The following is a 230,686-nucleotide window of genomic DNA, read 5'->3' as shown; positions in this document are numbered from 1 at the left end:
GCGCTCGAACTGGTGCCGCGGTCCACCTCCTTGCCGTCCAGATAGGCCACCGTCGTCTGGGTCATGCCGCTCTCCGCGCTCCACACGTCGCCGAAGCCGGTGTGGTCGGGCCCGGAGTCGCCCCAGCCGGGCGCGTTGAACTGGAGGGTGTTCCCGGCGCGCTGCTGGCCCCAGCCGAGCCCGGTGCCCAGCCACGGGTGCCAGACGGGCTTGAACCAGTCCAGCTCCTGGTGCGAGCCGCCGGTGTAGCGGACCAGGCCGCTGCGCTCCTCCAGGGTGCCCTCGCCGAGCGTCACCGACTCGTGCCAGAGCTGGCCGGGCCCGGTGGAGACGTAGTCGGTGCGGGTGGCCGGGTAGTCGGCGCTCTCGGGGAAGCCGAGGCCGATGGGGAAGGTGTCGGTGATCGAGTACCGGAACTCCCCGCCGCTCGCCGCCTGCCCGGAGTGGAACTTCACGTCCAGCGCGGCCAATTGACGCTTGCCGGGGGCGTAGGTCAGGTCGCGGTCGGGGACCGCGCCCGGGTGGCCGTCCGACAGGTCGTAGACGTACGGGGTGTGCGGGGTGCCGGTCATGTCGACGCGGCGGGCGGCGCGCAGCCGGGCGGCGTCGGCGGCGTTCACCGAGGCGATCAGGAGCGGCCGGTCGGCGTTGTCGTCGGTGCCCCACCACAGGCTGAGCCGGCCGGGCGCGTCGTCCGTGACGAACAGCGCGGCGGCGCCCGCGTCCTGCGCGGCCTGGGCGAGCGCGCCGGGGTCGGTGGTGTCGGTGACGCGGGCGAGGACCGCCTTGCCGCGTACGTTCCTGCCGGTCAGGCCGCCGGTGCCGATGTCGACCAGCGGCAGCCTGCTGCGGCCCGCGGTGAGGGTGCTGCCCGCCTGGACGAGCGCGTCACCGACGCCCTCGACCGCCAGCAGGGGTGCGCCGAGCCGCCACACGGTCCGGTACTCGAAGGAGCCCTGCCGGACCTTTTCGGTCGGCGCGGCGAACACGCTGTCGTACATCAGCGGCACCTGCACGGCCCCGAACAGGTCGGCACCGCCCGCCTTGCGGTCGTACTCCATGAGGAGCTGGCGCCGCTCGGTGCGGCGGCCCACGTCGGCGCTGACCTCGCGCAGCCGCCGCCCGTCCAGGGTGATCTCGCGGTCCCGGTCGAGGGTGATCTCGGGCGCGGCGAGGAAGCCGAGCCCGAGGGAGTCGGCGCCGTGGCTGCCGCGCACGTCGAGGAAGGAGGACACGCTGTACATGCCCGGGTCCAGCCGCAGCCGCAGGGTGCCCGAGTCGTCGACGTGGGCGCTGAACGGGTCGACGTCCGCGACGAGTCGCTGCACCGCGAGGTCGGCGGCGGTCGCGGCGCCGGAGCGGTCCTTGACGTGCACGGTGAGCGTGTACCGCTCGCCTTCCTTGACCAGCCCGAACGCGGTGTGCGCGACGGCTGTGCCGGCCGCCGAGGCCACGATCTGCCCGCTCGTGTTGCCCACCGGCGCCTTGGCGCCGTCGCCGGTGACCGTGGTGGAGGCGGTGCCGTGCGCGGGCACGGTGAGCCGCTGGTCGGCGAGGGCGGCCACGCCGTCGGGGGCGCCCTGGACGGCCAGGGTCAGCTCGACGGGCCGGTCAACGGAGTTGGTGTAGGTCAGGGTGCGGGTGACCGGCTTGTTCCCGTCGTAGGGCCAGCCGTAGAAGCCGAGGTCGGCGCTGCCGGTGGCGGTGATCTGGGCGGCCACCGCGTCCGGCACGCTCACCCGGCCCGCGCCCAGCACATAGGCGGAGGCGTCGAGCTGCTTCGACGTCGACATCAGCGCGTCCTTGAGCCGGGCCGCGCCCCAGTCCGGGTGCTCCTGGGCGAGCAGCGCGGCGACCCCGGCGACATGGGGCGTCGCCATGGACGTACCGCTCATGGTCGTGTAGTCGCCGCTGCCCTCGGTGAGCCGGGAGCGGGCGGCGAGGATGTCGACGCCGGGGGCCGCGAGGTCGGGCTTGAGGGCGTTGTCGCCCAGGCGCGGTCCCGCGCTGGTGAAGTAGGCGGCCTGGTCGGCGGAGTCGACCGCGGAGACGGTCAGGGCCGCGTCGGCGGCGCCGGGCGAGCCGATGGAGGAGGGCGCGCCGGTGTTCCCGGCGGCGATCACGAAGAGCGCGCCGGTCTCGGCCGAGAGGGTGTCGACGGCCTGCGCCATGGGGTCGGTGCCGTCACTGGCCTCGGTGGAGCCCAGCGACATGGACACGATCCGCGCGTGCACGTCCCGCGCGGCCCACTCCATCCCGGCGATGATCTGCGACTCGCTGCCCGTGCCCTGGTCGTCGAGCACCTTGCCGACGGCGAGCACGGCGTCGGGGGCGACGCCCTTCTCCTTGCCGTCGGAGGCGGCGCCGCTGCCGCCCACGGTGGAGGTGACGTGGGTGCCGTGGCCGTTGCGGTCGGCGACCTCCTCGCCCGGGATGAAACTCTTGGTCCGCGCGACGCGGCCGGTCAGGTCGGGGTGGGTGGTGTCGACGCCGGTGTCCAGGACGGCGACGGTGACGCCCTTGCCGGTCAGTCCGGCCTCCCACGCCTCGGGGGTGCCGATCTGGGCGTTGGACTCGGCCATGTCGGCGCGGACCCGGCCGTCGAGCCAGACCTTGTCGACGCCGTCCGGCGAGAGGGTGCGCGCGCCGCCGGGCCGGGTGAACTCCCGCCAGAACGCACGCCCCTTGCCCGCCTCGACGGCGGCGCCGTGCACGCTGGCGAGGTCCCGGGTCCGCGCGGCGCCGCGCGGGGTGCGCACCGCGCGGTCCTTGCCGTAGGTCACGATCAGCGGCAGTTCCCCGGTGCGGGTGTCGGCGAGTCCCTGCCGCAGCAGCTCGCTCACGTCGAACAGCCGCGGGTCGAGCCGCCCCGCGCGCAGATACGGCCGGGCCTCGTCCGGTACGACGGTGACGGTGCCGTCGGCCACGGTGGTGCGGACGGCGCCGGTGGCGTCCGCGGGCCGCCGCACCGTGACGGTGCTCTTCCCGCCGCCGAGCGGGGTGACGGTGACCCGGTCGCCGGTGACGAGGGTGACGGTGCGGGGGCCGTCAGCCGGTCTCCCGGCCGCCGCGGCGGACCGGGACGCGCTGGTCGTGGAGGTCGTGGGGGTCGTGGGGGTGGCGGATCCGGTGTCGTGGGCGGCCGCCTGTCCGGCGGCGGCCTGCCCGGCGGGCAGCAGGGCGATCACGAGCCCGGCCGACAGGAGGGTCGCTCTCCGTCTGCCTGGTCCTCTGCTCATCCGTGCCTCTCTTCCTCGCAAGCGGCGGACCGCTTGGTCGAGTGCTGCGTCGAGTGCTGCGTCGAGTGCTGCGTCGGTGCTGGGAAGAGTGTCAGGAGACTTGTGTTGCAGGGGAGTTGACGAGCGGTGGCGGATGGCTGCCGTGGCAGGTTCCCGCCAGGACAAGGCGGTCCACTGTGCGCATACCTGGTACTTGTCCGGCAGACGGCCATGAAAAGCACTCGTCCAGCGGCCCCCCGCCCGGCCCCCTTGAACAGGCGCCCGCTCCCCCGTCCCGCACACGATGCACAGGAGGCCGCCGCCCGGCGACCGCCACGGTCCGCGCTCTCGGGAGGATCCGTCATGTCCGCCAGCCTGGAGCAGTTGCGCCGCTGCCATCTCGCCGTCGACCTGGGAGCGGCCCGGACCCGTGTGTACGTCAAGGGCGCGGGACTCGTCGTCGACCAGCCCTCGGTCGCCGCCGTCAACACCCGTACCGGCGCGCTGATCGCAGTCGGCGAGTTCGCGGAGAAGATGACCGGCCGCACCCCCGACTACATCCGCGTGGTCCGCCCGGTCTCCGGCGGCACCGTCATCGACATCGAGATGGCCCAGCGCATGCTGCGGCATCTGCTCGGCGACAAGATGCGCCGCTCGCTGCGCCGCAAGGCCCGGCTGCGCGCGGCGGCCTGCACCCCGCACGACGCCGATCCGCTGGCCCAGCGCGCCACCGTCGAGACCCTGGTCGGACTCGGCGCCCGCCGGGTGGAGCTCGTCGACACGCTCATCGCCGCCGCCGTGGGCTGCGGACTGCCCGTGGAACGCGCCGAGGCCACCATGATCATGGTGTGCGGCGCCGCGGCGACCCAGGTGGCCGTCCTCTCCCTCGGCTCGATCGTCGCCGCCGTACGGATGCCGGTGGGCGGCGAGGCCGTCGACCACGCGATCGTCCAGCACCTGCGCCAGGAACACGCGTTGGTGCTCCCCAGCCAGTCGGTGCGCCCGCTGCAACTGGCCCTGCACGACAACGGCCTCACGGCGCACGGCCCGGCGGCCACCGAGATCCACGGCCGGGACGTGGCCACCGGGCTCGCCCGCTCCGTCCTGGTCGACACCGCCGCCGTGCGGGAGGCCATCCAGGCCCCGCTGACCGCCGTGCTCGACGGCATCTACTCGGTGCTGCGGGAGTGCCCGCCCGACCTGGTCGCCGACCTCGTGGACCGGGGCATCATGATGGTCGGCGGCTCCGCGCTGCTGCCGGGCCTGGACCAGATGCTGCGCCGGGCCACGGGCATGCCGGTGCACATCGCCGACCGCCCCGACGTGTGCGCGGTGCAGGGCCTGGGCGAGATGCTGGAGGGCCGGATCGAACCGCTGGTACTGGACCCGATCGGGGCGTAGCCGCCGACGACGGCGCCCCGGCGAAGGCAATACCGCCACCCCGCTGCCCGGCACCCCACCGTCCGGCCCGCGCACCGCCCGCCAGGTGTACGCGGCGGAGCACAGGGCAGGCGCATCAGGGGCCACCGGGCCCCGGGCTCCCGAGAAGCCACGAAGCCACGGAGAACCGCGGATCCGGGAGGGCGTCGGGCGGCAGGACGGGCCGGACGGCACAAGCGGGATGACAGGCGGGACAGGGCGGGACATGACCTCAGGGGCACCACCACGTCCGCCTCTCGCGCGGCGGCTGGACGCACCGGCCGCTCCGCTGGCCGTCGCCGCGCACGTCTTCCCGGACGGCCGGGCCCGGCTCGCCCCGAGCGGGGAACTGGTGCACGGCTGCGTGGACACGCTGGCCAAGGCGCTCGCCGAACTGCCGCCGGGGACCTGCCGGATCGACCTGGACATGGCCGGGGTGACGTTCATGGACTCGGCGGGTCTCGGGCTCCTGGAGGCGCTCGACGCGTACGGCCGCTGCCATCTCGTCCCCGTCACGGCCACCGGCTGGACGGGGCAGCCGCGCCGCGTCCTGGAACTGGCCGGCCTGGACACCGCCGACCCGCTGAACCCGCCCCCGGAGGACCCGGCGCCCGCCGCACCGGCCACCCCCGCTCCCGCCCCCGCCTCGGCGGTGGCCGCGGAGCGCGGGGAGCGGCTGCTCGAACTCCAGCAAGAGGTCGAGCAGCTGCGCCGGGCCATCGCCTCCCGCCCGGTCATCGACCAGGCCCGCGGCATCCTGATGGCCGCCCACGCCTGCACCCCGCAGCAGGCGTGGGACATCCTCCGCGAGGCGTCCCAGCACTCCAACACCAAGCTGCGCACCGTGGCCGCCGCCCTGACCGCGGGCGCCCTGCCGGACGGCCCCCCGCCCCCGGAGGAGATCCGCACGGCCCTGGGCGCCGCGCTGGCCCGGACGATCGCGTGCGGAGAGGGGGACGACGGGGAATGACGGGTACCCGGACCCGGAGTGACCACCCCAGGTCCGCAGGAGTCACCATGAACATGCGAGAGCACACCCCCTCCCAGGCCGAGGGCGAACGCGACGACACCCCCGCCCGCCGCACGGCCGACACCCCGGAACCGCCCTACCCGACCCCTTCCCAGGCCGAGGGCGAACGCGACGACCTCCCCGAGACGTCGGACCCGGCGGACGGCACCTGAGACCGGTTCCGCCGCCGCCCGGGTGCGGGAACTCAGCGGAAAGGGAGCACCCGTGACATCACATCTCGCACGTTCCCGGCCACTTCGGGATTCGCGGAAAGAAGAGAACTGATCCCCACCGCGATCAGCATCCACCTACCTGGGCCGGCATATTGGTCAGAAACTCCGGGAACCAACGGGAGGACACCTCCAGCAGCCACCAGAAGGCATCCCGGCCACATTCGAAGCACACGCCGCCACATCCGGTTCGCCGCAGATGCCACCTCTGGCGCACCGGAGAGAAAAGTCTGCCGGTCACTGCGCACGAGCGCGTCGATCTTCTCGAAAAGCTCGCTCACGACGACGTCGACATCGTCCGCTTGTTGCAGCCTGCCCTGGCCGTCTCGACGGCCGCGACCTCAAGGGAATTGCTCCACTGGCGTACCGTCCCCCGCTGCCACCAGAGCTCCCGGCCGTCATGCATGGCCTTGACGAGGCGAAGCATCACCAGCGCTTCCTTGTCGTAGGCGTGCACCCTCTCCGCGATCTCACGGCGCCACCGCACATACATGATCAGGACTGCCGGAAGACTCCCGAGGAACAGAAGCGAAAGAGCCGCGTCGGCGACGCGCGGCACAAAGCCTTCGAACATCGGAATCGGCAGCAGAGAAAGCCACACGATCCAGAGAGCCAGTACGGTGACCAGCGGGAAAATGGCGCGCAAGAAGAGAATGCGGTAGCCGAGGAAGGACCAGCTCACGAAAGGCAGGATGCAGATGCATGACCCCTGCGACGGCCTGGGCATGCACGGTCCCCCCGCACAAGATGATCACAGCCACCGGAAACCACAAAGTCGCGTACCCCAAAGGGGAACGGAAGAAGATCAGGAAGAACTGAGCCGGAAGCGCGGCCGCCCTCCGGTGCGAGGGCCCACGGCACGCGGTCCAGATCGTCCCCCATCCGCCCTTCATTCGGCAGCCACCAGGGCGACACAGCACTCCAGCATGCGCGCCAGGAACTGTGGACACGATCAGGACTCGTACCATATCTTGTACAAGTCGAGAGAGGAGGCAGCAAGCATGTCCATCACCGCCAGCGAAGCGCGCCAGAACCTGTTCCCGCTGATCGAGCAGGTCAACGAGGACCACGCTCCGGTTCACATCACCTCCCGCAAGGGGAACGCCGTCCTCATGTCAGAAGAGGACTTCAGCTCTTGGACCGAGACCGTGCACCTCCTGCGCTCCCCCAAGAACGCCCGTCGCCTGCTCGACTCCATCGCCGAGGCGGAGGCCGGCAAGGCCCAGCACCGCGAGCTGATCGACCCCGACGCGGAGCATGCGTGAAGATCTCGTTCACGTCTCACGCCTGGGAGGACTACACCTACTGGGCCGAGAACGACCGCAAGATGGTCAAGCGCATCAACAAGCTGATCGACGACACCATGCGCGATCCCTTCAAGGGCATCGGCAAGCCGGAGCCCCTGAAGGGCGATCTGTCGGGCTACTGGTCTCGGAGGATCGACGACACTCACCGGCTCGTGTACAAGCCATCCGGCGACGAGTTGATGATCGTCCAGGCTCGGTACCACTACTGACACCGAAAAGCCCTCACCGGCGACGGCTCGTCCCGTTCGTGGCGATGGGCCGAGCCGGCGGCGGAGTGCGGGCGCTCCCGTGCGAACACGCCGGCCGCTGTCGCCCGACCGTGTCCCGGGTGTCCCCTGGATCTTGATCTGAACGAATGAACGGGGGCCCCACCCTGGAGTGGCGACCCCCGTTCTCGCGCTTCCGCAGATAGAAACGGTTCTCTGGGAGAACCTTGCGGTGGGGCGGGTGGGACTCGAACCCACGGCCGACGGATTATGAGTCCTTTGAGGATCTTGGCGACCCTTGCTCGTCCACGCTCATTCATGACGTTTTTGCAGGTCAAAGGGGGCAGGGTCGTGTCGACACCCCTTCGCCTTTGTCAGTCTGTTCCTGTCCTTGTGTCCCGACTGCGTCCCGACACCGCCCTGATTGGGCGACGCCACCGGCCTGGCGGGCACGTAGCGCCAGCTCGGCGAGGTGACTCGAACCCTGCCGCAGCGGATTTCCTTTCCAACGCGCAGCGACTCAAGGGCAGGTGGATCGCCCCCCAAGTACGCGGGGCCGACATTTCCTCCGTCGCCTCAACGGTGACACCGTACGGACTATGCCTTCGTTCGGGCCGCAGATGACGCCCGGGGAGCTATCCCCGCGGGCGCGGGGCCGACTCTGTCACCGTTCCGGTCGTGAGCGGCACGCCCGAGCTATCCCCGCGCGCATGGGCCAACGTCCGGTAGCCCGACGCCTCCGTGATCACGTGGGAGCTATCCCTGCGGGCGCAGAGCCAACCTGAACTTCGTGGAGTCGTGGATCACGCCGAGGGAGCTATCCCCGTGTACGCGGGGCCGACACCTTCAGCGGGCTCATGAATTTGCTGACCTCGGAGCTATCCCCGATTGCGCGGGGCCAACTCGGCACGGAAGGTCATCAGGCCCTTCTCGTAGGAGCTATCCCCGCGTGCGTGGGGCCGACTCGAACCAGGCGATGGCCTCAGGGAAGATTTCGGAGCCATCCCCACATGCGCGGGGCCGATTACGAGACCGTACCGGTCTTGCGCTGGATGACGGGGCTATACCCGCGAGCGCGGGGCCGACATCGCCAAGCCGCTGACGCCTCTCTACATCCAGGAGTTATTCCCGCGTAAGCGGAGCCGACGCCGTGCGGATGGAAGGCCACTCTTACCCATTGGAGCTCCTCACGTGCGCGGAGCCGAGATCATATAACCGCTGCTCGGCATCGTCGTGCCGGAGCTATCCCCGCGTGCGCGAGGTCGATGACGGGAGCATCCGCGAGCACAACTTGATGACGGAGCCATCCACGCGTGCGCGGGGCTGACTTCAACGACGCCGCGAATATGTCGCACGGCGTGGAGCCATCCCCGCGAGCACGGGGCCGGTAGTGCCCGCGCCATCGGATCGGTGTGCACGTAGGAGCTATCCCTGCATGCGCGGGGCCGACGTAGTGATCCACATCGAGGCGCTGTTCTTCCCGGGGCTATCCCCGCGTGTATGGGGCCGACGGCGCGTACCCATCAAGGGTGATGGCGCAGTAGGAACTATCCCCGCGTATGCGGGGCCGACGACGTCCGCGTTGTAGACGAACCCACCGAACCGCGGGCCATCCCCACGTACGCGGGGCCGACCCATTGTTGCGGAACAAGTAGCCCTGAGTGATGGAGCTATCCCCGCACCCGCGGGGCCGACATCAGGCCCAAGCAGTCCCACGACGGGTTGCCGGAGCTATCCCCGTACACGAGGGGCCGACGACACCGACATCGTCGCCGACGCCCTGAAGGAGGAGCTATTCCCACATGCGCGGAGCCGACCACCCTGTGGCGAGCTCGGCGGCCTGGGCGCCAGGCATATCCCCGCGTGCGCGAGGCCGACGGCAGCCCGACCGGCGACACGTTTACGCTGACGGAGCTATCCCCGCGAGCGCGGGGCCGACCTCACGGCTTACAGCGAGATCCCGAACGAGCTGGAGCTATCCCGCGTGCGCGCGGGGGCCGACATCAAGCCGGTCAACGTGCCATTCGGTGCCCGCGAGCTACCCCCGCGTGCGCGGGGTCGGCTCCTGAAAGCTAGTCGAGGCCCTGTCGCCGCTCGAGCTATCCCCGCGTTCACGGGGCCGACAAGAGCGCGCGGCAGCCGTCGTTGTGCGGCGGCAGGCTATTCCCCTTGCGTGGGGCCGACAGCTTGCACTCCAAGCCGTACGTCAGCCGGCCGGACCTATCCCCGCGTGCGCCGAGCCGACATTGTCCTCCGTTCCCTCAACGATGACACCGTGCGGTCTATTTCCACGTGCGGGGGCGGCGACTGGGCACTCCCCGCACGGGATCGAGCCCGAGTGGGCGCTGTCCCCGCGGACGCGGGGCCAACTTCTACTGGCGGCAGAACAACCTGCCGTTCCAGGAGCTATCCCCGCGTACGCAAGGCCGATCCGGTCGGGCACACGACCGACGACGGCGTGACGGAATCTATCCCGCGTGCGCGGGGCCGACAACCCGGGCCTGGAGTACGTCCAGGAGACCATCGAGCTATCCCCACGTGCGCAGGGCCAACTCGTTGAAGGTGTCCAGAAGATCGTCCGCCTTGGAGCTATCCCCGCATGCGCGGGGCTGACTCTTTGCGCGCCCAGTGGCCTGGGTTGTCCGGGGAGCTATCCCCGCGTGCGCGGGGCCGACGGCACAGTGAGCGACGCACAGATGCGGGGCCTGGGGCTATCCCCGCGTGCGCGGGACCAACCTCTCCGGCGGCGAGGCCATCATGCGGCCCGAGGAGCCATCCCGCGTGCGCGGGGCCGACGTGTCCGCCATATCTGGGGTGTCGATTTCCTGGGAGCAATTCCCGCATGCGCGCGGACGACCTGCTGTGTCCATCGGAGACGAGGTGGACGTGCATGTTATCTCCGATTCCGCGGGGCCAACAGCAGGGCGGCGAACGGGTTCACCGTGCCGTAGGAGCTATCCCCGCATACGCGGGGCCAACTGGATCACCGTCGACTTCGGGTACACCAACCCCGAGCTATCCCCGGGTACGCGGGGCCAACTTCCTGCGTGCGGAGCACGGGGGCCGCGTGCTCGGAGCTATCCCCGGGCGCACGGGGCCAACTTGGCGCTGGGCATGGTGTGGATCAGGTAGACGGAGCTATCCCCGCGTGCGCGGGGCCGGCTGCGTCGGGCACGGCACGCGCAGGGTCGGCTCGGAGCCATCCCCGCGTGCGCAGGGCCGGCATGTAGTCCGTTGCACCGAACGTGAGATCGGCGGAGCTATCCCTGCGTGCGCGGGGCCGACCTCGCCAAGGTCGCGGCGCACACGTCGGCCTTGGCGCTGTCCCCGCGAGCGCGGGGCCGACCTCACGGCTTACAGCGAGATCCCGAACGAGCTGGAGCTATCCCGCGTGCGCGCGGGGGCCGACATCAAGCCGGTCAACGTGCTATTCGGTGCCCGCGAGCTACCCCCGCGTGCACGGGGCCGACATGATGCCGCCCTTGCCCTTCTGGCGAGGGACTGAGGTATCCCCGCGTGCGTGAGGCCGACGCCGGTGGAGGCCTCGCAGGTCTGAACGCGGCGGAGCAATCCCCACGTTCGCGGGGCCGTCGTTGAGGGTGTCCAGGAAATCGTCCGCCTTGGAGCTATCCCCGCCTGCACGGAGTCGGCATCTGGATCCGGGACCCTCACCCGACCGACCCAGAGCTATCCTCGCTTGCGCGGGGCCGGCTACGAGACCGTACCGGCCTTGCGCTGCATAGCGGGGCTATCCCCGCCTGCGTGGGGCCGATTGGGTCGGCGAACGCGGTCCGGACCCCGGTCCGGGAGCTATCCTCGCGTCGCGACACATACGCAGGGCCGACCCGGCCACACCGTCGCCTCGCCCGCAAGGAGCCATCCCCACGTGCGCGGCCGACCAAACAGCCGACGTCATGCCGGCGCAGCTGACGGAGTTATCCCCGCATGGACGGGGCCAACGGCCTGGCGTACATGCAGCCGGGGATCGGAACGGAGCTATCCCCGCGTGCACAGGGCCGACACATTCCAGCGCCTGCGCGCGGCGGCCCTGCCGGAGGTATCCCCGCGTGCACGGGGCCGACGCTCCCGGCTGGCTCATGACCCACACGCCCGGGGAGCCATCCCCGCGTACTCGGGGCCGACCGCCACGGATAGGTGGGGTGCGCAGAGACGATGGAGCTATCCCTGCATGCGCGGGGCCAACAGTCACAGGAAGAGGGTCTTCCGGAAAGGGGTGGAACTATCCCCGCGTGCGCGGGGCCGACATGAGCTTGCGGTCGTCGCCGATCAGGACCTGGGAGCTATCCCCGCGTGCATGGGGCCGATGTCCCCGCGGCCGCCGCGATCGACAGGATCAGGGAGCTATCCCCGCCTGCACGGGGCCGACACGACCCAGAAAAGGTTCCACGAGGTGCCGTCGGATCTATCCCCGCGTGCGCGGGGCCGACAAGACCTGCGTCGTCTCGATGAAGACGACGTCGGAGCTATCCCCGCGTGCGCGGGGCCGACTCTTCCTGAGCTGTCTCGTTCATGGCGATCATGTGCGATCTCATGCACTTGCGTCGAGCCGCGGTGTGCCTGCCTGAACTTCGGATTGTTCCTGGGTGGGCCTGGTCAGGATAAGGCCGCAGGAGTAGGCGCGGGCGCGGCCGAGGCCGGTGGTGATGGTCTTGATGAATGTGGCCGGGTCAGTGACGGTGAGGGTGCCGCGAATTTCGGCGCGGCTGATCTTCAGTCCCTTGTGGTGGTCGGTGCTGACCGGCGGCAGCATCCGGATGGCGAGGGTGGTTGGCTCTGCGTCGGCGCCTATGCGGGGGATGCCGCTTTGCGCAGTAGCAGGTGTGCCAACGGGTTGGAGGCGGTCCTCGAACCACGTGCGCACGTGTGCGGGTAGGACGTGCGGGAGCCGCTTGATGACAGGTTTGCCCTTCTGCCTGAGGTCCGCCCGCGTCTTGGTCGGGGAGACCACGGTGCGGAACGTGAATCGGTCCCCGATGTTGATGGTCTCGTCGACAGTACGGAGGTCGATCGGGGCGCAGAGGGCCGCGCGTGGGATGGCGGTCCAGTCGGGGCGTACGCGTGACTGAACGATGATCAGCAGGGTTTGTGTCGCCAAGTTGGCGGACCAGGTGGACAAAACGCCGACTTGGGCGCGAGGGGCGTCGGCGCCGTCCGGCACCCAGCCTTTGAAGCCGCCCATCACGATGCGGTGCATGTGGTGGGCGTCCATGAGGGCGGGAGCGGCATAGGTGTGGTTGAGGTCGAGTTGGATGATGCTTTGGCAAGTGATCAGTCGGGAGGTGCTCACGGGATGATGTCCCATCCGATCGTCGGCTCGGGGCTGATGCGGGTGCGGATCTCCCACCGTGCCGTGTGGGTGCGGTGTTCGGGGTGGTAGGTGACGGGCTGGTCTGTTCTCTGTGAGGCGCCGGGGGTGCCGGGGGTGGCATCGATCCAGGCCCATGGCTGTGGACTGGTGGCGTTGGGCAGGAGCGCGGTCGTGGCGAGGATCACCTCAGCGGTTCCTGGATGGACTCCGCCAGAAATGGTGCCGCTCGGGGGGCAGGACTTGCGGCCGAGCCAGAGGAGGCGTTTGGGGTGCTCCACGGCGTGGCTGATGTGGTGCAGGAGGTTCTGGTCCGGGTGTTCGACAGCGGCGACGAATGCGGCGTCCGCCAGGTACCAGCGGGTCGTCATCATTGCGTCGCGTGTGGTGTTGCCTGCCAGGAGAGCGCCGGTCTTCGGGTCCGGGGCGATTTCTTTCGGGGCGCCGTACCACTTGGTGACGGAGCGGGCGGCGAGGTGTCCGAACACGGGACCAGAGCTGGTTTCGAGAGCGGCAGCGGCCTTTTCGGCCCGGCGGTGGTCGGTGATCAAGTCGCGGGGGCGTAGCGGGTATGTACCGCTCCCGACAATGTGGAAGTCTCGGACGGCGGTACCGGGGCGGTCGGCCCGTACGGCGAAGCGCAGGTCGGTGAGCGCGCCGAGGTTGTCTGCTCGGTCCAGGCCGAGAGCGGCGGCGATGAGTCCGGTCACCCCGGACTTCGTCGGCCGGTTGAGGGTGTCGCGACGATCGAACCGGGCCAGGGCTCCCCACGATTGGAGGGGACCGGCCAGGCGGAGCAGAAGCACGGAGGTCACCGGCTGGTCAGCTCCTCGACGCTGTTCGCTTCTGCTCCGGGAAGGGTGCCGGCCGCCGTACGGGAGTCGATGAGTTCCTGTACGTCGAGGTCGTAGGTGAGTACCTGGGCGGGTGAGATGTCTGTGCGCTTTCGCAGAACGAGGGCGTGCTGGTTGAGGAGGCGGTCGGCGGCTGCGAGGGATGCCACGCCATCGGTCTCTTCGGCGATCGGCTTCTCGAAAATACCGGCGTAGTTGAAGGGCCGAGACCCGGTGAAGGCCATGACGAGCTTGGGCAGGATGCCGGTTGCAGCCGTGGTGTTCTTCTTGGCCTGGGGGATGGCGTTGGTGAACGCCTCGACGAATTCGAGTTCGGCGGCTTCGGCGGCGGCCTGTACCTGGTCGGGCTTCATGCCGGAGGCGAGCAGGTTGGTCCGCAGCTTGTAGCGGTCGAGGACCCCGTGGCGGTAGAAGGTGCCGGAGATGAGCGACTGGTAGCCGGTCATGCCTGCGCCGGAGTCGTCGGCAGCGTCGATGTAGTCCAAGGCGTGGGCCTTGCGGTGGAGCTTGGCGTCGTCGGCGGCGGCGTAGAAGTCGTCGATGTGTTCGGCGGCATGGACGGTAAAAGCGTGCGCGGTCTGGATGGCGCCGTCCACGTTGGGCGAGTCGGCGATCTCGGCGAGGAACCGGCCATAGAGAGCGATGTCGATGGCGTCGCGGGGAGCGAGCGCCGACAGGATCGCTTCGCGGACCTTTCGGGGTACGGGCGGGAGCTGCTCCTCGTTGTTGGGCTGGTTGTCGTCGGCAGCAGTGGCGGGGGCGTCTGTGCCGTTCTTCTTCGCCTTTCTGGCGGCCGCAGCCGCGGCTTTCTTCGCGGCCTCGGCGGCGGCCCCCGCTTCCTTGGCCGTGAGATAGTCGCTGGTCCAGGCGGTCACTTCGGCGCGGTGTTCCTGGACCCAGTCGGCGATGACTTGTCCGGCGTCCTCGGGCGCGAACAGCAGCACCTGGGTCAGGTCGCGAGTGGTGGGCTTGGCACCGAACTTCAGGCCTACGCCTCCGAGTAGGGCCTTGGCGGTGGCCAGCGCATCGGCCCGGTCCCATCCGTACCCGTCGGCGAGCGCCTTGGCGGTGAGTTTGGCCCATTCGCGTGTACGGATGCCCATGGTGTACCCGGCGAGTGGTCCCTGGCCAGCGTTTGCGCGCTCGCGGCTGTGGGTGCGTTCGGCACGTCGCCGTGCTTGTGCGGTGATCATCGTACGGGGGTCGCCGCCGAAGACGAACTGCTTGGGCATGCCGTTCTCGTCGCGTACGGGAAGCGCGGCGGTGAATGTCTCCAGCAGGTGCAGGGAGAGGTACTGGTCACCGGTCAGAAGCTCCGCGGCCGGTGTGGTGAGGGCGGTCACGTGGTTGTCCTCTTCGTGTAGGTGGGGGTGTAGAAGGAGGCGCCCCAGGTATCGGCGATGGACCTGTCTCGGCTCTTCAACCGGTCGCGGCTGTTCCAGCGGGCCAGGTCTTCGGGGAGCTGGGCCCAGGACGGCGGGATGGTGTCGCAGGCGCGGGCCCGTTCGATGGCGTGCTGCAGATGCCGCCAGGGGATCTCGCGGGATGCGGTGATCCGATCCAGCAGCCGCTTGGCCCCGGGGTCGGCGGGGCCGCGGCCGGCGCCGCTGCCGATCTTCCGCATGGCTGTGCCTATGTCGCCGTATCCGTTGTGCGGCCGGAGGGCTCCGGCGTGGTAGCGAGCGAAGAGGAACGCGGTGAATAGGTACATCTGCTGCTGTTCATCGGAGGGAGCGAACGCCGCGGCAATGTGGTGGGCCTCGGTGCGGCGGGGCGGGTTTGGTCTGCGCAGGGCTGCGAGAGCACCGAGATTGTGTTTGCGGACCAGACCGCACAGCCAATCCGAGAGCTGGGTGCCGGGTGGCTTTGTGTCGGCGGTCGGGGCAAGGTCAGGCATCTGCAGGTTCCTTCAACTGGACAGGCGCTTTGTTGTGGCTGAGAAGGGCGCGGAGCCGGGCGCGCGCGGTGACGCGGGCCTGCAGTCCGGTACCTCCTGGGGGCAGGCTGGTCAGGCGCCCGTCGAGGGACGTGACGGCCAGGGCGCGGATGTCACGGCCAAAGGTGGCCAGGGCCTCGGTAGCGGCACCGGTGTCGGCAACCTGGTCCAGCAGGTGGTGGAACAGGTCGGCGGCGCCGGCCCACATCTCAGGTTCGCCGTTGAAGCGGGCGAGTTGAGCAGCCTTGTCGTCCGGCTTGGGATTGGGATAGGCGATTTCGCGTGCGTCCGCGGCCACCAGATAGAGGGAGCGCGCGGTGTACTCGCAGATCGCCGAGCCCTGCTCGGCGGCGTGACGCAACTGGGTCTCCCGGCCGGGCACGTACGGGAACTCGTCAGACAACCATGTAGTCAGCTTGCCCTGGGTCGCGAGCAGGCCGATGGTCCACAGGTGGACCCGGCGGCCGTGCAGCATCGCGACCCGGCCATACAGATCGGTGCCTTTGTCGCGCTCGGCGACGGCCGCATACAGAGCGTGAGACTCCCGCCATAGCTCCCTCGTGGGCGACGGCTTGAGCAGGGTCTTCTTCCCGCCCGGGGTGTCGAAGGTGACGGCGTCCTGCAGGTACGTGGCGGGCAACTCGGCAAGGGTTTCACCGGCGCCGATGAGGACCCGGTCGACGCCGACGCTGCCGTCGGAAAGGACGGTTGGGCGCAGTGCGATCGAACGGCCGAGCACGGTGTGGAGATCGGCCGGGCCTTGCGGAGTGCGCGCCTGTTGTGGTCCCGGGCGGGTGAAGTCTCGTCGTGAGGACTCGTCCTGGTTCCACGTCAGGTTGAACGGCCCTGGTTCATCCGGCCACGGGGCGGTGTTGAGGCGCAAGAGGTCACCGAGCGTGGCTCCTGGCCAGGCCGGCCGGGCGATTACCTTCAGGCGGGTGGCCAGCCGGTTGGTGCCGAGGTTGGTGAAGGTACCTGGCAGCCCTATGTGCTTGGCCTTGATCCTGCCGCGCATCCCGATCCCGTACGCGTGTTGGGTGAGCATCGCACGCCACGCGGCATCCGCCGGTACGGGCTCCGGGTGGTGGAGATGGTGGAGGTTGAAGAACTGGTTGTAGTCCCCGACCCGCTCCAAGAAGAGCTGAGCGGGCCCGACACCGTAGGCGTCGAGATGAGGGCGGAGGGCGGGGTTCTGGCCGAGAGGCCGCTCGGGGTCGAAGAGGTCCCAGCATCCGGAGTGACTTGCGATCCAGTCGGCCACCTTGTTCAGCGGTGTGCGGTCGGTGACCCACGACAGCCACTCGTCGGAGGTCTCGGGATGCTGATCCGCCGCGTGGATCAGGCCGATCAGCCAGTCGATCAGCGCGGCTGTTTCACCCGGGGTGTCACAGCAGACAGCGGCCAATTCATCGGCCCGGACGAACACATCAACCAGGTTCACCTTGACTCGCCGCAGGTCAGGTCCGGTTGTCAGTACCGGGATGCATGCTTGGGCTCGCGGTTCCCACTGCATCGTGCTTCCACCTCCTTCCAGGCGGAGTTGGCTTCAAAAAGGACATGCTCTGTTGCCAGCACTGTTGCGGATGGGGACAGTAGCACCATCTGGAGAGGAATATGACGACTAGTCATAATTGGTCAGTGCGAAGGCACTTCTTTATCTGGGCCAAGACCGACCGGTACAGAAACAGTCGTCGCGGGGGCGGCCCGGCGTGGAATCCGCTGCTCGCTCACGCTCTCGACACAGCCGCCTGCGTCGCTCAGCTGTGGGACCGATACCTCCCCCTCACGGCCTGGGCCCGGCTCGCCGACGCGTTCGGCGGCGGCCGTGAGGACACGGCCCGCCGAGTGGTGATGTTCCTGGCCGCCCTGCACGACCTCGGGAAGGGCTCCGGGTGCTTCCTGCACATGTTCGGCGCCAGCCGCTGGGACGGCCCCTATCTGCGGCAGGCCCGTATTGAATGGGAGCGTCAGGCCCGCGCCGCCGGTCTTCCCCTCGGCAAGGATCTCGATGCCCAACCCGGCGCGCGACATGAGCACATCACCGCCGTACATCTGCCACGGCTCCTCGGCTGCATCTGCGAGGACTGCGGCGGTACCGGCTCGCCATCAGCCGGACTCCACACCACCGCTACCCTCCTCGGCGGCCACCACGGAGACGTCCCCAGCCCCGACACCATCGGCCGCGCGGCCATGGCTGCCGACATCACAGACTGGCTACCGATCTACTCAGAACTCATCCAGGACACGGCCGACCTGATCGGAGTCGATCTCACCACCCTCCCCCAGTTGGTGGTGCCCGAACGCCCCAGCGCACTGGTGCTCTTCGCCGGGCTGGTGATCCTCGCCGACTGGATCGCCTCCGACGAATCCCACTTCACCTACCGCACCCTCACCACCAGCCCGCCCCAGTGGTGGCACGCCTCCGGCATGCAGGCCCGCGCCGCGGTCACGCGACTACGGCTGGACGCCTGGCAGCCCGAGCCCACCGCCGACTGGACCGACCTGTTCCCCGACACCGCACCGCGCCCCTTCCAGTTCGCCGGCATGGCCGCCCTGCCCGCCACCGGTCCCGCGCTCGTCATCGTCGAATCCGACACCGGATCGGGAAAGACCCGCCTCGCCCTGTGGTGCGCCCACCACCTCGCCGTCACCTGCGGATACCAGGGCCTATACATGGCCATGCCAAACCGGGCCGCCGCCAACCAAACGGCCCGCGAGATCGCCGGCTTCATGGACCGGGCCCTCGGCGAGCAGAACACGGCCAACCTCGCCGTCGTCCACAGCACGGCGGAAGCCACCGACTTCGTCCACCAGCTCCTCAATGCCGGGCGCACCCGGACGCAGGCGGCACTCGACGGGCTCGAGGACTTCATCTCCACTCCCTCGCCCGACGACCCCCTACAGCGCCGGGCCGTCCTCAGCCCCTGGTACCTGCGCCGCTGCCTGGGCCTGATCGCCCCCTTCGCCATCGGCACCGTCGACCAAGTGGCCCTCGCTGCCCAGCCCAGCCATCACTGGATGCTGCGCATGTTCGGCCTCGCCGCCAAGACACTCATCATCGACGAGGCCCACGCATACGAGCTCTTCCAGCAAGGACTCCTCGAAGCCGCCATCGCATGGCTCGCCGACGCCGGCGCCTCCGTCGTCGTCCTCTCCGCAACCCTGCCTACCGCCGTACGCACCGCCCTCATCCAGGCGTGGTGCGACGGCCACCGGGCCCCCGTGGCGCACACGGACCAGACCGGCCCCATCACCGTCGTAGACCAACACGGCGCCATCACCCGCACCGGCCAAACCAACAACGCCAGCCGAAGCAGCCAAAGCGACCGGACCGCCCCTACGGAGCTGCATACATTCATCGATTTCCAGCCCGATCCCGGCAGCGCCGCCCTCGCCGCACAACTGATGGACGAGGTTGCAAAGGGCGGAGTCAGCCTCGTCATCCGCAACCGCGTGACCACAGCCGTCGACTTGTACAGAGCCGCCACTCACAGCGCCCAGAGGCACGGATGGTCACCGAGAGAGATCATGCTCCTGCACGGCCAGAACCTGCCCCGCTACCGACTCCCCGGTGAAGACCTTCTGATCAAGCGCCTCGGCCTGGGCAAAGACCGCACTCACCGCAACCCCGAGCGGCCACACCGTCTTCTGGTCATCGCCACGCAAGTTGCAGAGCAGTCCCTCGACATCGACTTCGACCGGATCTACACCGACCTCGCGCCGATCGACGTCCTGATCCAGCGTCGCGGCCGCATCCACCGGCACCAAGTCAACGACTCCTCACGGCCCGAAGTGTTCCGCAAGCCCCTCATGACCATTCTCACCCAGCCTGGCGCCGACGAACTGCCCATGGTCGAACCTCCGAACCTGGGCGAAGCACGGTCTCAGGGCAACCCTGACGGCCACGTGTATCCCCCCTACCTCTTGGCCGCCACCTGGTACACCCTCATCCGACGCGCCCGCGAAGACGGCACCGTGCATGTCATCACGCCTGCAGACACCACCTCATTGATCGAAGACGTCTACGGTCCAAAACCCACCGTCGTCGGGGCACTCGGCGAGCTTCTCGACCGCACGTCACGCCGCCTGCAAAGCGACCACGGCAACGAGGAGGGCCAGTCCCGCAGCCGTGCGTTCCGTCCCTTCACCCGCCGCGGCAGGTCAATTCCCGCGACCGACCTCGCATCCGGCAAGAGCCACGGCTCCGGCGACAGCAACGGCATCGCCGGCATCCGCGCCATCTCCCGCCTCAGTGAGCCTGCGATCGACGCCATCCTCCTGTACAAGCAGCCAGACGGCATCCTCAGTTACGACCCATCCGGGCAGCGACGCGCTGACCTCGCCCGCTATGGCGCCCACTCCCCGGCCCGCCACCGACAGCAGAAAGACCTCCTCCTCAACACCGCGTCCCTGCCCGCACGCTGGTTCACCGGATTGAATGCCCTCCCTCTGCCCGAAACCTGGCCGATCGTCCCCCGCGCGGCCCTGCGAAACCGCTACGTCGGCCTGTTGAACCCCAGCACCGGGACTTGCATCAGTGGCCCCACCGGTATCACTTGTGACCCCGTCACCGGCTTGACCAGGTGGACTGGGCAACAAATTCAGCCAGCCGACCACAACAGCTAAGGTGCTGCCTAGCCCCATTCGGGCATAGGTCAAGAGCGCGTCCATTCTGACCTTTGGCCCCCGCGCAGGCGGGGATAACTCCGGCAACCCCAGCTGGGACTGCACCGGGTTCATGCCAGCCCCGCGTGCGCGGGGATAGCCCCCAGCTCTGACCGCACATCCGGAAGACGGTTGCGTCGGCCCCGCGCTGCCGGGGACGGCTCCACCCAGCCCTTCAGGAAGCACTCGACGCGGTGGTCGGCCCTACGCATATGGGGATAGCTCCCGGTCCCGGGTCGACGGGATGCCGAAGGGCTCGTCGGCCCGCACGCGGGGATTGCTCCGCCGCCCCCTCATCAGCATCCTCCTCGAGTCGGCCCTGCGATAGCTCGGGCGTGCCGCTCACGACCGGGACGGTGACAGAGTCGGCCCCGCGCATGCGGGAACAGCTCCGCGGACGCCGCTCGGCACGGCCGCGCCCCGGTGGCGACGGGGAACGCGTCGTCGCGAGGACGCGCGCGGACTGCCGGGGACGGAACAGGGCGGGAACATGACCTCAGCGGCACCACCACCTCTCCCACCTCTCGCGCGACGGCTGACCACACTCGTGGACGCCCTGACCATCGACCTACGCACGTTCCCGGACGGCCGGGCCCTGCTGCGCCCGCGCGGCGAACTGGTGCACGGCTGCGCACAGGCGCTGGCGAAGGCCCTGGCCGGGCTGACGCCGGGGACGACCCGCATCGACCTGGACATGGCCCGGGTGACCTTCATGGACACGGCGGGACTGGAACTGCTGGACGCGCTCGACGAGTACGGCCGCCGCCACCTGCTCCCGGTGACGGCCACCGGCTGGACGGGACAGCCGCGGCGCATCCTGGAGCTGGCCGGCCTGGACACCGAGGACCCGCTGCGCCCGGCGGACGGCCGGCCCCCGGTCCCGGCGGCGCGGGCGGCCTCCGCGGTGGCCGCGGAACGGGCGGAGCGGCTCGGCCAGTTGCAGCAGGAGGTGGCGCAACTGCGGCAGGCCATCGCCTCCCGCCCGGTGATCGACCAGGCGCGCGGCATCCTGATGGCCGCGCACGCCTGCACCCCGCAGCAGGCGTGGGACATCCTCCGGGAGGCATCGCAGCGGACGAACACCAAGCTCCGCTCGGTCGCCGCCCGGGTCGTCGCGAGCGCCCGCCCCGACGGCCCGCCCCCGCCGGACGCCCTGTGCCACGCCCTGAGCGAGGCGGCCGCCCGTACGACGGCCGGGGAGGACCCCGAAGCCCCCCGGCGCCCGTGACGACGCAGAGGGCGGCGTGAGCGGCGTGAGCGCCCTCGCAGGGCGCGCGAAGGGCACGAACGGACACTCGGGCTTCCGTGGGGTTCCCCGCTCAGGGGGTACTCGGCCCGGCGAGTGACCAGCCTGACCAGCCTGACCAGCCGGATCAGCCCGACCGGGCCCGCATGTCCGCAGGAGCAGCACGATGAGAGAGCACACCCCGTCCCAGGCCGAGGGCGAACGGGACGACGACGACACCCGGCGCACCGCCGAACCGCCGGACACCCCCTACCCGACCCCCTCCCAGGCGGAGGGCGACCGCGACGACCTCCCGGAGACCTCCGACGCCGCCGACGACGGCCGACGCCGCTGAGCCGGGAGGCCGTAAGGGGACGAGCGGTCCAAGTGGGTGAGCGGTGGCCGCCGCTTCGGCGTGGCGACCACCGCGACCGCGTACGGACAGGTCAGATCGATTCTGCGCCTGCACTGCGAGGTGGGGCGGGTGGGACTCGAACCCACGGCCGACGGATTATGAGTCCGCTGCTCTAACCGGCTGAGCTACCGCCCCGTCCGGCGCGTCGCGTACACGTGTGCGCGCCGTCTGCCGCAGCATAGCCGCTCATACGATCTCCTGCTTCGCCATGGGCGGCTCACCGCGGTCTTCCTGACCTTGAGGACTCCTGCGAGGTCACGGCGGTTCCCCCGAACATGGGTCCGACAGGTACCCGGGGTGGGGCCGGACATGAAAAAGGACCCCGGAGGGTCCTCGTTCAGCATGCTCCCCCGACTGGACTCGAACCAGTAACCTGCCGGTTAACAGCCGGCTGCTCTGCCAATTGAGCTACGGAGGACCGAGCTCCCCCGACTGGACTCGAACCAGTAACCTGCCGGTTAACAGCCGGCTGCTCTGCCAATTGAGCTACGGAGGAATGCCTCGTCGCATCGAACGCGTCTTCCGGGGTAGTCCCCGGTGAGCGCGCGCTCGCTGCGACACATACATTAGCGCAAGCAGGGGGGTGCTCCGCCAATCGGTTCCCCCGGGCTCCGACGTCGAGGCAAGGAAGGGTGGCCACCATGCGCTACCGGCTCGTGTTCATCGCAGGGCTGGCACTGGGTTACGTACTGGGCACCAAGGCGGGACGTGAGCGCTACGAGCAGCTCCGCAAGTCCGCCCGTCAGGTCGCGCAGAACCCCGCCGTGCGCAACACCGCGGAGACAGCGGCCCAGCAGGGGCGGCAGTTCGCGGGCAAGGCGTACCACGCGGTGAGCGACCGGGTCGGCGACCATGTCCCGGACTCGGTCGCGCAGCGGGTCCGCTCCCTGCGCGAGCGGGCCGGCGGCAACGGCGCGGACGACTGGGGCACCAGCAACACCTGAACCGGGGGAACCACCCGGCCCCCGCCCCACCCCGGTGCCGGGATGCGGCAGAATTTTCCGCATGGGGATAGTCGCCGGGTTGGACAGCTCACCTGATTTCACTCGCATCGTGGTCTGTGACACGGACACGGGGGCCGTGCTCCGGCAGGGCTACGCACCGCATCCGGTGGAGAGCCCCGAGGGGGGTGGCCGTCCGGCGGACGTGGATCCGCAGGCCTGGCTGCTCTCGCTCGGGGAGGCCGCGGGCGGCGGACTGCTGGAGGGCGTGCAGGCCATCGGCGTCTCCGCCCAGCAGAACGCGCTGGTGCCACTGGACGGCCAGGGTGCCACCGTGCGCCCGGCGCTGGTCGGCGGCGACCGGCGGGCCCAGGCCGCCGCCGCGGACCTGGTCGACTCCTTCGGCGGCCGGGAGGCGTGGGCGCGGGCGGTCGGCTCCGTGCCGCAGGCCGCCCAGCCGGTCACCAAGCTGCGCTGGCTCGCGAAGAACGAGCCGGAGGCGGCCGTCCGCACGGCCGTGCTGATGCAGGCGCACGACTGGCTGGTGTGGCAGTTGCTGGGCCGCCCGGCGCGGCGGACCACCGACCGCGGCGGCGCCTCCGGCACCGGCTACTGGTCGGCGGCCACCGGCGCCTACCGGCCCGACCTGGTCGAGCTGGCGCTCGGCCACCAGGCGGTGCTGCCCGAGGTGATCGGCCCCGCCGAGGCGGCCGGTACGACTCCGGAGGGGCTGCTGATCTCGGCGGGTACCGGGGAGACCATGGCCGCCGCCTTCGGTCTGGGCATCGGACTGGGGGACGCGGTGGTGTCGCTGGGCGCCTCCGGGTCGGTGATGGCCGTGCATCCCGAGGCGCTGGTGGACCAGAGCGGGATGATCACCTCGCTCGCCGACGCCACCGGCATGCATCTGCCGGTGGTGACCACGCTGAACGCCGTACGGACGCTGCGCGGCACCGCGGAGCTGCTGGGCCTGCCGGATCTGGAGGCCCTGTCCGAGCTGGCGATGACATCGACGCCGGGCTCGCACGGACTGGTGCTGCTGCCCTATCTGGAGGGCGAGCGGACCCCCGCGCTGCCGCACACCGCCGGGACGCTGTCGGGTCTGCGGCGGGAGTCGATGAAGCCGGAGCATCTGGCGCGGGCCGCCTTCGAGGGCATGCTGTGCGGGCTCGTGGACGCGCTGGACGTGCTGCGCGGCCGGGGCGTGGAGGTGCGGCGCGTCTTCCTGCTCGGACCGGCCGCCGAACTGCCCGCGGTACAGGCCGCGGCGCCCGCGCTGTTCGGCGCGCAGGTCGTCGTGCCGCAGCCCGCCGACTACGCGGCGATCGGCGCCGCCCGGCAGGCCGCGTGGGCGCTCGGCGTCTCGCGGGGCACCCTCGACCCGCACAGCCCGCCGGCCTGGCAGGGCGCGGCGGCCCAGGTGCTGGAGCCGGGCGAGGACCTGGCGGTGGGCCAGGCGGTGCGCCAGCAGTACACGGCGGTACGCGAACAGACCCATCCGGGTGCGTTCAGCGCGTAGTGCGCCGTTCGCCGCGTACCGGACACCGGAGTCGAAGCGCGGGCCGGGCGGGGTGCCCGGCCGGTCCGCGCTTCGATCGGGTTAATCAGTTGAGGTAACACGGGCGGAGTGTCCGACGATAGGTGCCAGGGGACATCGACCGCCCCCACCGCCGACTCCGAGAGACCCAGCGTGCTCATACGACTTCTGCGGACCTATCTCAGGCCCTACAGGAAACCCATCGCTCTTCTGGTGCTGCTTCAGTTCCTCCAGACCTGCGCCACCCTCTACCTGCCCACGCTGAACGCCCACATCATCGACAAGGGCGTGGTGAAAGGTGACACGGATTACATCCTGACGTTCGGCGCCGTGATGATCGCCATCTCGCTGGTGCAGGTGGGATGCAACATCGGTGCCGTGTACTACGGCGCCAAGACCGCCTCCTCGCTCGGCCGGGACGTGCGGGCCGCCGTCTTCGACCGGGTGCAGTCCTTCTCGGCGCGCGAGGTCGGCCAGTTCGGCGCGCCCTCGCTCATCACGCGTACGACCAATGACGTCCAGCAGGTACAGATGCTGGCCCTGATGACGTTCACCCTGATGGTGTCGGCGCCCATCATGTGCGTGGGCGGTGTCGTGCTGGCCCTCGGCCTGGACGTGCCGCTGTCGGGCGTCCTGGTCGCCGTCGTACCGGTGCTGGGCATCTCCGTGACGCTGATCGTGCGCCGGCTGCGCCCGCTGTTCCGGTCCATGCAGACCCGCCTGGACACGGTGAACCGGGTGCTGCGCGAGCAGATCAGCGGCAACCGCGTCATCCGCGCCTTCGTCCGCGACGGCTACGAGAACGACCGCTTCCGCGCGGCCAACGGCGAGCTGACCGAGATGTCCCTGGCCACCGGCCGGATGCTCTCGCTGATGTTCCCGATCGTGATGACGGTGGTCAATCTGTCGTCCATCGCGGTGGTGTGGTTCGGCGCACACCGCATCGACAGCGGCAGCATGATGATCGGCGACCTCACCGCGTTCCTCGCCTATCTGATGCAGATCGTGATGTCCGTGATGATGGCCACCTTCATGTTCATGATGGTGCCGCGCGCGGAGGTCTGCGCCGAGCGCATCCAGGAGGTCATGGACACCGAGTCCAGCGTCGTCGCGCCCCTGGCACCCGTGCGCGAGCTGCGCAGCCACGGCCATCTGGAGCTGCGCGGGGCGGGCTTCCGCTACCCGGGCGCCGAGGAGCCGGTGCTGAAGGCCGTCGACCTGACCGCCCGGCCCGGCGAGGTGACCGCCGTGATCGGCTCGACCGGCAGCGGCAAGTCCACCCTGCTGGGTCTGGTGGCGCGGCTGTTCGACGCGACCGACGGCGAGGTCCTGGTCGACGGCGCCGATGTGCGCACCCTGGACGCCAAGCTGCTGGCGCGGACCGTCGGCATGGTGCCGCAGAAGCCGTACCTGTTCGCGGGCACGGTCGCCACCAACCTTCGCTACGGCAATCCGGACGCCACCGACGAGGAGCTGTGGCAGGCGCTGGAGGTGGCGCAGGCCAAGGAGTTCGTCAGCAGGCTGGAGGGCGGTCTGGACGCGCCGATCTCGCAGGGCGGCACCAATGTGTCCGGCGGCCAGCGCCAGCGCCTGGCCATCGCCCGCACCCTGGTGCAGCGCCCGGAGATCTACCTCTTCGACGACTCCTTCTCCGCCCTCGACTACGCCACCGACGCGGCCCTGCGCGCCGCGCTCACCCGGGAGACGGCCGAGGCGACCGTCGTCATCGTCGCCCAGCGGGTGGCGACCATCCGGGACGCCGACCGGATCATCGTCCTGGACGAGGGACGGGTCGTCGGCACCGGCCGCCACCACGAGCTGATGGCGGGCAACGAGACGTACCGGGAGATCGTGCTCTCCCAGCTGACGGAAGCGGAGGCTGCCTGATGGCGGGGCCGATGGGACGGATGATGGCCGGGGGCTCCCCGGACAGCCGCTCGATGGACTTCAAGAGGTCGGGCAAGCGGCTCATCGCCCAGTTCCGGCCCGAACGGGCCACGATCTGCCTCCTGCTGGCGTGCGTGGTGGTGAGCGTCACCCTCAGCGTGATCGGGCCGAAGATCCTCGGCAAGGCCACCGACCTGGTCTTCGCGGGCATCATCGGCCGGCAGTTCCCGGCCGGGATGTCCAAGGACGAGACCCTGGCCTCGCTGCGCGCGCACGGCCAGGGCTCGGTCGCCGACATGCTCCGGAGCACGGACTTCACGCCCGGACAGGGCATCGACTTCGGTGCCGTCGGCGAGGTGCTGCTGTTCGCGCTGGGCACGTTCCTGGTGGCCGGGCTGCTGATGGCGGTGGCGACCCGGCTGGTGAACCGGTCGGTCAACCGGACCATGTTCCGGATGCGCGAGGACGTGCAGACCAAGCTGTCGCGGCTGCCGCTGTCCTACTTCGACAAGCGCCAGCGCGGCGAGGTGCTCTCCCGCGCCACCAACGACATCGACAACATCGGGCAGACCCTGAACCAGTCGATGGGCCAGCTCATCAACTCGCTGCTGACCATCGTCGGCGTGCTCATCGTGATGTTCTGGGTCTCCTGGCTGCTGGCGCTGGTCGCGCTGGTGACCGTGCCGCTGTCGTTCGTCGTGGCCACCCGCGTGGGCAAGCGCTCCCAGCCGCACTTCGTGCAGCAGTGGCGCTCCACCGGCCAGCTGAACGCGCACATCGAGGAGATGTACACCGGGCACGCCCTGGTGAAGGTGTTCGGCCGCCAGGAGGAGTCGGCGCGGCAGTTCGCCGAGCAGAACGAGGCGCTGTACGAGGCCGGGTTCAAGGCGCAGTTCAACAGCGGCGTCATGCAGCCGCTGATGATGTTCGTGTCCAACCTGAACTATGTGCTGGTCGCGGTCGTCGGCGGACTGCGGGTCGCCTCGGGCACGCTGTCCATCGGTGATGTGCAGGCGTTCATCCAGTACTCGCGGCAGTTCTCGATGCCGCTGACCCAGGTCGCGTCGATGGCGAACCTGGTGCAGTCGGGCGTCGCCTCGGCCGAGCGGGTCTTCGAACTGCTGGACGCCGAGGAGCAGGAGGCCGACCCGGTGCCGGGCGTGCGGCCGGAGGAGCTGCGCGGGCGGGTCGCGCTGGAGCACGTGTCCTTCCGCTACGCGCCGGACAAGCCGCTGATCGAGGACCTGTCCCTGACGGTCGAGCCGGGCCACACGGTCGCGATCGTCGGCCCGACCGGCGCGGGCAAGACCACCCTGGTCAACCTGCTGATGCGGTTCTACGACGTCACCGGCGGCCGGATCACCCTGGACGGGGTGGACATCGCCCGGATGTCGCGCGACGAACTGCGCTCCGCCATCGGCATGGTGCTCCAGGACACCTGGCTGTTCGGCGGCACCATCGCGGAGAACATCGCCTACGGCGCCCCCCGCGACGTGACGCGCGGCGAGATCGAGGAGGCGGCGCGGGCCGCGCACGCGGACCGGTTCGTACGGACCCTGCCCGACGGCTACGACACCGTGATCGACGACGAGGGCAGCGGGGTCAGCGCCGGTGAGAAGCAGCTCATCACCATCGCGCGGGCGTTCCTGTCCGACCCGGTGATCCTCGTGCTGGACGAGGCGACCAGCTCGGTCGACACCCGTACCGAGGTGCTGATCCAGAAGGCGATGGCCAAACTCCAGCACGGCAGGACGTCGTTCGTCATCGCGCACCGGCTCTCCACCATCCGGGACGCGGACACCATCCTGGTGATGGAGAACGGCTCCATCGTCGAACAGGGCGCGCACGACGAGCTGCTGGCCGCCGACGGCGCCTACGCCCGCCTGTACAAGGCGCAGTTCGCGCAGGCGGTCGCGGAGGTCGACTGAGCGAGGGCCGCTCCGGCCGGTACGCGGGAGGGGTCGCCCTGCGGGGCGGCCCCCGTTCAGTCCAGGTAGCCGCGCAGCTGGTCGGCGAAGGTGTGGTCGCGCAGCTTGTTGAGGGTCTTGGACTCTATCTGGCGGATCCGCTCCCGGGTCACGCCGAACAGGCGCCCTATCTCCTCCAGGGTGCGCGGGCGCCCGTCCACCAGGCCGTAGCGGAGCTGGACGACCTTGCGTTCGCGCTCCCCCAGCGTGGAGAGCACCGCGTCCAGGTGCTGGCGCAGCAGCAGGAACGCGGCCGACTCCACGGGCGAGGCGGCGTCGCCGTCCTCGATGAGGTCGCCGAGGGCCACGTCGTCCTCCTCGCCGACGGGGGCGTGCAGCGAGACCGGCTCCTGCGCCAGCCGCAGCACCTCGCTGACCCGCTCGGGCGGCAGTTCGAGGTGGGCGGCGACCTCGGCCGCGGTGGGCTCGTAGCCGCGCTCCTGGAGCATCCGGCGCTGCACCCGCACCACCCGGTTGATCAGTTCGACGACGTGCACCGGTACGCGGATGGTGCGGGCCTGGTCGGCCAGTGCCCGGCTCATCGCCTGGCGGATCCACCAGGTCGCGTACGTGGAGAACTTGTAGCCGCGGGCGTAGTCGAACTTCTCCACCGCCCGGATCAGCCCGAGGTTGCCCTCCTGGACCAGGTCGAGCATGGTCAGCCCGCGGCCGACGTAGCGCTTGGCGACCGACACCACCAGCCGCAGGTTGGCCTCGATGAGGCGGCGCTTGGCGAGGCGACCCATGACGACCAGCCGGTCCAGGTCGCCCGCGAGCGCGCTGTCGAGGTCGTGGGCGCCGCTGAGCTTCTCCTCGGCGAAGAGACCGGCTTCGACGCGGCGGGCGAGGTCCACCTCCTCGGCCGCGCTGAGCAGCGGGATGCGGCCGATCTCCCGCAGGTACTGCCGGAACAGGTCCGCGGTGGGCCCGCCGCTGTCGGCGCGGGCCGGGACGGCGGCGGGCTCGGACTCCTCGGCGGGCTCACCGGCTTCGGCGGGCCCGGCGGCCTCGGACGCGCCGGGCTCCGGCTCGGCGGCGGGCGGCTCCTCCGGTTCGCCGGGCTCCGTCGCGTCCGGGTGGTGCGCGACCCGGTCCTGCGGGGGCACGGCCGCCGCCAGGACGAGATCGGTGGCGCTGTCGGCAGGGGTGATGAGGGTCTGGGTCTGCACGCGGGCGACCTCCAGGATGATCGCTGCTGACCTGTGCGGCAGCGGTACTCGGGGGACGGGGTCGACGGCCTCGCCGCTGTCCGTCCTGTACGCGATGAGCACGGCCGCGGGAGGAGAGACCCGTGGGGGGACGGACCGGCCGCGCTCCGGGGATCAGGCACCGGACCCCAGTGTGGAGTACGACACATCGCCGCCACGAGGGGCGTGCGGTGACTTTTTGCGTCCGGTCCGTCACGAGGCGGATATTCCGGCCCGCTCGGACCCCGGCGAAGCCTAGAGAGCGGCCGCGCCCTTGACGGCCAGGGCCTGGTCGTACTGCTGGAGGACCCACAGCTCGTTCTGCGCGGCGGCGAGACCGGCGGGGTCACCGCCGGTGCCGAGGCGGGCCACGGTGCTGTTGAGGTCGCGGATGCGGCGTTCGACGGCGCGGCGGCGGACGCGGACCAGGACCTCGCCCGCGTACATCTCGTCGACCACGCGGCGCATGATCGCCTCCACGGCCAGCTCGGTGACCATGGCGCGGACCGTGTCGTCGGGGGCGGCCTCGCGGACGCGGACCAGGTACTCCTGCGGGTCGGACGTGCCGTACTCGGCGCCGCCCGCGTCCAGGACCGCCTGGCGCACGGCCGCGTAGGGCGGGGCGGTGAACTCGTCCGTGCCGTACGCGTCGAAGGCCGGGGAGACCAGCTCGGGGCGTTGCAGCGCCAGTTTCAGCAGCTCGCGCTCGGTGGCGTGCACCGGGTTGCGCAGGTTCAGGGCGGGGCCGCTGGGCGCGGCGGGCTGCGCGGGGGCGGCGTACTGCTGCTGCGGGGGGCCCTGCCGACGCTCGGGGCCGCCGCCGCGGCCGCCGCGCTCGCGGGCCCAGCGGGCGAGCTGGGCGACCCGCTTGACCACGAACTGGGTGTCCAGGATGCCGAGCAGCCCGGCGAGCTGGACGGCGACCTCGTGCTGGGCGCCGCTGTTCTTGATCCGGGCGACGACCGGCGCGGCCTCGTCCAGGGCGGCGGCGCGGCCCGCCGGGGTGTCCAGGTCGTAGCGGGCGACGATCTGGCGCAGCGCGAACTCGAAGAGCGGGGTGCGCGGCTCCACCAGGTCGGTGACCGCGTCGTCGCCCTCGGCCAGGCGCAGCTCGCAGGGGTCCATGCCGTCGGGGGCGACGGCGATGTAGGTCTCGGCGGCGAACTTCTGGTCGTCCTCGAAGGCGCGCAGCGCGGCCTTCTGGCCGGCCGCGTCGCCGTCGAAGGTGAAGATCACCCGGGCCGAGCCGTTGTCCATGAGCAGTCGGCGCAGGATCTTGATGTGGTCGCCGCCGAAGGCCGTGCCGCAGGTGGCGATGGCGGTGGTGACCCCGGCCAGGTGGCAGGCCATGACGTCGGTGTAGCCCTCGACGACGACCGCGCGGGACGCCTTGGCGATCTCCTTCTTGGCCAGGTCGATGCCGTACAGGACCTGGGACTTCTTGTAGACCGGGGTGTCCGGGGTGTTGAGGTACTTGGGGCCGTTGTCCGATTCGTAGAGCTTGCGGGCGCCGAAGCCGACGACCTCGCCGCCGATGTCCCGGATCGGCCACATCAGCCGGCCGCGGAAGCGGTCGATGGGGCCGCGGCGGCCCTCCTGGGCGAGGCCGGACAGGAGCAGTTCCTTGTCGGTGAAGCCCTTGCCGCGCAGGAAGCGGACCAGGTGGTCCCAGCCCTGCGGGCTGTAGCCGACGCCGAAGTGGACGGCGGCGCTCTGGTCGAAGCCGCGCTCGGCGAGGAAGACCCGGCCGGTCTCGGCCTCGGCGCTGCCCGCGAGCTGTTGCGCGTACCAGTCGGCGGCCAGTTTGTGCGCCTCGATCAGGCGGATGCGCTCGCCGCGCTGGTGGGAGGGGTTGTACCCGCCCTCCTCGTAGCGCAGGGTGATGCCGGCCTGGGCGGCGAGGCGCTCGACCGCCTCGGAGAAGGTGAGGTGGTCGACCTTCATCACGAACGTGATGGTGTCGCCGCCCTCCTGGCAGCCGAAGCAGTGGAAGAGTCCCTTGCTCGGGCTGACCTGGAAGGACGGCGACTTCTCGTCGTGGAAGGGGCACAGGCCCTTGAGGTTGCCGCCGCCCGCGCTGCGCAGCTGGAGGTACTCGGACACCACGGCGTCGATCGGGACCGCGTCCCGTACCGCCTTCACGTCCTCGTCGTTGATCCGTCCGGCCACGGGTGAATTCTACGGGGACGCGGTGACACTCCTGTCCGGACAGGTCCTACGGGACGAGGGTGTCCAGCGGGACGTGCGGGTCGGCCAGCGCGTCGGTGTCCACCGGGGTCCTCGCGCGGATCAGGGCCTGGATCGGGTCCGTGACGTCCCACACGTTGACGTTCATCCCCGCGAGGACGCGGCCCTCCTTCACCCAGAACGCGATGAACTCGCGCTTCCCGGCGTCGCCGCGGATCACCACCTGGTCGTACGAGCCGGGCGGCGCCCAGCCGCTGTACTCCATGCCGAGGTCGTACTGGTCGGAGAAGAAGTACGGCACCCGGTCGTGGACGACGTCCCGGCCGAGCATCGCGCGGGCCGCGGCCGGGCCGCCGTTGAGCGCGTTGGCCCAGTGCTCCACCCGCAGCCGGGTCCCGAACAGGGCGTGCGGGAAGGCGGCCACGTCACCGGCGGCGAAGATGTCCGGGTCGGCGGTGCGCAGCCGCTCGTCGACGATCACACCGCCGCCGTGCGCCCGGTCGGCCAGCTCCAGGCCGGCCGCCTCGGCGAGCGAGACGCGCGGGGCGGCGCCGATCGCGGCGAGCACGTCGTGGCAGGGGTGCTCCTCGCCGTCGTCGGTGCGGGCGGCCAGCACCATGCCGTCCTGGCCGACGATCTCGGTCAGCCGGGCGCCGAAGTGGAAGCGGACGCCGTGCTCGCGGTGCAGCTCGGCGAAGAGCTGGCCCAGCTCGGGGCCGAGCACGCCGTGCAGCGGGGTGGCGGAGGGCTCGACGACGGTGACCTCCGCGCCGTAGGTGCGGGCCGCGGCGGCGACCTCCAGGCCGATCCAGCCGGCGCCCGCGATCACCAGGTGGCCGTTGTCCCGGCCGAGGTGGGTGAGGACGTTCTTCAGGCGCTCGGCGTGGGCCAGGCGGCGCAGGTGGTGGACACCGGCCAGGTCGGTGCCGGGGATGTCCAGGCGGCGCGGCTCGGCGCCGGTGGCCAGCAGCAGCTTGTCGTAGCGGACGTGGGTGCCGTCGTCGCCGTAGTGGACGGTCTTGGCGGCGCGGTCGACGGCGACGACGGTCTGGCCGAGGTGCAGCTCGATGTCATGGCGCGCGTACCAGGCCGGTTCCTGCACGAAGACGCTGTCGCGGTCCTCCTTGCCGAGCAGATAGCCCTTGGACAGCGGCGGGCGCTCGTAGGGGTGGTCGCGCTCGTCGCAGATGAGGATCACCCGGCCGCTGAAGCCCTCCGCGCGCAGCGTCTCGGCCGCCTTCGCACCGGCCAGACCTCCTCCGACGATGACGAATGTCTGATCCGCGTCGACCACTTGTTGCCTCCTGCCGGGGGGCCGGGGGGTGTCCCCCGGAGAAACTGCGGGTGCCGCCACGTGCGAGCGTCCCGCGCGGAGCGTGATGCGGGAAGAGGGAGTGGCCCGATCAGGCCACGCAGGGTCACCTCGGGGCGCCGGGCCCCGGCACTGGGGTCACCCTGGCCCCATGCGTAACAGCGGTATCACGGCGGTCCGTAAGCGCGCTGTCAGTTCCATGACGTCATCCCTGCCCCGTCCCCGCCCCCGTCAGCCGTGCGTGGAGCGAGCGGGCCGAGACATCGGTGAGGGAGGCGATCTGGTCGACGATCACGCGCTTGCGGGCGCGGTCGTCGGCGGCCCGCGTGAACAGGGCGCGGAACTGCGGGTCCAGGCCCTCGGGGGCGCGCTCGGTGAGCGCGGCGGCCAGCTCGGCGACGACGATCCGCTGGTCGGCGCGGAGCCGCTCCTGCTCGTCGCGCTGCATGACGAAGCGGTCGGCGACGGCCTTGAGGACGGCGCACTCCATTCGGGTGCTCCTGGGGACGACCAGCTCCGCGCCGTACCGGGTCAGCCGGCCGCCGCCGTACGCCTGCCGGGTGGCGCCCTCGGCGGCCAGGCAGAAGCGGCCGATGAGCTGGCTGGTGGCGTCCTTCAGGCGGGCCTGGGCCATGGCGGAGCCGTCGTAGCCGTGCGGCCACCACTCCTGGTCGAGGAGGCGGTCCAGGGCCTCGGCCAGCTCCTCGTGCTCGGTGCCCGCCGGGACGTAGCGGCCGACGGCGACCGCGAAGACGGCCTGCCGCTCGGGCGCGGAGCGCAGGCAGCCGGGGTCGAGGTGACCGGCGTGCAGGCCGTCCTCCACGTCGTGCACCGAGTACGCCACGTCGTCGGACCAGTCCATGACCTGGGCCTCGAAGCAGGTGCGGGTACCGGGGGCGCCGTGGCGCACCCAGTCGAAGACCGGCCGGTCGTCCTCGTAGACCCCGAACTTGGGCGAGGCGGGGTCGGTGGGGTGGGCGCCGCGCGGCCAGGGGTACTTGGTGGCGGCGTCCAGGGCGGCCCGGGTGAGGTTCAGCCCGACGCTGACCGGTTCGTCCGCTCCGGGGCCGGTGACGAACCGCTTGGGCTCGATCCGGGTGAGCAGGCGTAGCGACTGGGCGTTGCCCTCGAAGCCGCCGCAGTCGTGCGCGAACTCGTTCAGCGCCTGTTCGCCGTTGTGCCCGAAGGGCGGGTGGCCCAGGTCGTGCGAGAGGCAGGCGGCCTCCACCAGGTCCGGGTCGCAGCCCAGGGCGGCACCCAGCTCGCGGCCCACCTGCGCGCACTCCAGCGAGTGGGTGAGCCGGGTGCGGGGGCTGGCGTCCCACGCGCCGACGCCCTGCGGTGCCTTGTCCGGCGTGACCACCTGGGTCTTGCCGGCCAGCCGTCTGAGGGCCGCGGAGTGCAGCACCCGCGCGCGGTCGCGCTGGAACGCCGTACGCCCCGGCCGCTTGTCCGGCTCACCGGCCCAGCGGTCGATGGCCGCCGGGTCGTAGCCCTCGGGCGGAAGCTGGTTCTCGTACGGCGCCGCCGTCTCGGATGCGATCCCTTCCATGCCTCGACAGTACGGGCACGCACTGACAGGCGGACGGCCGCGGCCCGCTCCCGGCGGGGCGGCTCGGCGGGAACCCCGCGGGGGCCGACCGCGGACGCGGAGGGGTCACGGGGCTGGGCGGGCCGGACCGGGCCGGGTGTCGGGTGCGGGGCGGCGGGGCCGGGGGCGTGGGCGGCGTACTCGTCGGCAGGGTGGCGGGGCGCGGGCACGCCGAGGCGGTCGGCTGGCAGCCGGGCGGTGTGGCGGGGTCGGCCGCGCGCTCGGGGGCGCGGGAGCCCGCGGCGGTCGCCACGACCGCGCTCCCCCGACGCGGCACCGCGTCGGAGGGCGGGCGCGGGCGGGCGGCCACGCGCGCGTGCCGGTGTGCGTGGGCGGGACCGGCTCGGCGGGCGGCGGACTCGGAGGCGGCCCCGTGGACGGACTGCGGGCCGGGGCGGGGCCGTGTCGGGTGTGTCGGGGCGGCCCCGCCGGGCGGGGGCGGGCGGGGTGCGGGAGGGTTGTCGCGCGGGTGGTGGGCGCGTGGGTGGTGGGCGCGTGGGTGAACCGGGGCGGGGTCTGGCTCGTCCTTGCTGATCGGGGCCCGTACCGCACGCGCGCGTGTACGGCCGTACGAGAGGGGGCCGGGCGATGCGCCGGACACGGCGACCGGGATGGACGCGGCCGCGGCTGCCGCGCACGCGGGCCGGGCAGCGGCGGCTGGTGCGGGCCGTGGTGGCGGTGTGCGTGCTGGCGCTGTCCCCGGCGACCTGGCTGTACGTCACGACCGGGGACCGGCTGCGCACCACGGCAGACGCGCCGCGCACCGACGTCGCCGTGGTGTTCGGCGCGGGCCTGTGGCACGGCGAGCCGTCGCCGTACCTGGCGCACCGCCTGGACGCGGCGGCGCGGCTCTACCGGGACGGCAGGATCAAGGTCGTCCTGGTGACCGGCGACAACAGCCGGGAGGACTACGACGAACCGGACGCCATGCGCGCGTACCTGACCGGGCACGGCGTACCGGCCGACCGGATCGTCACGGATTACGCGGGTTTCGACACCTGGGACTCCTGTGTGCGGGCGAAGAAGATCTTCGGTGTGGACCGGGCGGTGCTGGTCAGCCAGGGCTTCCACATCCGGCGGGCGGTGGCGCTGTGCGAGGCGGCGGGCATCGACTCCTACGGCGTCGGGGTGGACGCCGTGCACGACGCCACCTGGTACTACGGCGGCGCGCGGGAGGTGTTCGCGGCCGGGAAGGCGGCGCTGGACGCGGTCTTCCGGCCGGACCCGGCCTTCCTGGGGCCGAAGGAGCCCGGGGTGGCGCGGGCGCTGGCCGACGCGCACTGAGCGCCCTTCCCCCGGCCGGGACGCCGGTGTCGGCCTAGGTCCACCGGAGTAGACCGGTCGGGACCGGGGGTCCGGGCGTCGGCGGGGCGCGTCGGCGTAGGTTCGGGGCATGTCCCACGCCGAGACCAGCGACACCTCCGAGACCAGCGACACCTCCGGACCCAGCGAGCCCGGCCGGACCGACAGGACGAGCGAGACCGGCGAGACCGGCGCCGCCGCGACGGCCGCCGCGGGCGAGCCGTTCGACCTCGGCGCGTATCTCGCGCGCATCGGCCTGCGGGGCGAGCGGCGCGCCGGGCTCGCGACGCTGCGCGAGGTGCACCTGGCGCACGCCCTGTCGGTCCCGTTCGAGAATCTGGACGCGCTGGCGGGCCGGGCGCCCTCGCTGGCGCCCGCCGATCTGGTGGCCAAGATGGTGCGCGGTCGGCGCGGGGGCTACTGCTACGAGCAGAACACGCTGCTCGCGCTGGCCCTCCGGGCGCTCGGTTTCGAGGTGTCCGGGCTGGCGGGGCGCGTGGTGCTGGGCGCGGACGACCCGGAGAGCCGGCCGCGTACGCACATGATGCTGCGGGTGGTCGTGCCGGGCGAGGCGCGGCCGTATCTGGCGGACGTGGGCTTCGGGGCGACCGGCGCGCTGCTGGAGCCGGTGCCGCTGGCCGTGGGGCCCGAGTCCGCGGGGGCCGGGCGGCGCCACCGGCTCGTACGGCTGCCGCACGGCGGCCCGCTGGAGCTGTGGGCGCTACAGGCGTACGACCCCGGGGCGGCGGACTGGACCGCTCAGTACGCCTTCACGCAGGAGCGGTTCACCGCGACCGACTTCGAGGTGGCCAACTGGTACGTCGCCACCCATCCGCACTCCCCCTTCACCCGCCGCGCCTACCTCCAGCGGACCACCCCCGGGCGCCATGTCTGCCTGGACGGCGCCCGGTTCACCGAGACCCTCGCCGACGGCACGGTGACCGGGCGGACGCTCACGGACGAGGCGGAGGCGCGGCGCGTGGCCGAGGGGGAGTTCGGCATCGCCGTGCCCGAGGGGCTGCGACTACTGGGCTGAGCCGAACCGCTCCCGGCGGGTGGGCGGGTGACGGGGGCACGCCTCCGCCACCCGCCCCTCTTTCCGTGCATCCGACCGTGCGGGCGCTATGGACATGACATGTCATGCCCACTTAAATCTCAGTCACCGTCAGCGCCACCCCCACGCGCCCCGAGGGCGCCCGCGCTCAAGGAGACCGATGAGCAGTCGGACACGGCACATCCGAGGTTCCCGCCTGGCCGCCACCGCAGGGGCCGCCACCGCCGCCACCCTGCTGGCCGCCGTACTCTCCCCCGCCGCGCACGCGGACCCCAGACCCGACCGGACCACCGCCGTCCACCACGCCGCCTCGGCGCTCGCGGGCCACGCCGGTGCCCTGGGACTCACCTCCGCCGAGCACACCGCCGTGCGGGACGTGATCGTCGACAAGGACGGCACGCAGCACGTCCGCTACGACCGCACCTACGACCGACTGCCCGTGCTGGGCGGCGACTTCGTGGTCCACCTGGCCCCGGACGGGGCGTACCGGGGCGCGGACCGCGCCACCCACGGCACGATCGCACTGGCGACCACCACCCCGGCGCTCGCCGCCCCGAAGGCCGCCGATCTGGCCGAGCGCGCCCTGCGCGGCGCGCACGCCGGGACCCGGTTCCAGCAGGTGAAGGCCCGGCCGAGCCTGGTCGTCGACGCCCTGCACGGCAGCCCCCGGCTGGCCTGGCGCACGGTCGCCGCCGGTCTGGACTCGCTCGGCAACCCGGCCGCCCGCACCGTCCTGACCGACGCGCGCACCGGGGCGCAGATCGACGCCTGGGACAGCATCGAGACGGCGACGGGCGACGGCAAGTCCCTCTACAGCGGGACGGTCGCGCTGGAGACGACCCAGTCCGGCTCGTCGTACCAGCTCAAGGACCCGACGCGGGGCAACACGTACACCGGTGACGCGGAGAACAAGACCGACCTGTGCATCTTCGGCATCTGCTTCCAGCGGGCCCCCGCGACCCTGTTCACGGACGCCGACAACCACTGGGGCACGGGCACGACGGCGGACCGGGCCTCGGCGGCGGTGGACGCCCAGTACGGCACGAACGAGACCTGGGACTACTACAAGAACGTCCACGGCCGCACCGGCATAGCGGGCGACGGCAAGGGCTCGTACAACCGCGTCCACTACGGCACCAACTACAACAACGCCTTCTGGGACGACAGTTGCTTCTGCATGACGTACGGCGACGGTGACGGGACGACCTTCGGTCCGCTGGTCGCCCTCGACGTCGCCGGGCACGAGATGTCGCACGGCGTGACGTCCAAGACGGCGGCGCTGACGTACTCGGGCGAGTCCGGCGGGCTCAACGAGGCCACCTCCGACATCCTCGGCACCCTGGTCGAGTGGTACGCGGCCAACCCCGCCGACCCCGGCGACTACCTGATCGGCGAGGAGATCGTCCGCTCCGGCTTCGGCGGCACCGCCCTGCGCTACATGGACAAGCCCTCCAGGGACGGCAACTCGGCCGACTGCTGGAGCAGTTCGGTGGGCAACCTCGACGTCCACTACTCCTCGGGCGTCGCCAACCACTTCGCCTACCTGCTCGCCGAGGGCAGCGGCGCCAAGACCGTCAACGGCGTCTCCTACAACTCCCCCACCTGCAACAGCTCCACGGTCACCGGCATCGGCCACGACAAGCTCGGCAAGATCTGGTACCGCGCCCTCACGGTCTACATGACCTCCTCCACCAACTACGCGGCCGCCCGCACCGCCACCCTCAACGCCGCCAAGGACCTCTACGGCTCCGGCAGCGCCGAGTACAACGCGGTGGCGGCGGCCTGGAGCGCGGTGAGCGTGAACTGACACCCGCCCCCACCGCCCACAACGGCCGCCCGGACCACACGTCCGGGCGGCCGTCGTCGTACGCCCGGGAGTTCCCCCCCGCGCCCTAGCTCCCGTACGGCCGCCGCTCCCTCGCCTCGCGCAGGGCGTGGCCCCACCAGGTCAGCTGGTCGAGCATGGTCTTGGCGGCGGCGTCGGGGGCGGTCGGGTCCTTGGGGTGGCCGGTGTCGTCGAAGGAGGCGCCGGCGTTGTGGAAGGAGACGGTGTCGCGGACGGTGACCGCGTGGAGCTCGGCGAAGATCTGCCGCAGGTGCTCGACGGCGCGCAGGCCGCCGGCGAGGCCGCCGTAGGAGGCGAGGGCGACCGGCTTGGCCTGCCATTCGGTGAAGTGCCAGTCGATGAGGTTCTTGAGGCCGGCCGGGACGGAGTGGTTGTACTCGGGGGTCAGCACGACGAACGCGTCCGCGCCCGCGAGTTTCGGGGTGATCTCCGCGAGCGCGGCCCGCGCCTCGGGGCCGGGGTCGAGGCTGGTCGGGAGCGCGGCGGTGTCGGCCACGTCCACGACCTCGACGGCGAGGCCGGTGCGGGCGCGCAGATGGGTGAGGAGCCAGTCGGCGACCACGGGTCCGAAGCGGCCGTGCCGGTTGCTGCCGAGGACGAGGGTGACCTTCAGGGGCGCGCCGGGCGCGGTGGTGGTGTCCATGCGGCACAGCCTGGTAGCTCAACCAAGGTTGAGGTCAAGCGGCGGCCCGGCGCCCGGTCCGCACCCCCGGTCACCCGTTCACCCCCGCACCGGGCGCCCTTCGGGAAATTTCCGACACACCGTCAGGGACATGGGCCGTGACCTGCGGAAACGTCGCATCTTCCGTCGCCCTCCCCGGGCGCGGCGGCACCCGTTCACCGTATTTCTGACGGTCCCTCAGGAAGCGCGTGGGCGGCTGTGCCACTTACCTCGGAAGGGCAGGGACGCGACGACGGCGGCACATGCGGGTGCCGCGGCCGTGTCCCGACCGCTGAGCAGCTCTAAGGAGCACCGATGCGACGTACCGCACGTCTGCCGGCCGGGGCCGTGACCGGGGCCGCGCTCGCCGTCGCCGCCGTGAGCGGCCTCGCCGCGCCCGCGTACGGCGCGGACACCGCTCCCGTGGCCACGCGTCCCCTCGGCTCGGCCGCGAGCGGCCTGGAGGTGTCCCCCACCTCGGTGGTGCCGGGCGGGCAGGTCACCGTGAACACCACGGCGTGCGGCGGGAAAACCTCCGCCGCGGGCGACGCCAGCGCGGTCGGCGCGGGTCCCTTCACCCTGGCGCCGAGCGAGCGGGACGACGCGATCGGGCGCTTCCGGGTGCCGGAGAGCGCGCAGCCGGGGACGTACGAGATCGTCGCGGAGTGCGCCGAGGGCGGCCGGGAGATCAAGGGCGACCTGGTCGTCACCCTGACGGCGGCACAGGGGCAGCAGGTGCAGCCCCGCGGAAGTGTGAAGACGGGGGTCGGCGGCGCTCTGGGCCACGACCCCGTGCAGACCGCGGCCGGTGTGGCGGCTCTCGCCGTCGCCGCCGCGGGCGGTACCTGGCTCCTGCATCGCCGGGCGAGAGGCGACGGGATCTGACGGACACCCTCCGCTGTCCGTCGGCCGGTACCGCACGTCCCCTCCCCCTCCGGGTGCGACGCCCCTCGCGGCCCGGAGGGGAAGGGGACACGACCGCAGGACCCGCCCCGACACGAGGAAATACGGAGAGGGGTACGCATGCGCAGGATCGGCGACTGTGCGATAGCCGCCGTCACCGTCGTCAGCCTCTGCTGCGGCGTGTGGCTGCTGCACGGTGAGGGCACCACGCACGCCCCGCCCCAGCCCGCCGCGGCCGAGGGCACCCCGGACCCGGGCGAGGAGCGGCTGAGCGCGCCCGCGCTGCCGCCCTCCCCGCCCACCCGGATCCGTATTCCCTCGATCCGGGTGGACGCCCCCCTGACGGGCCTGGGCCTCACCGCCTCCGGCAGCCTCGCCGTGCCGCCCGCCGCCGACAAGAACCTGGCCGGGTGGTACGAGGCCGGGACCACCCCCGGCGAGCGCGGCACCGCGATCGTGGCCGGCCATGTCGACAACACCCAGGGCCCCGCCGTCTTCTACGACCTCGGCGCGCTGAAGAAGGGCAGCGTGATCGAGGTGGACCGCCGCGACGGCGGTGTCGCGGTGTTCACCGTGGACGCGATCGAGGTGTACGCGGCGAAGGACTTCCCGGACCAGAAGGTGTACGGCGCCGCAAAGCGCCCCGAACTGCGGGTGATCACCTGCGGCGGCGGCTACTCCCGGGCCACCGGCTACCAGGGCAACGTGGTCGTCTTCGCCCATCTGACGAGCGGCCGCTGACTCCGCGGGCAGGCGGTCCGCCGCGCTACGCCACCCACTGCTCGTAGGCGAGGTTCACCACCAGCGCGCACACCACCGTCAGCAGCACGACGCGGACGAAGCCGCTGCCCTTCTTCAGCGCGGTGCGGGCGCCCAGCATGCCGCCCGCCAGGTTGAACACCGCCATCAGCGCCGCCAGTTCCCACAGCACCGAGCCCTGCCAGGCGAAGGTCGCCAGGGCACCGGCGTTGGTGCAGCAGTTGACGATCTTGGCGGTGGCGGAGGCGGTCACCAGGTCCAGGTGCAGGACGGCGGTCAGCGCCAGCACCAGGAACGTACCGGTCCCGGGGCCGATGAAGCCGTCGTAGAAGCCGATGCCGAGGCCCGCCAGACCGATCGCCGCCAGGATCTGCCGCCGGGTGGCCGGGCCGGGCGCCGGGGCGGTGCCGAAGGCGGGCCGCAGGATCACGAAGGCCCCGACCGCGAGCAGCACCACCATGATCAGCGGCTTGAGCACATCGGTGCTCATCCCGGCCGCGAAGAAGGCACCGGCGCAGGACCCGGCGAGCGCGGCGAGGCCGATGCGCACCGCCGTGCGCACGTCCACGGGTGCCCGGCGGGCGTAGGTGACCGCCGCGCCGGTCGTCCCGACGATCGCGACCGCCTTGTTGGTGCCCAGCGCGGACGCGGCCGGTGTGGATCCCGGCAGCCCCAGCAGCAGCACCGGCAACAGCAGCAGCCCGCCCCCGCCGACCACGGCGTCGATCCACCCCGCCGCGAGCGCGGCGAGACACAGCAGGGCGACCACGGTCAGCGATATGTCGGGCATGATCACGACCCTAGGCAGGGGCGGGTGCATGATCCATGCATCTGAGCGACTTCTGAGGTCCGTCCCCCTCGCCCCGACCGGCCGTTTACTTGACCGTACGTTTCAGAAAGGGCTAGCCTCCCTCCGTGGCCAGGACCAAGGAATTCGATCCGGACGCCGCGTTGCAGTCGGCCCTGGAGCTGTTCTGGCGGCGCGGCTACGAGGCGACGTCGATGGCGGACCTCGTGGCGCACCTCGGCATCGGGCGCGCCAGTCTGTACGCGACGTTCGGCAGCAAGCACGAGCTGTACCTGAAGGCGTTCGACCGGTACTGCGAGAACAGCGACGCGGTGCTGCTGCGGGAGCTGTCCCGGCCGGGGCCCGCGCTGCCCGCGGTGCGGGCGGTGATCCGGCGGTTCGCCGCCGAGGCCACCTCGGAGCAGCGGGAGTGCGGCTGCTTCGTGACGAACACGGCGGCCGAACTGGCGCCGCACGACCCCGAGGCGGCGCGCCGCGTCGAGCAGCGCTGGGACTACCTGGAGACGCTGCTGGGCTCGGCGCTGACCCGCGCGCGGGCCCAGGGCGAGCTGGACGCCGGGCGCGATCCGCGCGCCCTGGCCCGGATGCTGCTGGTGCTGATGCAGGGCATGCGGGTGGTGGGCAAGGCCACCCGCGACCCGGCCCGGGTCCGCGACGCGACCGAACAGGCCCTGGCCCTGCTCGGCTGACGACCCGCCGCCCCGCCGCCGTCCCGCCGGCCCGCCGGCCCCTCGCACGCGGGGCTTTTTCTTCGGCCTTCATACTGAACCGTTCGGTCAAATAAAGACGTACCAACCAGAGCCACCCAAGACGCACCCAAGACGCACCCACCAGAGCTGCCCAAAGGGGAGATCATGACCACCCAGAGCACCAGGCCCTCCGGACGCTTCGACGGCCGGACCGTGCTGGTCACCGGCGCGGGCTCGGGCATCGGCCGCGCGTCGGCCCGCGCGTTCGCCGCCGAGGGCGCCCGGGTCGTCGTCGCCGGACGCCGCCCAGAGCCGCTGGCCGAGACGGTCGCGCTGATCGAGGAGGCGGGCGGCACCGCGCTCGCGGTGACCGCGGACGTCTCCCGCGCCGCCGACGCCGAGGCGCTGGTCCGGGCCGCCGTGGACCGCTTCGGCTCGCTCGACGTCGCCGTCAACAACGCGGGCGTCTTCCGGGGCGGCACCCCCCTGGCCGACCTGCCCGAGGACGACTGGCACACCCAGCTCGCCGTCAACGTCACCGGCGTCCACCTGGCCCTCCAGGCGCAGATCCGCCGGATGCGGACCCAGCCGTCCGGCGGCGCGATCGTCAACGTGTCCTCCACCTTCGGCCCGCACACGGCCTCGCCTGGCGCCGCCGCCTACTCCGCGACCAAGGCCGCCGTGACCGCGCTCAGCCGGGGCGCCGCCCTGGACCACATCGGCGACGGCGTCCGCGTCAACGTGGTCAGCCCCGGCGCGACCGCCACCGGGATGTCGCTGCGCCCCGGCGAGACGGAGGCGGGCCGCGCCGAGCGGGCCCGCGCCACTCTCCCCCTCGGCCGGGTCTCCGCCACCGAGGAGGTCGCCGCCGCCGTCCTCTACCTGGCCTCCGACGACGCGGCCTCGCTCGTCGGCACCGATCTCGTCGTGGACAGCGGCGGCTCGCTGTGACGGTGACGCCGTGGCCGGTGCCGCCGGTCAGTCGATCCCGGAGCGCTCCACTCCCGCCACGATCCACCGCTGGAAGCACAGGAACACCACGAGCAGCGGCAGGATCGAGACGGCGGCGGCCACGAACAGCTCGTGCAGCCGCACCACTTGGGCGGTGGTGAAGGAGGACAGGGCGACCTGGACCGTCCAGGCGCTCTGGTCCTGGCCGATGACCAGCGGCCACAGGAAGGAGTTCCAGGCGCCGAGGAAGACGATCGTGCCGACGGCCGCGAACACCGGCCGGGCGTTCGGCACGACGATCAGCCAGTACGTGCGCCAGTAGCCGAGCCCGTCGACCTGCGCGGCGTCCTCCAGCTCGCGCGGGAAGCCCAGGAAGTACTGCCGGAAGACGAAGCAGGCGAAGGCGGAGAACAGGGTGGGGACGATCAGTCCGCGCAGGGTGGAGATCCAGCCCAGCGACGACACCAGCACGAAGCTGGGCACGAAGGTGACGGCCGCCGGGACCATGAGGGTGCCCAGGACGGCGTAGAAGACCTTGTTCGCGTGCCGGTAGGGGATGCGGGCCAGGCCGTAGCCCGCGAGGGAGGCGAGGACCAGGGTGCCGAGCGTGGTGGCGACCGCGATCAGCGCGGAGTTCAGCAGCGAGCGCGCGAACGGCACGGAGGTGTCGTCGAACAGCTCGCGGACGTTGCCCCAGCGCAGCTCGGAGGGGAAGAACGTCCAGTCGGGCGAGGTGATGTCCTGCTCGCTGGACAGGCCGTTGCGCACCAGCAGGTAGAAGGGGACCAGGAAGAGCAGGGCGAGCGCGATCAGCAGCACGAGGCGCAGCGCCCGCCCGGCCCGGACCAGGGCGTCATCCATCGGCATCCGTCCTTCCCAGTCCGAACCAGCGGGCCTGGCCCACCGTGACGACCGCGATGATCAGGGCGAGGATCACCGCGCCCGCGCTGCCCGTGCCGAGGTTCTGCCCCTGGCCGAGGGCGGTGTAGTAGAGGTAGACGAGCGGCGGACGGGCGTAGGGCGGGTAACCGCGGGCGTCGGAGAGCAGGTTGTAGAACTCGTCGAAGGACTGGAAGGCGTTGACGACGAGGAGCAGCACCACCGCGACGGAGGTGGCGCGCAGTTGGGGCAGCGTGATGTGGCGCAGCACCTGCCGTCCGGGGCGGGCGCCGTCCACGGCGGCGGCCTCGTAGAGCACCGGGTCGATCCGCTGGAGCCCGGCCAGGAAGAGGATCATGTAGAAGCCTGCCTGGAGCCACAGCCGTACGGTGACGATGACCAGCCAGTACCAGGGCGGGTGGGTGGTGGACAGCCAGGCCACCGGCTCGGCGCCGAAGGCGTCCAGGACGGTGTTGGCCAGACCGAACCGGACCCCGTTGAAGATCGACATCTTCCAGATCAGCGCGGCCACGACATAGCTGCACGCGGCCGGCAGGAAGAACACCGACCGGAAGAACGCCTGTGCCCGGCGCACCCGGTTGACCATGAGGGCGAGCGCCAGGGACAGGACGTAGGTGGCCGGGACGATGAACGCGGTGAACAGCAGGAAGGTGCGCAGGCTGCCGGTGAAGGCGCCGTCCGACAGCATCGCGGTGTAGTTGCCGAGGCCGACGAAGCGGGTGGGCGTGACGGTGTTGTGCGCGTCGAAGAAGCTGAGGCCGACGCTCCACAGCAGCGGGACGTAGGTGAACAGGACGAGCCCGGCGGCGAAGGGCCCGACGAACACCCAGAACCACAGGGTGCGCCGCCGGGTCAGGCTGCGGCGGGCCGCCGCCGTGCGGTCGCCCGGTGCGCGGCCGCCGTCCGTCCGGGGGCCCGTGGCGGGCCCGGCCACCGTACGGCTGCTCACGGCTTCCTGTTCCGTACGCGGTCGAGTTCGGCCGTCACCTTCCGCAGCACCGACCGCAGTTCGGCGTCCGGGTCGGCGCCGTCCTTGATGATCCGGCTCAGCGCGTCCTGGTAGGCGGTGCGGGCGGCCGGGGTCCACAGCAGGGGCTCGGCGTGGCCGTGGTCGGTGGTGAGGCGGACCGCCTCGGCGGCGGCGCCCGTGCGCAGCTTGGCGGCCTTCTTCGCCAGCGAGATCCGGGCCGGGATGTGGAAGCCGTAGGAGAGCGCGAAGTCCTCCTGGTCGTCGGTGCGTTCGACCCACAGCCACTTCACGTACGCCTCGGCGGCCTCCCGGTTGCGGCTGCGGGCGCTGACGGCGGCGGCGTACGCCCCGACCGGCACGGCGGGCCGTCCGGCCGGGCCGTCCTTCGGGAACGGCAGCACGCCGAAGTCGTCGCCGAGTTCCTTCTGCACCTGGGGCAGCGCCCACAGCCCGGACCACTGCATGGCGGTCAGGCCCTGGAGGAAGGCGGACGGGTCGGACCAGTCGGCGGGGGCGCCGAGCAGCAGCGACCGGTCGGCGTAGAGCCGGTGGATCTTGGCGAGGGCGCGGGCGGCGGCCGGGTCGTCGAAGCCGGGCCTGCCGTCGTCGGTGACGAGCTGAAGTCCGGCCGCGTACAGGGGGGTTCCGCCGAGGACGCCCGCGCCGCCGTCGTTGCCGAGGAAGAGGCCCTTGGTCTTCCTGGTGGTGAGCTTCTTCGCGGCGTCGACGAGCGCGTCGAGGGTGCCGGGCGGTTCGAGACCGGCGTCCTTCAGCAGGCTCTTGCGGTAGTAGAGCATCTGCATGTCGACGACCTGCGGGACGCCCCAGATCTTCCCGTCGTACTTCTTCGGGGCGAGCACCGCCGGGTTGAAGTCGTCCTCGACCCCGGCGAGCAGGGCGGTGAGGTCGGCGACCTGGCCGCCCTGGATCTGGTCCAGGGTGGGCCCGTCGACCTCGAAGACGTCGGGTCCGGAGTCGGTCAGCAGGGCGGCGGCGGTCTGCCGGTCGTAGTCGCCCGGCCGCCACTGCACGGTGACGCGCGCCTTCTCGTACGCGGCGGCGTACCGCTTGACCGCCTGCTCGGTGCCCGGTTCGCCGTACTGGTGGTACCACTGCGACAGCGCGGGTCCCGAGCCGCCGCCCCCGTCCCCGCGCCCGGTGTTGCCGCCGCAGGCGGTCAGCAGTCCGCCGCCCGCGACGGCCCCGGCGGCGAGCAGTGCTCTGCGGCTGATGGTCATCTGCGCCCCCTGGCGTTCGTGTCCCCGCACCTGTGCCCGGTGCCGTATGCCCTGTCACGCGGCCGCACACCCGCCGCGCACGGCCCAACGATCAACCATGCGCCGCGATTACGACAGGAGCGTTGCAGCGGTGTGTACGCGTCAAGAGGACCGTTTCGGCCAGCCCCGCCGCGCGGCGCGCACCCGCCCGGCGCACCCGCACGGCGTACACGGCCGGGCCGGTGACGGGCGGGGCCATTGGGGTGGATTCGGCGGCGGGTCGGTGTCATGTTCCGGTGCGGGGGTTACTGACAGTGCTATGACCACTGCGCTTCGTATCCCGCCCCTCCGCACGATCGTCGCGATCTGCGCTCTGGGCGGTTCCGCCCTGCTGATGACCGCCTGTTCGACCACGACCGGGTCGCAGGCCGAGGCGGCCGAGGCCGCTCCCACGACCGCCTCGCCGACCGACACCGCCTCGCCCTCGCCCACCGCCTCGCTGACCAAGGACCAGATGCAGCGCCGGGACCTGGTCTCCAAGACCAAGGTGAGCTGGGACAAGGCCGCCGGCACCGCCGTGAAGGAGGTGTCCGGGGGCAAGCTCATGGGGATCGAGCTGAAGGCCGCCTCGCAGGAGAACTCCGCGTCGCCGGGCACCGCCAGTCCCGGCACGGCGAGCCCGGGTACGGCGAGCCCCGGCACCGCGAGCCCGTCCTCGCCCGCCCCGGCCCCCTCCCCCGGCTCCCCCGAGTGGCAGGCGAAGGTCGCCGCCGCCGACGGCACGGTCCACATGGTCGACGTCGACGCGGCCGACGGGAAGGTCTTCCGCAACCAGGCCCAGCCCGGCCAGAGCGCCGACGACCGCCGCAAGGTGGCCGACCGGCTGCGCAAGGCCACGCAGAGCCCCGCCCAGGCCGTGAAGGCCGCCACCGACAAGAAGAAGGGCACCGTCACCGGCGCCATGCTCGACGAGAGCGACGGCAAGCTCGTCTGGGCCGTCGACGTCGTCGACACGAAGGACTGGAAGAAGACGACGTACGACGTCGACGCGGCCAGCGGCAAGATCGCGCGCGAGCACACCGACCAGGACTGAGCACCCGCCGGCCGTGCGGAGCCGGACACGGGAAGGGCGGCGTCCCCGCACAGGACGCCGCCCCTTCGCTGTTTCGCTTTCGCTGTTTCGCTGTTTCGCTGTGGGGACCGGAGTCCTCGTCGCAATCGGTAGTGAGGGTCGGGGACCACGACGAGGACTCCGGGATCTGCGGCGCCGGCGCGTGACCGGCGGTCACCGGCTCTACCGGTGGTCGCTGCCCTCCGAGCCGGAGGCCGCGCGGCCCGCCTCCAGCCGGGCGACCGGGATGCGGAACGGCGAGCAGGAGACGTAGTCCAGACCCACCTCGTGGAAGAAGTGGACGGACTCCGGGTCGCCGCCGTGCTCGCCGCAGACGCCGAGCTTGAGGTCGGGGCGGGTGGCGCGGCCGGCCTTGGCGGCGGACTTCACCAGGGAGCCGACGCCGTCCTTGTCGATCGTCTCGAACGGCGACACCCCGAAGATGCCCTTCTCCAGGTACGCGGTGAAGAAGCTCGCCTCCACGTCGTCGCGGCTGAAGCCCCACACGGTCTGGGTCAGGTCGTTGGTGCCGAAGGAGAAGAACTCGGCGGCCTCGGCGATCTGCCCGGCGGTGAGCGCGGCGCGCGGCAGCTCGATCATGGTGCCGATCGCCAGCTTGAGCCGGGTCCCGGTGGCCGCCTCCACCTCCGCGATGACCTGGTCGGCCTCCTCGCGGACGATCTCCAGCTCCTGGACGGTGCCGACCAGCGGAATCATGATCTCGGCGCGCGGGTCGCCCTTGGCGGCCTTGCGCTCGGCGGCGGCCTCCGCGATGGCCCGCACCTGCATGGTGAACAGACCGGGGATGACCAGGCCGAGGCGGACGCCGCGCAGGCCCAGCATCGGGTTCTGCTCGTGCAGCCGGTGCACGGCCTGGAGCAGGCGCAGCTCGTTCTCGTGCGGCTCCTGGCGGGACTCGGCCAGGGCCACGCGGACCGACAGCTCGGTGATGTCGGGCAGGAACTCGTGCAGCGGCGGGTCGAGCAGGCGCACGGTGACCGGCAGGCCGTCCATCGCCTCGAACAGCTCGACGAAGTCCTTCTTCTGGAGCGGCAGGAGCTGCTTGAGGGACTCCTCGCGCTCGGCCTCGGTGTCGGCGAGGATCAGCCGCTCGACCAGCTCGCGCCGGTCACCGAGGAACATGTGCTCGGTGCGGCACAGGCCGATGCCCTGGGCGCCGAAGCGGCGGGCGCGCAGCGCGTCCTCGGCGTTGTCGGCGTTGGCGCGCACCCGCAGGCGGCGCTTGCGGTCGGCGAAGGCCATGATGCGGTGGACCGCCTGGACGAGTTCGTCGGCGTCGTCGGCGCCCGCGTGCATCCGGCCCTCGAAGTACTCCACGACCGGGGAGGGCACCACCGGGACCTCGCCCAGGTAGACCTTGCCGGAGGAGCCGTCGATGGAGATGACGTCGCCCTCCTCGACGACGTGCCCGCCGGGGACGGTCATCCGGCGGCGCTTGGTGTCGACCTCCAGGTCCTCGGCGCCGCAGACACAGGTCTTGCCCATGCCGCGGGCGACGACGGCCGCGTGCGAGGTCTTGCCGCCGCGGGAGGTCAGGATGCCCTCGGCGGCGATCATGCCGTCCAGGTCGTCGGGGTTGGTCTCCCGGCGGACCAGGATGACCTTCTCGCCCGAGCGGGACCACTTGACGGCGGTGTACGAGTCGAAGACGGCCTTGCCGACGGCGGCGCCCGGCGAGGCGGCGATGCCCCGGCCGACCTGGCCGACCTTGGCGCCGTCGTCGAAGCGCGGGAACATCAGCTGGGCGAGCTGGGCGCCGGTGACGCGCTGGAGCGCCTCGGCCTCGTCGATCAGGCCCTGGTCGACGAGCTGGGTGGCGATGCGGAAGGCGGCGCCCGCGGTGCGCTTGCCGACGCGGGTCTGGAGCATCCAGAGCTGGCCGCGCTCGATGGTGAACTCGATGTCGCAGAGATCCTTGTAGTGGTTCTCCAGGGTCTCCATGATCTGCATGAGCTGGTCGTACGACTTCTTGTCGATCTGCTCCAGCTCGGCGAGCGCCACGGTGTTGCGGATGCCCGCGACGACGTCCTCGCCCTGGGCGTTCTGGAGGTAGTCGCCGTAGACGCCCTGGTGGCCGGAGGCGGGGTCGCGGGTGAAGGCGACGCCGGTGCCGGAGTCGGGGCCGAGGTTGCCGAAGACCATCGAGCAGACGTTGACGGCGGTGCCGAGGTCGTGCGGGATGCGCTCCTGGCGGCGGTAGAGCTTGGCGCGGTCGCCGTTCCAGGACTCGAAGACGGCCTTGATCGCGAGGTCCATCTGCGTGCGCGGGTCCTGCGGGAAGTCGCGGCCGGCCTCGGTCTTGACGATCTTCTTGAACTTGGTGACCAGCTTCTTCAGGTCGGCCGCGTCCAGTTCGGTGTCGACGGCGACCTTCTTGGTCTCCTTGGCCTTCTCCAGCGCGTCCTCGAAGAGGTCGCCGTCGACGCCGAGGACGGTCTTGCCGAACATCTGGATGAGGCGGCGGTAGGAGTCCCACGCGAACCGCTCGTCGCCGGCCTGCTTGGCCAGGCCCTGGACGGACTTGTCGGAGAGCCCGATGTTCAGGACGGTGTCCATCATGCCGGGCATGGAGAACTTCGCCCCGGAGCGCACGGAGACCAGCAGCGGGTCGTCGGCCTGGCCGAGCTTCTTGCCCATGCGCTGCTCCAGCGCGTCGAGGTGCGCACTCACCTCGTCGCGCAGGGCCGCCGGTTCCTCGCCGCTGTCCAGGTAGACCTTGCAGGCGTCGGTGGTGATGGTGAAGCCCGGCGGGACGGGGAGCCCCAGGTTGGTCATCTCGGCGAGGTTCGCGCCCTTGCCGCCGAGCAGGTCCTTGAGGTCCTTGTTGCCCTCGGTGAAGTCGTAGACGAACTTCACGCCCTCAACGCTCCCGCCCGGCGCGGGTACCTGGAGATCTTTGTTTTCCGACACGGGTCTCGACTCCTCGAGGACGCGGTGGCTGCCCTGACGGCGAGGAACATACCCAGATCAAAGGCTTGTGGGTACGTCCACTCGTGCGTCATGCGCCCGTAACCAGCGGTCCGCCAGCGGATCGAAAGTCAAGGCTTGGCAAGTCGTCAGGGCCGGATGTTTTCACTTCTTGAACGGATCTCGGCTCACAGACCCTCCCAGTCGCTCATGTGAGCGGCTATGGGCACGTGTGATTTCGATCGATGAACGATCACCGGGTGGCACCGAGTGCCACCCCTTGGAGAAGTGCAGACGGGCGAAGATCCGCTCATCTGAGCAAAACCCCTCTCAAGGGTGGCGAGAATCACGCTGCCGCACACGCTCGGATTTCACCATGCGGACGCCCGGACCGCATGTCCGGCCGCTCTGGGGACGCGCTTCGCGCGCGCTCGGGAGGGGACGGAGCGGCGGTTGGGCGCGGCTCGGGGCGGGGCGGAGGCCGGGGTGAGGGGTCTGGGCGGGCTGGAGGCCGGGCCGAGGCCGGGAACAGACCCGGGCCGGGAGCAGGCCGGGAACCGGAACGGGCCGGGAGCGGGTCCCAGGACAAGCCCCGGGGCGGGGGCCAGGCCCGACCCGGGGCCGGGGCAGGGCTTTCGGTGCGGCTGGGCTGCGACGGGCCCGCTCAAGGCGCCTCCATCGCGGTACGCGCTGCCTCCGCGAACCGGTCCAGGGCGCCGAGGTACGCCTCCCGTGCCGCGTCGAAGCGCAGCCGGGCGCCCGCCTCGCCCAGGGAGACGTCGTGCAGCGAACGGCTGGCCTCGGTGGCCGCAGCCAGCACGGCCCTGGAGGATGCGGCAGCCCCGGCCGGGCCCTCCAGCGAGATGGCGCGGACCGCGCGCAGCAGCGGGTCGTACGCCTGGCGCATCTCGTCGCGTAGTTCCTGGACCCGGGCCAGGAACGGGTCGCTGTCGCCGTACCGGAAGTGCGCGTCGACGACCCGGCGGTACAGCTCGCCCATGACGTGGGCCCGCCCCAGCAGCTCCAGGTAGGCGGCCCGCCGCCCCTCCCGTACGCGCTCGCGGTGCTGGGCGAGGGCCGCGGTGTGGGCCTGGGTCCGGGCCGCACGGACGTTGCCGAGGTTGGTCACCCAGCTCGCCAGCACCGCCGTACCGCCGGTGAGCACCGCTACCCACAACGCGCTGTCCGCCACGCGGACCAGTGTCGGCGCGGCCCGGCGCGGCTGTCGAGACCGCTTCCCGCCGCCTGCGCGACCGCCTCGCGCAGCGGGATCAGGCGGCCGGAGGACGGGCCGCGGCCCCGCCCCGACCTCAGCCGCAGCAGCCCAACCCCAACCGCTTCCCCGCAGGGCCGCTCAGCCGCCCGAGGTGTCCAGTTCCGCGTCCTCGCTGATGCCGCCGGCGCAGTCGTAGGGGTCCTTGAGCCAGCCGTCCGGGAGGACGACGCGGTTGTTGCCGGAGGTGCGGCCGCGGGGGCCGTCGGCGCCGGTGGGCCAGGGCTGGTCGAGGTCCAGCTCGTCCAGGCCGCCGCGCAGCTCGGCCAGGGAGGAGGTGATCGCAAGGCGCTTGCGCATTTCGGAGCCGACCGCGAAGCCCTTCAGGTACCAGGCGACGTGCTTGCGGAAGTCGATGACACCGCGTGCCTCGTCGCCGATCCACTCCCCGAGCAGGGTCGCGTGCCGCACCATCACGTCGGCGACCTCACGCAGCGTGGGCCGCACGAACGCGTCGGGACGGCCCTCGAAGGCCGCGACCAGGTCGGCGAAGAGCCAGGGCCGCCCCAGGCAGCCACGGCCGACGACCACGCCGTCGCAGCCGGTGGCGCGGACCATGCGCAGCGCGTCCTCGGCGGACCAGATGTCGCCGTTGCCGAGGACGGGGATCTCCGGGACGTGCTCCTTGAGGCGCGCGATGGCGTCCCAGTCGGCCGTGCCGCCGTAGTGCTGGGCGGCGGTGCGGCCGTGCAGCGCGATGGCGGTGACGCCCTCCTCCACGGCGATGCGGCCGGCGTCGAGGTAGGTGAGGTGATCGTCGTCGATGCCCTTGCGCATCTTCATGGTGACCGGCAGGTCCCCCGCACCGCTGACCGCCTCGCGCAGGATCGCGCGCAGCAGGTTGCGCTTGAAGGGCAGGGCCGAGCCGCCGCCCTTGCGGGTCACCTTGGGGACCGGGCAGCCGAAGTTCAGGTCGATGTGGTCGGCGAGGCCCTCCTCCGCGATCATGCGGACGGCCTTGCCGACGGTGGCCGGGTCGACGCCGTACAGCTGGATCGAACGCGGCCGCTCGCTCGCGTCGAACCGGATCAGCTGCATGGTCTTCTCGTTGCGTTCGACCAGGGCCCGGGTCGTGATCATCTCGCTGACGAACAGGCCCTTGCCGCCGCTGAACTCCCTGCACAGGGTGCGGAAGGGGGCGTTGGTGATCCCGGCCATCGGAGCGAGGACGACCGGCGGCGCCGCGGTGTGCGGACCGATCTGGAGGGGGGACTCGGGCATGGGCATTCATTCATTGTCCCGCATGCGCGAGGCACTTGTAACGGTCATTAGTTAACCGCACTATCGAAGTGGACTACGCTGGAACCCATGCCCGAGCTGAGCCACCGCCGACGGCTGCTGGTGCTCGCGATCTGCTGCATGAGCCTGCTGATCGTGAGCCTCGACAACACCGTCCTGAACGTCGCCCTGCCCTCCATGCAGCGCGAGCTGCACGCGAGCACGTCCGGCCTGCAATGGACCATCGACGCCTACACGCTGGTCCTGGCCTCGCTGCTGATGCTCGCCGGTTCCACCGCCGACCGCGGCGGCCGCAAGCGCGTCTTCATGACCGGTCTTGTCGTCTTCGCCCTCGGCTCGCTGCTGTGCTCGCTCGCGCCCGATCTGGAGCTGCTCGTCGTCTTCCGGATGGTGCAGGCGGTCGGCGGCTCGATGCTCAACCCGGTCGCCATGTCGATCATCACCAACACCTTCACCGACCCGCGCGAACGCGCCCGCGCCATCGGCGTGTGGGGCGCGGTGGTCGGCATATCCATGGCGGCCGGACCGCTGGTCGGCGGGCTGCTGGTGGAGTCGGTCGGCTGGCGCTCGATCTTCTGGCTCAATCTGCCCGTCGCCCTCGCCGCGATCCTGCTCACACTCCGCTACGTCCCCGAGTCCCGCGCTCCCCGGGCCCGCCGCCCCGACCCGGTCGGCCAGGTCCTCGTCATCGCCCTGTTCGGCGCGCTGACGTACGCGATCATCGAGGCGCCGGACGCGAGCGCCGCCGTCGTGGTGCCGTTCGGCGTCGTCGCGCTCGCCGCGCTGCTCGGGCTGCTGTGGTACGAGCCGCGCCGCGCCGAACCCCTGATCGACCTGCGCTTCTTCCGCTCCGCGCCGTTCAGCGGGGCCACGGTCATCGCGGTCAGCGGCTTCGCGGCACTCGGCGGCTTCCTGTTCCTGTCCACGCTCTATCTCCAGAACGTGCGCGGCCTCGACGCCCTGCACGCCGGTCTGTGGATGCTGCCGATGGCGGCGCCCACGTTCCTGTGCGCGCCGCTGTCCGGGCGGCTGGTCGGCACCCGCGGTCCGCGGCTGCCGCTGCTGATCGCCGGGGCCGCGATGACGGTGAGCGCGGTGCTGTTCGCCGCCTTCGAGGCGGAGACGTCCGACCTCACCCTGGTCCTCGGCTACGTCCTGTTCGGCATCGGCTTCGGCTTCGTGAACGCGCCCATCACCAACACCGCCGTCTCCGGCATGCCCCGCGCCCAGGCCGGGGTCGCCGCGGCGGTCGCCTCCACCAGCAGGCAGCTCGGCTCGACCCTCGGCGTCGCCGTGGTCGGCGCCCTCCTGGTCTCCGGCATCGGCTCGTCGTCCTACCGCGACACCTTCGTCGCCGCCGCCCGCCCCGGCTGGTGGGTCCTGGTCGCCTGCGGTGTCCTCGTCCTCGTCCTGGGCGCCCTCACCAGCGGCCCCTGGGCCCGCCGCACCGCCGAGCGCACGGCGGACCGCCTCCAGGAGGACGAGGTGCGGCAGACGGCGGGGGTCGGGTCGGCCTGAGGCAGGAACCGCCGCCCCGACCGCGCTCGCAGCCGCAGCCGCAGCCGCAGCCGCCGCAGCCGCAGCCGCCGGTCACCTCACCCCACCTCACCCCATCTCATCTCACCGCGACCGGGCAGCCGGAACGGCCCGCCGGGAGAGCCGGCGGGCCGCCACCAGGGCCGTGGCCGGGCGGCCTCACTCGATCGGGAACTCCGAGACCACGGCCGGGATGCCCGTGCCCGTCGAGTCGCCGGACGGCTTGAACACGTACACCTGTGTCCCCGGGACCGCGAGGTCGACCGGCAGGCGGGCCAGGGCGACGTTCGACCGGATCTTCGGGGCGTACGAGGCGGACGTCAGGTAGCCCACGGGTTCCGCGTCCGGCGCCGGCGCGACCAGCCAGAAGTCGGACAGGTAGTCCACGAGCGGCTCGCCCTCCACCTTCAGGCCCACCATGGTGAGCCGGTAAGGATGGTTTCCGGCGGCGATCTCGTCCCGCATCTTTTCGAGGGCGGCACGGCCGATGTAGTCCGACGCCTTGTTGCGGGGAATATGGGACGCCAGTCCGACCTGGAAAGGAACCATCTCGCTGTCGACGTCCTGCCCCCACGCAAGAATTCCTGACGTGACCCGGTGGGGCTGGATGGGACCGGTCACCGTCAGTCCGTACTTATCGCCCGCCCGGAGAATCGCATCCCACATCTGCTCCGCGTGAATGCTCGAATTCTTCAGGTAGACTTCGTATCCGGCCTCTCCGGAGAAACCGGTCCGTGAAACGAGTACCGGAAGTCCGGCAATCTCGGTCTCCGCCAGACCGAAAACGGGCATCTCGGCGGCCATATCGCCGATGAGGTCGGCCATCAGGCTGTTCGCCTGCGCCCCCTGGATCTGGACGGGCGACACGTCCATCTCCTGGATCCGGACATCGAACCCCTTGCCGACATTCACGCCCTTGAGCCACAGCGACAGATCCGAGTCGGAGATGCTGAACCAGTACTCCTCGGGGGAGATCTTCAGCAGCAGCGGGTCGTTGATCATCCGGCCGCCGGCGTCGCAGAGCACGGTGTACGCCGCCCGCATGGACGCCAGCCGCGTGACGTCCCGCGTCACGACGTAATCGACGAACTCGGTGGCCTCGGGCCCCTGCACGCGGATCTGCCGGGCGGCCGCGATGTCCCACAGCGTCACCCGCTGCGTCAGCGCCTCGTACTCGGCTCCGGACCCGCCGCCCTCGTCGGAGCCGTAGCCCCTGGGCAGATACATGCGGTTGTAGACCTCTCCGCGCCAGCATCCCGCTTCGACCGCGAGATGCCAGTACGGCGATTTACGGGCGCGCGTCGATATCAGAAGCTTGATGTCCGGTCGGCCTGTCTGCCGCAGATTGACAGGGACTGTTCTGTCCGACTGATCGACCGATGAGTAGTTGGGGTCCGCCCATTTGCCAGACTCGTTCGTCACACTATCCCCTACCGTGGCTACCTTACTCGGTGCCGGTTCATTGAGGTACGCGGCGATGGCAGCGATATTCGCTGCGAACCAGCGAATCGGACATGGTGCATTCCCGAATGTAACACGGCGCGAACCCATGACCAAGGACCGTCTCGCGGCCCTCCACCGCTTCAAAACGCGTACCGCGCGACCGCGCTCCATGCCGGGTGACCGGCGCAAACGCGCCGAATGCACACATGCCGTGGACCCCGAAAGACATCGAAAGGAAACCGGAAAGACACCGGATCAACAGCCTCGCCGCACCACCAGCGAGAACAGGGATTTCCCGATCCCTTGTCCCCGACGCACCCGAAGACACTTTCCGGACGAAAAAATCCCGCCGCCCGTCTGTCGCGCCTCAGAGCCAGCCGGCCCAGCCGAAGGTCAGAAGGTAGGCGCGCGCGACCGCGTCCCGCCCGCGGCGACCGCGGCGGACCACCGCGACCAGGGTGACGGCGAACCAGGCGGCCACCGCTCCACCGACCGGCAGGGCCCACCGGACCCCGCCGACGACGGCGCTCAGGAGAACAGCGAGGACCACGAGGCCGAGCCCGACATGGGCGCCGCCCATGGTCACCCGGAACATCTCGCGCACGACCCGGCGGTCCTCCGCGAGGATCCGCTCGTACGCGTTCAGCTCGCGCTCCGGGCCTTCCTGGTCCCGCATGCCCCACCCGCCCCCCCCAGAACTTGTCCGGGCGATCATCTGTCGTTTGCGATTGGCCGGCTGGGCGTTCGGCCGGGGCGTACGCGCTCCCTATGCGTAGAACGCCGACGGTCCCGGGTAAGGACAAGTGATCATGCCTCGGCCCAGTCTCCGAGCCGAGACCCTACCGAGAGAGGGCTCACCAGTGGCAACACATCGCGACGCGAAGAAGATCGAGCGCAACAACGGGCCGAGCCACCCCCTCCCCCCAGCGCATACCTCATGTTCTGCAAGCGGAGTCCCGCGGGAGCAAGCGAGAGCGCAAGCGCGCTTCCGGCCCCGACAACGTCTTCATGAAGGAGGAACACGCGAAGGTGAAGGAGGGGCGACTTCGGTGGAGCGGAGGGCAGCAGATGACTGACGGAGAGGAAGGTGTACGGGCCCTCGGATCTTGAGTCGGTTTGATCGCCCGTTCGACGGTGTTGCGCTTCTTGTACCGCGCCTCGTCGAAGGCGGGTGGGCGGTCTGCCCGCTGTCCCGGTGTGACGATCAGGGGCAGTGGGCTGCATCGGCCGTCCGTTGTGCACGAACCTGGCGTGATGAGTGAGGTTCTCGTCATTCGGGGCGGGGCGGGTGCTCGTTGTGCTCGTGCGTGTGGTCGTCGGGGCGGTGTGGCCTTGGCCGGAGCCATAGGCCGGCGGTGGCTGAGGTGATGAGGAAGAAGGCTCCTACGGCGTAGGCCCAGTGAGCGGACCTGAACAGGGCGATGAGGAAGAAGATCACGCCCACTGCGGCGAGGGCGGCCTTGAGCAGCGCGATGCGAGCGGCGGAATGCTGGTTGTCTGGCGCCATGGCGGGTTCCTCGTCTGCTGTGCCGGGAGGGCCGCGCCCGCAGCCGGGGGTGCGAGCGGCGGGCGTGTGGACCGGTGTGCTGTGCGGGTGGGGTCAGCGGCGGCCGATGATCTTCGAGAAGGTGGCGATGGAGACGGTGGCGCTCTTCTCGGCGGCGGTTCCCACGACGCCCCAGCTGCCGATGCTCTGGCCGAAGTTGGCGGTCAGAGCGACACCGGCAGCAGCGTTCTTGGGGTCCGACATGTCCTCGCGGGAGGCCATCTCCACGACGAGGGGGACCTGGGTGGAGAGGTTGACCGAGCCCTGAAGGGCCTTCCCGGCGAACTTCCCGCTGGACTCGGACAGCTTCAGCAGCTTGGCGCCCTTCGTGCCGATGTACTTGAAGACCTTCGTTGCCTCGGCGGCCTCTGTGATCGCCGCTGCGCCCTTGCCCGCGCCGCCGGTGAGGCCCAGGAACTCACGTCCGGCGACCCCGGTGAAGACCCTTGCCTTGGATGTGGCTTTGGCGCCGGTGCCGATCACCTTTACGGCGGCTCGGCCGGCCTTGAGGCTCTTGGCGACCGAGCCGACGGCGGGGAGGGCGGCGAGGGCGTCGGCGCCGAGGCCGACGAAGGTCCCCTCGTCCCACTTGTTCTGGATGACGGCGTCCACGGTGTGAGCGCCGAATGATTCGACCGCGGCGAGGACGGCGACGGGCCCCATGATGGGGGTCAGGACCGGAATCAGGGCGAGGACTCCCGCGACGGCGGAGACGATGCCCATGATGTCGCCGAAGGTCGCCCACCAGCTGGCGCTCTCCTCGGCGGCCTTACGGGCCGCTTCAGCCTTCAGATACGCGAACTCCTGACCGCGGGTGGCGACGAGCCTCGTGAACTCGCGGTCGGTGAGCAGGCACTGGAGCTGTAGCTCGGCTTGCAGGGCCAGCGCCATGTCGACCAGGTCGTACAGACGATCGTCCTTGATCCATCCCCGGGGGTAGCCGTTGTCCGTCAGACGGAAGTACTCGCCCGCGCCCGAGTACCCGCCCATGGCCAGGGAAGGAATCTTGCCGAGGAAGCGGGAGACGGCAGGATGCTGGAAAGCGATCACGCCCGCGACCGAGGGGAACCTCCTGATGCCCGCGACGTCGGGGAGCCTCTCGTTCCGCGCCTCCTGCGCTTCCCAGAACCCGCTGGGCGTGGTGTGCCACTGCTCCCTCTCCTCGTCGGAGAGGTCGTCGTAAGACTCGATCTTGCGCACCCTGGCCATCTCGTCGGCCAGGAACTGCTTGAAGTCGGCCAGCGGCTGGGGGCTGCCACCGAGCAAAGGTTCGGTAGCAGCATAGACTTGCGCCTCGACGCGTCTGAGGGCGGCCAGGATCTGGTCGCGCTGGAAGACGTACATGCGCAGGAGCTGGTCGATCCGGTAGTGGTCCTCGGGGCGCAGGGCTTCCGGATCCCACCCCCAGACCTTCATCGCGTCCTTGGCGTTGGTGGTGTACATGTTCAGTTCGCTCTGGGTGTTGTAGACGATCTTGTCGTCGTTGCCCGGCTGGTAGCCGAGGTTGCGCAGGTGGAGCTTGATCTCGTACTCGATGTGCATGTGAGTCCCCTGGTCAGGCCGCGGCGTCGGCGGTGTCGAAGGTGATGGTGCGACAGACCTCGGCGAGGATCTCCACACACGAGTCCCACTCGGCGAGGTTCTCCGTGGCGATGGCGAAGTCGGCCATCGCCAGACGTCCCGGGATCGGCACGAACACGTGCAGTTGGCGCACGACGGTCGCCCCGCCGCCCTCGCCCAGCAGATTGACGGGCTTCTCCACCTTGCGTTCCTCGGTCAGCAGCACCGCCGGCCCTGCCTCCAGGCGCACCACACCGACCTCGGCGTTGCGGTAGACGGCGCCCATGGTGCGCGCCAGCCGGTGGACCGTCTGGTCGTTGGACAGCTCGCTGGGACGGGCGGTGACGGTCAGGATCGCCGAGGCCAGCTTCGCCTCGGGCTTCTCCTTCGTCGGCCCGTACAGCAGCGTTCCCGCGTAGACCGCACCGGCCGCCGACAGCAGTTCATACATCGACTGCTGCGCCAGGACCGCGTGGGCCATCTCCTCCCGCGAGGGCTTGGGATCGACCATGTTCAGACGTTCGATGAGCTTGTTGGTGTTCGTCTCGGCGGAGACGGAGAAATCGATGTCGTTGAAGGCTTCGGGCACTTCGAAGCCCATCGGCAGGTCGATCGAACTCTTGGCCATGGCAGGCGGCACTCCTCCAGATCAGGGCACAGACCGACCTCCGGGCAGTGGACGGCCGGCCCAAGCCCCATGATCAGCCGCCGAACATGCACAAACCGCCCCCACAGGCGCACTCCGGCATGCCCGCTGGCCTGAAAACTGCCCCGCCCGTGCCGCCGACTCGGGCTACGGCGGCTCCACAACACCCGCGCGGCCATCAGCTCGACCGGAACCCGCTTCACCCACATGGGGGACCGTGACACGGCCACTGACTGAACTCAGTGGTCTGAGGGTGAATGCGAACCGGCCGGTGTGCACTGGCGTGATCTGCCCGAGCGGTTCGGTCCATGGAAGACGGTCTACGAGCGGCATCGGCTGTGGTCGGCCGACGAGACGCCTCGGCAGAGCCGTCGCCACCGATACGACAAACGCGGATACGTCCACCTCGGCACACACCCTGCCACAAGCCCGGACATGGACGGACGGGCCGGTCACCGTTCGCTGTAGTAGTGGAGCCAGAGGGCGGCGATCTTGCGGCGGTCCGCCGGGGGTACCTCGTGCAGGGCGCGGGTGGGGCGGCCGTCCGCGAGGGTGCGCAGGGCCGCGAGGGTCTCGGCCTGTGCCAGGCAGGGGTACGGGTCGGTGCCCGCGCCGCGCGGGACGCCGACGGCCGCGCCCGCGTCGTGCAGGTAGAAGTAGTGGTCGTCCGCTTCGTAGCGGGTGACGTGCCGGGTCGCGGTGTACCTGCTGTAGTCGTCGGGCAGTCCGGAGAGGTCCGGTGCCTCCGCCGGGCCGGTCACCGTGGTGACGAAGGCCCCGTCCGGCAGCACGGGGAAGTCCTCGCCGCGCAGTGCGAGCGCGCCCGACGCGCAGACGACGAGCGCCGCCGTCGCCAGCGCGGCCTGCCGGTCCGCCACGACGCCGTAGCCCCGCGCCAGCGCCTGTGCGCGCCGCTCCGGATCGGTGTCGTACACCGTGACCCGCGCTCCCCTGGCGCTCAGCGCGGAGGCCACCGAGCCGCCGAGCCGCCCGAAGCCGAGCACCAGCGCGGGCCGGGCGCCCGGCGTCTCCCGCCACCCGCGCAGCAGCGCCTCCGCCGCGGAGACCACGGACTGCCCGAGCAGGAACTCCTCCGGCTGCCGCAGCGGGGACCGCGCGACGGAGACCACGGGGCAGGGCAGCTTCTCCCGCCCGGCGTACCGCCGGTGCCCGCTGTCGCTGTCCTCCACCACGCCGAGCACGGTTCCGCTGAACCGCTCGCACAGCACATCGAGGGACGGCGCGAAGCAGCCGCCCGCGTCCAGCAGCACCACCGGTTCACCGGCCGCCCGGGTCTCCAGATACGTCAGCACCGTCCCCGGATCGGCGAACCGCTCCCGGGACAGCTCGTCCACCGCGAACAGCCGCTCCACCTCGCGCTTCGCCGCACCGTCCCCGCGCGCGGCCCCCGGCTCCGGCTCCGGGAGCACGCCGCGCAGGCGCGAGACCGTGCCCACCACCCGTACGAACGGGAGCCGTTCGGGCGCAAGCCGCGTCACCAGCAGCGAGGAAGGCACCAGCGAGGGGGCGAACTCCCATGCGGTGCGGGCGAAGTACGCCTCCAGCCGCGCACGTTCTCCAGTCTTCATCGGACACCTTCCCTTGATCTCGCGCTTCACAGGAACTCGCCCCGGCTCCGGGCGTTCGCGCGGGCGGTCCGCGCACGCAGGCGCTCCGCGTCGCTCGCCGGCCGTACGCGGCCGGGTTCCGCCTCCCACTCGGCCCCGCCGCACACCGGCCGCAGCGACCAACGGGAGCCGGTGACACCGCGGAACTCCCCCACGACGTCACCACCTTCGGTGTCCACCACCAGCGCGCCGACGGCCGGAAGGGTGCGGGACTCCTGTCGGCCGGCAGGACTGTGTTCGCCAGGCATGGCCGTTCCTCTCCGTAGCCATTTCGCTACCAAGCGGATTCAGCGTGGCGTAGAGTCGGTGCTCACTCAACGTGTCGGTGCTGGCAGGAGAGTTGGTGTCGCGTTGGTCAATCGCAAGGAGCTTCGACCCGAGAGCAGCCCCCAGGCAGGCTACGGAGCACAGCTGCGCAGTTGCCGCGAGAACAGAGGGTGGAAGCAGGAGGATCTGGGCGCGGAGATGGGCTACTCCAGCACCCATGTCTCAGCTGTTGAAACTGGTCGGAAAATGGCAACCTTGCGCTTCTCGCGCAGTGCCGACCGGGCGCTGGGCACGGGCGACCTGTTCGAACGCAAGTACCGCGAGATCAAGCACGGGGTGCTGCTGGAGGGCTTCCCGGAGTATGTCGGACACGAGGGCCGCGCGGTCGAGATCCGGCTGTACGAGATCGGGATCATTCCCGGCCTGCTCCAGACACCGGAGTACGCACGGGTGCTGGCGGACAGTGCGGTGGGGCGAGGAGCCATCACCGTCGACTACGCCGCCGAGCGCGTCGCGTTCCTCGCCGAGCGCCAGCGGGCGCTGGAGCGGCGCCACTCCCCCATGATCTTCGTGGTGATGGACGAGAGTTGCATCCGCCGACCCGTCGGTGGCGCTACGGTCATGCGGGCCCAACTCGACCGTCTGCTTGAGTTCGCAGAACGCCCCAACACGGTGTTGCAGGTGGCGCCGTTCGAGATGGGCGAACGCCGCCCCTTCGACCTGCCCGTCAACCTGCTGACGATGACGGACCGGTCCGTAATGGGGTACGCGGAATCGCAGACGCAAGGTCACCTTGATCGCGAAACCACCTCCGTACTCCCTCTGTTGACGGCCTACCATCAGCTACAGGCGGAAGCACTCCACCAGGCGGCCTCCGTGGATCTGATCAAAGAGCTCCGAAAGGGCATCCCGTGACGACGACCGACACCCCCCGCTGGTTCACGTCCTCCTACAGCAACAACGGCGGCAACTGCGTCGAGGTCGCCGTCAACCTCACCGCCACCCACGGCATGGTCCCCGTCCGCGACTCCAAGAACACCACCGGCCCGGTCCTCAACCTGCCCAACGGTGCGTTCTCGACGTTCGTCGCGGGCATCAAGTCCGGCCGGTTCGGGGCCTTCTGAGCGTCCGGCGCGGATCCCGGGAGGCGGCTGCCGTGAGGGGCTACTTCCCGGGACGGCCGAGTTGGTGGACCGTCCGGGTGCGGGTGGATGACCGCTCTCGCGGGTGAGGAGCGAACGGATCAGTCTCGGCCCTCCTGCAACTTGAGCATCTCGAAGAAGCCCCCGGCCTGGTCGATCAGCTCGTCGTACGTCCCCGTCTCGGAGATCCGGCCCTGGTCAAGGACGATGATCCGGTCGGCGAGACGGGTGCTGGCCAGCCGGTGTGTGATGAACACGGTCGTCCGGCCGTCGGCGAGGGCCTTCAGGCGGGTGTAGATGCGGTGCTCGGCACGGGCGTCGAGGGCGGCAGTCGGCTCGTCCATCACCAGCACAGGAGCATCGCGGTGGAAGGCCCGCGCGACCGCGACGCGCTGCCACTGACCGCCGGACAGGTCGTGCCCGCCCCACCAGGAACGGGCCAGCGAGGTGTCCAGCCCGTGGGGCAGTGCGGCGATGACGCTGTCGGCGCCGGCCGCTTCGGCGGCGGCGTGCACGGCCGTATCGCCTTCGGGGCGGGGCCGGCCGAGAGTGATGTTCTCCCGCGCGGCCAGCGGCCAGCGGGTGTGGTCCTGCGGGACGAGCGCCACCTTGGACAGCACCCCGGCCGGATCGGCATCCGCCAGGTCCACCCCGTCCCACCGCACCGCGCCCCTGGTCGGGAGGAACAGCCCGGTCAGCACCCGGGCGAGGGTGCTCTTGCCGGCGCCGTTCTCGCCGACCAGGGCGATGACCTCGCCTCGCTTGAGGTCCAGGTCGATGCCGTCGAGCGCGGGCCGGTCGGCGCCGGGGTAGGTGAAGGAGACGCCCGTAGCGGCGATCACCCGCGGCCCGTCCTCGGCGACAGCGGCGGTGCCGCGACGGGTCGCCCACGGCTCGGCGACGGCCAGGAAACGAGCCCAGTCGTCCAGGGACAGCGAGACGCGGAACAGCCGGGCTCCTGCCCGGACCGTCGTCGCGAGCGCGGCGCCGGAGGTCCGTACGGCGAGGGCGGCGGTGGTCGCGACGGCGAGCTCCGTGCGGCCGGTGGCCACGAGGAGCACGAGCACGCCCCAGGCAGCGGCCGTGCCCACCGCGGTGAGCGCGTCACCGATGCCCTGCACGAGCAGGGCCTGCCTCGTCGCCTTGAGCTGCTCGGCCTCCAGGCGGCCGGAGACGATGCGGTACTGCCGGATCAGGAAGCCGGCCATGGTGCCCGCGCGGACCTCGTCGGCGGTGTTCCGCTCGGTGGTGTAGGAGCGGAAGACGTTCCGCAGCCGGGAGTCGGCCAGGTTGCGGTGGTGGGCGGCGTGCTCGATCCGCGCCCCGCGTACGGCACCCCACGCGCACGGGAGCACGGAGAGGGCCAGCAGGGGGAGCATCACCGGGTGCAGGACGGTGACGACGGTCGCCGCTGCGGCCATCCGGGCCGCGGCGGACGTGAGGAGCTGGGCGTCGAGGATGAGGTCGCCGGTCTTTTCCGCGCCGTCGGAGGCGGCGGCGTGGGCGTCCTCGAAGTCCGGGTCCTCGTAAGCGACCAGTTCGGCAGCGGTGGCGGCGGTGATGACCTGAAGGTCTGCCTCGCGTACGGCCTTCGGCGCGAGCCGGGCCGCGGCGGCTCGGGCGCCGACGTCCAGCAGATAGCGGCCGGACGCGGCGAGAGCGAGTACCACCACGGCGGTCAGGTTCTCGCGCAGGCCGGCGGCGATGTCTCCGCCGCTGAACACGGCGGCCAGCACGCGGGTGGTGGCCGCGAGTGCGGTCGCGGTGAGGGCGGCGGCACCGATCTGGCAGCCGAGCAGGGTCAGGACGGCGCAGCGGTCGGTGCGCCAGCCGAGCCGGGCCGCCTCGGTGAGAGTGCGGGGCAGACGGCGCGTGATGGCCCACGTGGACAGGCCGACACTCGCCTCGAAGTGCCGGTCGGAGGCCAGGCGCATGACCGGCGGCCGGCCCGCGGCGGCGACGGGCGGCGAGGGTACGGAAGAACTCACGATCCCCATCAGGGAGCTGAACGAGGTGGCTGGGCAACGGGATTGTTCCGGCGGACCGGCGTCGCCGCTGGTCGACCGGTTCCTACCGTCAGCCACCCCGTGCGGTTTTCATACGATCGGGTGAAGCCGTGATCCGAGACGGGGAGACTCGGGCCGGCCCCGGACCACGGCAGCCCGAGGCCGCTCTACGGCACGGTGAGGACCGGCATCCAGGGTCGGTCGACGGCGTCGCCGATGTCCCGGCCGGCCGCGCCCTCGGGCACCTCCGCCCAAGCGTGCGCGGCGTGGGGCAGGAAGCGGGCACCGTGTACCCAGCGGGCCTGGCGGCCGGTCAACGCGGTCGCGATGACGGTGGCGAGACTGATCTCGGCGCAGGCGATCCGGCCCGGCCACCACGGGGGAATCACCGCCTGCACCGCGGCGTAGAGGGCTTCGAGCCGGGCCAGGCGCGCGTACGGCAGGCCGCGCAGCCGTCGCACGGCGGCAAGCTTCCAGCGCAGCGGCAACGGGCTCACGGCCAGGGAAAGGATCAGCGCGGCAGCGGCCACCGGCCGGTCGCGCCATGGAACGGTGGGCCGGGCGGTGGGGACCATGACCGTCATCGCCGCCACCGCCTTCGGCGTGCTCGCCGGGGCCGGTCGGTGTCGACGAGCACATCGGCGGCCACCAGTTCGTCGACGAACGCGGCAATCTGATCGCTGACCTGCTGTGGGTCCTGGCCGGTGGGGACGGCGATCTCGTCGGCGAGCCCGGCGGTGCCACCACGGACGGTGATCGCGTGCCAGATCCGGGAGGCGTCCTGATCGAGCATCAGCCACATCTCCCGCTTCACGTCGACCACCGCCGTGCCGTACGGCCCCGTGCTGTGATGGACATGGCGGGCGGGGATCAGCACGCCGCCGCCTCCCTCCCGATCGTCCGGCCACTGAGCCACCAGCACGTCACGATCAACTGGTGCAGGTCGGCAATCACCGTGGCGCTCTGCCCCCGGGCAGCCTGGCCCAGCGACGTACGGACGGCCGCGGGGTCGATCAGCCCACCAGATGCAAGCGGACTGGAAGCGATCAGCTCATCGAGCCGATCCCGGTGCCCGGCCAGTCCGGCGATGCGCTGGGCGGTGAACGACCCCTTCGACCGGCGGGAGGTCAGCCAGTCCGGGAGACCGGGCAGCGCGGCCCGCAGCAGCGGCTTGTAGGCCACCAGCCCGCGCCGGGCCAGGGCCGGCACGGCGAAGGCCGCGCGGACGACCTGGTTGTCCAGGTAGGGATACACCGGCCGGATGCCGAGGGTGTGACCGTACGGGGCCCAGCCGCGGGCCGAGGCGCCCGCCGACCGCAGGGCGGTCCACTGGTCGAACTCGTCTGCGGCTCCCGGCTGCTGGTCGCGGGCGGCCTGCCGCAGCAGGGCTGCGACCTGGTGGCGGCCGTAGCCGGTCAGCCAGGACGCCCCGGCCCCCAGGCGGCACCACGACCAGCCCGCCACAGCGGCCTCCGGTGTGACGGGTCCGTACTCCAACGCGTCGGCGGCGCGTTCAAGGGCGCCGCTCCGGCCCAGTGCAGCAGCCTGTCCGAGGGCTTTCCAGTACGGGCCCGGTGCGGTGTTGCGCAGCCGGGCGAACGCCACGACCTGCCGATGTGCCTCGCGGCGCCGACCGTCCTGGAGAAGTCGCACCCAGCAGGAGCTGGAGGCGTCCAGCACGATGTCGCCGCCGTGTCCGGTCAGGTGCAGCGGCAGCCCGCGCACCGGGTGCAGATACGAGGCGTCCATGGCGTACATCGCCGCCTCCAGCACCGGCTCGGCCCCCGTCGGCTGCCCGGCCGGGAAGGAGAACGGCAACTGTTCCTCGGCGCCCCTGTCGACCGTGTGCGTGATCCCGGTGTGCTCGGCCACGCGGGAGGCGAACGCCATGTCCTCGCCGCTGGTGTGGCCGTCCGTGTACGTCACCGCGTGCACGGTCCCGGCGTCGGCGGCCAGCACGACGGCCGCCGACGAGTCGAGCCCGCCTGACAGGTCCGCCCCGACCACCCCACCGGCGGTACGGACCCGGTACTGGACAGCCTCGGTGAGCGCCCGGCCGAACCGGTCGGCACCCTCGCGCAGCTCGTCCACCGGCTCGACGCCGGAGACGTCGACGAGCTGCGGCGGCGCTCCCGGCGCGAGCCGCAGCCCGAACCCTCCGGGCACCATATGGATGCCCTCGTACGGGCTGCGGTGCGGCCAGTGCTCACCCGCCGTCAGCCGCGCCGCCAGCCAGAGCAGATCCGGCACCAGCGGACGTCCCAGGAGGCGGGCCTCGCTCGCCCACGCCACCCCGTCGCCGCCGCGCAGCGTGTAGTACACGGCCCGGACACCGGCCAGGTCGCCGCACACGAACCGCTGCCGCCCGTCACTGGCGACCACCCAGTACGAGCCGGGCCACCGGGACAGTCCGTCCCACCGGCGCACCCGTACGGCCACGAGTGCGGCGCGAAGTTCCTGCTCGCCGACCGGGCAATCGCCCACGACCGCCAGGGCCAGTGGCCCTTCTGCGACCGCCTGTACCCGTGTGCCCGGAGCCCGGCGCACGTCGCCGAGCCCGTCGATCGCCGATCCGTCCACGGCGGCAATGCCGCCGGTCACCCACTCCCGTTCCACCCGTTCGCCTCTCTTTCGATCAGCCCTGAGACGCGCCCGGGGGCCGGCCGTCGCACGGTCGGCCCCCGGAGTGCTCGGTCAGGTCCTGCGGGCCTGTGTCAGCCCTCGAAGTAGTTCGACTTGTCCGAGTCGTTGAACATCTGGCGGCCCAGGGTGAGGGCCGCCACCGGGTGGGTGCTGATCTGCGGCGCGAAGCCGCCGGTGCTCGGTGCCGCGGCGGGCTGGTCCGCGACGGCGGCCTCGGTGGTGACGGTGGTCTGCTCGGCCATGACCGGTCTCCCTTGTCATCGGTGGATGCGAGGTGGTGCTGCCTCCATGTCACCGCGACCGAAGATCTGTTCCCAGAGACGGAGATGGGGACTTGCTGGGAGCGGATCTGGGAGAAGACTGGGACGGCCCTGGGACGTCAGGCCCCAAGGAGGTCGAGCACGGCCTGCCGGTAGACGCCGTACACCGTGGGGAGTTCGGCGAGATGGGCGCGTTCGTCGATGCCGTGCAGCCCCTCGTACGGCACCCCGAATCCGGCGGTGGCCCGGATCCCCTCCCCGGCGAGCAGATTGCCGATGTTCGACGGCCCCGCGGTCTTCGCCCGCACCGCAAGTCCCGCCCCGACGGCGGCGTTCAGCAGGGCGGCAGCAGGCTGCTCGTCCTCGGCGAGGCGGAAGGGGGGCCACGCGGCGACCGGGGCGACCTCGGTCGGCTTCGGGGCGGGCAGCTCCGCATCCAGCTCGGCGACAGCCTTGCGGACAAGCGTCTCGGCGGCGTGGGCGTCGAAGGCCGGGGTGGTGCGGATGTCCACGTTGAGGTCGCACCGGTCGGGGGTGACCGAGAAGCCCTGGCCGCCGTGGAAGGACGTGACCGACAGTTTCGGCGGCAGGGGGAAAGCAGAGGCGTCGTCGACGCCGGACAGGTCGGCGGCGTCCAGAAGGCGTACGAGGTGAGCGGCCCGCGAGATGGCGCCGACCACGGTCCGACTCGATCCGGAATGCCCGGAAGGGGCATACACGGCGAGGGAGGCCCGCCAAAGACCCCTGCCGCCGACCACGACCTCATCCAGCCCCGGGTAGCCGATCATCACCCCGGACGGGCGGGCCGCGGCCTCGTCTGCGAGGTAGGCGCGGGCGCCCCCGAAACCGCCGGTGTGCTCATCGACGTCCAGGAGCACGGCGAGCCCGCCATGCAGGTCAGCGGCGCGGGGCAGCAGATCGGCGGCGATGTGGCAGAACATCGCCGCGGCGAGCTTGGAGTCGGACGAGCCACGGCCGAGCAGCCATCCGTCCACGACGTCACCGGAAGCCGGTGGGAAGGACCAAGCGGTCTCGTCGCCGTACGGGGCGGTGTCCACACACGCGTCCAGCGTCCACCACGCGCCCGGCCGCCCCCCGGGGATCTCGACCAGCAGCCCGACCAGCTCACCCGCCGCGTCATGCAGACGGCGGTGCGGAAGGGTACGGGCGGTCAGCCAGTCCTCCAGCACGCCCAGGACCGGCCCGTAGTCGTCGATCCCGGCCCGGCTCGGGCGCCGGACCAGTTCCTGGGCCAGCCCGATCACGGACGCCGCGCGGGCCTCGGCCGCCTGCTGAAGGTTCTCGCTCACGGTTCTCCCCACCACGTCAGTCGTGCCGTACCGGCAGCGCACGAACGGCCTCGATCGTCTCCACCGGCCGTGCCGACGCGCACGCCTCCCGCCCATGGTGGACCAGACCCACCGCGGCCTCACGACCGAGCAGGACGCCGCAGTCGAAGCCCTCGGCACCGTGGAAGGACGGCAGCGGCACCACCGCCGCGGTCTCGGAGGCGACGAAGAAGCGTTCCAGCGCCTCCGTGGGCTCCACCATCCCGATGTGCAGCGTCTTGACGCCGTTGCGGCGCGCGGACGGATCGCGCAGTTCCAGCAGCCGCAGCAGGTGGTCGGCCAGCACGCGGTGCCGCGGCGGCCCGTACAGCACACGGTAGTGGACCAGGTCCGGGTGCTGGGCCACGGCGGTCTCGATCGCCGTCAGGTACGCCGTTTCCCGGCTTCGCGAGCCGGTGACGACCAGGCGCTCGCGCGCCCCGGCGGCAACGTCCACCATCGCCTCGACCAGGTCGGTCCAGCGGGTGAGCACCTTGACCACCACCGCGGTACCGGAGGACTCCAGCACGCTCGTGGCCGCCCCGTCCTGATGGGTGAACAGCACCTCCGGACGCTCGCGGTAGAGCCGGCACAGACCGGCCCGGTTGCGCTTGCCGGTCCGGCGCCGACCGGACTCCCACGCACTCATCAGGCTCGCGTCCGACGCCCCTCCGGTGATCGCGTTCAGGGCGTCGGCCGCCTCCTCCAGCGTCATGTTCCGCGCCACCCTCGCCCGCTTGAGTGCCGAGTCCGTACTGCCGACCGCGGCCACGGACACCGCCCCCTCCCCATCGACCGTGTGTACCGGGATTCTTCCCCGCCCACCGGCGGTCCGGCAGGCCCTCACCGGAGCTCTTCGCGGAAGGGGTGAACCGGCGGATCAGGCGTTCGGGCAGGGCGAGGAACGGCCCTGGACCTGGCGCAGCGGATCGGCGCCGACCGCTGCGTGGCCCTGGTGCGCGGTCTGGGGCCGGAGTTCCGCCCGTACACGGCGGTCGACGGAGTGCGGGACTTCCTGGAGCGTCTGCGCTCGTGCGGGGCACGCCGAGAGGGGTAGGGCGGCTGCCCGCCGCACGGACAGGCAGCCGCTTCTTCCGACGCGCGATGTCGTCAGAAGCTCTGGAAGTTCTTCTGGTAGATCGCGTTGTCCAGTCCACGCAGGAACATCCAGACGGCTACGGCGCCGATGGCCATCAGGGTCGGTACCGAACGGCTGCGCCAGCTCTGGGGATCCTGGCTCCACTGGCCCGCACCGGCGGTCGCCGCGTTCCACACCCAGCGATTGATGGTGTATCCGCCGCCCGGACTCTCGTCCCTGCTGAGAGCCGCCACATCGATGGTGTTACCGACTGCCGCAGCCGTCGGCCTGCCATTTGTCGCGGGGCTGTTGGGGACCTGGGAGAACTGTCCCCAGGAATCGAGCTGGCCGTCATGCCATGCCCAGGCGACACGCTGGTTGCTGTTGCGGACGAACATGACCAGCGTACCCGCGAAGTTGATGATCGCCGGGGCGTTCTGCGTCATGATCGGCGCCTGCTGCGAGGAAAACCAGTCGATCGGCGAGAACGAGCCCCTCAGCGCCCCCATCCTGCTCCTCGGCACCCCGTCCAGACCCGTCCAGGCCAGTGCCACCTGGCCGTTGATCTCCGCCGCCACCGGCGTTGTCTGGGTCTGGCTTCCCGGGACGGTGTACCACTCGGTCCAGAAGTCACCGATGTTCTGGGAGTAGGCGATGGTGTTCTGCGCGGTGCGGTGGAAGACCACGAACTGGCCGCCGATCGCGACCACGGTCGGTGCGCTGTCGGTGTAGGTGTCGCTCATCACCCCCCCGGGACCGGGCTCGGTCCCGGCCGTGTAGATCACGTAATAGATGTGGTGGTCGTTGCCGCTTCCCCGCCACACCATGCACGTGGAGCCCGTCCTGGTGCTGACCGCTTCGGAGGGCGAGTCCGCCGTGGTCTCGCCCGGGTCCCAGTTGGACCAGCCGGTCTCGACGGCCGCCGCGGTTCCCCCGGTGACCAGGCCCAGACCGAGCGCCGCGACGAGAGCGACCAGCCCCAGTTGCCATCTCTTCCAGAAGTGCACGAAATTCCTGCTTCCCTGACCTCACTGGCCCCAGCCGTTAACACGTGGGCGGCTGCGGCACGTTGACTGCCCCACAGTCAGGTAACGAGGTCAGGTCTGGACCGGTTCACGAGAGCGTGCGGCTACGCCTGCCGCTCCAGCGCGATCGCGTGCAGCTTCTCCAGGCGCTGCCGGGACTCCTCGTCGGCGGGGACGTAGGTGACCATGCGGGGGCCGGTGTCGGGGCTGAGCCAGAGGTCGGTGTGGTCGACGGTGAGGCGGCCGACGTAGGCGTTGCGGAACTCCTTGCGCTTGCCGACCGGGGCGACCACCTCGTGGCGGTCCCAGATCTCGCGGAAGTCGGGCGAGGACTCGCGCAGCCGCTTGAGCAGCGCCTTCCAGGCCGGGTCGGCGAGGTGGCCGGCCATCGCCGCGCGGAAGCGGGCGGCCATGAGCCGGGTCGCGGACTCCAGGTGGACGATCGAGGAGCGCCACTGCTCGTGGGTGTACGACAGGATCATGCAGTTGCGGTCCTCGGGCGGCACCGACTCCAGGTCGCACAGGAGCAGGCCGTAGGTGCGGTTGTGGGCGAGGATGTCGTACCTGCTGTTCTGGAGGCAGGCCGGGAAGGGCTCGATCTGCTCCAGCAGGGCGCGCAGGGCCGGGGTGACCGAGGGGCATGTGGTCGTCGGGGCCGGGTCGGCGGTACCGGCGAGCTGGAAGAGGTGGGCCCGCTCGGTGGGGTCGAGCAGCAGGGTGCGGGCGAGCGCGTCCAGGACCTGCACGGAGACCTGGATGTCACGGGCCTGTTCGAGCCAGGTGTACCAGGTGACCCCGACCGCCGAGAGGTGCGCGACCTCCTCGCGGCGCAGGCCCGGTGTACGGCGGCGGGCGCCGCGCACCAGGCCGACCTGCTCGGGGGTGATGTGCTCGCGGCGGTGGCGCAGGAAGGCGGCGAGTTCGTGGCGCCGCACCGCCGAGGCGGTGACCTCCCGGGACCGGGCGGCGACCGCCGTGTGCGAGGCCATCGTGCTCATGCTCATGCCTCCAGCCTGCCGCTCCGCCGAACCTGTTGCCAGGTACTCCTGCTACCAGGATAAGGACACTCTGGTACCTGGGTCGGCGGCGGCGCAGGCTCGATGACGTGACCACCCGAACCGTCTCCTCGTCGTCCTCCGCGTCCTCGCCGTCCTCGGCGGCCTCGCCGTCCTCGCCCGACGTCCGCACCCCCGCCGCCACCGCCACCGCGCTCCCGGCGCTCAGCGGCCTCGGACTGTTCACGGTGCTGCTGGGCGCGGCGCTCCCCCTCATCGACTTCTTCATCGTCAACGTGGCCCTGCCCACCATGGGCCGGGACCTGCACGCGGGCGAGGCCGTCCTCGAACTCGTCGTCGCGGGCTACGGCGTGGCCTACGCCGTGCTGCTGGTCCTCGGCGGGCGGCTGGGCGACCTGTTCGGCCGGCGGCGGCTCTTCCTCGGCGGCATGGCGGCCTTCGGCCTGACCTCGCTGGCCTGCGGTCTGGCACCGGACGCCTGGTCCCTGGTCGGGGCGCGGGTGGCGCAGGGCGCGGCGGCCGCCGCGATGCTGCCGCAGGTGCTCGCGACCATCCAGGCGGCCACCGCGGGGCCGCGCCGGGCCCGCGCGATGGGCCTGTACGGCGCGACGGCGGGCCTGTCCATGGTGGCCGGGCAGATCCTCGGCGGCGTCCTGGTCGCCGCGGACCTGTGGGGCACGGGCTGGCGCTCGGTGTTCCTGGTGAACGTGCCGGTCGCCGCCGTCGGGCTGGTGCTGGCGGCCAGGGCCGTACCGGAGACGCGCTCGCAGCGCCCGGAGCCGGTCGACGGCCCCGGCACGGTCCTGCTCGCCGCCTCCCTGCTGACGCTGCTCGTCCCGCTCACCGAGGGCCGGGCCGCCCACTGGCCGCTGTGGACCTGGCTGTCGCTGGCCGCCTTCCCGGCGGTGGCGGCCTGGTTCTACGCGGTGGAGCGGCGCGCGGACCGCGCGGGCCGTACGCCGCTGGTGCCGCCGAGCCTGTTCCGGCTCGTCTCGCTGCGCCGCGGGCTCGCGCTGATCGTGCCGTTCTCCATCGGGTTCAGCGGCTTCATGTTCGTCATCGCGGTGGCCTTGCAGCAGGGCGCGCGGCTCGGTCCGGTCCCGGCCGGACTGGCGCTCGCGCCGATGGCCGTCGTCTTCTTCCTGGTCTCGCTGGCCGGGCCCCGGCTGGTCGCCCGGTTCGGGACCCGGGTGGTGACGGCGGGCGCGGTGGTGCAGTTCGTGGGCGTGGGCCTGCTGGCGCTGGCCGTCCACGGGTCCTGGCCGCACGTGGGCTTCGTGGAGCTGCTGCCGGGCGCGGCGGTCGCCGGTGCGGGGCAGGCGCTGCAACTGCCCGTGATCTTCCGGATCATCCTGTCCGAGGTGCCGACGGCGCGCGCCGGGGTGGGCAGCGGTGTGATGGTCACCGCCCAGCAGTCGGCGCTGGCGCTGGGCGTGGCCACCCTGGGCACGCTGTTCCTGTCCCTGGTGCCCGGTCTGGGCATGGGCGGCGCCCTGGTGACCACCCTGCTGGTGCAGCTCTGCGGGATCGTGCTGACGGGACTGCTCAGCCTGCGGCTGCCGCGCACCGTCGGCTGACGGGCGCGCATGATCGCCCCGGCGGGCCGAAGGTAAGAAAAAGGTGAACCGGGACGCCCGCGCCGACCTGCGGGTTTGTCCCAAACCTAGGAATTTCGGCACGTGTTCCGAGCGTTCTCGACTCGCCGCGCGGGCGAACCCCGGCAACTCTGGAGGAGCGCGGACGGCCCCCGGGGTCCCGCGCCGCAGGGGGGAATCCGTCGACCAACGGGAGACCACCATGCCTGTCACCACCAGCCGCCGCTGGGCCCGCGCGCTCGCCGCCGGTGCCCTGTCCGCAGCCCTGGTGTCGGCCGGATCGGCCGCCGCCCTCGCCTCGGACAACGCGCCGGTGGCGAAGCCGAGCCCGTCGCACAGCACCATGACGAAGACCAAGGGCTCGATCACGGCAAAGGCCAACCACACCACGGTCAAGACCGGCGAGACCGTCAAGCTCGCCGGTCACGCCAAGGACGTCAAGCCCGGCACCAAGCTGGTCCTCCAGCACCTGCACAACGGCAAGTGGACCACGCTGCACGCGAGCACCACCGTCAAGAAGGGCGGCGTCTTCTCGCTGACCTCGAACAAGCTCGGCACCAAGGGCACCGAGCACCTTCGGGTGGCGACCACGGACGGCAAGACACACTCCTCGGCGGTGGCCGTCAAGGTGCACTGACGCCCGCCTGACGCCTGCCTGACGGCCGTCAGGGCCGCAGGCCGCGTACCAGCAGGTCCAGGACCGCGTCGAACTCGTCCTGGATCCCCGGCCGCTTCCACTCCCCCGCGTAACACGGGTCGTGGAAGCGGCCGGTGGCGTGGAAGAGGGCGCGGGCCGTCACCGCCGGACCGGGGGCGGCGAAGTCCCCGGCGGCCGCGCCCGCCGCGACGATCGCGGTCAACTGCTCGGTCAGCTCGGCGATGTGCTGTTCGACCGCAGCGCCGTTCTCCGCGGCGAGGACCGAGTACGTCGCGAACATCTCCGGGTCGTCGCCCGCCTTGCGCAGCTTGGCCTCGAACAGCGCCCGCAGCCAGGCCCGCAGCCGCTCCTCCGGGGTGCGCCCGGGGTCGGCGGCGAGGCCGGACAGGGCGTCGTGGGTCCGGTCGAGCCACCGCTTGGTGACCGCCTCGCGCAGCGCGGCCTTGGTGCGGAAGTGCCGGTAGACGCTGCCGTGGCTGACGCCGAGCGCGCGGGCCACGTCCACCACGGTCGCCTTGGCCGGGCCGTGGCGGCGCAGCACTTCCTCGGTCGCCTCGATGATGCGCTCGGCGGTCAGGGTCTCAGCAGCGGGTGACATGCCTAGACCGTACCCAAGCGGCTGTCCGGCACGGCGGTCAGTGCTCGCTGTCCAGGTCGGCCATCAGCGCCTGCGGGTAGCGGGTGCCGGCCGCCGCGTCCGCCGGTACGGCCTCCTCGATCGCCGCCAGGTCGGCCGCGTCCAGGGTGACGTCCAGCGCGCCCAGGGCCTCGGCCAGCCGCTCGCGGGTGCGGGCGCCGACGAGCGGCACGATGTCCTCGCCCCGGGAGAGCACCCAGGCGATGGCGGTCTGCGCGACCGTGGCGCCCTTGCCCTCGGCCACCGCGCGCAGCGCCTCGACGAGGTCCAGGTTGCGCCGCAGGTTCTCGCCCTGGAAGCGGGGCGAGAAGGAGCGGAAGTCGCCGGGGGCGAAGCGGTGGCCGGGGGTGAGGCGCCCGGAGATCAGCCCGCGCGACAGGACGCCGTACGCGGTGATCGCGATGCCCAGTTCCCGGGTGACGGGCAGGATGCGGTCCTCTACGCCGCGCGAGATCAGCGAGTACTCGATCTGGAGGTCGGAGATCGGGGCGGTGGCGGCGGCCCGGCGGATGGTGTCGGCGCCGACCTCGCTGAGGCCGATGTGGCGTACGTACCCCTTCTCGACCAGCTCGGCGATGGCGCCGACGGTCTCCTCGACGGGGACGTCCGGGTCGAGGCGGGCCAGGCGGTAGACGTCGAGGTGGTCGACGCCGAGGCGCTGGAGGGAGTAGGCGGCGAAGTTCTTCACCGCGGCGGGGCGGCCGTCGTAGCCGCTCCAGTTGCCGTCGGGGTCGCGCAGGGCGCCGAACTTGACGCTGGTGAGGGCCTTCTCGCGGAGCGCGGCGGGGGCGGTGCGCAGGGCCTCGCCGATCAGCATCTCGTTGTGGCCCATGGCGTAGAAGTCGCCGGTGTCGAGCAGGGTCACGCCGGCCTCCAGGGCGGCGTGCACGGTGGCGATCGACTCGGCCCGGTCCGCCTCGCCGTACAGCGCGGACATGCCCATGCAGCCGAGACCGAGGGGGAAGACCTGGGGGCCGGTGGTTCCGAGGGAGCGGGTGTGCGTCGTCATGGCTCCACACTCCCACATGGAATGACAGATTTCAATATCTGTCATTCCATACTTGTCAGCTTCTATGAAGCACCGGGCGGCACGGACGCCGACCGGCACAGAAAAGCCGTACGGCCGCCGGAGGTGATCCGGCGGCCGTACGGCGTTCGTTCAAGCGGGGTGGTGCGGGCTCAGCAGCCGATCAGGCGGGCGGCCAGGTAGCCCTCGATCTGGTCGAGGGAGACGCGCTCCTGCTTCATCGAGTCGCGCTCGCGGACGGTGACCGCGTTGTCGTCCAGGGTGTCGAAGTCGACGGTCACGCAGAACGGCGTGCCGATCTCGTCCTGGCGGCGATAGCGGCGGCCGATGGCGCCCGCGTCGTCGAACTCGATGTTCCAGTGCTGACGCAGCGCCTGGGCCAGGCCCTTGGCCTTCGGGGACAGCTCCGGGTTGCGCGACAGCGGCAGCACCGCGGCCTTCACCGGGGCCAGGCGGTGGTCGAGGCGCAGCACGGTGCGCTTCTCCATCTTGCCCTTGGCGTTGGGCGCCTCGTCCTCGACATAGGCGTCGAGCAGGAACGCCAGCATCGCGCGGCCGACACCGGCGGCGGGCTCGATGACGTACGGCGTCCAGCGCTCCTGGGCCTCCTGGTCGTAGTACGCGAGGTCCTGGCCGGAGGCCTTGGCGTGGGCGCCGAGGTCGTAGTCGGTGCGGTTGGCGACGCCCTCCAGCTCACCCCACTCGCTGCCGCCGAACTGGAAGCGGTACTCGATGTCGGCGGTGCGCTTGGAGTAGTGGGAGAGCTTCTCCTTCGGGTGCTCGTACCACCGCATGTTCTCCTCGCGCAGGCCCAGGCCGGTGTACCAGTTCCAGCGCTGCTCCATCCAGTACTCCTGCCACTTCTCGTCCTCGCCCGGCTTGACGAAGAACTCCATCTCCATCTGCTCGAACTCGCGGGTGCGGAAGATGAAGTTGCCGGGCGTGATCTCGTTGCGGAAGGACTTGCCCATCTGGGCGATGCCGAACGGCGGCTTGCGGCGCGAAGTGGTCTGCACCTGGGCGAAGTTGGTGAAGATGCCCTGGGCGGTCTCCGGGCGCAGGTAGGCGACGGAGCCGGTGTCCTGGGTGGGGCCGAGGTGCGTGGAGAGCAGACCCGAGAACTGCTTGGGCTCGGTGAACTGGCCCTTGTTGCCGCAGTTGGGGCAGTTGACGTCCGCGAGGCCGTTCTCCGGGAGGCGGTGGTGCTTGGCCTCGTAGGCCTCCTCCAGGTGGTCCGCGCGGAACCGCTTGTGACAGGCGGTGCACTCGGTCAGCGGGTCCGTGAAGGTGGCGACGTGGCCGGAGGCCACCCAGACCTCGGTGGCCAGGATGACGGACGAGTCGATGCCGACCACGTCCTCGCGCGACGTCACCATGTAGCGCCACCACTGGCGCTTGAGGTTCTCCTTCAGCTCGACACCGAGCGGACCGTAGTCCCAGGCGGCGCGCTGGCCGCCGTAGATCTCACTGCACGGGAATACGAAGCCACGGCGCTTGCTCAGGCTGACGATGGTGTCGATCTTGTCGGCGGCCACGGTGCTCTCTTCATTACGACGACGGGCGACGAAGCGAGACGCTTCAGAGCGAATGCCTCAGGGTACCGGCGGGGGCTCCCCCTCAATCAAATCGGTGCCCGGAAACGGCACGGTCCGGGCACCTCCGGACCTGTTCAGGGGGGCTTGTTGACAACGGTTTCCATTTTTGATGAAAATGAGTGTCATGAACGCTCGACGACACCTCCTCGCCCCGTCCCGCATACGCACGGCCGCCGCCCTCACCGCGGTCACCGCCGTCGGACTCGGCGCCCTCTCCGCCTGCTCGTCCGCGGACGCCTCCGGCACGACGGACAAGTACGACGTCGTCGCGTCGTTCTACCCGATGGCCTACCTCGCCGAGCGGATCGGCGGCGACCACGTCCACGTCACCAACCTCACCCAGCCCGGCCAGGAACCGCACGACCTGGAGATCAGCGCCCAGCAGACCGCGCGGCTCCAGGACTCCGACGCGGCCCTCTACCTCAAGGGCCTCCAGCCCTCCGTGGACAAGGCCATCGACCAGTCCGGGATCAGGACCAAGGTCGACGCGGCTTCCCTGACCACCCTGGAGGAGCACGGCAGCGAGGTCGGCGGGCACGCCGCCGCGCACGACACCCACGAGGGCGAGGACGAGGACGAGGGCGGCGGCAAGGACCCGCACGTCTGGCTCGACCCGGTGCGCTACGCCCAGATCGCCGAGGGCGTCGGCAGGGCCTTCGAGAAGGGCGACCCGGACCACGCGGCCGACTACCGCAAGAACACCGCCGCCCTGGTCAAGCAGCTCGACGAGCTGAACACCCGGTTCAAGGACGGCCTCGCGCACACCAAGTCCAAGGTCTTCATCACCACGCACGCCGCCTTCGGCTACCTCGCCGAGCGCTACGGCCTGACCGAGGAGGCCATCAGCGGCCTCGACCCGGAGTCCGAGCCCAGCGCCGCCCGGATCAAGGACCTGGAGAAGATGGCGAAGGCCGACGGCGTCACCACCGTCTTCTACGAGACCCTCGTCAGCGACAAGACCGCGAAGACCGTCGCGCAGGACGCCGGGCTCAAGACCGACGTCCTGGACCCGATCGAGGGCATCACCGACAAGTCCCGGGGCCGCGACTACCTCGCGGTGCAGGAGGCCAACCTCAAGGCCCTCCAGCAGGCCCTGGGCGCCAAATGACCCACTCCCAGCGGCCCGAGGAGCCTCCCATGGGTGAGCCCGTCATAGCCCTGCGCAAGGTCACCGCCGATCTCGGCGCCCGCACCGTGCTGCGCGGCATCGACCTCACCGTGCGCCGCGGCGAGGTCGTCGCGCTGCTCGGCGCCAACGGCTCCGGAAAGTCGACGGCGGTGCGCAGCGTCATCGGCCAGGTGCCGGTGACGAGCGGCGAGATCGAGCTGTTCGGCGTCCCGCGGCGCCGCTTCCGCGACTGGGCGCGCGTCGGCTACGTACCGCAGCGCACCACCGCGGCGGGCGGCGTCCCGGCCACCGTCACCGAGGTCGTCTCCTCCGGCCGGCTCTCCCGCACCCGCTTCGGGCTCTTCCGCCGGGGCGACCGGGAGGCCGTCGGCCGCGCCCTGGAGCTGGTCGGCATGGCGGACCGCGCCAAGGACTCGGTCGACGCGCTCTCCGGCGGCCAGCACCAGCGGGTGCTGATCGCCCGCGCGCTGGCCGCCGCGCCCGAACTGCTGATCATGGACGAGCCGATGGCGGGCGTCGACCTGGCCAGCCAGGAGGTGCTGGCCGCGACGCTGGAGGGGCAGGTCGCCACCGGGACGACGGTGCTGCTGGTGCTGCACGAGCTGGGCCCGCTGGAACCGCTGATCGACCGGGCGGTCGTGCTGCGCGACGGCTGCGTCCTGCACGACGGCCCGCCCCCGAAGGCCGTGGGCCAGCACGCCCTGCCGGGCCACGACCACGTCCACCCCCACGACGCCGTCGGCGCCGATCCGATCCGCACGGGACTGCTGAGCTGATGGACTTCCTCAACTACGCCTTCATGCAGCGGGCGCTGCTGGCCGCCGTCCTGGTCGGCATCACCGCGCCCGCCGTCGGCATCTACCTGGTCCAGCGCCGCCAGGCGCTGATGGGCGACGGCATCGGCCATGTGGCGATGACCGGCGTCGGCCTCGGCTTCCTGCTCTCCGCCTCCCCGGTGTGGATGGCCTCGGCGGTCTCCGTGCTCGGCGCCGTCCTGATGGAGCTGATCCGCTGGTACGGCCGCACCCGCGGCGACATCGCCCTCGCGATGCTCTTCTACGGCGGCATGGCGGGCGGTGTCATGTTCATCAGCCTCGCCCCCGGCGGCTCCACCGCGAACCTGACGTCGTACCTCTTCGGCTCGCTCTCCACCGTCTCCCAGTCCGACGTGGTGGCGATCTGCCTGCTGGCCGCCTTCGTCGTCCTGGTCACCCTGGGCCTGCGCCGCCAGTTGTTCGCGGTCAGCCAGGACGAGGAGTTCGCGCGGGTGACCGGACTGCCGGTGCGCGCCCTGAACCTGCTCACGGCCGTCACGGCGGCGGTGACGGTGACGGTCGCCATGCGCGTGGTCGGGCTGCTGCTGGTCTCCGCGCTCATGGTGGTGCCCGTCGCCGCCGCCCAGCAGCTCACCCGCAGTTTCGCGGCGACCTTCGCCGTGGCCGTGGCCATCGGCGTGAGCGTGACCATCGGCGGCACGGTCACCTCGTACTACCAGGACGTGCCGCCCGGCGCGACGATCGTGCTGCTGACCATCGCCGCGTTCGTGGTCCTCACCGTCCTGGCCACACCACTGGCCCGGCGCCGCGCCCGGACGCTCGCCGCCGCACGGCCCGCCGGCGACCCCGCGGAGTGCGCGATTCCGGCCAGCCGGGGCACCGCGGACGGGATCGGCGTCTGACCGCGGCCTGCCGGGGCTGGCACAATGGCCCCGGCAGGCGCAGACGTGAGGAGGCATCCGGTGACGACCGCAGGACCGCCCGTGAAGGGCCGGGCCACCCGGCAGCGCGCCGCCGTCGCGGCAGCCCTCGACGAGGTCGACGAGTTCCGCAGCGCGCAGGAACTGCACGACATGCTCAAGCACAAGGGCGACTCGGTGGGCCTCACCACCGTCTACCGCACCCTCCAGTCCCTCGCCGACGCCGGTGAGGTCGACGTGCTGCGCACCTCCGACGGCGAGTCCGTCTACCGCCGCTGCTCCAGCGGCGAGCACCACCACCACCTCGTCTGCCGCGTCTGCGGCAAGGCCGTCGAGGTCGAGGGCCCCGCCGTGGAGAAATGGGCCGAGGCCATCGCCACGGAACACGGCTACGTCAACGTCGCCCACACGGTCGAGATCTTCGGCACCTGCGCGGACTGCGCGGCCCTGGAGACCCACGCGGAACGGTGAGCTGCGGCCCAGGCGGTGAGCCTGGGCCGGTATCTGCCGGGGGCGGCATGCGGCCCCTGGGGCCGGTGCGGGGCCGGGGCCGGGGCCGGTGCCGAGCGTCAGGCCACGAGCCGAGAGCCGGGCGGCCAGCCGGGCTGGGGCGCGGCGAGAGGACCGGGCGTGAGCCAGGCCGGGCGGCGAGGCGCGGGCCTGGGACCGGCGATGGGCCGGGCCCAGGCAATGAGCCGGAGCCGGGCGATGAGCCGGGCCGGGCGGCGCTACCCGACGACCAGGCACGAGCCAGGCCGGGCGGCGCGGCGCGAGCTGGGGGCCGACGATGAGCCGGGCCCAAGCGATGAGCCAGAGCCAGGCCGCGAGCCGAGGGCCGGGAGGGGAGCCGGGCCCGGGGGTTTCGGGCCGCGGTGGACGTGGCCTCCGGCCGGGTGGGCGTGGGAGGCCCTGTGCCCTGGGTGGCTAGGCGGAGGGGTCCTCCTGGCGGCCCTCCATGGCGAGCAGTTGCTCGTTGGGGATGGCGCCGCCGAAGCGGCGGTCGCGGGAGGCGAACTCCAGGCAGGCCCGCCACAGGTCGCGGCGGTCGAAGTCGGGCCACAGGACGTCCTGGAAGACCATCTCCGCGTACGCGCTCTGCCAGAGCAGGTAGTTGGAGGTGCGCTGCTCGCCGCTCGGGCGCAGGAACAGGTCCACGTCCGGCATGTCCGGGTAGTACAGATACTTCTGGATGGTCTTCTCGCTGACCTTGGACGGGTCGAGGCGGCCCGCGGCCACGTCCTCGGCCATCGCCTTGGCCGCGTCCGCCAGCTCGGCCCGGCCGCCGTAGTTCATGCAGAAGTACAGCGTGATCAGGTCGTTGCCCTTGGTCTGCTCCTGGGCGACCTGCAACTCCTTGGCGACCGACTTCCACAGCCGGGGCATCCGGCCCACCCAGCGCACCCGGACGCCGAGCCCGTCGAGCTGGTCGCGGGACTTGCGGATGAAGTCCCGGTTGAAGTTCATCAGGAAGCGCACCTCGTCGGGCGAGCGCTTCCAGTTCTCGGTGGAGAAGGCGTACAGCGAGATGTTGCGCACACCGATCTCGATGCCGCCCTGGAGCACGTCGAGGACGCGCTCGGCGCCGACCTTGTGCCCCTCGGTGCGGGGCAGGCCGCGCTGCTTGGCCCAGCGGCCGTTGCCGTCCATGACGATCGCCACGTGCTCGGGCACCAGCTCGCCCGGGAGCTTCGGGGGGCGCGCGCCGGACGGATGCGGCTCGGGCGCCAGGTACTCGCGTCGCCGGCTGCCCAGGAACCCGCGTACGGCCATGTGCTCTCGTCTCCCTCTGCTGTGTTGCCGTGCTGCGTTGCCGTGCTGCTCTCTACTTTTCCACGTACCGCAGCGAGCGCAGTCCGCGCTCCAGATGCCAGTGCAGGTAGGCGGAGACCAGCCCGCTGCCCTCCCGCACGTGCCGCGGCTCGCAGGCGTCCGCCGTCGCCCAGTCCCCCGTGAGCAGCGCGCCCAGCAGCGCGAGCGTCTGCGGCGAGGGTACGACACTGCCGGCCACCCGGCAGTCGACGCAGACCGAGCCGCCGGAGGCCACCGAGAAGAACCGGTTGGGCCCCGGCATGCCGCACTTCGCGCAGTCGCCGAAGCTGGGCGCGTAGCCGTTGACGGCCAGCGAACGCAGCAGGAACGCGTCCAGCACCAGGTGCGGGGCGTGCTCGCCGCGGGCCAGCGTGCGCAGGGCGCCGACCAGCAGCAGATACTGCTGGACGGCCGGTTCGCCCTCGTGGTCCGTGAACCGCTCGGCCGTCTCCAGCATGGCCGTCCCGGCGGTGTACCGCGCGTAGTCGGTCACGATCCCGCCGCCGTACGGCGCGATGGTCTCGCTCTGTGTGCACAGCGGCAGCCCGCGCCCGATCAGCTCGCTGCCCCGGGCGAAGAACTGCACGTCCACGTGCGAGAAGGGCTCCAGCCGGGCGCCGAACTTGGACTTCGTGCGCCGTACGCCCCGCGCCACCGCCCGCACCCGGCCGTGACCGCGCGTGAGCAGCGTGATGATCCGGTCCGCCTCACCCAGCTTCTGGGTGCGCAGCACGATGCCGTCGTCGCGGAACAGACTCATGGGGTCCATTCTCGCCCACCGCGGACGCGCCCCGGGCCGCCCGGGTGGACCCCGGCGGCGGCGCGGGCCCTGACCTGGGCACGGTCAGCCCGGCACCGACACCAGCCCCGCCTCGAACGCCATGATCACGAGCTGGACGCGGTCGCGGGCGCCCAGCTTGGCCAGCAGGCGGCTGAGGTAGGTCTTGGCGGTGGCCACGCTGATGCACAGTTCGGCGGCGATCTCCGTGTTGGACAGCCCCGTGCCGACGAGGGTCAGCACCTCCCGCTCCCGCTCGGTGATGCCGGTCAGCTCGCGGCGGGCGGGCCCGGCGGACGGCCCGGCCCGGCGCGCGAAGTCCTCGATCAGGCGGCGGGTGACGCTCGGCGCGATCAGCCCGTCCCCGGCGGCGACCACCCGCACCGCGCCGATGATGTCGTCCAGTCCCATGTCCTTGACCAGGAAGCCGGAGGCGCCCGCGCGCAGCGCCCCGTACACGTACGCGTCGTCGTCGAAGGTCGTCAGGACGACGATGCGCGCCCCGGCCGGGCCCGCCGTGATCGCGCGGGTCGCCTCGATGCCGTCCGTCCCCGGCATCCGGAGGTCCATGACGACCACGTCCGGGTCGAGTTCCTCGGTGAGCGCCACCGCCTCGGCGCCGGTGGCGGCCTCGCCCACCACTTCCATGTCGGCCAGGTCCGCCATGACCATGCGCAGCGCGGCCCGGATCAGCTGCTGGTCGTCGGCGAGGACCACCCGGACCGTCATCGCGGGGCCGCCACGGGCAGGGGCAGCCGCGCCGCCACCCGGAAGCCGCCCTCCGGCCGGGGCGCCGCGCTGAACTCGCCGTGCAGCAGGGCGACGCGCTCGCGCATCCCGGCGAGACCGAACCCGGTGTCGGTCGCGGTGCCGTGACCGCGGCCGTCGTCGGTGACCTCCAGGGCGAGCGCGTCGTCCCCGTAGTCCACGATCACCCGGCAGACGGGCGCCCCGGAGTGCCGTACGACATTGGTGACGGACTCCTGGACGATGCGGAACGCCGACAGGTCGACGTCCGGCGGCAGCCGCCGCACCTCCACCCGGACCCCCGCCGCGGTGGTCGCGGCGGCCAGCCGGTCGAGGTCACCGAGCCCGACGGGACCGACGGGACCGAGGGAACCGGCGCGATCGGTGGGGCCAGCAGGGTCGGTGGGGCCGGTGGGATCAATGGAGCCCGTGTCGGTCTCGCGCAGGGCGACCAGCATCCGGCGCAGCCCGGCCAGGGTCTCGCGGCCGGTGGCCTCCACCGCCCGCATCGCCTCGCGGGCCGCGTCCGGCTGGGTGGCCGCCACCCGGGCCGCCGCGCCCGCCTGGAGGGCGATGATGCCGATGCTGTGCGCGACGGTGTCGTGCATCTCCCGCGCGATGCGCAGCCGTTCGGCCGTGACCGCCTGCGCGGCGGCCCGCTCGTTCATCCGCCGCGCGTGCTCGCGCGACTGGTGCGCCGAACTGCCGAGCAGCCAGGCGATCACCGTGACCAGGGCCACGGCCAGTTCCGCCGAGACACCCGCCGACCAGCCGCTCAGCACCCGGAAGGCGACGAAACCGACGAGTGTGCCGACCGCCAGGGCGAGACCGGCCGCGGCGGTGCGGCGCGGCCTGCCCGCGGCGACGAAGTACAGCGCCACCGCCACCGCGAGGTACTGCGCCATGGGCAGTTCGCCCACCCCGAGCGTGGTCGTCTCCCCGATGGCCGCCGCGATCAGCACGGCCAGCGCGACGAGCGGACGGCGCCCCAGCAGCAGGCCGCCGTACAGCACCAGGGCGGTGGACAGCACGGTGACCGTCAGGCCGTCCCAGCGGTACAGCTGGGCCGCCGGCCACTGTCCGGGCTCGGTCTCGCCGGGCAGCCGGACAGTGGTCAGCAGGGTGAACAGCGTGCTCGCGCACCACACGAGCGCCGTCCAGCCCGAGGGCGGCACACGGCGGAGCGGCGGCGGCGGCACGGTGGCGGACATGCCGTGATCGTAGGACCGGCCACGGCCGCCGGTCATCGGCCCGGGGACGTACGCCCCGGGCCGACATCCCGCGCCGGGCCCGCGCGGTTCACGGCGCCTCGCCCCGGCTGCGGGCGTTCGCGTACGCCGTCGCCGCGCTCAGGCGCTCCGCCAGGGTCGCCGTCCGGACCAGCTCCGGTGCGCAGTCCCACTCGCGGCCCCCGCCGAGGGGCCGCAACTGGACGTACGGCCCCTCGTGGCCCATGACCACGCCGACGCACCCGGTGCCGGTGTCGAGCGCGTAAGTCCCCACCGGCGGACACGGGCCGCTCACCGCAGTACCGCGACGAGCCGGGCTGCCGTCTCCACGGAGCAGCGGCCCAGTTCCACCAGCGGGCAGGGTGCCTCGCGGGCCAGCCCGCCCGGGTCGAGTCCCAGTGAGGGCAGGGTGATTCCGGCCTTTTCCAGCGCGGTACGCAATTCAACAAGTGTTTCCTCCGCTTCCTGGACACAGACCGCCGAGTGAGCCGAGTGCTGCTGTGCTGCCACGGTGTTCTTCCTCCCTTTCCCTTTCCGGGATTTCCGTCATCCCGGGGTTTTACTCTTCGCGTCTCCACAATGGTGTTTCACGTCTACACTCGGAAGGGTTTCGGGCACTGCAAGGGAGCGGCTGCACAAGGGGGTTGGTAATGGCCAATGCTTCACGCCAGGTCGTCTGGGAGTTCTTCGGCACCGAACTGAAGCGGCGCCGGGAGAACGCCGGATTGACGCAGGTGGAGCTGGGCGGGCGGGTCTTCGTCTCGGGCGGCTACATCGGTCAGTTCGAACAGGCGATCAGGAAGCCGCAGTTGGATGTGGCCCAGCGGATCGACGACGTCCTGCAAACCGACGGTATTTTCGAGCGGTTGTGCAGAAAGCTGATCGACGATCCACGGTACGCGGATTACTTCGCGCATGTGGTGGAGTTGGAGCGGCTGGCCACCGAGATCTACGAGTTCGCGCCCGCGCTGGTGCCGGGGCTGCTCCAGACCAGGGATTACGCCTGGGCGGTCACGGTGTCGATGAACCCGTTCGCGCCCGACGAGTACATCGAGGAGAAGGTCTCCGGCCGCCTGGACCGCGCCCGCATCCTCGCGGACGCGACCCGGCCGCGCTACTGGGTGGTCCTGCACGAGAACGCGCTGCGCATCCCGGTCGGCGGCCCGGCGGGCATGGCGGCACAGCTCGACTGCATCGCGCGGATGGCACGGGAGCGCGTGGTGAAGGTGCAGGTGCTGCCGTACGCGGCTGAGTCGTACGCCCTCATGAACGGCATGCTGGCGCTCATGGAGTTCGACGACGCGCCACCAACTGCCTATACAGAAGCCGTGTATTCGGGCAACCTGCTGGACGATCCGGCCGTGGTCAAGCGTGCCCGCTCGGCATACGATCAGATCAGGGCCGCCGCGTTGTCGCCTGAGGTGTCCCTGGCCCTGATCGAGTCGGCGGCGGAGGATTTCAGACAATGCGCGAGTACGACCTGACCAGCGCCCGCTGGTGCAAGAGCAGCTACAGCGACGGCAACGGCGGGAGCTGCGTCGAGGTCGCCCGCGACTTCCCCGGCGCCGCCCGCTGGCGTAAGAGCACCTACAGCAATGGGAGCGGCGGCAACTGCGTGGAAGTCGCGTACGACTTCCCGGGTGCCGCCCGCTGGCGCAAGAGCACCCACAGCAACGGCGAGGGCGGCAACTGCCTCGAAGTCGCCTACGACTTCCCCGGCGCCGCCCGCTGGCGCAAAAGCACCTACAGCGACGGCAACGGCGGGAGCTGCGTCGAGGTCGCCGACGGCTTCCCCGGGGTCGTCCCCGTCCGGGACAGCAAGGTCACGGACGGTCCCGTGCTGGTCGTGCGGGCCGGTGCCTGGGCGTGTTTCGTCGCGGGTGTGGCCGGGGCCGCGTAGGCGTCAGAGCAGCAGGTCCGCCGCCGTCCCCTCGATACGGGCCCGGTGGCGGTACTCGCTCGGGGTCATGCCGTAGACACCGCGGAAGGTGCGGCTGAAGACGGTGGGGCTGGTGAAGCCCCACCGGGCGCAGATGGTCTGCACGGACGTGTCCCGCAGCTCCGGGCGGGACAGATCGGCGCGGCAGCGTTCGAGGCGGCGCCGCCGGATGGACGCGGCGACGCCCTCCTGCCGGTCCTGGAAGAGGGCGTACAGGGTCCGCAGCGAGATGTGATGGTGCTCGGCGATCGCGCGCGGGGTGAGGTCGGGATGGCCGAGGTGGTTCTCGATGAAGGCGTCGACACGGCGGAACAGCGCCTCGGCGCGCGCCTCTTCGGACATCTCGCGGACCGCACCGGCCTGCTGGGCCAGGCAGGTGGCGGCCAGTTCCACGGCCATGCCGCCGAGGCCGCTCAGGTCCTCGGGGCGGCAGTCGGGGCCGTTGCCGGTGAGGGACGTCAGGAAGTCGGACAGGACACCGGGGAGCCCCCGGCCACCGGGGATACGGTGGGCGAGCAGCCGTTCCAGCCGCTCGGCGCGCAGCGGCATCGCGGCCTTGGGTATCTGGAGGACGAAGACCTCCACGGTGCCGCCGTCCGCGCCCGACCCCGACTCGTAGGGCCGTGAGGTGTCCCACAGGGCCATGTCCCCGGGCCGCAGCTCCGCCTCGGCGCCGTTCTGCGCGAACCACGCGGAGCCCCGGGTGACCAGCCCCAGCTGGTACTGCTCGGGGTCGCCGCGGCGGATCAGCGCCGGGGTCCGCCGGGAGCGCAGCGGTGAGTAGGTGAACCGGGACACCTGCGCGCCGCCGAGGTCCAGCAGCGCCCCTTCGGCGTAGAAGCCGGTGGTGTCGGGCGCGCTGAACGCCGAGGGCATCAGCGCGCTGGAGACGACATCACTGAACCAGGCGAACCGGTCGCCCGCCGGTACCGCCCCCGTGGAACCGCCCTGCCACATCGTCGAGATCCCCCTGTCCCCCGGCGCCCCGCGCCCTGCCCCACCCCGTCGCCGCGGTCGGCGGGCGGGGCCGAGGGGAAGTGTGCATGACGCCAAGCCGCTCACGCCAGAGGGGAATTGTGCTGTTCAGAGCCGTTGCGGGGCATTGCACGCATCGTCGAGGAAGACCGCACGGCGTGCACACAGGAACCGGTGTGCGGCTGCCTAGGCTCCGTCTGGTCCGGTTCCACCCGGACCCGCACGACCCGCAGCACGACCCACACAACCTGAACGGGGACAGTGATGAAGAGCAAGCGGCTGGCCAGACTCGTCGGCCTCGCGGTGGCGGTTCCCGCCCTGCTGATCACCACCGGCGTCAGCGCCCACGCGGACGGCCAGAACATCACCTGGCGCAACCGCGCCACCGGCAAGTGCCTGTACTGGAAGGACCACTCCAACCCGTGGGGCTATCTGCTCCAGGCCGTCAACCCGATCCTCGGCGTGTGCAGCCCGCAGGGCAGCATGTGGAACGACGAGTCCGGCAACCTCCAGGACCAGACCGGTGAGTACTGGGTGGAGTCACCGGCGGGCGGCCCCGCGGGCCGCGGCTGTCTGACGGCCTACTCCAACGGCGCGGCGTACCTGGAGCCCTGTTCCAGCCCGGCCAACTACTGGGAGCAGTGGAAGGAGGTCTGGGTCGGCAACGGCTTCAACCTCGTCAACCGCATGACCGGCCAGTGCCTCGACAGCAACGCCCAGGGCGCGGTCTACACGCTGAAGTGCAACGGGGGCCAGTACCAGGTCTGGTACTGAGTCCGGCCGCCTCGCGGGCCGCAGCCCCTGGGCAAGCGGCCCGCGACAGGCGATCATGGTCGGCATGTCGATCGCAGCGGCCGTCCTGGTCTGGCTCAACGCCTGTGTGCACCTTCTGATCATGGGTGTGGAGATGTTCCTGTGGACGGTGCCGAGGGTGCGGGGGTCCTTCGGCACCACCGCGGAGTTCGCCGAGCGGACGAAGACGCTCGCCGCCAACCAGGGCCTCTACAACGGGTTCCTGGCCGCCGGGCTGATCTGGGGCGCACTCGCCTCCGACCCGGTGGGCTTCCAGGCGCGGGTGTTCTTCCTGGCCTGTGTGGCGCTCGCGGGCCTGTACGGGGCCGCCACCTCCAGCCGGAAGATCCTCTTCGTCCAGACCGTCCCGGCCGCCGCCGGTCTCGCGCTGGTGCTCCTGGCGCACTGAACCCGTAGGGGTCCTGCGGGGGTAAACCCCCTGTACGGCATGCCAGTTGGCCGGATGGAGCGGGCCGGGGCGGTCCGCGAGGCTCCTTCCATGACCCAGCTGACCCAGCGCAAGCGCATCCGTGTCCGCACCGGCCGCACCGGCCGTATCATCCTCACTCGCCGCAACGCCGCACTCGTCGGCGCCACCGCCGTCCTGCTCGGCATCACCGCGCCCGTGACCGCGTCGGCCGCCGCCCGGCCGTCCCCGGCCCCCGCCCTCACCTGGACGAAGTGCGCGGGCGACGGCCTCGATCCGCGCCAGCGGTGCGCGACCCTCGACGTCCCGATGGACTACGCCGATCCGCGCGGCCCGCACCTCTCGGTCGCCGTCTCGCGCATCGCCAGCGAGAAGCCGTCCGCGCGGCACGGGGTGCTGCTGCTGATCCCGGGCGGCCCCGGCGGCTCCAGTCTGAACGACCCCTCGGGCAAGGGGCAGAAGCTGCCGCAGGCGGTCCGCGACCAGTACGACCTGGTCGGCTTCGCACCGCGCGGCCTCGCGCCGTCCACCGCCGTGGACTGCGGGCTCGACCACGCCGACCTGGCGACGTCCCGGCTGCGCCCGTGGCCGGCCGCCGACGGTTCGATCGACGGGAACCTGGCCGACGCCCGGCGCATGGCGGACGCCTGCGCGCGGAACGCCGGGCCGCTGCTCCAGCACCTGAGCACCGCGAACGAGGCCCGCGACCTCGACCGCCTGCGCGCCGCGCTCGGCGAGGACACGGTGTCCGCGTGGGGCGTGTCGTACGGGACGTACGTCGGCGCCGTCTACAACCAGCTCTTCCCGCGCCGCGTCGACCGCATGGTGCTGGACAGCAACGACAACCCGGACCCGGAGCAGGTCAACCGCGGCTGGCTGGGCGCGCACGAGCAGGGTGTGGAGGACACCTTCCCGGACTTCGCGGCCTGGGCGTCACGGCCCGGCAACCCGGACCGCCTGGCCGAACGGGCGTCCGACGTACGGCCGTTGTTCCTGGACCTGGCCGCCCGCCTGGACCGCGCCCCGATCCCGTGGCCCGGCGCGAACCCCGAGGAGCTGAACGGGAACGTGCTGCGCCAGACCCTGCTGGACAGCCTCTACGCGCCGAAGAACTACCCGGCCCTGGCGAAGCTGATCCGGGCCGCGCGGCAGGGCACCGTCCCGCCCGCGCCGCAGGCGCCCCCGGAGGAGGCGCTCCAGAACGTGGCGGCCGTGGGCGCCGGGACCCTCTGCAACGACGTGGCCTGGCCGCACTCGGCGGCGGCGTACCGGAAGGACGTGGCGGACAGCCGGGCCGCGTACCCGCTGACGGCGGGCATGCCCCGTAACGCGATGCTGTGCGCCGCCTGGCCCACCGCGCCCCGCGAGGCCCCCGTCCGCGTCACCGACCGCGGCCCGTCCCGCGTGCTGCTCGTCCAGAACCGGCGCGACGTCGCCACCCCGCTCGGCGGCGCCCTGAAACTCCGTGCGGCCCTCGGCCGACGTGCCGTCATGGTCACCGTGGACTCCATCGGCCACGACGCCTACCTGGCCAACGGCAATCCCTGCGGCGACCGGACCGTCTCGCGCTTCCTGGCGACGGGGCAGCGCCCGGCGGCCGACGTGTACTGCCGCTGAGCCGCGCGGGCCGCGCTCAGCTCGGCTCGACCGCGTCGACCATCCAGGTGCCGTCCTCCTCGTCGTCGACCCGGACCTCCAGTTCCCGCACGCTCATGCCCGCCTCCCACAGTTCGCGGAACCGCTTCATGCGGTCCTCGACGTGGTCGTGGCGGGCGATGAGGCGGGTGCGGACGTTGACGTCGCGCAGATCCTGGTCGATCTCGAAGGACGCCTCCTCGTCGTAGACGATGAAGTCGTCGGTGGTGCCGCGCTGGAGCAGCGGCGGCAGCTCGGGCAGGATCGAGACGCGCACCTCGATGTGCAGCAGCTCCTGTTCCTCGCACAGCCGTAACAGCGGGTCGCCGAGTTCGCGGGCGCTCTCCAGCAGGAACACGCGGCGCACGCTCACGCCCCGCTCCACCGCCTCCCGCTGCGCCTGGAGGTAGCGGCTGGCGGGCTCGCTGTTCCAGAACTCGCGGTCCACGGAGGTGCTGGTGGCGCAGATGGAGTGCTCGGCGGCCCGGGTGAGGGACAGCAACCAGTCGTGGTTCTCGCCGGGGCACTCGGCGCTCAGACTGGCCAGGTCCGCCATGTGCCCGACGACCCGGCCCATCTCCAGGCGGACGAACGTGTAGAGGAGCGGTGTGCCGGGGGCCAGCACCTCGGCGAAGCCCTTGGCCAGCTCGGGCACGCCGTCGACGCGGATCTGGGCGGGCGGGAGGTAGGGCCCGGCGGACCGGTCGGCCTCGGCGATCCGGCTCTCCACCAGCTGGCGCATGTCGGCGGAGTGCCGGGTCAGCCCGGTGTCCAGCCGGTCGTCGTGGCGGCGCAGACCGTCGCGTACGGCGTCGGCGGCCCCGCTCAGCAGGGTCTCGGTGTCCCGGGAGTGCGCGGCCAGTGCCCCGCCGTGCTCGTCGAGCCGCCGGTCCAGGCCGAGGACGTGCTGCACGAGGACCGCGGCGGTGGCGCACAGGACGGCGGCTCCGGCCTGCCGGGACAGCGCGGTGTGCGGGGCCAGTACCGCCGTGACGGACCAGGCGAGCGCGCCGGTGACCACACCGGCCGCGATCCGGCGCGCCCACCGGGACGGGCCGGGGCGGGCCGCCCGCGCCGGGTGGGGGGCGAGGACCGCTCGGAGCCGGTTCGCGGGGCCGGACGGCGCCGCCGCACCGGCCCCGGCGGCCGGGCCGTCCGGGGCGGCAGGGTCATCGGGTTGGGGTGTCTGTGCCGTGCTCATCTCGCTTCTCCCCCCGTTGGGATACGCGTCGGATCGGGATGCGGTGAGGTGCCGTGGGGGACCGGGCGGGCGTCCGGTCAGGGGACCGGCTCCACCTCCCGGTGCGGCGCGGGGATCGCGTGCAGGGCGAGCTGGTCGCGGATGCGCTGCACCTGTGCCCGCCACTGCCGGGTGAAGCCGGGCCGCTCCTCCAGGACGTCCCAGAGCGGGGCCAGTTCCGCCGCCACCCGGGCCCGCGGCATCCACAGGTGCAGCAGGTGGTCGACGGCGGGCCGCAGCACGGTGACGACACCGGGGCGGTCCCGCGCCGCCCCTCTCGCGCGGACCGGCTCCGCCGGGGCGCCCAGGGTGATGCCGTCCAGCAGCCGCACCAAGGTGGTCAGCAGCCAGTCGTGCAGGGCCAGGTCGTCGCAGAGCCCGGCGATGTCGGCGGCGGGCGTGCCCTCGGGCACCCGCAGCCGTACGGTGCGCAGCTCGTCCTCGGCGAGGGTGAACCGCTCGACGGCAGGCCGGGCCTCCCCCTCGGCGGGCAGGGCCGCCCAGCGCAGCCGGGTGGGCCGGGAGCGCAGGGGCGGGCGCTGGTCGAGCAGGGGGTCGCGCAGCAGCCGGGTGAGCAGCGCGTCGGCGATCAGGCCGACGTCGAGGTCGCCGGGGCGTCCGCCGTCGAGCACGCCCCGGGCGACCGCCTCGTGCGGTGCCTTCCCGAACGGCTCCAGCAGACCGGGCCGTACCAGGTACTGGCCCCAGGGGCGCCGCTGGTCGGGGCCGGTGGCGGCCAGCCGGAAGTACGCGGAGGTCTGGAGGACGCGGCCCTCGGTGAGCGCGGCCCGCGCGGCGACCGTACCGACCGCCCGGACGGCGCCGCCCGCGCTGGGCAGCGGGCAGTCGACGCCGGTGAGGGTCTCGGGAGAACGCGCGTAGAGGTTGGGGCGCTCGGAGAGCAGGACGCGTTCACCGGCGCGCAGTGCGAGGAGCCGGTCGGCGGCCCGGATGTCGAGGGCCTGTCCGGCGGGCAGCAGGCAGGTGCGGACCTCACCGCAGGCGAGCACGGTGGTCCCGGTCCCGGCCAGGGGCGTGTCCGCCATGTCAGGGCCCCGCGTAGAAGACGTAGGAGACCCGGTCGGCCACCGAGTCCGGGACGGTCACCCGCTCGCGGGCGGACCGCTCGGCCACCTGGTCGAGCGCCCCCCGGTCCACGTCGGTCTGGTCGAGGACCACCCGCACGGCGTGCTCGACGGGCAGGAACCGGCTGGGCAGCACCGAGCAGGTCCGGTAGGCGGCGAACGGGTCGGCGCGCTCGTTCAGGCGCAGCAGCGGCGGCAGGTCGTCCCAGTCGTCGGGGAAGCCCGCGCCGGACGGCCGGTGCGGGTCGAAGACGGGCGCGCCCTCGTGGCGCAGCAGTCCGAGGCGGCCGAGCTGCCAGACGGCGGCCAGGAACGGGCAGGACCAGGTGCGCCGCCCGTCGGCGTCGTCGCTCCACAGCTCGGCGTCGAGGAAGACGGAGTGGCGGCGGGCCGCGGTCTCCCGGGGCGGCTGCCAGGCGGCGGCGGTCTTCATCGCCTGCGGGGCGCGGGCGGCGGGGCTGCGCTCGCCGTTGGCGAGCCAGCCGGTCTGCGCGGCGGGCGGCCGGGCGCCGTGGCTGCCCGGCGGGGGCTCCTCCACCAGCCGGGCGGCCACGGTCTGGGCGACGGGCACCTCGCCGGTGACGGCGCAGCCGGACTCGCGGGCCAGGTAGTCGACGGCCAGCCCGGCCCGTCCGGCCTCGGCGAGCAGCAGCGGGACGAGTTCGGCGGGGCTGGAGAAGCGGGTGAAGTAGTCGTCGATGAGGAAGCAGGTGCTGATCCGGGGGCGGCGGCCGCCGGTGCGGGCCGCCGCGGCGGCGCGGGCCGCCTCCGCCCAGGGCCGCACCTGCTCGAAGTGGTCCCGCAGCCGCTTCGGACCGGCCTCGAAGTCCTCCATGTAGAGGTGGCCCAGTTCGAGCGACAGATGGGACAGCGGCACCGCCTGGGTGCGCGGCTCGGCCGCGGTCTCGCGGAACACGGCCTCCGTCACAGCTGCCCCCAGTACGTGTCGTCCGTCAGCCGCCGGGCCAGCTCCTCCAGCGCCTCCAGGGTCTCCTTGTTGGCGATCTGGGTGGAGAGCACGTCCTCCTCGGTGATGAGCTGTTCGCGCCACTGGAGGATCGGTTCCAGCGGGACGATGCCGACGACGACGCTGTCCCCGATGCGGTGCTCGGCGGCGAGCCTGCGCAGTGTCTCGTCGCAGGCCTGCATCCAGGCGGCCTGGGCGGACGAGCCGTGCGACCACAGCGGCGACTCCGGATCCGGTACGGCGGCCCGTACGAAGCGGATCGCGGCCCGCAGCGCCTGCTCGTCGTGGCCGCGCGCGACACCGCCCTTGATGATGCCGTGTTCCTTGTGGACCAGCCCGGAGGCGGCGATCACGTGCTGCCGGGTCCAGCGGTGGAAGACCAGCCAGCGGAAGGGGACGTTGCGCATCCTGGGGTGGGCGGTGGCCGCGAGGGCCAGGTCGACGGCGTAGCTGCGGCCCGCGCTGAGGTCGACGACGATCACGTCGAACTCGGTGTTCAGCCGCAGCAGCAGGTCGACGCACCGCTCCAGGGTCTCCTCGCCGGTGGCGAACTCGCCGCCGCCCGCGTCGCCGGGCAGCAGGACCAGCCGGCCGGACTGGTTGGGGCGGGCCCGCAGCAGCGGGTGCTCGGTCTGCCGCCAGACGTCGATCCTGGCGGGCTCGGCGGTCTCGCCCTCCAGGTAGGAGTGCAGGCCGCGCTCCTTGATGCCGCGCATGGCGCCCGGCACGTCGAAGACGGCGGCGGCGGTCGGCGAGCCGAAGTCGAAGTCCACGTAGGCCACGTGGTCGCCGCTGAGGGCGCGCTGGTAGGCCAGGTTGGCGCTGGTCACCGAGCGGCCGGTGCCTCCCTTGTCGGAGGCGGAGAAGACGAGCACGGCTCACACCTCCTGGGTGGCGGCGCCCCTGGCCTGGGCCAGGGTGTCGAGTTCCTGGAGGACGGGCAGGGCGAGCGCGAAGGCGGTGGCGGGCCGGTCGTCGAGCAGGCTGCGGGCGTGTTCGAGGCGGCTCTCGATGCTCCGCATGGTCCGGCCCCGGCCGCTGTCGGTGCCGGTGGCGGCCTCCAGCTGCTCCTGGCCGAACAGATGGGTGGCCTCGCTGAGCAGTTCGCGGGCGAGCTGGGCGAGTTCGGGGCTGCGGATGGGCTGCTGCTCGTACAGGTTGCGGGCGGCCACCAGGCACTCGACGATGCGCTCGGTGATGCTCCAGGACATGCGCGGGGGCGTCCCGCGCGCGTCCGGGTAGACGGTCCGTACGTCGTCCCAGAGGTCGATGCCCGCGCCGTCCTGGATCCGCCGGTTCCACAGGTGCTCGAAGGTCTGTTCGGCCAGCCGCAGCAGGCGGTCCTGCGCGTCGATGTTCCGGGACAGCTCGGCGAGCTGCACGATCCGTTTGAGGAGCTGGGCGGAGAAGTCGGTCATCCGCCACAGGAGCAGTCCGCCGGAGCGGTCGGAACCGGCGAGCGGCATGGTGACGCCGGGGTGGTGCAGGCCGATGGCGGGGTCGTTGCGGGTCATCCGGCTGGTGACCCGGCCGCGGTCGGCCAGGCGTTCCATGATGGCGACCGTGCGGGTCAGGTCGTCGTCGGTGGCCTTCCGGCGGACCAGGTCGTGGACGAGGATGGCGGCGACGGTCAGGGAGAAGTACTCGGACTCCAGCCGCAGGCCGGTGGTCTGCCAGGGCAGGTCCTCCAGGGGCCAGCGCTCGCTGCCGAAGCGGGCGACGGCGGACCAGTACTGCTGGCTCAGCTCCCAGCGCAGGCGCAGCGCCTCGGAGAGCTTCTGCTGGTCGGCGTCGAGCAGTCCGAGGGTGAGGGTGCGCTCGGAGAACAGGTCCTGGATGCCGTCGAGCGCGACCACGGTGAAGTACACGTAGGGCAGCCGGTCGGCGATGCCGTCGGGCTGGCCGGGGACCTGGACGTCCAGGTCGGTGACGCGCGGCGCGTCCCGCACCACTCCCCAGGCCCAGCCGCACTCGAAGAGCTGGCTCTCGTCGCGGATGCTCTCGTCGACCTGGATGCCGCGGGTGAGGCTCTCGATGATGGTGGCGCGCAGCGGCCGGAAGCGGCGGGAGAACTGCTGGAGGACGGCCCGGTCGGACTGGCGATTCTGCCCGATGACCCGGATCAGCCGCTTGCCCTGCTCGGACTCGGCGTCGAAGACGTTGACCGTGAAGGAGCGCAGCAGGCTGATCATCGCGGAGGTCAGCCGGGCGTTGGTGGCGTCGCGCAGTTCGTCGACGGCCCGGCGGACCTCGGGGCGGGTCGTGGTGGTCTCGTAGACCTTGAGGAAGCCGAGGGTGGCCAGGCAGAGCGTGACGGACATGGAGTAGGAGTCGACCACCCCCAGCTGCGCCTGGTCGTGGGTGAGTTCGCCGCCGGTCTCGGCCGGTTTGAAGTAGTGGCCGCCGGCGAAGGTGGGGCTGTCGTCGGCTCCGGTGTGGGTGCGCATGAACTGGGTCAGCGCGGTGATCAGGTTGAGCGGGATCTCCAGGCGGCTGCCGACCCGCTCCACGGCGCGCAGGACGTCCCGCTCGGTGGTGTCGGGCTGGTCGACGCGGAACGCGGGGACCTCGGTGGCGGGATACAGCAGGCACAGCAGGCGCTCGGCGTCCGCGACACTGCTCATCCCGTCGGTGTCGCCCGTGAGGAGCTTGCCGTCCTCGAACGAGTGCCGGGCCGTGGCCCGCCAGATGTCCAGCAGATGCTGCCGTGGCTTGATCTGCATCCCCGTACCCCTCGTACAGATCCCGTTGTCCTGTGCCGTCGCCCGTGCCGACGCCCCTCACGCCCAGACATGGTCCCCGTTCCTACGGAGCGGCAATCTCCTCTTTGCGCCGTCCCAGGGCGAGGATCATGCCCTCGTGTCCCGGCCGCACCACGTGGTGCAGATCGTGGAGCTCCAGCTCGGCGGTGAACGGCTCCAGGGCCTGCCTGGCCCGCTCCTCGTTGACCCGGTAGGCCGGATAACGGTGCTCGCCCACGCGGTAGCCGACCGACTCCTTCATGAACGCCACGGCGAACGGCGCCCCGTCCGCGAGCGCCTCCATGAAGCAGCGCACGCCCCGCTGGAACTCCTCGGGGCACTCGGACATCGAGTCGGCGACGAAGAACATCGTCCCGATGTCCCAGCGGCGCCGCCCGTCGAGGTCGAACAGGTTGGCCCGTTCCACCCGGACGATCTCGCCGACCCGGCTGTGCGGGTCGACGCCGCGGTAGGCGGGGGCCTCGGTGAGCACGTCCCAGAAGGCGTCCCACTCCGTGCCCAGGCCCCCGGGGGCGGTCTGCCGCTTGAGGTACTCGATGTTCGGCGGCGCGTACTCCAGCAGGAGGACCTTCTCGCACCACGGCAGCATGGACAGCGCGGGGTACAGGTTGGCGCCCGCGCCGACGTCGACGCCCCGCGCGAGGGCGGGCGCGGCCCCGGCGAAGCAGCGGCTGAAGTAGTCGCGCAGCAGGCGCACGATGTGGAGGTCGGCCTCCAGCGGCGTGCGGTAGTTGTTGTCGACGTACACCTCAGGATCGAACTTCGACCACGGGGCGTCAGCGTTGCGATCCATAGTCACCCTGCCGCGTTCCATTTCCCTGCCTGCCGATCCGTGTGCGCGAGCCCGCTGGACACCGGCAGCCCGAGGCGGCGGACCTCGTCCCCCGCACCGTAGACCCGCCCCGAACACGCCGGTCCCTCACCGCGGGACGCGTCCGGTGCACCCCGGCGCACGTCAGCACATCCGGGCGCACACCCCAACTGGCCCTTGCAGTACGGAACTTGGAGGCTCCACTGTGGCAGAACGAGCAGCCGGCCGCCACATCCGGGCCTCAGTCCTTCGGGTGAGCGCGCCTGCTTCCGCCGGATTGACATCCGCATGTCCCGACTGGGGGTGGCATGACCGCCGAACCGCTGGAGCATTTCCTCGACCGCCACGAGCAGCTCACCGCACCGTTCCCGGCCTCGCTGCCACTCGTCCTGCGCCGGGTGCACGAGTCCGACCTGCCCGAACTGCAACGGCTGGACGCGGAGGTCTTCCAAGAGGTCGCGTACCCCGGTTTTCTGCTGCGCCAGCTCTACGACATGTACGCGGAGCACTTCCTCGTCCTGGACGACGGGACGGGCCGGCTGCGCGGCTATGTGCTGGCGGGGACGACGGCGCTCGGCCGCGACAGCTGGATCCTCGGCCTGGGCGTGACCCACGACCGGCGCCGCAACGGGCTGGGCCGGGAGCTGATGACGGCGGTCCTGGACCGGCTGCGCCGCGCCGGGATCGAGCAGGTCCGGCTCACCGTCGAGCCCACCAACCGGGCCGCGATACTCCTCTACCGCTCGCTGGGCTTCGATCCCGAGGAACCCGACGGGGGCCTGCGCCCGGACTACTTCGGCCCCGGGATGCACCGGCGGATACTGCGCCTCGACCTCACCCGGGGCCGCTGAGCGGCCCGGCCGGGCGCGGCGCTCCCGTCCCACGCGTGACGGCGCGGCGACCATACGAGGCAGTTGCCGTCGACCGCCGCCGCTCCCGGGAGCCCGTATGACCTTCCCCGTGCCGCTGACCGGTGTCGTCCCGCCCGTGTGCACGCCGCTGACGCCGGAGGGCGAGGTGGACGTGGGGTCGCTGCTGCGGCTGGTCGACCATCTGGTGGCGGGCGGGGTGCACGGGCTGTTCGTGCTCGGGACGGCCTCGGAGGCGGCGTTCCTGACGGACCGGCAGCGCAGGCAGGTGGTGGAGGCGGTCGCCGGGCACGTGGGGGCGGGGCTGCCGGTGCTGGCGGGCGCGGTCGACATGACCACGGCGCGGGTGCTCGACCAGGTGGCCGCGGTCGCGGCGGCGGGCGCGCGGGCCGTGGTGGTGACCGCGCCCTTCTACGCGGCCGTCCGCCCGGCGGAGGTCGCCCGCCACTACCGCCGCGTCGCCGCCGCGAGCCCGGTCCCGGTGCTGGCCTACGACATCCCCGCCGCGGTGCGCACCAAGCTGCCCACCGCTCTCGTGCTGGAGCTGGCCGGGGAAGGGGTGCTGGCCGGGCTGAAGGACTCCAGCGGGGAGCTGGACGGCTTCCGGGAGGTCGCCGCCGGGGTGCGCGCGGATTCCCGTACGGCCGGGTTCAGCGTGCTGACCGGCTCCGAGCGGCTGGTCGACGTGGCGCTGGCGCTGGGCGCCGACGGCGCGGTGCCGGGGCTCGCCAATGTCGACCCGCACGGTTTCGTACGCCTCTACCGCCTCGCGCGCGCCGGTGACGCGCAGGGCGCACGGGCCGAGCAGGAGCGGCTGGGCGCGCTGTTCGCCCTCACCCGGACCGGCGGCCCGGGACCCGCGGCGCCCGGCGCGTTGAAGGCGGCCCTGCACCTGCGCGGAATCATCGACTGCCCGGCCACCGCAGGGCCACAGCTCCCGCTGACGGAACGGGAGGTGGCACACGTACGCGACCACCTCGCGGCGGCGGGGCTGCTGTAGGGCCCGGGTCGGCGGGGGGGCGGGGCGGACGGTGTTCGGGTCCTGGCAGGGGGGCCAGGGGCCGGGGCCGGTGGCTGGAGCCGCGTCCGGGCCCTGCCGGGGGCCCGTCGGGACGGCGTGCGGGTCCCGCCCGGGGCCGGTGGCCGGGACGGCATTCGGACTCCGCCGGGGCCCGGGGGCCGGGCCGGCATCCGGGACCTGCCGGTGCCGGTCAGGACGGCGCCCGAGTCCTGCCGAGGGCAGCGGCCGGGACAGCACCCGGACCCACCGGGGACCGGTTCGGAACAGCGCCCGGACCCTGCCGGAAGCCAACCGGGACAGCATCCGGACCCCCGGCAGGGGCCTCATGGCCGGGACGGCCTCCGGATCCTGGCGGGTGCCGCTCGGAACAGCGCCCGGGACCTGCCGGAGGCCGGTTCGGGGCGGCATCCGGATCCTGCCGGGGCCGGACGGCGAGCAGGGCGTGCCGGGAGGGGGGCGGGGCGGGATTCGGACACCGCCGGACAGCGGCCGTCAGGACGGTGTGCGGGCCGCCGCTGCCAGCAGGCGGCCGATGTCGTCCGCGCAGATGGTGAGGGCCGCGCCGACCGTGGCGAGGACGTCGCGTTCGGCGGGGGTGTAGGGGCCGTCGGCCAGGGCGATGCGGGCGGCCTGGAGCAGGACCGCCTCGCGGCCCGCCGGGGCGAGGTGCGGGGCCAGCGGGTCCAGGGCCTCGTGCAGCTCTATGGTCAGCCCGGGGGCGCACGGCTGGTCCTCGTAGACCCGCCCGGTGTCCGCGGCCAGCGCGTCGACCAGGGCGGCGAGCTGCTCCTCGGTGCACTCGGCGAAACCGGCGGCGCGCACGGCGGCGGCGGCCGTCTCCAGGACCGTACGCGAGGAGGTGCCGCCCGCGGAGAGCACCGCGAGGGCGACGGTGTGCACGGCGTCGCGCAGCATCGCGGAGAAGCGGGTGGTGGTCGGGTGGTCCAGGGCGTCCGTGCCGAAGCGGCCGGTGCAGGCGGCGCACTCCACGACCGGTCCGGCCGCGCCGCGCGGCAGCAGCGGCACCCCGAGGACGGTGAACCGGCGCCGGCCGGTGAGCCGCTGGTAGTTGCGGTCACCGCCGCAGCCGGGGCAGAAGAACTCGCCGTCGCCCACGGGCGTCCAGGCGGTACGGGTGCCCAGTATGCGGGCAAGCCTGACGGCACGGCCGTTTCGTCCCCGTACTGGCAGCACGTCGCACCTCCGTAACCACGCGGCAACATCGCCACGTGGGCGTGATGTTAGCCACATCGGTGAGGCTGAGTCAGTACCCGGGACGAGACCTTTCCGTGACCTGGCCGGTAAACGACGGCAAAAATCCAGGCCCCGGCTGCCTCGATGGGCGGCCGGGGCCGGGAAAACGCCGGTCAGGGTGGTCAGCGGGCGGCTCGGTTGACGGCGGAGACGACCGCCTTCAGCGACGCACGTGTCGTGTTCGCGTCGATGCCGATCCCCCACAGGACCTTGTCCTCGATCGCGCATTCGATGTAGGAGGCGGCCTGCGCGGAGGCGCCCTCGCTCATCGTGTGCTCCTGGTAGTCCAGCAGGCGCACGTCGATGCCGATGGACTGGAGGGCGTCGAAGAACGCGGAGATCGGGCCGTTGCCGGACCCGGTCAGCACGGTGTCCTCGCCGTCCACCTCGGCCTCCACCGTGAGGCTGTCCACGCCGTCGGTGTCGGTGGTCGACTGGCCGGTCTTGACCTGGATGCGGCCCCAGGGGTTGTCCGGGTTGGGCAGGTACTCGTCCTGGAAGACGGACCAGATCTCCTTCGGCGTGACCTCGCCGCCCTCCGCGTCGGTCTTCGCCTGGATGATCTTCGAGAACTCGATCTGCATCCGGCGGGGCAGGTCCAGCTTGTGGTCGTTCTTCAGGACGTAGGCGATACCGCCCTTGCCGGACTGCGAGTTGACGCGGATGACCGCCTCGTAGGAGCGGCCGACGTCCTTCGGGTCGATCGGCAGGTAGGGCACCGCCCACTCGATGTCGTCGACCGTGACGCCCTTGGCCCGCGCGTCGGCCTCCATGGCGTCGAAGCCCTTCTTGATGGCGTCCTGGTGGGAGCCGGAGAAGGACGTGTAGACCAGGTCGCCCACGTACGGGTGGCGCGGGTGGACCTCCATCTGGTTGCAGTACTCCCACGTACGGCGGATCTCGTCGATGTCGGAGAAGTCGATCTGCGGGTCGACGCCCTGTGAGAACAGGTTCATGCCCAGAGTGACCAGGTCGACGTTGCCGGTGCGCTCGCCCTGGCCGAACAGGCAGCCCTCGACGCGGTCGGCGCCGGCCATGACCGCCAGCTCGGCCGCGGCCACCGCCGTGCCGCGGTCGTTGTGCGGGTGGACGGACAGGCAGACGTGCTCGCGCCGGGAGAGGTTGCGGTGCATCCACTCGAAGCGGTCCGCGTGCGTGGAGGGTGCCGAACGCTCCACGGTGGCCGGCAGGTTGAGGATGATCTCGCGGCCCGGTCCCGGCTGGTAGACGTCCATCACCGCCTCGCAGACCTCCAGCGCGAAGTCCAGCTCGGTGTCGGTGAAGATCTCGGGGCTGTACTGGTACCCGAATTCCGTCTCCGGGCCGAGCAGCTTCTCGGCGTACTCCATCACCAGACGGGTGCCGTCGACGGCGATCTGCTTGATGTCGTCCCTGGAACCGCGGAAGACGACCCGGCGGAAGACCGGCGCGGTGGCGTTGTACAGGTGGACGGTGGCCCGCCGGGCGCCCTTCAGGGACTCCACGGTCCGCTCGATCAGGTCCTCGCGGGCCTGGGTCAGTACGGAGATCGTGACGTCGTCCGGGATCGCGCCCTCTTCCTCGATGATGGAGCGCACGAAGTCGAAGTCGGTCTGGCCGGAGGCCGGGAAGCCGACCTCGATCTCCTTGTAGCCCAGCTTGACCAGCAGGTCGAACATGGCGCGCTTGCGGGCGGGCGACATCGGGTCGATCAGGGCCTGGTTGCCGTCGCGCAGATCGGTGGAGAGCCAGCGGGGGGCGGCGGTGATGCGCTGCTCGGGCCAGGTGCGGTCGGGGATGTCGACCTGCTCGTACTGGCCGTACTTGCGGACCGGCATGGAACTGGACTGCTGGCGGTTGACCATGGTGGCGTGGGGCTCCTCGGGAGGTCCGCGGGTGACGCGGAGGCCGGTGGGGCGGCCGACGGCGCAACGCCAGACTCCGCGGGGAGGGGGTCGGCCTCGACTACAGGCCCTCGCCGCGGCAGCTAAGGAGAAGCAGCCCGAAACGCATGGTGCTGTGCAGCCTAGCCGAGCCGCGTCGGATGTGTGGACCCGTCCAGTATGCGAAACGAGGCCCGCGAAAGGGAGTAAAAGGTACAAAGAGTGCGCGTCGTCACACCGCGCAGCCATCCCTACCCTTCGCGACCACCGAAGGAACGCCTTGCCCCGATTTTTCACCAATCAAGGTTGCAGGTAGTGACTTTGACATCACGCAGTGCGATGGTCGACGTATGACCACCCACGGGGGCCAAGAGCCCGTCTTCTGCACCATCGTGCCGCCCCACCTCCTCGACCGGCTCGCCCGGAACGAGGACCCCGCGCTGTCCGGCCCGGCCCGCCGCAGCCTCCAGCGCGACGCCATGGAACGCACCCGCAGGCGCCTGACCACCGTCGTCGGCGCCACCGCCGTCGCCCCGCCCGCCGGCAAGCAGGCCGAGCAGCCGCACCGCACCGTCTACGACGCCCGCCACCGCACCGACCTGCCCGGCACCAAGGTCCGCGGCGAGGGCCAGCAGCCCGGCAAGGACGCCACCGTCAACCGCGCCTACTCCGGCCTCGGCGCCACCTTCGAGCTGTATCTGAAGGCGTACGGCCGCGACTCCATCGACGGCAGCGGCCTGCCGCTGGACGCGACCGTGCACTACGACGAGAAGTACAACAACGCCTTCTGGAACGGCGAGCAGATGGTGTTCGGCGACGGCGACGGCGAGATCTTCCTCGACTTCACCATCCCGGTCGACGTCATCGGCCACGAGCTGACCCACGGCGTCACCCAGCACACCGCCAACCTCGCCTACTTCGGCCAGTCCGGCGCGCTCAACGAGTCGGTCTCCGACGTCTTCGGCTCGCTGATCAAGCAGTACACGCTCGGGCAGAGCGCGAGCGAGGCCGACTGGCTGATCGGCGCCGGGCTGCTCGCCCCGCGCGTCACCGGCACCGCGCTGCGCTCCATGAAGGCGCCCGGCACCGCCTACGACGACGACGTGCTCGGCAAGGACCCGCAGCCCGCCACCATGGACGACTACGTCCACACCGGCAGCGACAACGGCGGCGTGCACATCAACTCCGGCATCCCCAACCACGCCTTCTACCTGGTCGCCACCGCGCTCGGCGGGCACGCCTGGGAGAAGGCAGGACAGGTCTGGTACGACGCGCTGACCGGCGGCAAGCTCAAGGAGGACGCGGACTTCGCGGCCTTCGCCACCCTCACCGTGCAGACCGCCCGCGAGCGGTACGGCGCGGGGGACGTGCTCCAGGCCGTCCAGAAGGGCTGGGAGCAGGTGGGGGTGCGGACGCTCTGAATCCGTACTAGACACTGACCCATGCGTATTCAGGTACGGCGCACGGGCGGCTTCGCGGGCATCGAGCGGCACGCCGAGGTGGACACCTCGCAGCGGCCCGATGCCCCCGAGTGGCGGTCCCTGGCCGAGAAGGCCCTCGCCGCGAGCCAGGGCACCCCGCCCGCCGGGGTCCCGGACGGCTTCCACTACGAGATCACGGTCGACGGCCACACGGTCCACGCCGCCGACCCGCGGCTCACCGACGACCAGCGCGAGCTGATCACCAGAGTCCTGAAGGAAGGCGCGTAGCCGGGGGCCCGCAAGCCCTTTCCGTGCACGGGCGTTGACTTCCGTTACCGCCGGTACGGATGATCCGCGCATGGCGACTGACGCAGGCACCCCAGGCACCTCGGCCGGACCGCTCCCCCGGTTCCCGGACGGCTTCCTGTGGGGGGTGTCCACCTCGGCGCACCAGATCGAGGGAGCGGCGGACGCCCGGGAGCCGTCCGTGTGGGACGTGTTCTCCGCCGAGGCCGGCCGGATCAAGGACGGCTCCACGGCGGCGGTGGCCTGCGACCACTACCACCGGCACACCGAGGACGTCGCCCTGCTGGCCGGGCTCGGCGTCGGCGCCTACCGCTTCTCGGTGTCCTGGCCCCGGGTGAACTCCCCCGGCGGCCTCGGCTTCTACGACCGGCTCGTCGACGAGCTGTGCGCGGCCGGGGTGCGCCCCGTCCCGACGCTCTTCCACTGGGACCTGCCGGCCGGTCTGGACTGGCTGGAGCGCGACACGGCGGAGCGCTTCGCGGAGTACGTGACGGTGGTCGCCGAGCGCCTCGGCGACCGCGTCGGCAAGTGGATCACCCTCAACGAACCCGCCGAACACACCCTCCTCGGCCACGCGCTGGGCGTCCACGCGCCGGGCAGGCAGCTCCTGTTCGACGCCCTGCCCGCCGCCCACCACCAGCTCCTCGCGCACGGTCTGGCCGTACGGGCGCTGCGCGCGGCCGGGGCCTCGGACATCGGCATCGCCAACTCGCACGCCCCGACCTGGCCCGCCTCGCGCGAGGCCGCGGACGTGGAGGCGGCGGACTTCTACGACATGCTGCTCAACCGCCTGTTCGCCGAGCCGCTGCTGCTGGGCCGCTACCCGGAGGGCGTCGGCGAGCTGATGCCCGGCGACGTCGAGGCCGACCTCGAAGTGATCGCGGAGCCGCTGGACTGGTACGGCGTCAACTACTACGCCCCGGCCCGGGTGGGCGCCCCGCAGGGCACCGACGTGGAGGTCGGCGGGATCGCGCTGCCCGCCGGACTGCCCTTCACCGTCCGTCAGATCGAGGACCGCCCGGTCACCGACTTCGGCTGGCCGGTGGTCCCCGAGGGCCTGACCGAGCTGCTGACCGGCTTCCGCGAGCGCTACCGCGACCGCCTCCCGCCGCTCGTCATCACCGAGAACGGCTGCTCCTACGAGGGCCTGGACGACCAGGAGCGCATCGCCTACCTGGACGCCCATCTGCGGGCCCTGCACCGGGCGATGGCGGCGGGCGTGGACGTACGCGGCTACTTCGTGTGGTCCCTGCTGGACAACTGGGAGTGGGCGGAGGGCTACGCCCGGCGCTTCGGCCTCGTCCACGTCGACTACGCGACCCTGGAACGCACCCCGAAGTCCTCCTACCACTGGTACCGCGGCCTGCTCAGCGCCCAGAGATGACCCGCCCCCGCCGGCCGCCGCACACACCGGGTCCATCGGGTCCACCGGATCCGGAGGGCCCGTCCGCGGACCCGGGCGGGCCCGCGCCGCCCGCCGGGCCCGACCCGCTCGCCGAACCCGTCCGGCCGGTCGGGCGGGGCTGGACGGCCGCGCTCTCGCTGGCCAACGGGGCGATCTGGGTGGGCTGGTACGGGCCGCTCCAGATCCTGCTCGCCGCCCAGGCGCGGGACTTCGCGCCCGGCACCGGCCTGTCCAAGGAATCGCTGCTGGCCTGGGTGACGGGCGCCGGGGCGGTGGTGTCGCTGGTGGCCAACCCGCTGTTCGGGGCGCTGTCGGACCGGACGACGGCCCGCTGGGGCCGCCGCTCGCCGTGGATCGCGGCCGGGGCGGCGGGCGGCGCGCTGTCGCTGCTGCTGCTGGCGGGCGCGCACGGCGTGGCCGCGATGACGGCCGGCTGGTGCGTGGTCCAGCTCACGCTGAACGCGGCTTTCGCGGCGGTGACGGCGGCCGTGCCGGACCGGGTGCCGCGCGCGCAGCGCGGAGCGGTGGGCGGCTGGCTGGGGGCGGCGCAGATCCTCGGGGTGGTCGGCGGGACGGGCCTCGCGACGCTGGCCGGGGGCACCGGGGCCGGGTACGCGGCCTGCGCGGTGTTCACGGCGGTGGGCGTGCTGCCGTATCTCCTTGGCTTCCGGGACCTGCGGCTCCCGGCGGCGCGCCGCCCGCCCTGGTCCTGGCGGGGCTTCTGGGGCGGCTTCCTGCTCAGCCCGCGCCGCCACCCGGACCTCGGCTGGGCCTGGCTGACCCGCTTCCTGATCAACCTCAGCAACTCCCTGGTGCTGCTCTACCTCCTCTACTACCTGCGCGACCGCGTCGGCTACGCCGATCCCGAGCGGGGCGTCCTGGTCCTGACGGCGGTGAACGGGATCACCCTGCTGGCCACGGTGGTGGCGGGCGGGGTGTGGTCGGACCGGACCGGGCGCCGCAAGCCGTTCGTGGTCTGGTCGGGCGTGCTCATGGCGGTGGCCACGGCCGCGCTGGCGGCGTGGCAGACCTGGCCGGGCGCGCTCGTGGCGGCGGCCGTCCTCGGCGTCGGCTTCGGCGTCTTCACCTCGGTCGACTTCGCCCTGATGACCGATGTGCTGCCCACCGCCCTGGACCGCGGCAAGGACCTCGGCGTCATCAACGTCGCCAACGCCCTCCCCCAGGTCGCGGCCCCGGCGCTGGCCGCGCCGATCGTGACGTACCTCGGCGGCTACCGCGTCCTCTACCTGGTCGCGGCCGCGATCGGGCTGGCCGGGGCGGTCCTGGTGGGCCGGATCCGGGGCGTGGACTGATCCGGGGCGTGGACTGATCCGGGGCGTGGACTGATCCGGGCCGTCGGCCGAGGAAAAGCCCTACGGGCTTGTCGCTCCCCCGTCGTACCCTGGGAAGCGCGAGGCCGCCGTCAGCTGTGCGGCCGTGACGAGGAGGAAAAGCAGGCGTCGAGCGCCGGCCCATGACTCAGACACCCGCAGCCAAGACCCCCGCGCAGGGGCAGGCGAGAGCACAGTTCACCGTCCCCGCCCAGCACCCCATGGTGACCGTGCTGGGTTCCGGCGACTCCCTCCTGCGCGTGATCGAGAAGGCCTTCCCGGGGGCCGACATCCACGTCCGGGGCAATGAGATCAGCGCGGTGGGCGACACGGCGGACGTGGCCCTGATACAGCGCGTGTTCGACGAGATGATGCTCGTGCTCCGCACCGGGCAGCCGATGACGGAGGACGCAGTGGAACGCTCGATCGCCATGCTCAAGGCGAGCGGGAACGGCGAGGGCGACGGCCAGGAGACCCCGGCCGAGGTGCTGACGCAGAACATCCTGTCCTCGCGCGGGCGCACCATCCGCCCCAAGACGCTCAACCAGAAGCGCTACGTCGACGCCATCGACAAGCACACCATCGTCTTCGGCATCGGCCCGGCCGGTACCGGCAAGACCTACCTGGCGATGGCCAAGGCGGTGCAGGCCCTCCAGTCCAAGCAGGTCAACCGCATCATCCTGACCCGCCCCGCGGTCGAGGCCGGCGAGCGCCTCGGCTTCCTGCCGGGCACGCTCTACGAGAAGATCGACCCCTATCTGCGCCCGCTCTACGACGCGCTGCACGACATGATCGACCCGGACTCGATCCCCCGCCTGATGGCCGCGGGCACGATCGAGGTGGCTCCGCTGGCGTACATGCGCGGCAGGACCCTGAACGACGCCTTCATCATCCTGGACGAGGCGCAGAACACCAGCCCCGAGCAGATGAAGATGTTCCTCACCCGGCTCGGCTTCGACTCGAAGATCGTGATCACGGGTGACGTCACCCAGGTGGACCTGCCGAGCGGGACCAAGTCGGGTCTGCGGCAGGTGCAGGACATCCTGGAGGGCGTCGAGGACGTCCACTTCTCCCGGCTGTCGTCGCAGGACGTCGTACGGCACAAGCTGGTGGGCCGTATCGTCGACGCGTACGAGAAGTACGACAGCACGCACGGCACCGAGAACGGGGGCGTGTCCAAGGGCGGCCGTTCCCGGTCCGCCGCCGGACACGGCCACGGGCACAAGGGGAAGTAGACCAGCACGACCATGTCGATCGACGTCAACAACGAGTCCGGAACCGAGGTCGACGAGCAGGCGATCCTCGACATCGCCCGCTACGCGCTCGCGCGGATGCGCATTCACCCGCTCTCCGAACTGTCGGTGATCGTCGTGGACGCCGACGCCATGGAGCAGCTGCACATCCAGTGGATGGACCTGCCGGGTCCGACGGATGTCATGTCCTTCCCGATGGACGAGCTGCGTCCGCCGGGCAAGGACGACGAGGAGCCCCCGCAGGGCCTCCTCGGTGACATCGTGCTGTGCCCGGAGGTCGCCGCCCGGCAGGGCGCCGAGGCGGAGACGAAGCACTCCATGGACGAGGAGCTGCAACTGCTCACCGTCCACGGAGTGCTGCACCTGCTGGGCTACGACCACGAGGAGCCGGACGAGAAGGCCGAGATGTTCGGCCTCCAGGCGGCGATCGTGGACGGCTGGCGTGCCGAGCGGGGCCTGGAGGGTCCCTCTCCGGCGCCGACCGTCTCGTAACCGCCGATGAGTCCGCAGATCGTCGTCGGCGCCGTCGCCCTGGTCGTCGTCGCCTGGCTCGCCGCCTGCGCGGAGGCGGGCCTCGCGCGCGTCTCCAGCTTCCGCGCCGACGAGGCCGTGAAGTCGGGCCGCCGGGGCGGCGCCAAGCTCGCCCAGGTCGCCGCCGACCCGACCCGCTATCTGAACGTGGCCCTGCTGGTCCGCGTCGCCTGCGAGATGGCGGCGGCGGCCCTGGTCACCTATGTCTGCCTGGACGCGTTCTCCGGGACCGGCGAGGCCCTGGTGGTCGCGATCGCCGTCATGGTCCTGGTGTCGTACGTCGCCGTCGGGGTCTCCCCGCGCACCATCGGCCGGCAGCATCCGCTGAACACGGCCACCGTGGCGGCGTACGTCCTGGTCCCGCTCGCCCGGATCATGGGCCCGATCCCCTCGCTGCTCATCCTCATCGGCAACGCGCTCACGCCGGGCAAGGGCTTCCGGCGCGGCCCGTTCGCCTCGGAGGCGGAGCTGCGGGCGCTGGTCGACCTGGCCGAGCAGGAGTCCCTGATCGAGGACGACGAGCGCCGCATGGTGCACTCCGTCTTCGAGCTGGGGGACACGCTGGTGCGGGAGGTGATGGTGCCGCGCACCGACCTCGTCGTCATCGAGCGGTACAAGACCATCCGCCAGGCCCTCACGCTGGCGCTGCGCTCCGGTTTCTCGCGCATCCCGGTCACCGGGGAGAGCGAGGACGACGTCGTCGGCATCGTCTATCTGAAGGACCTGGTCCGCCGCACCCACATCACCCGGGAGGCGGAGAACGAGCTGGTGTCCACGGCGATGCGCCCGGCGGTGTTCGTACCGGACACCAAGAACGCCGGTGACCTGCTGCGCGAGATGCAGAAGGAGCGCAACCACGTCGCGGTCGTCATCGACGAGTACGGCGGCACGGCCGGGATCGTCACCATCGAGGACATCCTGGAGGAGATCGTCGGCGAGATCACCGACGAGTACGACCGGGAGCTGCCTCCGGTGGAGGACCTCGGCGAGGGCCGCCACCGGGTCACCGCCCGCCTCGACATCACCGATCTGGGCGAGCTGTACGGCCTGGAGGAGTACGACGACGAGGACGTGGAGACGGTCGGCGGGCTGCTCGCCAAGGCGCTGGGCCGGGTTCCCATCGCGGGCGCCTCGGCGCCGGTCGAGCTGCCCGACGGGCGGACGCTGCGGCTGACCGCGGAGTCCGCGGCGGGCCGCCGGAACAAGATCGTGACGGTGCTGGTGGAGCCGGTGGACGGCCCCGGGGACGGAGCGGAGAGCGGATGACGCCCCAGGAGCTGCGCGCCCTGTGCCTGTCCTTCAACGCCGCCGTGGAGGACTTCCCCTTCACTCCGGAGACCTCGGTCTTCAAGGTGCGGGGCAAGCTCTTCGCGCTGACGGCGCTGGACGCGCGGCCCCTGACCGTCAACCTCAAGTGCGATCCCGAGGACGCGGTGCGGCTGCGCGGCGAGCACCCGGGGCTGGTCGTCCCGGGCTGGCACATGAACAAGCGGCACTGGAACACGGTCACGGCCGACGGACGGCTCCCGGACCGGCTGGTCCGGGAGCTGGTCGAGGACTCCTACGACCTCGTGGTGGCCGGTCTGCCGCGTGCCGAGCGGCTCCGCCTCGACCGGCCCTGAGGCCCTTCAGGAACGGGCTCCCCGGCCGGTACGCAGGCCGAGTCCCACCAGCACCGCCGCCGCCAGCACGATCAGCGCGTCCAGGGCGAGCACGGTGTGCACCCCGGCGAGCAGGTCGTCGGAGGTGGTGGCGAGCACGCCCAGCAGCGGGATGCCGACGGTGATGCCCACCTGCTGGGTGGAGGTGACCAGGCCGGTGGCCAGGCCCTGCTCCTCGTCGGGCACGCCCGAGGTGACGGTCAGACCGTAGGAGACGATCGCGCCCAGGTGGAACATGCTGGCCAGGGCGACGGCCGCGGTGGCCAGCCACACCGACCACGATCCGGTGCCCAGCCCGAGCAGCGCGGCGATCAGCGCGCCCTGCCCGGCCAGCGAACCGGCCAGCGTGCGGCGGGCGCCGAAGCGGCCGATGACCTTCGCCGCGTACGAGCCGGCGACGGCCGACAGCACGCCCTGCACCCCGAAGACGAGGCCGGTCTCGAAGGCCGACAGGCGCAGGGTCTCCTGGAGGTAGAGGGTCAGGACGAAGACGACCGTCGACATCATCGAGAAGGTGACCAGACCGCCCAGGTTGCCGAAGGCCACCGTGCGGCGGCGCAGCATGGGCAGCGAGACCAGCGGGGCGGCGGAGCGGGACTCCACGACCACGAACGCGGCCAGCAGGGCGAGTCCGGCGAGCAGCGCGGCGATCACGTCGGCGCGGCCGAAGCCGTGGTCGGCGGCGGTGGACAGGGCGTAGATCAGCGAGAGCAGACCGGTGGTGACGGTGACCGCGCCGGGGATGTCCAGGCGGGGGCGGTTGGGGGTGCGGGACTCGGGGAGCAGGCCGGGGGCCAGGGGCAGCACGATCAGTGCGAAGACGGTGAGCAGCGCCATCGTGGAGCGCCAGCCGAGGGCGTCGGTGAGGACGCCGCCGGCGACCATGCCGACGGTGAAGCCCAGCGACAGCAGGGTGCCGGAGATGCCGAGGGCGCGGTCGCGGGCCGGGCCCTCCGGGAAGGTGGTGGTCAGCAGGGACATGCCGGTGGGCACGATGGCCGCGGCGCCCAGGCCCTGGAGCACCCGTCCGGCCAGGAAGGACGCCGGGTCCCAGGCGAGGGTGGCCAGCAGGGAGGCCGCGCCGAACAGGGCGAGCCCGGCGAGGAACAGCCTGCGGCGGCCGAACAGGTCGCCGACCCGGCCGAACAGCAGCAGGAAGCCGCCGGAGGGCAGGGCGAACGCGGTGACGGCCCACTGGAGCGCGGAGCGGCTCATGCCGAGGTCGGTGCCGAGTTCCGGCAGGGCCACGTTCAGGACGGAGAAGTCCAGGGCGACCATGAACTGGGCCGCGCACAGGACGAACAGGACGAGCTTGTCGCGCGTCGACAGCCGGGAGGCCGCCGATGCCGATGCCGATGTCGATGCCGATGTCGATGCCGATGGGGTGGGCTGGGGGTCGGGGGTGGTTGCCGGGGTGGCCGGGGTGGTGTCGATCGCCATGGCAAAGAGCTTCTTGCGGCCGGAACAGATGTGGGGAGTCGGAACTTATGGTGGTGGTGGCACCACCAGACAGCGCGAGGGGGATCCGTACGTGCCGGATACGGACGTGTCGAAGAGTCAGCGGCGGCATGAGCTGCGCGAGTTCCTGATGAGCAGACGGGCCCGGGTGTCCCCGGCCGAGGCGGGGCTGCCGGACGGCGGGGCGCGCCGGCGTACGCCCGGACTGCGGCGGGAGGAGGTCGCCGTGCTCGCCGGGGTGGGCGCCTCCTGGTACCAGTGGCTGGAGCAGGGGCGGGACATCTCCGTCTCCGCGCAGGTCCTGGACGCGGTGGCGCGGGTGCTGCGGCTCGGTGGCACCGAGCGGCGCCATCTGTACGTGCTCGCCGGGCTGAACCCGCCCGCGCCCGAGGTGGCGCCGGACAAGCGGGACATGTGCGAGGGGCTGCGGCGGCTGATCGACACCTGGATGCCGTATCCGGCGCACATCATGGACCTCTACTACAACTGCGTGATGTACAACGACGCCGCCGCGGTGGTGCTGGGCATGCGTCCGGACATCACGCAGAACTGCCTCGTCGACTTCTTCACCGACCCGCTGTACCGCGCCCGCTCGCACAGCTGGGAGCGCAACGCCCGTACCGTCGTCGCGCAGTTCCGGGCCGCGTGCGCCGCCCGGCCCGGCGACGAGGGGTACCAGGCGGTGCTGGACCGGGTCTCGCGGGCCAGCGCGGAGTTCACGGCGCTGTGGGAGGAGTGGGACGTCGAGGAGCCGGGGCAGGTGCGCAAGGAGCTGGAGCATCCGCTGGTGGGGCTGCTGTGCGTGGAGTCCACGGCGATGAAGGTGCCGGCCCGGCCGGATCTCACGGTGGTGCTGCACACGCCGCTGGACGAGGCGAACACCGCGGCGAAGCTGGAGTGGCTGGCCTCGCCGGAGGGGCGGCGCGGGGCGATGTATCCGGTGGCGGGGTGAGGTTCGGCCGCGGAGCGGGGCCGGGTGTGGTGGTGCGGGGTGCGGGGTGCGGCGGGGGCCGGGGTGCGCGGGGGGCCGTCGGCAGGGCTGTCGGTGGGACTGTCGGTGGGGCTCCGTATGCTCGGGGCCATGACCGAGAGCACCGACAGCAGCGCGCTGGACGCCGAGGACCGCAAGATCGTCACCCTGGCCCGTTCGGTACGGGCCCGCAACGGCGTGCCGGAGGGCGCGGCGGTACGGGACGAGACGGGCCGTACCTACGCCGCCGGGTCGGTGCGGCTGGCCTCGCTGGAGCTGAGCGCGCTGCGCACCGCGGTGGCGATGGCGGTGGCGTCCGGGGCGACCTCGCTGGAGGCGGCGGCCGTGGTCGGCGCGGCTCAGGGGCTGCCGCCGGAGGACCTGGCGGCCGTGGCCGACCTGGGCGGGGCGGGTACGCCGGTGCTGCTGGCCGGGCCGGACGGTGCCGTGCGGGTGACGCTGGCGGCGCGGACGGCGGAGTAGCGGCGCAGTAGCAGCGCGGGCGCGGCCCGGGACGTGCGGGGGGCGTCCGGGGGCGGTGGGGTGCCGGTCGCGGCGCCCTGTTCGGCGGGGGGTCGTGGATCAGGGACAATGGGCGCCATGAGCGTTCGTACCCAGTCATCCGAGCAGTCCGCCGAGGCTGTCCACCGGGCCGGCTTCGCCTGTTTCGTGGGCCGCCCCAACGCGGGCAAGTCCACCCTCACGAACGCTCTGGTCGGGCAGAAGGTGGCGATCACCTCCAACCGGCCGCAGACCACCCGGCACACCGTGCGCGGCATCGTGCACCGGCCGGACGCGCAGCTGATCCTCGTGGACACGCCGGGGCTGCACAAGCCGCGGACGCTGCTGGGCGAGCGGCTGAACGACGTGGTGCGGACCACGTGGGCCGAGGTGGACGTGATCGGCTTCTGCCTGCCCGCCGACCAGAAGATCGGGCCCGGTGACCGGTTCATCGCCAAGGAGCTGGCGGGGATCAGGAAGACGCCGAAGGTCGCGATCGTCACGAAGACCGACCTCGTGGACGGCAAGGCGCTCGCCGAGCAGCTCATCGCGGTCGACCAGCTCGGCAAGGAGCTGGGGATCGAGTGGGCGGAGATCGTGCCGGTGTCGGCGACGGCCGGCCGGCAGGTGGATCTGCTCGCCGATCTGCTGATCCCGCTGCTGCCGGAGGGGCCCGCGCTGTATCCCGAGGGGGATCTGACCGACGAGCCCGAGCAGGTGATGGTGGCCGAGCTGATCCGGGAGGCGGCGCTGGAGGGGGTGCGGGACGAGTTGCCGCACTCCATCGCCGTGGTCGTCGAGGAGATGCTGCCGCGGGAGGACCGGCCGGAGGACAAGCCGCTGCTGGACATCCACGCGAACGTCTTCATCGAGCGGCCCAGCCAGAAGGGGATCATCATCGGGCCGAAGGGGAAGCGGTTGAAGGAGGTCGGGATCAAGTCGCGCAAGCAGATCGAGGCGTTGCTCGGTACGCCGGTGTTCCTCGACCTCCATGTGAAGGTCGCGAAGGACTGGCAGCGGGACCCGAAGCAGTTGCGTCGGCTCGGTTTCTGAGGGTCCCCCGGCCCACCCGCCCACCCGACTCGGTGGGTGAGAAGGCCCCGCCACGGGGCTCCGCCCCGAACCCCAGCGGGGGCTCCGCCCCCAGCACCCCCGGACTCGCCCACCCACCCACCCGACTCGGTGGGTGGAAAGGCCCCGCCACGGGGCTCCGCCCCGGACCCCCGCGGGGGCTCCGCCCCCTGCGCCCCCGAGCGCACCTGACACGGTGGGTGAGAAGACTCCACCACCGGGCCCCGCCCCGAACCCCGGCGGGGACTCCGCCCCCTGCACCCCTGAACTCACCCACCCGGCCGCCCGACTCGGTGGGCAGGACGGCCCCGCCACGGGGCTCCGCCCCGAACCCCCGCGGGGGCTCCGCCCCCTGCGCCCCCGAGCGCACCTGACACGGTGGGTGAGAAGACTCCGCCACCGGGCTCCACCCCGAACCCCGGCCAGGACTCCGTCCCCTGCACCCCTGAACTCGCCCACCCGGCCGCCCGACTCGGTGGGCCGGGGAGTGTCCCACGGGGCTCCGGCCGCCTCCCCCCCCCCCCGGCGTTCGATCGTCCTCGGTCGGCCGGGAAGTCGCGTCGCGCGGCTCGCCCCCCTCCCCGGGGCCCCGAGGCTCGGCCAGGGCCCCTGCCCAGGGGCTCCTTCCTCCTCCCGCTCCCGCCTCTCTCCCCCCCCGCTCCCCGGACCCCGGTTTCCCTCATGGCGACGGGCCGGGCGCTCGGCGCTCGGCCCGTCGGTGGGGGTGGGGGTCAGCGCAGGGCTTGCAGGGCCTGCTGGGCTCCCTTTGCGTGGAGGTTGACGAAGACCGGGGCCGTGCCCAGGGGGGTGCTGTAGGAGGTGAGGGTGCGGTTGCCGGGGACGGTCCTGTGGTGGGCGACGTCGTACCAGGTGCCCGGGGGGAGGTGGACGGAGCGGGTGGGGGCGTCGGTGAGCTGGGGGGCGGCGAGGACGGCCGGGCCGAGCATCCACTCGTCGGTGACCGTGTAGGCGGCCTCGTCCTTCGGGAAGTCGAAGAAGAGGGGGCGCATGATCGGGTCGCCGGTGCGCAGGGTGGCCTGGACCTGGTCCCAGATGTAGGGGGCCAGGCGGGCGTGGCGGGCGAGGGCGGCGCGGTAGAGGTCGGTGGTCTCCCGGTCGTAGACGACCTTCTGGCCGGTGGTGGGGTCGTTCGTCTCGACGGGGGACGTGGACGCGTACATCAGGGGCATCAGCGACGCCGACTGGGCCCAGCGGACCAGGACCTGCTTGGTGGGGGCCGGCTGGCCCAGCGAGCCGCCGATCATGTCGGTGGTGACGAAGGGGTAGCCGATGGTGGAGATGGCGAGGTTCTGGGAGACGGAGGCCCGCAGGGAGTCCCAGCCCGTGCCCTTGTCCTCCTGGCGGGTGACGAATCCGGCCCGGTGGGCGGTGGTGTCCCAGTGGACGCGGATGCCGACGCCCTGGAGGTCGTACTCGTCGGCGAGCTGCGCGCCGAGCCGCTGGTAGTCGGTGGGCTTGTAGCCCTCGTGCGGGGCGCACTTCTCGTCGATGAAGCGGGTGTCGAACTTCAGGCCGTCGACGCCGTAGGCGCTCATGAGGGACTTCAGACGGCCCTCGTACCAGGCCTTGGCGTCCGGATTGGCGAGGTCGACGATGCCGGCCGTGCCGTTCCACCAGGTGACCGTGCAGGGCTTGGTGGTGTCGGCGGCGGACTTCAGCAGGTAGCCGTGGTCGGCGGCGTAGCCGTACTGGTCGGAGTCGAGGTTGATCCAGAGGGTGACCCAGAGGCCGAAGTCGAAGCCGAGGTCGTGGATCTTCTTCGACATGGCGGCGGGGTCGGGGTACGCCTTCGGGTCGAAGGTCATGTTCCCGTAGTTGGACTCCCACTTGTCGTCGAGCTGGAGGGTGTGGCCGCCGATGCCGTTGTCGTGCAGGTCCTGGGCGTAGTCGAGCAGCTTGGCCTGGTCGACGTGGGTGTAGAACTGCGCCCAGGAGTTCCAGACGGGCTCGGCGTACTGCCGGTAGGTGGCGTCGCTCTTGGCGGGCTTGCCGACGATGCCGATGTAGTCGCGGTAGACGTCCAGGGGCGTCGACTCGACGAAGACGGTCGCCTTGTACGGTTCGGCGGACTCGATGTCGAAGCGGCCGAGGCCGTCCCCGCCCTGGTTGAGGGCGACGTCCATGACGTGCCCGGTGTCCACGCGCAGCCCGGTGGAGCGCGAGGTGTACCAGAACGGGTCGACCATGTAGTACGAGGCCGGGCCGAAGTTGGTGTGCGCGACCTGTCCGCTGTCCAGCGGCCAGGGCTGGTCGGTGCCGGGTCCGCCCGAGGGGGTCTGGGCCTCGCCGTGGCCGTACCAGTGGCCGGCGGAGGAGAGGGCGTAGGCGAGGCCGAGGCGGTCGGGGACGGCCTGCCCGGTGACCTGCCAGTCGAGCTGGTAGCGGTCGGCGGCGGGCGTGATCCGGGCCTGGACGCTGGTGCCGGGCGCGGTGGTGGCCGCGGTGAGCGTGAGGGTGCCGTGGCGCCAGGTCCAGTCGGTGACGCGGGTGGCGTGCTGCCAGGTTCCGCCGGTGCGGAAGCGCAGGGCGCCGGTGCCGGCCGGGGCGGTGGCCAGGACGGTGGCGCCGGACCGGCTGGTGGTGAGGGCGAGTTGAGCGGTCGTCACCGTCAGCCGGTAGCCGGGCGCGGTGCGGCCGCGCGGGACGGTGAGGGTCAGCTCGGCCGGGGACGAGGTGAGGCGGGGGGCGGGGGCGGCGGGGGTCGCCTGGGCGGCGGCCTGGGCCTGGTCCTGCGCGGTGAGTCCCACGGGGAGGGCGAGGGCCAGGGCGAGGGCGGCGAGGAGCACTCGGGGGCTGCGTGATGGTCTGCGCACGACGCATGTCCTTCGACGGAGCGGTCAGGAGGGAGCCATGGGTCTGGAAGTGCGGGCCCGTGCAAAACCGTGCTGCGTGCAAAATCGTGCTTGATTCCGCCGATAATTGAGCAGCAAACGTCATCTGTCAATGGCGTACCCGGGCCCGGGAGTTGCGGCGCACGCGGGCGCGGCGGGTCACGCGGAGCGGCCGAAACCGATGGTGGGCACCGCCCGGCGGCGGGGCCAGGACTCCGCGCACGCCTCGGGCAGCAGCCGGTCCAGGAAGGCGTACCGGCGCAGCGCGGCCGGGTCCTGGCCCGGTACCGACTGGACCCGGCGCCACCAGGCAGCGATCTCGGACCAGCCCGGCGCCGACAGCGAGCCGCCGAACTCCTGCACCGACAGCGCGGCGGTGAGCCCGGCGAAGGCGAGCCGGTCGGCCAGCGGCCAGCCGGCCAGGCTGCCGGTGACGAAACCGGCCACGAAGACGTCGCCCGCGCCGGTCGGGTCGAGCGCCTCGACCGCGATGGCGGGCACCTCGGCGCTCTCCCCGGTGCGCCGGTCGACGGCGTAGGCGCCCTCCGCGCCGAGGGTGACCACCGCGACCGGCACGAACGCGGTGAGCGCGTGCGCCGCGGCGCGCGGGCAGTCGGTGCGGGTGTAGCGCATCGCCTCCTCGGCGTTGGGCAGGAACGCCTCGCAGTGCTCCAGGTCGGCGAGTCCGGCCAGGTCCCAGGCGCCGGTGTCGTCCCAGCCGACGTCCCCGAAGACCCGGGTCCCCTGCCGGGCGGCCTCGGCGATCCACGGCTCGCGCCTGCCGGGCGTCAGCGAGGCGACGGCGGCCCGCGCGGACGGCAGGCACGGGGGTGTGCCGTCCGGGAGACCGCGGACGCCCTGGAGGTCCGGGAGGCCCTGGAAGTCCTGGAGGAGGACCTTCTCCGGGGGCGGCTCGTGGCCGTGGGAGACCATGGTGCGCTCGCCCTCGTACGCCATGGAGACGGTGACCGGCGAGTGCCAGCCGGGGACGGTGCGCGACGGGGTGAGGTCGATGCCCTCGCCCTGTTCCAGCGCGTCCCAGCAGTACTCCCCGTAGTGGTCGTCGCCGAAAGCCGCCGCGAGCGAGGTGCGCAGGCCGAGGCGGGCCAGGGCGGTCGCCATGTTGGCCACGCCGCCGGGGCTCGATCCCATGCCGCGCGCCCAGGACTCGGTGCCGCGCACCGGGGCGGAGTCGAGGCCGGTGAAGACGATGTCGAGGAAGACGGTCCCGGTGAGGTAGACGTCGCAGGGCGGGTCGTCCGTGGTGCGCAGCCCGGCCAGCGGGTCGAGCTGCGGGGCGCCGGGGGCGTGCGGGGCCCCGACGACGTACTCCCGGTCCTGCGGGTACTCGCGGGACTCTGGCGTCTCGCGGAACCCGGGCGTCTCGCGGGACTCGGGCGTCTCGCGGCGCGGCGGGACCCGCCGGACGTCCGGGTGTTCCGGCTGCTCCGGTCCTTCTCCGGCGGGCGTGTTGGACGCGGTCACGGTGCGCTCCCCTGGCATGGTGCGGATCCAGCCAGTGTGCACCACCGCGCGCACCCGGCGGGGGTGTCACGCCGGGTGGGGCGATACCTCGGTAAGTACGGGGACGTGTTCGGTGGGCAGGGGGGGGTGCGGGGGCCGCCGCCGGACCGGACGCGCTGGTCCGGCCGGCCCGTCACCAGCGCGGTACGGGCGGGGCGGTCCACCGGGGGTCGGCGGCGCGCAGGGCCGCCGTGTCGTCGCGGTCGCGCAGCGAACCGTCGTCGTCGAGCCAGCGCCGGTGCAGGAACGCCAGCCTGTCGCGGTCGAGTTCGACGCCGAGGCCGGGGCCGTCCGGCACGGTGACGTGACCGTCGGTGAAGGCGAGGCGTTCGGTGAGGACGTCCTCCGACTGCCAGGGGTAGTGGGAGTCGCAGGCGTGGTGGAGGCCGGGGAGGGTCGCGGCGACATGGGTCATGGCGGCGAGACTGATGCCGAGGTGGGTGTTGGAGTGCATGGACACGCCGACGCCGAAGGTGCGGCAGAGCGCGGCGAGTTGGCGGGTGTTGCGCAGTCCGCCCCAGTAGTGGTGGTCGCACAGGACGACCTGGACGGCGTCGCGGGTGAACGCCTCGGGTATCTCGGCGAACGTGGTCACGCACATGTTGGTGGCCAGCGGCACCCCGGTGCGGGCGGCGACCTCGGCCATGGCGGGGGTGCCGAGCGCGGGGTCCTCCAGGTACTCCAGGACACCGGCGAGCTGCCCGGCCACCTCCAGCGAGGTGGCGACGGACCAGGCGCCGTTGGGGTCGAGGCGCAGCGGGTGCCCGGGGAACGCCTCGGCCAGGGCCCGGATCGCGGCGACCTCCTCCTCGGGCGGGAACACTCCGCCCTTGAGCTTGAAGGAGGTGAAGCCGTACCGCTCCTTGAACCGCCGGGCCTGTGCGACGACTCCGGCCGGGTCGAGGGCGGCGCCCCAGTCGTCCGGTTCGGCGGGGACGCCCTCCGGGTGCCGGGCCCATTTGTAGAAGAGGTAGGCGCTGTACTCGACGCGGTCGCGCAGCTTGCCGCCGAGCAGTTCGTGCACCGGCAGGCCGAGGGTCCTGCCGAGCGCGTCCAGGCAGGCGACCTCGAAGGCGGAGACGACGGAGAGGCGCAGCTTGTCGGCGGTCTGGGCGCCGCGCAGCCCGCCGACGTCCACGGCGTCCTCGACCCGGGAGGCGTCCACGGCGACCTCGTCCGCGAGCGTGAACAGCGCGTTCAGATCACTGACCCGGCGCCCTTCGAGCCGCGCGGCGAACGGCCTGGCCAGCTCCAGGTACTTGGTGTCACCGTAGGTCTCCCCGACCCCCGTCACACCCCCCGCCGTCTCCACCTCGACGATCAGCCGGGGCGTGTACGGCTGGTGCACGCCCTGCGTGTTCAGCAGTGGCGGATCGGCGACCAGGATCGGAGTCAGCCGCACCCCGGCGATCATGAGCCCGGCCCCGAGATCCGACACCCTGTTCCCCACCTTGCCTCCACCCGCCCGCCCACCTGAACACTGTCCATGTATGAGAATGGAGACTAGGTAGGCGAACAGGTCGCGTCAATGGACCCACGTCGGAAAAGACTCCTCGGGGCGGGCCGGGACAGGGCGGCCGGGGTACAGGGGGCGCAGCCCCCGCGCGAGATCTCCCGGCCCACCGAGCCGGGCAACCGGGTCACAGGCGACGGAACCCTCGCAGGGGCTAGAGGGCGAAGCCCTGTGACGGGACGCTCCAGCCGCCCGAGGACGAGCGAGCGTCGGGGCGCAGGGGGCGGAGCCACGCGGAGGCCCTCTCACCCCCCGAGCCGCGCGGGCGGATGGGCGAGCCGGGGGTTGAGGAACATCGGAACGAAAACCGGCGCTAAGCCCTCCGCGCTCTTCGGAGCCCGTTTACCTGCGGTTCCGTGGTGGTTGAACCTTCGGCAGTCGTGTTGATCAACTGCCTGGAGGTCCGGGGTGCCGGTCGAGTTTCTGACGGATGAGCAGGCCGCAGGGTACGGGGCGCTCTACGGCGCCCCGGTGCGGGCGGGGATGGCCCCCCGTTCCCGGCAGCGGGTGCCGGACGTGGTCCGGCACCCGCTGCGCAGCCTGGTGGCGGTCTTCCGCCGCCCGTTGTTCGTCTTCGACGCCTGCCGGGTCGTCACCACGGCCCGCCCCTGGGGCGGCGGCGAAGGCCCGGTGCCTGGGCGGCCGGCCGACGCGGGCTACCGGCACGAGGTGTACCGGGACGACCGGAGCGCCCACCCTGACCTACGGGTCTGGGAGCTCCGGTCGTCCCGGAGCCCGTGGTGGCGGCACGGCCCCGAAGCGTCCGGCCGCCACGCGGGGGGGAGTGCCTGCTCGCCGGTCCGCTTCCGTGCGGTCCGACCGGCAGCCGACCGCTCACCTTCAGGAAGCAGGGAGGGTGCGTGGGTCAGCTGCGGGAAAGCCCCCTCCTCGGAAGGCGGCGGTACAGGAGGATCAGGGTGTTGAGCGTGATCAGCCCCAACCCGCGCGGGCCGAGGCCGAGTTCGGCTGCTGCGGCTCGGTCCAGGCCGAGCGGCCCGGTGTAGGACAGCAGGCAGAACAGTGCCGCCGAAGCGGCGGCCGGCAGGGCCAGGACCCGTGCGGCGGACCAGCGGTCGGCCACCACCGCGCAGGCCGTGAGCGCGGCCGGGACGAGGAACGAGACCGCCGCCAGGAGCGGGCCTCCGTCGGGGAAGCCGCTGGTGGAGGAGCCGTGGGTCTCGGGGCTGACGGCGGTTCGCACGTCGCGCACGACCGAGGCTGCCGCGTAGGTTCCGGCGGGCAGGGCGGCGATCGGCGCCGCGGTGGCGAACGCCCGGCCCGTCGGGCGGTGGGAGACCAGGCCGAGCCGGACCCGGACTCCGTGCCCGGCGACGTCGGCCACCTCGCGCAGCCCTCCGGCCGGACCGGAGAGCGATCCGGCGGGCGGCGAAGTCGGTCACCTCCGCGAGCGCGCCGGTGCCGTACGAGGACGGGTAGAGCGCGAGGGCCCGCCGGAGAAGCCAGGCGTTCAGGGGGTGCTACGAGGTCATGCCGAACCTCCTGCGGAACGGGTCCGGGGTGCCGCCAGGCGGCGGTCCGCCTCGCGCAGGGCGGAGCGCAGGCGGTCGGCCTCGGTCCTGAGCGACTGTTCTCCGTCCGGGGTGAGGGTGAACACGCGTCGGGGGCGTCCGTCCACCGTCTCCTCGCGCTCGACGCGGATCAGCCCCTCAGCCAGCAGGCGGTCAAGGGTGCCGTAGAGGCTGCCTGCGCCCAGTCGCACCCGACCGTCGGAGATCGCGGCGACCTCGTCCCCGAGCGCGTAGCCGTGGCGCGGCCGGTCGGCGAGTGCGGTGAGGAGGAGGAAGGTCGGCTCCTGCATGGAGCGTTTGTTCTTCACCCGGCACACCGTAGTACGGTCACCGTAGTATCTGGCGAGAGGCGCCCCCGTTCTTCTCGGCCGACTGCGGGCCGCCCGCCGGCGGCCCTCCGCTTCGCCGGGCCCCGCCCGCACCCCGGGCGGCAGCGGCGCGAGGTCCTGGGACACCCTTCCGTCCCGGCTGTGATTCACGTCACTGCCGGCGGCTCGGTGCAGCACTCGGCCCCGTTCCGCCGTCATGGGGGCAGTGATCGGGACGGGACGAGGAGAGGAGGTCGGCGGGTGAGGTTTCGCAGGAGCGGTCCGGGCATCGGATTCACGGAGTTCGTCGCACAGCGGTCGGGAGCGTTGTTCCGCGCCGCGTATGCGCTGACCGGTGACGTGCACGTGGCCGAGGATCTGGTGCAGGAGGCGCTGGAGCGGGCGTGCCGACAGTGGCGGAAGGTCGCGGTGGCGGACTCGCCGGAGGCGTACGTGCGCAAAGTGCTGGTCAACCTGGCCAACGACCGCTGGCGGCGGCTGTCGCGCCGGGGCGAGCGCCCCGGGCTGTCGGGGGTGCCCGAGACGGCCGACCCCCGGGACCGGTTCGGGCAGGTGGATCTGCGCGCGGAACTGATCGAGGCACTGCTCGGGCTGCCGATGGGCATGCGCAGCGTGGTGGTCCTGTACTACCTGCACGATCTGGACGCCCGGCAGATCGCCGACGTCCTGGACATCTCTTCGAGTGCGGTGAGGTCCCAGCTCGCCCGCGGCCTGGCCAAGCTGCGCGATTCCGTATCGGGCGCCCAGGCGCCGCACACGCCGTCGACCGCTTTCGGAGGTACGAAGTGAGGAACACGTCGTCCGGACCGGCCCCGTTCGAGCCGGACCTCGAAGCCGAGCTGCGTGCCGCGGTGGCCTCCTTCGCCGACGGGCCGACGGCGCCGGTCGTCGACGCGGCCGCGATCGAGCGAGCCGTCAGCCGCAGCCGCACCCGCCGGGCGCTCCTCGGCACCGCTGCGGCGTGCTGCGTGCTGGCGTGCGCCACGGTGGGGTTCTTCGCGCTGAAGCCCGTGCTGGCCACGCCCGGTGCCTCCCCGTCCCTGTCCCCACCGGCGAACGGGGCGTGCACCCCGCTCGCCACCGGCACCCCCAAGAGCGGAAGCGCCGATGCGACTCCGGCACAGGAGCAGGAGCAGACCGCGGGAGCGGGCATCGCGCTGCCGGACCTGGCCGGCATGCCGGTCGAACAGGCCGGAAGCCTGCTGCGCGGACTCGGACTGAGCTGCACGATCATGCGGCACACGGACTGGAACGCTCCCGCCGGGCGGGTGATCAGCAGTCAGCCCCGGGGCGGCGCAGAACCGGTGGCACCGGGCTCGTCCGTCCTCCTGCTGGTCTCGACGGGCAAACCCGGCAGAACCTGAGCGACCGGGGCCTTCGGCCCGCGCACCGGCCGAGTGACCCAGGGGCCGGTGCGCGGGCAGTCCATCGACCGCGGCGCACCGGCTGGACGCCCGCCCCTCCGGGCCGCTGCTGGACTTTTCCGAGGGGCGCGTGCGGGGGGAGGGGAGTGGGGGGCTCCTGCCGGTGGGGCGCAGGGCCGTGGCGTCGGCGGAGCATGCGCGCACAGACGCTCCGCCCGTGCGCGCCGACCGCCGACTCCCCGTACCGGCCGCGCCATGGCCTCGTCACGGTCCAGCGACAACGGCACCGCCGCACCCTCGCTGCTGACACCGTGTCAGTCGTGAGACTCCGCCTTCTCACGGTCGGCCTGACCGCCGCCGCACTCCTCACCCTGACCGCCTGCGACGACGACGGCAGCGGCAGCGCCTCCGCCACCAGCGGCGCCCCCGTCGCGCCCGCACCCGCCACCACCAGCGCGGCCCCGGCCAGCAGCGCCGCCTCCCCGGCATCCAGCGCACCGGCCGCCGCCGGCGCACCGGCCGTCGGCAGCGTCCCGTCGCCCAACGTCGCCCAGACCGCAGGGCTGATCGCCGCCCTGAAGGCCGTCGACCCCGCCCTCGCCGCCGACCAGGCCAAGGCCATCGGCAAGGCCCTCAACGTCTGCCAGGAGATCAAGGCCGGAAAGGACGACACCACCCTCGCCAACAACGCCGCGCAGCGCTTCAGCGGCGGCAGCGTCACCCTCACCCCCGAGCAGGGAGCCGTCATCGTCGCCGCGGTGAAGGCGTCCTTCTGCCCCTGACCGCCCGACACCGACGAGCCTTCGGGGGGTGTCCCTATGAGTGGTGTGCATCGTGACCTGCCACTTCACGATGCACACCATTCAATGGCTCGCCGCGGTCCGCCAGCGCGGGGATGGCCCCTTGTCCGGCAGCAGCACGGCCACTACGGCAGCCTGCTCCCCGCCTGCGCGGAGCTGGAGCGGTTCTTCTTCCTGGACGACGCGGACCGGGAGAAGGTGCAGGCGAAGCGGCGGTATTCGTGCAGGTCCCAGCCGGTGCCCGGCCCGGCATGCGCGGTGTGCTGGTCGAGCAGCGCGCGGGCCTGGCCGTAGGAGAGGCGGGCTAGGCCGGTGTCTGGGCAGACGTCCCGGGCTGAGAGCATCTTGCCGGGTACGGGGCGGCGGTGGGTGACGAACACCGGCCCGCGGGTGCGGCCCTTGAGCAGGCGCGGCAGCAGCCGGGCGGTACCGGCGTCCCAGAACACCGTCTCCAGCACGTAGTCGGCGCGAACCGTGCCGCGCCGGCGCACCTTGGGCTTGGCACCCTTGGACTTCACCGGGGCCCGTCGGCCGGCCAGGTCAAGGTCCTCGATGTTGACGTCCAGGATTTCCTCGGAGCGGGCGCAGGTCTCGTAGAGCATCCGCCACAGGGTCTTCTCCCGGAGGTGGACGTCGCGGCGGGCGATCAGCCGGTCGATCGCCATCTTCGAGCGCACCGGGGTGTCGGAGTCCGGCGGCGGAAGCCGCTTCGCCCAGGCCGGGACTGCCGGCCCGTCGTAGCCGCGCTCGGCGCACCAGCCGGTCCAGGAGAGGACCGCGCCGCGGCGGGCGTTCCAGGTGTTCACCGCCGAGCTGCCCCAGAGGAGTTCCAGCGCCCCGCCGATCTCGTCGTCCGCGACGGCGGCCAGCGGGCGGCCCTCGCCGAGGTGCTCGGCGGTCTTCCCGAGGGCGATGCCGTAGTTCCGGACGGTGTTCGGGTTGGTGAGCGAGTCGAGGAAGGCGTCGGCCGCCGTCCGGACGGTCAGCGCCTTCCCGGTCGGCAGCAGCGGGACGGGCACCGGATTCCCCTTGCCCCACAGATAACAGGGCCGCTTCGCGCAGCGGCCCGGCGACGTCGCCGCAGATCGTGATCGGCGATACCGCAGGTAATAGGGCGTTATCTGTGGAACGACTTCACGGACCGGCCGGTGCCGACGGACCATCAGCTGCCGACCAGCGGCGATCCGGGCTTAGCGCCGGCTTTCGTTCCGATGTTCCTCGACCCCCGAGCCCGGGGGCGCAGGCAGCGGAGCGAAGCCTCGTGGGGCCCGATGGCGGAGCCTCCTGCCCTGCCGAGCCGGGCGGACGGGCGTGCAAGCCGGGGGTGCAGGGGGCGCGGCCACGCGGGGGTCCAGGGCAGAACTCCGTTGGGGGACCTCCCGACTCACCGCGTCGGGTGGGCGGACGGACGAGCAAGCCCAGGGGCGCAGGGGGCGAAGCCCCCACCGGGGCCCCGGAGCGGAGCCCCGTGACAGGACCCACTCACCCCGAGCCGGGCGGGCGGGCGAAGGGGGCGCGGCCCGGCGCAGAGCCCCCGCCGGGGGCCGGGGGCGGAGCCCCGGGGCGGAACCCACTCACCCACCGAGCCGGGCGGGCGAAGGGGCCGGGGCCCGGGGTAGAGCCCCGCCAGGGCTCGGGGCGAAGCCCCGTGACGGAACCCTCCCCCCACCGAGCCGAGCGGGCGGACGCCCGAGCAAGCCCAGGGGCGCAGGGGGCGAAGCCCCCGCCGGGGCCCGGGGCGGAGCCCCGGGGCGGAACCCACTCACCCACCGAGTCGGGTGGGCGGGTGGGCGAAGGGGGCGGAGCCCCGGGGTGGGGTCCTCCCATCCACCGGGCCGGGTGGGTGGGTGGGACGGGCCAGGGACGCGGACGCGTCAGGCGGTCCGGGGGAACTCGTACGCCTCCACCTCGGCCAGACACCGCCGCCTGCGCTCCTCGTCGTCCTCCAGGAAGGAGGCGAGGAAGGAGTTGCGGGCCAGCTCGCGCAGCCGTTCCTCGGACAGACCGAGGACGCGGTGGACGGCGTCGAAGGTGTCGCCCGCGTACCCGCCGAAGTAGGCCGGGTCGTCGGAGTTGACCGTGCACAGCAGCCCCGCCTCCAGCATGGCGGGCAGCGGATGACCGGCGAGGGTGTCGACGGCGCGCAGCCGGACGTTGGACAGCGGGCACAGGGTCAGCGGGACCCGCTCGCGGACCAGCCGCCCGACCAGCGCGGGATCCTCCATGCAGCGCAGCCCGTGGTCGACGCGCTCGACGCCGAGCACGTCCAGCGCCTCGGTGATGTACTGCGGCGGCCCCTCCTCCCCCGCGTGCGCCACCCGCCGCAGACCGAGCGCGGCGGCCCGCTCGAACACCTCACGGAACTTCGCCGGCGGGTGCCCGACCTCGGCCGAGTCGAGCCCGATGCCGGTGATCCGATCCAGATACGGCCGGGCGGCCTCCAGGGTCTCCAGCGCGGACGCGGCGGACTCGTCGCGCAGGAAGCACAGGATCAGCCGGGTCGAGACGCCGTGCCGCTCCTCGCTGCGGCCCAGTGCCCGGCACAGCCCCTCGACGACCGTGCCCATGCCGATGCCGCGCGCCGCGTGCGCCTGCGGGTCGAAGAAGATCTCCGCGTGCCGGACGCCCTGCGCGGCGGCCCGCGCGAGATAGGCGTCGGCGAGGTCGGCGAAGTCCTGCTCGGTGCGCAGGACGGCCATCAGCTCGTAGTACAGGTTCAGGAAGGACTGGAGGTCCTGGAAGCGGTACGCCTCGCGCAGGGCCTCGGTGTCCGCGTAGGGCAGCGTCACACCGTTGCGCGCGGCCAGCTCGAAGGCCAGCTCGGGCTCCAGGGTGCCTTCGATATGGAGGTGCAGTTCAGCTTTGGGCAGGGGCATCAAAGAATCGTACGGCGCCTTCACCGACGTTTCGGAACCGGCACCCGGAGCAGATCATGGGCCACGGTCAGCTCGCCCTCGAACCCGGCGGCCCGCGCCTGCCGTTCGAACTCGGCGGGCTCGGAGTAGCGCTGGCTGAAGTGGGTGAGGACCAGGTGCCGTACGCCCGCGTCCCGGGCCAGGCGGGCGGCCTGCCCGGCGGTGAGGTGGCCGTGCTCGGTGGCGAGCGTCTCGTCCTCGTCGAGGAAGGTCGACTCGATCACCAGCAGATCGCAGTCCTCGGCCAGCTCCCGCGCCCCCTCGCACAGCCGGGTGTCCATGACGAACGCGAACCGCTGCCCGCGCCGCACCTCGCTCACCGCCTCCAGCGGCACCCCGCGCAGGGAGCCCTCGTGCTGGATCCGGCCCACGTCCGGGCCGGTGATGCCGTGCGCGGCGAGCCGGTCGGGCAGCATGCGGCGCCCGTCGGGTTCGACGAGCCGGTAGCCGTAGGACTCCACCGGGTGGGAGAGGCGGCGCGCTTCGAGGGTGTACGCCGCTGTCGTGGCGAGGACGCCGTCCGCGTCCACCGGGACCTCGGTGAGGGCGACCGTCTCGCGGTAGGCGGTGGCGTGCCGGAGCCGGTCGAAGAAGCGCTTGCCGGAGCGCGGGTAGTGCGCGGTGATCTCGTGCGGGACCCGGTCGAGGTTGATGCGCTGGATCACCCCGGCCAGGCCCAGGCTGTGGTCGCCGTGGAAGTGGGTGACGCAGATCCGGTTCAGGTCGTGGGCGGCGGCCCCGGCGCGCAGCATCTGCCGCTGGGTGCCCTCCCCCGGGTCGAACAGGATGCCCTCGCCGTCCCAGCGCAGCAGATAGCCGTTGTGGTTGCGGTGCCGGGTCGGGACCTGGCTGGCGGTGCCGAGGACGACGAGTTCGCGTACGGACATGACCGGTTGCCTAGCCGGGCGGCCACTGGAGGCCGCGGCCGCCGAGGACGTGCGCGTGGGCGTGCCAGACGGTCTGCCCGGCGCCCGCGCCGGTGTTGAAGACGGTGCGGTAGCTCTCCAGCTTCTCCTCGTCGGCGACGGCCCGCGTCTCGCGCAGCACGTCGGCGGCGAGTTCCGGGGCGCCGGCGGCGAGCGCGGCGGCGTCCTTGTAGTGCGCCTTGGGGATCACCAGGACGTGGGTGGGCGCCTGGGGGTTGATGTCGCGGAAGGCGACGGTCGTGTCCGTCTCGCGGACGACGGTCGCGGGGACCTGACCCGCGACGATCTTGCAGAACAGGCAGTCGTCCTGCGCTTCCCCTGCCATACGCGTGCGCTCCTTCGGGCCGGTGAGCTGGTACGGGGCATCGTAGTCGGTCGGCCGTGGGGAGCGCGGGCCGGTGCACGGGCCGGTGCACGGGCCGTCCGCGCTCCCCGCGGCGCGGATCGGTCCCCCGCGCTCCCCGCGGTGCGGGGTCAGTCCCCCTGTCCGGGCAGCGCGGGCGGGGTCTTGGCCGGGGTCGCCTCCAGCGCTTCGAGGGCCAGCCTGATCGCCTCGTCGAGCTGGGGGTCGCGGCCCGCCGCGTGGTCCTGCGGGCGCTGGAGGACCTCCACGTCCGGGTCCACGCCGTGGTTCTCCACGCCCCAGCCGTAACCCTCCAGCCAGAACGCGTACTTGGGCTGGGTGATCAGGGTGCCGTCGACCAGCCGGTAGCGGCTGTCGATGCCGATCACGCCGCCCCAGGTGCGGGTGCCGACGACCGGTCCGATGCCCAGCGCCTTGACGGCCGCGTTGACGATGTCGCCGTCCGAGCCGGAGAACTCGTTGGCGACGACGACGACCGGGCCGCGCGGGGCGTCGCGCGGATAGCTCTCCGCACGCATTCCGCGCGGCAGGTCCCAGCCGACGATCCGCCGGGCCAGCTTCTCCACCACCAGTTGGGAGGTGTGCCCGCCGCGGTTCTCGCGCACGTCCACCACCAGGCCCTCGCGGGCCACCTCGACGCGCAGGTCGCGGTGGATCTGCGCCCAGCCGGGCGCCTGCATGTCGGGCACGTGCAGATAGCCGAGCCGCCCGCCGGACCGCTCGTGGACGTAGGCCCGGCGGCCGGTCACCCAGGCGTGGTAGCGCAGCGGTTCCTCGTCGGCCAGGGGCACCACGACCGCGTGCCGTACGTCCCCGCCGCCGGCCGGTGAGATCGTCAGCTCGACGGGCTTCCCGGCGGTGCCGACCAGCAGCGGTCCGGGTCCGGCCACCGGGTCCACCGGACGGCCGGCGACCGCGACGACGGCGTCCCCCACGCGCACCGCGGCGCCGGGCGCGGCGAGCGGGCTGCGGGCGTGCGGGTCGGAGGTCTCCGAGGGCAGGATCCGGTCGACCCGCCAACTGCCGTCCTCGCGGCGGGAGATGTCCGCGCCGAGCAGCCCCTGCCGGGCGCCGTCGCCGAAGGAGCCGTAGGGGGTGACGTAGGCGTGCGAGGTGCCGAGTTCGCCGTGCACCTCCCACAGCAGGTCCACCAGGTCGTCGTGGGTGGCGACACGGTCCAGGACGGGCCGGTAGCGGTCCAGGACGCCGTCCCAGTCGACGCCGCTCATGTCGGCGCGCCAGAAGTGGTCCCGCATGACGCGGCCGGTCTCCTCGTACATCTGCCGCCACTCGGCGGCCGGTTCGACGTACTGCCGCACCCGGCCGAGGTCGACGGTGATGTTGGAGTCGCTGTCCTCGTCGCCGGAGGCGCGCCGGTCGCTGGGCACGACCCGGAGCTTGCCGTCCGACCACAGCAGGACGCGCTTGCCGTCGCCGCTGACCTCGAAGTGGTCGGCGTCGGCGGCCAGATGCTCCAGGCGCTGCTGGGCGAGGTCGTAGCGTTCCAGCTCGGTCTTGGGGTCGGGGTCGTCCGGGGTGGCGCGGGTGGCGCCGAGCACTCCGGTCACCGGGTGGCGCAGCCAGAGCACGCCGTCGCGGGCGGCCCGCAGATTGGAGTAGCGGGCGGCCTCGACCGGGAAGGGCACGATCCGGTCGGCGAGCCCTTCGAGGTCGATCCGGGTGGCCGGGGCGCCCTCGCTGTCCGGGGTCTCGTCCTTGTCGGCGGTCTCGAAGGGGCGGCCGTGGCGCTGCGGCCCGAACGGGGACGGGGTGGTCGCGGCCAGGGTGATCAGATGCGGGCGGGAACTCTCCACGAACGCCAGGTCGAAGACGTGTTCGTCGTAGACCGGGTCGAAGGAGCGGTGCGAGAGGAAGGCGAGGTGCTTGCCGTCCAGGGTGAACGCGGGCGCGTAGTCGTGGAAGCGCAGCGGGGTGGCCTCGGTGACCGACAGGTCGGTGGTGTTGGCCAGACGGAGCTGGCTGAGCGGGCTCGGGCCGGGGTGCGACCAGGCGAGCCAGGCGGAGTCGGGCGAGAAGGCGAGGCCGGTGACGTCGCCGTTGTCGCTGCGGTCGACCTCGCGGACCTCGCCGCTCTCGCGTTCGACGAGCAGCAGCCGCCCGTCGTGGGCGGCGACGGCGGCGCGGCTGCCGTCGGGGGCCATCGCCAGTTCCAGGACCCGGCCGAGCTGCCCGGCGGCCAGCCGGCGCGCGGTGGTGCCGGGCGCGAGGCCGGTGGCGGGCGCGAACTCCAGGGCGTCCTCGCCCTCGGCGTCGGTGACCCACACCGCCCACTCCTCGCCGTCGGCGCGGAAGGTGCGCGGCAGCCGGTTGCGCACGCCGGGCTCGGCGGCCAGCGCGCGGGCCGGGCCCGAGCGGTGGGTGACCCAGTGGACGGCGCCGCGCACCGAGACGGCGCTGCCGCGCGCGGTGTGGTCGGGGGCGGCGGACCCGAACCAGCGGGCGGCGTTGACCGGGTAGGGCTGGAGGTCGGTGCGCGGGCCGCCGAGCCGGATGTCCAGGCGGCGCGGTTCCGCCTCCTCCAGGTCGTCCAGGAGCCACAGTTCACCGGCGCTCGCGTAGACGACGCGGGTGCCGTCGGTGGCGGCGTGCCGGGCGTAGAAGCCGTCGGCGGGCGTGTGGCGGCGCAGGTCGGAGCCGTCGGCAAGGGAGGAGTACAGCGCGCCGGTGCCCTCGTGGTCGGAGAGGAACGCGATCCTGTCGCCCACCCACAGCGGGTACTCGATGTTGCCGTCCAGGTCCGCGAGCAGCCGGACGAACTCGCCGGTGTCCTCGGGGTCGATCCACAGCTTCCCGGCCGTGCCGCCCCGGTACCGCTTCCACCAGGCCGCCTCGCGGCCCATGGGCGCGGACAGCAGCACGGTGTGCGGCCCGTACGCGACGTCGCCGACCGGGCCGTAGGGCAGGACGGCGGCCTCGGAGCCGTCCAGCGGGACGGCGCGGGCCCAGCTGCGGCGCAGGCTGGCCTGGCCCTGGGTGCTGATCGCGAGGACCTCGCCGCCGGGGGTCCAGCCGCGTACCTGGGTGCGCCAACTGCCCCAGTGGGTCAGGCGGGTGGCGGGGCCGCCGGTGACGGACGCGGCATGCACCTCGGGGGCGCCGTCGCGGGTGGAGGTCCAGGCGACGGTGGCGCCGTCGGGCGAGATGCGCGGGTGGTTCACCGGCACGTTGTCGGCGCTGACCCGCCAGGCCCGGCCGCCGTCCAGCGGCGCGAGCCACACGTCGTCCTCGGCGGTGAAGGCGACCAACTCCCCGTGCAGGTGCGGAAAGCGGAGATACGCGGACGGTACGGTCGATGCAGACGATGCTGACTGAGTCACCCGGTCACCCTACGCAGCGCCCGCGGTCCCGGACAGGGGGACGGATCACTTCGCCGATCACTTCCCCGGGTCTCCCCGGGTCCGCGTGTCCCGGCACGGCGGGCCCCGGCGCCGCTACTTGCCCCGGACGGGCGGGCATCCGGGATCGGTGCCGCACCACACCGTGCGGGTGACGGTGACCGTGACCGTCGGCCCCGGCTGCCGGGGCGCGGGCGGCCGGTAGGTGGTCGGCAGGCGGGTGGGCGGCCGGTACGTGGACGGCCGGTACGTGGGGACGGTGGTCGCGCGGCAGTCGCCGAGGCCGTCGGTGTGGAAGAGCACCTTGCCGTCCGCCTTCGCGGTCAGGTCCCCGCGCACGCAGGCGCCGTCGACGGTTCCGTCGACCTGCCCGGTGACGGTGATCTTCCGGTTGTCCTTCGTACGGCCCTGGCAGTCGACGGAGGCGAGCACGGACCGGGACGCGGCGGGCGAGGGGCCGCTCTGCCGGTCCGGCGTGGACGCCTTGCCGTCGTCCCGGGAGCGGGCGGTGCAGCTGAACCAGCTCACGGAGACATGCCGCCGGTTCAGCTCGGCGGTGGCCGTGCGGTCGGTCGTGTACGACACCGCCGTGGTGCTCAGGCCGCCGCCGGGGTCGCAGGCGGCCAGGCCGCCCACCGCGGCGGCCACGAGCGCCGCCGCGGCCATCGTCCGCCGCCCGCGCGGCAGGTGCCGGATCCGCCTCGATAGCCGCATACCCGGCAGAATGCCACCGGCCCGGCCCCGGCGGTAGAGCGCATACGGCCACGCGCGCGCCGTGCGCGCCCGCGCACGGCGCGCAGCGCGGGACACGGCGCACGGCGCAGGACACGGTGCACGGCGCAGGCGTCGCGCACGGTCAGGAGCGCAGCAGCAGCCACTCCTGCAACTCCACGACGTTGCCCTCCGGGTCCTTGAGGTGGGCGACGCGCATCCGGTCGCCCATCGGCGCCGGGCCGTGGGCCAGTTGGGCGCCGCGGGCGGTGAGCTGCGCGCAGTAGGCGTCCAGGTCGTCCACGCGCAGCACCACCAGCGAGCGGTGCCCGGTCGCGGTCTCCCCCAGCTCCCCCAGCACCTCGGCCATCATCGCCCGGTCCTGGAGGGCGATGCCCGCCGAACCGGTGGCCGGGCTGAACTTCTCGTACGGGCCCTGCTCGGCGCCCGACTGCGGCTTGAGGCCGAGCACGTCGGCGTAGAAGCGGTAGCAGGCGGCGAAGTCGGTGACGAGCAGCCGGACCTGGGCGAGTTCCACGGTCATGTCCCCCTGTGCGGTCGGTGACCGCGGACTCAGGACCAGCGGCCCGTACGCCCCATCAGCAGGGCCGCCGCCGCGGTCCCCGCGGTCGATGTACGCAGCACCGTACGCCCGAGGACGCAGATCCGCGCGCCCGCCTCCGCGAAGAGCGCCAGCTCCTCGGGGGACACGCCGCCCTCGGGGCCCACGATCAGCACGATCTCGCCGGTGGCGGGGAGGTCGGCGGTGGCCAGCGGGTCGTGGCCGCTCTCGTGCAGGACGGCGGCGAAGTCGGCCCCGGCGACGAGCGCGGCGACCTGCTTGGCGGTGGCGGCGTCCGCGACCTCGGGAAAGCGGACCCGGCGGGACTGCTTGCCCGCCTCGCGGGCGGTCGCCCGCCACTTGCCGAGCGCCTTCAGGCCCCGCTCGCCCCGCCACTGGGTGATGCAGCGCGAGGCGGCCCAGGGCACGATCGCGTCGACGCCGACCTCCGTCATGGTCTCCACGGCCAGTTCGCCGCGGTCGCCCTTGGGCAGGGCCTGGACGACGGTGATCCGGGGCGAGGGCGCGGGCTCCTCGGTCACCTCGTCCAGCCGGACGACGAGCCGGTCCTTGCCCTCGGCCGCGGTGACCTCGCCCTCGGCCCGGCGGCCGGTGCCGTCGGTGAGCACCACCCGCTCGCCGGGCTGGAGCCGCTTCACCGAGACGGCGTGCCGCCCCTCGGGGCCGTCCAGCACGAACTCCCCGCGGGCACCGGCCAGTCCGTCGGCCACGAACACCGGTGCGGTCATCGCGGGTCGCCTCCGGTCCGCGGTCGGGCGGACAACGCGCTGTGGGCGGCGTCCAGTTCGGCCGCCAGGACCTGGACGAGTTCCCCGGCGGGCAGGGCGCGGGCCTGGCGGTGGCCCTGTCCGGCCCACAGCGCCATGCCCTGCGGGTCACCGGCCTGCGCCGCCGCCTTGCGCAGCGGGGACGCCAGGTGGTGGACCTGCGGGTAGGCGGCCGGGGCGTAGGGGCCGTGTTCGCGCATGAAGCGGTTGACCAGGCCGCGGGCGGGCCGTCCGGAGAAGGCGCGGGTCAGTTCCGTGTGCGGGAACAGCGGGTCGGTCAGGGCCTGCTTGTGCAGGGCGTGCGCCCCGGACTCGGGGGTGGCGAGGAAGGCCGTGCCGAGCTGGGCGGCGCTCGCGCCGGCGGCCAGGACGGCGGCGATCTGGCTGCCGCGCATGATGCCGCCCGCGGCGATGACCGGCAGGTCCACCGCCTCGCTGACCTGTGCGACCAGGGAGAGCACGCCGATGCCCGCGCCGTCGTTCTCCGGCTGGTCGCGGTGGGTGCCCTGGTGGCCGCCCGCCTCCACGCCCTGGGCGATCACCGCGTCCGCGCCGGACCGGCCCACGGCCAGCGCCTCGTCGACGGTGGTCGCGGTGACCAGGACGTAGGTGCCGACGCGGTGCAGGGAGTCGACGACCTCACGGGTGGGGGCGCCGAAGTGGAAGGAGACCACGGGGACCGGGTCGTCCAGCAGGACGGCGAGTTTCACGTCGTAGCCGTCGTCGTGCCCGCACTCGGGGTCGCCCAGCTCCGTCTCGTACCAGGTGGCCTCGCCCGCCAGTTGCTGGGCGTAGAGGTCGACGGCGCCGGACTCCGCGAGGTCGGGCTGGGGCATGAAGACATTGACGCCGAAGGGGCGGCCGGTCAGCCCGCGCACCTGCTTGATCTCCTGGTACATGCCGTCCGCCGTCTTGTAGCCGGCGGCCAGGAAGCCCAGTCCGCCGGCCTCGGAGACCGCGGCGGCCAACTGCGGCCCGGAGGGGCCGCCCGCCATCGGGGCCTGCACGATCGGCCGAGGGAAGAGATCGGTCAGCGCGGACAATGCGGAGGACATGACCGCATGGTGTCACGTCCGCGGCACGCCGCCGCATCCGGGCGTCCTCTGGCATATGCCAAAGGCAGCCACCGATGCCGGTGGCTGCCCTGGGGAGCGCTTCCCCGCCCGGTCGCGGCCGGGCGGGGACGCTCAGCGTCCGTTGAACGCGTCCTTCAGCCGCGAGAACAGGCCCTGCTGGCCGGGCTGGAACTGCCCCTGAGGGCGCTCCTCGCCGCGCAGCCCGGCCAGTTCCCGCAGCAGGCGCTCCTGCTCGGGGTCGAGCTTGGTCGGCGTCTGCACCTCGACGTGCACGATGAGGTCGCCCCGGCCGCCGCCGCGCAGATGCGTGACGCCCCGGTCGTGCAGCGGGATCGACTGCCCGGACTGGGTGCCCGGCCGGATGTCGACCTCCTCCAGGCCGTCCAGCGTCTCCAGCGGCACCTTGGTGCCCAGGGCCGCCGCCGTCATCGGCAGGGTGACCGTGCAGTGCAGGTCGTCGCCGCGCCGCTGGAAGGCGGCGTGCGGCAGCTCGTGGATCTCGACGTAGAGGTCACCGGCCGGGCCGCCGCCGGGGCCGACCTCGCCCTCGCCCGCGAGCTGGATGCGGGTGCCGTTGTCCACACCGGCCGGGATCTTCACCGTCAGGGTGCGGCGGGCGCGGATGCGGCCGTCGCCCGCGCACTCCGGGCACGGGGTGGGCACGACGGTGCCGAAGCCCTGGCACTGCGGGCAGGGCCGCGAGGTCATGACCTGGCCCAGGAAGGACCGGGTGACCTGCGAGACCTCACCGCGGCCGCGGCACATGTCGCAGGTCTGGGCGGTGGTGCCCGGGGCCGCGCCCTCGCCGCTGCACGTGGTGCAGACGACGGCGGTGTCGACCTGGATGTCCTTCGTGGTGCCGAAGGCCGCCTCGTCCAGCTCGACCTCCAGCCGGATCATGGCGTCCTGGCCGCGGCGCGTGCGCGAGCGCGGTCCGCGCTGCGAGGCCGTGCCGAAGAACGCGTCCATGATGTCGGAGAAGTTGCCGAAGGAACCGGCGCCGAAGCCGCCCGCACCGGCCCCGCCGGACTGCGAGAGGGGATCCCCGCCGAGGTCGTAGACCTGCTTCTTCTGCGGGTCCGACAGCACCTCGTAGGCGGCGTTGATCTCCTTGAACCGCTCCTGGGTCTTCGGATCGGGGTTGACGTCCGGGTGCAGCTCGCGCGCGAGCCGCCGGAACGCCTTCTTGATCTCATCCTGCGACGCGTCGCGGCGCACGCCGAGAACGGCGTAGTAGTCCGTGGCCACTTACGACTCCGCCAGGATCTGTCCGACGTACCGTGCCACTGCGCGTACCGCTCCCATCGTTCCCGGGTAGTCCATGCGGGTCGGTCCGACCACGCCGAGCTTGGCCACTGCCTCGCCGCCCGAACCGTAGCCGACCGACACGATGGACGTGGAGTTGAGTCCTTCGTGGGCGTTCTCGTGACCGATGCGCACGGTCATGCCCTGGTCCTGTGTCTCACCGAGCAGCTTCAGCAGGACGACCTGCTCCTCCAGCGCCTCCAGCACGGGCCGGATGGTGAGGGGGAAGTCGTGCCCGAAGCGGGTGAGGTTGGCGGTGCCGCCGATCATCAGCCGCTCCTCGTTCTCCTCGACGAGGGTCTCCAGGAGGGTGGACAGCACGGTGGCGACCGTGCCCCGGTCCTCCAGGTCGAACCCGTCGGGGAGGTCCTCGACCAGCTGCGGCACGTCCGCGAAGCGGCGGCCCGCGACCCGGCTGTTCAGCCGCGCCCGCAGGTCCGCGAGGGACGTCTCGCCGAAGGGCGCCGGGCAGTCGATCATCCGCTGCTCGACCCGGCCGGTGTCCGTGATCAGCACGAGCATCACGCGCGCGGGTGCGAGCGCGAGCAGTTCCACGTGCCGCACGGTCGAGCGGGTCAGCGACGGGTACTGCACCACGGCGACCTGCCGGGTCAGCTGCGCCAGCAGCCGCACCGTGCGGGCCACCACGTCGTCGAGGTCGACGGCGCCGTCGAGGAAGTTCTGGATGGCACGCCGCTCGGGCGCGGTCATCGGCTTGACCCCGGCCAGCTTGTCGACGAAGAGGCGGTACCCCTTGTCGGTGGGGATCCGGCCCGCGCTGGTGTGCGGCTGGGCGATGAAGCCCTCGTCCTCCAGGGCCGCCATGTCGTTGCGGACCGTGGCCGGTGAGACGCCGAGGTTGTGCCGCTCGGTGAGGGCCTTGGAGCCCACCGGCTCCTCGGTGCCGACGTAGTCCTGGACGATGGCGCGCAGCACCTGAAGCCGTCGCTCGCTGAGCATCGCGCACACCTCCAGAGTCGTCCCTCGGCTTCCGCCTGGCACTCGGCGCATACGAGTGCCAGCATTCCCCGGCCCAGTGTACGGCCGTGGGGTACGCCGGGGGCAAGACTGGTCCAGGTGACCGGTCCGGGGAAGGCTAGCGTTCCGGTATGACCGTGACTTGGGAAGAGCTCGGGTGGGAGCGGCTGGCGGACGGCGTGGGGCGGGTGCGGCTCCCGGAGTGGGACTGCACGGTCGGGCTGGTCGCCGGAGCCGGGGCGGCGCTGATGGTGGACGCGGGCTCCTGCCTGGCCGAGGGCGCTCGGCTGCGCGCGCGGGCGCGCGAGCTGACCGGCGGCGATGTGACACATCTCGCGCTGACGCACCCCCACTTCGACCATGTGCTCGGGGCGGCGGCGTTCGACGGCGCCGAGATCCTCGCCGCCGAGGGGGCCCGCACGGTGCTCGGCGACGCGCGCGGGCGCGCGGAGCTGCGCGAGGACGCGGTGCGCCAGGGGCTCGACGCGGGGGCGGCCGAGGAGGCCGCCGCGGCCCTCCCGGTCCCCGGCCGCGAGGTCCGCGGGCGGCTGGCCCTGCCGCTGGGCGGCGGCCGGGAGGCGGTACTGGCGGACCTGGGCGCCGCGCACAGCACGCACGACCTGGCGGTGCTGGTGCCGGTGCCGGGCGGACGGCCGGTGGTCTTCTGCGGCGACCTGGTCGAGGAGTCCGGCGAGCCGCAGGCGGGCCCGGACGCGGCGCCGTCCCGCTGGCCCGCCGCGCTGGACCGGCTCCTCGTGCTGGGCGGCGAGGACGCGCTCTACGTCCCCGGGCACGGCGCGGTGGTCGACGCCGCCTTCGTCCGGGCCCAGCGCGACGCGCTGGCCGACCGCTTCGGCGTGTCGCGCTGAACGCGGCCCCGGATCTCCCTATCGTCACTCGAATGCGCCAGTACTCCGCCGACCTCACCCCGCCCTGGAAGAAGCCGCGGGCCGTGCCCGAGGCGGCGGCCGAGCCGGGGCTCGTGGTCGAGGAACCGGCGACCGGATTCTGCGGGGCGGTGATCCGCTGCGAGGCGGGCACGGTGACCCTGGAGGACCGCTTCGGCAAGCACCGCGTCTTCCCGCTCCAGCCCGGGGGCTTCCTGCTGGAGGGCCGCCCGGTGACGCTGGTGCGGCCCGCCTCGGGTCCGGTACGCCCCACCCGCACCGCCTCCGGTTCGGTCGCCGTCCCCGGCGCACGCGCGCGCGTGGCCCGCGCCGGGCGCATCTACGTGGAGGGGCGGCACGACGCCGAGCTGGTCGAGAAGGTGTGGGGCGACGACCTGCGCGTCGAGGGCGTCGTCGTGGAGTACCTGGAGGGCGTGGACGACCTGCCCGCCGTCGTCGAGGAGTTCGCTCCCGGCCCGGACGCCCGCCTCGGCGTGCTCGTGGACCATCTCGTCCCGGGCAGCAAGGAGTGGCGGATCGCCGAGGCGGTCACCAGTGAGCACGCGCTCGTCGTCGGGCACCCGTACATCGACGTCTGGGAGGCCGTGAAGCCGTCCTCGCTGGGCATCGAGGCGTGGCCCCGGATCCCGCGCGGCCAGGACTGGAAGACCGGGGTCTGCCGCGCCCTGGGCTGGCCGGACCACACAGGCGCGGCCTGGCAGCAGATCCTCTCCCGGGTGCGGTCGTACAAGGATCTGGAGCCGGAGCTGCTGGGGCGGGTCGAGCAACTGATCGATTTCGTGACGGAGCCGGCGTAGAGCCGCCCGGCCGGCCCGGGTCGCTCAGTCCACCAGGTCCCGCACCACCGCGTCCGCCAGCAGGCGGCCGCGCAGGGTGAGCGCCGCGCGCCCGGCGTCGTACGGCTCCCGCTGGAGCAGGCCGTCCGACAGCGCCCGGCGGGCGGCCGCGAGGCCCGCCTCGCGCAGCAGGTCCAGCGGTACGCCCTCGCGCAGCCGCAGCTCCAGCAGGATCCGCTCCACCCGGCGGTCCTCCTCGGTGAGGAGTTCGCGCCCGGCGCCCGGGGAGCGCCCCTGGGCGAGGGCCGCCGCGTACGCGCCGGGGTGCTTGACGTTCCACCAGCGCACGCCGCCCACATGGCTGTGCGCGCCGGGGCCCGCGCCCCACCAGTCCGCGCCGCGCCAGTACAGCTCGTTGTGCAGGCAGCGGGCGGCCCGGGAGGTCGCCCAGTTGGACACCTCGTACCACTCGAAACCCGCGGCCGACAGCGTCTCCTCGGCGATCAGATAGCGGTCGGCGTGCACGTCGTCGTCGGTCATGGGGACCTCGCCGCGCCGGATCCGGCGGGCCAGCTGGGTGCCCTCCTCGACGATGAGCGCGTAGGCGGAGACATGGTCGGGGCCCGCGCCGAGGGCCGCGTCCAGGGAGGCACGCCAGTCGTCGTCGGACTCGCCGGGCGTGCCGTAGATCAAATCGAGGTTGACATGCTCGAAACCGGCGGCGCGGGCCTCGGCGACACACGCCTCGGGGCGGCCGGGCGTGTGGGTGCGGTCGAGGATCTTCAGCACATGCTGCCGGGCGCTCTGCATGCCGAAGGAGATCCGGTTGAAGCCGCCCTCCCGCAGGGCCGCCAGATACGCCGGGCCGACCGACTCGGGGTTGGCCTCCGTGGTGATCTCCGCGTCGGGCGCGAGACCGAACTCGTCCCGGATCGCGGCCAGCATCCGGACCAGGTCACCGGCGGCGAGCAGGGTGGGCGTACCGCCGCCGACGAAGACCGTGCGGACCGGGCGCGGGTCGTCGCCGAGGACCTTGCGGGCGAGCCGGACCTCGTCGACGAGGGTCTCGGCGTAGTTGTCGCGGGAGGCGAGGACACCGCCGGTGCCGCGCAGCTCGGTGGCGGTGTAGGTGTTGAAGTCGCAGTAGCCGCAGCGGGTGGCGCAGTACGGGACGTGCAGATAGAACCCGAGCGGCCGGTCTGCGGCGCCGGTGAGCGCGGAGGCGGGCAGCGCGCCGTCGACGGGGACGGGCTCGCCGTCGGGGAGTGCGGAAGGCATGCCTTCCATTGTCCGGCATCGGACCGGTGGACCGGACGCGACGGGAGTCGGCCGGGAGGCCGGGAGGCGTGGGCGGCCGGGAGGCCGGGAGGCCGGGAGGCGTGGGCGGCCGGTGGGCCGGTGGGCCTGGGCAGGAACGGGGTTCCGTCGGCCGCCCGGGGGCGCGACCGGCTCGCGTCCGGCTCGCGACCGGCGGGCGTCGCCGGGGCACGCTGGTGCTGGCCTGCCGACCTGCCGACCTGCCGACCTGCCGACCTGAGCATGAGGGGTGTGCCGCCTGCCGTAGGGAGCACGACCGGCGTCGGCTCGGGGAGGGCGGGCCGACGCCAGGCCATGCCCCGGACGGTGGGCCGACACCGACGATGGGGCCCGGTCCACTGGTCGAACGTCGCCCGTGCTCCGGTCGGCGGGCCGGACGCCGGATGCTTCCGGACGGCAGGCTCTGGGCTGGTCACGCTCCAGTCGTCGGGCGGGGCACCGGCCGCGGCCCCGAGCGGCGACCGTACGCCGGTCACGGGCCCGGCCCGGCCGTGCGCGGGCCGTCCGCTCTCCGGGCAGCGGGGCACGCACGGCGCTCACACGGTCGGGCCGACACCGACAGCCGGTGCCCCGTCCTGGCGCCTGCCTCCCACTGCCCGGCGTACGCCCGGCATCGGCCGCGCACCGAGAGCACGCACGGCACTCGCACGGCCGGGCCGGGGCCTGCCCGTGACCGGCGGGCCTGCCGCCTGGTGGCGCGACCGGTGCTGGTCAGCAGCCAGGGCCGATCGGCGCCCCGCCGACTGTCCGCAGCGGGCCCGGCCCCCGGTTCGCCACCCGGAGGGCATGAACGGCACTCGCACGGCCGGACCGGGGCACGACCGGCAACCGGCGTGCCGCTCGCCGACCGGCAGTCGCGGGGCGTGACCGGTGTTTCTCCGGCCGCCGGAGGCCCGTCACTGGGCCTGGAGCACCAGCAGGGCCAGGTCGTCCTCGGGAGGGGACTCGCCGAAGCCGTGGACGAGGTCGCGGATGCGGTCGGCGATCAGGTCGGCGTCCAGGCCCGCGCAGTCGGCGAGGGCGGCGGCGAGGCCGTCGCCGTCGTCGAGCTGGCGGGAGCCGGAGCGGCGCTCGGTCACCCCGTCGGTGACGCAGAGCAGGGAGTCGCCGGGGGCCAGCTCGAAGCTGTCGCAGAGGTACGTCTCGTCCTCGATGACGCCGAGCAGGGTCTGCGGGTGCGCGACCGTGCGGACGTCGCCGCCCCGGGTGAGCAGCAGCGGCAGCGGGTGCCCGGCGCAGGCGAGGGTGCAGCGGACACCGCCCTCGAAGGGGGCCAGCTCGCCGTAGAGGAGGGACAGGAAGCGGGTCTGCGGCGCGTCGCCGGGGGCGACGGGACCGGCCAGGGCGCGCGCGGCGGCGTCGGCGGCCTCGGTGGCGTCGTCCAGGAGGAGCTGGTTGAGGCGGTCCAGGACGTCGGGGACGCCGTAGCCCTCGCGGGCCAGCAGCCGCAGCCAGGGCCGGGCGAGCCCGATCACCACGGCGGCCTCCGGGCCCTTGCCCTGGACGTCGCCGACGGCGAAGCACCAGCGGCCGTCGCCCGCCGGGAAGAGGTCGTAGAAGTCGCCGCTCGGGCCGCCCTGGTCGCACGGCTCGTAGACGAGGGCGCTGCGCAGCCCCGGGATCTCGGCGACCGCGCCGGGCAGCAGTCCGCGCTGGAGGACGGCGCTGATGGTGGCCTGCCGGGCGTACTGGCGGGCCGCGCCGATGCCGAGCGCGACCCGGCGGCTGAGGTCCTCCACCAGGCCGGTGATCTCGTCGGGGAAGCGGGGCAGTCCGGCCCGGCCGATGACGAGGGTGCCCAGCGGGCGGCCCCCGGCGACCAGCCGGTAGGCGAGCGCGGCGCCGTCCGTCTCGCGCGGGCCCAGGGCCGCCCCGGGCCACGGATAGAGGACGGGACCGGAGCCCGGCGCGTCGTCCGCGGGCCGGGGCGGGTCCTTCTCCAGGGCCAGGCGCAGTTGCTCCAGGTGGTTCTCGCTGCCGTGCCAGACGCGCGCGAGGCGGCCGCCGGGCGCGCCGGTGCCGTCGCCCCACAGGCCGCCGCGCGCCGTTGCCTCGTCCTCCAGCCACACCGCGCACCAGTCGGCCAGGCGCGGCACGACGAGCTGTCCGGTGAGCGAGGCGACGAGGTCCTCGTCGAGCTGCCCGGCGAGCAGGTCGGACGCCTCGGCGAGGAAGGACAGGGCGCCGCGGCCCAGCCACTCGCGGTCGCGTTCGGCGCGCTGCGGTTCGGGCGCGAGGATCTCGGCGACACCGAGGCAGGGTCCGGCGCCCGGCCCGGCGGCGGCGCCGTCCTCGTCCGGCTGCCGCTCGTCGGCGGAGAGCCGCGCCCACACCGTCTTGGCGCCGGTCCGGTAGGTGATGCCCCACTCCTGCGCGAGCGCGGCGACCAGCCGCAGGCCGCGGCCGTACTCCGGGGGCTCGTACGCCGTCTCCTGGCCGTGGCCGCGGGGGGCGCGCGAGGGGTGCCGGTCGGTGACCTCCACCACGCACGCGCCGGTGTCGGGCTCCCGGCGGCAGCTCAGCTCGGCCTGGGTGCCCGCGTGCACGACGGCGTTGGTGACCAGCTCGCTGACGACGACCAGGATCTCGTCGGCCAGCCGCTCCGGGACGGCGAGGCCGAGATCGCGCCATTTCGTGAACGCGGTGCGTACCAGCGCGCGGGCGGAGCCGGGTGCCACCGGGCTGCCGGGCAGGGTCGCGCACACCTCCCCGGCCGCCGCCGCGCCCCGGCGTGCGCCCGGCTCACCGGCGCGGAACCCCGTCTCCCGCTGCGTCGGAATGGCCCCCATCTACAGCTCCCCGAGCAATCGGACGAAAGGTCGGTCATCGCCGCCAGGGTGACAGACCGACCACGCTCCGAAGCACCGGGTTACCGAAGTGGACCGCCCCACGCGAGAACTCCGCCGGGGAGCGCACGGACCCGAACGTTTCCGGCCACTTCGGGACCGTTCCGAGGGGGCACAGGCGATCCGGGGCGTCCGGCCGCGACCCGCGCGGCCGGGGGAGCCGTGCGGGCGGGGCGGTGGGGCGGCGGGGCGGTCAGGTCTCCCGGGTCCCCGCGTACATGTCGTCGATCAGATGCTTGTACGACCGCTCCACCACCGGCCGCTTGAGCTTGAGGGACGGGGTGATCTCGCCGTGCTCGACGTCGAGGTCGCGCGGGAGCAGGCGGAACTTCTTGATGGTCTGCCAGCGCTGGAGACCTTCGTTGAGCTGCCGGACGTAGCCGTCGATCAGCTCCACGGTCTGCGGGGCGGCGACGACCTCGGCGTAGGAGCGGCCGCGCAGGCCGTGCTCCGCGGCCCATTCGAGGATGGCGGGCTCGTCCAGCGAGATGAGGGCGGTGCAGAAGTTCCGGTCGGCGCCGTGGACGAGGATGTTCGAGACGTACGGGCAGACCGCCTTGAACTGGCCCTCGACCTCGGCGGGCGCGATGTACTTGCCGCCGGAGGTCTTGATGAGGTCCTTCTTGCGGTCGGTGATGCGCAGATAGCCGTCCGGGGACAGCTCGCCGATGTCACCGGTGTGGAACCAGCCGTCGGACTCCAGCACCTCTTCGGTCTTCTCGGGCAGCTTGTGGTAGCCCTGCATGATGCCGGGGCCGCGCAGCAGGACCTCTCCGTCGGCGGCGATCCGCACCTCGGTGCCGGGCAGCGGCTTGCCGACGGTGCCGGTGCGGTACGCCTCGCCCGGGTTGACGAAGGAGGCCGCGGAGGACTCGGTGAGGCCGTAGCCCTCCAGGATGTGGATGCCCGCGCCGGAGAAGAAGTAGCCGATCTCCGGGGCGAGGGCGGCGCTGCCGGAGATGCAGGCGCGCAGCCGCCCGCCGAACGCGTCGCGGATCTTGGCGTAGACGAGCGCGTCGGCGACCTTGTGCCGGGCGGCCAGCGCGAACGGCGCCGTGTGCACACCGGTGCGCTTGAAGTTGTCCTGGGTGACCTTGCCGTACTCGCGGGCGACCTCGGCGGCCCACTGGAAGATCTTGTACTTGGCGTTGCCGCCGGCGCGGGCCTTGGCGGCGACACCGTTGTAGACCTTCTCGAAGATGCGCGGCACGGCGGCCATGTAGGTCGGCCGGACCACCGGGAGGTTCTCGATGATCTTGTCGACGCGGCCGTCGACGGCGGTGACGTGCCCCAGCTCGATCTGCCCGGAGGTGAGCACCTTGCCGAAGACATGGGCGAGCGGCAGCCACAGGTACTGCACGTCGTCGGGGCCGAGCAGACCGGTGGAGGCGATGGCCTTGGCCATGTACGACCAGTTGTCGTGCGGCAGGCGGACCCCCTTGGGGCGGCCGGTGGTGCCGGAGGTGTAGATGAGGGTGGCGAGCTGGTCCTTGGTGATCGCGCCGACCCGCTCCTTGATCAGCTCCGGGTGCTTCTCCAGGTAGGCGGCGCCGCGCTCCTCCAGCTCGGCCAGGGTCAGCACCCACTCGCCGCTCTCCACGCCCGCCGGGTCGATCACGACGACATGGTGCAGGTCGGGCAGCTCGGCGCGCCGGTCCGCCGCCTTGGCCAGCTGCTCGGCGTTCTCCGCGATCAGCACCCGGCTCTCGGAGTCGGAGAGGATGAAGGCGGACTCGTCGGCGTTGGTCTGCGGGTAGACCGTGGTGGTGGCCGCGCCCGCGCACATGATGCCGAGGTCGGCGAGCAGCCACTCCACGCGCGTGGACGAGGCGAGCGCGACGCGCTCCTCGGGCCGTACGCCCAGTTCGATGAGGCCGGCGGCGATGGCGTGCACCCGCTCGGCGGCCTGCGCCCAGCTCAGCGAGCGCCATTCGTCGGGGCCCTCGCCCGAGGACGGTGGCACGGGGTAGCGGTAGGCCTCGGCGTCCGGTGTGGCCGCCACGCGCTCCAGGAAGAGGGCCGCCACGGACGGCGGACGGTTCTCGATCAGGGTCTGTGCGTCGCTCACGACATCCTCCGGGGCCCGCGGCAGTGCGGCGGCTGGCTCAGGTGCGGCTGGGTTGACTCACGGGTGGTGGCTGGGCTGGCTGGTCCGGCCGGCGGCGCCGGCTTGTTTAACTCACGAGTAACTAGCGAGCAGGCATCAGGGTAGAGGGCGACCGGCCACCGCGTAAGGGGCTGTGGCCTGAGACTTCCCACAGAGCGCTACCACGCGCATGCGCAGGGGCCCGCCGCACTTTCGTGCGACGGGCCCCTTTTCACCCGGTTCCGCGCCCGGTCCGCCGCCGCGGCGGCGGGACCCGGCGGGCCGCTGCGGTCACTTCTTGCTCTTGGCCGCCGCCCCGCTGTCGTCGCTGGAGAGCACCGCGATGAACGCCTCCTGGGGAACCTCCACGGAACCCACCATCTTCATGCGCTTCTTGCCCTCCTTCTGCTTCTCCAGCAGCTTGCGCTTACGCGAGATGTCACCGCCGTAGCACTTGGCGAGGACGTCCTTGCGGATGGCGCGGATGGTCTCGCGGGCGATCACACGCGACCCGATGGCGGCCTGGACGGGCACCTCGAAGTTCTGCCGCGGGATCAGCTCGCGCAGCTTGGCGACGAGCCGCACGCCGTACGCGTACGCCTGGTCCTTGTGGGTGATCGCGGAGAACGCGTCCACCTTGTCGCCGTGCAGCAGGATGTCGACCTTGACCAGGGAGCTGCTCTGCTCGCCGGTGGGCTCGTAGTCCAGGGAGGCGTAGCCGCGCGTCTTGGACTTCAGCTGGTCGAAGAAGTCGAAGACGATCTCCGCGAGCGGGAGGGTGTAGCGGATCTCGACCCGGTCCTCGGAGAGGTAGTCCATGCCGAGCAGGGTGCCGCGCCGGGTCTGGCACAGCTCCATGATCGCGCCGATGAACTCGGTGGGCGCGAGGATCGTGGCGCGCACGACCGGCTCGTACACCTCCGCGATCTTCCCCTCGGGGAACTCGCTCGGGTTGGTGACGGTGATCTCGCTGTCGTCCTCCATGATCACGCGGTAGACCACGTTGGGGGCGGTGGCGATCAGGTCGAGGCCGAACTCGCGCTCCAGGCGCTCGCGGATCACGTCCAGGTGCAGCAGGCCGAGGAAGCCGACGCGGAAGCCGAAGCCGAGCGCGGCGGAGGTCTCCGGCTCGTAGACCAGCGCGGCGTCGTTGAGCTGGAGCTTGTCCAGCGCCTCGCGCAGCTCCGGGTAGTCCGAGCCGTCCAGCGGGTACAGGCCGGAGAAGACCATCGGCTTGGGGTCCTTGTACCCGCCGAGGGCCTCGGTGGCGCCCTTGTGCTGGCTGGTGACGGTGTCACCGACCTTGGACTGGCGGACGTCCTTCACCCCGGTGATGAGATAGCCCACCTCGCCGACGCCCAGGCCGTCGGCCGGCAGCATCTCCGGGGAGTTGGTGCCGATCTCCAGCAGCTCGTGGGTGGCGCCGGTGGACATCATCCGGATCCGCTCGCGCTTGTTGAGCTGGCCGTCGATGACTCGGACGTACGTCACCACGCCCCGGTAGGAGTCGTAGACCGAGTCGAAGATCATCGCGCGGGCCGGGGCGTCCTTGACGCCGACCGGGGCGGGGATGCGCTCGACCGCCCGGTCGAGCAGCGCCTCCACGCCGAGGCCCGTCTTGGCGGAGACCTTCAGCACGTCGTCCGGGTCGCAGCCGACCAGGTTCGCCAGCTCCTCGGCGAACTTCTCCGGCTGCGCGGCCGGCAGGTCGATCTTGTTGAGGACCGGGATGATCGTGAGGTCGTTCTCCATCGCCAGATAGAGGTTGGCGAGGGTCTGCGCCTCGATGCCCTGGGCCGCGTCGACCAGGAGGATCGTCCCCTCGCAGGCGGCGAGCGAGCGGGAGACCTCGTAGGTGAAGTCGACGTGCCCCGGCGTGTCGATCATGTTGAGGATGTGCGTGTTGCCGGGGTCGTGGGTCGGCGCCCACGGCAGTCGCACCGCCTGGGACTTGATCGTGATGCCGCGCTCGCGCTCGATGTCCATGCGGTCGAGGTACTGAGCGCGCATCTGCCGCTGCTCGACCACACCGGTGAGCTGGAGCATCCGGTCGGCGAGAGTGGACTTGCCGTGGTCGATGTGCGCGATGATGCAGAAGTTGCGGATCAGCGCCGGGTCGGTACGGCTCGGCTCGGGCACATGGCTGGGGGTCGCGGGCACGCAGGGTCCTGATTCTTGAGGCGTCCGCATACGTGTGCTTGTCCGTCTGCGGTCTCGGGTCGGATCGATACGTAGTCTTTCCATGGTCCCATGTCCGGCGCCGACCGGGGAGCGGCGACCGGTTTGGGCCGCGGAACGGGGCGCTGGTAACGTGGGGGGCTGTGTCTCATGCCCTCTCAGCGCGAGGCACACCGGAAAATTTTCGAAAGAGAAGGCTCATTCGTGGCGAACATCAAGTCCCAGATCAAGCGGATCAAGACCAACGAGAAGGCCCGGCTGCGCAACAAGGCCGTCAAGTCCTCCCTGAAGACCGCGATCCGCAAGGCCCGCGAGGCCGCTGCCGCGGGTGACGTCGAGAAGGCCACCGAGTACCAGCGCGCTGCCGCGCGTCAGCTCGACAAGGCCGTCTCGAAGGGCGTCATCCACAAGAACCAGGCCGCCAACAAGAAGTCGGCGCTGGCCATCAAGGTCGCGACCCTCAAGGGCTGAACTCCCTGACTTGACGCCGGACGGACCCGGGCGGGCCCTCTCTCATCCGCCCCCGGACGGCACCCAGAGCCTGTGCGCGGCCTGCGTTCGCCACGCGGGCATGGGCTCACCAGCATGACCGAAGGCCCCGGCCGCCTCCCTTCCCCAGGGAACGCGTCCGGGGCCTTCGGTGTGCCCCCGTAGGTTCGGGTGTCACCGTGTACGGGGTGTCACCGTGCACAGGGGGCCGGCCGTGGGAGCTGGGCCGCCATCCGTCTGCCGAGCCGGCCCCTCACATGATCTTCTTCTCCTCGGTGACCATCACGGCCACCGATCCCATGTCGATGAACCGTGCTTCGTCGGGGTTGACCAGTGTCCGGTAGTTCTCGGAGGCGAAGAAGGCGTCGTGATCCTCCCAGTTCTCGAACCAGATCTCCGTCAGGCCGTCGTAGGCCCGGGGCGGATAGTTCTCGGCGGGGACCGGGTGGGACACGGTGTACTTGCGCACATAGCGCTCCGCCTCCGGGATGGAGGTGAACAGCGGCGCGTGCCGGTTCCGGTGGTGGTCGACGAAACGCTCGTACGACATACCCTCGACGCGGTTGATCATGAAGATGAGCTTCAGCATGGAGTCAACCTAAAAGCTCACATCAATGTGAGGGGCAGGTGAGTCATCGGCATGGAAGGAGTCCGGCATGCGGATCGGTGAACTGTCCGCCCGGACGGGAGCCAGCCGCCGGTCGCTGCGCTACTACGAGGAGCAGGGCCTGCTCGTCAGCTCCCGCTCACCGACCGGACAGCGCCACTACGAGGACGCGCACGTTCAGCGGGTGCGCCTCATACAGGCGTTCCTGGCAGCCGGCATGCCCAGCAGCACCATCGCCGAGATGGCGCCCTGCATGTCCGAGCCGACCGAGGACAGGGCGCGGCAGGCACTGAAGCTCATGGACCGCGAGCGGGCCCGGCTGTCCGAGGCCATCGACGGCCTCGCTGCCGCCAGGGCCGCGCTGGACCACCTCATCGAGGACAACCACGCGTACCTGACACGGTCGGCGGACGACGGTCCGTGAGGCGGGGATGACCGGATCGGCGCGCGGACCACAGGAAGACACCTGCGCCATGGAGTCCGGCCAGATGGACGGCGGCGGTCCTTGTCGTGGCGGGTGGCGGGGGGGGGGAGGCCAGTGGTCGGCAGCGGTCGTCGGCGGCGAGATGGATCTTCGTGCTCAGTCCGCGCTCACTGCGCATCAGTCACATCAGTTAACGGCACACTCGGTCCAACGACCAGCGGACAAACGAAACCGCCTAGCCGCGTCCCCGGGAACGGGCCGCGCGGGCGATGGTCACCACGGCCTTCTCCAGCGCGTACTCCGGGTCGTCGCCGCCGCCCTTCACCCCGGCGTCCGCCTCGGCGACGGCACGCAGGGCCACGGCGACGCCGTCCGGGGTCCAGCCGCGCATCTGCTGGCGCACGCGGTCGATCTTCCACGGCGGCATGCCCAGCTCGCGCGCCAGATCGGCGGGGCGGCCGCCGCGCGCGGAGGACAGCTTGCCGATGGCGCGCACGCCCTGCGCCAGCGCGCTGGTGATCAGCACGGGCGCCACCCCGGTCGCCAGCGACCAGCGCAGCGCCTCCAGGGCCTCGGCCGCGCGGCCCTCCACGGCCCGGTCGGCGACGGTGAAGCTGGAGGCCTCCGCGCGGCCCGTGTAGTACCGGGCGACGACGGCCTCGTCGATCGTCCCCTCCACGTCGGCGACCAGCTGGGACACCGCCGACGCCAGCTCCCGCAGATCGCTGCCGATCGCGTCGACCAGCGCCTGGCACGCCTCGGGGGTCGCCGAGCGGCCCAGACCGCGGAACTCGCCGCGCACGAAGGCGAGGCGGTCGGCGGGCTTGGTCATCTTGGGGCAGGCCACCTCCCGCGCGCCCGCCTTGCGGGCCGCGTCCAGCAGCCCCTTGCCCTTGGCGCCGCCCGCGTGCAGCAGCACGAGCGTGATCTCCTCGGCGGGCGAGGCCAGATACGCCTTCACGTCCTTGACGGTGTCGGCCGACAGGTCCTGCGCCGCGCGCACGACCACGACCTTGCGCTCGGCGAAGAGCGAGGGACTGGTCAGCTCGGCGAGGGTGCCGGGCTGCAACTGGTCGGGGGTGAGGTCCCGTACGTCCGTGTCGGCGTCGGCGGCACGGGCGGCGGCCACCACCTCCCGCACGGCGCGGTCGAGCAGCAGCTCCTCCTGGCCCACGGCGAGCGTCAGGGGGGCGAGCGGGTCGTCATTCGCAGTCTTCCTGGCCATCGCGACAAGCATCCCACGGGCCACTGACAACGCCCGCGCCGCGCACCCGCCGCGCACCCGTCGGCCGGGCGCTCCGTGTGCCCGGACCGGCCGCTACGGCTCCTCGCGCCAGCCGTCCCACTCGCCCGCGAACGCGTCCAGCTCCGCCGCGTCCAGGCGCTCCTCCTCGTCGCGCAGGACGACGAGCCACTGGGCGTCCTCGGCGTCGTCCTCACCGGCCAGCGCGTCCCGCACGAGCTGCGGCTCCTCGCTGACGCCGAACCGCTCCGCCAGTTCCTCGGCCGCCTCCTGGGCGGCATCGCGGTCGGGCAGCACCAGGACATGTCTCACGTCACTCACGCACGCCATTGTCGGACACGGAGAACGCGGCGAACGCGGCGAACGCGGCGGATGCAACGGATGCAACGGATGCGGCGGACGCGGTGAAGCAACGCACCGCCGCCGGGCACCGGCACCGGCCCCGGACCCGCCCCCGGCCGCCCGGCCTCAGCCCTTGGGCACGATCTGTATGTCGAGTTCGACCTTGATGGTGGGGCCGACCACGGCGATGCCGCGCGCCAGCATCGTCTGCCAGCTGACGGTGAAGTCGTCGCGGTGCAGCTCGGCGGTGGCCCGGCAGGCCGCCCGGACCTCGCCCTCCATGCCGTGGCCGAGGCCCAGGTAGTCCGTGTCCAGGGTGACCGTGCGGGTCACACCGTGCAGGGAGAGCGCGCCGGTGATCGCCCACCGGTTGCCGCCGCGGTGCGCGAACCGGTCGCCGTAGAACTCCAGCGTCGGGAACCGCGCCACGTCCAGGAAGTCCGGCGAACGCAGGTGGTCGTCGCGCATCCTGACGTTGGTGTCGATGGACGCCGCGTCGATCACCACGTGCATCGCCGACTGCTCGATGTCCTCGGCGACCCGCAGCACCCCGGCGAAGGAGTTGAACCGGCCGTGGATCCGGGCCAGTCCGATGTGCCGGGCGGTGAACCCGATGGAGGAGTGCGTGGGCTCGATGTCCCAGTCGCCCGGCGCGGGCAGCTCGGGCGGCTGCGCGACCTGCAACGTCACATCGCCGAGCGAGGTGAGCGAGCTCTCCGCGACGGTCGCGGCGGCCCGGTAGGGCGCGTACCCCTCGGCGGAGACGGCGAGCCGGTACTCCCCCGCGGGCACCGCCGCCACGAACGAGCCGAACGGGTCCGTCCCGCCGCCGACCACCTTGCGCCCCACGCTGTCCATCACCGCGAACTCCGCCTGCGGCACCGGCTGGCTGACCGGATCGAGCACCCGGCAGCTGAGCACCCCGGCGTCCGGTGGGGTCCGCACCGCCGCCAGGGGACTCGTCCGTTGCACTCGCTTCGTACGGCTTCCCAGCAAGCGGCCGATCATCTACGACACCCTCTGCACGATGTGACAACACCTGTTTCCGAAGAGTCATTCGATCACTGATGAGGCATTCGAGGCAACACGGGGCCACATCATGGGAAACCAGCGCATGTGCTGCCTCTCGCACGAGTAGCCGGATGTGACCTGAATTACCCATTGAGAGAACGGTTTCGCACCGTGTCCGGCGGCGCGCCGACGCGTGCCGTGCGCGCCCCGCACCCCGTCAGTCCCGCACCACGCGCACCCCCGTTCCCTCGCCCGTGACCGCGAGCGCGCCGTCGCGGTCGGTGCGCAGGACCGTGGCGCCCTGGGCGTGCAGGGCGGCGACGGTACGCGGGGACGGGTGGCCGTAGGTGTTGCCCGCGCCGACGGAGATGAGGGCCACTCTCGGGGAGACGAGGTGCATCAGCTCGGGGGCCTGGTACGCCGAGCCGTGGTGGGCGACTTTCAGGATGTCGACGGGGGCCAGCCGGGCCGCGTCGGGCGAGTGGGCCAACTGCTGCTGGGCGGGAGGCTCCAGGTCGCCCAGGAGCAGGAGGCTCAGGGAGCCGGAGCGGACGAGCAGGGTGACGCTGGCGTCGTTGGGACCGTCCGGGGCGACGGCCGGGCGGGCGGGCGGCCAGAGCACCCGCCAGGCGAGATCACCGGTGCGCCGCTCCTCGCCCGCGACGGCGCGGGTGAGGGGGATGCCCCGCCGCGCCGCCTCCCGCCGCACGAACGCCGCCTGTTCGGGCGGTTCTTCGTAGGCCGTCGTCTCGATCTCGCCCACCCGGCGCCCCCGCAGCACACCGGGCAGACCTGTCACATGGTCGGCGTGGAAGTGGGTCAGCACGAGCAGCGGGACCCGGGTGACGCCGAGCGCGCGCAGACAGCGGTCCACCCGGCGGGAGTCGGGACCGGCGTCCACCACCACACCGGCGCCGGGGCCCGCCGCCAGCACCGTCGCGTCGCCCTGCCCCACATCGCACATCGCGAACCGCCACCCCGGCGGCGGCCAGCCGGTGATCACCCGGGTCAGCGGCGGCGGCTGCACCACCGCGACCAGGAGCAGCAGCCCGCAGGCGGCGCACAACCAGGGCCGGTGCAGCAGCCGTCGGCCCAGCAGGACGAGTACGGCTGTGACCAACGCCAGCAGCAGCGCCCCGGTCCAGTCCCCCGGCCAGTCCACTCCCCCGCCGGGCAGCGCGGCGCCGGTCCTGGCCACCCACGCGATCCAGGCGGCGGGCCAGCGCGCGCACCGGGCGAGCACCTCGGCCACCGGCAGCGCGACCGGTGCGCACGCCAGGGCCGCGAAGCCCAGCACCGTCGCGGGCGCCACCGCGATCTCCGCCAGCAGGTTGCACGGCACCGCCACCAGGCTCACCCGGGCCGACAGCACGGCGACCACCGGCGCGCACAGCGCCTGTGCGGCGGCCGCCGCCGCGAGCGCCTCCGCCGGACGGGCGGGCATCCCGCGCCGCCGCAGCGTCGCGCTCCACCGGGGAGCCAGGGTGAGCAGGGCTCCGGTGGCCAGCACCGACAGCAGGAAGCCGTAACTGCGGGCCAGCCACGGGTCGTAGAGCACCAGCAGCAGGACGGCCGCCGCCAGGGCCGGGAGCAGCGACCGGCGCCGTCCCGTGGCGAGGGCGAGCAGCACCACCGATCCGCAGGCCGCGGCACGCAGCACACTCGGGTCGGGCCGGCACACCACGACGAACCCCAGGGTGAGCACCGAGCCCGCCAGCGCGGTGGCCCGCAGCGGCAGGCCGAGTCTCGGTGCCAGGCCCCGGCGCTCGGCGTGCTGGGCGAGGCCGGGCGGGCCGATGAGCAGGGCGAGCAGGATCGTGAGATTGCTCCCGGAGACGGCCAGCACATGGGCGAGGTCCGTGTCCTTGAACGCCTGGTCCAGTTCGGGTGTGATCCGCGAGGTGTCCCCGACGACGAGTCCCGGCAGCAGGGCGCGCGCGTCCCCCGGCAGGCCGTCGGTCGCCGCGCGCAGACCGGCCCGCAGCCTGCCCGCCAGGCGTTGCGGCGCGGAAGGGCCCGCGGTCACCTCGGGGGCCGCCCCGCCGGCCTCGACCTGGACCTTCAGCACCGCCGCGATCCGGTCACCGCCCGTCAGCGCAGGCGCCAGCCGTCCGGTCACCCGCAGCCGGGTGGACGGCAGCAGGCCCAGCCAGGGGGACGTGCTCCGGGGGCCGGATCCGTCCGTGCGCGGTCCGGTGGTCGCCCTGTCCTCGGCGGCCGGGGCGCGGGTGTTCACGAGGACCAGCACCGGCGCGCGGGTCGCCACCGCGGCTCCGCCCGGCCGCTGGACCCGCCGTACCTCCGCCTCGGCCAGCACGGAGACCGGCGCCATGTGGTCGCCGCTGACCCGGGGCCGGGTGAGCCGGGGATCGGAGGTCAGCTCCACCTCGGCGGTCACCGTCGCGTACTGCCGCGCCAGGCCGGGGACCGGTCCGCGCCGCACGTCCGCGCCGTGCAGTCCCGCGGAGGCGGCGGCCGCCGCGGCGGCGAGCAGCGCGAGCGCGGTGGCGGTGCGCAGCCAGGGGTGCGGGCGGCGGTCCCGGTGGGGCCGGCGCAGGAGGAGCGGAACTCCCACGGCGAGGCAGGCGACGACGACTGCCGTCACCTGGCGCACGGAGGCGTCCAGGGCCAGCGCCGCGGTCGCCCAGGCGACGAGGGCGGGCGGCACCAGCCGCAGATCGGGCGGACCCTCCTGTCGGGGACGGGAGGCACCGAGCCGGTGGCCGGAGGCGAGGTGCACCGGGGAGCGGGGACGGGAGGCGGCGTCGGTGCGCGAGGTCTCCGGGGCCGCGGACTGGCCCGGCGGTGGGCCGGGGGCGCGGGTCGCGGCGGGCGGGGTGCCGGGCGGCCAGGTATCGGGGCTCCGGGTGTCGGGGGTCCGGGTGTCAGGGGTTCGAGTGGTCGCGGGCGGGGTCATTCCGTCACCAGGCCGCGCAGGTCGGCGAAGCGGCGGTCGCCGATGCCGGTGACCTGGCGCAGTTCCTCCACCGAGCGGAAGCCGCCGTGCCGACTGCGGTAGTCGACGATGTGCTGGGCCAGTACCGGGCCGACACCGGGCAGTGTCTCCAACTGGTCGGCGGTGGCGGTGTTGAGGGAGACCGGGCCCGCCGGGGCCCCGGGCGCGCCCCCAGCGGGTCCGGCGCCCGTGGCCGCCCCCGCTCCGGTGGCCGGTGCCGGTCCGCCGACGACCAGTTGCTCGCCGTCCACGAGGAACCTCGCCCGGTTGAGGCCGTCGAGGTCGGTCCCGGGCCGTACACCACCGGCCGCCCGGAGCGCGTCGGTGACCCGTGAACCGGCCGGGAGGCGGTGGACCCCGGGGTGCCGGACCTTGCCGCTCACGTCCACCATGATCTGGCGGGCCCCGGTCGGGGCAGCGGCCCCCGGCGGTGCGGCGGCCGGGGCGGCCGATGCCACCGGGAAGTCCGGCGCTGCGCTCGGGTCGTCGCCGGTGACACGGCCCGGCTGGGACGCCGCCGCCCGGACCACCTCGGGTGCCGCGACGGACTGGGTGCGGCCGGTCCAGAAGTGCTGCACGGCCAGGACAGCGGCGGCGACGAGCACCACCGTCAGCGCGATCACATGCCTGCGCTCGACCCCGCACCGCGCCTGGAGCCACAGCGGCAGCCGCTCGCGCAGGGCAAGAGCGAGGTCGGCCGGGCCGCGCCGGGTCCGTGCCGCCTCCTCCGCAGCGCCGGTCGCGGCAGCCGTACCAGCCTTACCAGGAGGGGTGTCCGCAGGCACCGCCGAAGACATCACGGAAGCCATCACGGAAGCGGCCGGGTGAGCCGGGGACGCCGGGGACGCCGGGGGCGCGACCGGCCGGGCCCCTGGGGCGAGGGGCAGCACCGAGCGCGCAGGCCGGGAGGCGCTGTCGCGCCCGGCCCCGGGACCGTCGCCGTCTCCGACCGCACCGCCCGGAGGCCCGCTCCCCGATGCCTCCGCTTCCCCCGTCTCCTCCGCGCGGGCCGGACACCCGGCGAACAGGGCCTCGGCGCGGCGGCGCAGGTCCTCGGCCGGGGCCTGGTGGCGACGGGGTCCGGAGCGGGTGGGAGCGGGGCGGTGGCGGCGGCCATGGGTGCGGCTGTCCGAGCCGGGGGCGCGACCCGGGCCGCTGGTCGCCGTCACGGGGCGTGGATGCGGTCGAAGTGCCATGCCGTCAGCATCGGACAGCCCGTCACTTCATGATGATCTTGCTCAATTTCCGGGGACCATCCGCCGGTTGTGGACAACCGCGTCACCCACACGGGTCAGCGCGGGGAGACCACGACCCCCAGCAGCCCCGGCCCGGTGTGCGCGCCGATCACCGCGCCGACCTCGCTCACATGCAGGTCGGCGAGGCCCGGCACCCGGGCCCGCAGCCGGTCGGCGAGCGCCGCGGCCCGGTCGGGGGCGGCGAGATGGTGGACGGCGATGTCGATGCCGTCCCCGCTCGCGCGCTCGGCCGCGATCTCCTCCAGGCGGGCGATGGCCCTGGAGGCGGTCCGCACCTTCTCCAGCAGCTCGATCCGGCCGTCCTGGAGTTGCAGCAGGGGTTTCACGGCGAGTGCGGAGCCGAGCAGGGCCTGTGCGGTGCCGATGCGTCCGCCCCGGCGCAGATAGTCGAGCGTGTCGACGTAGAAGTGCGCGGAGGTGCCCGCGGCGCGCTTCTCGGCGGCCGCGACCGCCTCGTCCACCGTGCCGCCGCCCTCCGCCGTCTCGGCGGCGGCCACGGCGCAGAAGCCGAGGGCCATCGCGACCATCCCGGTGTCCACGACCCGGACCGGGACCGGCGCCTCGCGGGCGGCGAGCACGGCGGCGTCATGGGTGCCCGACAGCTCCGCCGACAGATGCAGGGAGACGATGCCGGTCGCGCCGGACTCGGCGAGCCGTCGGTAGGTCTCGGCGAAGCGCTCGGGGCTGGGGCGCGAGGTGGTGACGGAGCGCCGCTTCTGGAGGGCCTGGGCGAGGGAGCGGGTCGAGATCTCGGTGCCCTCTTCGAGGGCCCGGTCGCCGAGGACCACGGTCAGCGGGACCGCGGTGATGCCGTGGCGCTCCATCGTCCGCGGCGGCAGGTAGGCCGTTGAATCGGTGACGATCGCGACATGGCGGGACATGAGCTGGAGGTTACCTGCCGTAGCGTCCGGGTGGCAGTCCAGCCCCTCTGACCGGGTGCGCAGGTGGCCGGAACAGATGGCCGGAACCGGTGGGGCGGGCGGGCGGAGCGGGATCCGCCGGGCCCGGCGGCTCAGGTGGTGCTCTCGGGGCGGGGCTTCTTCTGCCAGGAGTAGGTGGGGCGGCGCACCGGCTCCGTGAGGGCGGGGCGGTCCCCTCCGCGGTCCGCGTCCCGGGCCTGCCCCCGGTCCCGCTCCCGGTCCGAGGACGGCCGGGCGGCCTGCTCGTCCGGGGACGGCCACAAGCCGCCCTCGTCCGGTCGGGAGGCCCCGGGTCCGGTGCCACCGGCGCCGCCCGCACCGTCGGTGTTGCCGGTGCTGGTCCAGTGGCGCAGGGCGTCGGCCTCCACGCCGATCTGGTCGCTCAGCACGTCCAGGTCGTCGTCGGCGAAGCGGCGGGCGCGGTCGTGGGCGGCCCAGCGCAGGGCGTCGGCCGAATCCGTGACGCGCCGGGTCCGCTCGGCCAGGGCCGGGAGCCGCTCGGCGAGCGTCGCGCGGTTCGGCTCGCTCTCCAGCCGCTTGAGTTCGTGGTCCAGTTCGCGCCCGTGGATGCTGAGGCGTTCGAACAGGGCGACGGACTCCTTGAGGGACTCGTCCTCGGTGGCGCCCGCGTACAGGGCGTCCTGGGTGGCGCGCATGGAGGTGCGCAGGCCGAGCCGGAGCTGGGCCAGTTCACCGGCCGGGCCCGGCTGGGCGAAGGACTTGGCCCGCAGGGTCTGGTCCTCCACCGCGCGGCGCGCCTGGTGGATCGTGCGGTCCACACCGCGCTTGGCGGCGCCGACCGCCTTGACCGTGGCGTAGGCGCCCACGCCCAGGCAGAGCAGGAAGAGCACGGCGAAGACCGCGATGACTGCTTCCACGACGCTCCTCCTCGGCTCGGCGGCGCGCTGCGCGCCACCCCTCCACGGTAAACGCAGCGGGCAGGTTCGGGGTTCCATGAAAACCCCGAACCTGCCCGTAGGGGACTACCCCGAGGCCGCGCCGTGCATCACGCGGTCACGATGTTCACCAGCTTCGGCGCACGGACGATCACCTTGCGGATGCCCGCGCCGGCCAGCGCCGCCACGACCTTCTCGTCGGCGAGCGCCACCTTCTCCAGCTCGTCCTCGGAGATGGCCGGCGGCACCTCCAGGCGGGCCTTGACCTTGCCCTTGATCTGGACGACGCAGGTCACGGTCTCGTCCACGACGTAGGCCGGGTCGGCGACGGGGAAGTCGCGGTGGACGACCGAGTCGCTGTGGCCCAGCCGGTGCCACAGCTCCTCGGCGATGTGCGGGGCCAGCGGCGCCACCATCAGCACCAGCGGTTCGGCCACCGCGCGGGAGAGCGGACCGCCCGTCTTCGTCAGATGGTTGTTCAGCTCGGTGATCTTGGCGATGGCGGTGTTGAAGCGCAGGTGCTCCAGGTCCTGGCGCACACCGTCGATCGCCTTGTGCAGGGCCCGCAGCGTCTCCTCGTCGGGCTCGGCGGCGGAGACGGTGACCTCACCGGTGGTCTCGTCGACGATGTTGCGCCACAGCCGCTGGAGCAGCCGGTACTGGCCGACCACCGCGCGCGTGTCCCACGGCCGGGAGACGTCCAGCGGGCCCATCGCCATCTCGTACAGGCGCAGGGTGTCGGCGCCGTACTCGGCGCAGATCTCGTCCGGGGTGACCGCGTTCTTCAGGGACTTGCCCATCTTGCCCAGCAGCCGGGAGACCTTCTCGCCCGCGTGGTAGTACGCGCCGTCGCGCTCCTCCACCTCGGCGGCCGGCACCGCGATGCCGCGGCTGTCGCGGTAGACGAACGCCTGGATCATGCCCTGGTTGAACAGCTTGTGGAACGGCTCGGCGGAGGAGACGTACCCCAGGTCGAAGAGGACCTTGGACCAGAAGCGCGCGTACAGCAGGTGCAGCACGGCGTGTTCGGCACCGCCCACGTACAGGTCGACGCCGCCGTGCGGCATGCCCTCGCGCGGGCCCATCCAGTAGCGCTCGATCTCCGGGTCGACCAGCGCGCGGTCGTTGTGCGGGTCCAGGTAGCGGAACTCGTACCAGCAGGAACCGGCCCAGTTGGGCATGGTGTTGGTCTCGCGGCGGTACTTCTTCGGGCCGTCGCCCAGGTCCAGGGTGACGTGGACCCAGTCCTCGTTGCGCGACAGCGGCGTCTCGGGCCGGGTGTCGGCGTCGTCCGGGTCGAAGGTGCGCGGGCTGTAGTCCTCGACCTCGGGCAGCTCCAGCGGCAGCATCGACTCGGGCAGCGGGTGCGCGATGCCCTCCTCGTCGTAGACGATCGGGAAGGGCTCGCCCCAGTAGCGCTGGCGGCTGAACAGCCAGTCGCGCAGGCGGAAGTTGACGGTGCCCTCGCCGGTGCCGGTGCGCTCCAGCCACTCGGTGATGCGCGCCTTGGCCTCGACGACGCCCAGGCCGTCCAGGGAGATCTCGTCGTTGGCGGAGTTGATGATCCTCGCGTCGTGGGAGCCGAAGGCGTCCTCCCACGTGGCGGTGTCGGTGCCGCGGCCGTCGGTGGGCTCGACCACGCAGTGGATCGGCAGCTCGAAGGCGCGCGCGAACTCGAAGTCGCGCTGGTCGCCCGCCGGGACGGCCATGATCGCGCCGGTGCCGTAGCCCATCAGGACGTAGTCCGCGATGAACACCGGCACCCGCTCGCCGTTGACCGGGTTCGTGGCGTACGCGCCGATGAAGACGCCGGTCTTGTCCTTGGCCTCGGCCTGGCGCTCCACGTCGGACTTGGCGGCGGCCTGCGCGCGGTAGGCGGCGACGGCCTCGGCGGGCGTGGCGTGGCCGCCGGTCCACACCTCGTGGGTGCCCTCGGGCCAGGCGGCCGGGGTGAACTTCTCGACCAGCGGGTGCTCGGGGGCCAGCACCATGTAGGTGGCGCCGAACAGGGTGTCGGGGCGGGTGGTGAAGACGGTGATGCGCTCGCCGTCGATCGGGAAGCCGACGCGGGCGCCCTCCGAGCGGCCGATCCAGTTGCGCTGCTGGAGCTTGATGGCCTCGGGCCAGTCCAGCTCCTCCAGGTCGTCCAGCAGCCGGTCGGCGTAGGCGGTGATGCGCATGTTCCACTGGCGCAGCTTGGCCTTGAAGACGGGGAAGTTGCCGCGCTCGGAGCGGCCGTCGGCGGTGACCTCCTCGTTGGCCAGCACGGTGCCCAGGCCGGGGCACCAGTTGACGGGCGCGTCGGAGGCGTAGGCCAGGCGGAACCCGCCCAGGACGTCGGCGCGCTCGGCGGCGGTCAGCTCGCTCCACGCGCGCGTGTGCCCGGGTACCGGGCGCTCACCGGACTCGAAGCGCGCGACCAGTTCGGCGATCGGGCGGGCCTGCCGCGCCTCGTCGTCGTACCAGGAGTTGAAGATCTGCAGGAAGATCCACTGGGTCCACTTGTAGTACTCCGGGTCGATCGTCGCGAACGACCGGCGCTTGTCGTGGCCCAGGCCCAGCCGGCGCAGCTGGGCCTTCATGTTCTCCATGTTGGCCTCGGTGGACACGCGCGGGTGCGTGCCGGTCTGCACGGCGTACTGCTCGGCGGGCAGGCCGAAGGCGTCGAAGCCCAGGGTGTGCAGCACGTTGTGGCCGCTCATCCGCTGGAACCGGGCGTAGACGTCGGTGGCGATGTACCCCAGGGGGTGGCCGACGTGCAGGCCCGCACCGGAGGGGTACGGGAACATGTCCATGATGAACTTCTTGGGACGGGCGGCCAGCTCCGGATCCCCGGCCAGGTCACCGGTGGGGTTCGGCGCCGCGTAGGTGCCGTCGGCGTCCCAGAAGTCCTGCCAGCGTGCCTCGATGTCGGCCGCCACGGCGGCCGTGTAGCGGTGCGGCGCAGTCTCCGCCTGGCCGGCGGTGGCTGCGGGGTTCGTCTCGCTCATGATCCTCAAAGCTCCATCGATCGTCTCTGCCCGCGGCTGCGACTTTCCGGAAATGAAAAATCCCCTCGCACAGGAGGGGACGCCGCGCCGATGCCGACCCACCGATTGACCCGGCGGTCGGGAGTGATCAGCGCGGCTCGCTAAGCAGAAGGCGTACGGCACGCATGGCGTCAGGGTACCGCAGCCGTCGAGCGGCCCGCGACAGGCTTGTGGACGACCGGGGCGAGGGCCACCGAGGGGACGGCGGCGGGTGGGGGCCGGAGGCACCCGCAGGAGCACCGGCAGGAGCACCGACAGAGATACGCCGAAGGCGGGCCGCCCGTCCGGACGACCCGCCTTCGATTCCTGTGGAGCTAAGGAGAATTGAACTCCTGACCTCCTGCATGCCATGCAGGCGCTCTACCAACTGAGCTATAGCCCCTTGTCCTGCTTCCGCCCGGTTTCCCCGGCGGCGACGCCAACATTACACGGTCCAGGGGGTGCTTCACCAAATCGGTTTCCGCTTCGCCCGAGATGACCGATATCGACCAGTTTGACCAGCCGGATCGGTCGGTCGGCCGGTCGGGGCGTCACGCCGTGACGAACGAGTAGAACCGCTTCAGTGTGCAGTGCTCCTCCAGGAGCCGCCCGTAGATCGGTTCGCCCTCCAGCTCGCGGTACGTCTCGATCGGGTCGCCTTTTATGATCAGCGCCCGCGCACACTCCTCGCACCAGTACTGGTAGTCGGGGTTGATCGGCTCCATGTCACGGACGATCGGCGTACCGCTGCCGCACCAGTCGCACTTACGCCTGTGGGCACCCATCGATCAGCTCCAGCTGTGGCCGCAGGCCGTGCACACGTACGAGACCCCGCCGTTGTCGCCGAGGACCTGGGCGACATGGAGGGAGCCGCAGGAGGGGCAGACCAGGCGGGTGGCGGTGGCGGTGGCGCGTATCGACGCCGCACCGAGGAGGTGTCCGCCCTCCTCGAGGATGCTCGCAGGCATCGCCACTCCCTCCCAGTCGGGCCGCGCCCCCTTCCGGCCGTTTGATTCTGCCACGGCCACCGGGCCTCTTCGCAGAGGTAGCGGAGGTATACGTACCCGGACCCCGGCGGATCCGGGGCAGGAGGGGGCGTAAAGCAGAGAATCCCGCCCCTTGCGGGACGGGATTCTCTTCACCGATCACTGGCCCTCCTCGCGGAGGACCGATCAGTGGAGCTAAGGAGAATTGAACTCCTGACCTCCTGCATGCCATGCAGGCGCTCTACCAACTGAGCTATAGCCCCTCGTTCACTCCCCGCGCCGCGGGGCGAACAAGAAGAACTTTAGCCTGCGACCTGCCGGAAAGTGAAATCCGGGTCCCCCGCGGGGGACGGCCCGCCCGGGGACGGGCTCAGGTGTCGTCGCCGAGGACCGGCTCCGGGAGCGTGCCGGCGTTGTGCTCCAGCAGGCGCCAGCCGCGGGCGCCCTCGCCCAGCACCGACCAGCAGCAGTTGGACAGCCCGCCCAGGCTCTCCCAGTGGCGGGCCTCCAGGCCGAGCAGACGCCCGATGGTCGTACGGATGGTGCCGCCGTGGCTGACCACCACCAGCGTGCCGTCCTCGGGCAGCTTGTCCGCGTGCCGCAGCACCACGGGGGCGGCGCGGTCGGCGACCTCGCTCTCCAGTTCGCCCCCGCCCCGGCGCACCGGCTCGCCGCGCTTCCACGCGGCGTACTCCTCGCCGTACCGGGCGATGATCTCCTCGTGTGTGAGCCCCTGCCACACGCCCGCGTAGGTCTCGCGCAGACCCTCGTCGCGGGCGACCTCCAGACCGGTGAGGGCGGCCAGCTCGTCGGCGGTGCGCGCGGCCCGCTTCAGGTCGGAGGAGACGATCGCGTCCGGGCCGAGGGAGGCCAGCAGACGGGCGGCCCGGCGGGCCTGGCCGACGCCGGTCCCGGTCAGCTCGACGTCCGTGGAGCCCTGGAAGCGGCGCTCCACGTTCCACGAGGTCTGGCCGTGCCGCCAGAGGATGACGCGGCGGCCCCGGCCGGGCGGCCGGACGGCCGCCTCAGCGGCGCCGCTCACCGCCACTCACCGTCCGGCTGCGCCGGCTCCTCGGCGGCCTGGAGCCTGGCGTGCTCCGCCGCCTTGCCGCGGGTCGCCTTCGCCTCCTCGGGCAGCTCCAGCTCGGGGCAGTCCTTCCACAGCCGCTCCAGGGCGTAGAAGACGCGCTCCTCGCTGTGCTGGACGTGGACGACGATGTCGACGTAGTCGAGCAGGATCCAGCGGGCCTCGCGGTCGCCCTCACGGCGGACCGGCTTGGCGCCCAGTTCCTTCTGGAGCCGCTCCTCGATCTCGTCGACGATCGACTTGACCTGGCGGTCGTTGGGCGCGGACGCCAGCAGGAAGGCGTCGGTGATCGACAGGACGTCACTGACGTCGTAGGCGATGATGTCGTGCGCGAGCTTGTCGGCGGCCGCCTGCGCGGCGGTGTTGATGAGCTCGATGGAACGGTCGGTCGCGGTCACTACAGGGCTTTCCGTCGGCGGTCACTTGAGACCAAGGGTCTCACGGACCGCCGACAGCCCCCACGTCATTACGGGATCACCGGGCGGAGCCGGGCTTGTAGTCCTGGCCGAGCACGACCGAGACGTCGGCGTTCGTGCCGACCGGACCCTTCTTCACGGCGCTCGCGGGCAGGCCCAGCGTCTTGGCGGCCTCGGTGGCGTCGTCCTTGTGGGCGTCGTCGGCGTAGCTGACCTCCGACGCCGGACGGGCCGCGGACGCCGTGCCCCCGTCCAGGAAGGTGAAGCCGCCGTTGAGCAGGGTGACGCGCGCCTTGTCGGTGTCGCCCCCGGTGCCGGAGGCGTTCTGCACCGAGACCCGTACCGCCGAGCCCTGGCCGGGGCTCTTCGCGGTGCCGCCCAGGATGTCCTTGACCACGCTGTCGCTGGTCCGCGCGGTCAGCCTGCCGTCGCTCTGCACGGGCAGCAGCGCCGTCCTGCAGTCCCCGCCCTTGGCCAGCTCGGAGAGCTTGGCCAGGAAGGTGCCGAGGTCCTGGTCCGTGAGCGAGGGGTCGAGGATCTGTGCCAGCGTCTGCACGGTGACGGTGGCCGCCTGCGGATCGGAGGAGATCTTGCGCAGCACGCCCTGCATCACCTGCCCGAACCGCTTGAGCCGGGCGTTCTGGTCCTCCCCCGGTCCGAGGTAGGTGGCGTAGGCGACGGCCATCCGGCCGCTGAGGGTCTGGCCCGTGCCCTTGTGGACGAGGAGTGTGGTGCCCTTCTTCTTCGCGTCCCGGTCGGGCACGTCGGCATCGATGTCGGCCTCGATGCCGCCGACCAGGTCGACGAGGTTCTGGAGGTAGGGCGTGTCCAGGCGCCAGGTGCCCTGGATGCTGGTGCCGAGCACCGTGTCGAGCTGGTCGCGGGTCCCCGCCGAGCCGTCGTCCTTGACCGACTTGGCCAGGGTGGTGGCGCTGCCGTCGTCGGAGGCCAGGGCGAGGGTGTTGGGCAGCAGGACGGTGGTGCCCTGCTTGGTGGTGGTGTTGTCGACGAGCAGCGCGGTGGAGGTGCCGCCCCCCGCGGTGTCGTGCAGATGGACGACGATCACGTCGCGCTTCTGGGCGCCCGCCGCGGCCGAGGTGCCGGTCCCGCCGCCGGACGACGAGAGACCGGGGAGCTTCCCGGCGTACCAGAGGTAGCCGACGCCGCCGGCCGCGACCAGTGCCAGCACCACGGCCAGCGCGACGAGGCGGCTCCTGGCGCGGCGGCGGGCCTCCTCGCGGCGCTCGGTGCGGTTCTCGGTGAACTTGAGCCAGTCGATGACGTCCTCGGAGTCGTCGCTGGGCTCCTCGACGAACGCGAACTGCTCGGTGCGGTAGTCCGGCGCGCCGTCGTCCCCCGGGCCGCCGGTGGGGCCTGGGCCGCCCGTGTGCCCGGCGCCGCCCACGGCGTCCGGGCCGTCCTGCGCCGGGCCGCCGGCCGGGGGGCCCGCCTGGTGCGGGACGCGGGGCTGCTGCGCGGCGGTACGGGGCTGCTGGCCGCCCGCCGGGGACCGGCCGTAGGGGTCGTGGCCGCCGCCGCTCGGGTCGTAGGGCGCGTACGGGTCCGCCGGGACGCCGGAACCGTAGCCGCCGCCTCGGTGCGCGTCGTAGGGCTGCTGCTGCCCGGTCTGCTGCGGGTACGGCTCGTACGGCTCGTACGGCTGCTGGTGGTACGCCTGGTACGGGTCGCCGGGGGCCGGGACGGGCTGCTGGGCGCCGGTGTCCTGGGTGCCGCCGTAGGCGGGCGGGGCCGCTGACCGCCCGCCGTCCGCCGCGTACGGGTCGTAGCCGTAGCCCTGTCCCTGCCCCTGGCTGCCGTAGGCGTCGTACGTCTGCTGGGGAGTCTGCTGGACGGGGACCTGCCGGTACATGGGACGGCCGTACTCGTCGTAGCCGACGAGCTCATAGCCCTCGCTCTCGTACCCAGCGTCGTATCGGTCGTTCACCGGTGCCCCTCTCGGCTCACTCGCCGCGGTACAGCTCGCGCTTGGCGATGTAGCGCACGACTCCGTCCGGCACCATGTACCAGATGGGGTCGCCCTTGGCGACTCTCGCCCGGCAGTCCGTGGAGGAGATGGCCAGGGCGGGGACCTCGACCAGGGAGACGCCGCCCTCGGGCAGACCGGGGTCGGTGAGGCTGTGGCCGGGGCGGGTGACGCCGATGAAGTGCGCCAGGGAGAACAGCTCCTCCGAGTCGCGCCAGGTGAGGATCTGGCCGAGCGCGTCGGCACCCGTGATGAAGAACAGGTCCGTGTCGGGGTTGAGGGCGCGCAGATCGCGCAGGGTGTCCACGGTGTACGTGGCGCCGCCGCGGTCGATGTCGATGCGGCTGACGGAGAACTGCGGGTTCTCGGCGGTCGCGATGACCGTCATCAGATAGCGGTCCTCGGCGGCGGAGACCTTGCGGTGGGACTTCTGCCAGGGCTGCCCGGTGGGGACGAACACCACCTCGTCCAGCTCGAACTGCGCGACGACCTCGCTGGCCGCCACGAGGTGCCCGTGGTGGATCGGGTCGAACGTACCGCCCATGACGCCGAGGCGCCGCTTGCCCGTGAACGAGGGGCCGCTGCCGGGGCCGTACCCGAGGTGCTTCACCGTGTCGCTCACCGGACCGGTAGGCGTGTCCTGCTCTCCCATGCGTGCAGACCCTACCGGCCCGGCCCGAGTGCTCCCGCCGGGCTCAGCGGTCGCGGTTGAAGCGGGTGGTGACCCACAGCAGGAGCAGCAGGATGATGAAGGCGGCCCCGCCCGTCACCACGGGGTTGAGGCTGTCGTGGTGGCCGCCCTCGGCCTCGGCGAGGGTGGCCAACTGGGCAGCGGTGCTGGGGATGCTCATCTTCGGCAGACCTATCCGGGTGTGGGCGGGATAAAGATGTGCGCCCATCGTATGCGCCCGGCTTCCCGCGCCCCACCCCGACTCCACGGTTGTGCGCGGGACCCCGCGGTTGTGCGTGGTGTCCCACGGTTGTGCGCGGGCGCGCGCCGGGTCGTGCTCCGCACCCGGCGGCGGACGGGCCGGGAACCTTCCGGCGGGGTCAGTCGTCGTTGCGTTTGTAGCCGCGCAGCAGGAACCAGCCGGTGAGCGCACAGCCCAGGACCATCACGACCAGGACGACCTTGAGCAGATAGCCCGATCCCTGGTGCTGGGAGGTGGTGTTCGCGGCCTCGACCAGCCGCACGGCCAGAGGATGGTGCTCCATGGCGGGACTCCTTCGGTGTACTGCCCGCCACGGTATCTCCGCCTAGTGTGGCTCCTGCCTCGGGGGCACATGGGGCGACACCGACGCATGGGGGATGACATGTCCGACGAAGGCCACCAGCACGAGGGCCACCGGCACGACGGGCGCGAGCAGGCGCCGGGCCGGCGCCGCGCGCGCTTCCCGGGGATCTCCTCGCGTGCGTACGAGCATCCGGCCGACCGCTCCGCGCTGGTCGCGCTGCGCAAGCTGAGCGGTTTCGACACGGTGTTCAAGGCCCTCAGCGGCCTGCTGCCCGAGCGCAGTCTGCGGCTGCTCTTCCTGTCCGACTCGGTACGCGTCTCGGACGAGCAGTTCGCACACTTGCACGACATGCTGCGCGACGCCTGCTACATCCTGGACCTGGACAAGGTCCCGCCGATGTACGTCAACCAGGACCCGCAGCCCAACGCGATGTGCATCGGCCTGGACGAGCCGATCATCGTGGTGACCACGGGTCTGGTCGAGCTGCTCGACGAGGAGGAGATGCGGGCGGTCGTCGGCCACGAGGTGGGCCACGCCCTGTCCGGTCACGCGGTGTACCGCACGATCCTGCTGTTCCTGACCAGCCTGGCGGTGCGGGTGGCGTGGATCCCGCTGGGCAACATAGCGATCATGGCCATCGTGACGGCGCTGCGCGAGTGGTTCCGCAAGTCGGAGCTGTCGGCGGACCGGGCGGGGCTGCTGGTCGGGCAGGACCTGCGGGCCTCCATGCGCGGTCTGATGAAGATCGCGGGCGGCAACCACCTGCACGAGATGAACGTGGACGCCTTCCTGCGCCAGGCCGAGGAGTACGAGTCGGCGGGCGACCTGCGCGACTCGGTCCTGAAGATCCTGAACGTCCTGCCGCGCACCCACCCCTTCACCACCGTGCGCGCGGCCGAGCTGAAGGCGTGGGCCGAGTCGCGCGACTACCAGCGGATCGTGGACGGCCACTATCCGCGCCGCGAGGAGGACAAGGACACCTCCGTCACCGACTCCTTCCGCGAGTCGGCCGCGCACTACGCGGGCCAGGTGAAGAACTCCAAGGACCCGCTGATGAAGCTGGTGACCGACCTGGCGGGCGGCGCGGGCGACCTGGGCGAGAAGGTCCGGCGCGGCTTCAGCGGGTTCACCGGCGGCCCGGGGCCGCGCAAGGACGCCCCCGAGGGCACCGAGGGTACGAAGGGCGCGAAGGGCGCAGAGGGCGCAGAGGGCGGCGGGGACGAGCCGCCCGCCGGTGGGGCGGCCCGCGAGGAGGACTGAAGCCCTCCCCCGCGCGGGGGCACTGCGGGCGGTTCGGGGCCCGGTGTCTCAGAGCCCCGGCGGCCCAGGGCTCCGGGGGCTCAGGGCCCCGGCGGCTCAGCTCCTGGGGGCCAGGGGCTGGGCGTCGGGGGCCAGGGAGCCGCACACGGCCGCGGTGCCGTCCGGCGCGTACGGATCCGTCCCGGCCGGGCCCCCGGGCCGGGCGCTCTGGCCGGCCAGCAGTGGCCGGAAGCGGGCGGTGGCGTCCTCGGAGCAGGACAGCGGGCCCGCCTGGACGGTGGACATGACCAGTTGCACCTGGTGCAGCCTGAGGTCGTCGCGGTCGAAGCGGAACCGCAGTTCCCGCCGGACGGTGAAGAGCGAGGCCGCCGCCGTGGCGGCGGAACCGGCCGGCCTGAGGGCGTAGACGAGGACGGGGTCGGCGGTGACCTCCAGGGTGGAGGGGTCGGTCTCGACGACCTGGAGGCTGCCCTGGGCCCGGATGGGGGCGCCGGCCGGTTCCACCCGGCGCGGGTCGAAGCGGACCAGCCAGCCGGTGGCCGCGTGCCGTCCGTCGGCGGGAGCATGGCCGCCGGTGCTGCGGTCGAACTGGTCGAGCTGGTCCGGGTCGAGCAGCGCCCGCACCGCCTCGGTCCGGTCGCCGTGGAGCACCTCCGGATCGAGGGAGGAGGCGACGATGTAGTCCCGGGCGCCGGTCAGCGCGGCGACGACCTGGCTGTCCGAGAAGTGCGCGGTGCCGCGGTGGGCGGGCAGCGGGATGCCCTCCGCGCCGGTGGCGTACGCGGCGGCGGGACTGCGCGCGTACAACCGGGCGGGATCGCTGTCCCCGGGCACCTTGCCGGTGGGGGCCAGCGGGATCACGGTCGTCCGCAGCTGTTCGACGGGGCGCAGGGTCCGCGCGTCCCGGTAGGGGGTGCGCACGCCCAGGTAGATCGCGGTGGCGAAGGCGATCACGATCAGCAGGAGCAGGAACAGCGCCTGGCGCGGCAGCGAGCGGCGCAGGTGCGGGCGGCGGCGGACGGCGGGCGTGTGGTCGGTCATCCGCTCCTGGGCGGAGTACTCCTGGAGGCGGGCAGCGCGCACGAACGATTCGTCGAAGACGACGGATCGGTACTCGTCCTCCGCGCCTGAGGGAGTGCCTTCGGGTGTCCCTTCAGGCGGGTCGCCAGGCCCTCCCATACTTTCAGGGTAGGTCGCGCGGAGCGCCGGTAAACGCGCTGCTCTGCGCCAAGTTGTGACAGCCGCTCGCCATGGGCGGCCGTGCGGCGGCCGGTGGGGGCTCAGTGGCCGCCGGGGGCCGCGGACACCGGTGGCCGGGAGTGCTCGGCGGGGGCGGCGGCGCTGCCCTGCTCCAGGCCGGTGGAGGCGGGCGGGGGCACCTGGTCGCGGCTGCCGGAGGAGCCGCCGCGGTAGACCGCGGCGAAGGCCAGGGCGACCATGCCGATGCCCATGACGACCGCGAGCACCCAGGCGACGGGGCGGTGCCAGCGGACCTGTCTGCCGAAGGCACGGGGACCGCCGAAGCGGTGGGCGAACCCGTAGGGGCCGTCGTCGTCCTGGTGGCCGGCGTCGTCCGGGTCCTCCGCGCCGTGCCGGGTGGCGAAGCCGTGCCGGTCGGCGCCGAAGCGGTCGTCGTGGCGCTCGCCTCTGGTGCGGGCGCGGCGCGCCTCGGCCTCGGACGCCTCGGCTCTGGCCTGGGCCGCGGCCAGCAGGCGTTCGACGGCGGTCGGCTCGTGCACCACGGCCGCCCGTACGAACGCCTCGTCGAAGACCACGGAGGCGAACTCTTCGTCCGACACCCCGCGGTCGTGGTCGTCGTCGGGCTCCCAGCCGTCCGGGAACGGCGTGCCCCCCACGTCCTCCGGCACGGATCCAGAGTAGACCTGGGGGGTCAATTTGGGCAGACCGCAGGGAAATTCATCCGCCTGCTGAGACGGCCCCGGCCCGGCCGGGACGACCGGCGCGGTCCGGGTTCAGCGGCGGACGTGCCCGTCGCCGGTGACGATGTACTTGGTGCTGGTCAGCTCGGGCAGCCCCATGGGGCCGCGGGCGTGCAGCTTCTGCGTGGAGATGCCGATCTCGGCGCCGAAGCCGAACTGGCTGCCGTCGGTGAAGCGGGTGGAGGCGTTCACCGCGACGGTGGTGGAGTCCACCAACTGGGTGAAGCGGCGGGCGGCCTGCTGCGAGGTGGTGACGATGGCCTCGGTGTGGCCGGAGCTCCACAGCCGGATGTGGGCGACGGCCCGGTCCAGGGAGTCGACGACGGCGGCGGCGATGTCGTAGGAGAGGTACTCGGTGTCCCAGTCCTCCGGGGTGGCCTCCACGACGGTGGCGCGGGAGTCCTTGGCGTACGCCATGACGCGCTCGTCGGCGTGCACGGTGACCCCGGCGTCGGCGAGGGCGTCCAGGGCGCGCGGCAGGAACTCGGCGGCGATGTCCTGGTGGACGAGGAGGGTCTCGGCGGCGTTGCAGACGCTGGGGCGCTGGGCCTTGGAGTTGATGAGGATGCCGACGGCCATGTCGAGGTCGGCCTGGGCGTCGACGTAGACGTGGCAGTTGCCGGTGCCGGTCTCGATGACGGGGACGGTGGACTCGTTGACCACGGTGCGGATCAGGGAGGCGCCGCCGCGCGGGATGAGGACGTCGACCAGGCCGCGGGCGCGCATCAGCTCGCGTACGCTCTCGCGGCTCTCGCCGGGCACGAGCTGGACGGCGTCGGCGGGCAGCCCGGCGCCGCCGACGGCGTCGCGGATCACCCGGACCAGGGCGGTGTTCGACGCGTAGGCGGAGGCGGAGCCGCGCAGCAGCACGGCGTTGCCCGACTTCAGGCAGAGAGCGGCGGCGTCCACGGTGACGTTGGGGCGGGCCTCGTAGATGATGCCGACCACGCCGAGCGGGACGCGGACCTGGCGCAGGTCGAGCCCGTTGGGCAGCGTGGAGCCGCGGACCACCTCGCCGACCGGGTCGGGCAGCGCGACCACGTCCCGTACGTCGGCGGCGATGGCCCGCACCCGCTCCGGGGTGAGGGTGAGCCGGTCGACGATCGCCTCGCTGGTCCCGGCGGCGCGCGCCCTGGCGACGTCCTGCGCGTTGGCCTCGACGATCTCGCTGGTACGGACCTCCAGGGCGTCCGCGACGGCGAGCAGCGCGTCGTCCTTCTCGGCGCGCGGCAGCGGCGCGAGGTCGGCGGCGGCGGCCTTGGCCCGGTAGGCGGCCTGGGTCACCGGGGACATGGAGTCGTACGGCGAGAGCGTGGTCATGGGGGCAGCGTAATGCGCCGTGCTGCGGCGTTCACGCGCTGTTCCACAGCGCGAGACGTGGACGGGGCGGGGGGCGGGTCGGCGGGGCGTGGGTGCTTGGGGGGAGCGGGCCTTGCGCCTCCGGGGCCGGGGCGGGGCGGGGGCGGCCCGCGGGTACCCGGTCCCGGGCCCGGACCGGCCGGGGCCGGGGAACAGGCCCCGGCCCGGGTGGCAGGGACCGGCAGTCCGGGCAGGCGGGGGCCGACGATGTGGTCCCGGCCGCACCTCCGGCCGGTCGGCGGGCTGGAGCGGCGGGTCCTCCTGGGCCGGGCGGCCGACCGGCTGGCCCGGCGCCCCTCCCCCCGACCGGGGAAGAGACACCGGCCGGGCCGCGACCGGGCCCGCGCCTCGCTCCCCGGAGCGGACCCGGCCCTGCACGGGCATCCGGCGCCGGTCCCGGGCGCCTCCGGCCGGTCGGTGGCCCGGACCGGACCGGCGGCCCCTCCTGGGCCGGGCGGCCGATCGGCTGGCCCGGCGCAGCCTTCCTCGATCGGGGGAGGCGCCTCGTCCTGGCTCGTGCGCGCTCCTCGGAGCAGTCCCGCCCCCGGCCGCGACCGGATCGGATCGGCCTCGGACGGGCGTAGGTCCGCGGACCGGGCGCGGCGTCTCAGAAGGGGTGGACGCCGATCGGGGTCGCCGGGGGTGGGCCGTAGCCCTCGGCGAGGCGTTGGTGGTAGGTCTCGCGGTCGATGACCTCCAGGCCGACGATCTCCCAGGGCGGGAGCTGGGCGCTCTGGCGGTGTTCGCCCCACAGCCGCAGGGCGACGGCCGCGGCGTCGTGCAGGTCGCGGGCCTCCTCCCAGTAGCGGATCTCGGCGTGGTCGTCGGCGTAGCGGCTGGTCAGCAGGAAGGGGTGGTCGTGGGCGAGCTGTTCGAGCCCGCGCCGTACCTCCTGGAGCGGGGTCCCGGCCCCGGAGACCCGCAGGGTGATGTGCCACAGCCGGGGCTGCTCCGCCTGTTCCGGGCGCCCGTCGTGCGCCGGGCGCGTGCCGTGCTCGCGCCCGCCTTCCGCGCCGTCGTGCTCCCGGTGCTCCCGGTGCTCGCGCTCGTAGCGGTCGCCGGCCGCGACGCTGGTCAGGGTCCGCTCCTCACCGGGTACGCGGGAGGGGGACGGGCCGCCACCACCGCGGGACCCCGCCGCCCCAGGGCGCACTCGTCTCACGACGGCCTCCTTCACCCAGTGCTCGTGCGGAACATGTCCCTGGGACAAAGTGCAGCAGGCCGTACGGGTCTGTGGGGCGGTTTTGCGGAAGGTCCCCCACCTTCAGGGACCGGCCGGCCGGACGTTTCGGCCCATTACGGCTCCAGGACCACCAGGTCGTCCCTGTGTACGACCTCGCGTTCGTACGCCGGTCCCAGCTCGCGGGCGAGTTCCCGGGTGGAGCGGCCGAGCAGCCGGGGGATCTCCCGGGCGTCGAAGTTGACCAGGCCGCGGGCGACGGCGCGGCCGCCCGCGTCGCGCAGCTCGACGGGGTCGCCCGCGGTGAAGTCGCCCTCGACGGCGGCGATGCCCGCCGGGAGCAGCGACTTGCGGCCCTGGACGACCGCGCGCACCGCGCCGTCGTCGAGGGTGAGGGCGCCCTGCGGCGCGGAGGCGTGCTGGAGCCAGAGCAGCCGGTCGGCGGAGCGCCGCCCGGTGGGGTGGAAGTAGGTGCCGGTGCCCTCGCCGGACAGGGCGTCGGCGGCGTGCACCGCGCTGGTGAGGACCACGGGGATGCCCGCGGCGGCGGCGATCCGGGCGGCCTCGACCTTGGTGACCATGCCGCCGGTGCCGACGCCCGCCTTGCCCGCGCTGCCGATCTCGACGCCCGCCAGGTCGGCCGGGCCGCGCACCTCGGTGATGCGGGAGGTGCCCGGCCGGCTCGGGTCGCCGTCGTAGACGCCGTCCACGTCGGAGAGCAGGACCAGCAGGTCGGCGCGGACCAGGTGGGCGACGAGGGCGGCGAGGCGGTCGTTGTCGCCGAAGCGGATCTCGTCGGTGGCGACCGTGTCGTTCTCGTTGACGACCGGCAGGGCGCCCATGGCGAGCAGCTTGTCGAGGGTGCGCGAGGCGTTGCGGTGGTGGGCGCGGCGGCTGGTGTCGTCGCCGGTCAGCAGGACCTGGCCGACGCGGATGCCGTAGCGGGCGAAGGAAGCGGTGTAGCGGGCGACCAGCAGCCCCTGGCCGACGCTGGCCGCGGCCTGCTGGCGGGCGAGGTCCTTGGGGCGGCGGGCCAGGCCGAGCGGGGCGAGGCCGGCGGCGATGGCACCGGAGGAGACGAGGACGACCTCCTTGTTCCCCGGGCCGCTGCTCTTGGCGAGGACGTCGACGAGGGCGTCCACCCGGTCGGCGTCCAGGCCGCCGGTGGCGGTGGTCAGCGAGGAGGAGCCCACCTTGACGACGATCCTGCGGGCCTCGCGCACGGCCTGCCTTGCCCCTGCCACCTTGCTGTCCGTCCCCTCGCGTGCCGGTGATCCGCCTCGCAATCTACGCGAGGCGGACGGCCGCCGCTCGTTCGTCCAGTACGCGGACGAATGACCGGTTCTCGCCCCGGGGTGTGTCTGAAACGTGAGGTGTCTCTCAAGTGGCGTCCAAGCCGCTCATGGCAACGGCCGGTTGAACGGAAGATGACTCAAAACCTTCTGTGAGCGCTTTCATTTGGCCAACGAGACCTCCACAGGTGTTCAACAACTTCTTCAAGGTGCGTATGTTCACGTGGCGCTCTGTCGTGTCCCTGCTCAACTTCTGCGCCAACGGGGGGACATGCGCGCGGCGGACATCAGTCTGTCCGGCGGCGTTCCGCCGTCTTCGCGCAGCCGTCGGGCACCGACAACGAAGGACCGCTTTGGACACCACCTACTGGAGCAGACGCCGCGTTCTGGGCACCCTCGCCGCCACCGCGGCCGTGGCGACCACGTCGAGCCTCGTGCTCAACCCCGTCGCCGCCTGGGCCGCGGACACGCCCCCGGCGGACGACGACGGCGACCCGCTCGACCTGCCGGACACCGACCGGGCCAAGGCCGTGAAGGCCTGGCTGCTGGGCGGCCCGGCCGTGCGCGCCGCCGCGGAGCTGGCGCTGAGCGGCACCGACGCGGACATCAGCACCTTCCTGACCGCTGAACTGCCCGCGGCCACGGCCGAGGACAACCGCGTCGCCATCCTGACCTCCCTGGCCGCCGGTGGCGCCGGCACCCGGCGGGCCGCCGCGGCCGCGCTCGACGGCGGCGACGCCGCCGTCGCCGCCTACCTCGACACCGGCTTCAGGACCGCGATCGTCGAGGACCTGCGCGTCGCCACCTCCACCGTGATGGCGACCGGCGCCAAGGCCGTGCGCCGGGACGGCGACGCCGCCCTGGGCGCGGGCACCCAGGGCGCCCTGGAGGACTTCCTCACCGCGGGGCAGTACAGCGCCCGCCTTGAGGACATGCGCTTCGAGGTGTCCGCGCTCAGCGTGAACGCGGGCCCGGAGGTGCGGAAATACGCCACCCGGGCGCTGGACGGCACCGCCGACGACGTCGAGTGGTTCCTCGACACCGGCCAGCACATCGCGCGCGCCCGCGACCAGGAGTCCGCCAGGATCGAGGAACTGGTCGCGGTCGTCGAGCGCGAGGGCAAGAAGGCCGACGCGAAGACGAAGGAGGCCGAGGAGGCCGCCGCCCGCGCCGTCGAGGCCGCCGCGAAGGCCAAGGAGGCCGCCGAGAAGGCCGCCGCCGAGGCCCAGGCCGCCCAGGACGACGTGGTCAAGTCGGGCAAGGCCGCGCGCAAGGCGGCGCAGGCCGCGCAGGGGGCCGCCGATTCGTCCCGGGTCGCCATCCGCGCCTCGCACGCCGCCGTACAGGCGTCCCGCCGGGCCGCCTACGCCGCCACCGCCGCGAGCCAGGCCGCGGCCACCGCCGGTTCCGCCGCCGCCCGCGCGTACAACGCGGCCATCGCCGCCTCCAAGGACGCCTCCAAGGCGTCCGTCGCCAAGGACGCCGCGGTCGCCGCGCGCAACGCCGCCGCCAAGGCCCGCAGCGCCGCGAAGGCCGCCGACTACGCCGCCACCTCCTCCGCGCAGGCAGCGAGCGCCGGTTCCGCCGCCGCCTCGGCCGCGCGCAACGCCGCGTCCGCCGCGAACGCCTCCGCGACCGCCGCGTCCGCCGCGGGCAAGGCGCAGGCCGAGGCCGCCGAGGCCAAGCGGCAGGCGCGGATCGCCAGCGCCAACGCGCAGATCGCGACCAACGCGGCCGGCACCGCGCAGGCGCTGGCGAACACCGCCGCCAGTGCCGCGCGCACCGCGCGCGACGCCGCCAACAGCGCGGCCGGGCACGCGGACAAGGCCGCGGACGCCGCCGAGTGGGCCGTCAAGTACGCGGGCCAGGCCGTCGAGTACGCGAAGAAGTCCACCGAGTTCGCCAACGCGGCCACGGAGGCCGCCAACAACGCGACCGCCGCCGTCAACCAGGCGGTGGCGGTGGAGAAGCAGGCCCGCGACGCCGAATGGCAGCGTCTTGACGACGATGTCAAGCAGGCGCTGGAGGAGGCCCGCGACCTCGCGCAGATCGAGGACCAGGAGCGGGCCGAGTACGCCGAGAAGCGCACCCAGGCCTCGCAGGCCGAGCAGGCCACCAAGGACCTCGTCGCGCGGGCCGAGGCGGCGCTCAGGGCGAACGACCTGGGCCTCGCCGCCACCCTGGGCCGCAAGGCGGCCCTCGCCCACCTGGAGTCCCGCGGCTCCTGGTCGCGCGAGGCGGCACGGTTCGCGCTGTCCGGCGCGGAGGCGGACGTGCACGGCTGGATCGACACCGACCGGGCGCTGGCGCAGAAGCAGGACGACCGCGAGACCGTCCTGTATCTGGCGCAGATCACCAGCCCGGACGTGGCGGACGCCGCGACCAGGGCGCTGGAGAACGACGACCCGGAGGCCGGCACCTCGTTCCTGGCCACCGGTGTCGTCGAGGCCGCCGCCACGGACAACCGGGTCGCGGTCTCCCGCGTGCTCTCGGCCGGTCCGGGCAGCGCGGTGACGAAGGCGGCCGACGACGCGCTGAACGCCGGGACCGCCGAGGCCCTGTACGAGTTCCTGAGCGTCACCCACGAGGCGGCGCAGCGCGAGGACGACGCGGTGGCCACCGCCGCCCTCATCCAGACGGGCGGCCCCTACACCAAGGCGCACGCGCAGGCCGCGATGGAGGGCCCGACGTGGATGCGCCGCAACTTCGTCGCCTCGGTGCAGTACAAGACGGCGCAGCTCGACTACGACTCGGCCGCCCACATCGCGGCGGTGCAGGGGGCCATCGCCGCCGCCGCGAAGATCGCGAACAAGGCGCAGGAGGACGCCGCCCGCGCCCAGGAGGCGGCGGCCAAGGCCCGTAACGCGGCCGACGAGGCCCTGAAGTGGGCGGACAAGGCGAAGGCCGCCGCCGACCAGGCCGCCGTGGCCGCCAAGCAGGCGGACAGCAACGCGGACGCCGCCGAGCAGTCGGCCCGCAACGCGCAGGCGTCGGCCGACCGGGCGAAGGCCGCGGCGGCCACCGCCCGTACGGCGGCGCGCTCGGCGAACTACTCCGCCAACCGGGCCGTGGACGCCGCGCAGCGCGCGGTGGCGTCGGCCAACTCGGCGCAGGCGTCGGCGGCATCGGCGCGCGCCTCGGCGGTCCAGGCGGGCAAGGACGCGCAGACCGCGGCGGCGGCGGCCAGCCAGGCCCACCAGATCGCGGCGGCCAAGCGGAAGGCCGAGATCGCCGCGGCGGCCAAGAAGGCGGCCGAGGAGGCGCGCAAGGCCAAGGAGGCGGGGAAGAACCCGGCCGACACCCCGGACAACGACGATGTCAAGGGCGGACTTCCCTGGTGGAAGAAGGACGCCCGATGGCTGGCCAACGCCACGAACTGGGCCAGCATCGGCACCGGCTTCGCCTCGGTGGGCATCGGTCTGGTCGGGCTCGGGGTGGGTGTCTTCTTCCCGCCGGCCGGAGTCGCCCTCGAAGGCATCGCGGCCGGTTTCGGATATGCGTCCCTCGCCTTCACGGGACTGAACGTCCTGTTCACCGGAATCGGCTACGGCTGGGGCAGCAGCGAGTTCCAGTCCTCCCTGGGAAGTGCCGCGCTGAGCGTCATCACGTTTGGTCAGTCGAAGTGGATCGGCGCGCTCGGCGGGGCGAAGGTCGCGACCAAACTCACCCAGGCGGGACATGATCTGATCTCGCCGGTCACCGGGCTGCTGGGATCTCTCTTCTGACGGTTCTTTCTTCTTATCCCGGCGAGGGTCGCCGGGCGCTTCTCCCGTCGACCCTCGCCGGGATTTCCTGAAAGGTCCGCACACGCCCGGCGACCCCCTCTTGCCCGATTTCCGCACAGGGCTTCTTTCGTCATTTCCCGGTTCGCTTTTTCATCACATCATGCCTGTTCAGAGGCGGTGCGGGCAGAATCGAGAATGGTGCAGAGATCCATCCAAGAAACATCCCCAAGTTGTGATCCACCTCACATCGAGGGATCCGCTTTACGCCCCATTTAAGCAACTTGCGAAGTGGACAAGGGTTCACTTCAGAGGGTTTTATAGCCAAGTTCGAGCAGTTTCCCGGCAGTCGGCGGCCCCCTTTGGCAGCGGCCCTTTTCCCCGACGGCCGGGAGTGGGGGCACTGCACGTCAATTCCGGTTGCCTTCACGCCGCTGCATGAAATGCGCTCCGGTTCTTCCGGTCCGGAGCCGACGAGTGAGGACTGCGATGAAGGCACGTACCGTTATGGCGAAGCCGTACCAGAAAAGGATCGCCGGAACCGTCCTGGCGGCCGCGGCCGCGGGTGCCCTGGCGTTCACGGCACTGAGCGGCGGAGCCTCCGCCGCGCGAGGTGACACGGCGGACTCGGTCACCTCCGTCGCCGGTGAGGCCCCCGGTTACGCCGTGGAGGACTTCAACTACCCGGGCGCCGACAAGATCCTCGCGGAGAAGAACATCGTGCTGAAGCGCGGCGACGGGCACATCACCCTCGCCGACTGTGCGAGCGGCACCGGCTTCCTGGAGGTCTGGGCCCGCAGCAAGGACAAGATCTGCTTCCAGGTCAGCGGCAACTCCGGCTGGCTGACCCTGGAGATCCCCTCCGTCTACGCCGTGCGCGGCAACGACTACGCGGCTCAGGTGGACATGACGGTCGGCTCGGAGGAGAAGAGCTTCGACATCGCCAAGAACACCTGGACCGCGGTCGGCGAGAGCGCGGACCCGCAGGGCCGGGAGCACATGCTCGTGGAGATCCGCACCTCCAAGTAGCCCGCGCTACGCGCCTGCGCCCGCGTTCCACACAGTTCCGCCAGCCGATCCGCCGGCCGCCGAGGGCCCGCGGAAACCACGTTCCAAGGACTCACCACATGCCACATACCCGACACGTGCGTCTCGCCGCACTCGCCACCGCGCTCATCGCGGGCCCCCTGGCGGTCTGCGCCGCGCCCGCGTCCGCCGTGACCGGCACCCCGGTCACCGACGCGTCCTTCGCCTTCACGGCGCAGGTCGTCGTCGGTGACCACGACCGGGGCTGCTCCGGCGTCCTGGTCGACACCGAATGGCTGCTCACCGCGGCCAGCTGCTTCGCCGACAACCCCGCGAGCGACCTCACCGTGCCTGCGGGCAAGCCGAAGACGAAGACGACCGCGACCGTCGGCCGTGCCGACCTGAGCGGCACCGACGGCGCCGTCCGCGAGATCGTCGAGCTGGTCCCCCGCGCCGACCGCGACGTGGTGCTGGCCCGGCTGAACCGCCCGGTCACCGATGTCGCCCCCGTCGCCCTGGCCGCCACCGCGCCCGCCGCCGGCGAGGAGCTGAAGTTCGCCGGGTACGGACGCGACACGACCGAGTGGGCGCCCCTGAAGCTGCACACCGGCGCGCTCACCGTGGACTCCGCCGACGCCACCACCGCCACCGTCACCGGCAAGGACGGCGCCGCCGCCTGCATGGGCGACACCGGCGGTCCCGTGGTGCGCACGGCGGGCGGCACGCCCCAGCTGGTCGCCCTCAACAGCCGTTCCTACCAGGGCGGCTGCTTCGGCATCGACCCGGCCGAGACCCGCACCGGCGGCATCGGCGCCCGGGTCGACGACCTCGCCTCCTGGGTGGCCGCCAAGACCGGCGCCCCGCGCATCACCGACTTCAACTGCGACGGCGTCGAGGATGTCGCCGTCGCCGACCCGAAGGCGGCCGTGGGCGGCGACGACGGCGCCGGTGTGGTCCGCATCGTCTACGGCGGCGGCAAGGGCACCGCCGAGATCAACCAGGACCTCGACTGGGTGCCCGGCGGCTCCGAGCCCGGCGACTGGTTCGGCGAGGCCGTCGACACCGTCGACTACAACGAGGACGGCTGCACCGACCTGGTCGTCGGCACCCCCTCCGAGGACCTCGGCACCGCCACCGACGCGGGCATGGCCGACATCTTGTACGGCGCCCCGGGCGGCATCGGCACGGGCGCCCTGAAGGACACCCACTTCGAGCAGGGCATGGGCACGGGCTCCTTCAAGTCGTCCAGCCCGGAGGCCGGTGACCGCACCGGCCAGGCCGTCGCCGCCGGTGTCACCGCCGCGGGCGAGCCGTTCGTCGTGATCGGTTCCCCGGGCGAGGCGATCGGCAAGGTCGCCAAGGCCGGAATGGCCTTCTATGTGCACGGCGACACCAACGTCGCCATCAGCCAGGACAGCACCGGCGTACCCGGCGCCGTGGAGGCGAACGACGGCTTCGGCGGCGCGGTCGCGGCCGACGCCAACCACATCGTCATCGCCGCGCCGAACGAGACGATCGGCACCGACGCGGACGCCGGCAACCTGGCGGTCTTCTCGCACCAGCTGAACTCCGAGAAGCGGCCCACCCCGCTGTTCGGCCTCGACCAGGACCTGGACACCGTCTCCGGCGGCGCCGAGGCCGGTGACCTGTTCGGCAAGTCCGTGGCCATGGTTCCCTACCGCCCCTCGGGCGCGGCGAGCGCGAACGAGTCGATCCTCGTGGTCGGCTCCCCGGGCGAGGACGTGTCGGTCGACGGCGTCGACAAGACCGACGCGGGCATGGCGCAGAGCTTCCGCATCGGTGCGGACGGCAAGTACACCCAGCTCAACACCTACCTGTCCGGCACCGCTTCGGACGCCGTGCCCGGTACCTCGGAGGCCGGTGACCGCTTCGGCACCGCCCTGGCCGCCGTGAACACCGCACCGCGCGCGGTGAGCACCACGGCGACGATGAAGCTGGCCGTCGGCATCGCCGACGAGGCGATCGGCACCACCGCGAAGGCCGGTGCCCTCACCACCTTCTCGCTGATCGGCTCGCCCGGCTCCAACAACCGCTGGATCGAGGCCGGTACCTCCGGCATCCCGGGCCCGGCCGGTGCCAACCAGCACCTCGGCCAGAGCATCCACTACACGGGCACCCACCTGTACCTGGGCATGCCCTACGGTCCGGGCAGCTACGGCACGGTCTACGCCCTGCCGCTGGCCAACGTGACCGGCGGCGGCTCCAACGCGGCGATCACCACGTACCAGCCCGGCAAGGACGGCCTGCCGTCGGCCGGCGGCCGCTTCGGCTACGTGGTCCGCTAGGACCCGGCCGGTACGGACGGAGGGGGGCTTCCCCGGCACCAGGTGCCGGGGAAGCCCCCCTTCCGCGTTCCGCCGGATCAGCGCTCGTACGGGCTCTTCACCGGGAAGTAGGCGCGCAGGAACGAGCCTATGATGCGGGCCTGCTCCTGGTCCGGGACCTCGGCGTCCTGCGACTCGCCCAGGCAGAACACGTCGTGCCCGCGGATCGCGAGCAGCCGCGTCAGCTCCGGGTGCCGGGAGTAGGTGCCGACGTCGATGTAGGCGCAGCGGATGCTGCTGGGCACCGCGCTGCCCGTCAGATAGCCGTAGTGGTGGTGCAGCGAGGAGACCATCGAGATGTCCTGCCAGCCGCGCATCGGGTTGGCGGCGGTGCGGGCCACGCTCTCCGGGAAGTCCTCCTCGATGCTGTCCAGGACGCTCCTGCGCAGCGGGTGCGGGGCGTGCGCGAAGCTGTTCGCCACGGTCACCCCGAAGCGCTCCTCCAGCAGCTTGCGGTTGTTCTTCGCGGCGGCGAAGTAGCCCTCGTCCGTCTCGGCCGGTTCGCCGATCGGCACGGTCGTCGGGGTCCAGTAGAAGCGGCTGGTGCCGTTGGGCTGGAAGAACTTCTGCGCGGTGAGCGGCCTGCCGATGAACACGTCGTCGTTCATGTACAGGAAGTGCTCGGACAGGCCGTCGATGTGGTGCAGCTGGCTCTCGATGGCGTGCGAGTTGAACGTCGGCAGGCAGGACGGGTCGGTGAAGATGTCGCGGTGCGACACCACCTCGATGTCCGGGTGCTCGGTGTTCAGCCACTGCGGGGTCTGGTCGTCGGTGACCAGGTAGACCTTGCGCACCCAGGGCGCGAACATCGCCAGCGAGCGCAGCGAGTAGCGCAGTTCGTCGCGGTTGCGGAACCGCGCCGCCTCGTCACCGGAACCCGCGCTCTCGGCGGCGAAGCCCAGCTCCGCGCGCCGCTGCGTCCGCCGCTCCTGCCAGCTCGGGTCCGCGTCGTCGACCCAGGTGTAGACGACGTCCACCGGGAAGGTGATGTCGCTGACCAGCTTCTTGGTGAACGGCTCCAGCGTCGGGTACTCGCGGTCGCGCACCCGCAGCCGGGCGTCGGCGGTCAGCGTCGGCAGCTTGGGACCGACGGCGCTGGCGCGCAGCGGCGTGACGTACTGTCCGTCGCCGCCCTCCTCCTCCGGCACCTGCCGCCAGAACTCCACGTCGCAGCCGTAGGCGGGGCCGAAGCGCAGCGTGCGGCTGGAGGTCACCACGGGACGGAAGACCCGCAGTCCGGCGACCTCTCCGGCGCCCTCCAGCCGCTCGGCGAGCAGCACACCGGGCGCGTGCGTCCGGGGCTTGAGGAGTTCGGCGTAGACCGCCTTGCCCTCGTAGTCGGTGGCCAGCGCCTTGCGGACCGCCGTCTGGTGGACGGTGTCCACGGCCAGGCGCCGCCGCGGGGAGTCCTCGCGGTCGCGCAGCAGCACGAAGGGGATGTCGTGCTTCTCCAGCGCGGCGACGACCGTCTCGAAGTTCCGCTGCACTATGTCGGTGCCCTGGAGGTCGTCGTGGACCTCGGAGAGCCGGCCGCTGGCGCGGACCAGGCCGCGGTTGGCGGCGCCGATCATCAGCTCGCGGGCGCGCTGGTCGCCCGAGGAGGGTGCCGTGCGGTCCGCGGCGACCGCGGCGTGGAAGCGGCCCGCGCCGCCGTGCGCCACCCGGTGGGCCATGCGGTCGGCGCGCTGCGCCATGCGCTGCGGGTCGTCGCGGCGGTAGAGCAGCTCGGTGAACAGCTCCTCCCACTGCTTGACGATCACGTCGGCGGCGAAGCGCGCGGAACCCTCGTGCGCGTTCTCCCCGTAGGAGCGCAGGAGTTCCTCGTCGCCCATCAGCCGGGAGATGGACTCGGCCAGGCCCTCGATGTCGTTGGGCGCGACGAGCAGGCCGTCCACGCCGTGCCGGATGATCTCGGCGGGCCCGGTGACGATGTCGTACGCGACCGCCGGGACACCGGCGGCGAACGCCTCCAGGAGCACCAGCGGGAACGCCTCGCCGTCCTGCGAGGGCAGCATGGTGAGGCTGGCCTTGGCCCACTCCTCGGTCATGTGCTGGCTCGGGCCGAGTATCTCCACGGCGTCGTGCAGGCCGAGGCCCTGGACGAGGTTGCGCAGCCGGGACATCTGCGGTCCGTCGCCGAAGACGCGCAGCCGCCAGCCGGGGTGCTCGGGCAGTGCCTTGGCGAAGGCCTGGATGGCGTGGTCGACCTGCTTGTCGGGCACGAGCCGGCGCGGCATCACGATGCTCTTGCCGGTGAGGCTGGAGCGGGGCCGGAAGCCCTCGGGGATGGCGTTGGGGATGGCCGCCAGGCGCGGTGCGGCCTTGCCGAGCGACTCCTCCAGCCACTGCTTGGTGCGCTCGGTGAGCACGACCAGGGCGTCGATCTCCGGGGCCCGCAGCAGCAGCGGTTCGCCGGTGCCGCCGCGCAGCTGCGAGGGCCGGTGCTCCTGGTGAATGGTGATCACCCGGGAGGGCACCAGGTCGGCGACGGCGGACATCAGCGCCGGGGAGGTGGTGATGAGGATGTCGGTGTCGAGGGTGCGCAGGGCGCGGTTCATCTCGACGTCGGAGAGGGCGTCGAAGGTCGCCTCCCACTTGGAGCTGATCAGGTCGCTGGGCAGCCCGGCCAGGCGGCGGCACTCCTCGGTGCCGATGTCGCTCTCGCGCACCGGACGTTCCGTCTTGCCCGTGCGGTCCACGAGGTAGCGCACCGGGACCCGCTCGTCCACGGAGAAGAAGGGGCTCTCGCGGGTCTTGAAGACGCTGAGCACCTCGACGGTGTGCCGGGGCGCCAGATGCGTCGCCTGGGTGTAGACGGCCTGCTCCGTGCCGCCCATCTCGTCGCCCCAGGTGAGCAGAAACGTGATCTTCATTGGTGTCAACATCCAGTGGGGAGGTGGGCCGCTCGGAAGGCGAGACTGCCGATGGGCGTGTAGTACGGGTTGATCCTGAGCACGGAGCCGTCGTCGGCGGTCAGCAGGCGGTGCGGCATCCGGAAGACGTCCCGGGGGCTGCGCACGTCGGTGCGCTGCCGGGAGATCTTCAGCGCGCGGCGGCGCGGGCGCTGGAGCCGTACGTCGAAGATCTGCTCCTTGGTGCCGAGGTCGCCGAAGTCGGCCACCCGCAGCGCGCAGGTGAAGACGTCGCCGTGCCAGGTCACCGGGACGGTGCGGGCCGCCTTGCCGCTGCGGCGGACGAGTTCGACGTCACCGGTGCACTCCCCGGCCGACGCGTTGACGAGCCGGCCCTCCAGCGTCACCTCGGACCAGCCGATCTTCACGGAGAGGATCTCCGCCTCGGCGTCGTCGCGGCCCACGGACACGTACGCGCGGCCGGTGCCGGAGGCGATGAGCCGGCAGTAGGTGCCGTCCGGGCGCACCGGCTCGGGGACGGTGGGGCCGTCCGCCATCAGCCGGGGTGCCTTGGCGAGAGCGAAGCGGCGCTCGGTGCCCGCGGGGTCGGTGAAGACGACGGACAGCCGCCACTGGCCCGAGCCCAGCAGGAACCTGCGCATTCCGGCGGGCACCGGCGGGTGGGTGTCGGCGTCGGCCTCCAGCAGGTCGAGGACGGCCGTGCCCTGGGCCTCGACCTGGCCGTCACCGCGCTGGACGAGTGTCAGCGGGACGACCACCGGGGACGAGGAGCCGCCCAGCAGCAGGGAGGCGGACGAGGCGGTCACCTCGCCGGGCACCCGGACGCAGAAGTTCAGCGTCCGGCCGTCGAGCAGGGAGAGATGCTCGGCGGTGACGCGCGGCCAGTCGTCGGCGCTCGGCGGGACCAGGACGAGACTGTCCAGTCGCGACCGTGCCGAGCGCACCACGTCGTACCCCTTGCGCATCACCTTGTGCGGGGTAGGGAGTTGTCTCATCGGTTGTCTGCACCACGCTCGTAGGGGCTGGGGTACGGGAAGTACTCGTCCAGGAAGCGGCTCATCAGGGCCTGCTGGCGGCCCAGTTCGGCTTCCGTGGAGGTCGTGTCGTTCAGGCAGAAGACGTGCGCGTCACGCTGGGCGAGCAGTCGGCCGAGCACACGCTCGACCCCGGGTCTGCCCACGTCGCAGTAGCGGTACACGAGCCCTTCGCCGGAGAAGGAACGCTGGGTGTGGAACGCGTAGTAGTGGTGCAGGGACGAGGCGACGGAGATGTCGTCGACGCTGCGGAAGCGGCTGGCGGCGGTGCGCCGGTGCTCCTCGGGGAACTCCCGCTCGATCTCGTCGAGGACGTCACGGTGCAGCGCGTGCGGCACATGCTTCATCTTGCGGAAGATGTTGTCGCCGAAGCGCTCGACGATCAGCCTGCGGTTGTTCTTGCCGGCCGCTGCGACCGGCGGGTCCTCGGCGGAGGACTCGCCGAAGGGCACCAGGGCGGGCGAGAGGTAGAACTTGCCGAGGCCGTTGGGCAGGAAGAAGTGCTGCGGGAGCACCTCCCGGCCGAGCATGACGTCGTCGTTGAAGTACAGGAAGTGCGCGGAGAGCCCGTCGATGTGGTGCAGCTGGCTCTCGATCGCGTGCGAGTTGAACGTCGGCAGCGCGGCCGGGTCCTTGAAGATCTCCTTGTGGCTGACGACCTTGATACGGGGGTGGTCGGTGTTCAGCCACTCCGGGGTCTGGTCGGCGGTCACCAGGTAGATGTTGCGGACCCAGGGCGCGTAGAGGTGCAGGGAGCGCAGTGAGTAGCGCAGTTCGTCGCGGCTGAGGTAGCGCGCCGCGTTGGCGGCCTCCTCGTGGTAGGGCCGGTCGGAGAAGGCGGCCCGCTGGCGCAGCCAGTCCGGGTCGGAGCCGTCCACCCAGGTGTAGACCACGTCGACGGGGAAGGTGCGGCTGCCCACGGCGACCGCGGCGAAGGCCGGCCGGGTCGGCACCCGTACCGGCTCCTGCTCCTGCTCGGCGGGCAGCGGCGCGAGTTCGGTGAACAGGCTCTCGTCGGCCTCCACCAGCGGCTCGGCCACCGGTACGGCCTCGGCGACAACGTTGCGCCGGGGGGAGACCAGTTCGCCGCCCTCCTGGCGCCAGAACTCGATGTCGCAGCCGTAGCGCAGGCCCAGCACCAGACGGCCGGTCTGGTCGGTGAGGTACCAGGTGCAGCGCAGCACGTCGGCACCGGCGACCCGCTTCCACGGGCCCGCGCCGTAGCCGGGCAGCGCGGACTCCTCCTGGGGCTGGCGGCCCCGTACCGGCACCACGTAACCGGGCCTGATCCGGCAGGCCTGGCGCAGCGCGGTGAGCACGCGCTCGCGGTCCTCACGGCGTACCGCGACGGCCGCGGAGGTCTCGGAGTCCGAGCGCACGCAGAAGTGGTCGACGCCCGCCCCGCGCAGCGCGGCCATCACCTCGTCGAGGTTGGCCCGGCGCGCCTGGAGCGGGGTGATGTCGGGGACGACATGCGCTATGCGCGGCGTCCCGTCCACGCTGACGACGGTCCGGTCGTGCCGCGCCAGCAGCGCGCGGTGACGGCGTACCACCCGGACACGCTTGACCTGGTTGCGCACCTCGGCCGCGGCGGCGATCCCCGACTTCAGCTGCTCGCGGAAGTCGGTCCCCACATGTTCGGCGATCACTCGCCGAGCGCCGACCGGCACCGCGCGGCGGTATACGCCAACCAACCGGGAGGCTTCAGGGTTTCGCACTGCGGGAGCTCCTCCGACGGGAACGGCTGGGTGAACGGCACGCTCCCACTAGGTGATCCGGTAAAAACACGGCGAGACAAGTATGCAGTGTGTTTACCCCACGTCCCCATGGCCGTGCCACAACCGCAACCGTCAGCAAAGGCGACATACCGGGCCGATCGGTCACGAGTGTTGACATAAATCACAGCGTGGAACCGCGCGGACACCAGCCGCGTCCGGAAGCCACCGGGACTTCCGGACGCGCAGCCGTGCCGGTCAGAACGGCTCGAAGTCGTCGTACTCCTGCTCGGTCTCGTCGCGCTCGGCCTGCCGGTCACGACGGCGCTGGGCGGCCGGGCGGGGCGCCTCGAAGCGGTGGTCCTCGCCGCGGCGGCCGAGCATCTCGGCACCCGCCATCACGGACGGCTCCCAGTCGAAGACGACCGCGTTGTCCTCGGGGCCGATGGCGACGCCGTCGCCGGAGCGGGCGCCCGCCTTCAGCAACTGCTCCTCGACACCGAGGCGGTTGAGCCGGTCGGCGAGGTAGCCCACGGCCTCGTCGTTGTTGAAGTCGGTCTGCCGCACCCAGCGTTCGGGCTTCTCGCCGCGCACGCGGAACAGGCCCTCGTCCTCGCGGGTGACCGTGAAACCGGCCTCGTCGACGGCCTTGGGCCGGATGACGACGCGCGTCGCCTCCTCCTTCGGCCGGGCGGCCCGCGCCGTGGCGACCAGTTCGGCCAGGGCGTACGACAGCTCCTTCAGACCGGTGTGCGCCACCGCCGACACCTCGAAGACGCGGTAGCCGCGCGCCTCCAGGTCGGGCCGGACCATCTCGGCGAGGTCCTTGCCGTCGGGTACGTCGATCTTGTTGAGGACGACCACGCGCGGCCGGTTGCCCAGGCCGCCGTACTGGCGCAGCTCCTCCTCGATGATGTCGAGGTCGGAGACCGGGTCGCGGTCCGACTCCAGGGTCGCGGTGTCCAGTACGTGCACGAGGACGCTGCACCGCTCCACGTGCCGCAGGAACTCCAGGCCCAGCCCCTTGCCCTGGCTGGCGCCGGGGATGAGACCGGGCACGTCGGCGACGGTGTACACGGTCGAACCCGCCGTCACCACACCGAGGTTGGGCACCAGGGTGGTGAACGGGTAGTCGGCGATCTTCGGCTTGGCGGCGCTGAGCACGGAGATCAGCGACGACTTGCCGGCGCTCGGGTAGCCCACCAGCGCCACGTCGGCGACGGTCTTCAGCTCCAGGACGATGTCCCCGAGGTCACCGGGCTCGCCGAGCAGCGCGAAGCCGGGCGCCTTGCGGCGGGCCGAGGCCAGCGCCGCGTTGCCCAGACCGCCCCGGCCGCCCTGCGCGGCGACGTAGGAGGTGCCGTGGCCGATCAGGTCGGCCAGCACGTTGCCCGCCCGGTCCAGCACGACCGTGCCGTCCGGCACCGGCAGCACCAGGTCCTCGCCGTCCTTGCCGGACCGGTTGCCGCCCTCGCCGGGCTTGCCGTTGGTGGCCTTGCGGTGCGGCGAGTGGTGGTATTCGAGCAGCGTGGTGACGGACTGGTCGACGGTGAGGATCACGTCCCCGCCGCGTCCGCCGGTGCCGCCGTCCGGGCCGCCCAGCGGCTTGAACTTCTCACGGTGCACGGAGGCACAGCCGTGGCCCCCGTTACCCGCGGCGACATGCAGTTCGACGCGGTCCACGAAGGTGGTCATGTTGGTGCCTCCAGAAACTACGGGAATATCTCTTGGGTAACACGCGAAAGGCGGACCCGCCTTCCCGACCGGGAAGTGAGGTCCGCCTCGCGAAAGCCTCCGGTCAGGCGACCGGGACGATGTTCACGACCTTGCGGCCACGGTGGGTACCGAACTCCACCGCACCGGGCAGGAGCGCGAACAGCGTGTCGTCGCCGCCACGGCCGACGCCCGCGCCGGGGTGGAAGTGGGTGCCGCGCTGGCGGATGATGATCTCACCGGCGTTCACGACCTGACCGCCGAAGCGCTTCACGCCGAGCCGCTGGGCATTCGAGTCGCGACCGTTCCGGGTGGACGATGCGCCCTTCTTGTGTGCCATGTCTCCTCAGTCCCTTACTTCGCAGCCGCGGGGATCTCAGTGACCTTGATCGCCGTGTACTGCTGGCGGTGGCCCTGACGACGGCGGTAGCCGGTCTTGTTCTTGTAGCGCAGAATGTCGATCTTCTGCCCCTTGTGGTGGTCCACGACCTCGGCCTGGACCTTGATGCCGGCCAGCACCCACGGGTCGCTGGTCACAGCGTCGCCGTCGACAACGAGCAGGGTCGAGAGCTCGACCGTGTCGCCAACCTGGGCAGTGGAAATCTTGTCAACCTCAACGATGTCGCCGACAGCAACCTTGTGCTGGCGACCACCGCTGCGCACGATGGCGTACACGCGGATCTCACTCTCTCGCTCGGGAAACGGCACCCCCGCAGGCCAGCCGCCCGGCGACGGGCGGACCTCTCCCGGCCAACCCAGTGACCGGGAGGAAGAGGTTTACGGGGATGTGACGTGCTCAGTCGGCACGTCGACGGTCAAGATTACGGGCCGTGGCCGAAGGGGTCAAACCAGGCCGGGCCCGCGCAAGGGCGGCCGGTCACAGCGGCGGCCGCGACCGGCCCGCGGGACGGTCCTGGTACGCGTACCAGGACCGTCCCGCGGAGGCGGATCAGCTCTCGTCAGCGGAGGCCGGGGACGCCGCCGCGGTCTTCTTCGCCGCCGACTTCTTCGCGGCGCCGGCCGTCTTGGCGGTCTTCGTCGCCTTCTTGGCCGTCGCCTTCTTCGCGACGGTCTTCTTGGCCGCCGTCTTCTTGGTCGCGGCCTTCTTCGCCGTGGCCTTCTTGGCGGCCTTGCGGACCGTCTTCCGGGCCGGGGCCTCCTCGTCCGCCCCGGACTCCGCCGCGGCGGGCTCCTCCGCACCGGCCTGGCCCGCCGGGACGACCACGACGGCCGCCTCCTCGGACGCGGTCGGCGCGGTGGCCTTGCGCACCGCGCGGCGGCGCGGACGGGCCGGAGCGGCCTCCTCCGCGGGCGCCTCGGCCTCGGCCGGAGCAGCCGCCGGGGCGGCCTCCTCGGCCGGGACCGGCCGCGGCTCGGACGCGGTCTCCGCGACCGTCACCACGGCCGCCGCCTCGGCTCCCGCCGGGGAACCGGCCGGAGCCGACGCCCTGCGGGTCGCGCGGCGCCGGGTACGGCCCTTCGGCGCGGCCTCCTCGGCCACCGGCGCCTCGGGCTCGGCGGCCTGGACCACCGGGTCCTCGGCGGCCACCGGCTCGGCCTGCGCCGCGGCGGCGGGCTCCGGACGCACCGGGCGCCCGGCCTCCTGCTCCGCGGTCACCTGCTGGGCGGCCGGGGCCTGGGGAGCGGCCGGGGCCGCGCCGTCCACCGCCGCCGCCTTCGGCGCACCCGCCGGGGCGGACGCCCGCCGGCTCGCCCGGCGACGGCCACGGCCACGGGACGCGGCGGCCTCCGCCTCGGCGACGGAGCTGTACAGCTCCTCGTCCGGGGACAGCTCGAACGCGGACACCTCGACCGGCTCGGCCTGCGCCTCGACGACGACGTCGGCCTCGGCCTCCGCCTCCTCCTCGGCGGTGGGCACGGCGGCCTGGACCGCCGCGGTCTCGTGCTCGTGCGGCTGCTCGGCACCGGCGCGGGCGCGCTTGCGGCGCTTGCCGCCGCCCCCGACGGCCGTGGGCTGCTCCATGTGCACGATGACACCGCGGCCGTTGCAGTGGACGCAGGTCTCGGAGAAGGACTCCAGCAGACCCTGGCCCACCCGCTTGCGGGTCATCTGCACCAGGCCCAGCGAAGTCACCTCGGCCACCTGGTGCTTGGTGCGGTCGCGGCCCAGGCACTCCAGCAGCCGGCGCAGCACCAGGTCGCGGTTGGACTCCAGGACCATGTCGATGAAGTCGATCACGATGATGCCGCCGAGGTCGCGCAGCCTGAGCTGACGCACGATCTCCTCGGCCGCCTCCAGGTTGTTCCTGGTGACCGTCTCCTCCAGGTTGCCGCCCTGGCCGGTGAACTTGCCGGTGTTGACGTCGACCACGACCATCGCCTCGGTCCGGTCGATCACCAACGAACCGCCGCTGGGCAGCCAGACCTTGCGGTCCAGCGCCTTGGCGAGCTGCTCGTCGATCCGGTACGTGGCGAAGACGTCGACCTCGCTCGTCCAGCGCGACAGACGCGGGGCGAGGTCCGGGGCGACGTGCGAGACATAGCCGTGGATGGTCTCCCACGCCTCGTCACCGCTGACGATGACCTTGGAGAAGTCCTCGTTGAAGATGTCGCGCACCACGCGGACGGTCATGTCCGGCTCGCCGTACAGCAGGGTCGGCGCGCTGGAGTTGCCGTTCTTCGCCTTCTTGCGGATGTCCTCCCACTGCGCCTGGAGCCGCTCGACGTCGCGGCGCAGCTCCTCCTCGCTCGCGCCCTCGGCGGCGGTGCGCACGATGACGCCCGCGTCGTCGGGGACGATCTTCTTGAGGATGGTCTTCAGCCGGGCCCGCTCGGTGTCGGGCAGCTTGCGGCTGATGCCGGTCATCGAGCCCTCGGGGACGTACACGAGGTAGCGGCCCGGCAGGGAGACCTGGCTGGTCAGGCGGGCGCCCTTGTGTCCGATCGGGTCCTTGGTGACCTGGACGAGGACGGACTGCCCGGACTTCAGGGCGGACTCGATGCGGCGCGGACCGTTGCCCATGCCGAGCGCCTCGAAGTTGACCTCGCCCGCGTACAGCACGGCGTTGCGGCCCTTGCCGATGTCGATGAAGGCGGCCTCCATCGACGGCAGGACGTTCTGCACCTTGCCGAGGTAGACGTTGCCGACGTACGAGACGGCCTGCTCCTTGTTGACGTAGTGCTCGACGAGCACGTCGTCCTCAAGGACGCCGATCTGCGTGCGGTCGCCGTTCTGCCGGACCACCATCACACGCTCGACGGCCTCACGGCGGGCCAGGAACTCGGCCTCGGTGATGATCGGGACACGGCGGCGGCCCTGCTCGCGGCCCTCGCGGCGGCGCTGCTTCTTCGCCTCCAGACGGGTCGAGCCCTTGATGGACTGGACCTCGTCGCTGCCGCTGCCGGGCCGCTCGTCCTTCTTGCCGCGCGGCTCGCGGACCTTGACGACGGTGCGCTCGGGGTCGTCGGCGGACGGCTCGCCGTCCTGGCCGCCGTCCCCGGCCCGGCGACGCCTGCGGCGACGGCGGCGGCTGCTGCTGTTGCCGCCCGCGGCGCCCGCGTGCTCCTCGCCCTCGTCGCTCTCCTCGGACGCGTCCTCGGCGTCCTCCTCGACCTGCTCGGCGGTGTCCTCGGCGTCCTGCGCGGCCTGCGCGGCGGCGAGTTCACCGCTCTCCTCCGGCTCCTCGTCACCGTGCTCGGCGGCCTCGCCGCGGCGACGGCGGCGGCCCCCGCGGCGGCGGCGGCGCCGCGAACCGGACTCCTCGCCGTCGTCGCCGTCCGCGAGATCCTCGGCCGCCTCCTCGGCGGCCGCGGTGTCCTCGGTGGCTTCGGTGTCTTCCTCGTCGTCGGCGGCGGGGGCGGCGGGCGCCTCGACGGCGTCCTCGGCGGTACGGGCCTCGGGCTCCTCGTCGGCGGCGCCCCGGCGACGGCGGCGGCGCCGCGCTCCGGGCTGCTCGGCCGGCTCGGTCCGCGCGGCCTGCTCCGCCGCGGGGGCCTCGGTCCCGTCGGGCTCCTCCTCGTGCGCGGCCTCGGCGGCCGCCTCGGCGGCGGCCCGCTGCGGGGTCTGGAACTGGAACTTCGGCTCGGCGAAGACGGGCGGCTGGAAGACGGCGACGGCGGGCCGCGCGGGCTTGCGCGGCGCGTCGTCCCCGGCGCCGGAGCGCGCGGCGGGCTCGGAGAAGCCGGTCGCGGCGCGCCGCTCCACCCGGCGGCGGCCACGGCGCGGCGCGGCCTCCTCGGCGGCGGGCGCGGGCTCGGCGGCGGGAGCCGCGGCGGCGGGCTCGCTCACCTCGGCGGCGGACGCCGCACCCTTGCGGGTGGCCCGGCGACGGGCACGCGGCGCGGGCTCTTCCGCGACCTCCGCGGCGGGAGCGGGCTCCTCCGCGACCGGGGCCTCGGCCGCCTCGGCGGCGGGCGCCGACACCTTACGGGTGGCACGGCGGCGGGCACGCGGCGGCGCGGGCTCTTCCGCGGCCTCGACGGCGGGAGCGGGCTCCTCGGCGGCCGGGACCTCGGCCGCCGTCTCCACGGCTGCCTCGGCGGCGGGCGCCGACACCTTGCGGGTGGCACGGCGGCGGGCACGCGGCGGCGCGGGCTCCTCGGCGGCCTCGACGGCGGCGGGCTGCTCCACGGGAGCGGCGGGCGCGGCGGTCTCGGCGGCCTGCGGCGCACCGGCGGCGGCGGACGCGCGGCGGCGGGTACGGCGGGCGGGCGCGGGCGCCTCGGCGGCCGCCTCCGCGGGCGCGGCCGGCTCCTGCGTACCGCTCACGGCACCGCTCTCGGCGGCCTCGTCGGCGCCACCGGTGGGCGCGGACACGCTGCGCGTGGCGCGGCGGCGGGTACGGCGCGGAGCGGCGGCCTCGCCGCTCTCGACGGTCCCGGCGGACGTCTCGTCCACCGCCTGGGTCTCCTCGGCGGCGGTCGCCGGGACGACGGTCTCGGCGGCCGGGGCCTCGGTGGTCTTCGGTGTCCCGGAGGGCGCGGAGGCCCGGCGGCGGGTGCGGCGCGCGGGGGCGGCGGGCTCCTCGGCGGCCGGGGTCCCGGCGGCCGTGTCCACGGCGTCCTCGGCATCCTCGGTGGCCTCGGCGTCCGCGATGTCCTCGGCGGACGCAGCCGGTACGGCCGGAGCGGTGACCTCGGCCGGTGCCTCGGCGGCACCGGGCGGGCCCGCCGGACGCGACGCGGCGCGGCGCCGACGGCGCGGCGGCAGCGTGTCGCTGGGGGTGTTCAGTTCTTCGGAACCCTGGGTGGGCTCGGTCGGTTCGAGCATGCGGGCGAATCTCCCGTCAGGCTCCCGGGCGCCGCGCTGGTCCGGTGTCCGATCGCGTGGATCGGACACCGCTGACGTCCGCGGCCTCGCGGTTGCGCGATGGCCGCCGTCCGGGGCGCGGGCGCCGCACGGGAGCTCTCTGTGTCCTGTCTCGCCGGTTCCGTACGCCTTGTCGCGTACGGCCTGGCGAAAGTCTTGTGGTCGGTGCGCTGCCCGACCCAGGTGGCTCCCGAGTACGAGGGCGGCGCTTTCGACGTCCGTCCCTACGGAACCTTCCCTAAGCAGGCGCCTTCGCGGCGGCGGCTTCGGCGGCCCCTTCTGAAGCGGCCGGGGCGGCCGGGTCTGCCTCGCGGTCGGGCGCGAGCGGGTCGGTCACCGTGCCGGTCTCTTCATCGAGCAGCCCCTGCGCCAGCCTGGTCACCGCTGCGGGGACCGGCGGCGCCAGGTCGGCCACGGCGCGGAGACCGGACAGGACGTCGTCGGGTCGTACGGCAGGCGTCACGTGCCGAACAACCAGCCGCAGTATCGCACAGGGCCGGTCGCTCGGCCTATCGGCCGCCGCACCAGGCGTTTCCACGCGGGCCAGACGCACGACCGCGGAGCGGGCGTCGAACGTGCGGACGCCGTTCTTGGTCTGGCGCTGCACCTCGACGGCCTCGGCGCCGTCGAAGGCCGCGACCGCCCGGTCCGCCTCGGCCGGGTCCACGCCGTCCAGGCGCAGTTCCCAGACGGAGGCCGTCAGCCGGTCGGCGAGTCCCGGGGTACGGGCCTCGACCGCGTCGACGATGTCGAGTCCGGTGGGCATCGACTCGTCGAGGAGACCGCGCAGCCGCTCCGGGTCACGGGGCGCGGTGAGCGCGATCTCCAGAAACTCCGCCTCGCTGGCCGTGCCGGTGGGCGCGGCGTTGGCGTAGGACACCTTGGGGTGCGGAGTGAACCCCGCCGAGTACGCCATCGGCACCTCGGCGCGGCGCAGCGCGCGCTCGAAGGCGCGCTGGAAGTCACGGTGGCTGGTGAACCGGAGGCGGCCACGCTTGGTGTAGCGCAGTCGGATGCGCTGCACCGTGGGTGCGGGCGGCGGGCCTTCGGGCTGTCGCTTGCCCAGGGGAACTTCTCCTTGTGTACGGCGGGCGGTACCGGGCGCGCTCCCCGGCCGGGGAGCCTTCCGGCCGGCGTCCTGCCGGTGCCGGCCGGTCCGGACCGCCTCCCGCGCGCGGGGACGTCTCGGGCCCGTTCCTTCTGTCTAGAGTACGCGTCCCGGCCGTCCCGGGTTCCCGCCGGGCCACCGGCCGGGGCTCCCCGGCATTCCTGCCGGGGAGGACGCGCGGAAGCCGGGCCCAGAGCACAAAGCGCCGCCCGACGACGGGAGCGGGCCGGGACACCACCCTCGTGGTGTCCCGGCCCGCTCCCGGTCACATCCCGCCCGGCCGTCCGGCGGCTCGGTGCAGGCGGCCGCTCAGTGCGCGTGCCCGCTGCCCGCGGGCTGCTTCACCGTCAGCGGCAGCAGCTTCTTGCCCGTCGGGCCGATCTGGATGCTGGTGTCCATCGCCGGGCACACCCCGCAGTCGAAGCAGGGCGTCCAGCGGCAGTCCTCGACCTCGGTCTCGTCGAGGGCGTCCTGCCAGTCCTCCCAGAGCCAGTCCTTGTCGAGGCCGGAGTCGAGGTGGTCCCAGGGCAGGACCTCCTCGTAGGAGCGCTCGCGGGTGGTGTACCAGTCGACGTCGACGCCGTAGGGGGCCAGGGCCTTGGCGGCGCAGTTCATCCAGCGGTCGTAGGAGAAGTGCTCGCGCCAGCCGTCGAAGCGGCCGCCGTCCTCGTAGACCGCGCGGATCACGGCGCCGGTGCGGCGGTCGCCGCGGGAGAGCAGGCCCTCGATGATGCCGGGCTTGCCGTCGTGGTAGCGGAAGCCGATGGAGCGGCCGTACTTCTTGTCGCCGCGGATCTTGTCCCGGAGCTTCTGGAGACGGGCGTCGGTCTCCTCGGCGCTCAGCTGCGGCGCCCACTGGAAGGGGGTGTGCGGCTTGGGCACGAACCCGCCGATGGAGACCGTGCAGCGGATGTCGCCCGAGCCGGAGACCTCGCGGCCCTTGGCGATGACGTGGGTCGCCATGTCGGCGATCTGGAGCACGTCCTCGTCGGTCTCGGTGGGCAGGCCGCACATGAAGTACAGCTTGACCTGGCGCCAGCCGTTGCCGTACGCGGTGGCGACGGTGCGGATCAGGTCGTCCTCGGAGACCATCTTGTTGATGACCTTGCGCATCCGCTCGGAGCCGCCCTCGGGGGCGAAGGTCAGACCGGAGCGGCGGCCGTTGCGCGTCAGTTCGTCGGCCAGGTCGACGTTGAAGGCGTCCACGCGGGTGGAGGGCAGGGACAGGCCGATCTTGTCGTCCGTGTAGCGGTCGGCCAGGCCCTTGGCGATGTCACCGATCTCGCTGTGGTCCGCGGAGGACAGCGAGAGCAGGCCGACCTCCTCGAAGCCGGTCGCCTTCAGGCCCTTCTCGACCATCTCGCCGATGCCGGTGATGGAGCGCTCGCGCACCGGGCGGGTGATCATGCCGGCCTGGCAGAAGCGGCAGCCGCGGGTGCAGCCGCGGAAGATCTCCACCGACATGCGCTCGTGCACCGTCTCGGCGAGCGGGACCAGCGGCTGCTTGGGGTAGGGCCACTCGTCCAGGTCCATCACGGTGTGCTTGGACACCCGCCAGGGCACACCGGAGCGGTTGGGCACGATGCGGGCGATCCGGCCGTCGGGGAGGTACTCGACGTCGTAGAAGCCGGGGACGTAGACCCCGCCGGTCCTGGCCAGGCGCAGCAGCACCTCCGCGCGGCCGCCGGGGCGCCCCTCGGCCTTCCAGGCGCGGACGATCTCGGTGATCTCCAGGACCGCCTGCTCGCCGTCGCCGATGACCGCGCAGTCGATGAAGTCGGCGATCGGCTCCGGGTTGAAGGCCGCGTGGCCGCCGGCCACCACGATCGGGTCGTCGACCGTGCGGTCGCGGGCCTCCAGCGGGATCCCGGCCAGGTCGAGGGCGGTGAGCATGTTGGTGTAGCCCAGCTCCGTGGAGAAGGACAGGCCGAACACGTCGAACGCCTTCACCGGGCGGTGGCTGTCCACGGTGAACTGCGGGACGCCGTGCTCCCGCATCAGCGCCTCCAGGTCCGGCCACACGCTGTAGGTGCGCTCGGCGAGGACGCCCGCCCGCTCGTTCAGCACCTCGTAGAGGATCATGACGCCCTGGTTGGGCAGGCCGACCTCGTACGCGTCCGGGTACATGAGCGCCCAGCGGACGTCGCACTCGTCCCAGCTCTTGACGGTGGAGTTGAGCTCGCCGCCCACGTACTGGATCGGCTTCTGCACATGCGGGAGCAAGGCTTCGAGCTGCGGGAAAACCGACTCGACGGTCATCGCGGGAACTTTCGTCAGCTGACAGGGGTGACCATCTAGCCTAACCCGGTCGGCGGCCTGTCCCGAACGGCCGCAGCCGCGCCCGCAGCCGGGGCAGCTCCGCCTCCAGCACAGCCGCGCGGTGCTCCTCGCGCCCGTAGAGCAGCCCGTAGGTGAAGGAGCTCTCCCGGGCCGCCTGCGCCTGCCCGGCCAGCTCGCGCAGGGCGCGGCGGGCCAGCACGCCGTCCTGGTGGTCGCCGAGCAGCGTCTGGAGGGCCTTGGCGGCCGCGCCCGGCGGCCCGGCCGCCGCGCCGAGGGCCCCGGCGGCGGTCTCGGCCGCGTAGCGGGTGCGCTTGGCCTGCTTGCGGGCCTCGTGCAGGGCGAGGTCGCGGGCGGGTCCGGGCGGCAGGGCGAGCGCCCGGTCGAGGGCGGCGGTCAGCCGGGCGTGTTCCTCGCCGAGGGCGCGGCCCAGCACCTCGGCCGGGTCGCCACCGGCCGCGGGCCGCAGCGGCGGCCGGGCGGTGAGAGCGTCCAGAGCGTCGAGCAGGGCCAGGTACCGGCCGCCGTCCAGGACGGCCAGCACCCGGCTGCGGGCGCCCGCGCGGCGGCTCGCGGACCACAGCCGCAGCCGGGTGCGGACCGGCCCGGTCACCAGGGTCTCGGGCAGGGCGTCGAGGGCGGCGGTGAGGCGTTCGGCGAGGACCTCGTGGTCGCGGTCGAGGCCGAGTTCCCCGGCGAGCCACTTCAGTTCGGCGGCGAGCGGGGCGGTGGCGGCGCGGTCCAGGACCCGGCCGTGGCTGCGCAGGGCGCTGCGCAGCCGTCGGGTGGCCACGCGCATGCGGTGCACGGAGTCGGGCAGGTCGCGGCGGACCGCCGGGTCGAGGGCGACGACGGCATCGCGCTGGGCGCGCAGCCGGGCGAGGACGTGGTCGCCCGCGGTGACCGGCGGGGCGGGCGGTCCGGGCAGCGGGCGGTGGCCGGGCGGGGCGGTCTCCGCCAGGGCGCGGGCGGCCTCGGAGGGGGCGGCCGCGCGCCGTACGCCCGCCGCGCGCAGCCGGTCGTCCAGCAGGTCGAGGAGGGCGGGGTCGCCGTCCGCGGCGAGTTCCACCTCGATCTCGGTCCAGCGGGCCGTGGCGGAGCGGTCGGCGTGGCCGCCGCGGTCGTCCGCGGCGGCGGCCGTGCCGGTCAGCCGGTCGGCCCGTACGGTGTCCACGCTCAGCTCGGCCAGCAGCGTGCCACGGGCGTCGAGCAGGTGGCGGACGGCGCGGGTGGAGCGCAGCCGGAGCACGGGGCGCAGCGCGGCGCCGCGGACCCGGGAGCGCAGCAGGGCGGCGAGGGCGGGCGGCACCTCGTCGGACAGCGGGGCCCGGATCTCGTCGCGTACGCCGGGGGCGGCCGGGATCTTCAGGTGCCAGCCCGCGTCGGTGCCGCCGGTGCGGCGCAGGGTGAGTCCGGCGGCGGCCAGGCGTGCGTCGGCGGTGTCGTAGTGGACGGCGTCGAGGGCGGCGGTGCCCCGGTCGGCGACGGCGGCGACCGGGCCGACGCCGGTGAGGTCCGGCAGTCGGCCTGTACCGGACTCGTACTTCCGCTCGATCTCGCGCCGGACGGCCGCCATGCACCGAATCTAGTGGTCCGCGCCGCCGGGGGCGCCTCCTGCGCACGGATCCGTGCGCAGGAGGCGTGCGCTACGCCGACATGGGCCGCTGCACTCTGATCGACTGGAGCAGTCCGACCGCCGCCCAGACCGCGAACATGGACGAGCCTCCGTAGGAGACGAACGGCAGGGGCAGGCCGGTGACCGGCATGATGCCCAGCGTCATGCCGATGTTCTCGAACGCCTGGAAGGCGAACCAGGCGACGATCCCGGCGGCGACGACGGTGCCGTACAGCTCGGTGGTCTCGCGGGCGATGCGGCAGGCGCGCCACAGGACGACCCCGAGCAGCACGATGATCAGCCCGGCGCCCGCGAAGCCCAGCTCCTCCCCCGCGACGGTGAAGACGAAGTCGGTCTGCTGCTCGGGCACGAACTGGCCGGTGGTCTGGGAGCCGTGGAAGAGGCCCGAGCCGGTCAGTCCGCCGGAGCCGATGGCGATTCGCGCCTGGTTGGTGTTGTAGCCGACACCGGCCGGGTCGAGGCTGGGGTTGGCGAACGCCGCGAACCGGTTGATCTGGTACTCGTCGAGGATGTGCAGCTGCCAGACCGCGACGGCGCCGAGCGTGCCGGTGGCCACGAGGCCCAGGGTCCAGCGGTTGGAGGCGCCGGAGGCGAGCAGCGCCCCCAGGATGATCACCACCATGACCATGACGGAGCCGAGGTCCGGCATGAGCAGGACGATCAGGATGGGGACCGCGGCCAGGCCCAGCGCCTGGAGGACCGTGCGGTGGTCGGGGTGCTCCTTGTCGCCCGCGTCCACCCGGGCGGCGAGCATCATCGCCATCCCCAGGATGATCGTGATCTTCACGAACTCGGAGGGCTGGATGGAGAAGCCGCCGCCGAGGACGATCCAGGAGTGCGCGCCGTTGACGGTGGAGCCGAGCGGGGTGAGCACCAGCAGGATGCCGAAGACCGAGGCGCCGTAGAGGATCGGCACGGCGGTGCGCAGGGTGCGGTGGCCGAGCCAGACGATGCCGATCATCAGGGCGAGCCCGATGCCGGTGTTCATCAGGTGCCGGATCAGGAAGTAGTACGGGTCGCCCTGGTTGATCTCGGTGCGGTTGCGGGTGGCCGAGAAGACCAGGAGGGAGCCGATCCCGGAGAGGGCGAGCGCCGACAGCAGTATCGGCCAGTCCAGGCGGCGGGTGACCGAGTCACGGGCGAGCAGCCGGGTCCAGCCGGCCCGCTCGGGTCCGTACCCGGAGACGGAGAAGTTGTTCGCGCCGGTCATGCGGTCGTCCTCCGCCTTCCTCCGCGCTGCGGGCGCCTGCGCGGGCGCCTTCGGGTGTCGCGGTTGCCCGCCCCCGTGCCGTTGGTGGTCGCCGGGGTGTCCTGGTCGCCGTCCGGGGCGGTGGTGGTGCCCTGCTGGGCGACCTCCTTGGCGACCTTCTCCTGGTCCTTGGCGGGGTCGCCGTTGATCTTCGGGGCGGGGATGGTGCCGTCGGCCTGGATCTTCGGCAGGCCCTTCATCGGGGTGGGCAGCAGGGCCTTCTTGTTGTCGACGGACCCGTCGGCCTGCACGCCGTACAGGGCGCTGTAGATGTTGCGCACGGCCTCGCCGGAGGCGCCGGAGCCGGTACCGGCCTGGGCGATGGTCATGATGACCGTGTAGTCCTTGCTGTAGGTGGCGAGCCAGGACGTGGTCTGCTTGCCGTAGACCTCGGCGGTACCGGTCTTGGCGTGCAGCGGGATCTTGTCCTGCGGCCAGCCGTTGAACTTCCAGGCGGCGGTACCGCGGGTGGCGACGCCTGCGAGCGCCTGGTCCATCATGTCGCGGGTGGCCTTGGTGATGGGCAGCCTGCCGTGGGACCTGGGCTTGATCTCGGTGACGTGCTTGCCGTCGGGGCTGACCACGGCCTTGCCGATGGTCGGGGTGTACATGGTGCCGCCGTTGGAGATGGCACCGTAGATGACGGCCTCCTGGATCGGCGTCAGCAGGGTGTCGCCCTGGCCGATGGAGTAGTTGATCGCGTCACCCTCGCGCATCTTGTTGCCTTCGAGGCAGTTCTCGTAGGCGATCTTCTCGACGTAGCTGCCGTTCTTCTTGCCGGACTTGCACCAGGCGTCCTTGTTGGCCGCCCAGTACTTCTGCTTCCACTGGCGGTCGGGGACGCGGCCGGTGACCTCGTTGGGCAGGTCGAGGCCGGTCTCCTTGCCCAGGCCGAACTGGTGGGCGGCCTTGAAGAAGTAGTCCTTGGGCTGGCCCTTCTTCGGGTTGATGCCCCCGTCCTTCTTCCACTCGTTGTCCGCGAGGCCGTAGAAGACGGTGTCGCAGGAGACCTCCAGGGCCCGGCCCAGGGAGATGTTGCCGAAGTTCTCGCCCTCGAAGTTCTTGAAGACCTGGCCGCCGACCGAGTACGAGCTGGTGCAGGGGTAGTTGCCGTTGAAGTCGTAGCCGGCCTCGACCGCGGCGGCCGTGGAGACCACCTTGAAGGTCGAACCGGGCGCGGACTGACCCTGTATGGCGCGGTTCAGCAGCGGGTAGTCGGAGTTCTTGCCGGTGAGCTTCGCGTAGTCCTTGGCGGAGATGCCGCCGACCCAGACGTTCGGGTCGTACGTCGGCGCGGACGCCATGGAGACGATCCGGCCGGTCTTGGCCTCCATCACGACGACGGCGCCGGAGTCGGCCTTGTAGTTGGTGCCGGTGATGCTGTCGTACTGCTGGCGGGCGGCCTTCATCGCCTTGTCCAGCTCGTACTCGGCGACCCGCTGGACCCGGGCGTCGATGCTGGTGACCAGGTTGGAGCCGGGCTGGGCGGCGTCCGACTTGGCCTTGCCGATGACCCGGCCGAGGTTGTCGACCTCGTAGCGGGTGACGCCGGCCTTGCCGCGCAGCTCCTTGTCGTACTGGCGCTCCAGACCGGAGCGGCCGACCATGTCGGAGCGCAGATAGGGCGAGGAGGTGTCCTTGGCCTGCTGGATCTCGTCGTCGGTGACCGGTGAGAGGTAGCCGAGGACCTGCGCGGTGTTGGACTTGCCGGGGCCCGCGTAGCGGCGCACGGCCTCGGGCTCGGCGGTGATGCCGGGGAAGTCCTCGGCGCGCTCGCGGATCTGGAGGGCCTGCTTGGGCGTGGCCTCGTCGGTGAGCGGGATGGGCTGGTAGGGCGAGCCGTTCCAGCAGGGCTGCGGCGTCTTGGCGTCGCACAGCCGGACCTTCTGCTGGATCTCCTGCGGGTCCATGCCGAGGACCCCGGCGAGCTTGGCGAGGACCGCCTTGCCGTCGTCCTTCTGCCTGAGCAGGTCGGTGCGGGAGGCGGAGACCACGAGCCGGGTCTCGTTGTCGGCGAGCGGGACCCCGCGCGCGTCCAGGATCGAGCCGCGCACGGCGGGCTGGACGACCTGCTGGACGTGGTTGCCCGACGCCTCCTTCTGGTACTGCGCGCCCTCGCGGATCTGGAGGTACCACAGCCGGCCGCCGAGGGTGCCGAGCAGGGAGAGGACGAGGATCTGGAGGACGATGAGCCGGGTCTGGACGCGTGGGGTCCGACCGGTCTCGGGAATGTTGGTCACTGGTGCTGCCTCCCCCTCTCAGTGTCCGGACGAGTCGTGTGTGTGCGGGCCTGTCACAGGCGCTTGACCCCCTTGATGCGGCCGACCCGGGTGGAGCGGGAGCGGGCCCTGGTCTTCAGTGAGCCGAGTGCGCCGCGCTGGCCGCCGATGCGCAGTCCGGTGCCCGAGGAGAGCCAGCCGGAGGAGATGTCGGCCTTCTTGGCGGCGGAACCGGCCTCGGCGAGCGGGTCGTTCTCGGCGCGCCGGGCCAGCGCCATGATGCCGGGCACCACGAACGGGGCGAGCAGCAGGTCGTAGACGGCGGCGCTGATCAGCAGTCCGGGCAGGCCGACGTGGCGGGCGGCGGTGTCGCCGACGAGGGCGCCGACACCGGCGTACAGCAGGGTGGAGCCGAGGGCGGCGGCGACCACCACGGCCATCGGGCCGGTGGCCGACTTGACCTGGCCGGTCTCGGGCTTGATGAGCCCGGCCAGATAGCCGATGACGCAGAGTACGAGGGCGTAGCGGCCGGCGGCGTGGTCGGCGGGCGGGGCGAGGTCGGCGAGGAGTCCGGCGCCGAAGCCGACCAGGCAGCCGCCGACGTGTCCGTAGACCATGGCCAGGCCGAGCACGGTGAGCAGCAGCAGGTCGGGCACGGCGCCGGGCAGGTGCAGCCGGGCCAGGACGCTCACCTGGATCACCAGGGCGACGACGACCAGCACGGTGGAGAGCAGGATCCGGTTGAGACGCATGGGGACTTTTCTCGCTCCTACGGCTGCTGGTCGTCGGTGGACTGCGGATCGGGCTCCCCGGTGCCCTGGCTGTCGCGCGCCCCGGTGCCCCGGGTGTCGGGCAGGCCCGCGCCGTCCCCGGAGCGGCCCGACGTGTCGTTCGCGCCGCCGGTCGGGGTGACCGTGACCGTCACGGTGGGCGTCGGGGCCGGCTTGGGCTTGGCCGGCAGGACCGTGTCGCGCGGGTCCTTCTTCGGGGCCTGGACGACGACACCGATGACGTCGAGCTTGGTGAAGCCGACGTACGGCGTGACGTAGACGGTGCGGGTCAGGTCGCCGCCGGAGGGGTCGACGCGGGAGACGACGCCGACCGGGACGCCGGGCACGAACGGCTTGTCGGCCTCGGAGCCGAAGGTGATCAGCCGGTCGCCCTTCTTCACCTCCGCCTTGCCGTTGAGGAGTTGGACGCGCATCGGGCGGTCGCCCTGGCCGGAGGCGAAGCCGAGTTCGTCGGTGCCCTCCATGCGGGTGCCGACGGTGAAGTCGGGGTCGTTGGCGAGCAGCACGGTCGACGTGCCGGGGCCGACGGTGGTGACGCGGCCGACCAGGCCGTCGCCGTTGAGGACGGTCATGTCGCGCCGGATGCCGTCGTCGGCGCCCGCGTCGATGGTGATGGTCCAGGAGAAGCCCTGCGCGGCTCCTATGGCGATGACCTGGGCGCCCTTGATGCCGTACTGGCCCTGGCCGGCGAGCTTCAGCATCTTGTCGAGCTGGCTCAGGCGGCTGCGGTTGCGGTCGTCGCTGCCGAGCTTGGCCTTGAGCGCCGCGTTCTCCTTCTCCAGCGCGGCGAGCCGGTCGTGGCGGCCGCCGGAGTCGCGGACCGCGGAGACCGCGTCGCCGACCGGGTCCACCGCGCCCGACACGCCGTTCTCGATCGGGCCGAAGACGGTGGCGGCGCCGCGTCGGGCGCCGTCCACCGGGGAATTCTCCCCGCCGCGGATATCGACCGTGATCAGCGCGAACGCCACGGCGATCAGCAGCACCAGGAGCAGCCGGCTCTCTTTCGTGTCCCTCACGTGCGGCGGCCGTGCCCTTCCTCGTAGGAATTCGGGTGGCCCCCGGTGAGCGCCGGTGGGAAAGCGCACACCCTCGGGGGCCGTTTGTGGGAGCTTATGCCTCTATATCAACGATCCGCCGTACGAGAGGAGATCATCTCGTACGGCGGAATCGAAACGTCGTGTCATCGGCGCGGCTGGGCGTCCAGCACCTGCTGAAGCGCCTCGAACTCCTCGACGCACTTCCCGGAGCCGAGCGCCACGCTGTCCAGCGGGTCCTCGGCGATATGGATGGGCATGCCGGTCTCCCGGCGCAGCCGCTCGTCCAGGCCGCGCAGCAGGGCGCCGCCGCCGGTCAGCACGATGCCCCGGTCCATGATGTCGCCGGACAGCTCCGGCGGGCACTTGTCGAGGGTCGTCTTGACCGCGTCGACGATCGCGTTGACCGGTTCCTCGATCGCCTTGCGCACCTCGGCGGCCGAGATGACGACGGTCTTGGGCAGGCCGGAGACCAGGTCCCGGCCGCGGATCTCGGTGTGCTCGTCGGCGTCGAGTTCGTACGCGGAGCCGATCGTGATCTTGATCTGCTCGGCCGTGCGCTCGCCCAGCAGAAGGCTGTACTCCTTCTTGACGTACTGGATGATCGCGTTGTCCAGTTCGTCGCCGGCGACGCGGATGGACTGGGCGGTGACGATGCCGCCGAGCGAGATGACCGCGACCTCCGTGGTGCCGCCGCCGATGTCCACCACCATGTTGCCCGTGGCCTCGTGGACCGGCAGGCCGGAGCCGATGGCCGCGGCCATGGGCTCCTCGATGATGTGCACCTGGCGGGCGCCGGCCTGGGAGGAGGCCTCGATGACGGCGCGCCGCTCGACGCCGGTGATGCCGGAGGGCACGCAGACCACGACCCGCGGACGGGCCAGATAGCGCCGCTTGTGGATCTTCAGGATGAAGTAGCGGAGCATCCGCTCGGTGATCTCGAAGTCCGCGATGACGCCGTCCTTGAGCGGGCGCACGGCGACGATGTTGCCGGGCGTGCGCCCGATCATCTTCTTCGCCTCGGCGCCGACGGCGAGGATGCCACCGGTGTTCGTGTTGATCGCGACGACGGACGGCTCGTTGAGTACGATCCCGCGACCCCTGACGTACACCAGCGTGTTGGCGGTCCCGAGGTCGACAGCCATGTCACGGCCGATGAACGACATTGAGTTCCCCATCAGGATTCGTCTGGCCTTCCCTGGGAGCTTTTGAGGGCATTTCAGGTACGGCGAGGTGGGTGCTGTGACGTGAAGGCTTCCATCGTAAACGCGCCTGCACGAACACCGCGCGAGGGTCTTCGCCATTGTCAGCAGATGGCGTACCGCCTCGCTTGTGGAGACGGTCCATCGGGGGCACGCGTTCCCCCGATCGCCTTCGGGTATGCCGATGGGCGGCCGCATGTCCACGGCCGCCCAGGTCAGGCGGGCTGATGAACTGACGATACGTCAGAAAGCGGCGCCGACGGCTCAGCCACGACCGGGAAAGAAGATCTTCACCTCGCGCTCGGCGGACTCCTCGGAGTCGGAGGCGTGGATCAGGTTCTCCCGCACGATCACACCGTAGTCCCCGCGGATGGAACCGGGCGCGGCGGCGATCGGGTCGGTCGGACCGGCCAGGGCGCGCACCCCCTCGATGACCCGCTCGCCCTCGACGATCATCGCGACCACCGGACCCGAGGCCATGAACACCATCAGCGGCTCGTAGAAAGGCTTGCCCCGGTGCTCGCCGTAGTGCTGCTCCAGCGTGTCCTGGTCCAGGGTGCGCAGCTCCAGCGCGGTGATCTGCCAGCCGGCCTTGCGCTCGATACGGCTGATGATCTCGCCGGTCAGGCCGCGACGGACCGCGTCGGGCTTGAGGAGGACGAGGGTGCGCTGGGTCACGGTGGACTCCTTCTGCTGTACAGATGTGCGGTGGCACGACCCTACAAGGTCGCGGTCACACAGCGTCAGCCGAGGCGGCGGGCGCGGAAGCCGCCTCCGCCTCGGCGGCCCGCGCCGCGAATCTCGCCTTCGCCTCGTCGATCTTCCGCCCGAAGTGCACCGACGCCCACCACAGCCCCGCGAACACCGCGCCGAGGAAGTACATCACCGGCACCACGAAGCCGGACGCGACCAGTGCGATCTGGAGGGCCCAGCCGAGGGCCACCCCGCCGGGCCGGCCCAGCATCCCGCACAGCAGCACGCACAGCACCATCGCGATGCCGCTGACCGTCCACACCGTCCCCATGGACAGGTCCGGGTCCTTCATCGCGACCAGCGCGGCGAAACCGATGACGAAGAACTCGCCGATCAGGGTCGAGGAACACAGCGTACGCACGAGAGTCAGCCCCTCCCGAGGAGCAGTCGGGCCTCACCCACGGTGATGACGGAACCGGTGACCAGCACACCGCCGCCGGCGAACTCGCCCTCCTCCTCGGCGAGCGTGATCGCGGCCTCCAGCGCGTCCGGCAGCCGCGGCTCCACCTGGACCCGCTCCTCGCCGAACACCTCCACCGCGATCCCCGCCAGCTCGTCGGCGTCCATCGCGCGGTGGCTGGAGTTCTGCGTGACCACGACCTCCGCGAAGATCGGCTCGAACGCCTCCAGCAGCCCGCGCACGTTCTTGTCGCCGCTGGCGCCGACCACGCCGATCAGCCGGCTGAAGTCGAACGCCTCCTGCACCGCCTCCGCCGTGACCTGCGCGCCCGCCGGATTGTGCGCGGCGTCCAGCACCACGGTCGGCGAACGCCGCACGACCTCCATCCGGCCCGGCGAGCTGACCGCGGTGAACGCCTTGCGGACGGTCTCCGGGTCCAGCGACTCGGCGCGCTGCGAGCCCACCCCGAAGAACGCCTCCACGGCGGCGAGCGCCACGGCCGCGTTGTGCGCCTGGTGCGCGCCGTGCAGCGGCAGGTACACCTCCGGGTACTCGCCGCCCAGGCCGCGCAGCGTCAGCAGCTGCCCGCCCACGGCCGGCTGGCGCGCCACGACGCCGAACTCCAGGCCCTCGCGGGCCACCGTGGCGTTGACCTCCACGGCCTTCTTCAGCAGCACCTGCGCCGCGTCCACCGGCTGCTGGGCCATGATCACCGTGGCGTCCCGCTTGATGATCCCGGCCTTCTCCCCGGCGATCTCCCCGGTGGTCGAGCCGAGCCGGTCGGTGTGGTCCAGGCCGATCGGGGTGACGACGGCGACATCCGCGTCGATCACGTTCGTGGCGTCCCAGGTGCCGCCCATGCCCACCTCGACCACGGCGACGTCCACCGGCGCGTCGGCGAAGGCCGCGTAGGCCATGCCGGTCAGCACCTCGAAGAACGACAGCCGGTACTCCTGCGCGGCGTCGACCATCTCCACGTACGGCTTGATGTCCTGGTACGTCTCGACGAACCGCTCCGCGGAGACCGGCGCGCCGTCCAGGCTGATCCGCTCGGTCACCGACTGCACGTGCGGCGAGGTGTAGCGGCCGGTGCGCAGCTCGAACGCGCCGAGCAGCGCCTCGATCATGCGGGCGGTGGAGGTCTTGCCGTTGGTCCCGGTGATGTGGATCGAGGGGTACGACCGCTGCGGCTCGCCCAGGACGTCCATCAGCGCGGCGATCCTGCTGACCGAGGGCTCCAGCTTGGTCTCGCCCCAGCGCGTCGCCAGCTCGGCCTCGACCTCCCGCAGCGCCTTGTCGACCTCGGGGTCCTCGGGCCGGCCGGGCACGTCGGCCTGCGGCGGCCCGCCCTGGGTGCGCAGGGTGCGGCTGCCGGCCTCGATCACCGCGAGATCGGGGTCACGGGTGGTCTCGGCCTCGATGATCTCGTCGAAGGAGTCGAGGGGGTCGGGCCGGTCGTTCTCGTGCGGGAGGTCGCTCACGGGTTCAGTCTACGGAGCGCCGGGACGAGGCGCGGCGCCGGTTCGGCGCGGGGGTGCGCGGGGCCGGGGCTTTCGGCCGTCCGGGGCGGGGCGCGGACGGCGGCCCGGCGCCGGGGCACGGGGTGCGGCCGGGCGCGGGGTGCGGCGGCGGACGCGGGGTGCGGCGGCGGACGCGGGGTGCGGCGGCGGACGCGGGGTGCGGCCGGGCGCAGGGTGCGGCCGGGCGCGGGTCCGGCGGTGGACGCGGGGTGCGGCCGGGCGCGGGGTGCGGCGGCGGACGCGGTACGGACCCGGCGCGGGCGCCCACGGACGAGGCCCGGGTTGGTTCAGTCCCGGTCCCCCCCCAGCCCGGTGGGGGGCCGGGCTCAGCCCCGGAGCAGGTTCGGGGCCGTCCTCCCCCGGTGCCGGTGCGTGTGGGGAGGGACGACTGCGGTCATGGGCGGTCGTGCGGACTCGCGCTCCCGGACGCCCGCGTCCCGGACCGCCCCGCCCCACCCTGCCCCGCCCGTCCTGGACGGCCGAAGGCCCCGGGGTCTCAAGGACTCCGGGGCCTTCGGGTGTACGGGATGTCACGCCTGCGGCAGCCGCTCCAGCTGGGCGGTGATGCGGGCGATGTCCTCCTCGGCCTTGGCGAGCCGGGCGCGGATGCCGTCGATCACCTTTTCGGGTGCCTTCGACAGGAACGCCTCGTTGCCGAGCTTGCCGTTCGCCTGGGCCTTCTCCTTCTCGGCGGCGGCCAGGTCCTTGGCGAGCCGCTTGCGCTCGGCGGCGACGTCGATGGTGCCCGACAGGTCGAGGGCGACCTCGGCCCCGGCGACCGGCAGGGTGGCCGTGGCGGTGAACGCCTCGCCCTCCGGCTGGAGCCGCAGCAACTGGCGGACGGCGGCCTCGTGCGCGGCGAGCGCCGTGCCGTCCAGGGTCAGCCGGGCCGGGACCCGCTGGCCCGGCTGGAGGCCCTGGTCGGCGCGGAAGCGGCGGACCTCGGTGATGACCGCCTGGAGCGTCTCGATCTCCCGCTCGGCGTCCGCGTCCCGGAAGCCGCTGTCGGCCGGCCAGGCGGCGATGACGACCGACTCACCGCCGGTGAGGGTCGTCCACAGCGTCTCGGTGACGAACGGGACGACCGGGTGCAGCAGCCGCAGCGTGACGTCCAGGACCTCGCCCAGGACCCGCTTGGAGACCTCGGCGGCCTCGCCGCCCGCCTGGAAGGTGGTCTTGGACAGCTCGACGTACCAGTCGAAGACCTCGTCCCAGGCGAAGTGGAACAGCGCGTCGGACAGCTTGGCGAACTGGAAGTCCTCGTAGTACGCGTCGACTTCGGCGACGACCGAGTTGAGCCGGGACAGGATCCAGCGGTCGGTCGCCGACATCGCCGACGGCTGTGGCAGCGGGCCCTCCACCGTCGCGCCGTTCATCAGCGCGAAGCGGGTGGCGTTCCAGATCTTGTTGGCGAAGTTGCGCGAGCCCTGGACCCAGTCCTCGCCGATCGGGACGTCGACGCCCGGGTTGGCGCCGCGCGCCAGGGTGAAGCGGAGCGCGTCGGAGCCGTACTTGTCCATCCAGTCCAGCGGGTTGACCGCGTTGCCGAAGGACTTCGACATCTTCTTGCCGAACTGGTCGCGGACCATGCCGTGCAGGGCGACGGTGCGGAACGGCGGGGTGCCGTCCATCGCGTACAGGCCGAACATCATCATCCGGGCGACCCAGAAGAAGAGGATGTCGTAGCCGGTGACCAGGACGGAGTTCGGGTAGAACTTCGCGAGCGACTCGGTCCGCTCGGGCCAGCCGAGCGTGGAGAACGGCCACAGGCCGGAGGAGAACCAGGTGTCCAGGACGTCGGTCTCCTGGTGCCAGCCCTCGCCGGACGGCGGCTCCTCGCCGGGGCCGACGCAGACGGTCTCGCCGTCCGGGCCGTACCAGACCGGGATGCGGTGGCCCCACCACAACTGCCGCGAGATGCACCAGTCGTGGAGGTTGTCGACCCAGTCGAAGTACCGCTTCTCCATCTCCTGCGGATGGATGGTGACCTTGCCCTCGCGGACCGCGTCACCGGCGGCCTCGGCCAGCGGGCCGACCTTGACCCACCACTGCATGGACAGGCGCGGCTCGACCGTGGTCTTGCAGCGCGAGCAGTGCCCGACGGAGTGGACGTAGGGGCGCTTCTCGGCGACGATCCGGCCCTCGGCGCGCAGCGCGCCGACGATGGCGGAGCGGGCCTCCAGACGGTCCAGGCCCTGGAAGGGGCCGGGGGCGGTGATGACGGCGTGCTCGTCCATGACGGTGATGGACGGCAGGTCGTGGCGGCGGCCGATCTCGAAGTCGTTCGGGTCGTGGGCCGGGGTGACCTTGACGGCGCCCGTGCCGAACTCGGGGTCGACGTGCTCGTCGGCGACGACCGGGATGGAGCGGTCGGTCAGCGGCAGCTTGATCAGCGTGCCGACCAGGTGCTTGTACCGCTCGTCGTCGGGGTGGACGGCGACGGCCGTGTCGCCGAGCATCGTCTCGGCACGGGTGGTGGCGACGACGATGGTGTCGTCCCCCTCGCCGTACGTCATCGAGACCAGCTCGCCGTCGTCGTCCTGGTACTCGACCTCGATGTCGGAGATCGCGGTCAGACAGCGCGGGCACCAGTTGATGATGCGCTCGGCGCGGTAGATCAGCTCGTCGTCGTAGAGCCGCTTGAAGATGGTCTGGACGGCCTGGGACAGGCCCTCGTCCATGGTGAAGCGCTCACGGGACCAGGCGACGCCGTCGCCGAGGCGGCGCATCTGGCCGGAGATCTGGCCGCCGGACTCGCCCTTCCACTGCCAGACGCGCTCGACGAACGCCTCGCGGCCCAGGTCGTGGCGGGACTTGCCCTCCTTGGCCAGCTCGCGCTCGACCACGTTCTGCGTGGCGATGCCGGCGTGGTCCATGCCGGGCTGCCACAGCGTCTCGTGGCCCTGCATGCGCTTGCGGCGGGTGAGGGCGTCGATGAGCGTGTGCTCGAAGGCGTGGCCCAGGTGGAGGCTGCCCGTGACGTTCGGCGGCGGGATGACGACGGTGAAGGGCGGCTTGTCGCTCTTCTCGTCCGCCTCGAAGTAACCCCGCTCCACCCAGCGCTCGTACAGCGGCCCCTCTACATCGGCCGGCGCGTACTGGGTCGGCAGTTCGGTGTCGGGCGCTGGTGGCTGCTGCTGAGCGTTCTCGGTCACGCGCCCAGTTTAGAGGCGTCACGGCCGTGTCCCGAACCGCATTTGTTCTGTAACGGTGCGCACCCCGGTGGCCTGGGCCGCGTCCGGCTGGGCCAGGATGTCAGGTACGCATAAGCATCTGGAGGGGAACCCAGTAATGAGTCACAACCAGCCGGGCCCGTACGGCGGGCAGCCCCAGCAGCCCGGACCGTACGGTCAGCCGGGCCCCTACGGCCAGCAGCCGCCGCAGGCGCCGCCCGCGCAGCCCGGCTACGGCTACCCCCAGCAGACACCGCCGCAGCAGCCCCAGCCGGGTTACGGCTACCCGCAGCAGGCCCAGCAGCCCCAGCCGGGCTACGGCTACCCGCAGCAGCCCCAGCAGCCGGGCCCGTACGGGCAGCAGCAGCCGCAGTACGGCCAGCAGCCCCCTTACGGCGGGATGCCCCAGCCCCCGGCCGGCGGTGGCGGCGGAGGCGGCAAGAAGACGGCGGTGATCATCGGGGCGGTCGCGGTCGTGGCGGCGATCGCGGTGGGCGCGTACTTCCTGATCGGCGGGAGCGGCGGCAGCGGCTCGGTGGCCGACGACGGCCCGCACAAGCTGGTGACGCCGGCGACGGTGCTCGGGAACTACGCCAAGTCCGACGGCGAGAGCGGCACCATGACGAAGGACGACATGAAGGACGCCGAGAAGTGGGGTGTGCACAACCCCAAGGACATCGGCGCCAGCTACCAGTCCGGCGACAAGAGCGCGCCGCTGGCCATGAAGCAGCTCCAGTTCAACGGCGTCTACGGCACCATCGACGACCCCGCGAAGACGGTGGACGCGATGTTCGCCCACATGAAGTCGGAGTCCGGCAAGAAGGACGGCGACGACGCGGACACCACCCTGGTCGGCGAGCCGAAGGCGTACTCGCCCGCCGGGCTCGACGGCGCGGTCCTCAAGTGCCAGCAGGCGAAGATAGACAACTCCTCCGAGAAGGACACCGGCGCGCCGAAGATCCTGAACATGACGGTCTGCGTCTGGGGCGACCACAGCACGCTCGGCCTCGTCATCCCGATGGACATGGCCGACATCCTGTCGGGCAAGGTCACCGAGCCGTCGGCCGCCGCCGAGACCACCGCGAAGCTCCGCAAGGAGGTCCGGGTCAAGATCTGACCCGCACGCGCGCGTTCACCGCGTACGGAAGGGGCCCCGGTCACTCGACCGGGGCCCCTTCCGTATGCGGTGGCGAAGGGCGGCTACGCCGTCTTCTGCTCCCCCGGCCCCCGGCCGCGGGCGTCGCGGGGGATCAGGGTGGGGTTGACGTTGGAGAGGACCACGTCGGCGGTGATGACGACGCGGGCGACGTCCTTGCGGGACGGGACCTCGTACATCACGCCCTGGAGGACCTCCTCCATGATGGCGCGCAGGCCGCGCGCGCCGGTCTGGCGGAGGATGGCCTGGTCGGCGATGGCCTCCAGCGCCTCGCGCTCGAAGTCGAGCTCCACACCGTCGAGTTCGAAGAGCCGCTGATACTGCTTCACCAGCGCGTTGCGCGGCTCGACGAGGATCTTCAGCAGGGCTTCGCGGTCGAGGTTGTGGACCGAGGTGATGACGGGGAGGCGCCCGATGAACTCGGGGATCATGCCGAACTTGACCAGGTCCTCGGGCATGACGTCCTCGAACTGGTCCTTGGCCTCCAGCTCCCGCTTGGAGCGGATCGTCGCGCCGAAGCCGATGCCCTTGGCACCCGCGCGGCCCTCGATGATCTTCTCCAGTCCGGCGAAGGCACCGCCCACGATGAACAGCACGTTCGTCGTGTCGATCTGGATGAACTCCTGGTGCGGGTGCTTGCGGCCGCCCTGCGGCGGGACCGACGCCGTGGTGCCCTCCAGGATCTTCAGCAGGGCCTGCTGCACGCCCTCGCCGGAGACGTCCCGGGTGATCGACGGGTTCTCGCTCTTCCGGGCGACCTTGTCGATCTCGTCGATGTAGATGATCCCGGTCTCGGCCTTCTTGACGTCGTAGTCGGCGGCCTGGATCAGCTTCAGGAGGATGTTCTCGACGTCCTCGCCCACATACCCCGCCTCGGTCAGCGCCGTGGCGTCCGCGATGGCGAACGGGACGTTGAGCATGCGGGCCAGGGTCTGGGCCAGCAGGGTCTTGCCGGACCCGGTGGGGCCGAGCAGGAGGATGTTGGACTTGGCCAGCTCGATGGCGTCCTCGCGGCCCTGGCCGCCGCCGTTCTCCCCGGCCTGGACCCGCTTGTAGTGGTTGTACACCGCGACGGAGAGGGCCTTCTTGGCCGCCTCCTGGCCGACCACATAGCCGTCGAGGAACTCGTAGATCTCGCGGGGCTTGGGCAGTTCCTCCCAGCGCACCTCGCTCGTCTCGGCGAGCTCTTCCTCGATGATCTCGTTGCAGAGATCGATGCACTCGTCGCAGATGTACACACCGGGCCCTGCGATGAGCTTCTTGACCTGCTTCTGGCTCTTGCCGCAGAACGAGCACTTGAGCAGATCGCCGCCGTCACCGATGCGTGCCACGGTGTGCTTCCCCTTCGCCTGGGGGCCGCCTGGACGCGCTCGTCCAGCGACTCCTGGTGCTGCCTTATGTCGACGGTACCTTGCCGGGCCCCCCGTTCGGGCCCCCCTTGGCACGGTTCACTTCGACGTGACCGTGCCGGGGGGCGGCCAGGGGTACGGCTTCCGCGTCAGCGGACGGCTTCGTTGTTCAGCTTCCGGGTGGAGATGATCTGGTCGATCAGCCCGTACGACAGGGCCTCCTCGGCCGTGAGGATCTTGTCGCGCTCGATGTCCTCGCGGATCTTCTCGATCGGCGTGGTGGAGTGCTTGGCCAGCATCTCCTCCAGCTGCGAACGCATCCGGAGGATCTCGTTGGCGGCGATCTCCAGGTCGGAGACCTGGCCGCGGCCGGTCTCGCTGTAGGGCTGGTGGATCAGCACGCGGGCGTTCGGCAGGGCCATGCGCTTGCCCGGGGTACCGGCGGCCAGCAGGACCGCGGCGGCGGAGGCCGCCTGGCCCATGCAGACCGTCTGGATGTCGGGCTTGACGAACTGCATCGTGTCGTAGATGGCCGTCAGCGCGGTGAAGGAACCGCCGGGGCTGTTGATGTAGATCGAGATGTCCCGGTCGGGGTCCATCGACTCCAGGCACAGCAGCTGCGCCATGACGTCGTTGGCGGAGGCGTCGTCGATCTGGACGCCGAGGAAGATCACGCGCTCCTCGAAGAGCTTCGCGTACGGGTCGTACTCACGGACGCCCTGCGAGGTGCGCTCGACGAAGCGCGGGATGACGTAGCGGGACTCGGCGGTGGGGCCGGTGTACTCGGCACGCGTGCGGTCGTAGATGCCGCTGCCGGGGAAGTCGTTCACGATGTCTCCTGGAAAGGGGCTGGACGGTCGGCTGGGGGCTGGCTGGGCCGGTCGGCTCAGGCCCCGGTGCCGCCGCCGCCCGGCATGCCGGCGGCGTGCGTGATGACGTCGTCGATGAGGCCGTACTCCTTGGCCTCGTGGGCGTCGAACCAGCGGTCGCGGTCGGAGTCGCGGGTGATCTGCTCGACCGTCTGCCCGGTGTGGTGCGAGGTCAGCTCGGCCATGCGCTTCTTGGTGTGCAGCAGCCGCTCGGCGTGGATCTTGATGTCCGAGGCCGAACCGGCCAGGCCGGCGGAGGGCTGGTGGATCAGGATCTCGGCGTTCGGCAGCGCGAAGCGCTTGCCGGGGGTGCCGGCGCTGAGCAGGAACTGGCCCATGGAGGCCGCCAGGCCCATGGCGATGGTCACCACGTCGTTCTTGATGTACTGCATGGTGTCGTAGATCGCCATGCCGGCCGTGATCGAACCGCCGGGGCTGTTGATGTAGAGGAAGATGTCCTTGTCCGGGTCCGCGGCAAGGAGCAGCAGCTGTGCGGTGATCTTGTTCGCGATGTCGTCGTCCACCGGCTGGCCGAGGAAGATGATCCGCTCGCCGAGCAGCCGGTTGTAGACCTGGTCGCCGAGGCCACCACCGATGGAGGGCTCGCCGGCGGCGGAGGGCATCAGATTCGTCACGTATCCACCTGCTCGTCTTACGACGGCGCCGGGCCGTCTCACGTGTACTGCCGGGGCGTGGGCCGTCCGGCCGGTTCCGGGGACTCCCCTGCCCTCGTATTCATGGACCCTAACGCGCGGGCCCCTTCGGGGAATCCCGCGAAGGGGAGTGTTCGCCGGGGGCGTAGTCCGGGGCCCGTGGGGCGGGGTGGCCAGGTGTGACGACGGGCCCCGGGGAACATGCCCCAGGGCCCATCGTACGTACGTCGGGGACGCCGCGCGGATCAGGCCTCGGCCTTCTCCTCGCCCTCGCCCTCGGCGGCGGCCTCGGCGGTCTCGCCCTCGGCGGACTCGTCCTCCTCGTCCTCCAGGTCGACGACCTCGCCGTTGGTGTCCTTCACGGTCGCGGCCTCGACCACGACGGCCAGGGCCTTGCCGCGGGCGACCTCGCCGACCAGCAGCGGGACCTGGTTGTTCTGGACGACCGCCTGCGCGAACTGGTCGGGCGACATGCCGGAGGAGGCGGCACGGCGCATGAGGTGCTCGGTCAGCTCTTCCTGGCTGACGTTGAGCTTCTCCTTGTTGACCAGCTCGTCCAGGACGAACTGGGTCTTGATGCCCTTGACCGCGGCGTCACGGGTCTCGGTCTCGAACTCCTCGGCGGTCTTGCCCTGGATCTCCAGGTACTTGTCGAGGGTCAGACCCATCTGGCCGAGCTGGTGGTGCTCCAGGTTGTGCTTGCGGGTGTTGATCTCGTCCTCGAGGAGCTTCTCGGGGACCGGGATCTCGACCAGTTCGAGCAGCTTGTCCAGCACGCGCTCCTGGGCCTGCGTGGCCTGGTCGTACTGCTTCATGCTCTCCAGGCGCTTGCGGCTGTCGGCCCGGACCTCGTCGAGGGTGTCGAACTCCGAGGCGAGCTGCGCGAAGTCGTCGTCCAGCGCGGGCAGTTCGCGGGCGGCGACCTGGGTGACCTTGACGGTGACCTCGGCCTCCTTGCCCGCCGCGGAGCCGCCCTTCAGCTCGGAGGTGAAGGTGGCCTCGCCACCGGCCTCGACACCCTTCACGGCGTCGTCGATGCCGTCCAGCAGCTCACCGGAGCCGATGGTGTAGGAGACGCCGTCGGCGATGCCGTCCTCCAGCACCTCGCCGTCGACCTTGGCCTCCAGGTCGATGGTGACGACGTCGCCGTCCTCGGCGGCCCGCTCGACCGGGCTGGTCGAGGCGAAGCGCTCGCGCAGCTGCTCGACGGCCTTGTCGACGTCCTCGTCGGTCACCTCGACAGCGTCGACCTCGACCTCGATGCCGGAGTAGTCCGGGATCTCGATGGCCGGGCGGATGTCGACCTCGGCGGTGAAGTTCAGCGTCTCGCCGTCCTTCAGCTCCGTGATGTCGACCTCGGGCTGGCCCAGCGGGGTCAGCTCGGCCTCGTTGACCGCGTCGGTGTAGAACTTCGGAAGCGCGTCGTTGACCGCCTCCTCCAGAACCGCACCGCGGCCGAACCGCTGGTCGATGACCCGGGCCGGGATCTTGCCCTTGCGGAAGCCCTTCACCGTGACCTGCTGGTTGATCTTCTTGTACGCCGCGTCGAGGCTGTCCTTGAGCTCCTCGAAGGGCACCTCGACAGTGAGCCGAACCCGAGTCGGGTTCAGGGTCTCCACGGCGCTCTTCACGGTTCGGTCTCCTTGTGGCTGACTTCTTTGGTTTCGCCGGAGCCAGAGGGGGTCCGGCGGATTAGCCGCCCGGAGGAGTTCGCAGGCCCACTTGGGCCGGACACACGGGCGCGCAGCTTGCATAGTAACCGCAGCCGCTCAGCGCCCCAAAAGGCGATCACGGGAATCACATGAGGTGGCGCCGACCTGCGGCCGGCGAGTGGTCGGGGTGGCGGGATTTGAACCCACGGCCTTCCGCTCCCAAAGCGGACGCGCTACCAAGCTGCGCCACACCCCGTCTGGTGCGACACGTAGGGTACATGCCCGCAGGCGGTACGGCCGCCGCATTTCGCGCCCGCCGAGCCGCCTTCCCCCGGCAGGCGGCGCACCCCGCCGCACCCACCCGCTCACCCGGCACGCGGACAGTACGTACGCGAACCGTACGTATACGCCGTACGTCCCCAGGGAGGGCGGTGGCCGAGGGACACCGCCGGACGCGCGGGGCGCCTGCTCCGCCGGGGTGGATTCCCGGCCACCCGTACGCCCGGCCGGGTGCCGGACGGGCGGCCCGGACGCGGACACCGCCCCTCGGGACGGCCCGCCCGCGCGCGACCGCTCCGCAAGGGGGTGTGCGGGGACGGGGCGTGACCCGCTACGATGCCTGTGTGCCGCGGTCGGTCTCCGACCGGCGGCGCGTGTTGTGTGCGGGCGTAGCTCAATGGTAGAGCCCCAGTCTTCCAAACTGGCTACGCGGGTTCGATTCCCGTCGCCCGCTCCAGGACGGCTCGGGGCCGGTCCGGGGATCGTTTCCCGGGTCGGCCCCGAGGTGGTTTCCCGGGTGCGCCGCCGGGGTGCGGTGGGCGCGGGCGGGGACCGGCCCCGTGGGACCGGTCGGCCGCCGGCTCAGAAGTTGATCGAGTTGATCGTGTCCGCTATCGAGTTCATGAAGCGGTTGATCGACGGGGCCATGCCGGTGGAGGCCAGGAAGAAGCCGAAGAGCACGGCGACGATGGCGGGGCCGGCCTTGATGGAGCCGCCCCGGAGCAGCACCACCAGGATGATCGCCAACAGCAGCACCACTGACAGTGAAATGGCCACAACTGATCACACCTTCGATCGGTCCGCTCTCCCGCCGGGTGCCTGTCCCACGCCCCCGCTGGAACCATCGTGCCACCAACACGGGCCGCCTATGCCGTGCCTGACGCATCATCGGCCGGGTCTGTGACACGCGCGGCACCCGGGACGGCGGTGCGGGCCGGGCTCCGTGGGGCCGCGGGGCGGTGACCGGCGGTGCGGCCGCCGCGACAGCGGAGGTTTCCGTTTCGATGTCTGCACATTTCGTTCGCCGGTAATTCGAATTGTTGTCGCCGGGCGGTGGGCCGCGCGTCAACTCGCCCTGAACAATCCCGACATCGAGGGCTCACGCCCCTGCCGTCATGTGGTGGGCGACACCCCTCAGGACGGGAATTCCCGGCCGAATCCGGGGCAGCCGCCGCGCAGAGCCGGGATCGCCGACGGAGGTTCCGCGAATCGCGCACGGTCGACGCTAAGGTGCCTGAGATGTTCCACGCTGCCTCCTCCCCCGGCCAGAACAGAACACCCCTCCCCCCGGCACAGGCACCGGACGCCGCCGCTCCGGTGCCGCACAGACCCGGTGACGGTGCCGGGCGGTCCGGAAAGCAGCGCGATCCGTTCTTCGACAATGCGAAGTATCTGGCCATCGTGCTGGTGGCGTTGGGACATTCCTGGGCGCCGGTCATGAGCGGCAACCGGTTCCTCGAAGGCGCGTACAACGTCGTGTACACCTTCCACATGCCGGCGTTCGTCATCATTTCCGGCTTCTTCTCCCGCGATTTCGATCTGCGGCCGAGCCGGCTGAAACGGCTGATCACCGGGGTCGTCGTGCCCTACGTCGTCTTCGAGACGGCGTATTCACTCTTCCGGGTCTTCGTCGGGCGTTCCGGCGACCACGCGATCAGCCTTCTCGAACCGTGGTACCTGACCTGGTTCCTGTGCGCGCTGTTCATCTGGCGGGTGACGGCGCCGGTGTGGAAACTGGTGCGCCACCCCCTGGCGGTGGCCCTCGGGATCGCGATGCTGGCGTCGGTGTCACCGGCCATGGGCGGCTCGCTCGACCTGCCGCGCGTGCTCCAGTTCCTGCCCTGCTTCGTGCTGGGGCTCTGCCTGCGGCCCGAGCACTTCCGGCTGGTGCGCCGCCGTGCGGCACGGCTGGTGGCGGTCCCGGTGTTCGCGGTGGCGCTCCTGGCCGGCTGGTGGACCGTGCCGGACCTGAACACCGCCTGGGTCTACCGCAACGGCGCCGCGCAGGACCTGGGCGCGCCGTGGTGGGCCGGACCGGTGATGGTGCTGCTGCTGTTCGCCGGGTCGGTGCTGCTGACCGGCTGCTTCCTGGCGCTGGTGCCGGGGCGCCGGATGTGGTGCACCGCCCTCGGCACGGGCACGCTGTACGGCTATCTGCTGCACGGTTTCGTGATCAAGGGCGTGCTGTACGCGGGCTGGTTCGAGACGGCGTGGCTGCACCGGCCGCTCGGCGCGCTCGTGGTCACCGTGGTGGCGGCGGGCGGGGTCACGCTGCTGTGCACCCGGCCGGTGCGCGGCGTCTTCCGGTGTGTCGTGGAGCCGCGGATGGACTGGGCCTTCCGCCGGGACGCCGCAGGGACCGGAGCCGGGAGCGGAGCCGGGACCGGGAGCGGTAGCGGGGCCGGGACGGCGGACGGCCGGGGCAGCGGGCGGCCGGGCGGCAGCGGCAGTGACAACGGCAGCGACAGCGACAGCGACAGCGGGCCCACCGGCACCGCCCGTGCCGCCCGTGCCGCCCGTGCCGCCGGGCGCGGCGCCGCGCTGGTCCGCTGAGCCGGCCGCCCCGCGCCCGGTGTCAGGCCGGCGGCTCGCCCTTCAGGTGCCGCATCAGCCGCTCGAAGTGCTGCCAGCCCGACAGGTCGGACGGGTCGCCGGGGAAGGGGTAGTACAGCGCCGGACGGGTGCGCGGGCCCAGTTCGCGCGGGCGCCGGTCGAGCGGGGTGTTGCGGGCGCGGTCGCCGGGCATGGCCCGTACCTCCTCGGCGCCCAGGACGAAGGCGTACGGGACTCCCGGGCCCTCGAAGCGCGGGGGCACCGACAGGTCGCGGCGGGCCCTGCGGATCTGCACCAGCATGGACTGGAGGTCGTGCCGGGTGGCGAGGACCTCGGCGGCGCGCGGCACCGCCTCGTGGGGGATCTCCTCGCCGGGGCCGAAGCCGAACGCCAGGGTGACGTCCTCCTCGACGCCGCCCTTGGTGCGGCTGACCCGGACCGTGGCGAGGGCGGGGCGTTCGGGGCTGCCGACGACGACGAACCAGGTCGGCGCGGGGGCCCGTTCGTGGGCGACGTCGGTGAACTGGCGCAGCGACCACGGCAGGTTGGCGGGTTCCTCGGTGCCCCAGCCGGCCGGCGGCTCGCCTGTGATCTCGCGCCAGACGGCCTCCAGGGCGCCGCCGAGGACGAGCCGGTCGTCGGCGGGATGGATCGCCCGGTAGGAGACGGCGAGCTGGCGTTCGCCGGTGTCGGCGGTGTCCCGGGTGAAGGCGGCGGCTAGGGGCGTGCGCGGGTCCTCGGGGGTGGCCTGCGGGGACTCGACGGTCACGAACAGGCCGTTGTTCCACTCCAGTACGGCGCCGGACAGGCCGTCGTAGTAGCCGTCCCGCTCGTCCTGGACGACCCAGCGCGAGGGCCAGCCGGGCAGGGCAGTGCGGACCGCCGGGGAGAGCCGGGTGCCGGCCGGGGTGACGATCTGGAGGCCGAGCTGGGCCTCGGCCGCCGCGCGGAAGGCGTCGGCGAGCCAGGCGGACAGGGCGACCACCGGCCGGTCCTGGATGACCACGGCGACCTTGTCGGTGAGGACGTCCACGGCGGGCTGGGCCGCGGCGGGCACCGGGACGGCGCTCACCCCGTCGGTCTTCACCACGGCCAGCGAGCGGGCGGCCTGGGGCGGCCAGGCGGTGCCGCCGACGAGGGTGGCGAGCCGGGCCGCGAAGGTCCCGGCCAGCTCCTCGCCCTCCTTGACGCCGGTGGTGGCGCGGGCCTCGGTCCACCAGTACGGCACCTCGGGCTCACTCGCGCCGAGCAGCCGCTGCGCCTCGCCCCTGACCTGGACGAGCAGCGGCGCCTCCACGGTGACGAGGGGGCGGCCCTGCTCGTCGCAGAGGCGCACCACGGCGCCCCCGTCCTCGGCCCCGACCAGCTTGTCGGGGCCGCCGGAGAGCAGGCCCGCGATCACGCTCAGCGGATCGGGCATCTTCTGGGTGAGGGTGACGACGTCCTTGGTCATGGCTGGTTCACCTGTTCCCGGCGTAGACGGTCTGGATCAGCCGGTTCGGCTCGCCCCTGCGCACCAGCACGCCGCGGCCGGGCGGCTGCTGGCTCGCGTACACGCCGGGGAAGAGCTGGCCCTCGCTGCGGTCGCCGGACATCACCAGCGCCGTGGAGCCGGACTCGCGCAGCCCCTGGAGCAGCGGTTCGTACAGGCCGCGCGAGGCGCCCGCGACCCGGCGGGTGAGGACGAAGTGCAGGCCGATGTCGACGGCGGAGGGGATGTACGGCACGAAGGGGGCGAGCGGCTGCTGTCCCGCGGTGGTCAGGACGTCGTAGTCGTCGACGAGGATCACGATGCGCGGGCCCGAGCCCCAGCTGCCGGGTTCCAGGTCGGCGGGGTCGGCGCTCTCGTCGGGCAGCCGCTTGTCCAGTTCGCCCGCGATGCCCTGGGCCAGCGCACCGGCCAGCTTGGCGTTGTAGGCGTAGCCGCCGCGGTACTCCTCGGGGACGGCGCCGCGCAGTCCGCGCCGCGGGTCGAAGACGCCGAAGACCAGCTCGTCGTCGCCGTGGCGTTCGATCAGGCCCTCGACGACGACCTTGAGCAGGTTGGTCTTGCCGCACTCGCTGTCACCCATGATCATCAGGTGCTGGTCGTGCGCGAACAGGTCCAGCGGGACGGGCGCCAGCTTCGTCTGGTCCAGGCCGATGGGCACCCGGCGCGGCTCGGCGGCGGGGCCGGGCAGCAGGTGCGGTTCCAGCAGGTGCGGCAGCACCCGGACGGGCTGGGCGACCTCGCCGGTCCAGGTGGCGCGGACGGTACGGGCCGTGCGCTCCAGGACGGCGCCGAGTTCGGCGGTGTCACCGAGGGCGTCGGTGCGGGGCAGCGCGACCTGCGCGAAGAGCTTGCCGTCGGTGAGGACGCGGCCCTTCTCCTCCGGGGAGAGGGTCTCGGCGAGCTTGCGGTCGACGCTGGACTCGGTGGGGTCGTTCAGCCGCAGTTCGACGCGGGTGCCGAACTGGGACTGGGTGGCGATCCGCACGTCGTTCCAGCGCAGCATGCCCGCGACCACGTGGATGCCGTAGCCGCTGCCGCGCTTGAGGATGTCGACGACCGCGTCGTCCAGGTCCTCGAAGTCGTCGCGCAGGGCGCCGAAGCCGTCGATGAGCAGCACGATCTCGGTGGAGGCCAGCTCGGGCAGCCGCCCCGCCGCGCGCAGGGTGCGCAGTTGCTCCAGGGAGTCGATGTTGTGGACGCGGAACAGTTCCTCGCGCTGGTCGAGCATGCCGCGCACCGAGTCGATGGTGCGGGCGGCGCGCTCGCGGTCGGCGCGGCCGGCGACACCGCCGACGTGCGGCAGTCCGGCGAGCGCCTGGAGGCCGCCGCCGACCAGGTCGAGGCCGTAGACGCCGACCTCCTGCGGGGTGTGGGTGAGCGCCAGGGACAGGGCGAGGGTGCGCAGCAGGGTGGTCTTGCCGGACTGGGGGCCGCCGATGACGGCGGCGTGGCCGCCCGCGACGGTGAGGTCCAGGTACCACTGGCCCTGCCACTGCTTGGCCGGGTCGTCCAGGAGGCCGAGCGGCACCCGGAGCGGCCCGCGCCGCCCGGCGAGCTGCATGCCGCGCGCGCCCACCTCGACGGGTCCGGCGACCTGGTCGAGGGCGACGGCGTCGGGCAGCGGGGGCAGCCAGATCCGGCGTACGGTGCGGGCCCCGGCGTCCTCGATCTGCTGGACCAGGACGCCCATCTCGGTGGGTCCGGTCTCGCGGCGCCGCATCTGCGGTTCCTCGGCCCCGGCGGACTCGTCCTGGCCGAGGGTGTTGTACGCCGCGTACTCCAGGGCCAGCGGCCCGGTGTCCTCGGTCTCGCGCTCCACCGGGCCGCGGTAGGCGCCGGACACATAGCTCGCCTTGAACCGCTCGTAGTGGCTGGTGTCGACCTTGAGGTAGCCGAAGCCGGGCAGCGGGGGCAGGTGGAAGGCGTCGGTGGTGTCCAGGACCGTACGGGACTCGTCGGCGGAGAAGGTGCGCAGGCCGAGCCGGTAGGACAGATAGGTGTCCAGGCCCTTGAGCTTGCCGCCCTCGATGCGCTGGCTGGACAGCAGCAGGTGCACACCGATGGACCGGCCGATCCGGCCGATGGACAGGAACAGGTCGATGAAGTCGGGCTTGGCGGTGAGGAGTTCGCCGAACTCGTCGATGACGACGAACAGGTGCGGCAGCGGTTCGAGGTCGGGGCGCTTCTCGGCGCGCAGGGCGGCGTAGTGCCCGATGTCGGCGACGTTCCCGGCGTCCTTGAGGACCTGCTGGCGGCGCTTGACCTCACCGGCGAGGGAGGCGTGGACGCGTTCGACGAGACCGGCCTGGTTCTCCAGGTTGGTGATGACTCCGGCGACGTGCGGGAGGTCGGCGAAGGGTGCGAAGGTCGCGCCGCCCTTGTAGTCGACGAGGACGAGCGCGAGGTCGTCCGGCGGGTGGGTGGCGACCAGGGCGAGCACCAGGGTGCGCAGCAGTTCGGACTTGCCGGAGCCGGTGGCGCCGACGCACAGGCCGTGCGGGCCCATGCCCAGCTCGGAGGACTCCTTGAGGTCGAGCAGGACCGGCTCGTGGGCGTCGCTGACGCCGATCGGGACGCGCAGGAAGGCGCGTTCGCCGCGCGGCGCCCACAGCCGGTCCAGGTCGAGGCGGGCGACGTCGTCGATGCCGAGGAGTTCGGCGAAGTCGACGGGCCCGGTCAGCGGCGCGTCGACCATGGACTCGGCGGACAGCCTCAGCGGGGCGAGCATCCGGGCCAGGCCCTCGGCGAAGGGCACGCCGACCTCGTCGACGGTGCCGTGGGCGCTGACCGGTTCGGCCTCGCGCAGGTCCTCGATGAGGATGCGGTCGCCGTCGACGGTGATGCGCACGCCGACGCTGCCGGGCTCCTGGACGCGTTCGTCGAGCAGGTGCAGCACGGTGACGCCCATCTCGCGCAGGCCCACCGCGTCGTCGGGGCGCGGCAGTTCGACGGCGTCGGCGCCGTGTCCGTCGGCGACCACGAGGAGCCGGGAGGTCATGGCCAGGGCGTCCGGGCCGGACAGTCCGCGCCGCACCTCGGCGGCGAAGGAGGCGCGACGGCGCAGCTCGGCGCCGGTCTGCCGGGCGAGCTGGGGCAGCGAGGGCGCGATACGGCGGGCGGCGACGGGCCCGTCGAACTGCTCGGGGTCGAGCAGATGCGGCAGCCACTTGGCCCATTCCCAGTCGCCGATCCGGTCGCCGGGGGCGGCCAGCGCCATGGCGACGTCGTCGGGGGCGTGGGTGGCGGCGGTCTGCACCATCAGGGCGCGGGCCACCCGCAGGGTGTCCTCGCGGGGGCCGATGACGCTGATGTTGCCGACCCGGTCGAGCGGGACGGTGAGGGGCAGCTCGGTGCCGCTGCTGAAGCGGGACATCAGCGCGGACGCCTCGTTCAGCATGAACTGGTCGGGCGGGGTGAGCACGGAGGAGCCCTGCTGGGCCACCTTCAGGTCCCGTACGGGCATCTCGCCGGTGCCGACCCGCACCCGCAGGAAGTCCCCGTCCACGCGGCGCCGCTCCCACAGCCGGGCCGGGTCGCGCACGATGTCGTAGAGGGCGTCCGGCGGCGGGTTGAGCACCTGGGCGCGTTCGCGCCGCTCGCGTTCCTCCCCGGACAGTTCCTCGCGCAGGTCCTCCAGATAGGCGAGGTACGCCTCGCGCTGGGTGCGGCGGGTGCGCTGGGCCTTGCCGCGCTGGGAGAAGACCAGCGTCATCGAACCGGCCAGGGTGACGACGAGGATGATCGCGCCCAGACCGGCGAACTGGCTGTTGCGCACGACCGTCATCATCACGACGGACGACATCACACCGGCCACCGGCAGCAGCGAGGTCGCGATGGAACCGGCCTTGCCCTCGGGCAGGTTGGGCGGCGCCTCTATGGTGCGCGGTTCGGGGGCCGCCGCGGGCCGGGTGGTCCGGGCGGGCCGGTGGATCAGTCGGGTGCTCATCGTGGGTGCCTCGTCGTCCTCAAGTGCCCTTCGGCTACGGGGTTCAGCGGCGTGTCTGGGACAGCCGGAAGACCTCGGCGGCCAGTTCGGTGGCGGCCTGCCGGGTGGCGCGGGCGAGCAGGTCGGTGCGGATCGCGCCGCCGGCCGCCAGATGCCGGTCGTAGGGCAGGACGCGCACGCTCGCCCCGGTCTCCTTCAGCTGCCCGGCCGCCTTGTCCAGGTCGAGCCCGGTGTGCGGCACGGTCTCGGTGAGCAGGACGACGGTGGAGGTGGTGACGGACCGGGGCAGGCCGCGCATCCACTCCAGGACGGCGTGCGTGCTGGCCAGGCCCTCCAGGGTGGCGGGCACGGTGAGCACCCGGGCCTGGGCGGCGGACAGCGCGGTGCGGGCGACCTCGGCGGGCAGCGTCTCGCAGTCCACGACGGTCACGCCGAAGTAGCGGCGCAGCGACACCATGACGCGCTCGTAGCCGCGGGTGTCGAGCATCGCGCCGACCTGGCCCTGGCTGCCGGGCAGCAGCCAGGCGTTGTCGGGGAGCTGGACCAGGTAGCCGGTGACGTCCAGCAGGGACATCTGCGGTTCGACCAGTCCGGCGAGGTCGCCGGTGGTCCAGCGCAGGCTCTCGGCGCCCAGGCGCAGCGGCAGCGAGCCGAGCGCCGGGTCGGCCTCCACGACCAGCACCGGGTCCTGCCGGTAGTGCGCGTAGGTGGTGGAGAGCAGCGCGGCGACGGTGGTCTTGCCGGAACCGCCGCGGATGGAGGTCACGGCGATCTGCCGGCCGGTGGTGACGGCCTGCTGGAGCACCTCGGCGACGGCGGTGGTCTCGGCGACCTCGCGCGCGGCCGAGGAGGACACGGTACGGCGCACCGCGCGCAGCGCCCGCGCCGCGAACGGCTCGCCGCGGCGCGGCTTGCCCCCGGTGGCGGCCAGCCGCTTGTCGACCACGGGACGCGAGTCGGGGGTGGCGCCGCGCTGCGGGGAGCCGGGGTACTGGGCGGCGGCCGGGCGGGCGGCGGCGGGCTGGTGGGGTGCGGCGGACTGCTGGGGCGCGGCGGGCTGCTGCGGCTGGTACGGCTGCTGGGGCTGGGCCTGCGGGTGCTGGTACGGCTGCGGTGCCTGGGGCTGGGCCTGCGCCTGTGCCGGGAAGGGGGCCGGGGCCTGGGCCTCCCCGGGGAAGGGGGCCTGGGGCTGGGCCGGGTAGGGGGCGGCCTGGTCCTGCGGCCCGGCGGGGGGCTGGGTGTGCGGGTAGCCGTACGCCGGAGCGGGGGCCTGGGCCGCCTCCGTCTGCGGGTTCGGGTGCGGGTTCGGGTTCGGGTTCGGGTGCGGATAGCCGTACGCCGGTGCGGCCGGGCCCGGAGCCGGGGGCTGCTGCCCCTCCGGCCCCGCCGGTCGCGGCGCCGCGGTCTCCTCCTGCGGGCCGCGCCGGGGCGCGGTGTTCCTCAAGTCGCGCAGCACGTCGTTCTGCCAGTTGTCCCCGTTGGGCATGTCGCCTTCTTCCCCGCCTCGTCGTCCCGCCCGGAGCGCCGGCGCGTCGTCCGTGAGTGGTCCGTGAGTCTCAGAACTTGTCGAGCAGTTGCCCGTAGATGCCGAACACCCCGACGGCGAGCGGGAAGAGCCCGATCACACCGAGGGACTCGATCAGGTCGGCGAACCGGCGCAGCCGCACCCGTACGTGCTCGGGCGGCTCCACCGCGAGGACGAGCAGCGGCAGCAGCCCGGCCGCGCCGAGCAGCACCAGCGCGCCCGCGCCGCCCGCGTGGTGCAGCCACAGCACCGCCAGCCGCACGACGAGCACGGCCGCCGCCGCGAGCAGCGCCACGACCTCCGCGACCAGCGGGAAGGCCCGCGCCCGCGACAGCAGGACGACGGCCGTCAGCGCGGCCAGCGCCACCGTCCACACGGTCGGCTCGTGGGCGGTGGTCAGCAGCCAGCCGCCGGCCGCGGCCGAGACCGCGGTGACCACCGTGGCCAGGGCGAGTCCGCGGTGGGTGGCGGCGAGCGCGTTGGCGACCTGGTGGCGGCTGACCGACACGCCCGAGGAGCGCCGGTCGTCCAGTCCGGTGAGCCCGGACGCCATCAGCGCGAGGCGGGGCAGCAGGCCGAGCAGCACGACGGAGAAGACCGCCATCACCGCGCCGAGCCGGTCCGGCCGGTCCTGGAGCGCGGCGACGGCCTCCCACACGACGGCGATCGCGGCCGCCGCACCGGCGCCGACGAGTCCGCCTCGGCCCAGGGGCGAGAAGTACGCGAGGAGGACGAGGGTGACCACCAGGGCCGCGACGACACCGGCCAGCCGGGCGGTCCCGGACCAGCCGTAGGCGTCGGCGGCGGTCCAGGCGGTGAGCAGCCCGAGTCCGCCGGTGGCGAGCAGCAGCGCGGTGGCGAGCCCCCGGTTGCCCTGGCCGATCCGGGCCACCAGGGCACCGGCGACCAGGCAGACCACGGTGACGGCCGCGAGGGCGGTGGTGACGCTCTCCAGCGCGAACTCGCGCCGGGCGAGCACACCCGCGGCCACCGTGAAGCCGACCGTGGCGACCCCGGCGCTGGCCCGGCGCGCGGCCGGGCGCCAGCGCCAGGCGCGCAGGTCGAGGTCGTCGGCGACCTGGTCGGTGACGTCGTGCACGACCGGGGCCGGCGGCGCGGCGTGGGCGCGCACGAGCTGGAGGACGGCACCGTCGGGGATCCCGGCCGAGGACAGGGTCGCGTCGTGCGGCAGGACCGAGCCGTCGGAGGTGATCAGCTGCCGGGTGGCCGGGCGGGTGGAGGCCCGGTCGTCGAGCAGCCGCAGGATGTCGGGGAGCAGTTGGCCGATCGGGGTGTCCGACGGCAGGACGATGTCGGCGCGTCGGCGTTCACCGACCAGGGTGACCCGGCTCAGCTGGGTCCGGGACGTCGTTGCTGTGCTCACCACTCACCGGAACCTATCATCGCGTCTTCTCCGTCACGGGTCCGCGTGACGTGACCATGGTGACCACGCACATCGTCTTCACGGCTTCTCCGTAGCCTTGGTACCGCTGGTCGCCGAAGGGGCCGGCGTACCCGACGGGTTGTACATCTGCTCCTGCTGTTGCTGCTGCTTCTTCTGGTCGGCCTTCTGCTTGGCCAGGGTCGCCTGGAGGAACGACCAGCCGACGCAGCCCGCGCACAGGACGGCGGCGATGGCGATGCCCGCGAAGACCTTGCCGAGCCGTTCGTCGACCGTGCGCCGTCCGCGCTGCGCGCCGAACAGCAGTGCGTCGCGCATCCGGCGCCGGCGCACCGCCACCGACTCGAGCAGCTGGCTGTCGTAGTCCCGTGCCATCCCGTCGTCCTGTGCAGTAGCTGTTTGCTGTGACCGTGTCTCGTGGCTCCGCGCCCGTGCCGGTGCCCGTGTCCGTCGCCCGTGCCGGTGCCCGTCGTGCGCGCGTTCGTCAGTCGTCCGGGCCGAGTCCGAGGTGGCCGCGCATCGTGGCGTACTTGTGCGCGAGCCGCCGTGCGGTGGGCTCGTCCAGTGCGGCCAGGCGCCGCGGGTCGGCGTTGTGCGCGAGGTCGGCCGCCTTGACCAGACGGGCGCCGGGCACGGCCAGGATCCGGCGCGCGTACGCCTCCGGCTCCTCGCCCGGCCGCTTGGTCACGGCCCGTACGGCGTCCTTGGTACGGGCGGGCAGCGGGGCCGCGTCGAGCCACTCCTCGCTGAGCGCGCCGTCCTCCAGGGCGTCGTGCAGCCAGGCGGCGGCGACCAGGTCGTCGCCTCCGCCGCGGGCGCGGACGCCCTCGGCGACCGCCGACAGGTGCTCGGCGTACGGCCGTCCGGCCTTGTCCGTCTGCCCGGCGTGCGCGGCACGGGCGACGGCCTCGACCTCGGCCGGGCTCATCTCCGCCCCGGCGCGCACCGGCGCCTGCGCCCGCCCCGTCCGGGGCGGCCTTTCCTGCGGCATCGCGGATCCCCCTACTTCGCTTCCGCAACATATGGCATGGACGGGCCGCCCGTACACCCGGGGTGGAGCCCCGCGGCCCCTTCCCCCGTGCCCTGACGGGCAGCGTGCCACGTACCCGGCGAGACCGCCACGGCATCCGGCGGACCGGGCCCGCGGCCAGGGCGGACGCCCCCGCGCGGGACCGCTCGCCCCGCCGCGGGCCCGGACTCAGTCGCCCTTGGCGAGGGCCTTGACCGCGTCGGAGTCCGGGGCGTCGGCCAGGGGGCCCGGCCGGACCCGGCCGCGGTTGCCCTCCGGGTGGGCGAACATGTCCGCCAGCGCCTGCGAGGGCGGTACGCCCTGCCCCTTGGAGTCCTGGAGCCGGGCGTGCCAGTGGCCGCCCTCGGCGAGGGCACGGCCGCCCGCGGCCGCGCACGGCACCCACGCGGCCGCGTCGTCCTCGTCGCTCGCCCACACGTATCCGAGGGGCGCACCGCCCTGCTTGTCGACCACCGTGAGGTACCGCACCGGCTTGTCGGTCCAGGTCTGGTACCGCGCGGGTCCGGGCTCGACCAGGTCGAAGTGCACGTCCTGGTCGAAGCGCGGGTTGATCGGTCGTTCGCTGCTCATGAAGTCCACTTTCGCTCGGCTCTGCCTGATCCTCAACGCGGCCGGGGCCGGCTGCGGCCACAGCTACGGCTTCGCCCTCGGGAGGACCTCGCCGTAGATGTGCCACTTGCCCTGCGCCTCGTCGAAGAAGACACGCGTCACCTTGTACTCGGACCCCCGGGCGAGCAGCAGTTCGCGCTCGCCGGGGTACTTGGAGAGATGGTCGATCCAGAGCGCCGGAGTGCCCTTCGCCACGCGGAGGTGCATCCACACGGGCTTCATGTCGAACGGGGGCGGCGGTGTCTTGCCGAGCGCCGTCGAGGTGAACGCCTTGTCGTCGAACGTACCGCCCAGCATGTCGAGCGGTGAGTCGATCGCGCGCCCGCCGACCTTCACATGGTCGACCCCGGTACCGCGGACGATCATGATGTCCTCGGGCACCGGGCGGGTGTCCATGACCTCGTCCATCTCGGCGATGGTGTGCTTGAGCGCGTCGTCCACCGGGGCGCCGAACCGCAGATGGCCGTTGATCAGGTCGTACTCGTTGCCGCTGTACGTCCGCAGCGCCTCACGGGACTCGGGGGTCAGGTCGTCCAGGAACTTGTTCCAGTACGCGTTGCCGTACTCCAGTCCCGCCTTGTTGCTGGCGCTGGGCGCGGTGTTCGTGCCCCGGGACAGCTCGGCCTCGGCGACCGCGTGCTTCTCGGCGTCGTCCAGGGCGTCGAAGTCCCGGTCGGACATCTGCGGCTTGTACTCGAACGGTTCCCCGGTGCCGTGGCCCGGCACGTCCGGGTGGTCGTGGACCGGGGTCGCCGGGGCGTCGGCGCCGTGGTGCGCGGTGGCGTCGAGGACCGGGTGGTCGAGGTCCACGTGGTCGCCCACGTGCGAGGCGTCGTCGGCGTGGCCGTCCGTGTGGTGGCCGCCGCCGTGGTGGTCGGTGTGGTCACCGCCGCCGTGCTCGGTGTGTCCCGTGTCGTCGTGGCCATGCCCCTGGCCGTGGCCGTTCGGCGCGTCCGAGGTGTGGCCGTGCCCGCCGCTGCCGGGGACGTCGTGCGTCGGCGTGTGCGTCGGGACGTCGTGGGTCGGCGTGTGCGTCGGGGTGTGGTCGTACGAGGCCGGGGCGTGGTCGTAGGACGACGGCGGCGGCGTGTGGTCGTACGCGGACGGCGGGACCGTGTGGTCGTACGGCGACGGTGACGGCGTGTGGCCGTAGTGCGCGGCCGGGTCGGTCGTGTGGGACACGCCGTCCGCGCCGGTGTGTACGCCCGTGTGGACGGGCTGCTGTCCGTGGATCGTCCAGCTGTCGGGAAGGCCGGGGACCTTCGGGGCGTTCGGGACGGTCTCGTGCGGGACCGGTGTGGTCTCGGGGATGCCGTTGGCGGCCGTGATGTTGCCGTGCGGATCCAGCAGCTGTCCGTCGGGCAGATGGACCGAGCCGTCCGGCAGCGTCGGCATGTCGATCTTGCCGATGCCCTTCAGGGCCTTGGTGATGTCCCCGATCTTCGACAGGCCCGCGCCCGCACCCTTGGCGACATACGTCATCGGGTCGATGACCCTGCCCGCCTTGCCCGCCACCGACAGCGCCTTCGCGACCGCGCCGGCCTTGCCCGCACCCGACGCCGCACCCCCCGCACCACCCGTGAACACCGTGGTCAGCACATTGAAAGTCACCGCAC

188 protein-coding genes, 7 tRNA genes and 2 pseudogenes (1 of these 197 cut by a window edge) are annotated in these 230,686 nt (G+C 72.4%); 63 read left to right on the top strand and 134 right to left on the bottom strand.

Features of this window, described 5'->3' with window-relative positions; genetic code table 11:
- Positions 1-3,239, bottom strand: the 5' portion of a protein-coding gene (locus ACWDYF_RS04520; protein WP_389467112.1) for a S8 family serine peptidase. 478 nt of this gene lie to the left of the window's left edge; 3,239 of the gene's 3,717 nt are visible here — the first part of the coding sequence; its start codon is at positions 3,237-3,239; the stop codon falls past the left edge of the window.
- 342 nt (positions 3,240-3,581) lie between these two features.
- On the opposite strand from ACWDYF_RS04520, the gene ACWDYF_RS04515 reads away from it, so the two are divergent.
- From ACWDYF_RS04515 to ACWDYF_RS04505, 3 genes are all read left to right on the top strand, one after another.
- Positions 3,582-4,619 (top strand): rod shape-determining protein, encoded by a 1,038-nt coding sequence (locus tag ACWDYF_RS04515; protein WP_018570673.1) that lies wholly within the window; start codon positions 3,582-3,584, stop codon positions 4,617-4,619.
- 244 nt (positions 4,620-4,863) lie between these two features.
- The gene (locus tag ACWDYF_RS04510; protein WP_389467115.1) at positions 4,864-5,607 is read left to right on the top strand and encodes an ANTAR domain-containing response regulator; all 744 of its coding nucleotides are present in this window, start codon (positions 4,864-4,866) and stop codon (positions 5,605-5,607) included.
- A gap of 47 nt (positions 5,608-5,654) precedes the next feature.
- Positions 5,655-5,819 carry a hypothetical protein gene (locus ACWDYF_RS04505; RefSeq protein ID WP_381743353.1) on the top strand — a complete coding sequence of 55 codons (165 nt, stop codon included), beginning with the start codon at positions 5,655-5,657 and terminating at the stop codon, positions 5,817-5,819.
- Positions 5,820-6,153: 334 nt separating this feature from the next.
- Here ACWDYF_RS04505 and ACWDYF_RS04500 read toward each other — a convergent pair whose 3' ends face one another.
- Positions 6,154-6,558 (bottom strand): hypothetical protein, encoded by a 405-nt coding sequence (locus ACWDYF_RS04500; RefSeq protein ID WP_389467118.1) that lies wholly within the window; start codon positions 6,556-6,558, stop codon positions 6,154-6,156.
- A gap of 319 nt (positions 6,559-6,877) precedes the next feature.
- Between ACWDYF_RS04500 and ACWDYF_RS04495 the strand changes: the two genes are divergently transcribed.
- Both ACWDYF_RS04495 and ACWDYF_RS04490 read left to right on the top strand, forming a co-directional pair.
- Positions 6,878-7,141 carry a type II toxin-antitoxin system Phd/YefM family antitoxin gene (locus ACWDYF_RS04495; RefSeq protein ID WP_381743349.1) on the top strand — a complete coding sequence of 88 codons (264 nt, stop codon included), beginning with the start codon at positions 6,878-6,880 and terminating at the stop codon, positions 7,139-7,141.
- Entirely contained in the window at positions 7,138-7,392 is a 255-nt protein-coding gene (locus tag ACWDYF_RS04490; protein ID WP_018570678.1) for a Txe/YoeB family addiction module toxin, read from the top strand. The genes ACWDYF_RS04495 and ACWDYF_RS04490 overlap by 4 nt, the downstream gene beginning before the upstream one ends.
- Positions 7,393-11,938: 4,546 nt before the next feature.
- Here ACWDYF_RS04490 and cas6e read toward each other — a convergent pair.
- The 5 genes from cas6e to ACWDYF_RS04465 are packed head-to-tail and all read right to left on the bottom strand — an operon-like array spanning position 11,939 to position 17,018.
- On the bottom strand, positions 11,939-12,697 hold the full coding sequence (gene cas6e / locus ACWDYF_RS04485) for a type I-E CRISPR-associated protein Cas6/Cse3/CasE (protein WP_389467121.1): 759 nt from the start codon (positions 12,695-12,697) through the stop codon (positions 11,939-11,941).
- Positions 12,694-13,530 (bottom strand): type I-E CRISPR-associated protein Cas5/CasD, encoded by an 837-nt coding sequence (gene cas5e / locus ACWDYF_RS04480; protein ID WP_389467123.1) that lies wholly within the window; start codon positions 13,528-13,530, stop codon positions 12,694-12,696. Before cas5e ends, cas6e begins: the two co-directional genes overlap by 4 nt.
- On the bottom strand, positions 13,527-14,912 hold the full coding sequence (locus ACWDYF_RS04475) for a type I-E CRISPR-associated protein Cas7/Cse4/CasC (RefSeq protein WP_389467125.1): 1,386 nt from the start codon (positions 14,910-14,912) through the stop codon (positions 13,527-13,529). The genes cas5e and ACWDYF_RS04475 overlap by 4 nt, the downstream gene beginning before the upstream one ends.
- Positions 14,909-15,466 (bottom strand): type I-E CRISPR-associated protein Cse2/CasB, encoded by a 558-nt coding sequence (gene casB / locus ACWDYF_RS04470; RefSeq protein ID WP_389467128.1) that lies wholly within the window; start codon positions 15,464-15,466, stop codon positions 14,909-14,911. Before casB ends, ACWDYF_RS04475 begins: the two co-directional genes overlap by 4 nt.
- The gene (locus ACWDYF_RS04465) at positions 15,459-17,018 is read right to left on the bottom strand and encodes a type I-E CRISPR-associated protein Cse1/CasA (RefSeq protein WP_389467131.1); all 1,560 of its coding nucleotides are present in this window, start codon (positions 17,016-17,018) and stop codon (positions 15,459-15,461) included. Before ACWDYF_RS04465 ends, casB begins: the two co-directional genes overlap by 8 nt.
- 125 nt (positions 17,019-17,143) lie before the next feature.
- On the opposite strand from ACWDYF_RS04465, the gene cas3 reads away from it, so the two are divergent.
- From cas3 to ACWDYF_RS04450, 3 genes are all read left to right on the top strand, one after another.
- Positions 17,144-20,131 (top strand): CRISPR-associated helicase Cas3', encoded by a 2,988-nt coding sequence (cas3, locus tag ACWDYF_RS04460; protein WP_389467134.1) that lies wholly within the window; start codon positions 17,144-17,146, stop codon positions 20,129-20,131.
- A 529-nt stretch (positions 20,132-20,660) separates the two neighbouring features.
- The gene (locus tag ACWDYF_RS04455; RefSeq protein ID WP_389467137.1) at positions 20,661-21,398 is read left to right on the top strand and encodes an ANTAR domain-containing response regulator; all 738 of its coding nucleotides are present in this window, start codon (positions 20,661-20,663) and stop codon (positions 21,396-21,398) included.
- Between the two features lie 184 nt (positions 21,399-21,582).
- Positions 21,583-21,750, top strand: coding sequence for a hypothetical protein (locus ACWDYF_RS04450; protein WP_176148838.1), 168 nt, complete (start codon positions 21,583-21,585; stop codon positions 21,748-21,750).
- Between the two features lie 121 nt (positions 21,751-21,871).
- Here ACWDYF_RS04450 and ACWDYF_RS04445 read toward each other — a convergent pair.
- The 3 genes from ACWDYF_RS04445 to ACWDYF_RS04435 all read right to left on the bottom strand — a co-directional run bounded on the left by ACWDYF_RS04445 (position 21,872) and on the right by ACWDYF_RS04435 (position 22,306).
- A tRNA-Ile gene (locus ACWDYF_RS04445) sits at positions 21,872-21,945 on the bottom strand.
- A gap of 210 nt (positions 21,946-22,155) precedes the next feature.
- A tRNA-Asn gene (locus ACWDYF_RS04440) sits at positions 22,156-22,228 on the bottom strand.
- A 5-nt stretch (positions 22,229-22,233) separates the two neighbouring features.
- A tRNA-Asn gene (locus ACWDYF_RS04435) sits at positions 22,234-22,306 on the bottom strand.
- A gap of 145 nt (positions 22,307-22,451) precedes the next feature.
- Here ACWDYF_RS04435 and ACWDYF_RS04430 point away from each other — a divergent pair.
- The 4 genes from ACWDYF_RS04430 to ACWDYF_RS04415 all read left to right on the top strand — a co-directional run bounded on the left by ACWDYF_RS04430 (position 22,452) and on the right by ACWDYF_RS04415 (position 28,103).
- On the top strand, positions 22,452-22,754 hold the full coding sequence (locus tag ACWDYF_RS04430; protein ID WP_018570679.1) for a hypothetical protein: 303 nt from the start codon (positions 22,452-22,454) through the stop codon (positions 22,752-22,754).
- 61 nt (positions 22,755-22,815) lie between these two features.
- Positions 22,816-24,270, top strand: coding sequence for a xylulokinase (locus ACWDYF_RS04425; protein WP_389467141.1), 1,455 nt, complete (start codon positions 22,816-22,818; stop codon positions 24,268-24,270).
- A gap of 171 nt (positions 24,271-24,441) precedes the next feature.
- Entirely contained in the window at positions 24,442-26,175 is a 1,734-nt protein-coding gene (locus ACWDYF_RS04420; RefSeq protein ID WP_381743348.1) for an ABC transporter ATP-binding protein, read from the top strand.
- Positions 26,175-28,103 carry an ABC transporter ATP-binding protein gene (locus ACWDYF_RS04415; protein ID WP_389467145.1) on the top strand — a complete coding sequence of 643 codons (1,929 nt, stop codon included), beginning with the start codon at positions 26,175-26,177 and terminating at the stop codon, positions 28,101-28,103. Before ACWDYF_RS04420 ends, ACWDYF_RS04415 begins: the two co-directional genes overlap by 1 nt.
- A 56-nt stretch (positions 28,104-28,159) precedes the next feature.
- On the opposite strand, the gene ACWDYF_RS04410 is transcribed toward ACWDYF_RS04415, so the two are convergent.
- The 4 genes from ACWDYF_RS04410 to ACWDYF_RS04395 form a co-directional block, all read right to left on the bottom strand.
- The gene (locus ACWDYF_RS04410; protein WP_389467148.1) at positions 28,160-29,413 is read right to left on the bottom strand and encodes an RNA polymerase sigma factor; all 1,254 of its coding nucleotides are present in this window, start codon (positions 29,411-29,413) and stop codon (positions 28,160-28,162) included.
- 171 nt (positions 29,414-29,584) lie between these two features.
- Positions 29,585-31,498, bottom strand: a complete 1,914-nt coding sequence (dnaG, locus tag ACWDYF_RS04405; RefSeq protein ID WP_389467151.1) for a DNA primase — start codon at positions 31,496-31,498, stop codon at positions 29,585-29,587.
- Between the two features lie 46 nt (positions 31,499-31,544).
- A complete protein-coding gene (locus ACWDYF_RS04400; protein ID WP_381743344.1) occupies positions 31,545-32,810 on the bottom strand; it encodes an NAD(P)/FAD-dependent oxidoreductase in 1,266 nt (421 codons plus the stop codon).
- Positions 32,811-33,033: 223 nt separating this feature from the next.
- Positions 33,034-34,380 carry a deoxyguanosinetriphosphate triphosphohydrolase gene (locus ACWDYF_RS04395; protein WP_381743343.1) on the bottom strand — a complete coding sequence of 449 codons (1,347 nt, stop codon included), beginning with the start codon at positions 34,378-34,380 and terminating at the stop codon, positions 33,034-33,036.
- Between the two features lie 627 nt (positions 34,381-35,007).
- Here ACWDYF_RS04395 and ACWDYF_RS04390 point away from each other — a divergent pair.
- The 3 genes from ACWDYF_RS04390 (at position 35,008) to ACWDYF_RS04380 (ending at position 38,582) form a co-directional block, all read left to right on the top strand.
- Positions 35,008-35,703 (top strand): SanA/YdcF family protein, encoded by a 696-nt coding sequence (locus tag ACWDYF_RS04390; protein ID WP_389467154.1) that lies wholly within the window; start codon positions 35,008-35,010, stop codon positions 35,701-35,703.
- Between the two features lie 109 nt (positions 35,704-35,812).
- Positions 35,813-36,757, top strand: coding sequence for an arylamine N-acetyltransferase family protein (locus ACWDYF_RS04385; protein WP_389467156.1), 945 nt, complete (start codon positions 35,813-35,815; stop codon positions 36,755-36,757).
- A 178-nt stretch (positions 36,758-36,935) separates the two neighbouring features.
- Complete coding sequence (locus ACWDYF_RS04380) at positions 36,936-38,582, top strand: M4 family metallopeptidase (protein WP_389467158.1); 1,647 nt, start codon at positions 36,936-36,938, stop codon at positions 38,580-38,582.
- Positions 38,583-38,667: 85 nt separating this feature from the next.
- On the opposite strand, the gene ACWDYF_RS04375 is transcribed toward ACWDYF_RS04380, so the two are convergent.
- The gene (locus ACWDYF_RS04375) at positions 38,668-39,264 is read right to left on the bottom strand and encodes an NADPH-dependent FMN reductase (RefSeq protein WP_381743335.1); all 597 of its coding nucleotides are present in this window, start codon (positions 39,262-39,264) and stop codon (positions 38,668-38,670) included.
- A 333-nt stretch (positions 39,265-39,597) separates the two neighbouring features.
- Here ACWDYF_RS04375 and ACWDYF_RS04370 point away from each other — a divergent pair, with 333 nt between their 5' ends.
- Both ACWDYF_RS04370 and ACWDYF_RS04365 read left to right on the top strand, forming a co-directional pair.
- Entirely contained in the window at positions 39,598-40,167 is a 570-nt protein-coding gene (locus ACWDYF_RS04370; protein WP_018570693.1) for a hypothetical protein, read from the top strand.
- Positions 40,168-40,305: 138 nt separating this feature from the next.
- On the top strand, positions 40,306-40,926 hold the full coding sequence (locus ACWDYF_RS04365) for a class F sortase (protein ID WP_389467162.1): 621 nt from the start codon (positions 40,306-40,308) through the stop codon (positions 40,924-40,926).
- Positions 40,927-40,951: 25 nt separating this feature from the next.
- Here the strand turns inward: ACWDYF_RS04365 and ACWDYF_RS04360 are convergent, their stop codons facing one another.
- A complete protein-coding gene (locus tag ACWDYF_RS04360) occupies positions 40,952-41,734 on the bottom strand; it encodes a sulfite exporter TauE/SafE family protein (RefSeq protein ID WP_026253007.1) in 783 nt (260 codons plus the stop codon).
- A gap of 125 nt (positions 41,735-41,859) precedes the next feature.
- Between ACWDYF_RS04360 and ACWDYF_RS04355 the strand changes: the two genes are divergently transcribed.
- Entirely contained in the window at positions 41,860-42,441 is a 582-nt protein-coding gene (locus tag ACWDYF_RS04355) for a TetR/AcrR family transcriptional regulator (RefSeq protein WP_381743333.1), read from the top strand.
- A gap of 165 nt (positions 42,442-42,606) precedes the next feature.
- Positions 42,607-43,392 (top strand): SDR family NAD(P)-dependent oxidoreductase, encoded by a 786-nt coding sequence (locus ACWDYF_RS04350; RefSeq protein WP_389467166.1) that lies wholly within the window; start codon positions 42,607-42,609, stop codon positions 43,390-43,392.
- 27 nt (positions 43,393-43,419) lie between these two features.
- Here the strand turns inward: ACWDYF_RS04350 and ACWDYF_RS04345 are convergent, their stop codons facing one another.
- The 3 genes from ACWDYF_RS04345 to ACWDYF_RS04335 all read right to left on the bottom strand — a co-directional run bounded on the left by ACWDYF_RS04345 (position 43,420) and on the right by ACWDYF_RS04335 (position 46,500).
- Complete coding sequence (locus ACWDYF_RS04345; RefSeq protein WP_018570698.1) at positions 43,420-44,253, bottom strand: carbohydrate ABC transporter permease; 834 nt, start codon at positions 44,251-44,253, stop codon at positions 43,420-43,422.
- Positions 44,246-45,148, bottom strand: coding sequence for a carbohydrate ABC transporter permease (locus tag ACWDYF_RS04340; RefSeq protein WP_381743930.1), 903 nt, complete (start codon positions 45,146-45,148; stop codon positions 44,246-44,248). The genes ACWDYF_RS04345 and ACWDYF_RS04340 overlap by 8 nt, the downstream gene beginning before the upstream one ends.
- Before the next feature lie 89 nt (positions 45,149-45,237).
- Positions 45,238-46,500 (bottom strand): ABC transporter substrate-binding protein, encoded by a 1,263-nt coding sequence (locus ACWDYF_RS04335; RefSeq protein WP_389467168.1) that lies wholly within the window; start codon positions 46,498-46,500, stop codon positions 45,238-45,240.
- A 298-nt stretch (positions 46,501-46,798) separates the two neighbouring features.
- Here ACWDYF_RS04335 and ACWDYF_RS04330 point away from each other — a divergent pair, with 298 nt between their 5' ends.
- Complete coding sequence (locus ACWDYF_RS04330) at positions 46,799-47,572, top strand: PepSY domain-containing protein (protein ID WP_381743328.1); 774 nt, start codon at positions 46,799-46,801, stop codon at positions 47,570-47,572.
- 201 nt (positions 47,573-47,773) lie between these two features.
- Here the strand turns inward: ACWDYF_RS04330 and ppdK are convergent, their stop codons facing one another.
- The 3 genes from ppdK to dusB all read right to left on the bottom strand — a co-directional run bounded on the left by ppdK (position 47,774) and on the right by dusB (position 53,018).
- Positions 47,774-50,521 (bottom strand): pyruvate, phosphate dikinase, encoded by a 2,748-nt coding sequence (gene ppdK / locus ACWDYF_RS04325; protein WP_389467172.1) that lies wholly within the window; start codon positions 50,519-50,521, stop codon positions 47,774-47,776.
- Positions 50,522-51,182: 661 nt separating this feature from the next.
- Positions 51,183-51,710 (bottom strand): hypothetical protein, encoded by a 528-nt coding sequence (locus ACWDYF_RS04320; RefSeq protein ID WP_389467176.1) that lies wholly within the window; start codon positions 51,708-51,710, stop codon positions 51,183-51,185.
- Positions 51,711-51,872: 162 nt separating this feature from the next.
- A complete protein-coding gene (gene dusB / locus ACWDYF_RS04315; protein WP_389467180.1) occupies positions 51,873-53,018 on the bottom strand; it encodes a tRNA dihydrouridine synthase DusB in 1,146 nt (381 codons plus the stop codon).
- Positions 53,019-53,099: 81 nt separating this feature from the next.
- Here dusB and ACWDYF_RS04310 point away from each other — a divergent pair, with 81 nt between their 5' ends.
- Complete coding sequence (locus ACWDYF_RS04310) at positions 53,100-54,548, top strand: MFS transporter (protein ID WP_389467183.1); 1,449 nt, start codon at positions 53,100-53,102, stop codon at positions 54,546-54,548.
- A gap of 177 nt (positions 54,549-54,725) precedes the next feature.
- Here ACWDYF_RS04310 and ACWDYF_RS04305 read toward each other — a convergent pair whose 3' ends face one another.
- From ACWDYF_RS04305 to ACWDYF_RS04285, 5 genes are all read right to left on the bottom strand, one after another.
- Entirely contained in the window at positions 54,726-55,988 is a 1,263-nt protein-coding gene (locus ACWDYF_RS04305; protein ID WP_389467186.1) for a glycine cleavage T C-terminal barrel domain-containing protein, read from the bottom strand.
- A 388-nt stretch (positions 55,989-56,376) separates the two neighbouring features.
- A complete protein-coding gene (locus ACWDYF_RS04300; protein WP_381743320.1) occupies positions 56,377-56,685 on the bottom strand; it encodes a hypothetical protein in 309 nt (102 codons plus the stop codon).
- A gap of 594 nt (positions 56,686-57,279) precedes the next feature.
- A complete protein-coding gene (locus ACWDYF_RS04295) occupies positions 57,280-57,516 on the bottom strand; it encodes a hypothetical protein (protein WP_389467189.1) in 237 nt (78 codons plus the stop codon).
- 93 nt (positions 57,517-57,609) lie between these two features.
- Entirely contained in the window at positions 57,610-59,097 is a 1,488-nt protein-coding gene (locus ACWDYF_RS04290) for a hypothetical protein (RefSeq protein WP_389467191.1), read from the bottom strand.
- Positions 59,098-59,110: 13 nt separating this feature from the next.
- Entirely contained in the window at positions 59,111-59,743 is a 633-nt protein-coding gene (locus ACWDYF_RS04285; RefSeq protein WP_389467194.1) for a hypothetical protein, read from the bottom strand.
- Positions 59,744-60,031: 288 nt separating this feature from the next.
- Here ACWDYF_RS04285 and ACWDYF_RS04280 point away from each other — a divergent pair.
- Positions 60,032-60,118: pseudogene (locus ACWDYF_RS04280) on the top strand (transposase); the annotation flags it as partial.
- Between the two features lie 95 nt (positions 60,119-60,213).
- Here ACWDYF_RS04280 and ACWDYF_RS04275 read toward each other — a convergent pair.
- On the bottom strand, positions 60,214-61,350 hold the full coding sequence (locus tag ACWDYF_RS04275; protein ID WP_389467197.1) for an NAD-binding protein: 1,137 nt from the start codon (positions 61,348-61,350) through the stop codon (positions 60,214-60,216).
- 26 nt (positions 61,351-61,376) lie between these two features.
- Positions 61,377-61,637 carry a hypothetical protein gene (locus ACWDYF_RS04270; protein ID WP_381743311.1) on the bottom strand — a complete coding sequence of 87 codons (261 nt, stop codon included), beginning with the start codon at positions 61,635-61,637 and terminating at the stop codon, positions 61,377-61,379.
- A gap of 103 nt (positions 61,638-61,740) precedes the next feature.
- Between ACWDYF_RS04270 and ACWDYF_RS04265 the strand changes: the two genes are divergently transcribed.
- Together ACWDYF_RS04265 and ACWDYF_RS04260 are read left to right on the top strand one after the other, a co-directional pair.
- Positions 61,741-62,571, top strand: coding sequence for a helix-turn-helix domain-containing protein (locus ACWDYF_RS04265; RefSeq protein WP_382851957.1), 831 nt, complete (start codon positions 61,741-61,743; stop codon positions 62,569-62,571).
- Positions 62,568-62,780, top strand: coding sequence for a DUF397 domain-containing protein (locus ACWDYF_RS04260; RefSeq protein WP_381743308.1), 213 nt, complete (start codon positions 62,568-62,570; stop codon positions 62,778-62,780). The genes ACWDYF_RS04265 and ACWDYF_RS04260 overlap by 4 nt, the downstream gene beginning before the upstream one ends.
- A gap of 119 nt (positions 62,781-62,899) precedes the next feature.
- Here the strand turns inward: ACWDYF_RS04260 and ACWDYF_RS04255 are convergent, their stop codons facing one another.
- The 9 genes from ACWDYF_RS04255 to ACWDYF_RS04215 form a co-directional block, all read right to left on the bottom strand.
- Entirely contained in the window at positions 62,900-64,786 is a 1,887-nt protein-coding gene (locus ACWDYF_RS04255; RefSeq protein WP_389467201.1) for an ATP-binding cassette domain-containing protein, read from the bottom strand.
- A 185-nt stretch (positions 64,787-64,971) separates the two neighbouring features.
- Positions 64,972-65,388 carry a lasso peptide biosynthesis B2 protein gene (locus ACWDYF_RS04250; protein WP_389467204.1) on the bottom strand — a complete coding sequence of 139 codons (417 nt, stop codon included), beginning with the start codon at positions 65,386-65,388 and terminating at the stop codon, positions 64,972-64,974.
- Positions 65,385-65,681 (bottom strand): PqqD family protein, encoded by a 297-nt coding sequence (locus tag ACWDYF_RS04245; RefSeq protein ID WP_389467206.1) that lies wholly within the window; start codon positions 65,679-65,681, stop codon positions 65,385-65,387. The genes ACWDYF_RS04250 and ACWDYF_RS04245 overlap by 4 nt, the downstream gene beginning before the upstream one ends.
- Positions 65,675-67,405 (bottom strand): asparagine synthase-related protein, encoded by a 1,731-nt coding sequence (locus ACWDYF_RS04240; RefSeq protein WP_389467209.1) that lies wholly within the window; start codon positions 67,403-67,405, stop codon positions 65,675-65,677. Before ACWDYF_RS04240 ends, ACWDYF_RS04245 begins: the two co-directional genes overlap by 7 nt.
- 113 nt (positions 67,406-67,518) lie before the next feature.
- Positions 67,519-67,689 carry a hypothetical protein gene (locus tag ACWDYF_RS04235; protein WP_389467212.1) on the bottom strand — a complete coding sequence of 57 codons (171 nt, stop codon included), beginning with the start codon at positions 67,687-67,689 and terminating at the stop codon, positions 67,519-67,521.
- A 137-nt stretch (positions 67,690-67,826) separates the two neighbouring features.
- Positions 67,827-69,017 carry a M20 family metallopeptidase gene (locus ACWDYF_RS04230; RefSeq protein ID WP_389467215.1) on the bottom strand — a complete coding sequence of 397 codons (1,191 nt, stop codon included), beginning with the start codon at positions 69,015-69,017 and terminating at the stop codon, positions 67,827-67,829.
- 16 nt (positions 69,018-69,033) lie between these two features.
- Positions 69,034-69,750 carry an XRE family transcriptional regulator gene (locus tag ACWDYF_RS04225; RefSeq protein WP_389467218.1) on the bottom strand — a complete coding sequence of 239 codons (717 nt, stop codon included), beginning with the start codon at positions 69,748-69,750 and terminating at the stop codon, positions 69,034-69,036.
- A 395-nt stretch (positions 69,751-70,145) separates the two neighbouring features.
- Complete coding sequence (locus tag ACWDYF_RS04220) at positions 70,146-71,120, bottom strand: hypothetical protein (protein WP_389467221.1); 975 nt, start codon at positions 71,118-71,120, stop codon at positions 70,146-70,148.
- A 122-nt stretch (positions 71,121-71,242) separates the two neighbouring features.
- The gene (locus ACWDYF_RS04215; protein ID WP_381743929.1) at positions 71,243-72,136 is read right to left on the bottom strand and encodes a helix-turn-helix transcriptional regulator; all 894 of its coding nucleotides are present in this window, start codon (positions 72,134-72,136) and stop codon (positions 71,243-71,245) included.
- 107 nt (positions 72,137-72,243) lie between these two features.
- Here ACWDYF_RS04215 and ACWDYF_RS04210 point away from each other — a divergent pair, with 107 nt between their 5' ends.
- Positions 72,244-73,731, top strand: coding sequence for an MFS transporter (locus ACWDYF_RS04210; RefSeq protein WP_389467226.1), 1,488 nt, complete (start codon positions 72,244-72,246; stop codon positions 73,729-73,731).
- 220 nt (positions 73,732-73,951) lie between these two features.
- On the top strand, positions 73,952-74,386 hold the full coding sequence (locus tag ACWDYF_RS04205; protein ID WP_018570716.1) for a hypothetical protein: 435 nt from the start codon (positions 73,952-73,954) through the stop codon (positions 74,384-74,386).
- A 28-nt stretch (positions 74,387-74,414) separates the two neighbouring features.
- On the opposite strand, the gene ACWDYF_RS04200 is transcribed toward ACWDYF_RS04205, so the two are convergent.
- The 3 genes from ACWDYF_RS04200 to ACWDYF_RS04190 form a co-directional block, all read right to left on the bottom strand.
- Positions 74,415-75,005, bottom strand: coding sequence for a TetR family transcriptional regulator (locus ACWDYF_RS04200; RefSeq protein WP_389467230.1), 591 nt, complete (start codon positions 75,003-75,005; stop codon positions 74,415-74,417).
- 37 nt (positions 75,006-75,042) lie between these two features.
- A complete protein-coding gene (locus tag ACWDYF_RS04195) occupies positions 75,043-76,053 on the bottom strand; it encodes an aldo/keto reductase (RefSeq protein ID WP_389467233.1) in 1,011 nt (336 codons plus the stop codon).
- Positions 76,054-76,223: 170 nt separating this feature from the next.
- Positions 76,224-77,606, bottom strand: a complete 1,383-nt coding sequence (locus tag ACWDYF_RS04190) for a glycine--tRNA ligase (RefSeq protein WP_018570719.1) — start codon at positions 77,604-77,606, stop codon at positions 76,224-76,226.
- A 184-nt stretch (positions 77,607-77,790) separates the two neighbouring features.
- On the opposite strand from ACWDYF_RS04190, the gene ACWDYF_RS04185 reads away from it, so the two are divergent.
- Genes ACWDYF_RS04185 through ACWDYF_RS04170 form a run of 4 tightly spaced genes read left to right on the top strand, consistent with a single transcriptional unit; the run spans position 77,791 to position 80,962 of the window.
- A complete protein-coding gene (locus ACWDYF_RS04185) occupies positions 77,791-78,774 on the top strand; it encodes a metal ABC transporter substrate-binding protein (RefSeq protein WP_381743279.1) in 984 nt (327 codons plus the stop codon).
- Between the two features lie 29 nt (positions 78,775-78,803).
- The gene (locus tag ACWDYF_RS04180; RefSeq protein WP_389467237.1) at positions 78,804-79,571 is read left to right on the top strand and encodes a metal ABC transporter ATP-binding protein; all 768 of its coding nucleotides are present in this window, start codon (positions 78,804-78,806) and stop codon (positions 79,569-79,571) included.
- Complete coding sequence (locus ACWDYF_RS04175) at positions 79,571-80,473, top strand: metal ABC transporter permease (RefSeq protein ID WP_389467240.1); 903 nt, start codon at positions 79,571-79,573, stop codon at positions 80,471-80,473. The genes ACWDYF_RS04180 and ACWDYF_RS04175 overlap by 1 nt, the downstream gene beginning before the upstream one ends.
- A gap of 60 nt (positions 80,474-80,533) precedes the next feature.
- Positions 80,534-80,962: a Fur family transcriptional regulator gene (locus tag ACWDYF_RS04170; protein WP_381743273.1), complete on the top strand. Its 429-nt coding sequence runs from the start codon at positions 80,534-80,536 to the stop codon at positions 80,960-80,962.
- A gap of 453 nt (positions 80,963-81,415) precedes the next feature.
- On the opposite strand, the gene ACWDYF_RS04165 is transcribed toward ACWDYF_RS04170, so the two are convergent.
- The 6 genes from ACWDYF_RS04165 to ACWDYF_RS04140 all read right to left on the bottom strand — a co-directional run bounded on the left by ACWDYF_RS04165 (position 81,416) and on the right by ACWDYF_RS04140 (position 85,564).
- Positions 81,416-82,261, bottom strand: a complete 846-nt coding sequence (locus ACWDYF_RS04165) for an isoprenyl transferase (protein ID WP_389467243.1) — start codon at positions 82,259-82,261, stop codon at positions 81,416-81,418.
- A 52-nt stretch (positions 82,262-82,313) separates the two neighbouring features.
- Positions 82,314-83,060, bottom strand: coding sequence for a DNA repair protein RecO (gene recO / locus ACWDYF_RS04160; protein ID WP_026253016.1), 747 nt, complete (start codon positions 83,058-83,060; stop codon positions 82,314-82,316).
- Between the two features lie 84 nt (positions 83,061-83,144).
- Positions 83,145-83,807: a response regulator gene (locus tag ACWDYF_RS04155; protein ID WP_381743267.1), complete on the bottom strand. Its 663-nt coding sequence runs from the start codon at positions 83,805-83,807 to the stop codon at positions 83,145-83,147.
- Positions 83,804-85,036, bottom strand: coding sequence for a sensor histidine kinase (locus tag ACWDYF_RS04150; protein WP_389467248.1), 1,233 nt, complete (start codon positions 85,034-85,036; stop codon positions 83,804-83,806). The genes ACWDYF_RS04155 and ACWDYF_RS04150 overlap by 4 nt, the downstream gene beginning before the upstream one ends.
- Before the next feature lie 88 nt (positions 85,037-85,124).
- Positions 85,125-85,328 (bottom strand): hypothetical protein, encoded by a 204-nt coding sequence (locus tag ACWDYF_RS04145; RefSeq protein WP_381743952.1) that lies wholly within the window; start codon positions 85,326-85,328, stop codon positions 85,125-85,127.
- 17 nt (positions 85,329-85,345) lie between these two features.
- Positions 85,346-85,564 (bottom strand): hypothetical protein, encoded by a 219-nt coding sequence (locus ACWDYF_RS04140; RefSeq protein WP_381743263.1) that lies wholly within the window; start codon positions 85,562-85,564, stop codon positions 85,346-85,348.
- A 140-nt stretch (positions 85,565-85,704) separates the two neighbouring features.
- On the opposite strand from ACWDYF_RS04140, the gene ACWDYF_RS04135 reads away from it, so the two are divergent.
- The 3 genes and pseudogenes from ACWDYF_RS04135 to ACWDYF_RS04125 all read left to right on the top strand — a co-directional run bounded on the left by ACWDYF_RS04135 (position 85,705) and on the right by ACWDYF_RS04125 (position 86,954).
- Entirely contained in the window at positions 85,705-86,538 is an 834-nt protein-coding gene (locus tag ACWDYF_RS04135) for a helix-turn-helix domain-containing protein (RefSeq protein WP_064533070.1), read from the top strand.
- Positions 86,520-86,678, top strand: a pseudogene (locus tag ACWDYF_RS04130) (DUF397 domain-containing protein); the annotation flags it as partial. The gene ACWDYF_RS04135 and the pseudogene ACWDYF_RS04130, both read left to right, overlap by 19 nt.
- The gene (locus ACWDYF_RS04125) at positions 86,670-86,954 is read left to right on the top strand and encodes a DUF397 domain-containing protein (protein ID WP_389467397.1); all 285 of its coding nucleotides are present in this window, start codon (positions 86,670-86,672) and stop codon (positions 86,952-86,954) included. The pseudogene ACWDYF_RS04130 and the gene ACWDYF_RS04125, both read left to right, overlap by 9 nt.
- A gap of 3 nt (positions 86,955-86,957) precedes the next feature.
- Here ACWDYF_RS04125 and ACWDYF_RS04120 read toward each other — a convergent pair whose 3' ends face one another.
- Positions 86,958-87,950: an AraC-like ligand-binding domain-containing protein gene (locus ACWDYF_RS04120; protein ID WP_381743259.1), complete on the bottom strand. Its 993-nt coding sequence runs from the start codon at positions 87,948-87,950 to the stop codon at positions 86,958-86,960.
- A gap of 282 nt (positions 87,951-88,232) precedes the next feature.
- On the opposite strand from ACWDYF_RS04120, the gene ACWDYF_RS04115 reads away from it, so the two are divergent.
- From ACWDYF_RS04115 to ACWDYF_RS04105, 3 genes are all read left to right on the top strand, one after another.
- On the top strand, positions 88,233-88,742 hold the full coding sequence (locus ACWDYF_RS04115) for an RICIN domain-containing protein (RefSeq protein ID WP_381743257.1): 510 nt from the start codon (positions 88,233-88,235) through the stop codon (positions 88,740-88,742).
- Positions 88,743-88,806: 64 nt separating this feature from the next.
- Positions 88,807-89,169, top strand: coding sequence for a DUF1304 domain-containing protein (locus ACWDYF_RS04110; RefSeq protein WP_381743255.1), 363 nt, complete (start codon positions 88,807-88,809; stop codon positions 89,167-89,169).
- Between the two features lie 90 nt (positions 89,170-89,259).
- The gene (locus ACWDYF_RS04105; RefSeq protein WP_389467255.1) at positions 89,260-90,804 is read left to right on the top strand and encodes an alpha/beta hydrolase; all 1,545 of its coding nucleotides are present in this window, start codon (positions 89,260-89,262) and stop codon (positions 90,802-90,804) included.
- A 16-nt stretch (positions 90,805-90,820) separates the two neighbouring features.
- On the opposite strand, the gene ACWDYF_RS04100 is transcribed toward ACWDYF_RS04105, so the two are convergent.
- The 6 genes from ACWDYF_RS04100 to ACWDYF_RS04075 form a co-directional block, all read right to left on the bottom strand.
- The gene (locus ACWDYF_RS04100) at positions 90,821-92,023 is read right to left on the bottom strand and encodes a hypothetical protein (RefSeq protein WP_389467258.1); all 1,203 of its coding nucleotides are present in this window, start codon (positions 92,021-92,023) and stop codon (positions 90,821-90,823) included.
- 77 nt (positions 92,024-92,100) lie between these two features.
- Complete coding sequence (locus ACWDYF_RS04095; RefSeq protein WP_381743250.1) at positions 92,101-93,108, bottom strand: SCO2521 family protein; 1,008 nt, start codon at positions 93,106-93,108, stop codon at positions 92,101-92,103.
- A 1-nt stretch (position 93,109) separates the two neighbouring features.
- A complete protein-coding gene (locus tag ACWDYF_RS04090) occupies positions 93,110-94,075 on the bottom strand; it encodes an SCO2522 family protein (protein WP_381743248.1) in 966 nt (321 codons plus the stop codon).
- Positions 94,072-94,989, bottom strand: a complete 918-nt coding sequence (locus ACWDYF_RS04085) for an SCO2523 family variant P-loop protein (protein WP_381743246.1) — start codon at positions 94,987-94,989, stop codon at positions 94,072-94,074. Before ACWDYF_RS04085 ends, ACWDYF_RS04090 begins: the two co-directional genes overlap by 4 nt.
- Positions 94,990-94,992: 3 nt before the next feature.
- Entirely contained in the window at positions 94,993-96,837 is a 1,845-nt protein-coding gene (locus tag ACWDYF_RS04080) for an SCO2524 family protein (protein WP_381743244.1), read from the bottom strand.
- 82 nt (positions 96,838-96,919) lie between these two features.
- Entirely contained in the window at positions 96,920-97,669 is a 750-nt protein-coding gene (locus ACWDYF_RS04075; RefSeq protein ID WP_389467262.1) for an SCO2525 family SAM-dependent methyltransferase, read from the bottom strand.
- Between the two features lie 326 nt (positions 97,670-97,995).
- On the opposite strand from ACWDYF_RS04075, the gene ACWDYF_RS04070 reads away from it, so the two are divergent.
- Both ACWDYF_RS04070 and ACWDYF_RS04065 read left to right on the top strand, forming a co-directional pair.
- On the top strand, positions 97,996-98,538 hold the full coding sequence (locus tag ACWDYF_RS04070; protein WP_037893154.1) for a GNAT family N-acetyltransferase: 543 nt from the start codon (positions 97,996-97,998) through the stop codon (positions 98,536-98,538).
- 97 nt (positions 98,539-98,635) lie between these two features.
- Positions 98,636-99,556 (top strand): dihydrodipicolinate synthase family protein, encoded by a 921-nt coding sequence (locus ACWDYF_RS04065; RefSeq protein WP_389467265.1) that lies wholly within the window; start codon positions 98,636-98,638, stop codon positions 99,554-99,556.
- A gap of 513 nt (positions 99,557-100,069) precedes the next feature.
- Here ACWDYF_RS04065 and ACWDYF_RS04060 read toward each other — a convergent pair.
- Both ACWDYF_RS04060 and leuA read right to left on the bottom strand, forming a co-directional pair.
- Complete coding sequence (locus ACWDYF_RS04060; protein WP_026253023.1) at positions 100,070-100,771, bottom strand: TerB family tellurite resistance protein; 702 nt, start codon at positions 100,769-100,771, stop codon at positions 100,070-100,072.
- Positions 100,772-100,953: 182 nt separating this feature from the next.
- On the bottom strand, positions 100,954-102,675 hold the full coding sequence (gene leuA / locus ACWDYF_RS04055) for a 2-isopropylmalate synthase (RefSeq protein ID WP_381743241.1): 1,722 nt from the start codon (positions 102,673-102,675) through the stop codon (positions 100,954-100,956).
- 368 nt (positions 102,676-103,043) lie between these two features.
- Between leuA and ACWDYF_RS04050 the strand changes: the two genes are divergently transcribed.
- The 8 genes from ACWDYF_RS04050 to ACWDYF_RS04015 all read left to right on the top strand — a co-directional run bounded on the left by ACWDYF_RS04050 (position 103,044) and on the right by ACWDYF_RS04015 (position 110,562).
- On the top strand, positions 103,044-104,114 hold the full coding sequence (locus ACWDYF_RS04050) for a M4 family metallopeptidase (protein WP_381743239.1): 1,071 nt from the start codon (positions 103,044-103,046) through the stop codon (positions 104,112-104,114).
- 21 nt (positions 104,115-104,135) lie between these two features.
- On the top strand, positions 104,136-104,402 hold the full coding sequence (locus ACWDYF_RS04045) for a protealysin inhibitor emfourin (protein ID WP_018570748.1): 267 nt from the start codon (positions 104,136-104,138) through the stop codon (positions 104,400-104,402).
- Between the two features lie 70 nt (positions 104,403-104,472).
- Entirely contained in the window at positions 104,473-105,804 is a 1,332-nt protein-coding gene (locus ACWDYF_RS04040; RefSeq protein WP_389467271.1) for a GH1 family beta-glucosidase, read from the top strand.
- Entirely contained in the window at positions 105,801-107,138 is a 1,338-nt protein-coding gene (locus ACWDYF_RS04035) for an MFS transporter (protein WP_389467275.1), read from the top strand. The genes ACWDYF_RS04040 and ACWDYF_RS04035 overlap by 4 nt, the downstream gene beginning before the upstream one ends.
- 161 nt (positions 107,139-107,299) lie before the next feature.
- Complete coding sequence (locus tag ACWDYF_RS04030; RefSeq protein ID WP_078509943.1) at positions 107,300-108,391, top strand: PhoH family protein; 1,092 nt, start codon at positions 107,300-107,302, stop codon at positions 108,389-108,391.
- Between the two features lie 12 nt (positions 108,392-108,403).
- A complete protein-coding gene (gene ybeY, locus ACWDYF_RS04025) occupies positions 108,404-108,901 on the top strand; it encodes an rRNA maturation RNase YbeY (RefSeq protein ID WP_064533087.1) in 498 nt (165 codons plus the stop codon).
- A 6-nt stretch (positions 108,902-108,907) separates the two neighbouring features.
- Positions 108,908-110,206: a hemolysin family protein gene (locus ACWDYF_RS04020; RefSeq protein ID WP_037893146.1), complete on the top strand. Its 1,299-nt coding sequence runs from the start codon at positions 108,908-108,910 to the stop codon at positions 110,204-110,206.
- Positions 110,203-110,562, top strand: coding sequence for an MmcQ/YjbR family DNA-binding protein (locus tag ACWDYF_RS04015; protein ID WP_389467281.1), 360 nt, complete (start codon positions 110,203-110,205; stop codon positions 110,560-110,562). Before ACWDYF_RS04020 ends, ACWDYF_RS04015 begins: the two co-directional genes overlap by 4 nt.
- A 6-nt stretch (positions 110,563-110,568) precedes the next feature.
- Here ACWDYF_RS04015 and ACWDYF_RS04010 read toward each other — a convergent pair whose 3' ends face one another.
- Positions 110,569-112,041 (bottom strand): MFS transporter, encoded by a 1,473-nt coding sequence (locus ACWDYF_RS04010; protein ID WP_389467284.1) that lies wholly within the window; start codon positions 112,039-112,041, stop codon positions 110,569-110,571.
- A gap of 148 nt (positions 112,042-112,189) precedes the next feature.
- On the opposite strand from ACWDYF_RS04010, the gene ACWDYF_RS04005 reads away from it, so the two are divergent.
- From ACWDYF_RS04005 to era, 3 genes are all read left to right on the top strand, one after another.
- Positions 112,190-113,011, top strand: coding sequence for a helix-turn-helix transcriptional regulator (locus tag ACWDYF_RS04005; protein WP_381743928.1), 822 nt, complete (start codon positions 112,190-112,192; stop codon positions 113,009-113,011).
- Positions 113,012-113,140: 129 nt separating this feature from the next.
- Positions 113,141-113,512: a cytidine deaminase gene (locus ACWDYF_RS04000; RefSeq protein ID WP_389467286.1), complete on the top strand. Its 372-nt coding sequence runs from the start codon at positions 113,141-113,143 to the stop codon at positions 113,510-113,512.
- A 117-nt stretch (positions 113,513-113,629) separates the two neighbouring features.
- Positions 113,630-114,583 carry a GTPase Era gene (gene era, locus ACWDYF_RS03995; protein WP_037893885.1) on the top strand — a complete coding sequence of 318 codons (954 nt, stop codon included), beginning with the start codon at positions 113,630-113,632 and terminating at the stop codon, positions 114,581-114,583.
- Between the two features lie 749 nt (positions 114,584-115,332).
- Here the strand turns inward: era and ACWDYF_RS03990 are convergent.
- The 5 genes from ACWDYF_RS03990 to ACWDYF_RS03970 form a co-directional block, all read right to left on the bottom strand.
- Positions 115,333-117,435 (bottom strand): TIM-barrel domain-containing protein, encoded by a 2,103-nt coding sequence (locus ACWDYF_RS03990; protein WP_389467291.1) that lies wholly within the window; start codon positions 117,433-117,435, stop codon positions 115,333-115,335.
- Positions 117,436-117,612: 177 nt separating this feature from the next.
- A complete protein-coding gene (locus tag ACWDYF_RS03985) occupies positions 117,613-118,938 on the bottom strand; it encodes a carbohydrate kinase family protein (protein WP_389467296.1) in 1,326 nt (441 codons plus the stop codon).
- A gap of 172 nt (positions 118,939-119,110) precedes the next feature.
- On the bottom strand, positions 119,111-120,391 hold the full coding sequence (locus ACWDYF_RS03980) for a glucarate dehydratase family protein (protein WP_389467400.1): 1,281 nt from the start codon (positions 120,389-120,391) through the stop codon (positions 119,111-119,113).
- A 964-nt stretch (positions 120,392-121,355) separates the two neighbouring features.
- Complete coding sequence (locus ACWDYF_RS03975; RefSeq protein WP_389467301.1) at positions 121,356-121,832, bottom strand: hypothetical protein; 477 nt, start codon at positions 121,830-121,832, stop codon at positions 121,356-121,358.
- A 144-nt stretch (positions 121,833-121,976) separates the two neighbouring features.
- Positions 121,977-122,309 carry a PadR family transcriptional regulator gene (locus tag ACWDYF_RS03970; RefSeq protein ID WP_073810844.1) on the bottom strand — a complete coding sequence of 111 codons (333 nt, stop codon included), beginning with the start codon at positions 122,307-122,309 and terminating at the stop codon, positions 121,977-121,979.
- Positions 122,310-122,615: 306 nt separating this feature from the next.
- On the opposite strand from ACWDYF_RS03970, the gene ACWDYF_RS03965 reads away from it, so the two are divergent.
- The 3 genes from ACWDYF_RS03965 (at position 122,616) to ACWDYF_RS03955 (ending at position 124,494) form a co-directional block, all read left to right on the top strand.
- Positions 122,616-123,137, top strand: a complete 522-nt coding sequence (locus ACWDYF_RS03965; RefSeq protein WP_381742360.1) for a SigE family RNA polymerase sigma factor — start codon at positions 122,616-122,618, stop codon at positions 123,135-123,137.
- Entirely contained in the window at positions 123,134-123,712 is a 579-nt protein-coding gene (locus ACWDYF_RS03960) for a PASTA domain-containing protein (protein ID WP_389467304.1), read from the top strand. Before ACWDYF_RS03965 ends, ACWDYF_RS03960 begins: the two co-directional genes overlap by 4 nt.
- Before the next feature lie 320 nt (positions 123,713-124,032).
- The gene (locus ACWDYF_RS03955; protein WP_389467307.1) at positions 124,033-124,494 is read left to right on the top strand and encodes a DUF732 domain-containing protein; all 462 of its coding nucleotides are present in this window, start codon (positions 124,033-124,035) and stop codon (positions 124,492-124,494) included.
- A gap of 143 nt (positions 124,495-124,637) precedes the next feature.
- Here ACWDYF_RS03955 and ACWDYF_RS03950 read toward each other — a convergent pair whose 3' ends face one another.
- The 11 genes from ACWDYF_RS03950 to hrcA all read right to left on the bottom strand — a co-directional run bounded on the left by ACWDYF_RS03950 (position 124,638) and on the right by hrcA (position 137,475).
- Complete coding sequence (locus tag ACWDYF_RS03950; RefSeq protein ID WP_389467310.1) at positions 124,638-125,531, bottom strand: site-specific integrase; 894 nt, start codon at positions 125,529-125,531, stop codon at positions 124,638-124,640.
- 855 nt (positions 125,532-126,386) lie between these two features.
- Entirely contained in the window at positions 126,387-127,388 is a 1,002-nt protein-coding gene (locus tag ACWDYF_RS03945; protein WP_389467313.1) for an adenosine deaminase, read from the bottom strand.
- Between the two features lie 20 nt (positions 127,389-127,408).
- Positions 127,409-128,314: a ribonuclease Z gene (locus tag ACWDYF_RS03940; RefSeq protein ID WP_389467316.1), complete on the bottom strand. Its 906-nt coding sequence runs from the start codon at positions 128,312-128,314 to the stop codon at positions 127,409-127,411.
- A 10-nt stretch (positions 128,315-128,324) separates the two neighbouring features.
- The gene (locus tag ACWDYF_RS03935) at positions 128,325-128,678 is read right to left on the bottom strand and encodes a histidine triad nucleotide-binding protein (RefSeq protein WP_064533096.1); all 354 of its coding nucleotides are present in this window, start codon (positions 128,676-128,678) and stop codon (positions 128,325-128,327) included.
- Positions 128,679-128,827: 149 nt separating this feature from the next.
- On the bottom strand, positions 128,828-132,055 hold the full coding sequence (locus tag ACWDYF_RS03930; protein ID WP_389467320.1) for a S41 family peptidase: 3,228 nt from the start codon (positions 132,053-132,055) through the stop codon (positions 128,828-128,830).
- A 114-nt stretch (positions 132,056-132,169) separates the two neighbouring features.
- On the bottom strand, positions 132,170-132,787 hold the full coding sequence (locus ACWDYF_RS03925; RefSeq protein ID WP_389467322.1) for a hypothetical protein: 618 nt from the start codon (positions 132,785-132,787) through the stop codon (positions 132,170-132,172).
- 142 nt (positions 132,788-132,929) lie between these two features.
- Entirely contained in the window at positions 132,930-133,322 is a 393-nt protein-coding gene (locus ACWDYF_RS03920) for a VOC family protein (RefSeq protein ID WP_037893880.1), read from the bottom strand.
- Between the two features lie 35 nt (positions 133,323-133,357).
- On the bottom strand, positions 133,358-134,095 hold the full coding sequence (locus ACWDYF_RS03915; RefSeq protein WP_018570768.1) for a 16S rRNA (uracil(1498)-N(3))-methyltransferase: 738 nt from the start codon (positions 134,093-134,095) through the stop codon (positions 133,358-133,360).
- Positions 134,092-135,189 (bottom strand): nitronate monooxygenase, encoded by a 1,098-nt coding sequence (locus ACWDYF_RS03910; RefSeq protein ID WP_389467325.1) that lies wholly within the window; start codon positions 135,187-135,189, stop codon positions 134,092-134,094. Before ACWDYF_RS03910 ends, ACWDYF_RS03915 begins: the two co-directional genes overlap by 4 nt.
- Before the next feature lie 132 nt (positions 135,190-135,321).
- Positions 135,322-136,458 carry a molecular chaperone DnaJ gene (gene dnaJ, locus ACWDYF_RS03905; protein ID WP_381743213.1) on the bottom strand — a complete coding sequence of 379 codons (1,137 nt, stop codon included), beginning with the start codon at positions 136,456-136,458 and terminating at the stop codon, positions 135,322-135,324.
- Positions 136,459-137,475 (bottom strand): heat-inducible transcriptional repressor HrcA, encoded by a 1,017-nt coding sequence (gene hrcA / locus ACWDYF_RS03900; protein WP_018570771.1) that lies wholly within the window; start codon positions 137,473-137,475, stop codon positions 136,459-136,461. It abuts the gene before it with no gap.
- A gap of 149 nt (positions 137,476-137,624) precedes the next feature.
- Between hrcA and ACWDYF_RS03895 the strand changes: the two genes are divergently transcribed.
- Both ACWDYF_RS03895 and ACWDYF_RS03890 read left to right on the top strand, forming a co-directional pair.
- On the top strand, positions 137,625-138,362 hold the full coding sequence (locus ACWDYF_RS03895; RefSeq protein WP_389467330.1) for an MBL fold metallo-hydrolase: 738 nt from the start codon (positions 137,625-137,627) through the stop codon (positions 138,360-138,362).
- 32 nt (positions 138,363-138,394) lie between these two features.
- On the top strand, positions 138,395-139,198 hold the full coding sequence (locus ACWDYF_RS03890) for a DUF3097 domain-containing protein (RefSeq protein WP_381743211.1): 804 nt from the start codon (positions 138,395-138,397) through the stop codon (positions 139,196-139,198).
- A gap of 24 nt (positions 139,199-139,222) precedes the next feature.
- Here ACWDYF_RS03890 and hemW read toward each other — a convergent pair whose 3' ends face one another.
- The 4 genes from hemW to lepA all read right to left on the bottom strand — a co-directional run bounded on the left by hemW (position 139,223) and on the right by lepA (position 147,586).
- Positions 139,223-140,455 carry a radical SAM family heme chaperone HemW gene (gene hemW, locus ACWDYF_RS03885; RefSeq protein WP_389467334.1) on the bottom strand — a complete coding sequence of 411 codons (1,233 nt, stop codon included), beginning with the start codon at positions 140,453-140,455 and terminating at the stop codon, positions 139,223-139,225.
- Positions 140,456-141,390: 935 nt separating this feature from the next.
- Positions 141,391-143,283, bottom strand: coding sequence for a SpoIIE family protein phosphatase (locus ACWDYF_RS03880; RefSeq protein WP_389467337.1), 1,893 nt, complete (start codon positions 143,281-143,283; stop codon positions 141,391-141,393).
- Between the two features lie 250 nt (positions 143,284-143,533).
- A complete protein-coding gene (locus ACWDYF_RS03875; RefSeq protein ID WP_381743206.1) occupies positions 143,534-145,408 on the bottom strand; it encodes an AMP-dependent synthetase/ligase in 1,875 nt (624 codons plus the stop codon).
- 309 nt (positions 145,409-145,717) lie between these two features.
- Entirely contained in the window at positions 145,718-147,586 is a 1,869-nt protein-coding gene (gene lepA / locus ACWDYF_RS03870) for a translation elongation factor 4 (RefSeq protein WP_018570777.1), read from the bottom strand.
- 222 nt (positions 147,587-147,808) lie between these two features.
- Between lepA and rpsT the strand changes: the two genes are divergently transcribed.
- Positions 147,809-148,075, top strand: coding sequence for a 30S ribosomal protein S20 (rpsT, locus tag ACWDYF_RS03865; protein ID WP_381743205.1), 267 nt, complete (start codon positions 147,809-147,811; stop codon positions 148,073-148,075).
- Positions 148,076-148,346: 271 nt separating this feature from the next.
- On the opposite strand, the gene ACWDYF_RS03860 is transcribed toward rpsT, so the two are convergent.
- The gene (locus tag ACWDYF_RS03860) at positions 148,347-148,682 is read right to left on the bottom strand and encodes an EthD domain-containing protein (RefSeq protein ID WP_389467347.1); all 336 of its coding nucleotides are present in this window, start codon (positions 148,680-148,682) and stop codon (positions 148,347-148,349) included.
- Between the two features lie 67 nt (positions 148,683-148,749).
- Between ACWDYF_RS03860 and ACWDYF_RS03855 the strand changes: the two genes are divergently transcribed.
- On the top strand, positions 148,750-149,124 hold the full coding sequence (locus ACWDYF_RS03855; RefSeq protein ID WP_381743202.1) for a MerR family transcriptional regulator: 375 nt from the start codon (positions 148,750-148,752) through the stop codon (positions 149,122-149,124).
- Between the two features lie 235 nt (positions 149,125-149,359).
- On the opposite strand, the gene holA is transcribed toward ACWDYF_RS03855, so the two are convergent.
- The 18 genes from holA to ACWDYF_RS03765 all read right to left on the bottom strand — a co-directional run bounded on the left by holA (position 149,360) and on the right by ACWDYF_RS03765 (position 166,444).
- A complete protein-coding gene (gene holA, locus ACWDYF_RS03850) occupies positions 149,360-150,349 on the bottom strand; it encodes a DNA polymerase III subunit delta (protein ID WP_381743200.1) in 990 nt (329 codons plus the stop codon).
- Between the two features lie 93 nt (positions 150,350-150,442).
- On the bottom strand, positions 150,443-150,688 hold the full coding sequence (locus tag ACWDYF_RS03845; protein ID WP_389467352.1) for a hypothetical protein: 246 nt from the start codon (positions 150,686-150,688) through the stop codon (positions 150,443-150,445).
- A 147-nt stretch (positions 150,689-150,835) separates the two neighbouring features.
- Complete coding sequence (locus ACWDYF_RS03840; RefSeq protein ID WP_026253030.1) at positions 150,836-151,717, bottom strand: YceI family protein; 882 nt, start codon at positions 151,715-151,717, stop codon at positions 150,836-150,838.
- 220 nt (positions 151,718-151,937) lie between these two features.
- The gene (locus ACWDYF_RS03835) at positions 151,938-154,460 is read right to left on the bottom strand and encodes a ComEC/Rec2 family competence protein (RefSeq protein WP_389467405.1); all 2,523 of its coding nucleotides are present in this window, start codon (positions 154,458-154,460) and stop codon (positions 151,938-151,940) included.
- A gap of 173 nt (positions 154,461-154,633) precedes the next feature.
- The gene (locus ACWDYF_RS03830; RefSeq protein ID WP_389467355.1) at positions 154,634-155,461 is read right to left on the bottom strand and encodes a helix-hairpin-helix domain-containing protein; all 828 of its coding nucleotides are present in this window, start codon (positions 155,459-155,461) and stop codon (positions 154,634-154,636) included.
- A gap of 506 nt (positions 155,462-155,967) precedes the next feature.
- A complete protein-coding gene (locus ACWDYF_RS03825; protein ID WP_018570784.1) occupies positions 155,968-156,813 on the bottom strand; it encodes a DegV family protein in 846 nt (281 codons plus the stop codon).
- Positions 156,814-156,944: 131 nt separating this feature from the next.
- Positions 156,945-157,730 (bottom strand): hypothetical protein, encoded by a 786-nt coding sequence (locus tag ACWDYF_RS03820; protein ID WP_389467359.1) that lies wholly within the window; start codon positions 157,728-157,730, stop codon positions 156,945-156,947.
- Positions 157,731-157,858: 128 nt separating this feature from the next.
- The gene (leuS, locus tag ACWDYF_RS03815) at positions 157,859-160,738 is read right to left on the bottom strand and encodes a leucine--tRNA ligase (protein WP_389467362.1); all 2,880 of its coding nucleotides are present in this window, start codon (positions 160,736-160,738) and stop codon (positions 157,859-157,861) included.
- Positions 160,739-161,086: 348 nt separating this feature from the next.
- Positions 161,087-161,159 (bottom strand) — tRNA-Ala (locus ACWDYF_RS03810).
- A 148-nt stretch (positions 161,160-161,307) separates the two neighbouring features.
- The gene (locus ACWDYF_RS03805) at positions 161,308-161,541 is read right to left on the bottom strand and encodes a hypothetical protein (RefSeq protein WP_006136074.1); all 234 of its coding nucleotides are present in this window, start codon (positions 161,539-161,541) and stop codon (positions 161,308-161,310) included.
- 3 nt (positions 161,542-161,544) lie between these two features.
- Positions 161,545-161,724 carry a hypothetical protein gene (locus tag ACWDYF_RS03800; protein WP_018570787.1) on the bottom strand — a complete coding sequence of 60 codons (180 nt, stop codon included), beginning with the start codon at positions 161,722-161,724 and terminating at the stop codon, positions 161,545-161,547.
- Positions 161,725-161,932: 208 nt separating this feature from the next.
- Positions 161,933-162,005, bottom strand: a tRNA-Ala gene (locus tag ACWDYF_RS03795).
- Between the two features lie 107 nt (positions 162,006-162,112).
- On the bottom strand, positions 162,113-162,790 hold the full coding sequence (locus ACWDYF_RS03790; RefSeq protein WP_018570788.1) for a histidine phosphatase family protein: 678 nt from the start codon (positions 162,788-162,790) through the stop codon (positions 162,113-162,115).
- Entirely contained in the window at positions 162,781-163,227 is a 447-nt protein-coding gene (gene rsfS / locus ACWDYF_RS03785) for a ribosome silencing factor (RefSeq protein WP_381743189.1), read from the bottom strand. The genes ACWDYF_RS03790 and rsfS overlap by 10 nt, the downstream gene beginning before the upstream one ends.
- A 76-nt stretch (positions 163,228-163,303) precedes the next feature.
- Positions 163,304-165,190, bottom strand: a complete 1,887-nt coding sequence (locus ACWDYF_RS03780) for an LCP family protein (protein WP_389467366.1) — start codon at positions 165,188-165,190, stop codon at positions 163,304-163,306.
- A 16-nt stretch (positions 165,191-165,206) separates the two neighbouring features.
- A complete protein-coding gene (gene nadD, locus ACWDYF_RS03775) occupies positions 165,207-165,881 on the bottom strand; it encodes a nicotinate-nucleotide adenylyltransferase (RefSeq protein WP_026253032.1) in 675 nt (224 codons plus the stop codon).
- Between the two features lie 43 nt (positions 165,882-165,924).
- Positions 165,925-166,080, bottom strand: coding sequence for a hypothetical protein (locus tag ACWDYF_RS03770; RefSeq protein WP_026253033.1), 156 nt, complete (start codon positions 166,078-166,080; stop codon positions 165,925-165,927).
- Positions 166,081-166,279: 199 nt separating this feature from the next.
- On the bottom strand, positions 166,280-166,444 hold the full coding sequence (locus ACWDYF_RS03765) for a hypothetical protein (RefSeq protein ID WP_018570793.1): 165 nt from the start codon (positions 166,442-166,444) through the stop codon (positions 166,280-166,282).
- Positions 166,445-166,543: 99 nt separating this feature from the next.
- Here ACWDYF_RS03765 and ACWDYF_RS03760 point away from each other — a divergent pair, with 99 nt between their 5' ends.
- Positions 166,544-167,725, top strand: a complete 1,182-nt coding sequence (locus ACWDYF_RS03760) for a M48 family metallopeptidase (protein WP_389467371.1) — start codon at positions 166,544-166,546, stop codon at positions 167,723-167,725.
- A 96-nt stretch (positions 167,726-167,821) separates the two neighbouring features.
- On the opposite strand, the gene ACWDYF_RS03755 is transcribed toward ACWDYF_RS03760, so the two are convergent.
- From ACWDYF_RS03755 to proB, 5 genes are all read right to left on the bottom strand, one after another.
- Positions 167,822-168,904 carry an SCO2583 family membrane protein gene (locus ACWDYF_RS03755; protein WP_389467374.1) on the bottom strand — a complete coding sequence of 361 codons (1,083 nt, stop codon included), beginning with the start codon at positions 168,902-168,904 and terminating at the stop codon, positions 167,822-167,824.
- Positions 168,905-169,005: 101 nt separating this feature from the next.
- Positions 169,006-169,593, bottom strand: coding sequence for an SCO2584 family spore wall biosynthesis protein (locus tag ACWDYF_RS03750; RefSeq protein ID WP_449341792.1), 588 nt, complete (start codon positions 169,591-169,593; stop codon positions 169,006-169,008).
- A 105-nt stretch (positions 169,594-169,698) separates the two neighbouring features.
- Positions 169,699-170,985, bottom strand: coding sequence for a glutamate-5-semialdehyde dehydrogenase (locus ACWDYF_RS03745; protein WP_018570798.1), 1,287 nt, complete (start codon positions 170,983-170,985; stop codon positions 169,699-169,701).
- A gap of 646 nt (positions 170,986-171,631) precedes the next feature.
- Entirely contained in the window at positions 171,632-172,177 is a 546-nt protein-coding gene (locus tag ACWDYF_RS03740; RefSeq protein WP_389467409.1) for a hypothetical protein, read from the bottom strand.
- 143 nt (positions 172,178-172,320) lie between these two features.
- Positions 172,321-173,448 (bottom strand): glutamate 5-kinase, encoded by a 1,128-nt coding sequence (proB, locus tag ACWDYF_RS03735; RefSeq protein ID WP_389467377.1) that lies wholly within the window; start codon positions 173,446-173,448, stop codon positions 172,321-172,323.
- Positions 173,449-173,849: 401 nt separating this feature from the next.
- On the opposite strand from proB, the gene ACWDYF_RS03730 reads away from it, so the two are divergent.
- From ACWDYF_RS03730 to ACWDYF_RS03720, 3 genes are all read left to right on the top strand, one after another.
- Positions 173,850-177,221: an ALF repeat-containing protein gene (locus ACWDYF_RS03730; protein WP_389467380.1), complete on the top strand. Its 3,372-nt coding sequence runs from the start codon at positions 173,850-173,852 to the stop codon at positions 177,219-177,221.
- Positions 177,222-177,725: 504 nt separating this feature from the next.
- Positions 177,726-178,247 carry a hypothetical protein gene (locus tag ACWDYF_RS03725; RefSeq protein ID WP_018570802.1) on the top strand — a complete coding sequence of 174 codons (522 nt, stop codon included), beginning with the start codon at positions 177,726-177,728 and terminating at the stop codon, positions 178,245-178,247.
- A gap of 98 nt (positions 178,248-178,345) precedes the next feature.
- Complete coding sequence (locus ACWDYF_RS03720; protein WP_389467384.1) at positions 178,346-180,550, top strand: S1 family peptidase; 2,205 nt, start codon at positions 178,346-178,348, stop codon at positions 180,548-180,550.
- Positions 180,551-180,627: 77 nt separating this feature from the next.
- On the opposite strand, the gene ACWDYF_RS03715 is transcribed toward ACWDYF_RS03720, so the two are convergent.
- The 19 genes from ACWDYF_RS03715 to ACWDYF_RS03625 form a co-directional block, all read right to left on the bottom strand.
- Positions 180,628-183,462, bottom strand: a complete 2,835-nt coding sequence (locus ACWDYF_RS03715) for a stealth conserved region 3 domain-containing protein (RefSeq protein ID WP_389470062.1) — start codon at positions 183,460-183,462, stop codon at positions 180,628-180,630.
- Between the two features lie 5 nt (positions 183,463-183,467).
- Positions 183,468-184,457: a hypothetical protein gene (locus ACWDYF_RS03710; protein WP_389470065.1), complete on the bottom strand. Its 990-nt coding sequence runs from the start codon at positions 184,455-184,457 to the stop codon at positions 183,468-183,470.
- Positions 184,454-186,214 carry a stealth conserved region 3 domain-containing protein gene (locus ACWDYF_RS03705; RefSeq protein ID WP_026253036.1) on the bottom strand — a complete coding sequence of 587 codons (1,761 nt, stop codon included), beginning with the start codon at positions 186,212-186,214 and terminating at the stop codon, positions 184,454-184,456. The genes ACWDYF_RS03710 and ACWDYF_RS03705 overlap by 4 nt, the downstream gene beginning before the upstream one ends.
- Before the next feature lie 255 nt (positions 186,215-186,469).
- On the bottom strand, positions 186,470-187,906 hold the full coding sequence (obgE, locus tag ACWDYF_RS03700) for a GTPase ObgE (protein ID WP_381743172.1): 1,437 nt from the start codon (positions 187,904-187,906) through the stop codon (positions 186,470-186,472).
- A gap of 103 nt (positions 187,907-188,009) precedes the next feature.
- Positions 188,010-188,264, bottom strand: coding sequence for a 50S ribosomal protein L27 (rpmA, locus tag ACWDYF_RS03695; RefSeq protein ID WP_381743170.1), 255 nt, complete (start codon positions 188,262-188,264; stop codon positions 188,010-188,012).
- 14 nt (positions 188,265-188,278) lie between these two features.
- Positions 188,279-188,599 (bottom strand): 50S ribosomal protein L21, encoded by a 321-nt coding sequence (rplU, locus tag ACWDYF_RS03690; protein ID WP_007449531.1) that lies wholly within the window; start codon positions 188,597-188,599, stop codon positions 188,279-188,281.
- A gap of 274 nt (positions 188,600-188,873) precedes the next feature.
- Positions 188,874-193,154: an Rne/Rng family ribonuclease gene (locus ACWDYF_RS03685; protein WP_389470070.1), complete on the bottom strand. Its 4,281-nt coding sequence runs from the start codon at positions 193,152-193,154 to the stop codon at positions 188,874-188,876.
- Between the two features lie 277 nt (positions 193,155-193,431).
- The gene (locus ACWDYF_RS03680; RefSeq protein WP_381743166.1) at positions 193,432-194,217 is read right to left on the bottom strand and encodes a TIGR03936 family radical SAM-associated protein; all 786 of its coding nucleotides are present in this window, start codon (positions 194,215-194,217) and stop codon (positions 193,432-193,434) included.
- A 393-nt stretch (positions 194,218-194,610) separates the two neighbouring features.
- Complete coding sequence (locus ACWDYF_RS03675; RefSeq protein WP_018570811.1) at positions 194,611-196,560, bottom strand: TIGR03960 family B12-binding radical SAM protein; 1,950 nt, start codon at positions 196,558-196,560, stop codon at positions 194,611-194,613.
- Positions 196,561-196,600: 40 nt separating this feature from the next.
- On the bottom strand, positions 196,601-198,154 hold the full coding sequence (locus ACWDYF_RS03670; protein WP_389470075.1) for a CYTH and CHAD domain-containing protein: 1,554 nt from the start codon (positions 198,152-198,154) through the stop codon (positions 196,601-196,603).
- A 70-nt stretch (positions 198,155-198,224) separates the two neighbouring features.
- Positions 198,225-199,424: a rod shape-determining protein RodA gene (rodA, locus tag ACWDYF_RS03665; RefSeq protein WP_381743162.1), complete on the bottom strand. Its 1,200-nt coding sequence runs from the start codon at positions 199,422-199,424 to the stop codon at positions 198,225-198,227.
- Positions 199,421-201,703 (bottom strand): penicillin-binding protein 2, encoded by a 2,283-nt coding sequence (gene mrdA, locus ACWDYF_RS03660; protein WP_381743160.1) that lies wholly within the window; start codon positions 201,701-201,703, stop codon positions 199,421-199,423. The genes rodA and mrdA overlap by 4 nt, the downstream gene beginning before the upstream one ends.
- A gap of 53 nt (positions 201,704-201,756) precedes the next feature.
- Positions 201,757-202,434 carry a rod shape-determining protein MreD gene (mreD, locus tag ACWDYF_RS03655; protein WP_389470078.1) on the bottom strand — a complete coding sequence of 226 codons (678 nt, stop codon included), beginning with the start codon at positions 202,432-202,434 and terminating at the stop codon, positions 201,757-201,759.
- A 17-nt stretch (positions 202,435-202,451) separates the two neighbouring features.
- Positions 202,452-203,489, bottom strand: a complete 1,038-nt coding sequence (gene mreC / locus ACWDYF_RS03650; protein ID WP_381743156.1) for a rod shape-determining protein MreC — start codon at positions 203,487-203,489, stop codon at positions 202,452-202,454.
- A gap of 164 nt (positions 203,490-203,653) precedes the next feature.
- Entirely contained in the window at positions 203,654-204,673 is a 1,020-nt protein-coding gene (locus ACWDYF_RS03645; protein WP_018570817.1) for a rod shape-determining protein, read from the bottom strand.
- 300 nt (positions 204,674-204,973) lie between these two features.
- Positions 204,974-205,387 carry a nucleoside-diphosphate kinase gene (gene ndk / locus ACWDYF_RS03640; protein WP_381743155.1) on the bottom strand — a complete coding sequence of 138 codons (414 nt, stop codon included), beginning with the start codon at positions 205,385-205,387 and terminating at the stop codon, positions 204,974-204,976.
- Between the two features lie 55 nt (positions 205,388-205,442).
- A complete protein-coding gene (locus ACWDYF_RS03635; protein ID WP_018570819.1) occupies positions 205,443-205,823 on the bottom strand; it encodes a DUF4233 domain-containing protein in 381 nt (126 codons plus the stop codon).
- 5 nt (positions 205,824-205,828) lie between these two features.
- Positions 205,829-207,343: a bifunctional tetrahydrofolate synthase/dihydrofolate synthase gene (gene folC, locus ACWDYF_RS03630; RefSeq protein WP_389470082.1), complete on the bottom strand. Its 1,515-nt coding sequence runs from the start codon at positions 207,341-207,343 to the stop codon at positions 205,829-205,831.
- Between the two features lie 569 nt (positions 207,344-207,912).
- Positions 207,913-210,537: a valine--tRNA ligase gene (locus ACWDYF_RS03625; RefSeq protein ID WP_381743151.1), complete on the bottom strand. Its 2,625-nt coding sequence runs from the start codon at positions 210,535-210,537 to the stop codon at positions 207,913-207,915.
- Positions 210,538-210,673: 136 nt separating this feature from the next.
- On the opposite strand from ACWDYF_RS03625, the gene ACWDYF_RS03620 reads away from it, so the two are divergent.
- Complete coding sequence (locus tag ACWDYF_RS03620) at positions 210,674-211,672, top strand: hypothetical protein (RefSeq protein ID WP_389470086.1); 999 nt, start codon at positions 210,674-210,676, stop codon at positions 211,670-211,672.
- Positions 211,673-211,755: 83 nt separating this feature from the next.
- On the opposite strand, the gene clpX is transcribed toward ACWDYF_RS03620, so the two are convergent.
- The 5 genes from clpX to ACWDYF_RS03595 all read right to left on the bottom strand — a co-directional run bounded on the left by clpX (position 211,756) and on the right by ACWDYF_RS03595 (position 216,490).
- Positions 211,756-213,042, bottom strand: a complete 1,287-nt coding sequence (clpX, locus tag ACWDYF_RS03615) for an ATP-dependent Clp protease ATP-binding subunit ClpX (RefSeq protein ID WP_018570823.1) — start codon at positions 213,040-213,042, stop codon at positions 211,756-211,758.
- Between the two features lie 167 nt (positions 213,043-213,209).
- Positions 213,210-213,890: an ATP-dependent Clp protease proteolytic subunit gene (locus ACWDYF_RS03610; protein WP_381743148.1), complete on the bottom strand. Its 681-nt coding sequence runs from the start codon at positions 213,888-213,890 to the stop codon at positions 213,210-213,212.
- Between the two features lie 56 nt (positions 213,891-213,946).
- A complete protein-coding gene (locus ACWDYF_RS03605; RefSeq protein WP_026253037.1) occupies positions 213,947-214,552 on the bottom strand; it encodes an ATP-dependent Clp protease proteolytic subunit in 606 nt (201 codons plus the stop codon).
- A gap of 275 nt (positions 214,553-214,827) precedes the next feature.
- Complete coding sequence (gene tig / locus ACWDYF_RS03600) at positions 214,828-216,213, bottom strand: trigger factor (RefSeq protein ID WP_389470091.1); 1,386 nt, start codon at positions 216,211-216,213, stop codon at positions 214,828-214,830.
- Positions 216,214-216,413: 200 nt separating this feature from the next.
- Positions 216,414-216,490: transfer RNA gene (locus ACWDYF_RS03595), tRNA-Pro, on the bottom strand.
- A gap of 406 nt (positions 216,491-216,896) precedes the next feature.
- Between ACWDYF_RS03595 and ACWDYF_RS03590 the strand changes: the two genes are divergently transcribed.
- A tRNA-Gly gene (locus ACWDYF_RS03590) sits at positions 216,897-216,970 on the top strand.
- A 125-nt stretch (positions 216,971-217,095) separates the two neighbouring features.
- Here ACWDYF_RS03590 and ACWDYF_RS03585 read toward each other — a convergent pair.
- The gene (locus ACWDYF_RS03585) at positions 217,096-217,290 is read right to left on the bottom strand and encodes a hypothetical protein (protein WP_037854478.1); all 195 of its coding nucleotides are present in this window, start codon (positions 217,288-217,290) and stop codon (positions 217,096-217,098) included.
- A 462-nt stretch (positions 217,291-217,752) separates the two neighbouring features.
- Between ACWDYF_RS03585 and ACWDYF_RS03580 the strand changes: the two genes are divergently transcribed.
- The gene (locus ACWDYF_RS03580) at positions 217,753-219,066 is read left to right on the top strand and encodes an acyltransferase family protein (protein ID WP_389470093.1); all 1,314 of its coding nucleotides are present in this window, start codon (positions 217,753-217,755) and stop codon (positions 219,064-219,066) included.
- Between the two features lie 22 nt (positions 219,067-219,088).
- Here the strand turns inward: ACWDYF_RS03580 and ACWDYF_RS03575 are convergent, their stop codons facing one another.
- From ACWDYF_RS03575 to ACWDYF_RS03540, 8 genes are all read right to left on the bottom strand, one after another.
- Positions 219,089-220,519: a DUF6177 family protein gene (locus tag ACWDYF_RS03575; RefSeq protein ID WP_389470096.1), complete on the bottom strand. Its 1,431-nt coding sequence runs from the start codon at positions 220,517-220,519 to the stop codon at positions 219,089-219,091.
- A 7-nt stretch (positions 220,520-220,526) separates the two neighbouring features.
- Entirely contained in the window at positions 220,527-224,504 is a 3,978-nt protein-coding gene (gene eccCa, locus ACWDYF_RS03570) for a type VII secretion protein EccCa (RefSeq protein ID WP_389470099.1), read from the bottom strand.
- Between the two features lie 43 nt (positions 224,505-224,547).
- Entirely contained in the window at positions 224,548-225,990 is a 1,443-nt protein-coding gene (locus ACWDYF_RS03565; protein WP_389470101.1) for a MinD/ParA family ATP-binding protein, read from the bottom strand.
- Between the two features lie 70 nt (positions 225,991-226,060).
- Positions 226,061-227,416, bottom strand: a complete 1,356-nt coding sequence (gene eccD / locus ACWDYF_RS03560; protein ID WP_018570832.1) for a type VII secretion integral membrane protein EccD — start codon at positions 227,414-227,416, stop codon at positions 226,061-226,063.
- A gap of 75 nt (positions 227,417-227,491) precedes the next feature.
- Positions 227,492-227,806: a hypothetical protein gene (locus ACWDYF_RS03555; RefSeq protein WP_389470104.1), complete on the bottom strand. Its 315-nt coding sequence runs from the start codon at positions 227,804-227,806 to the stop codon at positions 227,492-227,494.
- A 109-nt stretch (positions 227,807-227,915) separates the two neighbouring features.
- A complete protein-coding gene (locus ACWDYF_RS03550; RefSeq protein ID WP_037874364.1) occupies positions 227,916-228,359 on the bottom strand; it encodes an HD domain-containing protein in 444 nt (147 codons plus the stop codon).
- 270 nt (positions 228,360-228,629) lie between these two features.
- The gene (locus tag ACWDYF_RS03545) at positions 228,630-229,031 is read right to left on the bottom strand and encodes a hypothetical protein (protein ID WP_389470106.1); all 402 of its coding nucleotides are present in this window, start codon (positions 229,029-229,031) and stop codon (positions 228,630-228,632) included.
- Positions 229,032-229,094: 63 nt separating this feature from the next.
- The coding region (locus ACWDYF_RS03540; protein WP_451584259.1) for an ADP-ribosyltransferase at positions 229,095-230,686 on the bottom strand (1,592 nt) is incomplete at its 5' end.

This window comes from Streptomyces sp. NPDC003284 (genome assembly GCF_053589675.1).
The sequence above is the reverse complement of the archived record's forward strand: the minus strand, read 5'-3'. Positions and strand labels throughout refer to the sequence as shown.

Excerpts from the sequence above, each read along its gene's own strand:
- ACWDYF_RS04390 (WP_389467154.1), top strand. The coding sequence starts at position 35,008 with ATGCGCCGGACACGGCGACCGGGATGGACGCGGCCGCGGCTGCCGCGC.
- ACWDYF_RS04495 (WP_381743349.1), top strand. The coding sequence starts at position 6,878 with ATGTCCATCACCGCCAGCGAAGCGCGCCAGAACCTGTTCCCGCTGATC.
- ACWDYF_RS04175 (WP_389467240.1), top strand. The coding sequence starts at position 79,571 with ATGGACTTCCTCAACTACGCCTTCATGCAGCGGGCGCTGCTGGCCGCC.
- mreD (WP_389470078.1), bottom strand. The coding sequence starts at position 202,434 with ATGCGTCTCAACCGGATCCTGCTCTCCACCGTGCTGGTCGTCGTCGCC.
- ACWDYF_RS04070 (WP_037893154.1), top strand. The coding sequence starts at position 97,996 with ATGACCGCCGAACCGCTGGAGCATTTCCTCGACCGCCACGAGCAGCTC.
- ACWDYF_RS03945 (WP_389467313.1), bottom strand. The coding sequence starts at position 127,388 with ATGCCCCTGCCCAAAGCTGAACTGCACCTCCATATCGAAGGCACCCTG.
- ACWDYF_RS03675 (WP_018570811.1), bottom strand. The coding sequence starts at position 196,560 with ATGACCGTCGAGTCGGTTTTCCCGCAGCTCGAAGCCTTGCTCCCGCAT.
- ACWDYF_RS04100 (WP_389467258.1), bottom strand. The coding sequence starts at position 92,023 with ATGAGCACGGCACAGACACCCCAACCCGATGACCCTGCCGCCCCGGAC.
- casB (WP_389467128.1), bottom strand. The coding sequence starts at position 15,466 with ATGCCTGACCTTGCCCCGACCGCCGACACAAAGCCACCCGGCACCCAG.
- ACWDYF_RS04415 (WP_389467145.1), top strand. The coding sequence starts at position 26,175 with ATGGCGGGGCCGATGGGACGGATGATGGCCGGGGGCTCCCCGGACAGC.
- ACWDYF_RS04235 (WP_389467212.1), bottom strand. The coding sequence starts at position 67,689 with ATGGCCGAGCAGACCACCGTCACCACCGAGGCCGCCGTCGCGGACCAG.
- recO (WP_026253016.1), bottom strand. The coding sequence starts at position 83,060 with ATGAGTCTGTTCCGCGACGACGGCATCGTGCTGCGCACCCAGAAGCTG.
- ACWDYF_RS04365 (WP_389467162.1), top strand. The coding sequence starts at position 40,306 with ATGCGCAGGATCGGCGACTGTGCGATAGCCGCCGTCACCGTCGTCAGC.
- ACWDYF_RS04065 (WP_389467265.1), top strand. The coding sequence starts at position 98,636 with ATGACCTTCCCCGTGCCGCTGACCGGTGTCGTCCCGCCCGTGTGCACG.
- hemW (WP_389467334.1), bottom strand. The coding sequence starts at position 140,455 with ATGCCTTCCGCACTCCCCGACGGCGAGCCCGTCCCCGTCGACGGCGCG.
- rpmA (WP_381743170.1), bottom strand. The coding sequence starts at position 188,264 with ATGGCACACAAGAAGGGCGCATCGTCCACCCGGAACGGTCGCGACTCG.
- ACWDYF_RS03670 (WP_389470075.1), bottom strand. The coding sequence starts at position 198,154 with ATGGCGGCCGTCCGGCGCGAGATCGAGCGGAAGTACGAGTCCGGTACA.
- ACWDYF_RS04115 (WP_381743257.1), top strand. The coding sequence starts at position 88,233 with ATGAAGAGCAAGCGGCTGGCCAGACTCGTCGGCCTCGCGGTGGCGGTT.
- ACWDYF_RS04310 (WP_389467183.1), top strand. The coding sequence starts at position 53,100 with ATGCCCGAGCTGAGCCACCGCCGACGGCTGCTGGTGCTCGCGATCTGC.
- ACWDYF_RS04345 (WP_018570698.1), bottom strand. The coding sequence starts at position 44,253 with ATGGATGACGCCCTGGTCCGGGCCGGGCGGGCGCTGCGCCTCGTGCTG.
- ACWDYF_RS03545 (WP_389470106.1), bottom strand. The coding sequence starts at position 229,031 with ATGAGCAGCGAACGACCGATCAACCCGCGCTTCGACCAGGACGTGCAC.
- era (WP_037893885.1), top strand. The coding sequence starts at position 113,630 with ATGAGCGTTCGTACCCAGTCATCCGAGCAGTCCGCCGAGGCTGTCCAC.
- ACWDYF_RS03890 (WP_381743211.1), top strand. The coding sequence starts at position 138,395 with ATGCGCCAGTACTCCGCCGACCTCACCCCGCCCTGGAAGAAGCCGCGG.
- ACWDYF_RS03770 (WP_026253033.1), bottom strand. The coding sequence starts at position 166,080 with ATGAGCATCCCCAGCACCGCTGCCCAGTTGGCCACCCTCGCCGAGGCC.
- ACWDYF_RS04180 (WP_389467237.1), top strand. The coding sequence starts at position 78,804 with ATGGGTGAGCCCGTCATAGCCCTGCGCAAGGTCACCGCCGATCTCGGC.
- ACWDYF_RS03880 (WP_389467337.1), bottom strand. The coding sequence starts at position 143,283 with ATGGGGGCCATTCCGACGCAGCGGGAGACGGGGTTCCGCGCCGGTGAG.
- ACWDYF_RS03550 (WP_037874364.1), bottom strand. The coding sequence starts at position 228,359 with ATGAGCCCGGCCGAGGTCGAGGCCGTCGCCCGTGCCGCGCACGCCGGG.
- ACWDYF_RS03910 (WP_389467325.1), bottom strand. The coding sequence starts at position 135,189 with ATGTCCTCCGCATTGTCCGCGCTGACCGATCTCTTCCCTCGGCCGATC.
- ACWDYF_RS03760 (WP_389467371.1), top strand. The coding sequence starts at position 166,544 with ATGTCCGACGAAGGCCACCAGCACGAGGGCCACCGGCACGACGGGCGC.
- ACWDYF_RS04010 (WP_389467284.1), bottom strand. The coding sequence starts at position 112,041 with ATGGCGATCGACACCACCCCGGCCACCCCGGCAACCACCCCCGACCCC.
- ACWDYF_RS04000 (WP_389467286.1), top strand. The coding sequence starts at position 113,141 with ATGACCGAGAGCACCGACAGCAGCGCGCTGGACGCCGAGGACCGCAAG.
- ACWDYF_RS04215 (WP_381743929.1), bottom strand. The coding sequence starts at position 72,136 with ATGAGCACGATGGCCTCGCACACGGCGGTCGCCGCCCGGTCCCGGGAG.
- ACWDYF_RS04040 (WP_389467271.1), top strand. The coding sequence starts at position 104,473 with ATGGCGACTGACGCAGGCACCCCAGGCACCTCGGCCGGACCGCTCCCC.
- ACWDYF_RS04300 (WP_381743320.1), bottom strand. The coding sequence starts at position 56,685 with ATGCGGGACCAGGAAGGCCCGGAGCGCGAGCTGAACGCGTACGAGCGG.
- nadD (WP_026253032.1), bottom strand. The coding sequence starts at position 165,881 with ATGGGAGAGCAGGACACGCCTACCGGTCCGGTGAGCGACACGGTGAAG.
- ACWDYF_RS03645 (WP_018570817.1), bottom strand. The coding sequence starts at position 204,673 with ATGTCGTTCATCGGCCGTGACATGGCTGTCGACCTCGGGACCGCCAAC.
- obgE (WP_381743172.1), bottom strand. The coding sequence starts at position 187,906 with ATGACCACCTTCGTGGACCGCGTCGAACTGCATGTCGCCGCGGGTAAC.
- ACWDYF_RS03800 (WP_018570787.1), bottom strand. The coding sequence starts at position 161,724 with ATGCCTGCGAGCATCCTCGAGGAGGGCGGACACCTCCTCGGTGCGGCG.
- ACWDYF_RS03685 (WP_389470070.1), bottom strand. The coding sequence starts at position 193,154 with ATGCTCGAACCGACCGAGCCCACCCAGGGTTCCGAAGAACTGAACACC.
- ACWDYF_RS04370 (WP_018570693.1), top strand. The coding sequence starts at position 39,598 with ATGCGACGTACCGCACGTCTGCCGGCCGGGGCCGTGACCGGGGCCGCG.
- ACWDYF_RS03895 (WP_389467330.1), top strand. The coding sequence starts at position 137,625 with ATGACCGTGACTTGGGAAGAGCTCGGGTGGGAGCGGCTGGCGGACGGC.
- ACWDYF_RS03745 (WP_018570798.1), bottom strand. The coding sequence starts at position 170,985 with ATGACCACGCTCTCGCCGTACGACTCCATGTCCCCGGTGACCCAGGCC.
- ACWDYF_RS04385 (WP_389467156.1), top strand. The coding sequence starts at position 35,813 with ATGTCCCACGCCGAGACCAGCGACACCTCCGAGACCAGCGACACCTCC.
- ACWDYF_RS04395 (WP_381743343.1), bottom strand. The coding sequence starts at position 34,380 with ATGGAAGGGATCGCATCCGAGACGGCGGCGCCGTACGAGAACCAGCTT.
- ACWDYF_RS03925 (WP_389467322.1), bottom strand. The coding sequence starts at position 132,787 with ATGCGGCTATCGAGGCGGATCCGGCACCTGCCGCGCGGGCGGCGGACG.
- ACWDYF_RS04270 (WP_381743311.1), bottom strand. The coding sequence starts at position 61,637 with ATGCCTGGCGAACACAGTCCTGCCGGCCGACAGGAGTCCCGCACCCTT.
- ACWDYF_RS03915 (WP_018570768.1), bottom strand. The coding sequence starts at position 134,095 with ATGACCGCACCGGTGTTCGTGGCCGACGGACTGGCCGGTGCCCGCGGG.
- ACWDYF_RS04225 (WP_389467218.1), bottom strand. The coding sequence starts at position 69,750 with ATGACGCTGGAGGAGGCGGCCGACGCCCTGAACGCGATCACCGGAGGG.
- ACWDYF_RS04050 (WP_381743239.1), top strand. The coding sequence starts at position 103,044 with ATGACCACCCACGGGGGCCAAGAGCCCGTCTTCTGCACCATCGTGCCG.
- ACWDYF_RS04110 (WP_381743255.1), top strand. The coding sequence starts at position 88,807 with ATGTCGATCGCAGCGGCCGTCCTGGTCTGGCTCAACGCCTGTGTGCAC.
- ACWDYF_RS03575 (WP_389470096.1), bottom strand. The coding sequence starts at position 220,519 with ATGACCAAGGACGTCGTCACCCTCACCCAGAAGATGCCCGATCCGCTG.
- ACWDYF_RS03715 (WP_389470062.1), bottom strand. The coding sequence starts at position 183,462 with ATGAAGATCACGTTTCTGCTCACCTGGGGCGACGAGATGGGCGGCACG.
- ACWDYF_RS04015 (WP_389467281.1), top strand. The coding sequence starts at position 110,203 with ATGACGCCCCAGGAGCTGCGCGCCCTGTGCCTGTCCTTCAACGCCGCC.
- ACWDYF_RS04505 (WP_381743353.1), top strand. The coding sequence starts at position 5,655 with ATGAACATGCGAGAGCACACCCCCTCCCAGGCCGAGGGCGAACGCGAC.
- ACWDYF_RS03605 (WP_026253037.1), bottom strand. The coding sequence starts at position 214,552 with ATGCCCTCCGCCGCCGGCGAGCCCTCCATCGGTGGTGGCCTCGGCGAC.
- ACWDYF_RS03710 (WP_389470065.1), bottom strand. The coding sequence starts at position 184,457 with ATGAGACAACTCCCTACCCCGCACAAGGTGATGCGCAAGGGGTACGAC.
- holA (WP_381743200.1), bottom strand. The coding sequence starts at position 150,349 with ATGGCCAGGAAGACTGCGAATGACGACCCGCTCGCCCCCCTGACGCTC.
- ACWDYF_RS04120 (WP_381743259.1), bottom strand. The coding sequence starts at position 87,950 with ATGTGGCAGGGCGGTTCCACGGGGGCGGTACCGGCGGGCGACCGGTTC.
- dusB (WP_389467180.1), bottom strand. The coding sequence starts at position 53,018 with ATGCCCATGCCCGAGTCCCCCCTCCAGATCGGTCCGCACACCGCGGCG.
- ACWDYF_RS04275 (WP_389467197.1), bottom strand. The coding sequence starts at position 61,350 with ATGAAGACTGGAGAACGTGCGCGGCTGGAGGCGTACTTCGCCCGCACC.
- ACWDYF_RS04375 (WP_381743335.1), bottom strand. The coding sequence starts at position 39,264 with ATGGACACCACCACCGCGCCCGGCGCGCCCCTGAAGGTCACCCTCGTC.
- ACWDYF_RS04450 (WP_176148838.1), top strand. The coding sequence starts at position 21,583 with ATGAGAGAGCACACCCCGTCCCAGGCCGAGGGCGAACGGGACGACGAC.
- ACWDYF_RS03970 (WP_073810844.1), bottom strand. The coding sequence starts at position 122,309 with ATGCAGGAGCCGACCTTCCTCCTCCTCACCGCACTCGCCGACCGGCCG.
- ACWDYF_RS04430 (WP_018570679.1), top strand. The coding sequence starts at position 22,452 with ATGCGCTACCGGCTCGTGTTCATCGCAGGGCTGGCACTGGGTTACGTA.
- ACWDYF_RS03825 (WP_018570784.1), bottom strand. The coding sequence starts at position 156,813 with ATGTCCCGCCATGTCGCGATCGTCACCGATTCAACGGCCTACCTGCCG.
- ACWDYF_RS03805 (WP_006136074.1), bottom strand. The coding sequence starts at position 161,541 with ATGGGTGCCCACAGGCGTAAGTGCGACTGGTGCGGCAGCGGTACGCCG.
- ACWDYF_RS03840 (WP_026253030.1), bottom strand. The coding sequence starts at position 151,717 with ATGATCGGCCGCTTGCTGGGAAGCCGTACGAAGCGAGTGCAACGGACG.
- ACWDYF_RS03555 (WP_389470104.1), bottom strand. The coding sequence starts at position 227,806 with ATGGCACGGGACTACGACAGCCAGCTGCTCGAGTCGGTGGCGGTGCGC.
- ACWDYF_RS04380 (WP_389467158.1), top strand. The coding sequence starts at position 36,936 with ATGAGCAGTCGGACACGGCACATCCGAGGTTCCCGCCTGGCCGCCACC.
- ACWDYF_RS03725 (WP_018570802.1), top strand. The coding sequence starts at position 177,726 with ATGGCGAAGCCGTACCAGAAAAGGATCGCCGGAACCGTCCTGGCGGCC.
- ybeY (WP_064533087.1), top strand. The coding sequence starts at position 108,404 with ATGTCGATCGACGTCAACAACGAGTCCGGAACCGAGGTCGACGAGCAG.
- ACWDYF_RS04155 (WP_381743267.1), bottom strand. The coding sequence starts at position 83,807 with ATGACGGTCCGGGTGGTCCTCGCCGACGACCAGCAGCTGATCCGGGCC.
- ACWDYF_RS04290 (WP_389467191.1), bottom strand. The coding sequence starts at position 59,097 with ATGCACATCGAGTACGAGATCAAGCTCCACCTGCGCAACCTCGGCTAC.
- ACWDYF_RS04250 (WP_389467204.1), bottom strand. The coding sequence starts at position 65,388 with ATGACGGTCATGGTCCCCACCGCCCGGCCCACCGTTCCATGGCGCGAC.
- ACWDYF_RS04515 (WP_018570673.1), top strand. The coding sequence starts at position 3,582 with ATGTCCGCCAGCCTGGAGCAGTTGCGCCGCTGCCATCTCGCCGTCGAC.
- ACWDYF_RS04080 (WP_381743244.1), bottom strand. The coding sequence starts at position 96,837 with ATGCAGATCAAGCCACGGCAGCATCTGCTGGACATCTGGCGGGCCACG.
- ACWDYF_RS03620 (WP_389470086.1), top strand. The coding sequence starts at position 210,674 with ATGAGTCACAACCAGCCGGGCCCGTACGGCGGGCAGCCCCAGCAGCCC.
- ACWDYF_RS04105 (WP_389467255.1), top strand. The coding sequence starts at position 89,260 with ATGACCCAGCTGACCCAGCGCAAGCGCATCCGTGTCCGCACCGGCCGC.
- ACWDYF_RS04075 (WP_389467262.1), bottom strand. The coding sequence starts at position 97,669 with ATGGATCGCAACGCTGACGCCCCGTGGTCGAAGTTCGATCCTGAGGTG.
- leuS (WP_389467362.1), bottom strand. The coding sequence starts at position 160,738 with ATGAGCGAGACGAACCCCGCAGCCACCGCCGGCCAGGCGGAGACTGCG.
- ACWDYF_RS04005 (WP_381743928.1), top strand. The coding sequence starts at position 112,190 with ATGAGCAGACGGGCCCGGGTGTCCCCGGCCGAGGCGGGGCTGCCGGAC.
- ACWDYF_RS04330 (WP_381743328.1), top strand. The coding sequence starts at position 46,799 with ATGACCACTGCGCTTCGTATCCCGCCCCTCCGCACGATCGTCGCGATC.
- ACWDYF_RS04455 (WP_389467137.1), top strand. The coding sequence starts at position 20,661 with ATGACCTCAGCGGCACCACCACCTCTCCCACCTCTCGCGCGACGGCTG.
- ACWDYF_RS04350 (WP_389467166.1), top strand. The coding sequence starts at position 42,607 with ATGACCACCCAGAGCACCAGGCCCTCCGGACGCTTCGACGGCCGGACC.
- ACWDYF_RS04465 (WP_389467131.1), bottom strand. The coding sequence starts at position 17,018 with ATGCAGTGGGAACCGCGAGCCCAAGCATGCATCCCGGTACTGACAACC.
- ACWDYF_RS04045 (WP_018570748.1), top strand. The coding sequence starts at position 104,136 with ATGCGTATTCAGGTACGGCGCACGGGCGGCTTCGCGGGCATCGAGCGG.
- ACWDYF_RS04285 (WP_389467194.1), bottom strand. The coding sequence starts at position 59,743 with ATGGCCAAGAGTTCGATCGACCTGCCGATGGGCTTCGAAGTGCCCGAA.
- ACWDYF_RS04095 (WP_381743250.1), bottom strand. The coding sequence starts at position 93,108 with ATGGCGGACACGCCCCTGGCCGGGACCGGGACCACCGTGCTCGCCTGC.
- ACWDYF_RS03765 (WP_018570793.1), bottom strand. The coding sequence starts at position 166,444 with ATGGAGCACCATCCTCTGGCCGTGCGGCTGGTCGAGGCCGCGAACACC.
- ACWDYF_RS04150 (WP_389467248.1), bottom strand. The coding sequence starts at position 85,036 with ATGTCCGCCACCGTGCCGCCGCCGCCGCTCCGCCGTGTGCCGCCCTCG.
- ACWDYF_RS04205 (WP_018570716.1), top strand. The coding sequence starts at position 73,952 with ATGCCTGTCACCACCAGCCGCCGCTGGGCCCGCGCGCTCGCCGCCGGT.
- ACWDYF_RS04030 (WP_078509943.1), top strand. The coding sequence starts at position 107,300 with ATGACTCAGACACCCGCAGCCAAGACCCCCGCGCAGGGGCAGGCGAGA.
- ACWDYF_RS03935 (WP_064533096.1), bottom strand. The coding sequence starts at position 128,678 with ATGGCAGGGGAAGCGCAGGACGACTGCCTGTTCTGCAAGATCGTCGCG.
- ACWDYF_RS04020 (WP_037893146.1), top strand. The coding sequence starts at position 108,908 with ATGAGTCCGCAGATCGTCGTCGGCGCCGTCGCCCTGGTCGTCGTCGCC.
- eccCa (WP_389470099.1), bottom strand. The coding sequence starts at position 224,504 with ATGAGCACCCGACTGATCCACCGGCCCGCCCGGACCACCCGGCCCGCG.
- ACWDYF_RS04335 (WP_389467168.1), bottom strand. The coding sequence starts at position 46,500 with ATGACCATCAGCCGCAGAGCACTGCTCGCCGCCGGGGCCGTCGCGGGC.
- ACWDYF_RS03980 (WP_389467400.1), bottom strand. The coding sequence starts at position 120,391 with ATGATCGCCGGGGTGCGGCTGACTCCGATCCTGGTCGCCGATCCGCCA.
- ACWDYF_RS04035 (WP_389467275.1), top strand. The coding sequence starts at position 105,801 with ATGACCCGCCCCCGCCGGCCGCCGCACACACCGGGTCCATCGGGTCCA.
- ACWDYF_RS04165 (WP_389467243.1), bottom strand. The coding sequence starts at position 82,261 with ATGGCCGTACGCGGGTTCCTGGGCAGCCGGCGACGCGAGTACCTGGCG.
- ACWDYF_RS04135 (WP_064533070.1), top strand. The coding sequence starts at position 85,705 with ATGGCCAATGCTTCACGCCAGGTCGTCTGGGAGTTCTTCGGCACCGAA.
- ACWDYF_RS03580 (WP_389470093.1), top strand. The coding sequence starts at position 217,753 with ATGTTCCACGCTGCCTCCTCCCCCGGCCAGAACAGAACACCCCTCCCC.
- ACWDYF_RS04195 (WP_389467233.1), bottom strand. The coding sequence starts at position 76,053 with ATGACGACGCACACCCGCTCCCTCGGAACCACCGGCCCCCAGGTCTTC.
- ACWDYF_RS04360 (WP_026253007.1), bottom strand. The coding sequence starts at position 41,734 with ATGCCCGACATATCGCTGACCGTGGTCGCCCTGCTGTGTCTCGCCGCG.
- ACWDYF_RS04295 (WP_389467189.1), bottom strand. The coding sequence starts at position 57,516 with ATGGCGCCAGACAACCAGCATTCCGCCGCTCGCATCGCGCTGCTCAAG.
- leuA (WP_381743241.1), bottom strand. The coding sequence starts at position 102,675 with ATGGTCAACCGCCAGCAGTCCAGTTCCATGCCGGTCCGCAAGTACGGC.
- ACWDYF_RS03565 (WP_389470101.1), bottom strand. The coding sequence starts at position 225,990 with ATGCCCAACGGGGACAACTGGCAGAACGACGTGCTGCGCGACTTGAGG.
- ACWDYF_RS04200 (WP_389467230.1), bottom strand. The coding sequence starts at position 75,005 with ATGTCACCCGCTGCTGAGACCCTGACCGCCGAGCGCATCATCGAGGCG.
- ACWDYF_RS03720 (WP_389467384.1), top strand. The coding sequence starts at position 178,346 with ATGCCACATACCCGACACGTGCGTCTCGCCGCACTCGCCACCGCGCTC.
- hrcA (WP_018570771.1), bottom strand. The coding sequence starts at position 137,475 with ATGCTCAGCGAGCGACGGCTTCAGGTGCTGCGCGCCATCGTCCAGGAC.
- rodA (WP_381743162.1), bottom strand. The coding sequence starts at position 199,424 with ATGACCGGCGCGAACAACTTCTCCGTCTCCGGGTACGGACCCGAGCGG.
- ACWDYF_RS04425 (WP_389467141.1), top strand. The coding sequence starts at position 22,816 with ATGGGGATAGTCGCCGGGTTGGACAGCTCACCTGATTTCACTCGCATC.
- ACWDYF_RS03940 (WP_389467316.1), bottom strand. The coding sequence starts at position 128,314 with ATGTCCGTACGCGAACTCGTCGTCCTCGGCACCGCCAGCCAGGTCCCG.
- ACWDYF_RS03855 (WP_381743202.1), top strand. The coding sequence starts at position 148,750 with ATGCGGATCGGTGAACTGTCCGCCCGGACGGGAGCCAGCCGCCGGTCG.
- ACWDYF_RS04185 (WP_381743279.1), top strand. The coding sequence starts at position 77,791 with ATGAACGCTCGACGACACCTCCTCGCCCCGTCCCGCATACGCACGGCC.
- ACWDYF_RS03860 (WP_389467347.1), bottom strand. The coding sequence starts at position 148,682 with ATGCTGAAGCTCATCTTCATGATCAACCGCGTCGAGGGTATGTCGTAC.
- ACWDYF_RS04510 (WP_389467115.1), top strand. The coding sequence starts at position 4,864 with ATGACCTCAGGGGCACCACCACGTCCGCCTCTCGCGCGGCGGCTGGAC.
- ACWDYF_RS03755 (WP_389467374.1), bottom strand. The coding sequence starts at position 168,904 with ATGGGAGGGCCTGGCGACCCGCCTGAAGGGACACCCGAAGGCACTCCC.